General features: G+C 71.2%; 186 protein-coding genes and 14 pseudogenes (2 of these 200 running past the window's edge). 131 read left to right on the top strand and 69 right to left on the bottom strand.

The window, feature by feature from the left end:
- Nucleotides 1-299, top strand: partial view of a homoserine dehydrogenase gene (locus tag Prum_RS14195; protein WP_173077014.1) — the 3' end only. Its footprint begins 988 nt before the window's first position; the window shows 299 of its 1,287 coding nt (coding positions 989-1,287); its start codon lies beyond the left edge, outside the window; the stop codon is at nucleotides 297-299.
- Nucleotides 300-365: 66 nt separating this feature from the next.
- Here Prum_RS14195 and thrC read toward each other — a convergent pair whose 3' ends face one another.
- Nucleotides 366-1,415 carry a threonine synthase gene (gene thrC / locus Prum_RS14190; RefSeq protein WP_173077013.1) on the bottom strand — a complete coding sequence of 350 codons (1,050 nt, stop codon included), beginning with the start codon at nucleotides 1,413-1,415 and terminating at the stop codon, nucleotides 366-368.
- A gap of 183 nt (nucleotides 1,416-1,598) precedes the next feature.
- On the opposite strand from thrC, the pseudogene Prum_RS14185 reads away from it, so the two are divergent.
- A pseudogene (locus Prum_RS14185) lies at nucleotides 1,599-4,824 on the top strand (efflux RND transporter permease subunit).
- A complete protein-coding gene (locus tag Prum_RS14180; protein WP_173077011.1) occupies nucleotides 4,793-6,028 on the top strand; it encodes an MFS transporter in 1,236 nt (411 codons plus the stop codon). The pseudogene Prum_RS14185 and the gene Prum_RS14180 overlap by 32 nt, the downstream one beginning before the upstream one ends.
- On the opposite strand, the gene Prum_RS14175 is transcribed toward Prum_RS14180, so the two are convergent.
- The 6 genes and pseudogenes from Prum_RS14175 to Prum_RS14150 form a co-directional block, all read right to left on the bottom strand.
- The gene (locus Prum_RS14175) at nucleotides 6,029-7,210 is read right to left on the bottom strand and encodes an ABC transporter permease (RefSeq protein ID WP_173077010.1); all 1,182 of its coding nucleotides are present in this window, start codon (nucleotides 7,208-7,210) and stop codon (nucleotides 6,029-6,031) included.
- Nucleotides 7,207-7,866: an ABC transporter ATP-binding protein gene (locus tag Prum_RS14170; protein ID WP_173077009.1), complete on the bottom strand. Its 660-nt coding sequence runs from the start codon at nucleotides 7,864-7,866 to the stop codon at nucleotides 7,207-7,209. Before Prum_RS14170 ends, Prum_RS14175 begins: the two co-directional genes overlap by 4 nt.
- Entirely contained in the window at nucleotides 7,863-8,909 is a 1,047-nt protein-coding gene (locus Prum_RS14165) for a peptidoglycan-binding protein (protein ID WP_173077008.1), read from the bottom strand. Before Prum_RS14165 ends, Prum_RS14170 begins: the two co-directional genes overlap by 4 nt.
- Nucleotides 8,906-9,502, bottom strand: coding sequence for a hypothetical protein (locus Prum_RS14160; RefSeq protein ID WP_173077007.1), 597 nt, complete (start codon nucleotides 9,500-9,502; stop codon nucleotides 8,906-8,908). The genes Prum_RS14165 and Prum_RS14160 overlap by 4 nt, the downstream gene beginning before the upstream one ends.
- 3 nt (nucleotides 9,503-9,505) lie before the next feature.
- On the bottom strand, nucleotides 9,506-10,714 hold the full coding sequence (locus Prum_RS14155) for a sialidase family protein (RefSeq protein ID WP_218577241.1): 1,209 nt from the start codon (nucleotides 10,712-10,714) through the stop codon (nucleotides 9,506-9,508).
- A 64-nt stretch (nucleotides 10,715-10,778) separates the two neighbouring features.
- Nucleotides 10,779-11,255 (bottom strand): annotated as a pseudogene (locus tag Prum_RS14150) (sigma-70 family RNA polymerase sigma factor); the annotation flags it as partial.
- A gap of 188 nt (nucleotides 11,256-11,443) precedes the next feature.
- On the opposite strand from Prum_RS14150, the pseudogene thrB reads away from it, so the two are divergent.
- The 4 genes and pseudogenes from thrB (at nucleotide 11,444) to Prum_RS14130 (ending at nucleotide 19,181) form a co-directional block, all read left to right on the top strand.
- Nucleotides 11,444-12,387, top strand: a pseudogene (thrB, locus tag Prum_RS14145) (homoserine kinase).
- Nucleotides 12,388-12,605: 218 nt separating this feature from the next.
- A complete protein-coding gene (gene rho, locus Prum_RS14140; RefSeq protein WP_173077004.1) occupies nucleotides 12,606-14,513 on the top strand; it encodes a transcription termination factor Rho in 1,908 nt (635 codons plus the stop codon).
- A gap of 145 nt (nucleotides 14,514-14,658) precedes the next feature.
- Nucleotides 14,659-15,843 (top strand): nitric oxide synthase oxygenase, encoded by a 1,185-nt coding sequence (locus Prum_RS14135; protein ID WP_173077003.1) that lies wholly within the window; start codon nucleotides 14,659-14,661, stop codon nucleotides 15,841-15,843.
- Nucleotides 15,844-15,908: 65 nt separating this feature from the next.
- On the top strand, nucleotides 15,909-19,181 hold the full coding sequence (locus Prum_RS14130; RefSeq protein ID WP_173077002.1) for a phosphodiester glycosidase family protein: 3,273 nt from the start codon (nucleotides 15,909-15,911) through the stop codon (nucleotides 19,179-19,181).
- 262 nt (nucleotides 19,182-19,443) lie between these two features.
- On the opposite strand, the gene Prum_RS14125 is transcribed toward Prum_RS14130, so the two are convergent.
- Nucleotides 19,444-20,340 (bottom strand): phosphatase domain-containing protein, encoded by an 897-nt coding sequence (locus tag Prum_RS14125; RefSeq protein ID WP_173077001.1) that lies wholly within the window; start codon nucleotides 20,338-20,340, stop codon nucleotides 19,444-19,446.
- Between the two features lie 82 nt (nucleotides 20,341-20,422).
- Here Prum_RS14125 and Prum_RS14120 point away from each other — a divergent pair, with 82 nt between their 5' ends.
- The 3 genes from Prum_RS14120 to prfA all read left to right on the top strand — a co-directional run bounded on the left by Prum_RS14120 (nucleotide 20,423) and on the right by prfA (nucleotide 24,474).
- Nucleotides 20,423-22,945: a polysaccharide lyase family 8 super-sandwich domain-containing protein gene (locus tag Prum_RS14120; RefSeq protein WP_173077000.1), complete on the top strand. Its 2,523-nt coding sequence runs from the start codon at nucleotides 20,423-20,425 to the stop codon at nucleotides 22,943-22,945.
- Between the two features lie 141 nt (nucleotides 22,946-23,086).
- On the top strand, nucleotides 23,087-23,311 hold the full coding sequence (gene rpmE / locus Prum_RS14115; protein WP_173076999.1) for a 50S ribosomal protein L31: 225 nt from the start codon (nucleotides 23,087-23,089) through the stop codon (nucleotides 23,309-23,311).
- 77 nt (nucleotides 23,312-23,388) lie between these two features.
- Nucleotides 23,389-24,474: a peptide chain release factor 1 gene (gene prfA, locus Prum_RS14110; RefSeq protein ID WP_173076998.1), complete on the top strand. Its 1,086-nt coding sequence runs from the start codon at nucleotides 23,389-23,391 to the stop codon at nucleotides 24,472-24,474.
- Between the two features lie 56 nt (nucleotides 24,475-24,530).
- On the opposite strand, the gene Prum_RS14105 is transcribed toward prfA, so the two are convergent.
- Nucleotides 24,531-26,087: a GGDEF domain-containing protein gene (locus Prum_RS14105; protein ID WP_173076997.1), complete on the bottom strand. Its 1,557-nt coding sequence runs from the start codon at nucleotides 26,085-26,087 to the stop codon at nucleotides 24,531-24,533.
- Nucleotides 26,088-26,141: 54 nt separating this feature from the next.
- Between Prum_RS14105 and prmC the strand changes: the two genes are divergently transcribed.
- From prmC to Prum_RS14015, 18 genes are all read left to right on the top strand, one after another.
- The gene (prmC, locus tag Prum_RS14100) at nucleotides 26,142-27,035 is read left to right on the top strand and encodes a peptide chain release factor N(5)-glutamine methyltransferase (protein ID WP_173083738.1); all 894 of its coding nucleotides are present in this window, start codon (nucleotides 26,142-26,144) and stop codon (nucleotides 27,033-27,035) included.
- Nucleotides 27,035-27,685 (top strand): L-threonylcarbamoyladenylate synthase, encoded by a 651-nt coding sequence (locus Prum_RS14095; protein ID WP_173083740.1) that lies wholly within the window; start codon nucleotides 27,035-27,037, stop codon nucleotides 27,683-27,685. Before prmC ends, Prum_RS14095 begins: the two co-directional genes overlap by 1 nt.
- A gap of 1 nt (nucleotide 27,686) precedes the next feature.
- The gene (locus Prum_RS14090) at nucleotides 27,687-28,301 is read left to right on the top strand and encodes an arsenate reductase/protein-tyrosine-phosphatase family protein (RefSeq protein ID WP_173076996.1); all 615 of its coding nucleotides are present in this window, start codon (nucleotides 27,687-27,689) and stop codon (nucleotides 28,299-28,301) included.
- Between the two features lie 186 nt (nucleotides 28,302-28,487).
- Nucleotides 28,488-29,360, top strand: coding sequence for a lytic polysaccharide monooxygenase auxiliary activity family 9 protein (locus tag Prum_RS14085; protein ID WP_246277885.1), 873 nt, complete (start codon nucleotides 28,488-28,490; stop codon nucleotides 29,358-29,360).
- Between the two features lie 197 nt (nucleotides 29,361-29,557).
- Nucleotides 29,558-31,627: a transglycosylase domain-containing protein gene (locus tag Prum_RS14080; RefSeq protein ID WP_173076995.1), complete on the top strand. Its 2,070-nt coding sequence runs from the start codon at nucleotides 29,558-29,560 to the stop codon at nucleotides 31,625-31,627.
- Between the two features lie 8 nt (nucleotides 31,628-31,635).
- On the top strand, nucleotides 31,636-32,904 hold the full coding sequence (glyA, locus tag Prum_RS14075; protein ID WP_173076994.1) for a serine hydroxymethyltransferase: 1,269 nt from the start codon (nucleotides 31,636-31,638) through the stop codon (nucleotides 32,902-32,904).
- Entirely contained in the window at nucleotides 32,901-33,323 is a 423-nt protein-coding gene (locus tag Prum_RS14070; RefSeq protein WP_173076993.1) for a hypothetical protein, read from the top strand. Before glyA (Prum_RS14075) ends, Prum_RS14070 begins: the two co-directional genes overlap by 4 nt.
- A 158-nt stretch (nucleotides 33,324-33,481) precedes the next feature.
- Nucleotides 33,482-33,640, top strand: a complete 159-nt coding sequence (locus Prum_RS14065; protein WP_246277884.1) for a hypothetical protein — start codon at nucleotides 33,482-33,484, stop codon at nucleotides 33,638-33,640.
- Between the two features lie 10 nt (nucleotides 33,641-33,650).
- Entirely contained in the window at nucleotides 33,651-34,427 is a 777-nt protein-coding gene (gene atpB / locus Prum_RS14060; protein ID WP_173076992.1) for a F0F1 ATP synthase subunit A, read from the top strand.
- Nucleotides 34,428-34,492: 65 nt separating this feature from the next.
- Nucleotides 34,493-34,723, top strand: coding sequence for an ATP synthase subunit C-like protein (locus Prum_RS14055; protein ID WP_173076991.1), 231 nt, complete (start codon nucleotides 34,493-34,495; stop codon nucleotides 34,721-34,723).
- 27 nt (nucleotides 34,724-34,750) lie between these two features.
- Nucleotides 34,751-35,284: a F0F1 ATP synthase subunit B gene (locus Prum_RS14050; protein ID WP_173076990.1), complete on the top strand. Its 534-nt coding sequence runs from the start codon at nucleotides 34,751-34,753 to the stop codon at nucleotides 35,282-35,284.
- Nucleotides 35,284-36,105 (top strand): F0F1 ATP synthase subunit delta, encoded by an 822-nt coding sequence (locus Prum_RS14045; RefSeq protein WP_173076989.1) that lies wholly within the window; start codon nucleotides 35,284-35,286, stop codon nucleotides 36,103-36,105. Before Prum_RS14050 ends, Prum_RS14045 begins: the two co-directional genes overlap by 1 nt.
- Before the next feature lie 39 nt (nucleotides 36,106-36,144).
- Complete coding sequence (gene atpA, locus Prum_RS14040; protein WP_173076988.1) at nucleotides 36,145-37,791, top strand: F0F1 ATP synthase subunit alpha; 1,647 nt, start codon at nucleotides 36,145-36,147, stop codon at nucleotides 37,789-37,791.
- Between the two features lie 9 nt (nucleotides 37,792-37,800).
- Entirely contained in the window at nucleotides 37,801-38,727 is a 927-nt protein-coding gene (locus tag Prum_RS14035; protein WP_173076987.1) for a F0F1 ATP synthase subunit gamma, read from the top strand.
- Between the two features lie 3 nt (nucleotides 38,728-38,730).
- Nucleotides 38,731-40,158: a F0F1 ATP synthase subunit beta gene (atpD, locus tag Prum_RS14030; protein WP_173076986.1), complete on the top strand. Its 1,428-nt coding sequence runs from the start codon at nucleotides 38,731-38,733 to the stop codon at nucleotides 40,156-40,158.
- Between the two features lie 81 nt (nucleotides 40,159-40,239).
- Nucleotides 40,240-41,328 carry an LCP family protein gene (locus tag Prum_RS14025; protein ID WP_246277883.1) on the top strand — a complete coding sequence of 363 codons (1,089 nt, stop codon included), beginning with the start codon at nucleotides 40,240-40,242 and terminating at the stop codon, nucleotides 41,326-41,328.
- 80 nt (nucleotides 41,329-41,408) lie between these two features.
- Nucleotides 41,409-41,684: a F0F1 ATP synthase subunit epsilon gene (locus Prum_RS14020; RefSeq protein ID WP_173076985.1), complete on the top strand. Its 276-nt coding sequence runs from the start codon at nucleotides 41,409-41,411 to the stop codon at nucleotides 41,682-41,684.
- A 12-nt stretch (nucleotides 41,685-41,696) separates the two neighbouring features.
- Nucleotides 41,697-42,134, top strand: coding sequence for a DUF2550 domain-containing protein (locus tag Prum_RS14015; RefSeq protein ID WP_173076984.1), 438 nt, complete (start codon nucleotides 41,697-41,699; stop codon nucleotides 42,132-42,134).
- A 332-nt stretch (nucleotides 42,135-42,466) separates the two neighbouring features.
- On the opposite strand, the gene Prum_RS53785 is transcribed toward Prum_RS14015, so the two are convergent.
- A complete protein-coding gene (locus Prum_RS53785; RefSeq protein ID WP_173076983.1) occupies nucleotides 42,467-43,627 on the bottom strand; it encodes a hypothetical protein in 1,161 nt (386 codons plus the stop codon).
- Nucleotides 43,624-44,187 (bottom strand): cob(I)yrinic acid a,c-diamide adenosyltransferase, encoded by a 564-nt coding sequence (locus tag Prum_RS14005; protein WP_173076982.1) that lies wholly within the window; start codon nucleotides 44,185-44,187, stop codon nucleotides 43,624-43,626. Before Prum_RS14005 ends, Prum_RS53785 begins: the two co-directional genes overlap by 4 nt.
- Before the next feature lie 28 nt (nucleotides 44,188-44,215).
- Here Prum_RS14005 and murA point away from each other — a divergent pair, with 28 nt between their 5' ends.
- A complete protein-coding gene (gene murA, locus Prum_RS14000) occupies nucleotides 44,216-45,505 on the top strand; it encodes a UDP-N-acetylglucosamine 1-carboxyvinyltransferase (protein ID WP_173083731.1) in 1,290 nt (429 codons plus the stop codon).
- On the opposite strand, the gene Prum_RS13995 is transcribed toward murA, so the two are convergent.
- Entirely contained in the window at nucleotides 45,502-45,822 is a 321-nt protein-coding gene (locus Prum_RS13995) for a hypothetical protein (RefSeq protein ID WP_173076981.1), read from the bottom strand. The two genes, murA and Prum_RS13995, sit on opposite strands and share 4 nt — an antisense overlap.
- Nucleotides 45,823-45,900: 78 nt before the next feature.
- Here Prum_RS13995 and Prum_RS13990 point away from each other — a divergent pair, with 78 nt between their 5' ends.
- On the top strand, nucleotides 45,901-46,749 hold the full coding sequence (locus tag Prum_RS13990; protein WP_173076980.1) for a 3-hydroxyacyl-CoA dehydrogenase family protein: 849 nt from the start codon (nucleotides 45,901-45,903) through the stop codon (nucleotides 46,747-46,749).
- On the opposite strand, the gene Prum_RS13985 is transcribed toward Prum_RS13990, so the two are convergent.
- Entirely contained in the window at nucleotides 46,746-47,525 is a 780-nt protein-coding gene (locus Prum_RS13985; protein ID WP_246278566.1) for an ABC transporter permease, read from the bottom strand. The genes Prum_RS13990 and Prum_RS13985 overlap by 4 nt on opposite strands.
- The gene (locus Prum_RS51460; protein ID WP_246277881.1) at nucleotides 47,525-48,367 is read right to left on the bottom strand and encodes an ABC transporter ATP-binding protein; all 843 of its coding nucleotides are present in this window, start codon (nucleotides 48,365-48,367) and stop codon (nucleotides 47,525-47,527) included. Before Prum_RS51460 ends, Prum_RS13985 begins: the two co-directional genes overlap by 1 nt.
- A 65-nt stretch (nucleotides 48,368-48,432) precedes the next feature.
- Between Prum_RS51460 and Prum_RS13980 the strand changes: the two genes are divergently transcribed.
- Nucleotides 48,433-50,424 (top strand): ethylmalonyl-CoA mutase, encoded by a 1,992-nt coding sequence (locus Prum_RS13980; RefSeq protein WP_173076978.1) that lies wholly within the window; start codon nucleotides 48,433-48,435, stop codon nucleotides 50,422-50,424.
- Here Prum_RS13980 and Prum_RS13975 read toward each other — a convergent pair.
- From Prum_RS13975 to Prum_RS13955, 6 genes are all read right to left on the bottom strand, one after another.
- Nucleotides 50,408-54,754, bottom strand: a complete 4,347-nt coding sequence (locus Prum_RS13975) for a family 43 glycosylhydrolase (protein WP_218577240.1) — start codon at nucleotides 54,752-54,754, stop codon at nucleotides 50,408-50,410. The genes Prum_RS13980 and Prum_RS13975 overlap by 17 nt on opposite strands.
- Entirely contained in the window at nucleotides 54,751-55,332 is a 582-nt protein-coding gene (locus Prum_RS49510) for a LamG-like jellyroll fold domain-containing protein (RefSeq protein WP_218577239.1), read from the bottom strand. The genes Prum_RS13975 and Prum_RS49510 overlap by 4 nt, the downstream gene beginning before the upstream one ends.
- Nucleotides 55,333-55,479: 147 nt before the next feature.
- Complete coding sequence (locus Prum_RS13970) at nucleotides 55,480-56,163, bottom strand: hypothetical protein (RefSeq protein ID WP_173076977.1); 684 nt, start codon at nucleotides 56,161-56,163, stop codon at nucleotides 55,480-55,482.
- 4 nt (nucleotides 56,164-56,167) lie between these two features.
- Nucleotides 56,168-58,777, bottom strand: a complete 2,610-nt coding sequence (locus Prum_RS13965; protein WP_371871233.1) for an FtsK/SpoIIIE domain-containing protein — start codon at nucleotides 58,775-58,777, stop codon at nucleotides 56,168-56,170.
- Complete coding sequence (locus Prum_RS13960; protein WP_173076976.1) at nucleotides 58,770-59,723, bottom strand: hypothetical protein; 954 nt, start codon at nucleotides 59,721-59,723, stop codon at nucleotides 58,770-58,772. The genes Prum_RS13965 and Prum_RS13960 overlap by 8 nt, the downstream gene beginning before the upstream one ends.
- Nucleotides 59,720-59,980, bottom strand: a complete 261-nt coding sequence (locus Prum_RS13955; RefSeq protein ID WP_173076975.1) for a hypothetical protein — start codon at nucleotides 59,978-59,980, stop codon at nucleotides 59,720-59,722. The genes Prum_RS13960 and Prum_RS13955 overlap by 4 nt, the downstream gene beginning before the upstream one ends.
- A 145-nt stretch (nucleotides 59,981-60,125) precedes the next feature.
- Here Prum_RS13955 and Prum_RS13950 point away from each other — a divergent pair, with 145 nt between their 5' ends.
- Genes Prum_RS13950 through Prum_RS13930 form a run of 5 tightly spaced genes read left to right on the top strand, consistent with a single transcriptional unit; the run spans nucleotide 60,126 to nucleotide 63,562 of the window.
- Nucleotides 60,126-60,479 (top strand): GntR family transcriptional regulator, encoded by a 354-nt coding sequence (locus tag Prum_RS13950; protein WP_173076974.1) that lies wholly within the window; start codon nucleotides 60,126-60,128, stop codon nucleotides 60,477-60,479.
- Nucleotides 60,476-61,372 (top strand): ATP-binding cassette domain-containing protein, encoded by an 897-nt coding sequence (locus tag Prum_RS13945; protein ID WP_173076973.1) that lies wholly within the window; start codon nucleotides 60,476-60,478, stop codon nucleotides 61,370-61,372. Before Prum_RS13950 ends, Prum_RS13945 begins: the two co-directional genes overlap by 4 nt.
- Nucleotides 61,369-62,094 (top strand): hypothetical protein, encoded by a 726-nt coding sequence (locus Prum_RS13940; RefSeq protein WP_173076972.1) that lies wholly within the window; start codon nucleotides 61,369-61,371, stop codon nucleotides 62,092-62,094. Before Prum_RS13945 ends, Prum_RS13940 begins: the two co-directional genes overlap by 4 nt.
- The gene (locus Prum_RS13935; RefSeq protein WP_173076971.1) at nucleotides 62,091-62,825 is read left to right on the top strand and encodes an ABC transporter ATP-binding protein; all 735 of its coding nucleotides are present in this window, start codon (nucleotides 62,091-62,093) and stop codon (nucleotides 62,823-62,825) included. Before Prum_RS13940 ends, Prum_RS13935 begins: the two co-directional genes overlap by 4 nt.
- Complete coding sequence (locus Prum_RS13930; protein ID WP_218577238.1) at nucleotides 62,822-63,562, top strand: ABC transporter permease; 741 nt, start codon at nucleotides 62,822-62,824, stop codon at nucleotides 63,560-63,562. Before Prum_RS13935 ends, Prum_RS13930 begins: the two co-directional genes overlap by 4 nt.
- Here the strand turns inward: Prum_RS13930 and Prum_RS13925 are convergent.
- Nucleotides 63,533-65,902, bottom strand: a complete 2,370-nt coding sequence (locus Prum_RS13925) for an ATP-binding protein (protein ID WP_173076970.1) — start codon at nucleotides 65,900-65,902, stop codon at nucleotides 63,533-63,535. The two genes, Prum_RS13930 and Prum_RS13925, sit on opposite strands and share 30 nt — an antisense overlap.
- A gap of 84 nt (nucleotides 65,903-65,986) precedes the next feature.
- A complete protein-coding gene (locus Prum_RS13920; protein WP_173076969.1) occupies nucleotides 65,987-66,595 on the bottom strand; it encodes a DUF4126 domain-containing protein in 609 nt (202 codons plus the stop codon).
- Nucleotides 66,596-66,640: 45 nt separating this feature from the next.
- Between Prum_RS13920 and nucS the strand changes: the two genes are divergently transcribed.
- Nucleotides 66,641-67,300 carry an endonuclease NucS gene (gene nucS / locus Prum_RS13915; protein WP_173076968.1) on the top strand — a complete coding sequence of 220 codons (660 nt, stop codon included), beginning with the start codon at nucleotides 66,641-66,643 and terminating at the stop codon, nucleotides 67,298-67,300.
- Nucleotides 67,301-67,372: 72 nt separating this feature from the next.
- On the opposite strand, the gene Prum_RS13910 is transcribed toward nucS, so the two are convergent.
- Nucleotides 67,373-67,591, bottom strand: coding sequence for a TM2 domain-containing protein (locus Prum_RS13910; RefSeq protein WP_218577237.1), 219 nt, complete (start codon nucleotides 67,589-67,591; stop codon nucleotides 67,373-67,375).
- Between the two features lie 480 nt (nucleotides 67,592-68,071).
- Between Prum_RS13910 and Prum_RS13905 the strand changes: the two genes are divergently transcribed.
- Nucleotides 68,072-68,725, top strand: a complete 654-nt coding sequence (locus Prum_RS13905; RefSeq protein WP_173076966.1) for a hypothetical protein — start codon at nucleotides 68,072-68,074, stop codon at nucleotides 68,723-68,725.
- On the opposite strand, the gene Prum_RS13900 is transcribed toward Prum_RS13905, so the two are convergent.
- Complete coding sequence (locus tag Prum_RS13900; RefSeq protein ID WP_173076965.1) at nucleotides 68,680-69,579, bottom strand: hypothetical protein; 900 nt, start codon at nucleotides 69,577-69,579, stop codon at nucleotides 68,680-68,682. The genes Prum_RS13905 and Prum_RS13900 overlap by 46 nt on opposite strands.
- A gap of 120 nt (nucleotides 69,580-69,699) precedes the next feature.
- Between Prum_RS13900 and Prum_RS13895 the strand changes: the two genes are divergently transcribed.
- Nucleotides 69,700-70,299: a peptidase inhibitor family I36 protein gene (locus tag Prum_RS13895; protein ID WP_173076964.1), complete on the top strand. Its 600-nt coding sequence runs from the start codon at nucleotides 69,700-69,702 to the stop codon at nucleotides 70,297-70,299.
- Here Prum_RS13895 and Prum_RS13890 read toward each other — a convergent pair.
- Complete coding sequence (locus tag Prum_RS13890) at nucleotides 70,296-70,793, bottom strand: DUF6174 domain-containing protein (protein WP_173076963.1); 498 nt, start codon at nucleotides 70,791-70,793, stop codon at nucleotides 70,296-70,298. The genes Prum_RS13895 and Prum_RS13890 overlap by 4 nt on opposite strands.
- Nucleotides 70,794-70,893: 100 nt before the next feature.
- Nucleotides 70,894-72,402, bottom strand: a complete 1,509-nt coding sequence (locus tag Prum_RS13885; protein ID WP_173076962.1) for an aldehyde dehydrogenase family protein — start codon at nucleotides 72,400-72,402, stop codon at nucleotides 70,894-70,896.
- Between the two features lie 415 nt (nucleotides 72,403-72,817).
- Here Prum_RS13885 and Prum_RS13880 point away from each other — a divergent pair, with 415 nt between their 5' ends.
- Together Prum_RS13880 and Prum_RS53780 are read left to right on the top strand one after the other, a co-directional pair.
- A complete protein-coding gene (locus Prum_RS13880; protein WP_173076961.1) occupies nucleotides 72,818-74,608 on the top strand; it encodes a 3-hydroxyacyl-CoA dehydrogenase family protein in 1,791 nt (596 codons plus the stop codon).
- A 34-nt stretch (nucleotides 74,609-74,642) separates the two neighbouring features.
- Complete coding sequence (locus tag Prum_RS53780) at nucleotides 74,643-74,771, top strand: hypothetical protein (RefSeq protein WP_281368903.1); 129 nt, start codon at nucleotides 74,643-74,645, stop codon at nucleotides 74,769-74,771.
- Here the strand turns inward: Prum_RS53780 and Prum_RS13875 are convergent.
- Both Prum_RS13875 and Prum_RS13870 read right to left on the bottom strand, forming a co-directional pair.
- Complete coding sequence (locus Prum_RS13875) at nucleotides 74,768-75,319, bottom strand: hypothetical protein (RefSeq protein ID WP_173076960.1); 552 nt, start codon at nucleotides 75,317-75,319, stop codon at nucleotides 74,768-74,770. The two genes, Prum_RS53780 and Prum_RS13875, sit on opposite strands and share 4 nt — an antisense overlap.
- Nucleotides 75,316-77,430, bottom strand: a complete 2,115-nt coding sequence (locus tag Prum_RS13870) for a galactose oxidase early set domain-containing protein (protein WP_246277880.1) — start codon at nucleotides 77,428-77,430, stop codon at nucleotides 75,316-75,318. The genes Prum_RS13875 and Prum_RS13870 overlap by 4 nt, the downstream gene beginning before the upstream one ends.
- 331 nt (nucleotides 77,431-77,761) lie before the next feature.
- Between Prum_RS13870 and Prum_RS13865 the strand changes: the two genes are divergently transcribed.
- The 6 genes from Prum_RS13865 to Prum_RS13840 all read left to right on the top strand — a co-directional run bounded on the left by Prum_RS13865 (nucleotide 77,762) and on the right by Prum_RS13840 (nucleotide 84,220).
- Nucleotides 77,762-79,420 (top strand): glycosyltransferase family 2 protein, encoded by a 1,659-nt coding sequence (locus Prum_RS13865; protein WP_218577235.1) that lies wholly within the window; start codon nucleotides 77,762-77,764, stop codon nucleotides 79,418-79,420.
- 26 nt (nucleotides 79,421-79,446) lie between these two features.
- Nucleotides 79,447-80,436: a glycoside hydrolase family 26 protein gene (locus tag Prum_RS13860; protein ID WP_173076959.1), complete on the top strand. Its 990-nt coding sequence runs from the start codon at nucleotides 79,447-79,449 to the stop codon at nucleotides 80,434-80,436.
- Nucleotides 80,437-80,452: 16 nt separating this feature from the next.
- Nucleotides 80,453-82,006 (top strand): glycosyltransferase family 39 protein, encoded by a 1,554-nt coding sequence (locus Prum_RS13855; protein ID WP_173076958.1) that lies wholly within the window; start codon nucleotides 80,453-80,455, stop codon nucleotides 82,004-82,006.
- 9 nt (nucleotides 82,007-82,015) lie between these two features.
- The gene (locus tag Prum_RS13850) at nucleotides 82,016-82,300 is read left to right on the top strand and encodes an Rv1322 family protein (protein WP_173076957.1); all 285 of its coding nucleotides are present in this window, start codon (nucleotides 82,016-82,018) and stop codon (nucleotides 82,298-82,300) included.
- Nucleotides 82,301-82,413: 113 nt separating this feature from the next.
- Complete coding sequence (locus Prum_RS13845; RefSeq protein WP_173076956.1) at nucleotides 82,414-83,226, top strand: alpha/beta hydrolase; 813 nt, start codon at nucleotides 82,414-82,416, stop codon at nucleotides 83,224-83,226.
- Between the two features lie 61 nt (nucleotides 83,227-83,287).
- Nucleotides 83,288-84,220 (top strand): glycosyltransferase family 2 protein, encoded by a 933-nt coding sequence (locus tag Prum_RS13840; RefSeq protein ID WP_246277879.1) that lies wholly within the window; start codon nucleotides 83,288-83,290, stop codon nucleotides 84,218-84,220.
- Between the two features lie 545 nt (nucleotides 84,221-84,765).
- Here the strand turns inward: Prum_RS13840 and Prum_RS49500 are convergent.
- Both Prum_RS49500 and Prum_RS13825 read right to left on the bottom strand, forming a co-directional pair.
- Complete coding sequence (locus Prum_RS49500) at nucleotides 84,766-86,262, bottom strand: polysaccharide deacetylase family protein (protein WP_218577234.1); 1,497 nt, start codon at nucleotides 86,260-86,262, stop codon at nucleotides 84,766-84,768.
- Nucleotides 86,259-87,509: a glycosyltransferase family 4 protein gene (locus tag Prum_RS13825; RefSeq protein ID WP_173076954.1), complete on the bottom strand. Its 1,251-nt coding sequence runs from the start codon at nucleotides 87,507-87,509 to the stop codon at nucleotides 86,259-86,261. The genes Prum_RS49500 and Prum_RS13825 overlap by 4 nt, the downstream gene beginning before the upstream one ends.
- A gap of 241 nt (nucleotides 87,510-87,750) precedes the next feature.
- Between Prum_RS13825 and Prum_RS13820 the strand changes: the two genes are divergently transcribed.
- The 6 genes from Prum_RS13820 (at nucleotide 87,751) to Prum_RS13795 (ending at nucleotide 94,061) form a co-directional block, all read left to right on the top strand.
- Complete coding sequence (locus Prum_RS13820) at nucleotides 87,751-88,755, top strand: GumC domain-containing protein (protein WP_173076953.1); 1,005 nt, start codon at nucleotides 87,751-87,753, stop codon at nucleotides 88,753-88,755.
- A 2-nt stretch (nucleotides 88,756-88,757) separates the two neighbouring features.
- Complete coding sequence (locus Prum_RS13815) at nucleotides 88,758-89,798, top strand: hypothetical protein (RefSeq protein WP_173076952.1); 1,041 nt, start codon at nucleotides 88,758-88,760, stop codon at nucleotides 89,796-89,798.
- Between the two features lie 38 nt (nucleotides 89,799-89,836).
- Nucleotides 89,837-90,139, top strand: a complete 303-nt coding sequence (locus tag Prum_RS13810; RefSeq protein WP_173076951.1) for a hypothetical protein — start codon at nucleotides 89,837-89,839, stop codon at nucleotides 90,137-90,139.
- 123 nt (nucleotides 90,140-90,262) lie between these two features.
- On the top strand, nucleotides 90,263-91,360 hold the full coding sequence (locus Prum_RS13805) for a glycosyltransferase family 2 protein (RefSeq protein WP_173076950.1): 1,098 nt from the start codon (nucleotides 90,263-90,265) through the stop codon (nucleotides 91,358-91,360).
- The gene (locus tag Prum_RS13800) at nucleotides 91,360-92,865 is read left to right on the top strand and encodes an oligosaccharide flippase family protein (protein WP_173076949.1); all 1,506 of its coding nucleotides are present in this window, start codon (nucleotides 91,360-91,362) and stop codon (nucleotides 92,863-92,865) included. The genes Prum_RS13805 and Prum_RS13800 overlap by 1 nt, the downstream gene beginning before the upstream one ends.
- Nucleotides 92,862-94,061, top strand: a complete 1,200-nt coding sequence (locus Prum_RS13795) for a rhamnosyltransferase WsaF family glycosyltransferase (protein ID WP_173076948.1) — start codon at nucleotides 92,862-92,864, stop codon at nucleotides 94,059-94,061. Before Prum_RS13800 ends, Prum_RS13795 begins: the two co-directional genes overlap by 4 nt.
- A gap of 295 nt (nucleotides 94,062-94,356) precedes the next feature.
- Here the strand turns inward: Prum_RS13795 and Prum_RS13790 are convergent, their stop codons facing one another.
- Genes Prum_RS13790 through Prum_RS13775 form a run of 4 tightly spaced genes read right to left on the bottom strand, consistent with a single transcriptional unit; the run spans nucleotide 94,357 to nucleotide 98,463 of the window.
- A complete protein-coding gene (locus Prum_RS13790) occupies nucleotides 94,357-95,463 on the bottom strand; it encodes a DegT/DnrJ/EryC1/StrS family aminotransferase (protein WP_173076947.1) in 1,107 nt (368 codons plus the stop codon).
- Entirely contained in the window at nucleotides 95,460-96,593 is a 1,134-nt protein-coding gene (locus Prum_RS13785; RefSeq protein ID WP_246277878.1) for a DegT/DnrJ/EryC1/StrS family aminotransferase, read from the bottom strand. The genes Prum_RS13790 and Prum_RS13785 overlap by 4 nt, the downstream gene beginning before the upstream one ends.
- Nucleotides 96,590-97,579, bottom strand: a complete 990-nt coding sequence (locus Prum_RS13780; RefSeq protein WP_173076946.1) for an NAD-dependent epimerase/dehydratase family protein — start codon at nucleotides 97,577-97,579, stop codon at nucleotides 96,590-96,592. The genes Prum_RS13785 and Prum_RS13780 overlap by 4 nt, the downstream gene beginning before the upstream one ends.
- Nucleotides 97,576-98,463, bottom strand: coding sequence for a Gfo/Idh/MocA family protein (locus Prum_RS13775; protein ID WP_218577233.1), 888 nt, complete (start codon nucleotides 98,461-98,463; stop codon nucleotides 97,576-97,578). Before Prum_RS13775 ends, Prum_RS13780 begins: the two co-directional genes overlap by 4 nt.
- Nucleotides 98,464-98,790: 327 nt before the next feature.
- On the opposite strand from Prum_RS13775, the gene Prum_RS53775 reads away from it, so the two are divergent.
- From Prum_RS53775 to Prum_RS13745, 7 genes are read left to right on the top strand one after another with little or no spacing between them, the layout of a single operon-like run.
- Nucleotides 98,791-99,450, top strand: a complete 660-nt coding sequence (locus tag Prum_RS53775; RefSeq protein ID WP_308785431.1) for an acyltransferase — start codon at nucleotides 98,791-98,793, stop codon at nucleotides 99,448-99,450.
- A gap of 5 nt (nucleotides 99,451-99,455) precedes the next feature.
- On the top strand, nucleotides 99,456-100,313 hold the full coding sequence (locus tag Prum_RS13765; RefSeq protein ID WP_173076944.1) for a hypothetical protein: 858 nt from the start codon (nucleotides 99,456-99,458) through the stop codon (nucleotides 100,311-100,313).
- A gap of 28 nt (nucleotides 100,314-100,341) precedes the next feature.
- Nucleotides 100,342-101,598, top strand: a complete 1,257-nt coding sequence (locus tag Prum_RS13760; RefSeq protein ID WP_218577232.1) for an AMP-binding protein — start codon at nucleotides 100,342-100,344, stop codon at nucleotides 101,596-101,598.
- Entirely contained in the window at nucleotides 101,487-101,894 is a 408-nt protein-coding gene (locus Prum_RS53770) for an AMP-binding enzyme (protein ID WP_218577231.1), read from the top strand. The genes Prum_RS13760 and Prum_RS53770 overlap by 112 nt, the downstream gene beginning before the upstream one ends.
- Entirely contained in the window at nucleotides 101,891-103,117 is a 1,227-nt protein-coding gene (locus Prum_RS13755) for a pyridoxal-dependent decarboxylase, exosortase A system-associated (RefSeq protein WP_173076943.1), read from the top strand. Before Prum_RS53770 ends, Prum_RS13755 begins: the two co-directional genes overlap by 4 nt.
- Nucleotides 103,118-103,130: 13 nt before the next feature.
- On the top strand, nucleotides 103,131-103,394 hold the full coding sequence (locus Prum_RS13750; RefSeq protein ID WP_173076942.1) for an acyl carrier protein: 264 nt from the start codon (nucleotides 103,131-103,133) through the stop codon (nucleotides 103,392-103,394).
- A 4-nt stretch (nucleotides 103,395-103,398) separates the two neighbouring features.
- Nucleotides 103,399-104,445: a hypothetical protein gene (locus Prum_RS13745; protein ID WP_173076941.1), complete on the top strand. Its 1,047-nt coding sequence runs from the start codon at nucleotides 103,399-103,401 to the stop codon at nucleotides 104,443-104,445.
- A 385-nt stretch (nucleotides 104,446-104,830) separates the two neighbouring features.
- On the opposite strand, the gene Prum_RS13740 is transcribed toward Prum_RS13745, so the two are convergent.
- The 6 genes and pseudogenes from Prum_RS13740 to Prum_RS13715 all read right to left on the bottom strand — a co-directional run bounded on the left by Prum_RS13740 (nucleotide 104,831) and on the right by Prum_RS13715 (nucleotide 113,064).
- Complete coding sequence (locus tag Prum_RS13740) at nucleotides 104,831-107,365, bottom strand: Ig-like domain-containing domain (protein ID WP_173076940.1); 2,535 nt, start codon at nucleotides 107,363-107,365, stop codon at nucleotides 104,831-104,833.
- Nucleotides 107,366-107,370: 5 nt separating this feature from the next.
- The gene (locus Prum_RS13735) at nucleotides 107,371-108,732 is read right to left on the bottom strand and encodes a hypothetical protein (RefSeq protein WP_173076939.1); all 1,362 of its coding nucleotides are present in this window, start codon (nucleotides 108,730-108,732) and stop codon (nucleotides 107,371-107,373) included.
- A 192-nt stretch (nucleotides 108,733-108,924) separates the two neighbouring features.
- Nucleotides 108,925-109,062: a hypothetical protein gene (locus Prum_RS13730; protein ID WP_173076938.1), complete on the bottom strand. Its 138-nt coding sequence runs from the start codon at nucleotides 109,060-109,062 to the stop codon at nucleotides 108,925-108,927.
- Nucleotides 109,063-109,094: 32 nt separating this feature from the next.
- A pseudogene (locus Prum_RS13725) lies at nucleotides 109,095-110,347 on the bottom strand (AI-2E family transporter).
- Nucleotides 110,295-111,539: a coiled-coil domain-containing protein gene (locus Prum_RS13720; protein ID WP_173076937.1), complete on the bottom strand. Its 1,245-nt coding sequence runs from the start codon at nucleotides 111,537-111,539 to the stop codon at nucleotides 110,295-110,297. Before Prum_RS13720 ends, Prum_RS13725 begins: the two are co-directional and overlap by 53 nt.
- Before the next feature lie 283 nt (nucleotides 111,540-111,822).
- A complete protein-coding gene (locus Prum_RS13715) occupies nucleotides 111,823-113,064 on the bottom strand; it encodes a DivIVA domain-containing protein (RefSeq protein WP_173076936.1) in 1,242 nt (413 codons plus the stop codon).
- Between the two features lie 584 nt (nucleotides 113,065-113,648).
- Here Prum_RS13715 and Prum_RS13710 point away from each other — a divergent pair.
- The gene (locus Prum_RS13710) at nucleotides 113,649-114,797 is read left to right on the top strand and encodes a hypothetical protein (protein WP_173076935.1); all 1,149 of its coding nucleotides are present in this window, start codon (nucleotides 113,649-113,651) and stop codon (nucleotides 114,795-114,797) included.
- A 7-nt stretch (nucleotides 114,798-114,804) separates the two neighbouring features.
- On the opposite strand, the gene ccrA is transcribed toward Prum_RS13710, so the two are convergent.
- A complete protein-coding gene (ccrA, locus tag Prum_RS13705; protein WP_173076934.1) occupies nucleotides 114,805-116,160 on the bottom strand; it encodes a crotonyl-CoA carboxylase/reductase in 1,356 nt (451 codons plus the stop codon).
- A gap of 79 nt (nucleotides 116,161-116,239) precedes the next feature.
- Complete coding sequence (gene mce / locus Prum_RS13700; protein ID WP_173076933.1) at nucleotides 116,240-116,689, bottom strand: methylmalonyl-CoA epimerase; 450 nt, start codon at nucleotides 116,687-116,689, stop codon at nucleotides 116,240-116,242.
- A gap of 47 nt (nucleotides 116,690-116,736) precedes the next feature.
- On the opposite strand from mce, the gene Prum_RS13695 reads away from it, so the two are divergent.
- From Prum_RS13695 to Prum_RS13645, 11 genes and pseudogenes are all read left to right on the top strand, one after another.
- Nucleotides 116,737-117,918: an acetyl-CoA C-acetyltransferase gene (locus tag Prum_RS13695; protein ID WP_173076932.1), complete on the top strand. Its 1,182-nt coding sequence runs from the start codon at nucleotides 116,737-116,739 to the stop codon at nucleotides 117,916-117,918.
- Nucleotides 117,919-117,965: 47 nt separating this feature from the next.
- Nucleotides 117,966-118,957, top strand: a pseudogene (gene meaB, locus Prum_RS13690) (methylmalonyl Co-A mutase-associated GTPase MeaB).
- 74 nt (nucleotides 118,958-119,031) lie between these two features.
- A complete protein-coding gene (locus tag Prum_RS13685; RefSeq protein WP_173076931.1) occupies nucleotides 119,032-119,688 on the top strand; it encodes an ATP-binding cassette domain-containing protein in 657 nt (218 codons plus the stop codon).
- An 86-nt stretch (nucleotides 119,689-119,774) separates the two neighbouring features.
- Nucleotides 119,775-120,437 carry an Asp23/Gls24 family envelope stress response protein gene (locus Prum_RS13680; protein WP_173076930.1) on the top strand — a complete coding sequence of 221 codons (663 nt, stop codon included), beginning with the start codon at nucleotides 119,775-119,777 and terminating at the stop codon, nucleotides 120,435-120,437.
- A gap of 10 nt (nucleotides 120,438-120,447) precedes the next feature.
- Nucleotides 120,448-122,121, top strand: coding sequence for a coenzyme B12-dependent isobutyryl-CoA mutase large subunit (gene icmA / locus Prum_RS13675; protein WP_173076929.1), 1,674 nt, complete (start codon nucleotides 120,448-120,450; stop codon nucleotides 122,119-122,121).
- A gap of 69 nt (nucleotides 122,122-122,190) precedes the next feature.
- Nucleotides 122,191-123,048: an ABC transporter ATP-binding protein gene (locus tag Prum_RS13670; protein ID WP_173076928.1), complete on the top strand. Its 858-nt coding sequence runs from the start codon at nucleotides 122,191-122,193 to the stop codon at nucleotides 123,046-123,048.
- Between the two features lie 15 nt (nucleotides 123,049-123,063).
- A complete protein-coding gene (locus Prum_RS13665) occupies nucleotides 123,064-126,081 on the top strand; it encodes an FtsX-like permease family protein (protein WP_173076927.1) in 3,018 nt (1,005 codons plus the stop codon).
- Entirely contained in the window at nucleotides 126,078-128,417 is a 2,340-nt protein-coding gene (locus Prum_RS13660) for an FtsX-like permease family protein (RefSeq protein WP_173076926.1), read from the top strand. The genes Prum_RS13665 and Prum_RS13660 overlap by 4 nt, the downstream gene beginning before the upstream one ends.
- Nucleotides 128,303-129,097: a hypothetical protein gene (locus tag Prum_RS13655; RefSeq protein WP_173076925.1), complete on the top strand. Its 795-nt coding sequence runs from the start codon at nucleotides 128,303-128,305 to the stop codon at nucleotides 129,095-129,097. The genes Prum_RS13660 and Prum_RS13655 overlap by 115 nt, the downstream gene beginning before the upstream one ends.
- Nucleotides 129,098-129,103: 6 nt before the next feature.
- Nucleotides 129,104-129,997, top strand: a complete 894-nt coding sequence (locus Prum_RS13650; protein WP_173076924.1) for a tetratricopeptide repeat protein — start codon at nucleotides 129,104-129,106, stop codon at nucleotides 129,995-129,997.
- 9 nt (nucleotides 129,998-130,006) lie between these two features.
- A pseudogene (locus Prum_RS13645) lies at nucleotides 130,007-131,061 on the top strand (arginase family protein); the annotation flags it as partial.
- Nucleotides 131,062-131,546: 485 nt separating this feature from the next.
- On the opposite strand, the gene Prum_RS13640 reads toward Prum_RS13645, so the two are convergent.
- The gene (locus tag Prum_RS13640) at nucleotides 131,547-133,448 is read right to left on the bottom strand and encodes a penicillin-binding transpeptidase domain-containing protein (RefSeq protein WP_173076922.1); all 1,902 of its coding nucleotides are present in this window, start codon (nucleotides 133,446-133,448) and stop codon (nucleotides 131,547-131,549) included.
- Between the two features lie 140 nt (nucleotides 133,449-133,588).
- On the opposite strand from Prum_RS13640, the pseudogene Prum_RS13635 reads away from it, so the two are divergent.
- The 3 genes and pseudogenes from Prum_RS13635 (at nucleotide 133,589) to Prum_RS13625 (ending at nucleotide 139,603) form a co-directional block, all read left to right on the top strand.
- Nucleotides 133,589-138,484: pseudogene (locus tag Prum_RS13635) on the top strand (NAD-glutamate dehydrogenase).
- A 37-nt stretch (nucleotides 138,485-138,521) separates the two neighbouring features.
- A pseudogene (locus Prum_RS55760) lies at nucleotides 138,522-139,179 on the top strand (GNAT family N-acetyltransferase).
- A 58-nt stretch (nucleotides 139,180-139,237) separates the two neighbouring features.
- A complete protein-coding gene (locus Prum_RS13625; RefSeq protein WP_173076921.1) occupies nucleotides 139,238-139,603 on the top strand; it encodes a nuclear transport factor 2 family protein in 366 nt (121 codons plus the stop codon).
- On the opposite strand, the gene Prum_RS48820 is transcribed toward Prum_RS13625, so the two are convergent.
- Nucleotides 139,600-140,391 (bottom strand): helix-turn-helix domain-containing protein, encoded by a 792-nt coding sequence (locus Prum_RS48820; protein ID WP_178132649.1) that lies wholly within the window; start codon nucleotides 140,389-140,391, stop codon nucleotides 139,600-139,602. The two genes, Prum_RS13625 and Prum_RS48820, sit on opposite strands and share 4 nt — an antisense overlap.
- Nucleotides 140,388-141,239, bottom strand: coding sequence for a fumarylacetoacetate hydrolase family protein (locus tag Prum_RS48815; RefSeq protein ID WP_178132648.1), 852 nt, complete (start codon nucleotides 141,237-141,239; stop codon nucleotides 140,388-140,390). The genes Prum_RS48820 and Prum_RS48815 overlap by 4 nt, the downstream gene beginning before the upstream one ends.
- A gap of 56 nt (nucleotides 141,240-141,295) precedes the next feature.
- On the opposite strand from Prum_RS48815, the gene Prum_RS13615 reads away from it, so the two are divergent.
- The gene (locus tag Prum_RS13615) at nucleotides 141,296-142,129 is read left to right on the top strand and encodes a GntR family transcriptional regulator (RefSeq protein WP_173076920.1); all 834 of its coding nucleotides are present in this window, start codon (nucleotides 141,296-141,298) and stop codon (nucleotides 142,127-142,129) included.
- Nucleotides 142,130-142,585: 456 nt separating this feature from the next.
- On the opposite strand, the gene Prum_RS13610 is transcribed toward Prum_RS13615, so the two are convergent.
- The 5 genes from Prum_RS13610 to Prum_RS13595 all read right to left on the bottom strand — a co-directional run bounded on the left by Prum_RS13610 (nucleotide 142,586) and on the right by Prum_RS13595 (nucleotide 146,413).
- Complete coding sequence (locus Prum_RS13610; RefSeq protein WP_173076919.1) at nucleotides 142,586-143,284, bottom strand: TetR family transcriptional regulator; 699 nt, start codon at nucleotides 143,282-143,284, stop codon at nucleotides 142,586-142,588.
- On the bottom strand, nucleotides 143,247-143,690 hold the full coding sequence (locus Prum_RS13605) for a thiol-disulfide oxidoreductase DCC family protein (protein ID WP_173076918.1): 444 nt from the start codon (nucleotides 143,688-143,690) through the stop codon (nucleotides 143,247-143,249). Before Prum_RS13605 ends, Prum_RS13610 begins: the two co-directional genes overlap by 38 nt.
- Nucleotides 143,687-144,016 (bottom strand): hypothetical protein, encoded by a 330-nt coding sequence (locus Prum_RS13600; RefSeq protein ID WP_246277874.1) that lies wholly within the window; start codon nucleotides 144,014-144,016, stop codon nucleotides 143,687-143,689. The genes Prum_RS13605 and Prum_RS13600 overlap by 4 nt, the downstream gene beginning before the upstream one ends.
- Complete coding sequence (locus Prum_RS51430) at nucleotides 143,988-144,713, bottom strand: VanZ family protein (RefSeq protein ID WP_246277873.1); 726 nt, start codon at nucleotides 144,711-144,713, stop codon at nucleotides 143,988-143,990. The genes Prum_RS13600 and Prum_RS51430 overlap by 29 nt, the downstream gene beginning before the upstream one ends.
- A gap of 251 nt (nucleotides 144,714-144,964) precedes the next feature.
- Nucleotides 144,965-146,413, bottom strand: coding sequence for a glycoside hydrolase family 3 N-terminal domain-containing protein (locus tag Prum_RS13595; protein WP_173076916.1), 1,449 nt, complete (start codon nucleotides 146,411-146,413; stop codon nucleotides 144,965-144,967).
- A gap of 123 nt (nucleotides 146,414-146,536) precedes the next feature.
- Here Prum_RS13595 and Prum_RS13590 point away from each other — a divergent pair, with 123 nt between their 5' ends.
- Nucleotides 146,537-147,712, top strand: coding sequence for an ROK family transcriptional regulator (locus Prum_RS13590; protein WP_173076915.1), 1,176 nt, complete (start codon nucleotides 146,537-146,539; stop codon nucleotides 147,710-147,712).
- A 7-nt stretch (nucleotides 147,713-147,719) separates the two neighbouring features.
- On the opposite strand, the gene Prum_RS13585 is transcribed toward Prum_RS13590, so the two are convergent.
- Together Prum_RS13585 and Prum_RS13580 are read right to left on the bottom strand one after the other, a co-directional pair.
- Nucleotides 147,720-148,682, bottom strand: a complete 963-nt coding sequence (locus Prum_RS13585; protein ID WP_173076914.1) for an ABC transporter permease subunit — start codon at nucleotides 148,680-148,682, stop codon at nucleotides 147,720-147,722.
- The gene (locus tag Prum_RS13580) at nucleotides 148,679-149,665 is read right to left on the bottom strand and encodes an ABC transporter ATP-binding protein (RefSeq protein ID WP_173076913.1); all 987 of its coding nucleotides are present in this window, start codon (nucleotides 149,663-149,665) and stop codon (nucleotides 148,679-148,681) included. The genes Prum_RS13585 and Prum_RS13580 overlap by 4 nt, the downstream gene beginning before the upstream one ends.
- Between Prum_RS13580 and Prum_RS13575 the strand changes: the two are divergent.
- The 16 genes and pseudogenes from Prum_RS13575 to Prum_RS13510 all read left to right on the top strand — a co-directional run bounded on the left by Prum_RS13575 (nucleotide 149,664) and on the right by Prum_RS13510 (nucleotide 165,782).
- Nucleotides 149,664-150,526, top strand: a pseudogene (locus tag Prum_RS13575) (ABC transporter ATP-binding protein). The gene Prum_RS13580 and the pseudogene Prum_RS13575 sit on opposite strands and share 2 nt — an antisense overlap.
- Nucleotides 150,523-151,410 (top strand): ribokinase, encoded by an 888-nt coding sequence (locus tag Prum_RS13570; RefSeq protein WP_173076912.1) that lies wholly within the window; start codon nucleotides 150,523-150,525, stop codon nucleotides 151,408-151,410. The pseudogene Prum_RS13575 and the gene Prum_RS13570 overlap by 4 nt, the downstream one beginning before the upstream one ends.
- 176 nt (nucleotides 151,411-151,586) lie before the next feature.
- A complete protein-coding gene (locus Prum_RS13565; protein ID WP_173076911.1) occupies nucleotides 151,587-151,964 on the top strand; it encodes a YccF domain-containing protein in 378 nt (125 codons plus the stop codon).
- Between the two features lie 519 nt (nucleotides 151,965-152,483).
- Nucleotides 152,484-153,509, top strand: a complete 1,026-nt coding sequence (locus Prum_RS13560) for a LacI family DNA-binding transcriptional regulator (RefSeq protein ID WP_246277872.1) — start codon at nucleotides 152,484-152,486, stop codon at nucleotides 153,507-153,509.
- Entirely contained in the window at nucleotides 153,506-154,438 is a 933-nt protein-coding gene (locus Prum_RS13555; RefSeq protein ID WP_173076910.1) for a carbohydrate ABC transporter permease, read from the top strand. The genes Prum_RS13560 and Prum_RS13555 overlap by 4 nt, the downstream gene beginning before the upstream one ends.
- Nucleotides 154,435-155,271 carry a carbohydrate ABC transporter permease gene (locus tag Prum_RS13550; RefSeq protein ID WP_173076909.1) on the top strand — a complete coding sequence of 279 codons (837 nt, stop codon included), beginning with the start codon at nucleotides 154,435-154,437 and terminating at the stop codon, nucleotides 155,269-155,271. The genes Prum_RS13555 and Prum_RS13550 overlap by 4 nt, the downstream gene beginning before the upstream one ends.
- A gap of 11 nt (nucleotides 155,272-155,282) precedes the next feature.
- The gene (locus Prum_RS13545; protein ID WP_173076908.1) at nucleotides 155,283-156,557 is read left to right on the top strand and encodes an ABC transporter substrate-binding protein; all 1,275 of its coding nucleotides are present in this window, start codon (nucleotides 155,283-155,285) and stop codon (nucleotides 156,555-156,557) included.
- 2 nt (nucleotides 156,558-156,559) lie between these two features.
- The gene (locus Prum_RS13540) at nucleotides 156,560-157,714 is read left to right on the top strand and encodes an ADP-ribosylglycohydrolase family protein (RefSeq protein WP_173076907.1); all 1,155 of its coding nucleotides are present in this window, start codon (nucleotides 156,560-156,562) and stop codon (nucleotides 157,712-157,714) included.
- On the top strand, nucleotides 157,711-159,003 hold the full coding sequence (locus Prum_RS13535) for an ADP-ribosylglycohydrolase family protein (RefSeq protein WP_173076906.1): 1,293 nt from the start codon (nucleotides 157,711-157,713) through the stop codon (nucleotides 159,001-159,003). The genes Prum_RS13540 and Prum_RS13535 overlap by 4 nt, the downstream gene beginning before the upstream one ends.
- Entirely contained in the window at nucleotides 159,000-159,893 is an 894-nt protein-coding gene (locus tag Prum_RS13530) for a ribokinase (RefSeq protein ID WP_173076905.1), read from the top strand. The genes Prum_RS13535 and Prum_RS13530 overlap by 4 nt, the downstream gene beginning before the upstream one ends.
- Complete coding sequence (locus Prum_RS49490) at nucleotides 159,890-160,996, top strand: hypothetical protein (protein WP_218577230.1); 1,107 nt, start codon at nucleotides 159,890-159,892, stop codon at nucleotides 160,994-160,996. The genes Prum_RS13530 and Prum_RS49490 overlap by 4 nt, the downstream gene beginning before the upstream one ends.
- Entirely contained in the window at nucleotides 160,942-161,790 is an 849-nt protein-coding gene (locus Prum_RS49485) for an SUMF1/EgtB/PvdO family nonheme iron enzyme (RefSeq protein WP_218577229.1), read from the top strand. Before Prum_RS49490 ends, Prum_RS49485 begins: the two co-directional genes overlap by 55 nt.
- Entirely contained in the window at nucleotides 161,787-163,820 is a 2,034-nt protein-coding gene (locus Prum_RS13520) for an alpha/beta hydrolase-fold protein (RefSeq protein WP_173076904.1), read from the top strand. Before Prum_RS49485 ends, Prum_RS13520 begins: the two co-directional genes overlap by 4 nt.
- Entirely contained in the window at nucleotides 163,817-165,004 is a 1,188-nt protein-coding gene (locus Prum_RS13515; protein ID WP_173076903.1) for a CaiB/BaiF CoA transferase family protein, read from the top strand. Before Prum_RS13520 ends, Prum_RS13515 begins: the two co-directional genes overlap by 4 nt.
- A complete protein-coding gene (locus Prum_RS53765; RefSeq protein WP_218577228.1) occupies nucleotides 165,004-165,240 on the top strand; it encodes an aldolase/citrate lyase family protein in 237 nt (78 codons plus the stop codon). Before Prum_RS13515 ends, Prum_RS53765 begins: the two co-directional genes overlap by 1 nt.
- 11 nt (nucleotides 165,241-165,251) lie before the next feature.
- Nucleotides 165,252-165,782: an HpcH/HpaI aldolase/citrate lyase family protein gene (locus tag Prum_RS13510; RefSeq protein ID WP_218577227.1), complete on the top strand. Its 531-nt coding sequence runs from the start codon at nucleotides 165,252-165,254 to the stop codon at nucleotides 165,780-165,782.
- Here Prum_RS13510 and ddaH read toward each other — a convergent pair.
- Genes ddaH through Prum_RS13495 form a run of 3 tightly spaced genes read right to left on the bottom strand, consistent with a single transcriptional unit; the run spans nucleotide 165,773 to nucleotide 167,487 of the window.
- Complete coding sequence (gene ddaH, locus Prum_RS13505; protein ID WP_173076902.1) at nucleotides 165,773-166,534, bottom strand: dimethylargininase; 762 nt, start codon at nucleotides 166,532-166,534, stop codon at nucleotides 165,773-165,775. The genes Prum_RS13510 and ddaH overlap by 10 nt on opposite strands.
- Nucleotides 166,535-166,546: 12 nt before the next feature.
- Entirely contained in the window at nucleotides 166,547-167,017 is a 471-nt protein-coding gene (locus tag Prum_RS13500; RefSeq protein ID WP_173076901.1) for a DUF6232 family protein, read from the bottom strand.
- 14 nt (nucleotides 167,018-167,031) lie between these two features.
- Nucleotides 167,032-167,487, bottom strand: a complete 456-nt coding sequence (locus Prum_RS13495) for a DUF6232 family protein (RefSeq protein ID WP_173076900.1) — start codon at nucleotides 167,485-167,487, stop codon at nucleotides 167,032-167,034.
- Between the two features lie 20 nt (nucleotides 167,488-167,507).
- Here Prum_RS13495 and Prum_RS13490 point away from each other — a divergent pair, with 20 nt between their 5' ends.
- The 6 genes from Prum_RS13490 to Prum_RS13465 all read left to right on the top strand — a co-directional run bounded on the left by Prum_RS13490 (nucleotide 167,508) and on the right by Prum_RS13465 (nucleotide 175,279).
- Nucleotides 167,508-168,281, top strand: coding sequence for an enoyl-CoA hydratase/isomerase family protein (locus Prum_RS13490; protein ID WP_173076899.1), 774 nt, complete (start codon nucleotides 167,508-167,510; stop codon nucleotides 168,279-168,281).
- A gap of 101 nt (nucleotides 168,282-168,382) precedes the next feature.
- Complete coding sequence (locus tag Prum_RS13485; RefSeq protein WP_173076898.1) at nucleotides 168,383-170,254, top strand: Hsp70 family protein; 1,872 nt, start codon at nucleotides 168,383-168,385, stop codon at nucleotides 170,252-170,254.
- Nucleotides 170,241-171,869, top strand: coding sequence for an acetolactate synthase (locus Prum_RS13480; RefSeq protein ID WP_173076897.1), 1,629 nt, complete (start codon nucleotides 170,241-170,243; stop codon nucleotides 171,867-171,869). The genes Prum_RS13485 and Prum_RS13480 overlap by 14 nt, the downstream gene beginning before the upstream one ends.
- Nucleotides 171,870-172,371: 502 nt before the next feature.
- Nucleotides 172,372-173,484 (top strand): lytic polysaccharide monooxygenase auxiliary activity family 9 protein, encoded by a 1,113-nt coding sequence (locus Prum_RS13475; protein ID WP_173076896.1) that lies wholly within the window; start codon nucleotides 172,372-172,374, stop codon nucleotides 173,482-173,484.
- Nucleotides 173,485-173,564: 80 nt separating this feature from the next.
- Complete coding sequence (locus Prum_RS13470) at nucleotides 173,565-174,536, top strand: ATP-binding cassette domain-containing protein (protein ID WP_173076895.1); 972 nt, start codon at nucleotides 173,565-173,567, stop codon at nucleotides 174,534-174,536.
- Complete coding sequence (locus Prum_RS13465; RefSeq protein WP_173076894.1) at nucleotides 174,533-175,279, top strand: ABC transporter permease; 747 nt, start codon at nucleotides 174,533-174,535, stop codon at nucleotides 175,277-175,279. Before Prum_RS13470 ends, Prum_RS13465 begins: the two co-directional genes overlap by 4 nt.
- Here the strand turns inward: Prum_RS13465 and Prum_RS13460 are convergent.
- Genes Prum_RS13460 through Prum_RS13445 form a run of 4 tightly spaced genes read right to left on the bottom strand, consistent with a single transcriptional unit; the run spans nucleotide 175,263 to nucleotide 179,444 of the window.
- On the bottom strand, nucleotides 175,263-178,391 hold the full coding sequence (locus tag Prum_RS13460) for an AfsR/SARP family transcriptional regulator (protein ID WP_173076893.1): 3,129 nt from the start codon (nucleotides 178,389-178,391) through the stop codon (nucleotides 175,263-175,265). The two genes, Prum_RS13465 and Prum_RS13460, sit on opposite strands and share 17 nt — an antisense overlap.
- A gap of 5 nt (nucleotides 178,392-178,396) precedes the next feature.
- Nucleotides 178,397-178,771: a PLD nuclease N-terminal domain-containing protein gene (locus tag Prum_RS13455; protein WP_173076892.1), complete on the bottom strand. Its 375-nt coding sequence runs from the start codon at nucleotides 178,769-178,771 to the stop codon at nucleotides 178,397-178,399.
- A 32-nt stretch (nucleotides 178,772-178,803) separates the two neighbouring features.
- A complete protein-coding gene (locus Prum_RS48810) occupies nucleotides 178,804-179,061 on the bottom strand; it encodes a DUF202 domain-containing protein (protein ID WP_178132647.1) in 258 nt (85 codons plus the stop codon).
- On the bottom strand, nucleotides 179,058-179,444 hold the full coding sequence (locus Prum_RS13445) for a YidH family protein (protein ID WP_173076891.1): 387 nt from the start codon (nucleotides 179,442-179,444) through the stop codon (nucleotides 179,058-179,060). The genes Prum_RS48810 and Prum_RS13445 overlap by 4 nt, the downstream gene beginning before the upstream one ends.
- Before the next feature lie 160 nt (nucleotides 179,445-179,604).
- On the opposite strand from Prum_RS13445, the pseudogene Prum_RS54485 reads away from it, so the two are divergent.
- The 5 genes and pseudogenes from Prum_RS54485 to Prum_RS13420 all read left to right on the top strand — a co-directional run.
- Nucleotides 179,605-180,222, top strand: a pseudogene (locus Prum_RS54485) (GNAT family N-acetyltransferase); the annotation flags it as partial.
- Nucleotides 180,223-180,285: 63 nt separating this feature from the next.
- Nucleotides 180,286-180,690, top strand: coding sequence for a hypothetical protein (locus Prum_RS49475; protein ID WP_173083715.1), 405 nt, complete (start codon nucleotides 180,286-180,288; stop codon nucleotides 180,688-180,690).
- Nucleotides 180,691-180,751: 61 nt separating this feature from the next.
- Nucleotides 180,752-181,531, top strand: a complete 780-nt coding sequence (locus tag Prum_RS13430; RefSeq protein WP_173076889.1) for an electron transfer flavoprotein subunit beta/FixA family protein — start codon at nucleotides 180,752-180,754, stop codon at nucleotides 181,529-181,531.
- 14 nt (nucleotides 181,532-181,545) lie between these two features.
- Nucleotides 181,546-182,502, top strand: a complete 957-nt coding sequence (locus tag Prum_RS13425; protein ID WP_173076887.1) for an electron transfer flavoprotein subunit alpha/FixB family protein — start codon at nucleotides 181,546-181,548, stop codon at nucleotides 182,500-182,502.
- Between the two features lie 115 nt (nucleotides 182,503-182,617).
- A complete protein-coding gene (locus Prum_RS13420) occupies nucleotides 182,618-183,760 on the top strand; it encodes a cysteine desulfurase family protein (RefSeq protein ID WP_173076885.1) in 1,143 nt (380 codons plus the stop codon).
- A 284-nt stretch (nucleotides 183,761-184,044) separates the two neighbouring features.
- On the opposite strand, the gene Prum_RS13415 is transcribed toward Prum_RS13420, so the two are convergent.
- The gene (locus Prum_RS13415) at nucleotides 184,045-185,079 is read right to left on the bottom strand and encodes a DMT family transporter (protein WP_173076883.1); all 1,035 of its coding nucleotides are present in this window, start codon (nucleotides 185,077-185,079) and stop codon (nucleotides 184,045-184,047) included.
- 72 nt (nucleotides 185,080-185,151) lie between these two features.
- On the opposite strand from Prum_RS13415, the gene Prum_RS13410 reads away from it, so the two are divergent.
- From Prum_RS13410 to Prum_RS13400, 3 genes are all read left to right on the top strand, one after another.
- Complete coding sequence (locus tag Prum_RS13410; protein ID WP_173076881.1) at nucleotides 185,152-186,030, top strand: LysR family transcriptional regulator; 879 nt, start codon at nucleotides 185,152-185,154, stop codon at nucleotides 186,028-186,030.
- Nucleotides 186,027-187,085: a tRNA 2-thiouridine(34) synthase MnmA gene (gene mnmA / locus Prum_RS13405; RefSeq protein WP_218577226.1), complete on the top strand. Its 1,059-nt coding sequence runs from the start codon at nucleotides 186,027-186,029 to the stop codon at nucleotides 187,083-187,085. Before Prum_RS13410 ends, mnmA begins: the two co-directional genes overlap by 4 nt.
- A gap of 67 nt (nucleotides 187,086-187,152) precedes the next feature.
- Nucleotides 187,153-188,073 carry a uroporphyrinogen decarboxylase/cobalamine-independent methonine synthase family protein gene (locus Prum_RS13400; RefSeq protein ID WP_371871232.1) on the top strand — a complete coding sequence of 307 codons (921 nt, stop codon included), beginning with the start codon at nucleotides 187,153-187,155 and terminating at the stop codon, nucleotides 188,071-188,073.
- Here the strand turns inward: Prum_RS13400 and Prum_RS13395 are convergent.
- On the bottom strand, nucleotides 188,070-189,419 hold the full coding sequence (locus Prum_RS13395; RefSeq protein WP_173076879.1) for a TrpB-like pyridoxal phosphate-dependent enzyme: 1,350 nt from the start codon (nucleotides 189,417-189,419) through the stop codon (nucleotides 188,070-188,072). The two genes, Prum_RS13400 and Prum_RS13395, sit on opposite strands and share 4 nt — an antisense overlap.
- A gap of 41 nt (nucleotides 189,420-189,460) precedes the next feature.
- Between Prum_RS13395 and ligA the strand changes: the two genes are divergently transcribed.
- The 5 genes from ligA to gatB all read left to right on the top strand — a co-directional run bounded on the left by ligA (nucleotide 189,461) and on the right by gatB (nucleotide 197,616).
- Nucleotides 189,461-191,578 carry an NAD-dependent DNA ligase LigA gene (ligA, locus tag Prum_RS13390; RefSeq protein ID WP_173076877.1) on the top strand — a complete coding sequence of 706 codons (2,118 nt, stop codon included), beginning with the start codon at nucleotides 189,461-189,463 and terminating at the stop codon, nucleotides 191,576-191,578.
- A gap of 135 nt (nucleotides 191,579-191,713) precedes the next feature.
- On the top strand, nucleotides 191,714-193,747 hold the full coding sequence (locus Prum_RS13385; protein WP_173076875.1) for a putative bifunctional diguanylate cyclase/phosphodiesterase: 2,034 nt from the start codon (nucleotides 191,714-191,716) through the stop codon (nucleotides 193,745-193,747).
- A 58-nt stretch (nucleotides 193,748-193,805) separates the two neighbouring features.
- Nucleotides 193,806-194,105, top strand: coding sequence for an Asp-tRNA(Asn)/Glu-tRNA(Gln) amidotransferase subunit GatC (gatC, locus tag Prum_RS13380; protein WP_173076873.1), 300 nt, complete (start codon nucleotides 193,806-193,808; stop codon nucleotides 194,103-194,105).
- Nucleotides 194,106-194,107: 2 nt separating this feature from the next.
- The gene (gene gatA / locus Prum_RS13375; RefSeq protein WP_173076871.1) at nucleotides 194,108-195,583 is read left to right on the top strand and encodes an Asp-tRNA(Asn)/Glu-tRNA(Gln) amidotransferase subunit GatA; all 1,476 of its coding nucleotides are present in this window, start codon (nucleotides 194,108-194,110) and stop codon (nucleotides 195,581-195,583) included.
- Nucleotides 195,584-196,122: 539 nt separating this feature from the next.
- Nucleotides 196,123-197,616 (top strand): Asp-tRNA(Asn)/Glu-tRNA(Gln) amidotransferase subunit GatB, encoded by a 1,494-nt coding sequence (gene gatB, locus Prum_RS13370; protein ID WP_173076869.1) that lies wholly within the window; start codon nucleotides 196,123-196,125, stop codon nucleotides 197,614-197,616.
- 11 nt (nucleotides 197,617-197,627) lie between these two features.
- On the opposite strand, the pseudogene Prum_RS13365 reads toward gatB, so the two are convergent.
- The 5 genes and pseudogenes from Prum_RS13365 to Prum_RS13345 all read right to left on the bottom strand — a co-directional run bounded on the left by Prum_RS13365 (nucleotide 197,628) and on the right by Prum_RS13345 (nucleotide 205,683).
- Nucleotides 197,628-199,141 (bottom strand): annotated as a pseudogene (locus Prum_RS13365) (metallophosphoesterase).
- A gap of 8 nt (nucleotides 199,142-199,149) precedes the next feature.
- The gene (locus Prum_RS13360) at nucleotides 199,150-200,253 is read right to left on the bottom strand and encodes a PQQ-dependent sugar dehydrogenase (RefSeq protein WP_173083712.1); all 1,104 of its coding nucleotides are present in this window, start codon (nucleotides 200,251-200,253) and stop codon (nucleotides 199,150-199,152) included.
- Nucleotides 200,254-200,345: 92 nt separating this feature from the next.
- A pseudogene (locus tag Prum_RS55755) lies at nucleotides 200,346-202,162 on the bottom strand (glycosyltransferase family 39 protein).
- 146 nt (nucleotides 202,163-202,308) lie between these two features.
- Nucleotides 202,309-203,523: pseudogene (locus tag Prum_RS13350) on the bottom strand (bifunctional glycosyltransferase family 2/GtrA family protein); the annotation flags it as partial.
- Between the two features lie 114 nt (nucleotides 203,524-203,637).
- Nucleotides 203,638-205,683 carry an ArnT family glycosyltransferase gene (locus tag Prum_RS13345; protein WP_173076865.1) on the bottom strand — a complete coding sequence of 682 codons (2,046 nt, stop codon included), beginning with the start codon at nucleotides 205,681-205,683 and terminating at the stop codon, nucleotides 203,638-203,640.
- Between the two features lie 286 nt (nucleotides 205,684-205,969).
- On the opposite strand from Prum_RS13345, the gene Prum_RS13340 reads away from it, so the two are divergent.
- Both Prum_RS13340 and Prum_RS13335 read left to right on the top strand, forming a co-directional pair.
- The gene (locus Prum_RS13340) at nucleotides 205,970-206,656 is read left to right on the top strand and encodes a hypothetical protein (protein ID WP_173076863.1); all 687 of its coding nucleotides are present in this window, start codon (nucleotides 205,970-205,972) and stop codon (nucleotides 206,654-206,656) included.
- Between the two features lie 22 nt (nucleotides 206,657-206,678).
- Nucleotides 206,679-207,605, top strand: a complete 927-nt coding sequence (locus Prum_RS13335) for a 2-hydroxyacid dehydrogenase (RefSeq protein ID WP_173076861.1) — start codon at nucleotides 206,679-206,681, stop codon at nucleotides 207,603-207,605.
- Here the strand turns inward: Prum_RS13335 and Prum_RS13330 are convergent.
- Nucleotides 207,580-207,948 (bottom strand): PH domain-containing protein, encoded by a 369-nt coding sequence (locus tag Prum_RS13330; RefSeq protein WP_173076859.1) that lies wholly within the window; start codon nucleotides 207,946-207,948, stop codon nucleotides 207,580-207,582. The genes Prum_RS13335 and Prum_RS13330 overlap by 26 nt on opposite strands.
- Nucleotides 207,949-208,024: 76 nt before the next feature.
- On the opposite strand from Prum_RS13330, the gene Prum_RS13325 reads away from it, so the two are divergent.
- The 3 genes from Prum_RS13325 (at nucleotide 208,025) to Prum_RS13315 (ending at nucleotide 212,160) form a co-directional block, all read left to right on the top strand.
- Entirely contained in the window at nucleotides 208,025-209,110 is a 1,086-nt protein-coding gene (locus Prum_RS13325) for a WD40/YVTN/BNR-like repeat-containing protein (RefSeq protein WP_173076857.1), read from the top strand.
- Nucleotides 209,107-209,385 (top strand): MoaD/ThiS family protein, encoded by a 279-nt coding sequence (locus tag Prum_RS13320; protein WP_173076855.1) that lies wholly within the window; start codon nucleotides 209,107-209,109, stop codon nucleotides 209,383-209,385. The genes Prum_RS13325 and Prum_RS13320 overlap by 4 nt, the downstream gene beginning before the upstream one ends.
- Before the next feature lie 120 nt (nucleotides 209,386-209,505).
- Complete coding sequence (locus tag Prum_RS13315) at nucleotides 209,506-212,160, top strand: putative bifunctional diguanylate cyclase/phosphodiesterase (RefSeq protein WP_246277869.1); 2,655 nt, start codon at nucleotides 209,506-209,508, stop codon at nucleotides 212,158-212,160.
- Between the two features lie 96 nt (nucleotides 212,161-212,256).
- Here Prum_RS13315 and glyA (Prum_RS13310) read toward each other — a convergent pair whose 3' ends face one another.
- Nucleotides 212,257-213,522, bottom strand: coding sequence for a serine hydroxymethyltransferase (gene glyA / locus Prum_RS13310; protein ID WP_173076853.1), 1,266 nt, complete (start codon nucleotides 213,520-213,522; stop codon nucleotides 212,257-212,259).
- A gap of 204 nt (nucleotides 213,523-213,726) precedes the next feature.
- The gene (locus tag Prum_RS13305; RefSeq protein WP_173076851.1) at nucleotides 213,727-214,746 is read right to left on the bottom strand and encodes a LacI family DNA-binding transcriptional regulator; all 1,020 of its coding nucleotides are present in this window, start codon (nucleotides 214,744-214,746) and stop codon (nucleotides 213,727-213,729) included.
- Between the two features lie 186 nt (nucleotides 214,747-214,932).
- Between Prum_RS13305 and Prum_RS13300 the strand changes: the two genes are divergently transcribed.
- The 14 genes and pseudogenes from Prum_RS13300 to Prum_RS13245 all read left to right on the top strand — a co-directional run.
- Complete coding sequence (locus Prum_RS13300; RefSeq protein ID WP_173076849.1) at nucleotides 214,933-216,207, top strand: extracellular solute-binding protein; 1,275 nt, start codon at nucleotides 214,933-214,935, stop codon at nucleotides 216,205-216,207.
- 123 nt (nucleotides 216,208-216,330) lie between these two features.
- Nucleotides 216,331-217,200, top strand: coding sequence for a carbohydrate ABC transporter permease (locus Prum_RS13295; RefSeq protein ID WP_173076847.1), 870 nt, complete (start codon nucleotides 216,331-216,333; stop codon nucleotides 217,198-217,200).
- Entirely contained in the window at nucleotides 217,200-218,090 is an 891-nt protein-coding gene (locus Prum_RS13290; protein ID WP_173076845.1) for a carbohydrate ABC transporter permease, read from the top strand. The genes Prum_RS13295 and Prum_RS13290 overlap by 1 nt, the downstream gene beginning before the upstream one ends.
- 7 nt (nucleotides 218,091-218,097) lie before the next feature.
- Nucleotides 218,098-220,535, top strand: a pseudogene (locus tag Prum_RS13285) (glycoside hydrolase family 2 protein).
- 73 nt (nucleotides 220,536-220,608) lie between these two features.
- Complete coding sequence (locus Prum_RS53760; protein WP_218577225.1) at nucleotides 220,609-221,172, top strand: ROK family protein; 564 nt, start codon at nucleotides 220,609-220,611, stop codon at nucleotides 221,170-221,172.
- Nucleotides 221,169-221,528, top strand: a complete 360-nt coding sequence (locus Prum_RS53755) for an ROK family protein (RefSeq protein WP_218577224.1) — start codon at nucleotides 221,169-221,171, stop codon at nucleotides 221,526-221,528. Before Prum_RS53760 ends, Prum_RS53755 begins: the two co-directional genes overlap by 4 nt.
- Complete coding sequence (locus Prum_RS13275; protein WP_173076843.1) at nucleotides 221,525-222,784, top strand: glycoside hydrolase 5 family protein; 1,260 nt, start codon at nucleotides 221,525-221,527, stop codon at nucleotides 222,782-222,784. The genes Prum_RS53755 and Prum_RS13275 overlap by 4 nt, the downstream gene beginning before the upstream one ends.
- Nucleotides 222,739-223,467 (top strand): Ig-like domain-containing protein, encoded by a 729-nt coding sequence (locus tag Prum_RS13270; protein WP_173076841.1) that lies wholly within the window; start codon nucleotides 222,739-222,741, stop codon nucleotides 223,465-223,467. Before Prum_RS13275 ends, Prum_RS13270 begins: the two co-directional genes overlap by 46 nt.
- A gap of 297 nt (nucleotides 223,468-223,764) precedes the next feature.
- Nucleotides 223,765-224,448: an AfsR/SARP family transcriptional regulator gene (locus Prum_RS13265; RefSeq protein WP_173076839.1), complete on the top strand. Its 684-nt coding sequence runs from the start codon at nucleotides 223,765-223,767 to the stop codon at nucleotides 224,446-224,448.
- 74 nt (nucleotides 224,449-224,522) lie between these two features.
- Nucleotides 224,523-227,834 (top strand): SIS domain-containing protein, encoded by a 3,312-nt coding sequence (locus tag Prum_RS13260; RefSeq protein ID WP_173076837.1) that lies wholly within the window; start codon nucleotides 224,523-224,525, stop codon nucleotides 227,832-227,834.
- Between the two features lie 5 nt (nucleotides 227,835-227,839).
- A complete protein-coding gene (locus tag Prum_RS13255; protein WP_173076835.1) occupies nucleotides 227,840-228,727 on the top strand; it encodes a glycoside hydrolase family 191 protein in 888 nt (295 codons plus the stop codon).
- Between the two features lie 11 nt (nucleotides 228,728-228,738).
- A complete protein-coding gene (locus tag Prum_RS51405; protein WP_246277868.1) occupies nucleotides 228,739-229,185 on the top strand; it encodes an NAD(P)-binding domain-containing protein in 447 nt (148 codons plus the stop codon).
- On the top strand, nucleotides 229,185-230,045 hold the full coding sequence (locus tag Prum_RS13250) for a UDP binding domain-containing protein (RefSeq protein WP_246277867.1): 861 nt from the start codon (nucleotides 229,185-229,187) through the stop codon (nucleotides 230,043-230,045). The genes Prum_RS51405 and Prum_RS13250 overlap by 1 nt, the downstream gene beginning before the upstream one ends.
- 5 nt (nucleotides 230,046-230,050) lie before the next feature.
- A protein-coding gene (locus tag Prum_RS13245) for an NAD-dependent epimerase/dehydratase family protein (RefSeq protein WP_173076833.1) crosses the window boundary here: on the top strand, nucleotides 230,051-230,686 show its 5' portion. 321 nt of this gene lie beyond the right edge of the window; the window shows 636 of its 957 coding nt (coding positions 1-636); the start codon lies at nucleotides 230,051-230,053; the stop codon falls past the right edge of the window.

The raw sequence follows: 230,686 nt of genomic DNA, 5'->3' as shown, positions 1-230,686 counted from the left end.
GCGAGTCCGCGTACGCCGACCTGCCGATCCGGCCCATGGGCGAGGCGGTCACCCGCTACCACATCAGCCTCGACGTGGCCGACCGCGCCGGCGTACTGGCCGCGGTGGCGGGCGTCTTCGCCAAGCACGACGTGTCGATCGCGACGGTGCGCCAGTCCGGGCGCGGCGACGAGGCGGTGCTGGTGATCGTCACGCACGGCGCCCCGGACGCGGCGCTCGCGGCGACGGTGCGCGAGCTGCAAGCGCTCGACGTGGTCCGCGCGATCGCGAGCGTGCTCCGCGTGGAGGGTGCCGTTTAGCGCTACAAGTGCAAGGAAGGGCCCCTTGTTATGCAAAAAGCGATAACAAGGGGCCCTTCCTTGCACTTAGGCGAGGTCTAGCGCGCGGGCGGCGGCTAGCACGTCGAGCTGGATGGTGGTGGGCGACGGGGCGGTGGAGATAGCCCACTCAGGGTCTTTAAGCCCATGCCCGGTAACCGTGCAGACGATCGTGGAGCCGCGCGGCACCCGCCCGGCCTCGGCCTCCTGGAGCAGGCCGGCCACGCTCGCCGCGCTCGCCAGCTCGACGAAGACGCCCACCTCGCGGGCCAGCAGCCGGTACGCGGCGAGGATCTGCCGGTCGGTCACGGCGGCGATCAGTCCGCCGGACGCGTCGCGGGCGTCGATCGCCTTGGTCCAGCTCGCCGGGTTGCCGATCCGGATGGCGGTGGCGATCGTGGACGGCTCGCGGACCGCCTCGCCGTTGACGATCGGGGCGGCGCCGGACGCCTGGAAGCCGTACATCTTGGGCTTGCGGGTGGCGTTGCCGGCGGCGAAGTCCTCCTGGTAGCCCAGCCAGTACGCGGTGATGTTGCCGGCGTTGCCGACCGGCAGGCAGTGGATGTCGGGGGCGTCGCCGAGCGCCTCGACGATCTCGAACGAGGCGGTCTTCTGGCCGTGGATGCGGTCGATGTTGACCGAGTTGACCAGCGCGACCGGGTAGTCGAGCGAGAGCTTGGAGGCGAGCGCGAGGCAGTCGTCGAAGTTGCCGCTGACCTGCAGGAGCCGGGCGCCGTGCACGAGCGCCTGGGCGAGCTTGCCGAGCGCGATCTTGCCCTGGGGCACCAGCACCGCGCAGGTGAGCCCGGCGCGGGCCGCGTACGCCGCCGCGGACGCGGACGTGTTGCCCGTGGAGGCGCAGATGATCGCCTTGGCACCCGTCTCGGCCGCCTTGGACACGGCCACCGTCATGCCGCGGTCCTTGAACGAGCCGGTCGGGTTGGCCCCCTCCACCTTCAGGTAGACGTCGCAGCCCAGCCGGGACGACAGCACCGGAGCCGGTACGAGCGGCGTGTTGCCCTCGTGCAAGGTGATCACCGGGGTGGCTTGCGTGACCGGCAACCGCTCCCGGTACTGCTCGATAAGGCCCCGCCACATGGCGCTCTCCCGTCTTACCCGCGATAGTCACGTCCAGGATGCCCCACTCTCCCGGTTAGGTGTGATCCCCACCCGGTCATACCCAACTACCGGGACGGACGTCCTAGCCCGTGGCGAGCCGGGGACCGCTATCGTGAGTCGCCGCATCCTCCCGCGCACCCACCCCCAGGAGTGAGCTCGAACATGTCTTTGTTCGCCAGACTCAGCCTTGCCAACCGCGGTCTGGTCGCACTCGCCGCGGTGATCGTCACCGTGTTCGGGGCGTTCGCCATCCCCTCTTTGAAGCAGCAACTCCTTCCGTCGCTGGAGTTTCCGGCGGCATTCGTCGTCGTGCCGTACGCCGGCGCGGCACCGGAGATCGTCGAGCAGCGCGTCACCGAGCCGATCGAGAACGGCATCCAGGGCATCCCGGGTCTGTCCACGGTGACCTCCACGTCCCGGGAGGGCTCCGCGACGCTGCAGGTCGAGTTCGAGTTCGGCACCGACCTGGACGCGGCCGTCAACCGGTTGCAGACGTCGCTCAACCGGGTCGAGGCGCAGCTGCCCACCGGCGTGGAGCCGCAGGTCTTCGCCGGCAGCACCGATGACCTGCCCGCCGTCGTCCTGGCCGCCGCCAGCACCGACGGTGGTGAGGAGACGGATCTCGCCGACCAGTTGACCCGTACCGTCGTACCCGAGCTTGAAGCGATCGACGGAGTCCGCACTGTCGAGGTGACCGGGACCCGCGATCAGGTCGTGGTGATTTCGCCGGACCCGGCGAAGCTCGCGGCCGCACGGATGGACACGCGCGCCATCGCCACGGCCCTGGAGGCGAACGGCGTCGCGCTCCCCGCCGGCGGGTTGACCGCTGACGGCCGGACCCGCACCATCCAGGTGGGTACGCCGATCGGGTCCATCGAGGACATTCGCGAGCTGTGGTTGACGTCGACCACGCCGGGTGTCGCGCCGGTCAAGCTCGGCGCGGTGGCCACAGTGGATGAAGAGTTGGCCGCGCCGACCGGATTCACCCGCACGAACGGCAGCGACAGCCTCGGCATCGCGGTCACCGCTGCGCCGGACGGCAACGCGGTGGAGATTTCCCGCGAGATCCGCGACAGGCTGGCCGACCTCGGCAAGAAGTCGGGCGCGGACCTGACCGTGGTCTTCGACCAGGGGCCGTTCGTGGAAAAGTCCATCGACAGCCTGACCACCGAGGGCCTGCTGGGCCTGCTGATGGCCGTGCTGGTGATCCTGGTCTTCCTGCTTTCGGTGCGCTCCACATTGGTCACCGCGGTGTCGATCCCGCTGTCGGTTCTGGTGGCGCTGATCGCGCTGTGGGTCGGCGACTACTCGCTCAACCTGCTCACACTCGGCGCACTCACCATCGCCGTGGGCCGGGTGGTCGACGATTCCATCGTCGTTTTGGAAAACATCAAAAGACATCTGGGGTACGGCGGTGACAAGCGCCGGGCGATCCTCGACGGTGTACGGGAGGTGGCCGGCGCGGTGACCGCGTCGACGCTGACCACGGTGGCGGTGTTCGCCCCGATCGCGCTGGTCGGCGGGTTCGTGGGGCAGCTCTTCGCGCCGTTCGCGATCACGGTGACGGTGGCGCTGCTCGCGTCGCTGCTCGTCTCGCTGACCGTGATCCCGGTGCTGGCGTACTGGTTCCTGTCGTCGGCGACCAGCGCGGGCGACGAGGCGTCCCTGCGGCAGGCGGCCGACGAGCGGGAGCGGACCAGCTTCCTGCAGCTCGCCTACCTGCCGGTGATCGGGTTCGCCATGCGCCGGCGGTGGGCCACCGTGGGCATCGGGCTGGTGGTGCTTTTCGGCACGTTCGGGCTGTCCCGGGCGCTGGACACGAACTTCCTCGACGACTCCGGCCAGGACACCTTCACGATCACCCAGGAGATGCCGGCCGGCACCAGCCTGGCGGCCACCGACCAGGCGGCGCGCGCGGTCGAGGGGCTGCTGGGCGACACCGGCGAGGTCGAGTCGTATCAGGTGACGGCCGGGGGCGGCCGGGCGCCGTGGGAGGGTGGCGGGGTAACCACCGCCAGCTTCTCGGTCACCGTCAAGGACGGCGTGGACGCCGGCGCGGTGCAGGACACGCTGCGGCGGAAGCTGGACGGCTTCAGCGGCATCGGTCAGCTCACCGTGGGCGCCGGCTCGACGTCCGACGAGCTGGCGGTCGTGGTGCAAGCCAGCGACCCGGCCGCGCTCGCCCAGGCCACCAACCAGGTGCAGCAGGCCATGAGCGGCACGCCGGACGTCGACCAGGTCAGCAGCAGCCTGGCCACGGACGTGCCGCGGATCGACGTCGTGGTGGACCGGGCGGCGGCGGCCAAGTACCGGCTGTCCGACGCCGGGGTCGGCCAGCTCGTGGGGCAGGCGTTCCGCGGCCAGCCGATGGGCCAGGTCGCCCTCGACGGAGCCGAGCACGACGTGCTCCTGCGCTCCAGCGGTGCACCGGCCACGGTGGACGAGCTAAGGGCGTTCCGGATCGGCGCGATCAAGCTCGACGACATCGCGGACGTGACCGAGGTGGCTGGCCCGGCAGAGGTGACCCGGATCGACGGCGCGCGCAGCGCCACGGTCACCGGCACCGCGACCGGGTCGGACGTGGGCGCGGCGACCGAGGCGCTGACCGCGAAGCTGGCGGCGCTCGACATGCCGGACGGCGCGACTTACGAGATCGGTGGCGTCAGCGCGGACCAGCGAGAGGCGTTCGCCGACCTCGGGCTGGCGGTGCTCGCCGCGATCGCGATCGTCTTCCTGATCATGGTGGCGGCCTTCCGGAGCATCGTGCAGCCGGCGATCCTGCTGGTGTCGATCCCGTTCGCCGCGACGGGGGCGATCAGCCTGCTGCTGATCACGGGCACGCCGATGGGCGTACCGGCACTGATCGGCATCCTGATGCTGGTCGGGATCGTGGTCACCAACGCGATCGTGCTGCTGGACCTGATCAACCAGTACCGCGCGCAGGGCATGCCGGTGCAGGAGGCGGTGGTCGAGGGTGGCCGGCGTCGCCTGCGGCCGATCCTCATGACGGCGATCGCGACGATCTTCGCGTTGCTGCCGATGGCGCTCGGGCTGACCGGCGAGGGCGGGTTCATCTCGCAGCCGCTCGCGATCGTGGTCATCGGCGGCCTGATCAGCTCCACGCTGTTGACGCTCGTGCTGGTGCCGGCGCTCTACATGCTGGTCTACGGCCGCCGCACCATGCCGGCGACCGCGGCGTCGGCGCAGCGCGTCCCGAACGGCAACGGGACGCTCGTCGCCCCGCCGCCGTCGAGGCCGTCGGCGGCGTTGATCGAGGGCACCGATCAGTTCGAGGTGCTCCGCCTACCAAAGATCAAGAAGCCCTCTTCCTAGCGATCAAGGTAACGTACGCGTACGTGGCGTCTCCCCTCTCGGTCCTTACTCATAACCGGGACTTCCGCAACCTCTTCGTGGCCGAGCTGGTGGTGTTCGGCTCGGACTGGTTCGTGATGGTGCCGCTGCTGGTCCTGCTCCCCGAGCTGACCGGCAGCGGCCTCTGGGGCGGGCTGGTGCTCGCCGTCGACACCGGCCTGATCGCGCTGCTGCTCCCGCTCACCGGTACGGTCGCGGACCGGATCGACCGCAAGAAGATCCTGGTCGGGGCCAACATCGGCGCGCTGCTCGCGGTGCTGCTCCTGCAAGGGGTACGGGGTGCCGGCGCCGGCTGGATCGCGTTGGGCGCGATCGGGGCGCTGGCCGTGGCCAAGTCGTTCTACTCGCCGGCCGCGACGGCGGCGCTACCCAACGTGGTGGACGCCGTGGACCTGCCCGCCGCCAACGCGGCCTCCGGCTCGGCGTGGGGCACGATGGCGGTGGTCGGCGCCTCGCTCGGCGGCGTGCTGAGCTCCGCCTTCAGCCCGTACACCTGCTTCTGGGTGGCCGCGGTGGGGCTGGCGGTGGCGGCGGGCCTGGAGTGGCGGATCCGCCGCCCGCTGCAGGCCCCGCGGGAGCACACCGAGGCGGCGCCGCGGACCTGGACGGCGATCCGCGAGTCGCTGGCCTACATCGGGCACCGGCCGCGCGTGCTCGCGCTGGTCACGGTCAAGTCCGCGGTCGGCCTGGGCAACGGCGTGCTCACCGTCTTTCCCTTGCTCGCGGGGCGCTTCGGGGTGGGCGCGGTGGGTGCCGGGCTGCTCTTCGGCGTACGGGGCGCGGGGGCGCTGGTCGGGCCGCTCACGATGCGCCGCGTGCTGAACCACCGCTCCTGGCTGCTGCCCGGCCTGGCGCTGTCCATGTCCGCGTACGGGCTGGCCTATATGGGCGTGGCCGTCGCACCGTGGTTTCCGCTGGTGCTGGCGCTCGTCTTCGCCGCGCACTTCGCCGGCGGCACCAACTGGATCCTGTCCAACTTCGCGCTCCAGGGCGAGGTGCCCGACCGGTTGCGCGGCCGCGTCTTCGCCGCCGACCTCATGCTGGCGACCCTCACGATCTCGGTCAGCCAGCTCGTCGTGGCGACTCTGGTGGACCACGTCGACGAGCGGATCCTGCTCGTGGGCTGCGGCGCGATAACCCTGGTCTACGCCGTCGGCTGGGCGCTGGCCACCCGCGGTCTGCGCCGTGCTCCCGTGCCCGCCGTCGAGGAGCGTCCCTGATCAACTGGCCGACAGGGCCTCCGTCGGGGAGAGTCGGGCGGCGCGTATCGCGGGGTACAGGCCGGCCACCACGCCCACCGCCAGCGTCACGCCGAGGCCGGCGGCCATCGCCAGTGGGGGTACGACCGTGGGCCAGCCCTGGAAGGCGGCGTACGCGCTGGTGACGCCGCTGCCCAGCACGGTACCGCCGGCACCGCCCAGCGCGGACAGCAGCAGCGCCTCGGCCAGGAACTGCCCGCGGATCTGCCCCCGGGTGGCGCCGAGGGAGCGGCGTAGGCCGATCTCGCCACGCCGTTCCAGCACCGAGATGACCATGGTGTTGGCGACGCCGACCCCGCCGACGAGGAGGGCCACCGCGCCCAGCCCGAGGAGCAGGCCGCGCAGCGTGGTGTCGGTGGCCTGCTTGGCGGCGAGCGCGTCGGAGGGGCGGGAGACGCGGACCTCGTTGGGCGCACCCGGGTTGGCGGTACGCCCGAGCACGTCCCGTACGGCCGTCACCTGGCTCTCCAGCACCCGCACGTAGACGGTGGTCGGGTGCCCGTCGAAGCCCAGATAGGACGTGGCGGAGGCCCATCCCACGAGGGCCGCGGAGTCCAGCTCCGGCGCCAAAGGTACTGGATCCAATATCCCGACTACGGAGTACCACTCGTCGCCCAGCCACACCCGCATGCCCACCCCGGGTACGTCGAGCCGGCGCGCGGCGGTCGCGCCGAGCACCACCCCCGGGTACGTCGCCGTGGCGTTGTTCAGCCACGCTCCGCTGTGGACGGCGCCGCCGACGGTGCCGAGCAACCCCGGCTCGGCGGCCAGCACGGCGACGCTGCCGGTCTGCCCGCGCGGGATGTGGTCGTTGCGGTACACCGACGCGGCGAGCTCTGCCGTCGCGCTGACCGCCTCGACCGGCGCGATCCGGCCGACCATCGCGACCGACTCCGCGGGCAGCTTCGCGTCCTGCCCGCTCGCGGTCTCGCCCGGCGCGACGGTGAGCAGGTTGGTGCCGAGGCGCTCCAGCGTGCGTTCCAGTTCGGCCCGGCTGGACGTGGAGATGCCGACCACGGCGAGCATCGCGGCGATGCCGATCGCGATGCCCAGCGCGGAGAGGATGACCCGCAGCGGCCGGGAATGCAGGCCCGCGGCCCCCAGCCGGAGCAGGTCGGCCGGGCCGAGCCGGGCGGCCTTCACACGACCCTCCCGTCGCGCATCTCGACCTGGCGGGGGAGCGAAGCGGCGATCTGCCGGTCGTGGGTGATGACGACGACCGTGGTGCCGGCCGCGTGCAGGTCCCGCAGCAGGGCCATCACGCCGGCGCCGGATGCCGAGTCGAGGTTGCCGGTGGGCTCGTCGGCGAGCAGCAACGCGGGTTCGCCGACCACCGCGCGGGCGATGGCGACCCGCTGGCGCTCGCCGCCCGACATCTCATGTGGACGGTGGCGCAGCCGGTGGCCGAGGCCGACCCGTTCCAGCGCCACGGCCGCCTGCTGGCGTCGCTTCCGGCGCGGTACGCCGGCGTACAGCAGGCCGTCGGCGACGTTATCCAGGGCCGGCACGCCGGACGCCAGGTGGAACTGCTGGAAGACGAACCCGATCCGGCGCGCCCGCAGCGCGGACACCTCCCGGTCGGAGAGCGCCGCCACGTCGTACCCATCAATGTGGACGGTGCCGGACGACGGGCGGTCGAGCGTGCCGGCCAGATGCAGCATCGTGGACTTGCCCGAGCCGGACGGGCCCACGATGCCGGCCAGCTCGCCGTACCCGATGCTCAGGTCGACCTCGCGCAGCGCGTGCACGCCGCCCGGATAGCTCTTCGACACCCGGCTCAGCTCGATGACCCCGCTCACTCCGGGACCCCCACGGTCATGCCCTCGGCGAGGCCGTCGCCGCTCACCTCGACACGGCCATCGGCGAACAGGCCCGCCTCCACCGCCACGATCCGGGACGTGCCGCCGGAGACGACCTCCAGGCCGTACCCGCCCTCGGCGAGCGCCAGCAGCGCGGCGACCGGCACGGTGAGCACGTCCTTGCGCTGGCGGGCGGTGTATTTCACGGTGACCGGGCCGCGTTCCAGCTTGCCGAGCGCCTTCTGGTCGGCGATGGACACGGTGACGTTGATGGTGGGTTGGCCTTGTCCCTCGGCCGCCGGTGCCGCCGTTTCGTTGGCCACGGCGCCCACCTTGCCGGCCACGGTCTTTCCGTCCGGCAGCGTCACGGTCAACGGCGTGCCCTTGGCGGCCCAGGCCGCCTCGCCGGCACCCGTGGGCACGATGACGACCCGGGTGCTGCCGGTGTACGACACGACGTCGCCGGTCGCGCTGGCGCCTACCCGGACCAGCCGCTCCGCGACGCGTACCGCGCCGGGGGAGTAGACGACCTGGTCCTTGTCGACGGTGCCGGTCTCCGGCCGGCCCAGCTCCTTTTGCCAGCGCTTGACGGCGGCGGTGGTGGACGCCGTGAAGACATCGTCCACATTGAAGCCTTCATAGCCGAGCGCGGACAGGTTCTGCTCGAACTGGATCACGTCCGAACCGGTGACGTTCTCGGCCAGCGGTCGGTACATCGGCAGCGCACCGTACAGGAGCACCACCGGCAGCTCGTCGGCGCGCAGCAGGGCCTCGCCGCGGCGCACCGTCGCGCCCGGCTCGGGCAGCCAGGTCACCGTGCCGGCGGCGGTCGAGGCGAGCGGAATGGCCGTGCCGTAGCTCAGCTCACCGGCCAGCGAGGCGGACTCCACCAGCGTCTGCCGGGTCACCGTGACCGTCGTCGCCGGCCCCGTACGGTCCGTCGCCGGCTCCTGCGTACCCCGGCCGCCGAGGCCGAGCGTCGCCGCGCCGGCCACCGCGAGGGCGGCGGCCCCGAGGACCGCCGCCAGCACCTTGCCTCTCATCCCTGGTACGTCGCGTTGGGGTTGGGGGTCCCCTCGGGACGCCCTTGTAGGACCGGGTCACAGATCTGCATGGCCCGGATGGTTACCGCCTGCTCCTGCGGGCTCGCCTCGCCGCTGCCCCAGTTCTGCGGGAAATTGCCGTTGGCGTCGGGGTCGGGGTAGTCCGGCTGGCCGTTCTCGCGCATGCACTTCGCGTACTCGCGCCGGTTGGCGATCTGCTCCGGCGTGGCCGGCTCCTCCTCCGGCTCCAGCGCGGCGGGGACCTCCATCTGGAACTGCTCGCACGCTTCCTGCGCCGCGATGTTCTGGGGGTTGGCCTTGTTCTTCCGGTTGTCGTCGTCGCTGAAGTGGATCTGGCCCTTGGCGTCCGGGTCCGGAAAGTCGAAGCCCTGCTCGCGCATGCACGCCACCCACTTGCGCTGCGCCTCGACGTACTCGGCGACGCTGCCGCTGCCGTTTCCGGGCGAGGCGGACGCGGTGGGACCGCCGGTAGCGGCCGTGGCCACCGCCGGTGCCTCGTCGCCGCCGCAGCCGGCCAGCAAAAAGGACAGCGTGATCCCCGCCGCCACTATGGCGGCGCGTGTGCGGGTCATTGGTTACCTTCCTGGAGTGGGGACCGGCGACCAATGCCGGCCGTCGGTGGAGCCGTAGATGCTCCGATCCGGTCCGTAACTGTGGGTGTAGAACCAGCCGTCCGCGGCACGCCGTACCGGGGAGACCGCGCCGGGCAGGCCGTCGAGGGTGATTGGCCGGTAGCCGTCGGCGCCGGCGGCGAGCCAGCGCACCTCGTCCAGCGGTTCCCCGCTTACGTTCTGGGACAGCATGTGCGTGCCGTCCGCGGCCACGAACGACCCGTCGCCGCCGTTGACGGTGTCGATGGTGGCGAGCAATTCCGGCGCGCCACTGGCCTGGACGCGGTATGCGGAGCGGCTCGCCGCCCCGGTGCCGCGGGTGACGGCGTACGCCGTCCGCCCGTCGGCGGTGGTGGAGATCCGCACCGGGTCGCAGCGCAGGGCGCCGCCGGGCGGGTCCGGAATTCCGCGGGTGGCCCAGGTGTGGCCGCCGTCCGCGCTCATCGAGACGGTGGGCCGGCAGGGCTTGCCGGTCGTACCGGCTATCCACAGCACGCCCGCGGTGTTCCCTACCGGACCGGCGAGGAGCGTGCCATCGGGCTGCATGGATAGTGGCGCGTACATCTTGGATTTTGGATCCACGGCGTACACCTGGCAGGCGCCCTCGTCGGGCGTCGCGCAGATCGCCGCCCCACCCGCTGGCACCGCGTCCAGCGCCTTGGGTGCCCGCGTGGCCGCCGACCAGGTGCGGCCGCCATCGACGCTGACGGTGAGCGCCGCCTTGGGCCCGACCACGACCAGCGTCTGCCGGTCGACAAGAACGAGGTCGACGATTTCGATCTTGGGGCCGCGTGCCTGCCACGTGTCCCCGCCGTCGTCGGAGGCGACCAGCCGGACCCAGGTCTTGTTGCACGACCCGTCGGGGCACGCCGGATACGCCGCGTAAATGTGCTCGGCGTCGGCCGCGCCCACCCACTGCACCGGCCCGCTCACGTCCGGCGCCGGCACGGTGGAATCGGCCGGCGCGGGCGCCGCGCCATCCCGGGTCGTCGTGATCGCACTGCCCACGCCCACCGCGGCCACCAGGGCCACCGCGGCCACCACGCTCTTCACGATCCCATTCCGGGTACGCCGGCGGCGGCCGGCCGTGTACACGTCGTCGGCGACGAGGTAGCTCGGCGGCGACGGCGCCTCCGCGACTTCGTCGAACATCTCCCGCAGCCCGGTCACCATGCCCCTTACGTCCACCCACTAGTTCGGCGGGCGGCTCTATCGAGTCGCCCAGGATCCGGCGCAGCGCCTCCAGCCCGCGGGCGGTCTGGCTCTTCACGGTCCCCTGGGAGCACCCCAGGACCGCTGCCGTCTCGGCCACGTCGAGCCCCTGGTAGAACCGGCACACCAGGGTCACCCGCTGGCGCGGCGGCACCTGGCTCAGCGCCCGCTCGAAGAGCAGCCGCCGGGCCACCCCCTCGGCGTCGTCGTCCGCGCCGGCCACCTCCGGCGGCTCGGCGACCGTGCGCTCGCGGCGCCGCCACACCCGGCGCGTCTCCGCCAGGTACGCCCGCACCAGGCAGGTGCGCACGAAGGCGTCGAGCGCCTGCGGATCGCGGACCTTGTGCCACGCCGCGGCCAGCCGGATGAAGGCGGCCTGCGTGAGGTCGTCCGCCCAGTGCCAGTCGCCGCAGATCAGGTACGCCGTCCGCCGCACCACGTCCCGCCGGGCCGCGAAGTACTCGGTGAACTGGCGTCGATCCTCATGCTCGTCGCTGCGCATCCCGCTCCCTTCACCCCCTAGGTGCTCCGGCGCCACCGGGCGGGTTGCACGGGGCGGGCGGGAATTCTTCCGCCCCGCGTCGATCAAGGACTTCCGCGTCGATCAAGGGCAAACGGTCGTGGATTGGAGATCAAAGTACGACCATATGCCCTTGATCGACGCGGAAGTCCTTGATTTAGCATGGGGCGGTGGGGTTGAGGTTTGAGGACGGGGTGGTGCGCGTACGCGTGCCGGCGACGAGTGCGAACCTGGGCCCCGGGTTTGACGCGCTCGGTCTGGCGCTGGCGCTGTACGACGATGTCTCCGCCCGGGTGACCCCCACGGGCTGCACCGTCGCGGTGACCGGGGAGGGCGCCGGCGAGTTGCCCACCGACGCGTCCCACCTGGTGGTACGGGCGATGCTGGCGGCGTTCGACGAGATGGGTGGGCGGCCGGCCGGGTTGGCCGTGGAGTGCGTCAACCGGATCCCACAGGCGCGCGGCCTCGGGTCGTCGTCGGCCGCCATCGTGGCGGGGATCCAGCTGGCCCGCGGGCTCGTCGCCGATGCCGGGCGGCGGCTCGACGGCGCGGCCGCCCTGCGCCTCGCGGCCCGCATCGAGGGCCATCCGGACAACGTTGCCCCTTGTCTGCTTGGTGGGTTCACCGTCGCCTGGACCGAGGAGACGGGATCGATCGCCGTATCGCTGCGACCGGCGGCCGGCGTACACCCGACAGTTTTTGTGCCTGCGGAGCGCGGGTTGACCGCGGAGGCCCGGGCGGCGTTGCCGGCGAGCGTGCCCCACGCGGACGCCGCGCATGCGGCGGGCCGGGCCGCGCTGCTGGTCCACGCGCTGACCGCGGAGCCGGCGCTGCTTTTCGCGGCGACCGAGGACCGGCTGCACCAGGCGTATCGAGCCCCGGGGATGCCGGAGACATTTTCCCTGGTCACGGCGCTGCGGGCGGCCGGCGTGGCGGCTGTGGTCAGTGGTGCGGGGCCGACCGTGCTGGCGCTTTCGGCGGTGCCGGAGGGGTTCGAGGCGGGAATGGGCTGGGTCGGGTATCCGTTGGGAGTAGATGTCACCGGTGCCTGGGTTGAAGGGGTACACTGGGACACGCCGAGCGGGACCCTGTTGCCGCAGGTCGGATGAGTTGATTACGCTCTAGGCCAAGCACAGCCGCGAGGCAATAGATCTCTGCGTGGCGGCGCACCCCGAAGCATTCGGCGGTCAGTTCGTCTTACCCGCTGCTTAGGCCCACCGCTGCTGTGTTACAAACTCCCGCCCTGTTCGCGAGGCGGGTGCACCGAGGCCGCCCGGCCACCAACAGGATCTTCGATCCGGGCAGCCCCGGCCTATCGAGGGAAGGAATCCATTGAGCGACACTACCGACGTGACGTCGGATGTCTCCAACGTCGCTGAACAGGCCGCCACCGGCAGCACGCGCCGCCGGCGCAGCGGCACCGGGCTGACGGCGATGCTGTTGCCGGAGCTGCAGAGCCTGGCCGCGTCGCTCGGCATCTCCGGTACGGCCCGGATGCGCAAGGGCGAGCTGATCGCCGCCATTTCTGAGCGCCAGAGCGGCGGCTCGGACGGCGGCAGCGCGCCGCGGCAGCGGGCCGAGGTCGCGGCCGCCGCAGCGCCGGCTCGCGAAGAGGTACGCGCCGAGGTGCGCGACACCACCGACAGCGAGCGTCGTGGCGGCGACGCGCCCGTCCAGTCTCAGGAGCCAGCTGCCGAGGGCGGCGAGGAGCGCACCCGGCGCCGGTCCAGCCGGCCCGCGGGTCCGCCGGAGTCCCGGCAGGAGTCCCGCACGGAGGCCGGCGGCGACGAGGCGGAGCGCGGTGAGCGGCCCGAGCGCGGTGACCGTGGCGACCGCAACGAGCGCGACTCACGCAACAGCCGCGACCGTGGTGAGCGGGGGCAGCGCGACTCACGCAACGACCGTGGCGACCGCAACGAGCGCAATGACCGCAATGACCGGGACCGCAACGACCGGGACCGCGACGGTGACGACGACGGCGACGACGGCAGTGGCCGGCGCAGCCGGCGCAGCCGCTTCCGCGACCGCCGGCGGGGCCGTGGCGAGCGCACCGAGAGCGGCAGCGGCACCAGCGGCGGTGGCGGCAACGAGCCGCAGGTGACCGAGGACGACGTGCTCGTGCCGGTCGCCGGCATCGTCGACGTCCTGGACAACTACGCGTTCGTGCGCACGACGGGCTACCTGTCCGGTCCCAACGACGTGTACGTCTCGATGTCCCAGGTCAAGAAGTACGGCCTGCGGCGCGGCGACGCGGTGACCGGTGCGGTGCGTACGAACCGCGAGGGCGAGCAGCGCCGCGACAAGTACAACCCGCTGGTCCGGCTGGACACCATCAACGGCATGGACCCGGACGAGGCACGGCGGCGGCCGGAGTTCTATAAGCTCACCCCGCTGTACCCGCAGGAGCGGCTGCGGTTGGAGACCGAGCCGCACATCCTGACGACGCGGGTCATCGACCTGGTCATGCCGCTGGGCAAGGGCCAGCGCGCGCTGATCGTCTCGCCGCCGAAGGCGGGTAAGACGATGGTGCTGCAGGCGATCGCGAACGCGATCACCCGCAACAACCCCGAGTGCCACCTCATGGTCGTCCTCGTCGACGAGCGGCCGGAAGAGGTCACCGACATGCAGCGGTCGGTCAAGGGCGAGGTCATCGCGGCCACGTTCGACCGCCCGCCGCAGGACCACACCACGGTCGCGGAGCTGGCGATCGAGCGGGCCAAGCGCCTGGTCGAGTTGGGTCACGACGTGGTCGTCCTGCTCGACTCGGTGACCCGGCTCGGGCGGTCGTACAACCTGGCGGCGCCGGCCAGCGGCCGGATCATGTCGGGTGGTATCGACTCGACCGCGCTGTACCCGCCGAAGCGGTTCCTGGGTGCGGCCCGCAACATCGAGAACGGCGGCTCGCTGACCATCCTCGCCACCGCCCTGGTGGAGACCGGGTCCATGATGGACACGGTCATCTTCGAGGAGTTCAAGGGCACCGGCAACGCCGAGCTCAAGCTCGACCGGAAGATCGCCGACAAGCGCGTCTTCCCGGCGATCGACATCAACCCGTCCGGTACGCGTAAGGAAGAGATTCTGCTCGCGCCGGAGGAGTTGGCGATCGCGCACAAGCTCCGCAAGGTGCTGCACTCGCTGGAGTCGCAGGCCGCGCTGGACCTCCTGTTGGACCGGCTCAAGCAGACCCGGACCAACATCGAGTTCCTCATGCAGATCGCGAAGTCGACACCGGGGGAGTAAGCACTCACCCGCTGACCAGGGCGTCCCTCATTGAGGGGCGCCCTGATCGTCTGTGATCGCACAGTCTGTCCGGTCTCCCTGTAACGCCGTGTGAAATTGTGCTCACACTGTGCGGCACGGGGGAACGTCAGCTGAGGAGGCGCAGATGACGGTGCCGGGCTATCGCAACGCGCCCGTGCCAGCCTGGGATCCGAACGAACCGGCCGATCTCGCGGAAGCCGAGGAGTTCCTCCGGCTCTGCTACGCCGAGCAGCCCAGGCTGGGCCCGGTAGAGCCGCGGCTCGCCGTGATCCGTGCGCAGGTCGCCGCGACCGGGTCGTACGTGCACACGACCGAGGAGCTGACCTGGGGCGCCAAGGTGGCCTGGCGCAACGCCAGCCGGTGCATCGGCCGGCTCTACTGGCGCAGCCTCGTCGTGCTGGACCGCCGCCGGGCGCGCACCGCCGAGGAGATCTACGCGCTGCTGGTACGGCACCTGTGTACCGCCGGCGACAGCAGCACGGTGCGGCCGGTGATCTCGGTCTTCGCGCCGGCGGTGCCGGGCCGCCCCTACGCCCGGGTGTGGAACGAGCAGCTCATCCGGTACGCCGGCTACCGCACGGCGACCGGTGAGGTGGTCGGCGACCCCCGGTACGCCGGCTTCACCGCCGCCATGCAGGCGCTGGGCTGGCGGGGCAAGGGGGAGGCGTTCGACGTACTGCCCCTGGCCATCGAGACGCCCATGGAGGGGGTCCGCCTCTTCGAGCTGCCCGAGCGGGCGGTGCTGGAGGTGCCGATCCTGCACCCGGAGCTCGGGTGGTTCGCGGAGCTGGGGCTGCGCTGGCACGCCGTACCGGCGATCTCCAACATGCGGCTGCGGGTGGGCGGGATGAACTACCCGCTGGCGCCGTTCAACGGCTGGTACATGGGCACCGAGATCGGCGCGCGCAACTTCGCGGATCCGGACCGCTACGACATGCTGCCGGTGGTGGCCCGGCGGCTCGGCCTGGACACGTCCCGGGAGTCGACGCTCTGGCGGGACCGCGCGCTGGTGGAGCTGAACAGGGCGGTGCTGTGGTCGTTCGAGCGCGTCGGCGTGAAGATCACCGACCACCACACCGAATCCGACCGGTTCCTCGCCCATCTGCGCAACGAGGCCCGGGCCGGGCGCGAGGTGCCGGCGGACTGGAGCTGGATCGTGCCGCCGATGTCGGGCGGGGCGACCGGGGTCTTCCACCGGTACTACCACGAGGCCGACCAGCGCCCGAACTTCTACCTGGATCCGCAGGCGAGCGCGCTGGCCAGCGGCGCGGTGTGCCTGCTGCACGGTCCGGCGCAGTGCGTCGCTTGAAATTTTCCTTCAAGTCATGCGGAAGCTATTGAAAGTTCTATGCGTCATCGGGTTGACTACGCGGCATGCGTCGTGTGCTCGTTCTCGCGTTGCTGCTGGCGTTCGTCGGTCCTGCTCCGGCAGTGGCTGCCCCGGCGGCGGCTGCTCCGGCGGTTGATGCTTTTGACGACATCGAGACCTACCGGCGCACCCGGCCGGTCGCGCCGGGGCTGGAGCTGACGTCGTTCGACCGGTACCACGCCGACGGGTGGCTGCGCGCCGACGCGCTCACCGCGGACCTGTCCGGCAAGCTGAGCGTCGACTACGTCAACTCGGGCGAGGTGGCCAAGACCGAGCCGCTCCGTGCCGCCGCCAACCGTGCCCGCGCGGTGGCCGCGGTCAACGGCGACTTCTTCGACATCAACAACTCCGGCGCGGCGCAGGGCATCGGCATCCAGAGTGGACGGCTCGTCCAGTCGCCGATCCAGGGCCGCAACAACGCCGTCGGCATCACCGCCTCGGGCGTGGGCCGCGTGGTGGAGGTGCACTTCGACGGCGCGGCGGCGCTGCCGGGCGGAAACCGGCTGGCGCTGACCCAGTTCAACAACATGGTGCAGCCCTCGGGAGTGGGGGTGTTCACGGCGCTGTGGGGCTCCTACGACCGCAAGCGCGCCGTCGAGGGTGCGGCCAGGGTGACCGAGGTCGTGCTCGCCGGCGGGGTGGTGACCTCCGTCGGCCCGGCGCCCGGTACCGGCCCCATTCCGGCCGGCACCACCGTCCTGCTGGGCCGCGAGGAGGGCGCCGACGCGCTGGCCACGCTCCAGCCCGGCGACCCGGTCGACGTGGCGTACGCGCCGAAGGCGTCGGACGGGAGCACCCTGAACGCGGCCGTCGGCGGCCGGCAGGTGCTCGTCAAGGACGGCGTACCGCAGGACATCGGCGACGCCACGCCCGAACCCCGTACGGCCGTGGGCTTCTCCGCCGACGGGCGGCGGATGTACCTGCTCACTGTGGACGGTCGCCAGGCCGACAGCCGCGGGGTCACGCTCACCGAGCTGGGCCGGCTCATGGCCGAACTCGGTGCGCACAACGCGCTCAACCTCGACGGCGGCGGATCGTCCACACTGCTCGCCCGCGAGCCCGGCCAGGCCGAGGTGCAGGTCGAGAACAGCCCGTCCGACGGCTCCGAGCGCCCGGTGCCCAACGGTCTCGCGCTCTACGCCGCCCCGGGTTCCGGCCGGCTCGCCGGCTACTGGGTGGAGACCGCCGCCGACCCGGCGGTCGCGCCCGGCACCGATCCGGTCCGCGGCGGCCACCCGGACCGCGTCTTCCCGGGCCTCACCCGCCGCCTCACCGCGGCCGGCTACGACGAGACGTACGGCCCGGCGTCCGGCTCACCCACCTGGCGGGCCACCCACGGGTACGTCGACGGCGCCGGCGTCTTCCGGGCGCTGCTGCCCGGCACGGCCACGGTGACCGCCTCCCGGGGACGCGCCTCCGGCAGCATCCGCCTCGACGTCCTCGGCCCGCTCGACCGTATCGGCACCACAGTGGAGCGTCTCGGGTACGGCACCGGTGGTGCGGGCTCGTTTGGCGTCGTCGGCTACGACAGCGACGGCAACAGCGCGCCGATCGAGCCGGCCGACGTGCGCCTGTCGTACGACACGTCGCTGCTGGAGATCACCCCGGCGGACAACGGATTCTTCGCCGTACGCGCCAAGAAGGACGTCGGTGGCGGGCTCGTCACGGTCCAGGTCGGACAGTCCACGGTGGCTTTGCCGGTGACCGTGGGCCTGGAGGACGTGCCGGTGGCGACGTTCGACGACGCGGCGAGCTGGAAGTTCAGCCACGCCCGGGCGGCGGGGTCGGTGGCGCCCGCGCCCGGCCACACCGGCACGGGCCTTTCGATGTCGTACGACTTCAGCCTCTCCACCGGCACCCGGGCCGCGTACGCCGACCCGCCGGCCTGGATCGAGGTGGCCGGGCAGCCGCAGGCGTTCGGCATGTGGATCTACGGCAACGGCACCGGCGAATGGGCCCGCCTGCACCTGCACGACGCGCTCAACCAGCAGCACGTGCTGAGCGGCCCGCTGATCACCTGGACCGGCTGGCGGTACGTCGAGATGGCCGTCCCGGCCGGCGTCCAGTACCCGGTGCGCATCCGTCGCTTCTACGTCGCCGAGACGCGCGCCAGCGTCCAGTACAAGAGCGCGGTGGTGATCGACGACATCGTGGCGAAGGTGCCGCCGACGGTTTCCCAGCCGCCTTCCTCGCCGCGGACCGATCGGATCGTGCTGCGGGACGGCACAGTGGACGGTGCTAAGTGGCGCTTCGCGGTGATGTCCGACGCGCAGTTCGTGGCCGCGGCCCCGGACAGCGACCTGGTCGCCCAGGCCCGGCGTACGCTGCGCGAGGTCAAGGCGGCCAAGCCGGACTTCCTCGTCATCAACGGCGACTTCGTGGACACCGCGACGACGGCCGACTTCGCGCTGGCGAAGCGGATCCTCGACGAGGAACTGGCCGGCGAACTGCCCTACTACTACGTGCCCGGCAACCACGAGATCATGGGCGCACCGCTGTCGAACTTCCAGGCCGTCTTTGGTGAGGCTTTTAGAACGTTCGACCACAAGGGAGTCCGGTTCGTCACCCTCAACTCGTCCACCGGCACGCTGCGCGGTGGCGGGTTCGACCAGGTGAAGCTGCTGCGTTCGGCGCTGGACTCGGCCCGCGCGGACCGGCGGATCCACACCGTCGTCGTGCTGGAACACCACCCACCGCGCGACCCCACGCCGGCCAAGGGCAGCCAACTCGGCGACCGCAAGGAGGCCGCCATGGTGGAGCAGTGGCTGGCCGACTTCGAGCAGGAGTGCGGCAAGGGCGCCATGTTCGTGGGTGCCCACGTCGGCACGTTCAACGCCGACCGGGTGGACGGTGTGCCGTACGTCATCAACGGCAACTCGGGCAAGGGCCCGTCGACCGCGCCGCACCTGGGCGGGTTCACCGGCTGGACGCACTTCGGCGTCGACTCCCGCGGCGACATCGTGGCGGAGACGCAGGCGCACGTGGACTCGCTGGCCTTGGACGCACCCGCGACCGCGCCGCGCGGTTCCGCGGTCGAGGTGTCGGCTGTCGTGGTGCAGGCCGGTCGCGAGGTGCCGGTGGCCGCGCCGGTCAGCGCCGACTGGACCGCGTCGCCGGGTGTCCACATCGGATCGCGGGCCGGCGTGCGGCCGTGGCACGTGGCGTGGTTCGACCCGTCGACGGGGCAGTTGGTCGGGTTGCGGTCGAGCGGCGCAGTGGAACTGGCCGTGACGGTGAACGGCGTGACAGCCCGGGACGTGGTCAACCTGGCTGCCTGAACCCGCGAGCGCCGCGCCCGCGGCGTGGTCGGGCCGCGCGTGTGGCGTGGTCGGGCCGCGCCTGCGGCGTGGTCGGGCCGCGCGTCGATCAAGGGCTTCCTCGTCGATCAAGGGCAAACGGTCGTGGATCGGAGATCAAAGCGCGACCATATGCCCTTGATCGACGCAGAAGTCCTTGATCGACGCGGGGCCGGAGGCGCGGCGGGGCGCGGCGGCGGCGCGGTGGGGCGGGGCGCGGCGGGGCGGGGTGCCCGCGGGAGCGCTAGAAGTCGCCCTCGGCGACCTGGAAGACGGTCAGGCCCAGCTCGCGCCACATGCGTACCACCTGCATCCGGTCGTCGAAGACGCCGACCACGTGGTAGCGATCGCGGATCTCGCGTTCGAAGATGTCGTGCTTGACCACCGCGTCCCGGCGGGTGTCGTCGAGGTCGCGCATGTAGAGCGCCTCGTACGGCACTCCGACGTGGCGGTCGAGCCACACCTTGGTAGCCGCCCGCGCCGACTCGTCGCGCCCGGTGCAGTACACGATGGCGTGGCCGGCGGCGTGCATCGCCCGCACCGCGGCGATCACCGCGTGGTGCGGCTCGTCCTGGCCGACCCGGCGCATGTCGTACGGGCTGCGCTTGCCCATCAGCGCCACGGTGCCGTCGATGTCCACCAGGACGATCTTGGGGGCGCCGGGCGGCGGGACGTACTCCGCGCCCTGGACGGCGGGCTCGACGTGCGGCACCGGCAGGGGGAGGGTGCGCCCGGCCAGGAAGTGGTCGTGCATCCGGCGGATCGCGGCCTCGCCGACCCGCTCGTTCTCCGGGCGGTCGGCGTCGCGCCGGACACACTCGTCCACAGGTACGTCGGTGAAGTCGTGCACCTCGAAGGTCGCGCCGAGGCGGGCGGCCATTTCGGCCCACTCCCGTACCGTCTTGGTGCGCAGGTTGGTGTCGTCGACGATCACGTCGGCGCGGGCCCGCAGCAGGGTCTCGACCTGGGCCCGCTGGACGGCCGTCACCTGCCCCTCCGCCCACTGGGTGTAGAGCCGGTCGCCGTGCAGCATCCGGCGCAGGTCGTCGCGGTTGACCCGGACCACGCCCGGTTGCAGCTTGCGGGCGAACGTGGTCTTGCCGGACGCGGGCAGCCCGCGCGTGATGATCAGTCGTGGCATCTCACCTCCAGGATGCCAGAGGGTGCCCCGGCTGAAGAATTTGTGCCTAGCCACGGAGGCGACTGCAAAGTATTTTCACGTCATGCAGGTTTCGCGTCGTGCCGTGTTGTCCACCGTTCCCGCGGCCGCGTTGCTGGCAGCGGTAGGGGCGCGGCCGGCGACCGCCGCGGTGAGTGCGGATTTCGCCACGCTGATGGACAACATGGTGGCGATGTTCGCCGGCACGGCGGAGTCCAGCGCCCACCCCGACGTCGCCGCGAAGCTGGCCACCATCGACTCGACGGCCCGGACCTGGCTGACCGCCATGGACCAGGCCGGTCCGGGCGAGCTGTTCGCGGGTTGGCCGCTGGGCACCAGCGACACCAACCTCAAACGGACGTCGCAGAGCCTTTACGAGATCGCGCTGGCCACCCGGGTACCGGGCTCGGCCCTGCACGGCGATGCCGTGGTGCAACGGCGGGTCGTCGACGGCCTGGCCCGGATGCACGGGAACTACTACGGCGACCAGGCGAAGGGGTACTACGGCAACTGGTTCAACTGGGAGATCGGCATCTCGACCGACGTCAGCCGGACGCTGGTGCTGCTGGCCGCGGAGCTTGGCGCGTACCGGCCCGACCTGGCGGCGACCTATGTCGCCTCGATGGACGCCTACCTGCGCAACGGCAGCAACGGGGACGTGGACCTGAATTCGCGCTTCCACACCGGCGCGAACCTCGCCGACATCACCGCCAACCGGATCCTGCAGGGCGCGGTCCTCGGCGACGGTGCCCGGGTCGCCAAGGCGGTCGCCGACCAGTTGACCGTGTTCGCCACCGTCGACCCGTACAACCTTCAACACGGTGTCACGGACGGGTACTACGCCGACGGATCCTTTATCCAACATTCATCCGTGGCGTACACCGGGTCCTACGGCAAGGCACTGCTGACCCGCGTGGTGCAGACCATCAAGACCCTCGACGGGACGAGCGTGGCGCACGGTGACGACCTGATGGGGGTGGTGCAGGGCTGGGTGGCCAACGGCTTCGCGCCGCTCATCTTCGAGGGCTATCTGATGGAGATCGTCAAGGGCCGCGCGGTGTCGCGGACCGGCACCGGGTACGCCGACGTGGCGCAGGTCATCGAGGCCGTCGTGGACCTGTCCGGCTACGCCCGCGGCACCGACGCCACGGCGCTGCGGGGATACGTCAAGTACCTGCGGCAGTCCTCCCGGGCATCCATCAACCCCACGACGTTCGTGTCGCCGGTCAGCATCGTCCGGTACGCCGATGTCCTCGCCGACGCTTCGACCGTGGCCAAGGACCTGAGCGCCGCCGAGCGCAGCGTCGCGTTCAACGCCATGGACAAGCACGTCCACCGGCGCCCGGGGTACGCCTTCGCGCTCGCCCGCAGTTCCAGCCGGATCAGCAAGTACGAGTACATGAACGGCGAGAACCTGATGCCCTGGTTCCAGGGCGACGGCGCGCATTACCTGTACCTGTCCGGACAGGATCAGACGCTGGCGTACGGCGTCGACCACTACACCACGGTCTCGCCCTACCGCCTGGCCGGCGTGACCGCCCCGGTGGAGAGCCGGCGCACCATCCCGCAGCTCTACGGCACCATGTGGTACGAGAACCCGGCGCTCGGGTTCACCTCGTCGTCCGAGTCGCAGAACAGGTACGTCTACTTCCCGCGCGGCACCAATGCGTTCTCCGGCGGCGCCGTGCTCGGTGCGTACGGCGTGGCGGGCCTGGTGCAGTCCGACGACTTCGCCTACGCGGCCAAGCAGGCCGGCGACCTGCCGGACGACTTCGTGGCCTATCGCAACGCCGGGGCCACCAAGTCGTGGTTCATGTTCGACAACGAGGTCGTCGTGCTGGCCGCGGGCGTGGGCGATGGCGCGGGCCGGGCGGTGACGACGACCGTCGACAGCCGGATCGCCGCGGTCTCCGACGAGGTCGTGCTGGGCGGGGCACGGCGGGACGGTGCGGCGTGGGCCGGCACGGGTACCGCGCGGCTGGCGTGGCTCCGTTACGCGAACGCGACGCTGGGTACGTCGGTGGGGTACGTGTTCCTCGACCACCAGCGGGCGACGGTCTCCCTCGACGAGGTGACGGCCAGCCGGCGCGTGGTGCGACTGTCCAATCCAGACGTTCAGGTGTCGAAGCGCGTGTTCTCGGTCGGGTACGAGCAGCCGGCCGGGGCGGCGCCCACCGCCATGGCGTACGCCATCGTCCCCAACGCCTCAGGTCAGCAGTTGAGAGCCTACGCCGGCGGACCGGTGGACGTACTGGTCAATACCACCCGCGTCCAGGCGGTCAAGCACCGCGGGCTGGGCCTCACCGGAGCCAACGCCTTCGCCGCCGGGCTCCACCACGCCGGACAACTGGCCATCGAGGGGCCCGCCTCGGTGATCGTGCGGACCACGTCCGGCGGTGTGACATCGGTCGCCGTGTCCGATCCGACCATGCAGCGCGACACCGTCGTGCTGACCGTCCGCGGCCGTACCATGCGGGTCATGTCGGCGGACCCGGCGGTTCGGGTCCGGCCATGCGCCGGCGGCACCCGGATCGAGGTCGCGACTCGGCACGCTTACGGGCGCACCTTCACCGCGACATTGCATTGAAAGATCACGCGGGAATGCGCCGATGGTGCCCCGCGTTCCACCGACTGGCCAGGCATGGCACACTGGTCAATCGGCCAAGGTTCCGGTTCACGCCACGATCCGACGGCGACCCGGCGACCAATTACGAGAGGACCGAGGCGAATGAAGCCCGACATCCACCCGCAGTACGTTGTGACCGAGGTCACCTGCTCCTGCGGTAACACCTTTACGACCCGCAGCACGGCGAAGAGCGGCGTGATCCACGTCGAGACCTGCAGCGCCTGCCACCCGTTCTACACGGGCAAGCAGCGCGTGCTCGACACCGCCGGCCGGGTCGCCAAGTTCCAGCAGAAGTACGCCAAGGCCGCGGCCAAGAAGGCCAAGTAGCTACCCCGACGGCGCCCCCTCGGCTTGACCGAGGGCGGGCGCCGTTCGCATTCTTCCCTCGACCAAGGGGTACGCCGATGAGCACCGACCGCCTGACGACGCTGCTGGACGAGTACGCGGAGCTGGAGAAGCGACTCGCCGATCCGGCGATCCACGCCGACCAGAACACCGCGCGCCGGGTCGGGCGGCGGTTCGCCGCGCTGGCGCCGCTGTACAAGGCGGCCGGCGAGCTGGAGGTGGCTCGCGCGGACCTTGAGGCGGCCCGGGAGCTGGCTGCGGAGGACGCCTCGTTCGCCGCCGAGGCCGAGGCGATCGCGGCCAGGCTGCCCGGCCTGGAGGAGCGGCTGGCGGAGCTGCTCATCCCGCGCGACCCGCACGACGCCAAGGACGTGATCCTCGAGATCAAGGCGGGCGAGGGCGGCGAGGAGTCCGCGCTCTTCGCGGGCGACCTGCTGCGCATGTACGTCCGCTACGCCGAGCGGCACGGCTGGGTCACCGAGGTGATCGACGCCCAGGACTCGGATCTCGGCGGTGTGAAGGACGTCTCGCTGGCGGTCAAGACGAAGGGCGTACCCGAGGGCGGCAACGGCGTCTGGTCGCGGCTGAAGTGGGAGGGCGGCGTGCACCGGGTGCAGCGCGTGCCCGTCACCGAGTCGCAGGGGCGCATCCACACCAGCGCCGCCGGCGTGCTGGTCCTGCCCGAGGCCGAGGACGTCGACGTCTCGATCGACCCGAACGACCTGCGCATCGACGTGTTTCGCTCGTCCGGGCCCGGCGGCCAGTCCGTCAACACCACCGACTCGGCCGTACGGATCACCCACCTGCCCACCGGCATCGTGGTGTCCTGCCAGAACGAGAAGAGCCAACTGCAGAACCGGGAGCAGGCGATGCGGATCCTGCGCGCCCGGCTGCTCGCGGCCGCCCAGGAGCAGGCCGACGCGGCCGCCTCGGACGCCCGGCGGTCCCAGGTGCGCACCGTCGACCGCTCGGAGCGGATCCGGACGTACAACTTCCCGCAGAACCGGATCACCGACCACCGGATCGGCTACACGGCGTACAACTTGGATCTGGTCCTGGCCGGCGATGTCGACGGCGTCCTGGACGCCCTGGCCGAGGCGGACCGCCAGGCCCGCCTGGCCGGCGAAACCACGCTGTCCCGCTAAATTTCCGTGATCAAGGCGTCCTTCAAGTTGCTATGACGACTTGAAGGACGCCTTGATCACGAAGCGGCGGCCGCGGGAGCCGGTGCGGGCTTGGCGCGCAGCATCTCGCGGTCGGCCAGCTCGAACGCCTCGCCCAGGGCCTCGCGCAGGTTGGCGCCCGAGCTGCTGACCTCGGCGAACCCGACGCTCACGCCCACCGGGGTGCCCGGCACCAGCGACTGCCAGTCTTCGGCCGCGACCGCCGCGACTATCCGCCGGCCCACCTCGGCGGCCTCGGCCTTGCCGGCGCCCGGCAGCACCACCACGAACTCGTCGCCGCCGTAGCGGGCCACGAAGTCGCCGCGCCGCATCACCCGGTTGATGACGCCGGCGATGCGCTGCAACACCAGGTCGCCGGAGAGGTGGCCGTGGGCGGTGTTGACCGCCTTGAAGCCGTCCAGGTCGCAGACGCCGACCGTGGCCCGCTCGCCCCGCCCGACCAGCGCGGCCACGTAGCGCTCCAGGTGGCGCCGGTTGGCGAGGCCGGTGAGCGGGTCGGTCAGCGCCTCGTCCTGGTAGCGGGACACCGAGCGGCGCATGTCCTCGTGGTCGAGCCGGGCGGCGATGCCCTCGACGTACATGTCGCGGAGGCGGTCGCTGCGCTGGGCGGCCAGCCGGAACGCGTGCCGGTCGGCCCGGTGCGCGGCCGCGTGGTCGCCGGCCCGGGCGAACGTCAGGCTCCTCAGCCGGGGGTGCTCGGCGGCACCGAGCGTCTCGGCGGACACCGCCACGGTTTCGAGCCGGGTCATCGCCTCGATCGGGTTGCCGGCCGCCATCGCGAGGCAGACCTCGCCGAGCACCCGCATGTCGCGGGCGCGGGCCCCGTCGCCGCCGTCGGCCAGCAGCCGGACCGCCTGCCGGGCGGACTCCGGAGGCTCGCCCAGCGCGGCCCGGCGGGCGATCGCGTAGCCGTACGCCGCGCGGCCGCTGGGGCGCAGCCGGGCGCCACTGTCGCCGGCGAGGAAGCGCTCCGCGTCGGTGGTGATGTCACGCAGGACGCGCAGGCAGCCGTCGGAGTCGCCGTTGTGGTCGAGGGCGACCGCGTTGCGCAGCCGGATGCCCGGCGCGGCGAACGTCTCGGCCGGCACGTCGGCCGCGGTGGCGACCTGCCGGGCCCGCTCGATGGCGCTCAGCGCGTGGCCGTGAAAGCCCAGATACGAGTACGCCATGGCCAGGTCGTTCCAGGCGACGGCGGTGTCCCAGTCGATGTCTTCGACGGCGGCCATCGCTCGGGCGCTCTGCACCAGATGGGTCACGCAGCGCTCCAGCGCGCCCTGGTGCTGGGCGGCGAGCGCGGCGAGGGCGTGCAGGTTGCCCTTGAGGAGCGGCTCGCCGACCTCCTCGATCGCGTCGAACGCCTTCTGCACCGCCAGGTTGTACTCTGCGGTGCGGCCGAGGTTTATCAACGCGGAGACGCGCTGGACGAGGGCGTCCGCCCGGGTGTACGGATCGATGGTGGTGGAGAGCACGCGGTCGAGCAGCGCGGACGCCTCGGCGGAGCGGCTGTTTTCCTGCAGCTTGCGGGCCTCGCGGAGGGTCTCGGCCTGGTCAGCGACCCGGTCAAGCCAACTCACCCCGTGCCTCCTCCCGCCGACCCGCTATCTAATGATTATCTCGTGACAGCCGATATGGAACAGCCCTCCGAAGGGACGGAACGGACGCGCGCGTTGCAAGCGGTCGTTCGCGCGACAAAGTCCCTGGTCAAGGCCGAGCAGCCGGCGGCGCGGGTCGATGCTGAGATCTTGGCCGCGCACGTCCTTGGGATCCCGCGCGGGCGCCTCGCGCTCGCCGAGGGGTTCACCGTTGATCAACTTGCTGAGTTTGACGCGCTCGTCGCCCGGCGGGCGGCCGGCGAGCCGCTCCAGCACCTGGTCGGCGCGGCCGGGTTCCGGCACCTGGAGTTGGCGGTCGGCCCGGGGGTGTTCGTGCCGCGGCCGGAGACCGAACTGCTCGCCGGCTGGGGCATCTCGGTGATCCGGCCGGGTGCCGTCGTTGTCGACCTGTGCAGCGGCTCCGGCGCCATCGCGCTCGCGGTCGCCAACGAGGCGCCCGGCGCCCGCGTCTACGCCGTCGAGCGGTCGCCGTCCGCGCTGGCCTGGTTGCGCCGGAACGCCGGCGCGCGGGCCGCGGCCGCGGATCCGCCGATCGAGGTGGTCGAGGGCGACGCCACCGACCCGGCCGTCCTCGCCGAGCTGGACGGCACCGTCGACCTCGTCCTGTGCAACCCGCCGTACGTGCCGGCCGGCGTCGCCGTACCCGTGGATGTGGCCGACCACGACCCGGCGGAGGCGGTGTTTGCCGGCCCGGACGGCTTGTCCGTGATCCGGCCGGTGCTCGCGCGGGCCGCGGCGCTGTTGCGGCCGGGCGGGTTTTTCGGGGTCGAGCACGACGACACCCACGGTGTAGCGGTGCCGGATCTGCTGCGCGCCGACGGCCGGTTCATTGACATCGATGACCATCGTGATTTGGCTGGCCGGCCGCGGTACGCGACGGCGTCCCGCATGGCAGACTGCACTGCGTGATGCTCTACGACTGCCGGTCGCTGGCCGACCGAGACCGAGGCATCGCCGCGGCGATCGAGGCGGTCAAGAACGGCGAGCTGGTCGTGCTGCCCACCGACACGGTGTACGGCATCGGTGCGGACGCGTTCACCGCGTACGCGGTCAAGGCCCTGCTCGACGCCAAGGGCCGGGGCCGGCAGATGCCCCCGCCCGTGCTGGTCGGATCCCGGCACACCCTGGACGGACTGGTCTTCATGCTGCCGAAGGCGGCGCGCGAGCTGGCCGACGCGTTCTGGCCGGGGGCGCTGACCATCGTTGTCGAGCACGCGCCCAGCCTCCAGTGGGATCTCGGCGACACCGGCGGCACGGTCGCGGTGCGCATGCCGCTGCACCCGGTGGCGCTGGAGGTGCTGCGCGAGACCGGCCCGATGGCGGTGTCGTCGGCCAACAAGACCGGCCAGCCCGCGGCGGTCACCGCCGAGGAGGCTCGGGACCAGCTCGGGTACGCCGTGCGGGTTTACCTCGAAGCCGGCGCGTGCCCGGATCCGGTGCCCAGCACGATCGTCGACCTGACCGGCGACGTGCCGAAGATCCTGCGCGACGGCGCCATCCCGATCGAGAAGCTGCGCGAGGTCGTTCCTGACATCGTCGGCGCCGACCAGGAGGCATGACGTGCCGCCGTTCACCGTCCTTCACGTGTGTATGGGCAACATCTGCCGTTCACCGATGGCGGAGCGGCTGCTCGACGTCGCGGTGCGGGATCGGCTGGCGAAGGCGGACGCCGCACCGCCGGCCGAAAACCTGATGCACAGCCACAGCGCCGGCACCGGCGGCTGGCACGCCGGCGAGGAGATGAACCCGCCGGCCGCGCGGCAGGTGCGGGCCCGCGGCGGAGACGTGAACGGCTTCCTCGCGCGCAAGCTCCGCTCGGACCTGATCGACGCCGCCGACCTCGTCCTCACGGCAACGGCGGACCAGCAGGAGTACGTCGTGGCGCTGCGCCCCGACGCGGCGGCGCGCACGTTCGTACTCGGCGAGTTCGGCCGGCTGTTGACAACGATTGACTCGGCCGCCCTCCCGCCCGCCGAGCCGACCCCGGACGCCGTCTTCGCCCGCGGGGTGGCCCTGGTGGAGGCCGTCAACGCCGCGCGCGGCACCGCCTCGCCGCTGCCCGCCGACGACCTAGACGACCCATGGGGGCGCGGCGACCAGGCGTTCAGCCGCGTCGCCGACGAAATCGAAGACACGGTAGGCCCCCTGGCCGCCACCTTGCTCCCCACGCAGTAGCAGCGCCGCGCGCCTTTGCCCGTCGATCAAGGCTTTCCCCGCCGATCAAGGGCATATGGTCGTGCTTTGATCTCCAAACCACGGCCATCTGCCCTTGATCGACGCGGAAAGCCTTGATCGACGCGCGGGGCGAGGTTGGCGGGTGGTCGATTGAACTCGCCGGGAGTGGGCGCCGTATCCCATCCTGTGAAGCTGCTCTCCGCGCTCGTCGTCGTGGGCATCCTGGCCGTGCCTGCCCCGGCTATGGCGCACGGGGCGCTGACCACGCCGGTCAGCCGGCTCGCGGCTTGCGGCACGGAAGGGGAGAGCGGCGACTCGGCGGCCTGTGTCGCGGCGCTCACCGCGAGCGGCACGGACAAGTTCGACGACTGGGACAACCTGCGCCTGCCCAACGTCGGTGGCCGGGACCGCGAGGTGATCCCGGACGGGCAACTGTGCAGCGCCGGCATCGACCGCTACCGCGGGCTCGACCTGGCCCGGAAGGACTGGCCGTCCACCAGGCTCACGGCCGGCGCGGGCCTCAGTTTCGCGTACCGCGGCACGATCCCGCACGAGGGTACGTTCCGGCTCTACGTCACCCGCGACGGATACGACCCGACGGCGCCGCTGGCCTGGTCGGACCTGGAAACCAAGCCGTTCCTGACCGCCAAGGACCCGTCGTTCACGGGCGGCTCCTACCGGTTCAAGGGCACGCTGCCGGCGGGCAAGGTCGGCCGCCATCTGATCTACACGATCTGGCAAAACTCGAGTACGCCGGATACGTACTATTCATGCTCGGATGTGGTCTTTGCCGCTCCGGCCACCAAGGCTCCCGCCGTCGCCAAGGCCCCGACCACCACGGCTCCCGCCACGGCGGACGCGCAGGAGCAGGCGCCAGCCGCGCAAGAGCAAGAGCCGGTCGCGCAGCAGAAGCCCGAGCCGGTCGCGGCCACCAGCGCCCTCCCGCTCATCGGTGGCGGCGCGGCGGTGCTCGTCGTACTCGGGGCGCTCTTCGCCGTACTCCTGCATCGGCGCCGCTCGGCCGCGCGCCGGTCGTGGACGCCGCCCCGGTCCTGGTAGCGCTTCGCCGATCAAGGGCTTTCGCGCCGATCAAGGGCAAACGGTCGTGGATCGGAGATCAAAGCACGGCCGTTTGCCCTTGATCGACGGGGGAGAGGCGGGGAAGCCCTTGATCGGCGGGCGGGAGGGCTGGGAGTTTGCTGGGAATACCGCTCGGAGGTGGATGAATCACCCCTGGTGTGGGGAGTCTTGGGTGGGTGCGTAGGCGATCGCTGCTGTCCAAGTTCACGACGTTGGTGCTGTGCGGGCTGCTCGCCGGGGTGGCGGTGGCCGCCGCGGTGTTCCCGGCGAACGCCATCGTCGCGCTGGCGGCCAAGTCCGCGAGCGACGCGTTTCTCGACCTGCCTAGCGAGCTCAAGACCCCGCCGCCCCCGCAGACGTCGTACGTCTACGCCAACGACGGCAAGACGCTGATCACGACGTTCTACGACGTCAACCGGCAGGACGTGCCGCTCAGCGAGGTCGCGACGGTGATGCAGCAGGCGATCGTCGCGGCCGAGGACACCCGCTTCTTCGAGCACGGCGGCGTCGACCTGCGCAGCGTGGTACGGGCGTTCGTGGCCAATGGTCGGGGCGGCACGGTCGAGCAGGGCGCCTCCACGCTGACCATGCAGTACGTCCGGAATGTCCTCAAGACCGACCCGGATCTCACCGAGAAGGAGCGCCAGGAGGCCACGCAAGACACCGCCACCCGCAAGCTCCAGGAGATGCGGTACGCCGTGGCGCTGGAGCGGGAGCTGTCCAAGGACGAGATCCTGAGCCGCTACCTGAACATCGCGTACTTCGGCGCCGGGGCGTACGGCATCGCGGCGGCCAGCATGCGGTACTTCGGGAAGGTGCCGGCGAAGCTGACGCTGGCCGAGGCGGCGTTGCTGGCCGGGCTGGTGCAGGCGCCCGACACGGACAGCCCGATCGACGGCAACAAGGAGCGGGCGCTGGAACGGCGTACCTATGTGCTCGACTCGATGGTCGGCACGGGCGCGATCACCGCTCAGCAGGCCGCCGCCGCGAAGGCCGAGGCGCTCAAGCTCGACCCCACCGCCCAGCCCAACGGCTGCTCGGCAACCGCCAAGAACGGCTGGGGCTTCTTCTGCGACTACCTGCGGCAGTGGTGGATGACGCAGCCCGCGTTCGGCGCCACTCCGCAGGAGCGGGAGCGCAACCTGCAGCGCGGCGGCTACACGGTGGTCACCTCGCTCGACCCGGACATCCAGGCCGCGGCGCAGCAGCAGACGCTGAAGGTCTACGGGTACGGCAACAAGCGCGCGGCCCCGATGGCGGTGGTCCAGCCGGGCACGGGTCGGGTGCTGGCGATGGCCGTCAACCGCCACTACGCCCTGAAGAACGGCACCATGAACCAGCTCATCGCCGGCGGCGGGGACATCGACGGCTACCAGGCCGGATCGACGTTCAAGCTCTTCACGATGCTGGCCGCGCTGGAGTCGGGCCGAAAGCTCGACACGGCGTTCGACGCGCCGGCCAAGTTTGTCTCGGACTACCCGGCCAGCGGCCCGGAGAGCTGCAACGGCAAGTGGTGTCCGAGCAACGCCAACCCGTCCTGGATGGATGGCCGGCGGACCATGTGGACCGGCTTCGGCCGCTCGGTCAACACGTACTTCGTCTGGCTGGAGCAGCAGGTCGGCGCCGACAAGGCGGTCGAGATGGCGCAGCGGCTGGGCATCACGTTCCGCGCCGACAGCGACGCGAATTTCGCGAAGGACAACGCGGCCGGGTGGGGCTCGTTCACGCTCGGCGTGGCGGCCACCACGCCGCTCGACCTGGCCAACGCGTACGCCACGGTCGCGGCCGAGGGCACGTACTGCAAGCCGCTGCCGGTCGTGTCGATCACCGACGCCTCGGGCGCGAAGGTGGCCGCCGGCAACCCGTCCTGCGATCGGGTGCTGACCGAGGACATCGCCCGAGCCGCCACCGACGCGGCCCGCTGCCCGGTCGGCCAGCAGTCGGCGTTCGGGCGCTGTGACGGCGGCACCGCCACCCAGGTCTCCACGATCCTCGACGGCCGGCCGGTCGCCGGCAAGACGGGTAGCTCGGAGGACGCCTCGACGGAGACGTTCGTCGGGTTCACCCCGCAGATCGCGGTGGCGTCGATCGCCGCCAATCCGGACGACCCGCAGGACCACGTCGGCTCGGCCATCCAGCAGGAGGTCATCAACGCGGTGGCGCGGACCATGGCGGCGGCGCTGGAGGGCCAGCCGGAGAAGGACTTCACCCCTCCGAGCACCGACATCGCCTTCTCGGGCTCATAAACTGCCCCATGAGCACGTTCTGGGGGCCTGACTTTTCCGAGTTGGAGGCCACCGACCCGGAGATCGCCGCGGTGGTCGTGGGTGAGTTGGGCCGGCTGCGCGGCGGTTTGCAGCTCATCGCGAGCGAGAACCTGACCTCGCCGGCGGTCCTGGCCGCGCTGGGCTCGACGCTGACCAACAAGTACGCCGAGGGATATCCGGGACGGCGGTACTACGGCGGCTGCGCCGAGGTCGACAAGGCGGAGGAGATCGGGATCGCCCGGGCCAAGGAGCTCTTCGGCGCGGACCACGCCAACCTCCAGCCACACAGCGGGGCCAGCGCCAACCTCGCGGCGTACGCGGCGCTGCTCCAGCCGGGCGACACCGTCCTGGCGATGGATCTGCCGCACGGCGGCCACCTGACCCACGGCAGCAAGGTGAACTTTTCCGGCAAATGGTTCGCCACGGTCGGCTACACGGTCCGCAAGGACACCGAGTTGATCGACTACGACGAGGTGCGCGAGCTGGCTCTGGCGCACCGTCCCAAGATGATCATTTGCGGCGCCACCGCGTACCCCCGGCTGATCGACTTCGCCCGCTTCCGCGAGATCGCCGACGAGATCGGCGCGTACCTGCTGGTCGACGCCGCCCACTTCATCGGCCTGGTCGCGGGCAAGGCGATCCCGTCGCCGGTGCCGCACGCCGACGTCGTGACATTTACCACCCACAAGGTCCTGCGCGGCCCGCGCGGGGGCATGATCCTGTGCCGCGAAGAGCTGGCCCAGCGGATCGACAAGGCGGTCTTCCCGTTCACCCAGGGCGGGCCGCTGATGCACGCCATCGCCGCGAAGGCGGTCGCCCTCCGCGAGGCGTCGCTGCCCGACTTCCAGGGGTACGCCACGCAGGTGATCAAGAATGCGCAGGCGCTGGCCGGCGGGCTGGCCGCCGAGGGGATGCGACCGGTGTCCGGCGGCACCGACACCCACCTGGCCCTCATCGATCTGCGCGACCTCGAAGTGACCGGGCGTGACGCGGAGGAGCGGTGCGATGCGGCGTCGATCACGCTGAACAAGAACGCCATCCCGTACGACCCGCAGAAGCCCATGGTCGCCTCGGGTATCCGGGTCGGCACCCCGAGCGTGACGACGCAGGGCATGCGCGAAGGGGAGATGCGGCAGGTAGCCTCGCTGATCGCCCGTGCCGTGCGCGCCGACCCGGCGGGCGACTCCGACGCTTTTGCCCAGATACGCGAAGAGGTGAGCGAGCTCGTGCGCAAATTTCCGGCGTACCCACGATGAACGTTGAGGATCGGCGGTGGCGGCTGCGTCATCTGCCCACGCTGCTCGGCGCCGCCACGGTGGTCACCGTGGTCGCGGTCGTGGTCGGTGGGCTGCTGGCCGGCGGTGCCGGCGCCGCCGGCGCGGGCATCGGGGTGGCCGTCGCGAGCTTCAGCTTCGCGCTGTCGACCGTCGTGTTGGCCTGGGCCGACACGCAGAGCCCGCAGCTCGTACTGCCGTTCGGCCTGGGCCTGTACGTGGCGAAGTTCAGCCTGCTCGGCGGCGTGATGATCGCCGTGTCCTCGTCCGGCTGGGCCGGCATGGTGCCGCTGGGCTGGGGAATCGCCGCCGGCGTGGTCGCATGGACGGGCGTCCACATCTGGTGGCTGACGAAGGTTTGGCCGGCTACCCGACACCACGAGGTGGCGATCGAGGAGTAGCGTACGGGCACAGACGACTCCAGTATCCCCTGCCGCCCGCACAAGGAGCTTGCGTGGGGGTGAGTCGCACCCTCGTGAAACACCCCTGATATGGTTCGGCGCGTCATGGCCGGTGACCAATCCCCCCACAACCTGACGGCGGAGCCGGACAGGGTTGGGTGGCGATCGGCTACCTCATTGCCGGGATGTCGGTGTGGGGGTTCATCGGTTGGCTGGTCGACCGGAGGTTCGACCTCGGTGGGGTGCCCATCGGGATCGGAGCGGTGGTCGGCGCGGCGGGCGGCATCTACCTGATCGTCCGCCGACTCGGCGCCTAGAGGAGGGCTTATGAGCGCGAGGTTTGCGGCGGAAGTCCCGTGGCCGCCGAGCGTCGAGGACTTCTACCTGCCGCCGGTCGTCCACGGCACCGAGCCGTGGTTCACCAAGGTGGTCATCCTCGTTTGGGTGGCGGTCGCCGCACTCATCATCTACTTCCTGGTCAGCTACCGGGACCCGAAGCTGGTGCCGACGAAGAAGCAGTGGCTCGCCGAGTCGATCTACGGCTTCGTCCGCAACAACATCGCCAAGGACATGATCGGCCACGATGGTCTGCGGTTCGCGCCGTACCTCACGACGCTGTTCTGCTTCATCCTGCTGACCAACCTCTTCGGCATCATCCCGGGCATCCAGATGTCGCCGAACTCGCACATCGCGTTCCCGGCGATCCTCGCCATCATCAGCTGGGTGCTGTTCAACTTCGTGGGCATCCAGAAGCACGGCTTCGCCGGCTACATGAAGCACTCGCTGATCCCGCCGGCACCGTGGTTCATCCTGCCGCTGCTGATCCCGATCGAGTTCGCCTCGACCTTCCTGTTCCGCCCGTTCACCCTGGCGGTCCGGCTCTTCGCCAACATGTTCGCCGGCCACATGATCCTGCTGGTGTTCACGCTCGGCGGGTTCGTGATGCTGAACTCGAGCGCCCTGCTCGCGCCGGTGTCGATCCTCTCCTGGCTGATGGCGATCGCGCTGACGTTCCTGGAGGCGCTGGTCGTCGTCCTGCAGGCGTACGTCTTCACCGTCCTCACCGCCAGCTACATCCAGGGCGCGCTCGCCGAAGAGCACTGAGTCTCGCAAGTTCCGCATCGTCGTCTGCGCGTGATGGTCACGCGCGATAACCAGGAGGAATATCAATGGCACTCGCTGAGGTAGTTGGCAGCACCGCGGCCATCGGCTACGGCTTGGCCGCCATCGGCCCCGGCATCGGCGTCGGTCTGGTCTTCGCCAGCTACATCCAGTCGACCGCGCGCCAGCCCGAGTCGTCCCGGATCACCCTGCCGTACGTCTGGATCGGCTTCGCCGTGGTCGAGGCGCTCGCCCTGCTGGGCATCGCGTTCGGCTTCATCTGGCAGGGCCAGCTCTAGCCCGCCCGTCCCTACCGGGAGGTTTTCATGTACGTCATCGCCACCGAGGGCACGGAGCACAACCCGATCGTCCCGATCTGGCAAGAGATCATCATCGGGACGATCGCGTTCGCCCTGCTCTGCTACGTGCTGATGAAGTTCGTCTTCCCGCAGATGGAGAAGACCTTCAAGGCCCGGGTCGAGGCCATCGAGGGTGGCATCCAGCGGGCCGAGGTGGCGCAGGCCGAGGCGAACCAGCTCCTGGAGCAGTACCGGGCGCAGCTCGCCGAGGCGCGTACCGACGCCGCCCGGATCCGGGACGACGCCCGCGCCGACGCCGAGGGCATCCGGCAGGACGTACTCGCGAAGGCTCGGGAGGAGTCGGACCGCATCATCGCCGCGGGCAAGGAGCAGCTCGCAGCCGAGCGGCAGACGATCGTCCGGGAGCTGCGGGCCGAGGTCGGCACGCTCGCGGTCGACCTGGCCAGCAAGATCGTGGGTGAGTCGCTCGCGGACGAGGCCCGCCGCAAGGGCACCGTGGAGCGGTTCCTGACCGACCTCGAGAGCACGGGGGCCCGCTGATGCAGGCCGCCAGCCGGGAGTCGTACGCCGCCGCCGCGCAGCGGCTGGAGGCGCACGCGCGCCGGGCCAACCCGGACACCATCGCGGGTACGGCGAACGACGTGCTCGCGGTCGCCGACCTGCTGCGGCGCGAGCCGCGGCTGCGGCGGGCGCTGTCCGACCCGGCCCGTCCCGGCGAGGACCGGGCGGGTCTGCTCGGCAGCCTGCTCGCGGGCAAGGTCGGCAAGGCCGGTCTCGACCTGGTCTCGGCACTGGTTTCCGGCCGCTGGTCGGCGCCGTCCGAGTTGCTCAGCGCGACCGAGCGGCTCGGCGTGGAGGCGCTGCTGGCCAGCGCGGACCGCGCCGGCGACCTGGGTGAGGTCGAGGACGAGCTGTTCCGCTTCGGGCAGGTCGTCTCCGCCAATCTCCCGCTGGCCGCGACGCTGGGCGATGTCGTCGCCCCGGCTTCGCAGCGGGCCGAGCTGGCCCGTGCCCTGCTGGGCGGAAAGGCCAAGCCCATCACCCTCCGGCTGGTCGAGGTGGCGCTGTCCGGTTTCGGGGGGCGCTCCTTCGAGGGCGCGCTGACCCGACTGGTGGAGCTGTCCGCCGACCGGCGGGACCGCCAGGTTGCGTACGTCACGGTCGCGGCCCTGCTCACGGACGAGGAAGAGCGCCGGCTGGGCGCCAAGTTGTCCGAACTGTACGGTCGAGAGGTCTCCATCAAGCAGCAGGTGCAGCCGGAGATCCTCGGCGGGATGAGCGTGCGGGTCGGTTCCGACCTGTACGACGGCACGGTCCTGCGCCGGCTCACCGACACCCGTAACGCGCTCGCGAAGCGCTAGCCCGCTTTAGATCCACTCGAACCCAGAAGGAAGCTGAGGATGGCCGAGCTGACCATCTCGACCGAGGAGATCCGGGGCGCCTTGGAGCGCTACGTCGCCTCGTACACGCCCGACGTCACCCGCGAGGAGGTCGGGACCGTCGCCGACGCCGGCGACGGCATCGCCCACGTCGAGGGCCTGCCCTCGACCATGGCCAACGAGCTGCTGGAGTTCGAGGACGGCACGCTGGGCGTGGCCCTGAACCTCGACGTCCGCGAGATCGGCGTCGTGGTCCTCGGCGAGTTCGCCGGTATCGAGGAGGGGCAGCGGGTCAAGCGCACCGGCCGGGTGCTCTCCGTGCCGGTCGGCGACAAGTTCCTGGGCCGGGTGGTCGACGCGCTCGGCACCCCGATCGACGCCCTCGGCGACATCGAGAACGAGGGCTACCGCGAGCTGGAGCTGCAGGCGCCGAACGTGATGGCGCGGCAGGGCGTCAGCGAGGCGCTGCAGACCGGCATCAAGGCCATCGACGCGATGACCGCGATCGGCCGGGGCCAGCGCCAGCTGATCATCGGTGACCGCAAGACCGGCAAGACCACGGTCGCGCTCGACGCGATCCTCAACCAGCGGGCCAACTGGGAGTCCGGCGACCCGAAGAAGCAGGTGCGCTGCATCTACGTCGCCATCGGCCAGAAGGCGTCCACGATCGCGTCGATCAAGGGCATCCTCGAGGAGCACGGCGCGATGGAGTACACCACCATCGTCGCCTCGCCCGCCTCCGACCCGGCCGGCTACAAGTACATCGCCCCGTACACCGGCTCGTCGATCGGCCAGCACTGGATGTACGCCGGCAAGCACGTGCTGATCGTCTTCGACGACCTGAGCAAGCAGGCCGAGGCGTACCGCGCGGTGTCGCTGCTGCTGCGCCGCCCGCCGGGCCGCGAGGCGTACCCGGGTGATGTCTTCTACTTGCACTCCCGGCTGCTGGAGCGTTGCGCGAAGCTGTCCGACGAGCTGGGTGGCGGCTCGATGACCGGCCTGCCGATCATCGAGACGAAGGCCAACGACATCTCGGCCTTCATCCCGACCAACGTCATCTCGATCACCGACGGCCAGATCTTCCTGGAGTCCGACCTGTTCAACCAGGGCGTCCGTCCGGCGATCAACGTCGGCACCTCGGTCTCTCGCGTGGGCGGCGCGGCCCAGGTCAAGCCGCTCCGTAAGGTCGCCGGCCGGCTGCGGCTCGACCTTGCCCAGTACCGCGAGCTGGAGGCGTTCGCCGCGTTCGCGTCCGACCTCGACAAGGCGTCCCGGGACCAGCTGGAGCGCGGTGTCCGCCTGGTCGAGCTGCTGAAGCAGCCGAACTACTCGCCGTACCCGGTCGAGGAGCAGGTCGTCTCCGTCTGGGCCGGCACCGAGGGCAAGCTCGACGACATCCCGGTCGGCGAGGTCCGGCGGTTCGAGTCCGAGTTCCTGGAGTACCTGCGGCACTCGTACAAGCCGACGCTCCAGTCGATCGCGGACAACAACTGGGACGACGACATCGTCAACGGCCTCGACGAGGCCATCGTGAAGTTCAAGCAGATGTTCCTCGGCAAGGAAGACAAGCACCTCGGCACGGAGGCGCCGGCCAAGGCGCTCGAGGGCGAGGAGAACCACGAGACGGTGACCCGCTACCGCGACACCCCGCCGGCCGAGAAGCAGTAGGGACGAGCGATGGCGGCCCAGGTACGCGTTCTTCGTCAACGGATCCGCACGGCGAAGTCGATGAAGAAGATCACCAAGGCGATGGAGCTCGTGGCCACGAGCCGCATCGCCAAGGCCCAGGCGCGGGTGGCGGCGTCCCTGCCGTACGCCCAGGCGATCACCGGCGTGTTGACCGCGCTGGCGTCCAACGCCAACATCGACCACCCGCTGCTGACCGCGAGGCCGCGGGTGCGCCGGGCCGGCATCCTGGTCATCACCAGCGACCGCGGCCTGGCCGGCGGTTACAGCTCCAACGCGATCAAGACCGCGGAGTCGCTGATCGCCCGGCTGCGGGCCGACGGCAAGGAGCCGGTCCTGTACGTCGTCGGCCGCAAGGGCGTGACGTACTACCGCTTCCGCAACCGGCCGATCGAGGCGAACTGGACGGGCTTTTCCGAGCAGCCGTCGTTCGCCGACGCCCGGACCATCGGCGAGACGCTGATCTCGTCCTTTGTCCAGGGAGCGGACGACGACCACGAGGGTCCCGGCCCGGATGGCGTCCTCGGCGTCGATGAGTTGCACATCGTGTACACGCAGTTCCAGTCGCTGATGACGCAGACGCCGGTATGCCGGATCATCGGTCCTATGGAGGTCGAGGACCGCCCCCGGTCCGAGGGTCTGCTGCCGGCGTACGAGTTCGAGCCCGAGGCCGAGGCGCTGCTCGACGCGCTGCTGCCCAAGTACATCAACACGCGCATCTACGCCGCGCTCATCGAGTCCGCGGCCAGCGAGTCGGCGGCCCGCCGCCGGGCGATGAAGAGCGCGACCGACAACGCGGAAGAGATGATCCAGAACTACACGCGCGAGATGAACTCCGCGCGCCAGGCCGGGATCACCCAGGAGATCAGTGAGATCGTCGGCGGCGCGAACGCGCTGGCCGCGGCGGGAAGTGAATGAGTGATGACTGCTGCTGTTGAAACTGCGACTGGTCGGGTCGTCCGGGTCATCGGTCCCGTCGTCGACGCCGAGTTCCCGCGCGACGCGATGCCCGACATCTTCAACGCCCTGCACGTCGACGTGTCGCTCGCCGGCGGTGAGAAGACGCTGACCCTGGAGGTCGCCCAGCACCTGGGCGACAACCTGGTCCGGGCGATCTCCATGCAGCCGACCGACGGCCTAGTCCGCGGCGCCGTGGTGCGCGACACCGGCGAGGCCATCAGCGTGCCGGTGGGCGACGGCACCAAGGGTCATGTGTTCAACGCGATCGGCGAGTGCCTCAACCTCAAGGAGGGCGAGAAGCTCGACATCAAGGACCGCTGGACGATCCACCGCCGGCCGCCGGCCTTCGCGGACCTGGAGCCCAAGACCGAGATGCTGGAGACCGGCATCAAGGTGCTCGACCTGCTCGCCCCGTACGTCAAGGGCGGCAAGATCGGCCTCTTCGGCGGCGCGGGCGTGGGCAAGACGGTGCTCATCCAGGAGATGATCATCCGGGTCGCCAACAACTTCGGCGGTACGTCGGTGTTCGCCGGCGTGGGTGAGCGCACCCGCGAGGGCAACGACCTGATCCACGAGATGACCGAGTCCGGCGTCATCGACAAGACCGCGCTGGTCTTCGGCCAGATGGACGAGCCGCCGGGCACCCGCCTGCGGGTCGCGCTGTCCGCGCTGACGATGGCCGAGTACTTCCGCGACGTACAGAAGCAGGAAGTGCTGCTCTTCATCGACAACATCTTCCGGTTCACCCAGGCCGGTTCCGAGGTGTCCACCCTGCTGGGCCGGATGCCCTCGGCCGTGGGTTACCAGCCGACGCTGGCCGACGAGATGGGCGAGCTGCAGGAGCGGATCACCTCGGTCCGCGGCCAGGCCATCACGTCCATGCAGGCGATCTACGTGCCCGCCGACGACTACACCGACCCGGCGCCGGCCACCACGTTCGCCCACCTGGACGCGACCACCAACCTCGAGCGGTCCATCTCGGACAAGGGCATCTACCCGGCGGTGGACCCGCTGGCGTCCTCGTCCCGGATCCTCGCGGCCGAGTTCGTCGGCGCCGAGCACTACGCGGTCGCCTCCGAGGTGAAGCGGATCCTGCAGCGCTACAAGGACCTGCAGGACATCATCGCCATCCTCGGCATGGAGGAGCTGTCCGAAGACGACAAGGTCACCGTCGGCCGGGCCCGCCGGATCGAGCGGTTCCTGTCGCAGAACACGTACGCGGCCGAGGTCTTCACCGGCATCAAGGGCTCGTACGTCCCGGTCAAGGACACCGTCGAGGCGTTCAAGAAGATCAGCGAGGGTGAGTTCGACCACTTCCCCGAGCAGGCGTTCTTCATGTGCGGTGGCCTGGACGACCTGGAGCGCAACGCCCGCGAACTGATGAAGTAGATCTCGTAGGTCCGAGCAAACCTTTCGGCCCTCCCGCCCGTCTCTATCTGTGAGAGGTATTGGCGACGGGAGGGCCTGAGGGTGCGGAAAAAGCCTCGTTGGGCGGTTTTGTGCACCATCTTCGGGGCCTTCCTCCTCTTAGGCAGCGGCGGCTCGCTGGTCGCGACCGAGGTGCTGCTGGCCCGGTATGAGGGCGCGGTCGAGACGGCCGACCTCTTCGGCGACGAGGCAGCGGCCGCCGCGGAGCCGAAGACCGACATCAAGGGCCCGCTCAACTTCCTGCTCGTCGGCATCGACCCGCGGGCCAACAACCCCAACGAGCCGCCCCGCTCCGACTCGATCCTCATCCTGCAGGTCCCGGACGGGCACGACCGCGGCTACCTCTTCTCGCTCCCGCGTGACCTGATCGTCGAAATCCCGGCCTTCCCGAAAGCCGACTTCGACGGTGGCCGCGACAAGATCAATGCCGCGATGGCGTACGGCAGCCGCGTACCCGGCCAGGAAAAGCCCGACCCGGCGCGGGGCTTCGAGCTACTGGCCAAGACCGTCACCAACTACACCGGCATCAAGCGGTTCGACGCCGGCGCGATCATCAACTTCACCGGCTTCAGGAAGATCGTCGACGCCATGGGCGGGGTGACCATGACCCTCGACATCGACGTCAAGTCCGAGCACCTCCAGCCCGACGGCAGTGGTCGCAAGGGCAACCCGAACGGCGAGGGCTACATCGGCCCGCAGAAGGTGTACAAGAAGGGCACCCACCACCTGAAGGGCTGGGAAGCGCTCGACGTCGTGCGGCAGCGCAAGACCGTCGGCGGCGACTACGTACGGCAGAAGCACCAGCAGCAGTTCATCAAGGCGATGGTCAGCCAGGCGTTCAGCAAGGACGTGGTGACCAACCCGGTCAAGCTGGACAAGGTGCTCCGCTCGGCCGGCGAGTCGCTCATCTTCAACGGACGCGGGCACAGCGTGGTCGACTACGGCCTGACGCTGCGCAACCTCCGAGCCAGCTCGATCACGATGATCAAACTACCCGGGCGCGGGGTGGGCACCGGCAGCAACTACAAGGGCGAAGAGCTGCTCGACCCGTCGCAGGACTTCTTCGCCGCCGTACAGGCCGACACCCTCGACACGTTCGTGGTGTCCCACCCCGAGCTGATCCAAAGATGATTGTGGTCCCCACCACCCTCGTTGGGGCGGCGTACCTTACCTGACTAGACTCGGCTCAATCCCTGAACCGAGGAGACAGCGTGGCACTGCATGTCGAGCTCGTAGCCGTCGAAGAGAAGGTCTGGTCCGGCGAGGCCGACATGGTCGTCGCGCGGACCACCGAGGGCGAGCTCGGAGTGCTGCCGGGTCACGCCCCGCTGCTGGGCCAGCTCGCCGAGCCCTCCCAGGTACGCGTCAAGCTGACCGGCGGCGACCAGATCGCGTACGACGTGGCCGGCGGGTTCCTTTCGGTCACCGCCGAGGGTGTGACGGTGCTCGCCGAGAGCGCCACCCCAGCCGCCCCAGCTACGCGCTGACCAGCGACGCCGATGCTGGTCTTGGAGTGGATCGGGGTCGGCGTACTCATCCTGCTCGCCTTCGTGGCGGTGCTCTTCGTGCGGCGCGCCCTCGTGGCCGGTGCCGGCACCATCAAGCTCAACCTGCGCGTCTCCACCATGCTCGACGGGCGCGGCTGGTCACCGGGCTTCGGCCGGTTCGTCGGTGACGAGCTGCGCTGGTACCGGATGTTCAGCTTCGCGATCCGGCCGAAGCGGGTGCTCTCCCGGCATGGGCTCGTGGTCGAGCGGCGGCGGCCGCCGGAGGGCCAGGAACGCCTGACGATGCCGACCGACTGGGTGATCCTTCGCTGTCTCAGCCACCACGCCCCGGTGGAGATCGCCATGGCCAAGTCCACCGTGACGGGTTTCATGTCCTGGCTAGAAGCCGCCCCTCCGGGGGCGGTTTCCCCGTTTCTAGCCACCCACTGATGCCTCCCGCGCGTCCTCTGCGCGGCTCGCCCCGTCGATCAAGGGCATATGGTCGTGCTTTGATCTCCGATCCACGACCGTTTGCCCTTGATCGACGGAGAAATCCTTGATCGACGCCGTTGAGTGGGGTGGCCTCGACGTTCGTCAAGGTTCGGCCCCAGAAGACGGCGCGTGGGCAACTGTGGCGAGGAACTACCCCTCCAGGGGCAATAGGTCGCCACGATCACGCGCTAAGTCGCCTCGCCGTGCGCGGCGACGGTGGGCCGCCTCAGCCCCAGCGCGCCGCACGCCAGCCTCGGCCGATCCCCGTCGATCAAGGATTTTCGCGCCGATCAAGGGCAAACGGTCGTGGAAAAGAGATCCAACCACGACCATATGCCCTTGATCGACGGGGCCAGCGGGGCGCGGGCGGGGCGCGAGCGGGCGCGGAGGAGGGGGCTAGAGGGGGCGGCGGTTGTTAGCCAGAGGTGGGAGCGGTGGCCGTCGTCGGTGGCGAGTACGACGTGGCCAGCGCCCACGGCCACCGATGCGGCCGTTTCGGCGGTCATCGGGAGCGGGGCTGGCATTGTCAGCTCGCGCCAGGTCGTGCCGCCGTCGCGGGTCGACCACAGGCGGCACTCCGTCGAGCCGCCGGTGGTCACGGCCAGGCCGTCGCCGGCCGTCAGGCTCAGGAAGCGGGCGTCGGCGGCCAGCCCGCCCCGGCGCTGCCAGCCGGCGCCGTCGTACCACCATGCGCCGCCGGCGCCGACCGCCAGCGCGCCGTCGCCGTCGGGCGTGACCAGCGCCAGCGGCGACTCGACCGGCACGCTGGTCCAGCGCGTCCCGTCGACCGAGGTCCAGGATGCACCGGACAGGGTGGCGCCGTACGCCTCACCGACGACGATCCAGCGCCCCGCGGCGAACGCCACATCCGTGCCGCGCGCCGACGAGGCCGGTGCCACAAGCACGCGGGTGAAGGAGATGCCGTCCGTCGAGCGCCACAGCGCCGGGCCGGGGGAGCCGTCGGGTCCCAGCCAGTTGCCGGCGATCGCCCACCCGGTGAGACCAGCCGCGGGACCAGCCGCCGCCGCGCCGACGCCCACCGACTCCTGCCCGCCGAACTGCTCGAACTCCGGCTCGTACTCCAGCCAGGAGCCGTCGGGCCGGCTGCGCCAGGTGCTCGTACGCGGGTTGCCGTGCGCGCCGCCCGACGCGGCGCCCACCGCGATGACGTCGGTGCCCCGGCAGGCGACGGTGAAGATCGTGCTCTGCTTGCCGTAGAAGCTGACGGGCGTCAGCCGTACCCCGGTCCAGGTTTGCCCGTCGTTGCTCGTCCAGGCGGCGGGGCCGGTCGGGAGCCCGCCCACGGCGTACCAGTGATTGTCGCAGAAGGCCAGGTCACGGACGGCGGCCTCGGCGGACGGGAGGGTGACCTCCTGCCAAGCGATGGAAGGGGCGGGCGACGAGCAGGAGGAAAGCAGGAGGAGTAAGGCGAAGGCCCACTTCAGGATCACCGGTTGGCGCCCGGCACCCATAACACGTCGCCGTCGGGATTCGCCGTTCTCGCCAAGATGAACAGCAGATCCGACAGCCGGTTGAGATACTTTGCCGGGAGGGTGCCGGTTCGTGTGGGATCGGCATCCACCAGTGTCCATGCCGTCCGCTCGGCGCGACGGGCGACGGTACGCGCGACGTGCAGCAGTGCGGCGCCTGGCGTGCCGCCCGGCAGTACGAAGGAGTCGAGTGTGGACAGGCGGGCATTGAAGTCGTCGCACCAGCCCTCAAGGCGGGCGACGTACGCCTCGGTGACCCGTAGCGCCGGAGCGTCCGACGATGGGTTCGCCAGATCCGCGCCCACGTCGAAGAGGTCGTTCTGCACCAGCGTCAGTACTTCGCGCACCTCGTCGGTGAGCTGGCCGAGCGCGAGCGCCACCCCGATGGCGGCGTTGCACTCGTCCACATCGGCGTACGCGGCGATCCGCGGGTCGGACTTCGCCACCTGTTCGTTGTTGACGAGCCGGGTGGTGCCGGTGTCGCCGGCCTTCGTGTAGATGCGGGTGAGGTGGACGGCCATGAGCCTTAGCGTACGTCCGGCTTCTACGATGGCCGACGTGGACGTGATCCAGGTTGTGGGTGGGGCGCGGCTGGCGGGCGAGGTCCAGGTCGTGGGCGCCAAGAACTCGGCGCTCAAGTTGATGGCGGCCGCCCTGCTGGCCCCCGGTCGTACGGTGGTGAGCAACATCCCCCGGATCACGGACATCGCGATCATGGGTGAGGTGTTGCGGCGGCTCGGCTGCGCGGTGGAGTACGTCGGCGACGAGGTCCACATCGACGTGCCCGAGCACACCGGCACCGAGGCCGACTACGACCTCGTACGGCGGCTGCGCGCCTCGATCTGCGTGCTCGGCCCGTTGCTGGCCCGGCGGGGGTCGGCACGGGTGGCGCACCCGGGCGGCGACGCGATCGGGTCCCGCGGGCTGGACATGCACGTCGACGGGCTGGCCCGGATGGGCGCGGACGTCTCCGGCGAGCACGGGTTCGTGATCGCCTCGGCGCCGTACGGGCTGCGCGGCGCGTCCATCTGGCTGGACTTCCCCAGCGTCGGCGCGACGGAGAACCTGCTGATGGCGGCCGTGCTCGCGCGCGGGCAGACCGTGATCGACAACGCGGCCCGGGAGCCGGAGATCGTCGACATCTGCACGATGCTGACGCAGATGGGCGCCCGGATCGCGGGTGCCGGTACGTCGACCCTGCGCGTCGAGGGCGTGACCGAGCTGCATCCGGTGCACCACGCCACCGTGGGCGACCGCATCGTGGCCGGTACGTGGGCGTTCGGCGCGGCGATGACCCAGGGGGACGTGACGGTCACCGGCGCCGACCCGGCCCACCTGGAGATCGCGCTGGACAAGGTGGTGACCGCGGGCGGCCTGGTGGAGACCCGGCCGGACGGCTTCCGGGTGCAGATGGACCGCCGGCCGAGCGCGGTGGACGTGGTGACCCTGCCGTTCCCGGGCTTTCCGACGGACCTGCTGCCGATGGCGATCGGGCTCGCCTCGGTGAGCGAGGGCGTCTCGCTCGTGACGGAAAACATCTTCGACGGCCGGTTCATGTTCGTGAACGAGATGGTCCGGCTCGGCGCCGACATCCGGACCGACGGCCACCACGCGGTGGTCAACGGCCGCGAGCGGCTGTCCTGCGCGCCGGTGGCGGCGACGGACATCCGGGCCGGCGCGGGGCTCGTCATGGCCGCGCTGTGCGCCGACGGGCTTACCGAGATCTCGCACGTGCACCACATCGACCGCGGCTACCCGGGCTTCGTGCCGGATCTGCGCCGCCTGGGCGTCAAGGTCGAGCGCGCGGCGGCCCCCGAAGAGCCGACGTACACGTTTTAGGGCGACCCGTCGCGCTCCAGGACCCGGCGGGCGCGCGCCGCGTCGTCGGGGAAGACGAGGATCTTGATGAGCCCGTCCAGGCCGGTGGACAGCGTGGAGCGGATGCCGGCCCGGCGCAACGCCTGGCGTACCCGCAGGGCCACGTCCAGGCGGTCGACGAGCGCGGCCACCCGGAGCAGGCCGAAGTCGTCGGTCACCGGGGCTGGGGTCACCACCTCGTCCCGCCCGAACGCCCAGCGCAGCACCGCGGCCAGCACGCCCACGACCGCGAATGCGATCAGCGGCCCCGCCAGGTACCAGGCGTCGCCGAGCCCCATGGCGTCAGTGTGACACTTCAAGGTCACCCTGAATGGTCGTTTAGCATCCAACCAGGCAACCAGATGAGGAGTGAGCACATGGCGGGTCGACTGGCGGTCATCGGAGCCGGCTTGATGGGATCGGGCATCGCCCAGGTGGCCGCCCAGGCGGGCTGGCAGGTGACCCTGCGGGACCTGGACGACGCGGCGACGGGGCGCGGCGTAGCCGGCATCCGCGCGTCGCTGTCGAAGTTCGCCAGCAAGGGGGCGATCGGCGCCGACGACGTCGAGGCGGCGCTGGCCCGGATCACCACCACCACCGACCTGGAGGCGGCGGCGGACGCGGACATCGTTGTCGAGGCGGTCTTCGAGCGCCTGGACGTGAAGCAGGACGTGTTCCGGCAGCTCGACAAGGTCTGCCGGCCGGACGCGGTGCTGGCGACGAACACCAGTGCGATACCGGTCACCCAGATCGCCACGGCGACCCAGCGCCCCGAGTCGGTGGTGGGCACGCACTTCTTCTCGCCCGTACCGATGATGAAGCTCTGCGAACTGGTCCGCGGCTACAAAACGTCGGACCAAACGCTGGCCACCGCGAAGGCGTTCGCGGAGGAGATCGGCAAGACCTGCGTGGTCGTCAACCGCGACATCGCCGGCTTCGTCACCACCCGCCTGATCGCGGCGCTCGTGGTGGAGGCGGTCAAGCTGGTCGAGTCCGGCGTTGTCAGCCCGGAAGACCTCGACACCGCCTGCAAGCTCGGCTTCGGGCACGCGATGGGTCCGCTGGCCACCACCGACCTGACCGGCGTCGACGTGCTCCTGCACGCCACCAAGAACATCTACACCGACACCGCCGACGAGAAGTTCTTCCCGCCGGAGCTGCTGCAGCGCATGGTCACCGCCGGCGACCTGGGCCGCAAGACGGGCCGCGGGTTCTACGAGTATTAGGAGCGCGCCGAGGTCCAGCGGAACGTGCGCACGCACAACACCAGCCCCACGATGCACCACGCCCCCAGGATCAGGGCCACCTTGCCCAGCTCCCACGAGCCCCCCGGCTCCGCGGCGGCGAACGACGGCGGCAGGAACACCGACCGCAGCCCTTGACACATCCACTTCAGCGGGAAGATCGCCGCGATCTGCTGCATCCACGTGGGCAGGTCGGTGAAGACGAAGAACACGCCCGAAATGAACTGCAGGACGAGCGCCACCGGGGTGACCACCGCGGTGGCGCCCCGGGCGCTGCGCGGCACCGACGAGAACGCGATCCCGCACAGCGTGCACGCGCTCAGCCCCAGCACGGACACCCACGCGAAGGTCAGCCACTTCGACGCCGACGACGGCAGCGACAGGTCGAAGAACGCCGCGGACACCCCCAGCAGGATCGCCGTCTCGACCACCCCGATCGCGGCGACCATGACAACCTTGCCGGCGAAGTAGACCCACTTCGGCATCGGCGTACCCCGCAGCCGCTTCAGCACGCCCCGGTCCCGCTCGATCGGGATCTGGATCGCGAGGGACTGGAAGCCGACCGTCAGCAGGCCGGTCGCGATCATCCCGGTGACGAAGTACTGGGTGAATTTGATGCCCGGCGCGATCTCACCGTCGAAGATGGACGCGAAAATCAAGATCATGATGACCGGGAACGCCATCGTGAAGACGACCGACTCCCGGCTGCGCAGGAACTGCTTGATCTCCAGGACGCCCTGCCGCCGCGCGAGCCCGATCACGCCTTTTCTCCGATCATCTTCAGGTAAACGTCCTCCAGCGTCGGCCGCGTCACCGTCAGCCCCGGCACTTCGCCGCCGAAGCGCGCGGCCAGCTCGGCCACCAGCGCCGTCGGCGACGCGCTCTGCTCCGACTGCCATCCATCAGGGGTACGCCAGGACACCGTCGCGGGTGCGTTCGATCTGTCGCCCAGCCGGCTCGGCTCGTCCACCTCGATGAGTTGCCCGGCGGCGATCACCCCGACGCGCTGGGCGAGCGCCTCGGCCTCGTCCAGGTAGTGCGTGGTCAGCAGGATCGTCGTGCCGGCCCCGGCCAGGTCGCGGATGAGCTGCCAGAACTCGCGCCGGGCCGCCGGGTCGAAGCCGGTGGTCGGCTCGTCGAGGAAGAGCAGTTCGGGCCGGCCGACGATGCCGAGCGCGACGTCGAGCCGGCGCTTCTGGCCGCCGGAGAGGGTGTGCGTACGCGACTTGGCCTTGTCGGTGAGCCCGACCCGGTCGATCACGTCGTCGGGGTCGGCCGCGTTCGGGTAGAACCCGGCGAAGTGCCGCACCACCTCGGCGACGGTCAGCTCCTCGAACTCACCCGTGCCCTGCAACACGATCCCGACCCGGGCCCGCCAGCCGGGGCTCGCCTCGGTCGGATCGTGGCCGAGCACGCGCACCTCGCCCGCGTCCCGCTTGCGGAAGCCCTCCAGGATCTCCACCGTCGTGGTCTTGCCCGCCCCGTTCGGCCCGAGCAGCGCGAAGACCTCGCCGTGGCGTACCTCGAGATCCAGCCCGGCCACGGCGGTGGTGTCGCCGTACGACTTGCGCAACCCACGCACGGAGATCGCGGAATCCATGGGCCCTCACCCTAGTGGGGTTTTTCACCGGCTCATGTGACTTAACGGTAACTTAGACTGCTGGCATGGAGAGTCGCCTACCCGAGCGGGATCGCCCGTGGGTCATGCGCACTTACGCTGGGCACTCGTCGGCGGCCGCGACCAACGCGCTTTTCCGCCGCAACCTGACAAAAGGGCAGACCGGTCTCTCGGTCGCCTTCGACCTGCCGACCCAGACCGGCTATGACCCAGATCACGAGCTGGCCGCCGGCGAGGTGGGCCGGGTCGGCGTGCCGGTGGCGCACCTCGGCGACGCGCGGGCGCTCTTCGACGGCATCCCGCTGGCCGAGGCCAACACGTCCATGACGATCAACGCGACGGCCATGTGGCTGCTCGCCCTGTACGTCGTCGCCGCGGATGAGCAGGGGGCCCCTACTCACGCCTTGGCCGGCACGACGCAGAACGACATCGTCAAGGAGTACCTGTCCCGCGGGACGTACATCTTCCCGCCCGCGCCGTCGCTGCGGCTGACCACCGACACGATCGCCTGGACCGTCGCCAACGCTCCGAAGTGGAACCCGGTCAACATCTGCTCGTACCACCTCCAGGAGGCCGGCGCGACGCCCGTGCAGGAGGTCGGCTTCGCGCTCGCCACCGCGGTCGCCGTGCTGGACGCGGTGCGCGACAGCGGTCAGGTCCCGCCGGAGCGGATGGGCGACGTCGTGCAGCGGGTCTCGTTCTTCGTCAACGCGGGCGTGCGCTTCGTCGAGGAGATGGCGAAGATGCGGGCGTTCGCGCGGCTGTGGGACGACCTGACCCGTGACCGGTACGGGGTGACCGATGCGAAGCAGCGCCGCTTCCGGTACGGCGTACAGGTGAACTCCCTGGGGCTGACCGAGGCGCAGCCGGAGAACAACATCCAGCGGATCGTGCTGGAGATGCTCGGCGTGACGCTCTCCCGTGGCGCGCGGGCCCGCGCGGTCCAGCTCCCCGCGTGGAACGAGGCGCTCGGACTGCCCCGCCCGTGGGACCAGCAGTGGTCACTGCGCATGCAGCAGGTGCTGGCGTTCGAGTCGGACCTGCTGGAGTATCCGGACCTGTTCGACGGGTCGCGGGTGGTCGAGGGCCTGGTGGACTCCATCGTGGACGGTGCCCGGGTCGAGCTGGACAAGATCCTGGACCTGGGCGGCGTGGTGGCCGCCGTGGAGACCGGCTACCTCAAGAGCGCGCTCGTCGCCTCGCTGGCCGAGCGCCGCCGCCGGCTGGAAGAGGGCACGGACGTCGTGGTGGGCGTCAACCGGTTCACCGAGACCGAGCCGTCGCCGCTGACCGCGTCCGGCGCCGAGGCCATCGAGCAAGTCGACCCGGCCGTGGAGCGGTCCGCCGCGGACGCCGTACGGGCGTGGCGGGCCGGCCGCGACCGGTCCGCCGTGGACAACGCGCTCACTCTTTTGAAAGAGCAAGCCGCGGGCTCCGAAAACCTGATGCCCGTGACCCTCGACTGCGTCCGCGCCGGGGTGACCACGGGCGAGTGGGCGGGCGCGCTGCGCGAGGTGTTCGGCGAGTACCGGGCGCCGACCGGGCTGTCCGCCGCGGGTGCGCTGCGCGAAGACGCGTCGCTGTCCAGCGTGCGCGAGCGGGTCAGCCGGACCGCCCGCGACCTCGGCACCGGCCGGCTGCGCCTGCTGGTCGGCAAGCCCGGCCTCGACGGCCACTCCAACGGCGCCGAGCAGATCGCGGTGCGCGCCCGGGACGCCGGGTTCGAGGTGGTCTACCAGGGCATCCGGCTCACACCGGGGCAGATCGTGGCGGCCGCCGTGGAAGAGGACGTCGACCTCGTCGGCCTCTCCGTCCTGTCCGGGTCGCACCTCAACGCCGTACCCGCTGTCCTGGATGGACTGCGCGCGGCCGGCCGTGCGGACCTGCCGGTGGTCGTCGGCGGGATCATCCCGCCCGCCGACGCCGCCAAGCTCCGCGACGCCGGTGTAGCGCGGGTCTTCACTCCGAAAGACTTCGCGCTCACCGGCATCATGGACGAGCTCGTAACCGTTGTCCGTGAGGCTAACGGCCTGTCTTGATAAGGATGGCGCCGGTGGCGATGAGTTCCGTGCCGCAGCGGTAGCGGCTGTCGTACACCACGGCGCCGGTGCGCTTGTTGGTGATCCGGATCCAGAAGCGGTCCGTGGTCCGCCCGTCTTCGAGCGAGACCGTGTACGCGTACTCGCCCCGGCCGGCCAGCGTGCCCACGCCGGTGTACGTCGCCTCCCGGTTGCCCAGCGCCAGCCGCTGGTACGTGGTGGCCGAGAAGTCCACGTCACCGGTCCGGAAGCGCAGCGCGATCGCGCCGTTGCGCTGGGCCGTACCGGCGGTCACCCCGAATACGCCCCGCCCGCCGAGCGAGTCGATCGTGCCGCTGCCGGCCACATAGGACCCCGCCGCGTTGTACGTCACCAGGTACGACAGGGTCGCCGTCGCTGAGCCGCCGCGCAGGTCCGCGACGGTGACCACGGGCTCGAAGACGCCCTGGCCGGCGTACCGGTGGGTGGCCGTGCACTGCCCGCCCGCGATCGTGCCCGCGGACACCGTGCCGTCCTTCCAGTCCACCGCGCAGCTGTGCAGGTCGGTCGGGTTCACGTCGGTGAACGGCACGCTCACCGTCGCGTCCGCGCCGATCGCCACCGGCGTCAAGGGACCGGCCACGCTGCCCGCCACCGGGGCGTGGTTGACGACCGGCTCGACGCTCTCCAATGTGGGCACCACCTTCTTGATGGTGCCGTCCGCCTCGAACTCCAGCTTGTCGATGGTGGTTTCGCGGTGCGTGCCGTCGCCGCCCGGGATCGCGAACCGGTGGTACGCGATGTACCAGTCGTCCGTGCCCGGCACGTTGACCACCGAGTGGTGCCCGGTGCCCTTGATGCCCAGCGACAGGTCCTTGGCGAGGAACACGCCCTTGCGCTCGCTCCACGGCCCGAGCGGGGACGTGCCGGTCGCGTACGCCACCTGGTAGTCCTCGCTGCGGGTGTCGTTCTCCGACCAGGTGAAGTAGTACAGGCCGTTGCGCTTGAAGACGAAGGTGCCCTCGTTGTAGTTGGTCGGCTTGTACGTGCGCACCTGGGCCGGGTCGAACGAGACCATGTCGTCGTTCAGCGGCACCTGGTAGGAGTTGCCGTTGCCCCAGTACAGGTAGGACCTGCCGTCGTCGTCGGTGAAGACCGCAGAGTCGATCATCTGACCGGAGTACGTCCCCGCGGGCACCAGCGGCTTGCCGAGCGCGTCGTGGAACGGCCCGGTGGGGGAGTCCGCGACCGCGACGCCGAGGTGCTTGCGGGTGTCGCCGGTCGACATGCCACCGCTGAAGTAGAAGTAGTACTTCCCGTTCTTCTCCACGATGGACGGCGCCCACGCGCTGTCGTCCGCCCAGGAGACGTCCGGCCCGAGGTCGAGGATGACCCCGTGGTCCTCCCAGTGCACCAGGTCGGTCGACGAAAACGCCTTGAACTGGGTGCCGCTCCAGCCGGCGAAGCCATCCGTCGTCGGGTAGATGTAGAAGCGGTTGCCGAAGACCACGATGTTCGGGTCGGCGTACAGCCCCGGCAGCACCGGGCTCTTCATCACCTTGGCCTCCACGGTCCAGGTCCTCTTTGCCCCGTCCGCGCCGGTCACCACGTACGTGACGGGCGTGGTGAGGTCACGCGTCGTACCGGACGCCGGGCTGATCGTCGCGCCCTGCGCCAGCACGAAGCCGGGCGCCAGCTTGCGAACGTCGGTGCCCTCCTTGACCGGCAGCACCACCTTGCTGTTCGCGTCGTCGACGATCGCGTCCACCTTCAGTTCCGGCACCGCGGCGACCGCGATGCCGGTGGTGTTGCCGGCCAGCGCCAGGATCTCGCTGTGCGGCAGCGCCCGGTTGTAGATCCGGAAGTCGTCCACCTCGCCGGCGAAGTACGGGTCCGCCGAGTACAGCGATCGTCCGATGTAGCCGGTGTAGCTCTTCGTGGCGTCGTACAGGTCGGACGGCTTGACGGTGACGTTCGTGGCCCGGGCCACCTGCGCCCCGTTGAGGTACATGACCGCGGTCTGGCTGGAGGAGTCCACGGTGACCGCGATGTGCTGCCAGCTGCCGCCGGGCAGTGCCGCGCCGGTCGGCAGGTTGTGCTCGGACCACCAGCTACCGGTGGTGAGGGCCGAGTACAGCACGCCACCGCCGTTGCGCGGCCCGGTGAACAGGTACTTGGTGCTGTCCGGGCCGAGGCCGTAGATCCACTGGTTGATGGTGGTCGAGGCGGTCCACTTGACGTACGCCGACACGGTCACGCTGTCCGCCCCGGCCAACACTCCATTGGGGATGGTGACGTACGGCGCGGTGCTCGACCCGCTGGCGCCGCCGGACAGCTTGACCGAGCCGCCCGTGACGCCGGTGCCGAAGCCGGGCGAGCGCTCATAGATGCCGTCGTTGCCGCGCCCCGACGAGTCGCGCGCGGTCGTCCCGCTCGTCTCGTCGAACTCGTAGCGCAGCAGCAGATCCGTCGGGTACTGGTCGGTGACGGTGACGACCGTGCTGGCCGTCTTCCCGCCGTCGGCCGTGCGGGCGGTGATGGTGGCGGTGCCCGGCGCGAGCGTGTGCACCATGCCCACCTCGCTGACCGTGGCCACCGACTCGTCACTGCTGGACCACGTCACGTCCGGGACGGTCGCGTTGGACGGCGTCACGGTCGCGCTGAGCTGCCGGTTGACCTCACGGGCCAGGGTCAGCTCGGCCGGCGTCACGCTCACCCCGGTCACCGGTACGGCGTACGCGGCGAGCAGCCGGTCGTACTCGGCCTGCGTCACCGGGAGCACCGTGCCGTGCCGGGGCCGGGACGGCAGCGCGTAGTTCGTGGACATCGTCCACACGCCGGACTCCAGGTCGGTCGACTCGAACGGGACGTAGCCGCGCCCACCGAACTCGTCGATGAACAGGTACCACTTCTCCTCGGTGTTCGACTTGAAGATGGTCGGGCCCTCGCCCTGGTTGATGGAACCCTTGCCGATGCAGTCGGCGACGAAGTCGTAGCTCAGGTCCAGGATGGACGTCGCCTTCTCCTCGGTGATGAACTTGCTGCACGGCGTCGAGGAGGTGTTGTTCCGCTCGTCCTTGGTGAAGCGGTAGTACGTGCCGTTGTGCTCGACCATGGTGGAGTCGATGACGGAGTAGCCCGGGTCGACCCACACCTTCGGCTCGCTGAACGTGTGGAAGTCACGCGTCGTCGCGTACAACATCTTGTTGTAGGTGTTGCCGGTGTGGCTCGGGTCGTCCTCGGCGTACAGCTTGGACGCCCAGAAGACCACGTACGCGCCGAGCCCCTTGTCGTAGTACGCCTCCGGCGCCCAGGTGTTGCCAGCGGTGTCCGGCGAGACCTGCACCAGGCGCTGGTCGGTCCAGTGCACCAGGTCGGTCGACTCCCAGACCATGATGGACTTGCTGCCCGTACGCTGCGCGGCGTCCCAGTTGCCGTTGCCGTAGATGCGCAGGTCGGTCGCGATCTGGTAGAACTTGTCGCCCTCCGGCGAACGGATGATGAACGGGTCGCGCAGCCCCTTCTCGCCCAATGTGGACGTGAGGACGGGGTTGCCGCCGTTCAGCTCGCGCCAGTGCAGCGGGTCGTTGCCCTTGCTCAGTCCGAAGTAGACCTGCTCGCCGTTGGCCGTGCCCTCGCCGGTGAAGTAGCTGAACATGTACCCGGTCAGGCCCTCCTGCGCGGGCAGCTCCGGCACGGTGGCGGTGAACGTGCGGGTGGCGCTCGCGGCGTTCTTGGTGACCGTGGCGGTCAGCTCCACCGTCGTGCCGCCGGCACCGTGCGCCGGCCGGTTGACCTCGCCGGTGGCGGACACGACCGCCGGGTTCGCCGACGCCCAGGCCACCGTCGTGCCGTTCTGGCCGGTCGCGGGCAGGGTCAGGTTTCCGCGTACGTCGTCGATGTTTCGCACGGCCAGCGCGGCGGCCGCCGCGTCGGCGACCCGCTGGTCGTCGTACTCGGCGAGGACCGTGACGTCGAACGTCTTCGTGTCCGTCACCGCCCCTCTCTTCAGCGTCGCGGTCAGGGTGACATGGGCGTCGGGCTGGCCGAACCCGGGGCGGGTGACCACGCCGGCCGCGGTCACCACGGAGCTGTCGCTGGTGGCCCAGCTGATGGCCGAGCCGTACGCCCCGGTGGTGGGCAGGCTCAGGTTGGCGGTCACCGCGCTGGTGTCGCCCAGGCTGAGGGCGGCCGTGTCCTGCGCGACGCCCTGCGTGGTCGCCGGCACGGCCAGCTGCCCGACCTCGCCACCGGTGAGCGCCCGGTCGTACATCCGGAAGTCGCGGATCCGGCCCTTGAAGAGCCGGTCGCCGGAGTAGACCGACCGTCCGATGTAATTGGCCGTGGTCACGCCGCCACCGATCGCACCCGGGTGGTGGTGACCCCGGTGTTGCGGCCCACTTCCACGCCGTCCTCGTACAGGATCCCGGTGTTGCCGGCCTGCGTGTACGTCACATGCTTCCACGCCCCGCGGAAGAGGCTGTACGGCGCCGAGGTGGTCTGCTCGGTCGACCAGTTGCCGGTGGCGATCGACGTCCGGAAGCCGTTGCCGGTGGTGAAAAGGTAGCCGTTGCCGCTGCTGCCGCTGGAGTTGCCGAACCCATAGATGAAGTACGGGGTGCTCTGCGTCGGGTCGATCAGCACGTCGAACGAGACGCTGACCGAGGTGAGCCCGCTCAGCACGCTGTCCGGGGCCTTGACGTACGTGTCGGATCCGTTGAAGCCCAGGCCCTCCCCGGCCGTCCAGGTCGGGGTGCCGTTGACGACGCCGTCGCGGCCGTGACCCGAGGAGTCGGCCGCGGAACCGTCGAGTTTGTACCAGAGCACGAGACCGTCCGTGATTTCCGCCGCCTCGGCCGCCCGGACGGGGGCGGCGGGCACAAGTAGGACGGCGGCTGCGGCGAGTGCAAAGAGGGAGCGCATGCGCATGGAACCCACCAAGCTCTGTGTTAGCGTTAACATTTCTCCCCGATTGCGGCAGTGTTACCGACGCCATGGGGCGCCGTCAAGGGCCTGCGCTGTTAGGAAGGGACCCTTCCTATGCAGAAAGCGTTAACAGGGTGCCCTTCCTTGCACTCAGCTGTGGGCGAAGGCTAGGGAGAGGGCGCAGCCGGCGCTTAGGCCGCCTACCACCACCAGCGCCAGCGCGCCGGCGTCCAGGCGGCTGCCCCAGGCGCGGTCTATCAGGATGGCGGCGGGAGGGACGCCGGTGAAGGGGGCGAGCAGGAAGGCCAGCCAGCCCAGCAGCCGTAGCGGCCACTCCAGGCCGGTGTCGAAGTGGGCCAGCGTCACGAGGCCGCCCGCCACCAGGCCGGTCATCGCGGCGGCCGCCGCGCCCAGCGGGGGCAGTAGCGGCAACACCCAGCGGGGCACCGGTGGGCGGGGAGCCCCGCGGCGGGTCTGGTCGATCCGCTTGGCGGCGGCGTCGAGCAGCTCGACCGGGTTGGCGTCCGGGAGCAGGTCGTCCGGGGTGGGTGCGGGTAGTTCGCCAAGGCGCCGGAGGCGGGTCAGCCAGCCACCCGCGCCGCGCAGCTCGTCCCACAGCCGGGCCGCCTCGCGGTCCACGTCCACCACGGCGGTGGCCGCCGCACCGGCTCGCCGATCGGCCTCGCCGGCCTCGGCGTTCGCCCGGGCCAGCTCGGTGGTCGCGGCCGCCGCGCCGTCCTGATAGGACCGCTCGGCGGCGGCCAGCTCCGCGTCCCGGAGGCTCACCGCCCCGGCGAGCTGCCCTACCAACCGCCGGTACTCCGCCACGCTCATGTGGTCACCTCGTACGGGATGATGACCTCGGGTACGCGGTGCGCGGCACGGTCGAAGAAGAGTGCCCGGTGCGGCCGTGGATACCAGGCCGGCCCGCCCGGCTGGGGCGAGAGCGGTGCCAGCTCGTTGCCGTGTACGTCCAGGGCCACCCAGGCGCCGATCGCGTCGAAGCGGGCGCCGGCCCCACCGAGGTCGTCGCGGAGCCGGGAGACCCCGCGCCACCAGCCGAGCACATGGATGTGCCGCTCCGGCCCGCGGGCCAGCACGTGGCGCAGGGCCGGCAGCCGCCCGGCCGCGGCGTCCCAGGCGTACCCGATGACGTAGTGCGGAGGGCCGGCCGGCGCCTCGGCCAGCTCGGCCAGCAGCTCGGGTGCCGTGTCGGCGTCGTACCAGCGGGCGTCCGGCAGGGCGGCGTGCAGCACGGTGGCCGCGGGGGAGGCGTCGTCGTCCAGGCACACCAAGCTGAACCGCGCCGACGAGTCCAACGTGGACAGTGACCGCCCGGCCGCGCCGAGCACCGCGCAAGCCTCGTCCGTGCGGGTGCCGAGGACGGCCAGGTTGCGCCCCGGCGCGCGGGGCAGGCGCAGCACCGCCGGGCGGGCGCGTACGTCGATCGTCTCGCCGAGCACGGCGCCGTCGGCCGCCAAACCCGCCAAGCCCCCAGATCCGCCGGGTACGGCGGCACCGCGTCGCCGTCGAAGAGCCGCGGCGGTTCGAGCCCTTCGGGCCGAGCGTGCCACAGCTTCTCCTGCAACGTCCGCCACGCTGAGCGGTCGCTGGCGTCCGGTAGGCGGACGATCCGGTTGGCGTCGGGTACGCCGGAGTCGGCGTTCACCACCGCGTGGAAGCGCGGGATGACGTCGGCGGCGAGGTTCGTCTCGGCGAGGATCCGGCGCGCCTTGGGCAGCGCGATGCGGAGGGTGAACTGGGCGACCAGCGCGGAGCGCCCCCACAGCGCCTCGATCCCGGACACGTCCTGGGAGGCGAGCACGAGGTGGATGCCCTGCGAACGCCCCCGCCGGGCCAGGTCCTCCAACAGGCCGACCGCCTCGTTGGCCACCGCGTCGCGCCCGGCCAGCAGCACCTGGAACTCGTCGATCACCGCGACGATGCGCGGCCAGTGCCCGCTCGGGTCCTCGGCGCGCAGCTCGGCCAGCTTGGTTGCCTCGTGCCGCTTCGCCGCGGACGCCCGGCGGCGCAGCTCGTCGGCGAGGTGCCGCAGCAGGGCCAGGCCGAACTCCCGGTCGCCGTTCACGTTGACGCCGACCAGGCGTACCTGGGGCAGCCAGCTCGGGTCCCGCCGGCCCGGCGCGAAGCGGGCGAACGACACGCCCTCCTTGAAGTCGAGCAGGTACAGGGCCAGCTCGTCCGGCGAGTAGCGGGCCGTGAGGGCGCCCAGCCAGGCGTAGATGAGGTTGGTCTTGCCGGACCCCGACGGCCCGCCGATCAGCGCGTGCGGCGGGTCGTCGCCGAGCAGCACCTCGACCAGGTCGCCGTGCGGGCCGTCGCCGAGCGGGGCGACCAAGCCGGCCGCCGAGCACTCGGCCCAGAGCTTCTCCGGGGCCAGGTCGGCGAACTGCGCCGGCGGCGGTCCGGCCAGCAGCACCTCGGCCAGCTCGCGGCAGACCGCGGCGATCCGGTCGGCAGCGGGCGGCACGTCGAGGCGTACGGCCAGGTCGCCCGCCGTGCCGCAGACGGCGGTGCTGCCCACCACCGCGACGTGCTCGACGGTCGGGTGCGCCTCGATCGGCAGGCCGCGGGCGAGGACGTGCACGCCGCAGGCCACGCCGGTCCGGACGATGCGGTCGAGTTGGGCCCGCTGCGCCGCGGTCAGGTCGGCCGCGGTGGCCGCGTCGCCGAGCAGCACCACCAGCCGCCACGGCTCGGGGCGCCGGGCCGCGGTCGCGGCGGTCAACTCGGCCAGCGACGCGTACTCGCCGGCCAGCACGCTCTCGTTGATCCGGCGGATCTGCTCGACCAGGTCGTCGAGCATCCCGGTCAGGCCGCCCGGCCCGACGAACGTGAGCAGGTCCGCGTTCCCCAGCGGCGCGAAGCCGGCGAGGCTGCCACCGAGCTGCTCCGGGTCGTACACGGTCAGGCGCACCTCGCCGGGCCGCGTGCTGCCGAGCACCCGCAAGAGCAGGCCGGCGATCATGCCATCCACTGTGGATGGATCGCCGGTGAACGAGAGATGCGCGTGATCGAGCAGCGGCACGAGCGCGGGCAGGACGGTGCCCGCGCCGGCCGGCTCGTGGCCGAGCGTGCCGATGCGGAAGAGGCCAGGGCGGCGCCCGCGCTCGGGCTCGGTCGGCCGCCAGGCGCGCCACGACGTTCCGGCCGCCCCGGGCGCGCACTCCGCCGCTACCGCGGCCAATTCCTCGGCCAGCGCGCCGGCCCGGGACTCGAAGCGGGCCCGGATGTCCTGCCGGGCCGACTCGCGCGCGCCGACCAGCCCGGCTAGGCGCTCGCCGTGCTCGGCGTTCGTCTTGTCGCGCCGGCCGTGCGCCTCGACCCGCGCCGTCTCCGCCGCGCCCAGTGCCGCGCGCGTCAGGCCGCGCGCCGCCGACAGATCCTGGCGTACGTCGGCCACGAGCCCCGGCCGCGAGCTAGGCACGCTGCTGCCCACCTTCGGATCCCGGTAGGAGCCGGGGCTGAGCTCGGCGGCGATCGACCAGGAATCCGATTTGGTCCTCGTTGTGCGCCTGCTCTTCGGCCTTGCGCAGCTCCTCGGTCACCCGGGCCAGTTCGTCCGCGTCCCGCCCGTTCGCGGCGAGCAGGGCGCCGACGAGCACGCCGGCGACCACCGCGGCGTCGACCGGGTGGGTCCGCTCGTCGGGCTCGCGCCTCGGCGGCGGGGCGTGGCACGTGCGCGCCAACAACTCGTCGACGACGACCTCCTCCACCGCCGGCAGCAGCGTCCGTACGCGGCGCAGGGCGGCCCGACGTACCCCCGGAAGGTCTGGTGTGGACGGAGGGTGACCGACCAGCTCGGCGGCGAGGAAGCGCAGCGGCGCGGCGGCCACCGCGGACAGTCCCAACCCGACGGCCGGGTCCACCGCGACCAGCTCCCGGCGCAGCCGGGTGCGGTCCTCGTCGATGACCGCGCGGGCGCAGCGGTGCAGGAGGTCCGCTGTGGACTCCGCGCCCTTGTCCGGGTGCCTGCCTGAGTCATCAGTCAATACTTCGACGCGGTCGGCCCAGAAGTGGGTCAGCGTGGGCGGGCCGGGCGCCGCGGGCGGTCGCCGTGGCGCGGCCGGTGCCAGCGCCGCGTGCCAGTCCCGGTCCGGCGGGGGTACGGCGTCCCGCGGCAGCCCGATCGACAGCAGGTAACCGGTGAGCGCCTCGCGTGCGGCGAGCATGGCACCGGCGGCGTGGTCGAGGTGCTCACCGGCGGCGGTGAGGGTGGGCGCCGGCGCGTGTGTCGCGCTGGCCTGCATCACCCAGGCGAGCAGGCCGTTGGCGCTGCGCAGGCGGTCGGCGGCGGTGGCCACCTGACCGATCGGCAGCTCCTCGCCCACCTCCTGTATCCGGTAGGCGAGCGCATGCAACAACGAGCTCATAGCGCTGCGGCGTACTGCTGTGCCTGGTCCATCGCCCCCAGGGTGGCGGTCAGGCAGTCCTCCAGTTCGGTGGCGGCCTGTGCGAGCGCGGCCTGCGCGGAGGTGACCGACTCGTGCCCGCTGCCCTCGACGGCGGCGGCCAGGCTCAGCTGTGCCTCGCCGAGCTTCTCGTTCGCGGCTCGGACGGCCTCCTGGCCCTCCTGCACGTGCATCATCGCGGCATCGATGGCCGCTTTCACCTCGGCGACGCTCGCCACTGGCACCCCCCTGTACGGACAAACGGGGCAATTCTATCCATATTCCTCAAGCTCGGGCGCGTCTGCCGCGCCGTTGACCCTCCGGTTCGTCGGTGCTACGGTTCATTAGTCAAGTAATGAACCTAAGAACCTTTGAGGTGCTCCCGTGTTCGACGACCGGAGTCCGATCTATCAGCAGATAGCCGACAAGATCAAAGAGGACATCCTGAGCGGGGCACTTGGGGAGGACGAGCAGGTCATGTCCACCAACCAGTACGCGAGCTTCTACCGGATCAACCCCGCCACCGCCGCCAAGGGCTTCCACCAGCTGATCGAGGAGGGCGTCCTCTACAAGCGGCGCGGGATCGGCATGTTCGTCAGCCCGAACGCGCGGGAGAAGCTGCGGGCCGAGCGCCGCGAGCGCTTCTTCGAGCAGGTGGTCGACGCCATGATCGCCGAGGCGCGGGTCATCGGCATCTCGCTGGACGAAGTCATCCGCCGCATCGAGGGAGCACGATGAGCCTGTCCGTCGAGGTCGACCACCTCACCCTCCGGTACGGCGACACGGTCGCGGTCGACGACCTGTCCCTCCGGCTGCCCGGCGGCAAGATCTACGGGCTGCTCGGGCGCAACGGCTCGGGCAAGACCAGCGTGCTGTCGATCGTCTCCGCGTTCCGCCGGGCGACCAGCGGCGCGGTGCGGGTCGAGGGTGCCGAGCCGTTCGAGAACGCGGCAATCACCCGGCAGATCTGCTTCGTGCGGGACCGGGTCGACGCGCAGGACAGCGACTGCGTGCGCAAGGTGCTCCGGCTCGCGCGGACGCTCCGGCCGAACTGGGACGAGGACTACGCCCGCGAGCTGATCGACCGCTTCGACCTACCCCTGAAGAAGCGTGTGGGGGCGCTGTCGCGGGGCGCGAAGTCCGCGCTCAGCGTCACGCTGGGCCTTGCCGCCCGCGCGCCGCTGACCATCTTCGACGAGGCATACCTGGGCATGGACGCGCCGTCGCGGTACGCCTTCTACGAGGAGCTGCTCAACGACTACATCGCCCATCCGCGCACCGTGATCGTGTCGACGCACCTGATCGAGGAGGTCGGCTCGCTCTTCGAGGAGGTCGTGATCCTCGATCACGGCCGGCTGATCGCGCACGAGGAGACCGAGACCCTGCGCTCGCGCGGTGTCGCGGTGACCGGGCTGGTCGACCAGGTGGACACGTTCCTCAGCCAGCTCAGCGTGGCCGGGCACACCGTGCTCGGCGAGCAGCGGCTGGGGCGTACCAAGTCAACCACCATCTACGGGCAGCTCGACGACGACCAGCGCGGCAAGGCGCGGGCCGCCGGGCTCGATCTGGGGCCCGTGAGCCTCCAGGACCTCTTCGTCCACCTCACCGCCGCCGCGGAGGCATCCCGATGAGTACGCATCCCGCCTGGACCGTCGCCCGCGCCCAGCTGCGCACCGCGCTGCCGATGATCGCCGGCTACTGGGCCATCATGGTGTCGGTCTACGCCACGATCGTGACCATCGTCGTGACGGTCGGAACGGCGGACGTCAGCATCTGGGCGACGTCCGGTGGATCGGCGCCCAAGTACTTCCTGTCCGCGCTCGGCGTCATGCTCACCGGCGTCTTCCTGCCCGTCTACGTCGGCAACGGGGTCACCCGGCGGCACTTCGCGCTCGGCGCCACGGCGTACCTGGTCGCCGTCGCGGCCTTCTACGCCGTCATCATGGCCGTCGGGTACGCCGTCGAGCACCCCATCTACTCGGCCGAGGGTCTGCTGTCGATCCAGACCGACCCGTACCCGGTGCAGTCCTTCGGCGACGGCCTCGCGACCCTGGTGGCGGAGTTCTTCGTCGGCATGGCGTACCTGTGCTCCGGCTGGCTCATCGGCTCCGCCTTCTACCGGCTCGGCACCTGGTGGGGCATCGCGCTCATCCCGGTGTCGTCGCTGCCGGCGATCGTGTCGGAGGTCGGGTTCAACTCGCTGTGGGCCGGATACGGCATCAACCGCGGATTCGGTTGGCAGACCCCACATCTGGTGGTCGGCGTGCTGATCGCCGCGGCGAGCATCGCGGCGGCGTGGGCCGTCAACTTCGCCCTCATTCGCAACGCGCCCATGAGGAAGGTGTCGGGATGAGTCCGGTCATCGAGGTAAGCAACCTGCGCAAGGCGTACGGCGAGACGACCGCCGTCGCGGACGTGTCGTTCACAGTGGACAGCGAGGAGATCTTCGGGATCCTCGGGCCCAACGGCGCGGGCAAGACGACCACTGTGGAGTGCGTCAGCGGCATGCGGCGCCGCGACGGGGGCGCGATCCGCGTACTCGAAAGGGATCCGGACCACGACGGCGCCGAGCTGCGGGAGCTGGTGGGCGTGCAGCTCCAGGAGTCCCAGCTGCCGGAAAAGATCCGGGTGTGGGAGGCGCTGGAGCTCTACAGCACGTTCTACGCCGAGCCCGCGGACTGGCGTGAGCTGCTCGACGCGATGGGGCTGTCGGCGCAGCGCAAGGCCAAGTTCGGCACGCTGTCCGGCGGGCAGAAGCAGCGGCTGTCCATCGCGCTCGCGCTGGTCGGCGAGCCGCGGATCGCGGTGCTGGACGAGCTGACCACCGGGCTCGACCCGGCCGCGCGGCGGGACACCTGGGCGCTCATCGAGAGCGTACGCAACCGGGGCGTCACCGTCGTCCTGGTCACGCACTTCATGGAGGAGGCCGAGCGCCTCTGCGACCGGGTGGCGGTGATCGACGCCGGCCGCACCGTCGCCGTCGACACGCCCGCCGCCCTCATCAAGCGGGTCCAGGACGAGCACGGTCTGGACCGCGCCACGCTGGAGGACGCCTACCTGGCCCTGACGGGAGCAAGGCTGTGACGGTCGCTCGGCTGACCATTGTGGAGTCCAAGCTCTTCGCCCGGGACGCGATGAGCCTCGTCATGGGCGTCGCGTTCCCCGCCCTGCTGCTCCTCGCGCTGGGGCTGGCCATTCCGGGCTTCCGCGACCCGGCCGACGAGCTCGGCGGGCTGCGCCCGATCGACGTCTACGCGCCGATCGTGCTGGCCATGGCCATCGCCACGACCGGCGTGAGCACGCTGCCGGCGTACCTGGCGACGTACCGGGAGCGCGGCGTGCTGCGCCGGCTGGCCACCACCCCGGTGGGGCCGGTACGGCTGCTGGGCGCCCAACTCGCCGTCAACGGCGCCGCCACGCTCGTCGCGGCGGTGCTGGCGGTGGCCGTCGCGACCGCCGGGTTCGGCGTCGACCTGCCGCGGCAGCCGCTCGGCTTCCTGCTCGCGTTTCTGCTGGGCACCGGCGCGATGTTCGCCGTGGGGCTGCTCATCGCGGCCGTCGCGCCGCGGGCCAGGACGGCGTCCGGGATCGGCATGCTGGTGTACTTCCCGATGCTCTTCTTCGCCGGCATGTGGACCCCCGGTCCGGTCATGCCCGACGCTGTGCGGCGGGTCAGCGACTTCACCCCGCTGGGCGCGGCGTCACAGGCCATGCAGGAGGCGTGGACGGGCGGCTTCCCGTCGGTGCTGCACCTCGGCGTGCTGGCCGCGTATCTGCTCGGCCTCGGCGCGCTAGCGGCCCGGCTCTTCCGGTGGTCCTAGTTCGTCTATGAGGCGGCGGAGGTGCTCGCGCAGGCGCGCCACCTCGGGCAGGGGAGCGTCACCGATCAGCGCCTCCGCCGCAGCCCACTCGGCGCGGGCCTGCATGGTGCGGCCGGCGTCGGCGAGCGCACGCGCCTTGTTGAGCCGCGCCCGGCCGGTGCGCACCCGGTCGTGCAGCCGCTCGAACTGGGCGATCGCCGCGTCGCACGCGCTGATCGACTCCTCGTGCCGGCCGGCGTTGGCCGCGACCGCGCCGAGCGCCTCGTACGCCCCGCCGACGCCGGCGCTGTTCCGGATCCGGGTGAACACCTCCAGCGAGGCGCGCATGTCCTGGATGGCGTCGTCGAACCGCCGCTCCTCCGAGGCGAGCCAACCGCGCTCCTGCAGCGCGTATCCCCGGGCGTACTCGTCGTCGGTGCGCCGGCACAGGTCGAGGACGCGCGCGATGAGCTCGCCCGCCTCATCTCTGCGGCCGGTGAACTTGTACGCGATGCCGAGCCCCAGCAGCACCCACGAACGGCGGTGCTCCGCCACGTCGGGGAGGAGGACGAGCGCCGGCTCCAGTACCGCCACAGTGGACTCCGGCTGCCAGAGGGTGTTGAAGAGCGAGCCGAGCGCGCTGCGGGCGCCGACCTCGCTGCCGACGTCGCCTAGGTCCATGAAGAGCGCGAGCCCTCGCTCCAGCGCTTCCCTGGCCTCGTCGAAGCGGCTCAGGTCGCGCAGCGCCTCGCCGTACGCCACGACGGCGTATGCCTGCTCCGCACGGTCGCCGAGCCGCTCCGTGATGGCCACCGCCTCCGCCGCGGGTGCGAGCGCTTTGGTGACCTCGCCGCCGGAGCGGAACCCGTTGGACACCCAGCGCAGCGCCCGCGCCTTGCGTGCCTCGTCGCCCAGGGCGTCGGCCGCGATGGCCGCCTCCTGCCAGAGCGCGAGGCGATAGATGTGATCCGAGGCGTGGGTCAGCAGCGGATGGACCGTCGCGACAAGCTTCCACGCACCCTCGAACGCGCGCCGCTCCACCGCGTGGCGCACGGCGGCAACGACGTTCTCGCGGTCCTCCGTGCCGGCGTGCGCGGTGAGCCAGTCGAGATAGGCGCTGTGGTCGTACGGCGGATCCTCGGTGGACAGCAGGTCCCGCGCGAAGATCCGGAGCAGGTCGTGGAGCCGGTACCGGTCTGGCGCGGGGGACTCGACAAGGTGGGTGTCGACCAGCCGCTCCAGCGCCGCGTACGTCGCTGACTCGTCGAGCAGGGCGAGCGCGGCGGCCGCGCTGGGCCCGAATACGCGGCCCGGGTGCGAGCCCGCCCGGCGAAACACCGTGCGGTCCACATCGGACAACTCTCCGTACGATGCCTCGAAGCTGGACCGCACCGCCAGGTCCTCATGCGTCAGCTCCTGCAGGCGGCGACGCTCGTTCTCCAGCCGGCCGGCCAGGTCGCTCGGGGTCCAGGCGGGACGGGCCTTCAGCCGGGCCGCCGCGATGCGTACGGCCAGCGGCAGCCCGCCGCACAGCTCGACGATCCGCGCCACGCCCTGGGGATCGGCGTCGACCCGCGGATCGTTCGCGGCCCTGGCGAACAGCTCCCGTGCCTCCTCGCTCTCCAGGCCCCCGATCGGGTGCGCGACGGCGTGCGGCAGGTTGACGAGGAGCCGGCGGCTGGTGATGAGGACCAGGCAGCCCGCGCCGCCGGGCAGCAGCGGACGCACCTGAGCAGCGTTGTGGGCATTGTCGAGGACGATGAGCATCTTCCGGTCGGCCACCGCCGAGCGGAAGCGCGCCGCGAGATCGTCCAGCCCGCCGCGCCGCTCGTCCTCGGGCGCGCCGAGCCGGTCGAGGAACTGGGCGAGCACCGCCTCCGGCGCGACCGGGTCCGGGTCGGCGCCGCGCAGCGCCGCGAAGAGCTCCCCGTCCGGGAAGAGGTGCCGGCGCTCGTGGGCGACGTGCAGGGCGAGCGTGGACTTGCCGGCACCCGGCGGGCCGGCCACGGCCAGCACCCGGCAGCCATCGGCGAGCAGCCGGTGGACCGCGGCGAGGTCGGCCTTGCCCGCGAAGGCGGTGACCGCGGCGGGCAGTTCGCGCGGGGGCGGCAGGACGCGCACCGGGGCCGCCGGCTCCGGCGCCCGGGGCGGTAGCTCGCGCTCGGCGAGGTGCTGCTGCCAGATCGCCAGCCCGACCGCGACCGCGCCGAGCAGGCCCACCGCCGGCCACGCCAGCCACGACACGCCCCGCAACGGGCCGGGCAGCGTGCCGCCGGTGGCGACGTTGACCGCGACGGCGAGAAGCACGGAGAGCAGACCGGACGTCACCGCGATCAGCACGATCACGGGGCCTCGGCGCACGCTGCTCTCCCCTTGCTTGCCACAGCCGCGTCCGCGGCGCCATCGTGCGTCGCGCCGCACAGGCGGACGCGGCCTATGGATCTCCTATACGCGGAAACCGGCCGCGCGCGCCGCTTGGCGCTCGCGCTTTCGGTGCCGCCGGCGGCGCACCAGCCAGATGAACGCGAACACTATCGCGACGATGAAGAACAGCACCAGGAACGGCAGGATGATCGCGATTACCGACATCACCACGCTGGTGAGGTCTTCGGCGGTGCTCGCCACCGGTGCGCCGACCCCGGCGGTCGACGCGTTGATGACCGGCCGGGCCGCCGACTTCAATCCGTGCACGCCGAGCGCGATGAACACGCCCACGACGATCGGTACCCACTGGTTCTTGTCGCCCGGGTCGGTGACCAGCACGGTCTCCGAGCTGGAGCCCGCGCCGAAGGCCAGCCCGCCCGCGGTCGGCCGTACGGCGGTCTGCACCACGTCGTTGACGCTGTCCACCATGGGGATCTTGTCGGCGAAGAACTCCACCGCCAGCAGCATCGCCAGGATCGTCAGGACCCAGCCGTTGCCCAGCCAGCTCCAGCCGCTCGGCAGGTCGATCAGATCGGTGTAACGCGCCAGCAGCCCCATCGTGAGCAGCGGGATGTACGCGTTCAGCCCGGCCGATGCGGCCAGACCGGTCCCGGTGAGCACCTCCAACACGTGTCCCAGCATCCCACCGCCGCGCCAGTTGGCTAGGCTCTCCGGGTGCGGTTGGTGATAGCGCGGTGCTCGGTGGACTACGTCGGACGGCTCTCGGCACACCTGCCGCCCGCGACCCGACTACTCATGGTGAAGGCGGACGGGTCGGTCTCGATCCACGCCGACGACCGGGCGTACAAGCCGTTGAACTGGATGAGCCCGCCCTGCCGGATGGAAGAGGCGCCGGGCGTGTGGCGGGTCGTCAACAAGGCCGGCGAGGAGCTGCGGATCACCCTTGAGGAGATCTTCCAGGACACCTCGTACGAGCTGGGCGTGGACCCAGGGTTGCAGAAGGACGGCGTCGAGGCGCACCTGCAGGAGCTGCTGGCGGCCAACCCGACCACGCTGGGTGACGGCTTCACGCTGGTACGCCGGGAGTACATGACCGCGATCGGTCCGGTCGACCTACTCTGCCGCGACGCGGGCGGCGCCGCCGTGGCGGTGGAGGTCAAGCGGCGCGGCGAGATCGACGGCGTGGAGCAGCTGACCCGGTATCTGGAGCTGCTCAACCGGGATCCGCTGCTGGCCCCGGTGGCCGGCGTGTACGCCGCCCAGGAGATCAAGCCGCAGGCCCGGGTGCTCGCCGAGGACCGCGGCATCCGCTGCGTGGTCGTCAACTACGACAAACTCCGCGGCATAGAACGCGACGAACTCACCCTCTTCTGAACACCTCCGTGATCAGGGCGTCCCTCAAGCTGTTATAGCGACTTGAGGGACGCCCTGATCACAACGGGGGGCTCAGGCGGCCGGGGTGCCGTTGACCGCGCGGACCTGCTTGGGGAGCGTGAACAGGTCGATCAGCAGGCCGATGCCCAGCCAGCCGAGCGTGAAGATGTAGCTGATCGCCCGGCCGGTCTTGCCCAGGTAGAACTGGTGGGCGCCGACCGCGCCGAGGAAGAACCAGAGCAGGTATGCGGTGCCGACGCTCTTCTCAGGAGCTGCCACGGTAGTGGACACAGCGATGAACCTCTCGATATTGGAAATGGACCACGGCAACATACTCGCTTTGGTGGAGCCGCGCTGCCCCGCAGGTCATCGCGTACGGTGATCTGTCCACTACGGACGGTCGGATGGTCACAAGAATGGTTCATTCCATTCTGAGAGCGCTTTCTTATTGACACGGCAAACGCATCGGAATGGAATGTCTCACGGTGAAACCTTTCGCGTCGCGACAAGGCGAATTGATTTCGGGTATACCGTTTCAAAGACACGATCGGATATCAGTGACGTTTCACCGATGGTGATCTCGAAATCGCCTGCGGTGCGGGCGTGCCGGTTGATCAGCGGATTCGTGGATTCGGTACTAATGGGTAACCTTGGTTCTGCCAGTTCATCGATGGGGCTCGCTGCCAAGATCGGGGCTAACATTTTGACCTTGTGAGGCGTAACAGGGGCCGGCACCGAAGCCAGGAGGCCCGCGACTGGAACCTGCTCCAGGTGGCCACGCTGGCCGGCGTGATCGTTGCCATCGTCGTCGCCGTGCCGGCCTTCCTCGGCTCGGCGGCGGAAAAAGACGCGGTGCGCGTCGAGGAAAGCGCCAACGTCATTGCCCAGCGCGCCGCTGACGAAGGGGAGCGCGTCAACAGAGACAATCTCGATCGGGATCGTAAGAAGTACGCCTCGATGGTGACTATGCGGATCGTCGATCAGCCCACCGAAAGCGAGCGAACCGTCGGTGCGGGCACCACGTTTGTCGTCGAGGACCGGGCGCCGAAAGACATTCTGAGTCTGGAGCTGCTGGCCTCTCACGACGCCGCGATGGGCGGAGACGGAATGCCCGACGGGACGGTGAGCCTCAGCACCTCGCGTCGGATACCGGCGTGTACGGCGGTGACGTTCGCGATTCCTGAGGACTTCGACCTGGCTGACCACGAGGACGGGGCGCTGCGCGGGCAGCGGTTGATCATGCATGACCTGGCCATGCTCTTCTTCCAGGACTCGGCCCACTGGCAGCTCCTGTACGACAACGGCGCGCTGGCCGGGGAGAGCGACGCGGACTACTCCGTGCGGAGGAGCCGTACGAAGACCGACGTGGGGCAGCTCGTCTACGTGGGCGAGGAGCCATTGGGCGACTGCGGCACGGGTGATTGAGTGTCCGTCCGTTCGTTGGTCAGGAAGAGGACCTGTGCGGTGACGCCGGGCGTCCGCATCGACGACTGGGGCGGCTGTACGACGGCCACCCGCTCATAGCCGAGCACCGAGCCCTGCTGCGAGTCGATCGCGAGGACGTGCCGGGTCGTGCCGCCGTCGCTGTCCGCGCTGATGGCGAGGCCGGTACGGCCGAACCGGTCGGTCACCGTGCCACAGGCCGTGAGCCCGTCGGTGTCCGCCAGGACGAGCAGCGCGGCGGCTCGTTGCGCCGGGTCGGGCGCGTGATAGCGGTACATGTCGGCGACGGCGCGGACGGTGGCGTGGTGACCGTTGCTCGGTGGCTCGTGCGCGGCGAGCTGAGCCGCCAGCACGGCGGGATCGGCGGATGGGCGGTCCACCACCAGGGCCAGCTCGCCGGGCCGGTACAGGTCGACCAGCACGCGGCCGGCGGTCGGCGGATCCGGCGCGGCGGTGGCCAGGTCCGCCAGGGGTAGGGACGGCAGGACCGTGATCTGGCGGCGGCCGGAGCGATCGGCCGTCCACCACAGCCGTTCATCCCGGTTGGCGATCTCGGGTCGCTCCTCGGCCGTGGTGTCGACGGACCAGGTGCGCGCCCGGACGTACGTGTATTTGCCCGTCGGTGCGTCCCCGGTCAGCGCCGCGACGGCATGGGCGAGGTCGGTCAGGGGAGCGCGGGCGGGACGGGTGGCATCGGGCACGCATCCGGGCAGGGCGCCCGCAGCGGTGTCCCGGGGCCGGCCGTGGGGAGACCGGGCCACCGCGACGATCCCCAGGATGGTCGCGAGGACGGCCACGCCGGCCGCCGCGGCGACGTACCGACTGCGATCTTCCACTGCTTCTCCTCCGGAGTCGGCGCCCACTGCCGCGTACTTGAATATCTTGAATTGGACGTTGGTGTAACCAGCCCAGATCTTGATTACGTAGAGAGACGCTTAGCTGACCCTACGTGGTTTATGATCTTCGATGGCCGTACAGTCAAAACTGCGGCCGCCTCCCGAATCAGTCTGGGGATACGCTGGAGAAACACCATGAAACCACCTTTTGGCCGGTTTTCAGCCATGGGAACCGCAATCTTCGCCGCCCTTGTGATCGTATTCTCCGTCGCCGTTCCGGCGGCTCCGGCAGCCGATGGCGCCGTGCAAAAGCAAATAGACTCCCACCTGCTCAAGTACCCCGGCGGCAAGCAGATCAACGCGACTGAGATCAGCTATGGCGATGGCATGCTGGTGATGACCTTTGTGCGGTCGGCCGGTATTTTCGCCGCCGCTGACTGCCCATCCGGGTCATTCTGCTACTACGACGGCATCAACTTCAACTACCCGCGCGTGCGCACGTCAACCTGCGCCTGGCAGGACCTGGCCTGGTCCGGTTGGCACGATCGCACCGAATCGGTGCACTTCAACAAGGCGGGCAGCGTCGCGTTCTTGAATCACGGGGCCGTGCCGAGCCACACGAGTGATCGGGTCCTGTTCAGCCTCAGTGCGAGCGTACGCACGAAGGCCGACGTCATTCCGTACCGCAACATGGCGGATCACATTCAACCCACGTGCTAGACGACCGCGAATTCGGTGATCGTATAGCACGCCTCGTCGTCCATCGCGTTCTTCACGGGGTCGATCATTATCTTCGTGGGATGGCCGTCGCCCGGGTCGGTGCTGAGGTCGGCCACCTCGGCGCCGTCCCGGCGTGCGCTTTCCCATTCGTCGAGGAGTTGCCGAAGCGTCGGCGGGCTATCGCTTTTGCCCTCCAGTGCCCGGCGCGCAGAGCCGTCCAGCCCTTCCGCCTTGGTGACCTTGCCCTGCTCGACCGTGATGCGGAACCGCCCGAGCAGCAGCCGCTCGCCACACTGCGAGGCGAGCACATAGGAGTAGCTGCCGGGCTCCTGCCACGACGCGGCCGTCTCCGCCCCCGACTCACCACAGCCGGCCATGCCGGCAACGACCACACACACCAGAGCTACGCGCCGCTTCATGCCCGTTCGACGGCGATGGCCGCGACGAGGTTCCGGCCGGGGCGTTCGTCGATCAAGGAATTCCGCGTCGATCAAGGGCAAACGGCCGTGGATTGGAGATCAAACCACGACCGTTTGCCCTTGATCGACGGGAAGAAGGGGCGGGCCGGGGCGGGGTGGGGAGGGGTGGGGCAGGTCAGGGGGTACGACGGCCGTAGAGGAGCTTTACCAGCTTGACGATCCTCGCGACCTGCTCCGGCGTACGGTCGAACGTCATGGCCGGGAGCAGGGACGGACCGCGCCGTTTCGTGATCGCCTTGGCCCGGCCGAACTCGCGCAGTCCGTCGTCGCCGTGGATGCGCCCGAAGCCGGAGTCGCCGACCCCGCCGAACGGCAGCGTGGACATGCCGACGAAGGTGAGCGTCGAGTTGATGGCGCTCATGCCGGTGCGGAGCCGCCGGGCGATGGCGATGGCCCGGCGCCGGCCGAAGACCGAGCTGCCCAGGCCGTACGGGACGGCGTTGGCCAGGCTGACCGCCTCGTCGGCGTCCTGCACGCGGCGGATCGTGAGCGTGGGGCCGAAGGTCTCCTCGCGTACCGCCGCGGCGTCCTCCGGCACGTCGACCAGGATGGTCGGGCGTACGTAGGGCGGTTGCACGGCCTCCGGCCCGCCGAGGACGGCCCGCCCGCCGCGCGCGATCGCGTCGTCGATGTGCCGGCGGATGACGTCGATCTGCGAGGGCATGGTGATCGGGCCGATGTCGGCGCCGTCGCCCGCGCCGACGGTCAGTCTGCCGGCGCGTTCGACCACCTTGGCGAGGAGGGTGTCGTAAACGGGTGCCACGGCGTACACCCGCTCGATGCCGATGCAGGTCTGGCCGGCGTTCGTCATGCCGCCCCAGACCGCGGCGTCGGCCGCCGCGTCCAGGTCGGCGTCGGCGTCGACGATCATCGCGTCCTTGCCGCCGGCCTCCAGCAGCACCGGGGTCAGGGTCTCGGCGCAGGCGGCCATCACCTTCTTGGCGGTGGCGGTCGACCCGGTGAACGCGAGCTTGCCCACGCCCGACCGGCACAGCGCCGCGCCGACGTCGCCCAGCCCGTGTACGACCTGGAAGACCGGATGCTCCGGCACCGCCCGGGCGAACGAGTCGGCGAGCCACTGCCCGACGGCCGGCGTGTACTCGCTGGGCTTGAAGATGACGGCGTTGCCGGCGGCCAGGGCGTACGCGATGGAGCCGAGCGGGGTGAGCACCGGGTAGTTCCACGGCCCGATCACGCCCACCACGCCGTACGGCTGGTACTCCAGGTGGGCGGAGAACTCGGCGAGGACGAGCCGGCTGCGTACCCCTCGGGGGCCCAGCACCCGCCGCGCGTTGCGCGCGGCCCAGTCGACGTGCTCGATCCCGGACGTGGCCTCGACGATCGCCTCGGCGACCGGCTTGCCGCCCTCGCGGTTGGAGAGCTCGGCCAGCTCGGTGATCTGCTGTGCCAGCAGGGCGCGCCACCGCAGCAGCCGCTCCTTGCGGCCGGCGAAGCCGAGCCCGGCCCACCACAGGCCCGCCTCGCGCCCGCGCTCCACGGCGCGTCCGATGTCTTCGGCGCTGGCCACGGGGAAGCGTCCGGCCTCGGCGCCGGTCGCCGGGTTGGTGGAGACCAGCTCGCCGTCTTCGATCCGCGGCGCTCCGGGGGTGTGCACAGCCGTCATGTCCGGAGTGTAAACCGGGTTACCCATCAGTAGGATATGTGGGACATAACAAATCCGGTGCCCACTGGCCATCCTGCGGATCGTCCGCGAGTGGGCGGCCGGCGGCGACGGCGTGCCGCTGGCGGCGCTGCGGCGGCTGGCCCGGGCGCTCGACGACGCGATCGTCCTGTTCGGACTGGAGTGGTACGCCCATGGAGAGCGATCTGCGGAGCCTCGTCAACATCGGCCCGAAGCTGGCGGCCGACCTGCGCCAGGTCGGCGTGCGCTGGACCACATCACCCCGGTGATAGCCCATGATCACCTGCTGGCACCCGGTGGGGGCGCGGCCGTGAGATGGGCCACCTCTTTGTTACGCGTCAGTAGGGCGTGGGAGACTCCGAAAAACGGAGCCTTAGGCGGCGTTAGGGAGTGGGTCGTGGCGCGCGAGATCAACTGCGTTGGCGTGGTCGGGCTGGGCACGATGGGCGCCGGGATCGTCGAGGTCTTCGCCCGGAACGGCCTGGACGTGCTCGCGGTGGAGGTGAGTGACGCCGCGCTCGAACGCGGACGGGCCACCCTCGTCGGGTCGACGGACCGGGCCGTCGCCAAGGGCAAGCTCGCCGCCGAAGACCGGGACGCGCTGCTGGGACGGGTCACGTTCGCCGTCGGGCTGGCGGCGCTCGCCGACGTGGATCTCGTCATCGAGGCGGTGCCCGAGCACCTCGACCTCAAGCAGCGGATCTTCGCGGAGCTGGACCAGGTCTGCAAGCCGACCGCGATCCTGGCGACCAACACGTCCTCGCTCAGCGTCACCGAGATCTCGGTCGCCACGCACCGGCCCAACCAGGTGATCGGCATCCACTTCTTCAACCCGGCGCCGATCATGAAGCTGGTCGAGGTCATCCGCACGGTGGTGACGGAGCCCGACGTGGTCACCGACGTCGAGGCCCTGTGCGAGCGGCTGGGCAAGGTCGACGTGACGATCAACGACCGGGCCGGGTTCATCGCCAACGCGCTGCTCTTCGGCTACCTGAACCACGCCGTCACGATGTACGAGTCGCGCTACGCGACCCGGGAGGACATCGACGCGGCCATGAAGCTCGGCTGCGGGCTGCCGATGGGCCCGCTCGCGTTGATGGACCTGATCGGGCTGGACACGGCGTACGAGATCCTGGACACGATGTACCGCCGGGGTGGGCGGGACCGCCGGCACGCCCCGGCGCCGCTCATCAAGCAGATGGTCACCGCGGGACTGCTGGGCCGGAAGTCGGGACGGGGCTTCTACGCCTATGAGAAAGCGGGTTCGCCGGTAGTCGTACCCGATGAACAAACGCCGACCGCCGCGGATCCGGCGGCCACCGACGGCGCGCGCGTGATCGCGAAGGTCGGTGTGGTCGGTTCCGGGACGATGGCCACCGGCATCATCGAGGTGTTCGCCAAGGCCGGGTACGAGGTGGTGTCGGTGACCCGCGGCGCGGAAAAGTCCGCGCGGGTGTGCGAGTCGGTCAAGAAGTCGCTCAACAAGGGTGTCGTGCGGGGCAAGCTGACCGAGGCCGACCGGGACGCGGCGCTGAGCCGGGTGAGCTGGTCGGCGACCCTGGAGCACCTGGCCGATGTGGACCTCGTGGTGGAGGCCGTCATCGAGGAGCTGAGCGTCAAGCAGGCGCTCTTCGCGTCGCTGGACGAGATCTGCAAGCCGGGCGTGGTGCTGGCGACCACCACGTCGTCGCTGCCGGTGATCCAGTGCGCGATGGCCACCCACCGGCCGGCCGACGTGGTGGGGCTGCACTTCTTCAATCCGGCGCCGGTGATGCCGCTGGTGGAGGTCGTACGCACCATCCGCACCTCGCCGGAGGCGCTGGCCACCGCGCGGGCGGTGGTGGGCGGGCTGGGCAAGACCGGCGTGGTGTGCGCCGACCGGGCCGGGTTCGTGGTGAACGCGCTGCTGTTCCCGTACCTCAACGACGCCGTGCGGATGCTGGAGGCGTCGTACTCGACGGCCGACGACATCGACTACGCGATGAAGCTGGGCTGCGGCTACCCGATGGGGCCGTTCGAGCTGCTCGACGTCGTCGGGCTGGACGTCTCGCTGGCCATCCAGCGCGAGCTGTACCTGGAGCTGCGCGAGCCCGGGTTCGCCCCGGCGCCGTTGCTGGAGCACCTCGTGACGGCCGGCTACCTCGGGCGCAAGGTGGGTCGGGGGTTCCGGGACCACACGGCCCGGTAGTCGTGTCAACACGGCGATCCCGGCCCGGCGTCTGGTGATCTACGACTTCGGCGGGTTCCCGGTGCACGTGCTGACGTTCGACGAAGGGTACGGCCGGGTGCGGTTGGCGCCGGACGCGAAGCCGGGCCGCCCGGAGACGTGGTCGACGAAGCTGACCGGCTAGTCGCCGTCGCCGCAGCCGATACCGTCGCCGTTGCGGTCCAGGCCGTGGCGGTCGCGGCCGTTGACCTGCAACGGCTTGTAGCCCCGCTCCTTGAGCCAGGCGCACTTGTCGGTGACGCCCTCCGGGAACTCCCAGGGGACGCACACCGTGCGGTCGCCGTACGAGTAGTCGCAGCCCTCGTTGCCCTCTTCGATCTCCAGTGGAGCCGTCGGAGAGGGCAACGGGCTTTCCGGGGTGGCACCCGGCTGCCCGGCGAAGTCGAGCACCCGCGGCGGGGCGGACACCGCCGAGCCGGCCTGGTTCCCCTTGCCGCCCGAGCCGGCGTCGGAGCCGCTTCCGGCATCCCCGTCGGGCGCGGCGCCGCCGCCGTCCCCGGTGTCGCGCAAGGAGGCGCCGTCGGACCAGATGGGCGCGCCGCCGGTGCCGCCCGTCATCGCCCAGGCGCCCACCGACAGCAGGACCACGAGGAGCAGCACCGCGGCGCCGTAGCGCTCGCGGCGGCTGCGGGCCCTCAGCCAGTCAGCGAGGGCCCGGAACCCCTGGCTCATCCGAGCTTGACCCACTTGGCGACCGACGGCACGCCGTTGGCGCCGTGCACGAAGAGCATGTACCAGCCGGGCGGCGCGATGTTCGGGTTGCTGGTCACGTTGAGCCCGATCGTGTTGCCGCTGACCGTCATCGGCAGCTCGACGAAGCGCTGGTTCGGGTCGGAGGAGTGGGTCACCGCGGCCGGGCGGATCAGCGACGCCCGCACCACCGGCGCGCTCACGGTGATCTTCTGGGTGCTGCCGTACGCCCAGTTCGTCGCGGCGACGGACTGGATCACCGGGCGGGTGCCCTGGAAGAGGTACGGCGGCGAGTACACCGAGATACGCATGTCGAACGTGCCGTTGCCGGGGTTCTCACCGATCGCCATGACGCGGCCGTCGGGCAGCAGGAACGCCGAGGAGTGGTACGAGCGCGGGACCGGGTCGGTGGCCATCCGCGGGCGGAACGTGTTGGAGATCGGGTCGAAGATTGACGCCTCGTACACCGGGTCGGCGCGGTTGTGCAGGGCGCCACCGGTCTCGAAGACCGTGCCGTCCGGCAGCAGCACCGCGGAGACGTACATCTTGCCCTGGTCGCCGCTCTGCGCCACGCCGCCGGTCAGCGTCCCCTGCGGGATCAGCGGTCCGGGCTTGTACGTGGGGCTGGCCGCCTTGAGGTCGATGATGTCGGTGAGCCGGTTGGCGTCCACATTGGTGTGTCCGTTGCCGCCGCCGATCGTCATGACCCGCTGGTCCTGGGCCGGCGGCAGCATGACGCTCATCGACTGGTCGCGGTAGTCCTTGTTCTGCAGGCCGGGCACGTCGGTGATGGTCTTGGCGTTGTAGTCGTAGATGGACGCGCCGCTGCCGGCCAGGCCAGCCCCGAAGGTGTGGCTACCGGTGTAGAACAGGCGGCCGTCCTGCATCAGCACCATAGTGGGGTACAGGCCCCACCACTTCCAGGTCTGCTTGACCTCGTTCCAGGCCAGCCAGCGCTTCTCGGAAGCCTTGTAGTACTCGGTGAACGCGGTGCCCTTCGAGTCTTCGCCGAGGCCACCGAGCGAGATCACGTCGCCGTTGCCGAGCACCGTCGCCGACGGGTACCAGTGGCCCGCGGTCATGGCGTTGATCTTCGTGTACGCGTTGGTCGCCGGGTCGAAGAGGTACGAGCTCTTCAGGCCCTTGAACCCGGAGGTGCCGTCGGCGGTCGGGTACTGCTTGTTGCCACCCATCACCAGCACCTTGCCGTCGGCCAGTTGGACGTGGCCGGCGCAGAAGAGGTCTTCCGGGGTGGTGACGTTGGTGAAGGTGCCGGTCGCCGGGTCGTACACGGCGGTCTTGAACGTGCCGGCCCGGAACGCGGCGGTGTCGTTGCCGGAGCCGGCGACCAGCAGGATCTTGCCGTTCTGCAGCACGACGGCGTGGATGCCGCGCACCTGCGACTGGTACGGCATGACCTGCCACTGGCCCTTGGTGCACGCGACGCCGGCGGTGCAGGTCGGTGTGGGCGGCAGCGCGGTCGCGTCGACCATCGAGTAGTCGTCGGTGATGAGCGTGCCGGTGCCGTACAGGCTGAGGCCCCAGACGATCTGGTCGGTGCCGGTCGGCAGCGGCGGCGTGCGCACCGTCTTCTGCGCGTACGTGCTGGTCGCGGCGAGCGTCGCGAGGTCGGTCCAGTACTGCCAGCCGGCGGTGGCGTCGTGACGGAACACCGTCATGGCCGCCGCGACGGTCGTGGACTTGTACCAGACGGACAGGTCGTACTGGCGACCCGCGGTGACCGTGGGGGCACAGGCCGCGGTCCGCGCCATCGTGACCTTGCGGTCACCGGACGTGATCGCGGTGATGCTGACCTTCGTCGCGACGCTGCCGGTGTGCGCGTCCGTGGTGGTGCCGATGGTGAACGTGTTTGTGCCGAACCCGGCCTTCTCGAAGCAGTTCGGGAAGCCGCTGGTGAGGGCCTCCCCGCTGGGGTTCTGCACGAGGTTGTCGGCGGCCTGGGCCGGCGCGGCGACCACCAGGGCGGCGGTGAGCAACACGGTGAGCGCGAGCACCCGGCTCAGTCCGCGGCGGAGCTCCGGGCTCCACATCGGTACCTTCTGCTGGGCACGTGCGAACCCGACGTCGGCCACCCTGCGCTCCTCGTCCTCGACCTGCCTCAATTCCGGCCGTCCGGCAGCGTACCGGCACTTCGCGAGGTGGGCATATGGCCGTCCGGTCACGGTCGCGCGGCGATTGTGCGGGCACGTCGCGCCTGTCCAATCGGGCTATTGCGAGCTGGCGTCGGATTTTATAGGTTTTTGACCTTGTCTACCGCCTGCGGGGCCATCGATAAAGACCAGAAATCGGGCATAGCCGGTCGATCGAGACCCATCCGGAGGTGATCGTCAACCCCTACCTCCGATGTGCTTCTGTTCACATCAGCTGTTCCCTTGTTCGTCCGCACTAGGGGGAAATTCCACCGTGGGTTCGCCCGCGCGCACCGACGCCGCGCTGCCAATCGACGCCACCGCCGAGTTCAGATTGCCCGGAGCCGTCAAGGTGCCCGCGCAGCGCCGAGGCGGCCGGCGCGCGGAAGTCATCATGCGCCCCGCGTACGCGCCGGTGCCGCTGCCGCCCACGGACGACGAGAAGTACCTCTACCGCAAGCGCCGGCTGGCCGGCCTCATGCTCTTCTCCTTCGTCAGCTTCGGCTCGCTGGTCATCAGCCAGGTGCTCTTCCTCCGGCTGGCGCCCTGGCTGCTGGTGCTGACGCCGCTGCTGCTCTTCACGCTCGCGTACTACGTCATCTCGGTGTGCGTCAACCTCTTCACACCCGGCTTCGACATGAAGGAGCACAAGCAGCTCGTCTACGGCTGGAAGCCGGAGCGGTACCCGGCGGTCGACATCTTCCTGCCGGTGTGCGGCGAGCCGCCGCACGTGTTGGCCAACACCTGGGAGTACGTGCGCCAGATGGCCACGTACTACCGCGGCAACGTCACGGTGTACGTGCTGGACGACTCGCCGACCGAGGACATGGAGCGGATGGCCCTCGCCTTCAGCTTCGTCTACCAGCGCCGGCCGAACCGGGGGTGGTACAAGAAGGCCGGCAACATGCGGTACGCGTTCGAGCGCACCCTCGGCGACTACATCCTCGTCCTCGACGCCGACTTCTCGCCCCGCCACGACATGCTCGACGAGATGCTGCCGTACTTCGAGGCCGACCCGACCCTCGGCATCGTGCAATCGCCGCAGTTCTTCCGGGTCCACAAGGGACAGGGCTGGGTCGAGCGCGGCGCCGGCGCGGTGCAGGAGCTCTTCTACCGGTCGGTGCAGGTGTCCCGCCAGCACCACGGCGCGGCCATCTGCGTCGGCAGCTGCGCCGTGTACCGCCGCGCCGCCCTGGACGACATCGGCGGCTCGACGCTGATCGAGCACTCCGAAGACGTACACACGGGCTTCGACCTGCGGATGAAGAACTGGCACCTGCGGTACATCCCGCTGCCGCTCGCGGCCGGGCTCTGCCCGGGCGACGTCGACTCGTTCTTCACCCAGCAGTACCGCTGGTGCGCCGGGTCGATGAGCCTGCTCGGGTCGAAGAAGTTCTGGCAGACCAAGCTGAAGTGGCGTGCCCGGCTCAGCTACGTCTCGGGCTTCTGCTACTACGTGCACACGGCCGTCTTCACGTTCGCCGGCCCGATCATCCCGCTCGTCATGCTGCTGTTCTTCCCGCACGCGATGGCGCTGTCGAACTACCTGCTCATCCTGCCCAGTGTGATCTACAACTTCGTGCTCTTCCCGCTGTGGCACCGGGTCCGGTACGGCCTGGAGTCCTGGACCGTCCGGATGCTGTACGGCTGGGCCCACGCCTTTGCCATCCTGGACATCCTGCGGGGCCGGCAGATGGGCTGGCAGCCGACCGGCGGCAAGGGCCAGAAGAGCAAGACCAAGCGGCTCTGGACCGGTCTGAGGTACTGGACGGCCGGCGCCGGCCTGCTGTGGGTGGCGGTCGCCGGCTACCGGATGGTGACCGGCGACGCGCTGGTCTTCGCCCCGGCGTTGCTCGGCGGCGCGTTCTTCCTCGCGATCGTCGCCCAGGCGCTGCTGGTCGACCCGCGCAAGGACGTCGAGGTCGTGATGTGAAAAGCCGGCACATCATCGTGGCCCTGGTGATCCTTTCGATCGCGGTCGTCGAATACGCCGCGCTCAGCCGGGTCAACATCTCCAAGCTGCTCGCGTCGGTCGCCACGAGCCAGAGCGCCGACCCCGGGCCCGGGACGTCCGGCTCGCCGAGCCCGTCGCCCGTTACGCCGTACGACGTCAAGCACCTGCTCAAGCCGGACAAGAAGTTTCTCGGCGTGGCCATCGACGGCGCCCCGACGGACATGTCGAAGATCGAGGGCTTCGCCACGCGGGTCGGCAAGAAGCCGAACCTGATCGCCATCTACGAGAGCTTCGACGACGCGTTCGCCATCTCCGAGGCCCGCAAGGCGTACGAGTACGGCGCGCTGCCGGTGATCCGGTGGGAGCCGTTCAAGCCGACGCTCGTCGACATCGCGGCCGGCAAGCAGGACCACTACATCCTCACCTTCGCGGAATCCATCCGGACGCTGAACCTGCCGGTCGTGCTCACCTTCGCGCACGAGATGAACGGCGACTGGTACTCGTGGGGCCGGCAGAACAACTCGCCCGCGGACTTCGTCGCCGCGTGGCGGCACATCCACGGCCTCTTCGCCCGCGCCGCCGTGAAGAACGTCATCTGGGCCTGGACGCCAAACGTCATCAACCCGATGCCGAACGTGAAGCTGAAGCCCTACTATCCGGGTGACCAGTACGTCGACTGGGTCGGGATGGACGGCTACTACACGCACAAGGGCAAGAAAACCTTCGATACCCTCTTCGAGCCCACGATGAAGCAGATCCGGGCGTTCACGAAAAGGCCGTTCCTCATCGTGGAGACGGCCGCCGAGCCCGGCTCCTCCCGCCCCGCGCAGATCGCCGACCTGTTCGAGGGCATCGCCGACCGGCCCGACGTGCTGGGCCTGGTCTGGTTCAACAACGACGGCTCCGGAAAATGGAACATCGACCGCGACGCTGCCTCGATGCGCAGCTTCCGCGACGAGGCGAAGAGCGCGGCCTTCGGGTTCCGCGTTGCGTAACGAAGGGACCTCGGTCATGGTGCTAGCTCCGGAGCACGCGGTCGGCGCGCCCGGCGACGGTTCGCCGTCCGTCGCGTCGCCGCCCCGCCCGGAGCCGGCCCGGACCGGGTCGCCGTACACGGCCGTCCTCGCGGTCATCCCGTTCCTGGCCGCCTTCGCGATCGGCTGGACCGGCGCGAGCGACCGGCAGATGTGGAACAACGAGTACGCCACCTGGCACGCCGCCACGCTGTCCTTCCGGGACCTCGCCCACCTGCTGTCCAACACCGACCTCGTGCACACCGTCTACATCCTGCTGAGCAAGGCGTGGATCGCGGTGGCCGGCGACTCGCCGCTGGCCCTGCGCATGCCCTCGCTGCTGGCGATGGCACTGGCCGCGGGATGCCTGGCGCTGCTGGGGCGCCGCCTGGTCAACACGCCGGTCGGCGTGGTCGCGGGGTTGCTCTTCGCCGCCATTCCAGCAATCAGCCGGTACGCCCAGGAGGCCCGCTCCTACGCGCTGGTGACCATGATGGTGGTCCTTTCCACGCTGCTCCTGGTGCGCGCCATGGACAAGCCGGTGTGGCTGCGCTGGACGCTGTACGGCGGCAGCCTGGTCGGCGCCGGGCTGCTGCACTTCGCGTCGCTCGTCGTGCTGGCGGCCCACCTCGTGCTCGTGGCCCGCACCACGGACGGCGACGACGCGCGCCGGTACCGCTGGGCCGGCACGGTCGGCGTCGCCGGGCTCGGCATCATCCCGCTGCTGTCGTTCGCCTCCCGGCAGTCCGCGTCGATCGACTGGATCAAGGCGGACCTCAACGCCGTACGGACGTTTCCACGCGAGCTCTTCTTGTCGTGGGAGGCGGCCGGGCTGATCGTGGGCGTGGGCGTTCTCGGCGCACTGCTTTTGTGGCGCCAGCGGGGCGAGGCCATCCTGGCGCTGGTCGTCTGGGCGGTGCTCCCCATCGTCTTCGTGTACGTGACGTACCCCGTCCTGCACATGTTCCTCGCCCGGTACGTGCTCTACACGCTGCCCGCCTGGTCGCTGCTCGCCGCGGCGGCGCTCTGCGGCGTGGGCGGCGTGGTGTTGCGGCGCGAGGCGTCCTGGACCTGGCTGCTGGGCGCGGTGCTGCTGCTGCCGGTGTTCGCGGTCGCCGTGGTGCCCGACCAGCGCGCGGTACGGGCCAGCCCGGTGACCGGCCAGCCCGACTACGCCGGCGCCATCGACGTGATCCGCGCGCACCAGAAGCCCGGCGACGGCATCGCGTACAACGACGTGTTCGGCCAGCTCTCCGACCTCGCCCGGGAGGCGGTCGACTACGAGCTGCGCGACGACCCCAAGCCGCGCGACGTGTTCCTGACGGTGACGTCGGTGGCCCGCGGGTCGTACTCGGCGCGGGAGTGCGGCAACCCCAACACCGCCCCCTGTACGGCCGTCGACGCCGAGCGGATCTGGCTGATCAGCACGACGTACTCGCCGGACCCGCTGGGCGGGCTGGCGGCCGAGCGGAAGACGCTGCTACAGCCGTACAAGGTGACGCCGGAGGGCACCTTCAAGGGTGTGAAGCTGGTGCTGCTCACGCGCTCATAAGCTGGGCCCGTGCCCCGCCGAAACCAACGCCGCGACGATGTGTCACCGCTCGACGTCGAGCGCGCCCGGCAGGGCGTACAGCGGGTCCAGGCGTGGAGCGACGGCGACTGGGCGGTGCGGACCATTCCGGGCGGTGCGTCCGCTAAGACGTACCGGTGTCCGGGTTGCAACCAGGAGATCCGGCCCGGGACGCCGCACGTGGTGGCCTGGCCGGTGGACGGCCGCGGCGACGAGAGCGACCGGCGCCACTGGCACGCGGGCTGCTGGGCCCGGGGCCGGCGTCGTCTGGACTGAGGAGCGAAGCGACGAGGGAAGGCGGCGCCTTCTGGGCCCCGGGCCACGCGCGAGCGGAGCGAGCGCCGGCCCAGCCGCATGCGAGGGAACGGCGCCGGTGAAAGATTGTTGGCGTGAGCACCCAGATCCGCGCCAACGCCATCCTGCCGGGCCGCCGGGAAGACATCGAGCTGCACACCGCAGACGGGCTGCGCCTGGTCGGTGAGCTCGCCCTGCCGGCCGACCGGGACCCGGTGGCCACGCTCGTCTGCCTGCACCCGCTGCCCACCCACGGCGGCATGATGGACAGCCACCTGTTCCGGAAGGCCGCCTGGCGCCTGCCGGCGCTCGCCGGGCTGGCGGTGCTGCGCTTCAACACCCGGGGCACGAGCAGCGTCCGCGGCACGAGCGAGGGCGCCTTCGACAAGGCGGTGGGGGAGCGGTACGACGTGGCCGCCGCCATCGAGTACGCCGAGTTCGCCTCGCTGCCGCGGGTGTGGCTGCTGGGTTGGTCGTTCGGGACCGACCTGGTGCTCAAGTACGGCTGCGATCCGGCGGTCACCGGGGCGATCCTGCTGTCCCCGCCGCTGCGCTTCACCACGGCGGAGGACCTCGCGGTGTGGGCGGAATCCGGCAAGCCGGTCACCGCGCTGGTGCCCGAGTTCGACGACTACCTGCGGCCGGACGAGGCGCGCGGCCGGTTCGCCGCCGTGCCGCAGGCCGAGGTGGTCGGCGTACCCGGGGCGAAGCACCTGTGGGTCGGCCACTCCGAACTCGTACTCGACGAGGTGGTCCGGCGGGTGGCGCCGGAGGTGCCGGTGCCGCTGCCGTCGGCCTGGGACGGCCCGATCGAGTACGGCGACGCCAGCGCGTACGCCGACCGTACCGTGGCCGCGTTCGCGGACGTACCGGTGGCCGATCGGTGGCCATCCTCACCCGACCGGTGATGATTAGCCGACACAAACCTCCCTTCCCTCCGGGCCGTTACTGCCGGAAAGATGGTTCGGCGTGATCAGCACTCTCGAAATGGTCGCGGTGATCGTCGTCACCTACAACAGCGAAAACTTGATCGCTGATTTGATGGCATCGCTCGCACCCGGCCTCATGGGCTTCCGGTGGCGCCTCATCGTGGCGGACAACGCCTCGGCGGACGGCACCATCGCCGCGCTCAAGGAGCACGCTCCGGACGCCACCGTGGTGGAGATGGGGCGCAACGCCGGGTACGCGGCGGGAATCAACGCCGCGATGGCCGTCGCCGGTCCGCATACCGCCGTCCTGGTGCTCAATCCGGACGTGCGGCTCGGGCCGGGCTGCGTGGAGCGGCTCATGCCCGTGCTGCGCTCCCCGGGCACCGGCATCGCCGTACCCCGGCTGCGCGACGGCGACGGCGCGCTGATCCAGACCATGCGCCGCGAGCCGAGCGTGCTGCGGATCCTGGGCGACGCGTTTCTCGGCGCGGGCCGGGCCGGCCGGTACGACGCCCTCGGCGAGGTGGTGACGGACGAGCGTCGCTACCGGAGCGAGGCCGTGACCGACTGGGCGGAAGGCTCGACGATGCTGATCAGCGCGGAGTGCTGGCGGCGCAACGGCGGCTGGGACGAGTCGTTCTTCCTCTACTCGGAGGAGACCGACTACGCCTTGCGCGCCCGCGACAACGGCCTCCTCACCCGCTACACGCCCACCGCCGACGCCGTGCACCTGGGCGGCGAGTCCCGGGTGTCGCCGGGCCTGTGGACCCTGCTGACCCTCAACCGCGTGCGGCTCTACAGCCGCAGGCACGGTCGGCTGTCCACCGCCGCCTTCTGGGCCGCGCTGTTCCTGCGTGAGGCCAGCCGCGCCCTGATCGGCAAGCGCCCGAGCCGGATGGCGGCCCGCGCGCTGCTCAGCCCAGCCCGCCTACGCGAGACGCCAGGCCCCCACGTGGTAGCCCGAGCCGGCTGACCGCTCCTGCCCGCCCGGCCGCGCGCCGCCCGCGCGCCCGGCCGCCCGCTTGGCCCGCGCACCCGGCCGCCCGCTTTGCCGCGTCGATCAAGGACTTTCGCGTCGATCAAGGTCAAACGGTCGTGGATTGGAGATCCAAGCACGACCATATGCCCTTGATCGACGGGGAAACCCTTGATCGACGGGGAAAGCCTTGATCGGCGCTCGCCGGTTGTTGGACTCCGGCGGGCTTGTCTCGCGGACCTGGCAGCGTAGGTCGGGGATTTCGGCTCGCTCTGCGAGCCGCCGACCTGCGCGGTGCCCGCGGGAGCATGCGGTCCGCAGGTGGTGCGGACCGGGGTAAATCTGCCTGAGAATCGTAACGCCGCGCCGGACCGGGCCCGTCTGGCCGCGTCGATCAAGGACATGTGCGTCGATCAAGGGCAAACGGTCGCGGAAAAGAGATCAAACCACGACCATATGCCCTTGATCGACGGGGAAAGCCTTGATCGGCGCGGCAAAGCGGGGGCGGGGCTAGCGGAGGCGTTTGATTACGCCTACCGCGGTCAGGCGGGCGCGGCGGGGAGGGCCGGTCGGGCGAGGAACTCGGCCCGGATCGACTCGGGCGTGTCGTGGCAGCGCACGCTGAAGCGCGGCTGTAGCCAGGCGCTGCCGCGCGCCACCCGGCGATCGCTGGTGAACACGCGGGTGTAGCGGAGCCGGCGCAGCTCGCCGAGCAGCCGGCGGTCGTACCGGCCGAGCGGGCAGGCCGCGGTGTCGACCGGGTCGCCGACCACGCCGGCCAACCGGGTACGGGCGACGACCAGCTCGTCGAGCAGCGTCTGCGGATCCATGCCGCGCCACGAGCGGTGCGCCATGCCGTGCGTGCCGACCGTCATGCCGGCCCGGTGCAGCTCGCGGACGGCGCTCTCGTCGAGGCTGCCGGGCGTACCCAGGCGGCCGGCCAGGACGAAGAAGTCCGCGCGCAGGCCGCGTTCGCGCAGGGCGGGCAGGCCGATCTCGGCGTCGGAGGCGTTGCCGTCGTCGAAGCTGATCCGCACCGACGGCCATGTCTTGATCTCGTCCAAGATGGCGTGGAACTGGTCGCGTTCCACCCAGTACGGCGCCTCCCCGGGCTCCAGTTCGCGCGGCGGCGTGCCGATGCCGTGGAAGCAGACGTTGATGACCCGGTCTCTACCCATGCTTGGCGTGTACCTCGTCCTCACGAGATGATTCGTCACGTTCCCAGTTGTTTCCGCCGCTGGTGCGCCGGGCGGACAGTGCCGCCGCCACGGTGATGCCGACGTAGCACGCGGCCGCCGGCGCCAGCCAGGGCCGGGCAGGACGACGTCGCGCAGCCAGGACAGCCGTGCGGCGGGCCGCACCTCGACCGGCACCGCGGTGGTGCCGGCGGCGGCCCGCATCTGTGCGTTGCCACGCCGGACCCGGGTCAGCCGGCGTAACAGGTCGGCGGTGCGCCGGGGCGTGGCGATCCGGGCGGTCACCTCGTCGACCTGCCGCTTCTCCGCGATGCTGAACTGGGAGTCGAGGAACAGGTCGTCGGCGACCATCTCGGGGAACCGCTCGAACCGGGCCCGGCCCGCCGCGGACACGGCGATGACGCCGCGGCCGAACAGCCCGTTCCGGAAGACCGGCATGCGGCTGTTGATGGCGTAGTAGCCGCGCACCAGCAGCGGCCGGCCGGTCAGATCGAGCTCCCGCCGGGGCACGGCGGCCAGGGGGTCGCCGGGACCGGGATCGCTTACCGCGCCGGCGACGCGGCGTACGCCCTCGGCGGTCAGCACGATGTCGGCGTCGAGGTAGACGCGGGGGAAGCCCACCGCCACCTCGTCGCCGGCGTTGAGCGCGCCCGGCTTGCCGGCCGCGGCAAGGTCGAGCACGCGTACGCCGGGACGCGCGGCGACCCGCGCGGTGTCGTCGGTGCAGCCGTTGGCCACCACCGTGATGTCGAATTCGCCGGCCGCCGCTCCGGACAGCAAGGCGTCGAGGCAACGGCCGATGACCGCGGCCTCGTTGTGCGCCGCGATGACGATGCTGGTCATGATCCTGCCTGGTCGCCGATGTTCGATACGGACGCGGTCCGGGGCAGCCGCTTCACCAGCAGCCGCCGCCACAGTGCGGCGTACGCGAGCGACTGGTGGTCCCAGGAGAGCACGCTCGCGAAGCGCGCCAGACCGAGGGTGCGCATGCGCTCGCGCCGGGCGGGATCGTCCAGCAGCGCGTCGATCGCGTCGGCGAACTCCACGGGTGAGCCGGTCGGCACGTACACCGCGGCCTCCTCGGCGCTGCGCCGGGTCTCCACCAGGTCGACGGCGACCACCGGTACGCCACGGCCCAGGTATTCCACCGTCTTGGCCATCGTGGACAGATGGTTCATCCGGGTCGGCAGGTCGGGCTGGATGGCGACCGTGGCGGTGTGGAGCAAGGCGTCCACCTCGGTCGCGCCGAGCCAGCCGGTGAACTCGACGATGTCGCCGAGGCCCCGGTCGGATGTCAGCTTGGTGAGGATCGGCATGGTCTCGCCGTCACCGGCCAGGACCAGGCGCCAGCCGGTGCGCCCGCGGCGCCGGACCAGCTCCTCGGCCGCCAGCACGGCGACCTCGACGTTGTCCTGCGGTCCGAAGACGCCAAGGTAGACGATGCGGTGCGGCTCGTCCGCCGCGTGCCGGGCCGCGGTCTCGGCGGTGCTGCGGGCGATCTCGCTGGCCGCCGGGCCGTTGCGCACCACGGTCAATTTCTCGGGCGATACACCCCTTTCCAGGGCATTCTCCCGGAACGATTCGTTTGTCGCGATAACGGCGGTAGCGGTCCGCGCGGTCAGCCACTCCATCGCGACCAGTGCGCGGAACACGAACTTGTTGGCCGTGCCGCCGGAGCGCGCCGCGTAAATCTCCGGACACAGGTCGTGATGGTCGAAGACCCACGGCCGCCCGAGCGCGCGCCATACGAGGGCGAGCGGCCAGTAGATGTCCGGTGGGTTGCAGACCTGCACGGCGTGCGCGCGGCCACGGAACAGTTCGCCCAGCAGGCGGACCGCGATGCAGAGGAACGACCACACGAACTCGAACGCGAACGACAGCACGCCGCTGCCGTACACGTACACCGGGTAGGGCTTGAGCCGGGTGCCGCGGCTGCCGGGCAGGATCCGCAGCGTCTTGTCACCGCGTGGCGCGATCACCGTCACATCGAAGCCGTTTTCCTCCAGCGTCAGGCACTCTCGGATGACCCGGCGGTCACGCTCCGCTGGCAGGTTGGCCACGAGAATGGCTATCTGTGGTCGGCTGCTCATCGAGGTAGATCACTTCCTGTCATTGCGGCAACATCCTAGAAACCGTGCTGGACCGCGTACGTCAAGACAAGTGGCCAGGTGGCCGGGCACCGTGTCGGGTATCTTACAAACGCCGGTGCGACCAGGAATGATGCCTCAGCGGCGGGCATCCGGTGCCCGCTTGCCAAGGTTTGCACCCGCAGCGCAAACTTGAACCTGCTACGGACTCCGTGGCCTTTCCATGTCTCGCCGAGAGGACACCGTGGATCTCTGGGATCTCACCAAGCTGCTGTTTCGGCGCTGGTACGTAGCCGCGCCGATGCTTCTCCTTTCGGCTGTGATCGTGGTGTTCGTCGCCAAGACGGTTGGCCCCGACTACAGCGCGAAGGGGCACGTGCAGATCATTCCAGCCCCGAGTGCCGGCAAGGCGGTCGACCCGGCTGCCAAGCCGAGGCCCACCAACCCGTGGATCGACCTGGGGTACGAGGCGCTCGCCAACGCCGCCGCCCTCGCCGTGACCGACCAGGAGGCGCTCCAGGGGCTCGTGGACCGCGGCTTCTCGGACAGCGTCACGGTGACGATGGACGACAACACCGTGCTGCTGGAGATCGAGGCGATCGCGCCCACGAGCGCACAGGCGACGGCCACCGTCCAAGAGGTCATCAGGCTCATCGCCGCGGACATCGCCGCCAAGCAGAAGCAGTACGGCGTGCTGCCCGAAGACACCATCACCTCGCTGACGCTGAATGACGGCTCTTCGCCCGAGGTGGTCCGCTCCAAGGTGATGCGGGTCCTGGTCGTCGCCGCCGGCGTTGGCGTGCTGATGACGATCGCCGGCACCATCGCCCTTGACGCGTTGCTGCGCCGGCGCCTGCGGCGCCGTACGGACGTGGCCGAGGCGGCGGCGGCCGACGTGGTGACCACCGCGCGGCTGGCGGCCCAGACGTCGCCCAAGGTGGGCAACAACGGAAACGGGGCGGCCAAGGCCGCGATCGTCGAGCCGATCCGGATCCGCACCCCTGCCTCGTCCAACGGGGACGACCAGCCCACCGGGCGCCTGCCGGCCATGCCGCCGATCCCGGCGGAGACGTCGAAGTCGTCGGTCCAGGCGGTCGAGTACAAGTCCGCCAACGCCGCCGACTCCAAGGCACGCGACGGGGACGGCACGAAGGGCAACGACATGCCCGACTTCCCGCCCGTGGGCGCCGACGCCACCATCGTTCTTCCGCTGTCCCACATGTCCTGGCGCGCAGATAAGAAGCCCTGACGTTGACCACCGCAGCGGTGCATCCGACTGACCTCGAACCGTCGCTGATCGCACCCCGCACGTACACGACCAGGCGCCTGCGCGTCCGGTTGGACGCCGCCGCCGTCGTCAGCCTCATGGTGTTTCTGCTCTACGCGCTGCCCGCCACGCTCATCGTGCCGGGCCTGACGTTCGCGGGGCGCCCCGCCCTCATCGTCGGGCTGGTCCTGTTCGCCTGGTGGGTCCTGGCCCGGCTCAGCCCCTGGCTGCTCATGGTGGGGCCGCAGCCGCTGCGTTGGGCGTGCCTGTTCTACCTGCTGGCCTTCATGCTGTCCTATCTGGCCGGCGTGCTGCGCGGCTTGCCGACGCTGGAGGCCAACGCACAAAACTTCCAGCTGCTCATCACCGCCGAGTTTCTCGGCGTCGTCCTCATGGCGGCCGACGGGATCCCGAACTGGCAGCGGCTGCGCGGGGTGCTGCGGGTGTTCGTGTGGAGCGGCGGCTTCATGGCCCTCGTCGGCATCATCCAGTCGGTCCTCGCCTTCGATATCGCCCAGTACCTGACGATTCCGGGCCTGGAGCTGAAGTCGGATCTGGCGGACTTCCAGCTGCGTGGCGACAGCGGCCTCTTCCGGGTGGCCGGCACCGCGACGCACTACATCGAGTTCAGCACGGTCATGGCGATGGCGGTGCCGTTCGGCCTCCACTTCGCCCGGTTCGCCGAGCACCGCGCCACCCGCTACGCGTTCGGCTGCGCCACCCTGCTGATGGCGGGCGCGCTGCCGATGGCCATTTCGCGTACCGGCGTCGTCGCCCTCGCCGCGGCGCTGGTGGTGATGTTCATCGCGGCGTGGGACTGGCGGATGCGCTACAACATGCTCTTCGTCGGCGGGGCCGTGATCAGCGCCCTGGTCATTCTCCGGCCGGGCCTGCTGGGCACGCTGAAGGCGATGTTCCTCTGGGCCGGCGAGGATCCGAGCATCGAGGGCGGACGCAGGACTACGACCACGTCGCGGCCTGGTTCTCCCAGCGCCCGTGGCTGGGGCGCGGCCCGGGCACGCTGATCCCGGACCTCTACATCATCCTGGACAACCAGTGGCTGATGACGCTGATCACCGGCGGACTGGTCGGGGTCTTCGCGCTGGCCGCGTTCCACATCACGTGCATCTCGCTGGCGACCGTGGCGCTGCGCCGGACGGACCGGGTCGAGGACCGCCACCTCTGCGCCGCGCTGATCTCGGCACAGGTGGTCGCGGTGCTGGTCGGCCTGACGTTCGACTCCTTCAGCTTCACCACCTTCTCGTTCACGCTGGCCCTGCTGTCGGGCCTGTGTGGCGCGGTGTGGCGCTTCACCCATCCGGCCCGCACCGTCCGGACCTCGACCGTCAACCGGTTGGGCGGCTGACGTGGCCGTACGCCCAAGAGACCGGACCGCTGTCGGGTACCGGACCGCGACCTGGTCAAGGTTGGCTCATCATGGGGCGCCGGCGCGAAATGGGCGCACAGTTGGGAAGGGCGAGGACTGACCATGGTGATGCGGGTACGGCCGGAACCGCTCCGCGGCCGGCCGAAGGTGGCGGTGGCGATTCCCTGCTACAACTACGGTCATTACCTGGCCGACTGCGTGCGGTCCGTGCTGGACCAGGAGGGCGTGGACCTCGACGTCATCATCGTCGACGACGCCTCCCCGGACGGCAGCGGCGCGGTGGCCGAGCAGCTCGCCGCGACGGATCCCCGGGTGCGCGCGATCGCCCGCGACCACAACGTCGGGCACATCAAGACCTTCAACGAGGGCCTGGACGCCGTGGACGGCGACTTCGTCGTGCTGCTGTCCGCCGACGACCTGCTCGCTCCCGGTTCGCTGGCCCGATCGGCCGCCCTGCTGCAGGCCCATCCCGACGTGGGCATGGTGCACGGCTTCGCGCTGACCTTCGCCGACGAGCTGCCCCCGGCGCGCGGCAACCTGCGGTCCTGGACGATCTGGCCCGGCCAGGAGTGGCTCGCGCGGATCTGCGGAAACGGCGGCAACCCGGTCGCCACCCCCGAGGTCATGATGCGGATGAGCACGATGCGCGACCTCGTCGGGTACGACCCCCGGGTCCCGCACGCCTGCGACTTCCTGATGTGGCTGCGCGCGGCCGCGCACGGGTCGATCGGCCGGCTCAACGGCGTCGACCAGGCGTACTACCGGGTGCACGGGGCCAACATGCACACCGAGCAGTACGGCGGCGCGATCACCGACATCGGCCAGCGGCACCACGCCTTCGAGATCTTCTTCGAGGAGGACGGCAAGGACCTGCCCGACGTCGACCGGCTGCGCGGCGCCGCGCGCTGGGCGCTGTCGCAGGAGGCGCTGGGAATCGCCCTCGACACGTACGACCACGGGCCGGAGGCGGCCAGCCCGCAACTGGCCAAGGAGCTGGCCGAGTTGGCGGTCGAGCTGGACCCGGCGGCGGCGGACTGCCGGCTGATGCAGGCGCTGCGGCGCACCGAGCGGCGCGTCGAGGCGGGCAAGGGTCCGATCGTGCCGCCGCGGGTCACCGCGCTGCGTAAGAAGGTCCGCCACCACCTCGAGTGGCGGCGCCGCCGGTGGTCCGGAGTGGAGAGCACGGTGAAGGCGAGATAATGCCGCAAGAGGCATCGCACGAGTTCGTTTCCAAAATCAAGAAGGCGCTCGTCTGGAGCACGGTCAACAACCTGCTCCTGCGGTTCGGCAATCTCGGGCTGGGCATCATCCTGGCCCGGCTCCTGGCTCCGGAGGACTTCGGCGCGTTCGCGGTCGCACTGACCCTGCAGAACGTGCTGCTCGCCCTGGCCGACCTGGGACTGAGCGCCGACCTCATCAGGACCGGCGACATCGAGGGCCGGGCGGCCACCGCCACCACGCTGACCACCGCCAGCGGAGCGGTGTTCGCATTGGTGATGTGCCTGGCCGCCGGGCCGTTCGCGAACGCGATGGGCAGCCCGGGCGCCACCAGCGTGGTCCAGGTCATCTCGCTGACCCTGGTGCTGGCCGGCATGTCCTGCGTGCCGTACGCCATCATGCAGCGCGACTTCCGCCAGCCGGAGCAGACCGCGCTGGGGCTCATCGCCCTCGTGCTCGACATGGTGATCACCGTCAGCCTGGTGCTCGCCGGCCTCGGCGCGATGGCGCTGGCGATCTCCCGGGTGATCACCCAGTCGACGACCACCGCCGTGCAGTTCTGGATGGTCCGGATGCGCCCGAAGTTCGGCTGGGACCGCAACATCGCCCGCGGGCTGGTCCGGTTCGGCATCCCGCTGGCCGCCGCCAACCTCGTCTACATGGCGATCGTGAGCGTGCCGAACCTCATGGTCGGCTCGATGATGGGCTCGGTGGCGCTCGGGTTCTTCCTGCTGGCGTTCAACATCTCGTCCTGGCCGCTGAACGCGCTCGGCGCGGCCGTACGCGCGGTGGCGCTGCCGGGATTCGCCCGGCTGACCGACCCGGACCGCAAGGCGCAAGGCTTCGGCGCGGCGGTGGCGGTGACCGCGGCCTGGTCGGCCCTCGCCGGCCTGCTGCTGTCGGCGCTGGCCGCGACCGTGGTGCCGCTGCTGTACGGCGAGAAGTGGCTGCCCGCCGCGGGGGCGCTGGCCGGGCTCGCGGTCTACGGTGCCATCCGCATCGTCGTGGAGCTGATGGGCAACTTCCTGGTCGCGGTCGGCGCGACCAAGCGGCAGCTCGTGGCCCAGCTGGTGTGGATCGGCACGCTGGTGCCCGCGATGGCGATCGGCATCAAGTGGGCCGGGCTGTCCGGGGCCGGCTGGGCGAACGCGGCGGTGGCCGGCCTGGTGATCGTGCCCGCGTACCTGTTGCTGGCGCGCCGGTACCGGGTCCGGGTCGCCCCGATCGTCGGCCGCATCGGGCTGGCGCTCGTCGCCGCGGTGCCCGCCGCGGCCGCCGGCATCTTCGCGTCCGGCGCCGTCGACAACCTGCTGCTTGCCTGCGCGCTCGGCGGCACGGCCGCGACCGCCGTCTACGCCGGCCTGCTCTACCTGCCGTTCCGGCGATGGCTGGCCCAGTTGGTCGCGATGAAGGAGTACGCGACCGAGGCGGCCGCCGAACCACTCACGACTCGTGACCCACAGTTGGCAGAGGTGACCACACGATGAGCAGACCCCGTTCCCGCGAGGTCCTCGGCGTTCTGAAGCGGGACGGCGCGCGCGGCCTCGCGCAGCGCGCCGCCCGCGTGGCGTACCGGCGGATGGGCGCGGCCGACCTGGAGAACCCGCTCGACTTCGACAACCTGACCGACTCCCGGGGCCTGAAGCTCGTGGTCCCGGACCGGCGCCCGGCCAAGGGCACGCCGTTGACGATCGGCTGGGTCAGCACCCCGCCGGCGCCCGGCTCCGGCGGCCACACCACGCTCTTCCGGATGGTCGAGGGCCTGGAGGCGGCCGGCCACAAGTGCGTGCTCTACCTTTACGACCGCTACCACGGTGACCCGGGCCGGCACGAGCAGACCATCCGGCGGTTCTGGCCCAAGATGCGGGCCGAGGTGCGGTCGGTCACGGACGGGCTGGCGCCGATCGACGCGTACGTCGCCTCGGGCTGGGAGACGGCGCACCTGATCGCGTCGGCCGCCGTACCGACCCGGCGGCTCTACTTCGTCCAGGACTTCGAGCCGTGGTTCTACCCGCTCGGCTCCCACCACGTGCTGGCCGAGGACACGTACCGGTTCGGCTTCCGGGCCATCACGGTCGGGCCGATGCTGGCGCACCTGCTCCAGGAGAAGTACGGCGTCACGGCGGCGGTGGCGGAGTTCGGCGTCGACACCGGCATCTACCGGCTGACCAACCCGGATCGACGCACGGGCGTGGTGTTCTACGCCCGGCGGGAGACCGCCCGGCGCGGGTTCGAGCTCGGCGTGCTGGCGCTGCGGGAGTTCCACCGGCGGCACCCGGACCACGAGATCCACCTCTTCGGCGACCCGAACGCGCGGGTGCCGTTCCCGGCCACCAACCACGGCGTGCTGCGGCCGGCCGCCCTGGCGGAGCTCTACAACCGTTGCGCCGCCGGCATCGCGCTGTCGTTCACCAACCTGTCGCTGGTGCCGGACGAGATGCTCGCCTGCGGCATGCTGCCGGTCGTCGGCCAGTCGGGCGGCTACTCCGAGGCCAGCATCGACAACCCGTACATCGGCTGGGCCCAGCCCACCCCGTTCGGGATCGCGGACGCGCTCAGCGACGCCGTAGGCCCGGATGCGCCGCTGCCCACGGTCGTCGCCGGGAGTGTCCGGACGACGCCGTGGGAGGTCGCGCAGCGGGTCGTGGTCGACGTGATCGAGGACGAGGTCTACGGGTACTAGGGAGTTTTGGGGGCCGGGGTGCCCTGCGAAGCCCGTCAGGCTTGATGTCTTCGCAGGTCACCCCGGCCCCCAAAACCGACCTGGTCAAGCAAGACGGCGATGGTTCAGCCTTAACAAGGGAGTTAGCGCCGACCTTTGAGTCCCCGGGGAAGTAAAGGTCGGCGGTAACTCCAGAGTTGGTGAGTGTTTCGACTGGAACGCCCTGGTCAGGTTTTGGGGCCGGGGTGACTCGCGAAGACATCAAGCCTGACGGGCTTCGCGAGGCACCCCGGCCCCAAAACCTCTTTAGCCGTGGTCAGAGCGCGGCGCGCAGCGCCGTGACGACCTGTTCCTGCTGGTCGGCGGTGATCTGCGGGTAGATCGGCAGGGACAGGATCTCGTCGGCCACCAGTTCGGTCCGGGACAGGTCGCCGGCCCGGCGCGCCACCTGCGCGAACGCCGGCGTCAGGTGCACCGGCACCGGGTAGTGGATCCCGGCACCAACGCCCTCGGCGTTCAGGGCGCGCAGCACCGCGTCGCGGCGGGCGGGTGTGCCGTCGCCGGGCACCCGCACGACGTACAAGTGCCAGACGTGCACGTTGCCGTCGAGGGTGACCGGGCGGACGACGTCGACCTGCGCCAGCAGTTCGTCGTACCGCGCCGCGGCGGCCCGCCGGGCGTCGTTCCACCGGGCCAGCCGGGCCAGCTTCGCCCGCAGGACCACGGCCTGCAGGGCGTCCAGCCGGCTGTTCACGCCGATGACGTCGTGGACGTACTTGGTGAGGCCGCCGTGGCTGCCCAGCCGGCGTACGGCCGTGGCCAGCTCGGCGGACGCGGTGACGACCGCGCCGGCGTCGCCGTACGCGCCGAGGTTCTTGCCGGGGTAGAAGCTCGTCCCGGCGATCCCCTCGAAGCCCGCCGGCCGTCCGTGCCGGGTGGCGCCCTGGCACTGCGCGGCGTCCTCGACGATGGCGACCTCCGCCGGCAGCGCGGCCCGCAGGGCCTCCACCGGAGCGAGCTGCCCATACAGGTGCACCGGTACGACGGCACGGGTGGCCGGCGTGACGGCGGCGAGCGCGGCGTCCACGTCGATCAGGTACGTCGCCGGGTCGATGTCCACCACCACGGTGGTGGCGCCGGTCCGGGCGACCGCCTCGGCGGTGGCGATGAAGGTGTTGGCCGGGAGCACGACCTCGTCGCCGGGCCCGATGCCCACGGCCCGCAGCGCCAACTCAAGCGCGTCGGTGCCGTTCGCGACGCCCACGCAGTGCGGCAGGTCGCAGAACTCCGCGTACTCCCGCTCGAAGGCGGCGACCTCTTCGCCGCCGACGAATGCGGTGTTGTCCAGGATGCGCTTGAAGCCGACGGCGACGTCCTCGGCCACCTCGACGTGCGCGGCCTGCAGATCGACCAGGGGGATCAACGTCCAGCGGCCTTTCGGAGTACGGCGACCACGTGGTCCTGGTCGGCCTCGGTCAACGCGTGGTGCAGGGGAAGGATGAGCGAGTCGTTGGTGATCCGCTCGGTGACGGGCAGCGGCGCCGACGGGGCGTCCGCGTACGCCGGCTCCAGGTGGGCCGCCATGATGCCGCGCCGGGCGGAGACGCCGTTGGCGGCCAGCTCGGTGAGCACGTCGTTGCGGCTGGCGCCGAAGTCGTCGGTCAGCAGCACCCAGAACGACTGGAAGTTGCTCTCGCCGTACGCGGGGTCGCGCACCGGCACCGCGCCGTCGAGGTCGGCGAGCAGCTCGTGGTACCGGGCCGCGAACGCCCGCCGCTGCGCGACCAGGCCGGCGAGGCGGTCGAGCTGGACCAGGCCGATCGCCGCCTGGATGTCGGTCATCCGGTAGTTGTAACCGGTCTCCAGGTACGCCTCCAGCACCGGCTGCGTGCTGGCCTCGCGCTCGGCGGCGGACATGTTCATGCCGTGCTCGCGCAGCCGGCGCAGGCGGGTCGCCCACTCGGCGTTGTCGGTGGTGAGCATGCCACCCTCGCCGGTGGTGATCACCTTGCGCGGGTGGAACGACCAGGCCGACACCAGCGAGCCGGCGCCCACCGGCTGGCCGTACGCGGTGCTGCCGGCGGCGCAGGCGGCGTCCTCGATGAGCGCGACGCCCCAGCCGTCCGCGGCGGCCCGCAGCGCGTGCACGTCGGCCGGCATGCCGCCCTGGTGCACGGCGATGACGGCGCGGGTGCGCTCGGTGCGTACCGCGTCGATGGTCTGCACGGTCAGGTTGCCGGTGGCCAGCTCGACGTCCGCGAACACGGGCGTCGCGCCGACGTACCGGGCGGCGTTGGCGGTCGCGATGAACGACAGCGACGGCACGATGACCTCGTCGCCGGGGCCGACCCCGACCGCGATCAGCGCCAGGTGCAGCGCGGTGGTGCAGGAGCTGAGCGCGATGCCGTGCTCGGAGCCGGTCGCCGCCGCGAACCGCTTCTCGAACTCGGCGACCCGCGGGCCCTGCGCGACCCAGCCGGACCGGATCGCCTCCGTCGCCGCCTGCGCCTCCTCCTCGCCCAGCATGGGCAGCATGACAGGGATGCGCTTCATGCGGCGCCCTCTCCCGCGAGGCGGGTGGCGCGCCACCACTCGACGAGGTCGCGCAGGCCGTCGCGCAGGTCGATCTCGGTGCGGAAGCCGAGCTGCTCGGCCGCCGCGCTGGTGTCCGCGAGCCGGCGAGTCACCGCGTTGACCTTGCGGGCCGGCCCGAACTCCGGCGCCAGGTCGGACTTCATCACGTCGCTGAGCGCCTGGGCCAGCTCCCGGAGGCTGGTCTCCTCGCCGCTGGCGACGTTGAAGACGTCGTCGGTGATGTCGGCCTCGGCGGCCAGGATGTTGGCGCGGGCGATGTCGGCCACGTGCACGAAGTCCATGGTCTGCAGGCCGTCGCCGAGGATCAGCGGCGGGGTGCCGCCCTCGATGCGCTCCATCCAGCGGATCAGCACCTCGGTGTAGAGGCCGAAGACGTCCATCCGCGGGCCGTACACGTTGAAGTAGCGCAACGCCACGTAGTCGAGGCCGTACATGCTGTGGAAGCTGCGCAGCATGCCCTCGTTGAACGCCTTCGCGGCGCCGTAGAACGTGTCGTTGTTGTACGCGTGGTGCCGCTCCGTCGTGGGGAACTCCTCGGCGAGGCCGTAGACCGAGGCCGAGGACGAGGCGACGACCTTGCGTACGCCGGCGGTCTGCGCCGCTTCCAGCACGTTGAAGGTGCCGTCCACCAGGACCTCGTTCGCCAGGCGTGGCTCTTCGGCGCACTGGGTGATCCGGATGGCGGCGAGGTGGAACACCAGGTCCTTGTCGCGGGACAGGTCGTGTACGAGCGGGACGTCGCGGATGTCGCCCTCGACGATCCGCACCGGGCCGTTCGACAGGGCCCATTCGACGTTCTGCCGGCGACCGCGGACGAAGTTGTCCAGGATGACGACCTCGCTCGCGCCGCCCTTCACGAGCAGGTCGACGACGTGCGACCCGATCGTGCCGGCGCCGCCGGTCACGAGCGCGCGGGTGCCGCGGATCGGCACGGCGGCGCTCATCGCTGCACCGCCAGCGGGATCATCGCACCGCCGTTGGCGAGGCTCTGCGACGCGGCTTCGAGCATGGCGAGCACCCGAAGGCCGGAGTGCCCGTCGGTCAACGCGGGCGCGCCCGTGCGGATCGCGGACCCGAATTCCTGGATCATGCTGCTCAGTGCCTCTCGTTCTATGAGAGCGGGGGCGACCATGTCGCCGGTCCGGTAGGAAACAAAGACATCCCGGCGCTCGTCGGCGCTGAGTTCTTCGGGTACGGCCACGTCGACACCGCGGTCGAAGATGGACAGCCGTTGGGTGGGATTGAGGTCATCCCAAACAAGGGTCCGTTTCGAGCCGCCGATGATTGTGGTGCGCACCTTGATGGGTGACATCCAGTTCACGTGCAGGTGGGCGATTGCCCCGGTGTTGAGCTGTAGCGTCACGAAGCCTACGCAGGCCCGGCCGGCACCGATCGGGTCGGCGCCGTGCGCGCTGATCGCCACCGGATGGATACCGAGCGGCAGGATGAAATCGATGATGGACAGGTCGTGCGGGGCCAGGTCCCAGATCACGTCGATATCGCGCTGCACCAAGCCGAGGTTGATGCGCACGGAGTCGAAGTAGTGGACCTCGCCGAGCTCCTCGGTGTGCAGCGCCTCACGGATGCGCTTGACCACGGGCGTGTAGCAGAACGTGTGGTCACACATGAGCGTGAGCCCGCGCTCCTCGGCCTCCGCGACCAGCTTCAGGCCGTCCGCGTACGTGGCGGCGAGCGGCTTTTCCACCAGTACGTGCTTGCCTGCCCGCAACGCCGCCATCGCCACGTCCAGGTGGGTGCCGGCCGGTGTCGCGATGGCCACCGCGGACACCCGGGGATCCGCCAGCACCTCGTCGAGGCGGTCGGTCACCTCCACGGTGGAGTAGCCCCCAGCACCCGGCGCGCCCGGGCGGGATCGAGGTCACATAGCCACCACAGCCGAAAGTCGGCGGAGTTCTGGAAGTTGCGGACCAAGTTGGGGCCCCAGTAGCCGGCGCCGACGACGGCAACGCCGATCGGCTCTGAACCGTCGCCCGGACGGGGAAAGCTCACGAGTCCTCGCTCTGTTGGGAGTTGTGTACGCACTGTTGCAAGCTTGAATCGGCCGAATGAGCGGCCGCGCCCACGCAAACTACCTGGTCGCAATGGTTGCTGCGAAGGACTGACGGAAATCCGGCACACCTCGGTCCGTCACCGGGTGGCGCGGTATTGTCACCGGGCACATCCGCATGCGGGAAGGACACCTGTGACGCAGTCCAAAGGTCACGTACGCGTACAGGCAAGCGCGGACGTTGACCCATCGGCCCACCTTGGCGACGGTACTTCGGTCTGGCACCTCGCACAGGTAAGGGAGGGTGCATCGGTCGGACGGGGATGCAATATTGGCCGGGGGGCCTACGTCGGTCCGGGTGTTCACATTGGCGACAACTGCAAGCTGCAGAACTACGCACTCGTCTACGAACCCGCTCAACTCGGCGATGGTGTGTTTGTCGGCCCGGCCGCGGTTCTGACAAATGACGAGTACCCCCGCGCGGTCACGCCATCCGGTGAGCTGAAGGGCGCCGACGACTGGACCGCCATCGGCGTGACGATCGGCGACGGAGCCGCGATCGGCGCCCGTGCGGTGTGTGTCGCTCCGGTCACCGTGGGCCGCTGGGCGCTGGTCGCCGCCGGTGCCGTGGTCACCAAGGACGTGCCCGACTTCGGGCTCGTGGTCGGGGTCCCCGCGCGCCGGGTCGGCTGGGTGGGCCGCGCCGGCGTTCCGCTGGTCGGCAAGGGCGACGGCCGGTACGTCTGCCCGAAGACCGGCGACGAGTACCAGGAATCCGATGGACGGCTGACGGAGTTGGAGAACTAGCTCCGATGGCCATCGCCGTCAAACCCATCACCGGTTCGGATGTTCCGGCGGTAGCCGATTTTCTGCACGCGCAGCTGAACAGCCGGGTCTCCGCCGATGCGTGGCAGCGCGCCGTCGACGTTCCGTGGAAGGTCGACGCGCCCAACCACGGCTTCATGCTCGTGGACGGCGACGCCGTGGTGGGTGTCTACCTCGCCTTCTACTCCGAGCGTGTCATCGACGGGCGGCGCGAGCGCTTCTGCAACCTCGGCGCGTGGTGCGTGCTGCCCGAGCACCGCTTTCACAGCCTCCGCCTGCTCAAGGCCCTGCTCGCGCAGGAGGGCCTCCACTTCACCGACCTGTCGCCGAGCGGCAACGTCGTACCGATGAACACCCGGCTGAAGTTCGAGTTCCTCGACACGGCGACGGCGATCGTGCCCGCCCTGCCGCGACCGGGGTGGTTCGGCCGGGGGCGGGTCAGCGCGGACCGCAGCGTCATCGAAGACACGCTCACCGGCGACGAGCTCGAACGCTACCGCGACCACGCGGGCACGGCCGCCGCTCGGCACGTCGTGCTGGTCCGGGGCGGCGAGTGGTGTTACGTCGTCTTCCGCAAGGACCGGCGCAAGCGCCTGCCGCTGTTCGCCTCGATCCTGCACGTGAGCAACCCCGAACTGCTGCACGCCATGAGCGGCCGGCTGGTCCGGCACCTGCTCTTCAAGCACGGCGTCCTGGCGACGCTCGCGGAGCTGCGGGTGGTCGGGCGCCGGCCACGGCTGTCGCGGATGCTCGGCTCCCCGCGCCGGAAGATGTTCAAGAGCGCCAGCCTCGGCCCGGACCAGATCGACTACCTCTACAGCGAGCTCGTCTGCGTCGCCTGGTGAGGCGTGGATCCAACAGGAGAACAGGTACATGCACACCCGACTACACGACATCGTGGCGGCCGCGGCGTCGCGGGACGGCGACGCGCCCGCGCTCACGTACAAGGATGTGACGCTGGGGTACGCGGCGCTCTGGGAGCAGGTCGGCCGGGTGGCCGGCGGGCTGCACCGGCTCGGCCTGCGCCGCGGCGAGCGGGTGGCGGTCTACCTGGAGAAGCGGATCGAGACGGTCGCGGCCGTGTTCGGCACCTCGGCGGCGGACGGCGTCTTCGTGCCGGTCAACCCGCTGCTGCGGCCGAAGCAGGTCGGCTACATCCTCGCCGACTGCGACGTGCGGGTGCTGGTCACCTCCGCCGAGCGGTACGCGGCCCTGCGGGACGAGTTGGCCGGCTGCCCGTCCATCGAGCACGTGGTCCTGGTCGGCGGCGAGCCCGCGCCCGACCCGCGATACACGGTCAGCCGGTGGGACGACCTGGCCGGCGGTGAGCCGTACGCGGGCGGCGCCGCGATCGACATCGACATGGCGGCGATCCTCTACACGTCCGGCAGCACCGGCAAGCCGAAGGGCGTGGTGCTGTCGCACCGCAACCTGATCGCTGGCGCCGACAGCGTGAGCGGCTACCTGCGCAACACCTCGGACGACGTGATCCTGGCGGCGCTGCCGCTCAGCTTCGACGCGGGCTTCAGCCAGCTGACCACCGCCTTCACGGTGGGCGCCCACGCGGTCCTGATGAACTACCTGCTGCCCCGCGACGTCGTCCGGCTCTGCGCCAAGCACGGGGTCACCGGGCTCACCTGCGTACCGCCGCTGTGGATCCAGCTCGCCGACCAGACGTGGCCGGCCGACGCGACGCGGCAACTGCGGTACTTCGCCAACACCGGCGGCCGGATGCCCAAGTCCACTTTGGACAAGCTGCGCGCGATCTTCCCGGGCGCGGCGCCGTACCTCATGTACGGGCTCACCGAGGCGTTCCGCTCGACGTACCTGGATCCGGCCGAGGTCGACCGGCGGCCGGACTCGATCGGCAAGGCCATCCCCAACGCCGAGATCCTCGTCGTACGCCCGGACGGCACGGTCACCGACCCGGGGAGCAGGGCGAGCTCGTGCACCGCGGCGCGCTGGTCGCGATGGGGTACTGGAACGACCCGGAGCGCACCGCGGAACGCTTCCGCCCGGTGCCCGGCCGGGAGGGCGCGCTGCTGCCGGAGTTCGCGGTCTGGTCCGGCGACCTGGTCGTCCGGGACGAGGACGGCTTCCTCTACTTCGTCGGCCGCGGCGACGAAATGATCAAGACTTCCGGCTACCGGGTGAGCCCGGCGGAGATCGAAGAGGTCGTGTACGCCACCGGCATGGTCCGCGACGCCGTCGCGATGGGGGTCGACGACGCGGACCTCGGCCAGCACATCCTGATCGCGGTCAGCCCGCCGGCGGGCGCCGAGGTGGACGAGGCCGCCCTGCTCGCCGAGCTGAAGCGCCAGCTACCGCTCTACATGCTGCCGAAGCAGATCGTGGTGCGACCCGAGTTGCCCCGCTCGCCCAACGGAAAGTTCGACCGCAACCGGCTGCGTCAGGAGCTGTCGTGAACGTGCACCCCGCCATCGCCGCCTTCGCCACCGAGGGCGGCGCGCTCAGCGTCGGCGGCATCCCGGTCGACCGCCTCGCCGAACGGGTCGGCAGCACGCCCTTCTTCGCGTACGACCGGGGCCTGCTCACCCGCCGGGTGGAGTTGCTGCGGTCGGTGCTGCCGTCCGGCATCGACCTGAGCTACGCGGTCAAGGCCAACCCGATGCCGGCGGTCGTGCAGCACCTGAGCGGTTTGGTGGACTCCTTCGACGTGGCCTCCGCGTTGGAGATGCGCGTGGCCCTGGACACCCCGATGCCGGCGACCCGGGTCAGCTTCGCCGGGCCGGGCAAGACCACCGCCGAGCTCATCCAGGCCGTCGCGGCCGGCGTCACGATCGAGATGGAGTCGGAGAACGAGGCCGACCGCGTCATCGCGATCGGCGAACGGCTGGGCATCCGGCCGCGCGTGGCGATCCGGGTCAACCCGGACTTCCAGGTCAAAGGGTCCGGCATGCGCATGGGCGGCGGGCCGCAGCAGTTCGGCATCGACTCGGAACGCGTACCCGCGGTGCTCAAGGACCTGGCCGTGGCCGACCTCGACGTGCTCGGCTTCCACGTCTTCGCCGGATCGCAGAACCTGCGCGCCGAGAGCATCTGCGACGCGCAGCGCCAGACGGTCGAGCTGGCACTGCGGCTCGCGGAGGACATGACCGGCCCACTGCGGTACCTCAACCTCGGTGGCGGCTTCGGCATCCCGTACCACGAGAAGGACCAGCCGCTCGACGTCGCGGCTGTCGGCGCGAACCTGGCCGAGCTGCTGGACGGGCAGATCCGGCCGCACCTGCCGGAGGCGCGCGTCGTGATCGAGCTCGGCCGCTTCCTGGTCGGCGAGTGCGGCGTGTACGTCACCCGGGTCGTCGACCGCAAGCAGTCGCGCGGCAAGACGTACCTGGTGGTCGACGGTGGACTGCACCACCAGTTGGCGGCGTCCGGCAACTTCGGTCAGGTGATCCGCCGCAACTATCCGCTCGCGATCGGTAACCGGATCGGCGCCGAGCCGGACGAGACGGCTACCGTGGTCGGATGCCTGTGCACGCCGCTCGACCTGTTGGGCAGCGACGTACCGTTGCCCCGTGCCGACGTCGGCGACCTGGTCATACTGTTTCAGGCCGGCGCCTACGGCCTGACGGCAAGCCCGACCGCGTTCCTCAGCCATCCCGCACCCGCCGAGGTGCTCGTCTGATAGAGGGGTCCGCATGGATCTGACCGGCACAGCGACTACCGAGGACGTCAAGGCCGTCCTTGCCCAGACCCTCGGCATCGAGGACCGCGCGGCCGACATCGACGCGTCCACCCCGTTGCTGGGCAGCCTGCCCGAGCTGGACTCGATGGCGGTGCTGGAGCTCGTGGCCGCGCTGGAGCAGCGGTTCGGCATCACGATCGACGACGAGGACGTCACCGCCGAGGTGTTCGAGACGCTCGGCACGTTAACCGCGTTCGTCGACGGCAAGCTGCACTGAACCGGTGTTTCGCCGCAACCGGCTGACCGTCGGCCTCATCGCGGTGCCGGCCATCGGCCTCGCGGTGGCGATGATCCTGATGGGCATCGCGCGCCTGCGTCCGGCCGACAACGTCGCCCTGATCGAACCGACAGCCGGTCCCTCCGCGACGTCGAGCAGCTCGTCCACGCCGTCCCCGTCCGCGTCCGCGACGCCGGGCGGCGTGGGTCGCCTCGGCGCCAAGCCCAGCGCGTCCGCCACCTCCGCGCCGGCCGATTCAGAGCCACCGTCCCGGAGCGGGTTTCCCAACGCGGGCAACACCGGCGTGCCCTCGGGCACGAGCCTCAAGGCGTATTCCGGGTCGTGCACGATCACCAAGGCCAACACGGTCATCGAGGCCAAGACCATCAAATGCGACATCGCGGTCAAGGCCAAGAACGTGGTGATCAAGAAGAGCCGCATCAACGGCCAGATCATCTCCGAAGGCAGCGGATCGGTGCGGATCGAGGACAGCGAGATCGACGGCGGCACCGGCCAGACGCACACGGTGGCGTTCGAGAACATCACCGTCCTGCGGACCGAGATCCGTGGCGGCCAGACCAACGTGAACTGCCGCAGCAACTGCCTGATCCAGGACTCGTGGCTGCACGCGCAGTACATGCCGGACGGCGAAGACTGGCACCTGGACGCGTTCCTGTCCAACGGGGGCAGCAACATCCGGCTGATCCACAACACGCTGGCCTGCGACCACCCGGGCAACTCCAGCGGTGGGTGCAGCGCGAACGCGGCCATCTTCGGTGACTTCTCGGCCAACTCGAACTACACGTTCGACCGCAACCTCTTCGTCGCGTCGGAGAACACGCCGTACTGCGCGTACGGCGGGATGGACACCAAGAAGCCGTACGGCACGCAGGTGCAGGGCATCGTGTTCACCAACAACGTCTTCCAGCGCGGCAAGAACGGCAAGTGCGGCACATACGGCCCGATCACCTCGTTCGACGGCTCCAAGTCCGGCAACGTGTGGCGCAACAACGTCTGGGACGACGGCAAACCCGTACCCCCCGCGCTGTAACCCCCGCCCGCGCGGCCCGGGGCCGCGCGGCGCCCCGGCCCCGCGCTGCGGCGCTGCGTCGATCAAGGGCGAATGGTCGTGGTTTGATCTCCAAACCACGACCATTCGCCCTTGATCGACGGCGGATTCCTTGATCGAGGGAATGACCACGGCGGCCCCAAGGGCCCACCGCCCTGCCCGGCCGGCCCGCGTCGATTGCCCCCACCGGACGCCGCCCGCGCCGCGTCGATCAAGGGATTCCGCGTCGATCAAGGGCATATGGTCGTGGAAAAGAGATCCAAGCACGACCATATGTCCTTGATCGACGCGGAATCCCTTGATCGACGCAAAGAGGGGGGCACGCGAAGAAGGGGCCGGCGAAGCCGGCCCCTCTTCAGCGTGTGGGTCAGGAGGCGTAGATGGAGAACTTCGCCGTGGTTTTGGCGGAGTTGCCGTACGTCGATGGCCAGGTACCGAAGGTCTGGCTGGCCGTGGACCAGGCGCCCTGCCCGGTGCTGCCGGTGTCGAAGCTCATGTTGTTGTCGCCGTTGGTGTTGTACATGAGCCAGTAGGCCGTGTTGGCGGCGAGCGTAGCGGTGACCGGCCGGGTGTTCCACGCGTTGGCGGTCAGGGTGCCGGAGGCGCTGGACGCCACCAAGGTGCTGGGCGAGCCGCTGCTGTCGGTGTAGATGGCGAGCTGGAACTGGTTGTTGCTCGTCACCGTCGTCATGTAGACCGACATCGAGGTGATCGACATCGCTGTGGAGCCCGTGACGAACCGGGATCCGTTCATGTGGTTCTGCGACCCCTCGTCGACCTGCGCCCCGATCTGGTTGTAGCCCAGCGTCGGACCGCTCGGCGTGGCGGTCGTGAACGAGAAGGTGTAGTTGGCGGCCATGGTGTTTCCGGCCGAGTCGTTGACGCCGGGGTTGCCCTTGACGGTCACCGTGTACCCGGCGCCACCGGTGAGGGCGGCGCTGGGCGTGATGACCGCCGAGGTGGTCCCGGCGTCGTACGCGACGGTGCGGTTGACGAGGGTGCCGCCACTGGTCCGCAGCTCGATGTTGCTGGCGTTGATGGTGCTCGCGGTCATCGGCTCGCTGAACTTCACCGTGATCGGGTCGGTGGTCGACGCCGTCGTCGACCCGTTCGCCGGGGTGCTGGTCTGCACCGTCGGCGGGACCTCAACGCCGGACGCGTCGTACGCGTAGATGGAGAACTTCGCGTTCGACAGGGTGGCGTTGCCGAAGGCACTCGGCCAGGAGCCGTACGCCTGCGACGAGGTCGACCAGCTGCCCGACCCGCTGCTGCTGGTGTTGAAGCTCATGTTGTTGTCGCCGTTGGTGTTGTACATGAGCCAGTAGGCGGTGTTGCCGGCGAGGATGGCGTTGACCGGCCGGGTGTTCCATGAGTTGGCGGTCAGGGTGCCGGACGTGCTGGACGCCACCAGGGTGCCGGGCGAGCCGTTGCTGTCGGTGTAGATGGCGAGCTGGTACTGGTTGTTGCTGGTCACGTTGGTCATGTAGACCGCCATCGTGGTGACCGTCTGCCCCGCCGCGCCGGTGACGAAGCGCGACCCGTTCATGTGGTTCTGCGATCCGGAGTCCACCTGCGACCCGACCTGGTCGAAGCCGAAGACGGTGGAACTGGGCGGCGTCGTCGTGAACGAGAACGTGTAGTTGCCGGCCATGGTGTTGCCGGCCGAGTCGTTGACGCCGGGGTTGCCCTTGACGGTCACCGTGTAGCTGGCGCCGGCGGCGAGGGCGGCGCTGGGGGTGATGACCGCCGAGGTGGTGCCGGCGTCGTACGCGACGGTGCTGGTGACGAGGGCGCCACCGCTGGTACGCAGCTCGATGTTGCTGGTGTTGATGGTGGCGCTCGCCATCGCCTCGCTGAACCGCACCGTGATCGGGTCGCTCACCGCGGCCGACGTGGAGCCGTCGGCGGGGGTGGTGGAGACGATCGTCGGCGCGGCGCTGTCGCCCGTCGTGTACGTCGCGACGTAGTTCCCCGTCGAGGCGGTGAAGAAGGCGTACTGGATGCCCTTGATGGTCTGCGAGGTGAACGAGACCGAGCTGCCGCCGCGTGTGATGCTCGACAGCGTGCCTGCGGACGACGTCCTGGGCACCATGCCGCGCAGCCCGTTGGCGCCGCCCGCGACGGTGAAGCTCAGCTCGTTCCCGTCCCAGTCGATGGACTGGAACGAGGAGCCGTCCCGCCCGTCGAGCCAGGTGAGCATCTGCCGCCCGGAGACCACCGGCACGCCGCGGTCCAGTGCGGCCTCGACGACCGAATTCGACGGCAGGTTGGTCGCCGAGTCGGTGTGCATGTTGGCGGTCAGCGCCGCGTAGTAACCCTCCGCGCCGAGCGCCTTGTCCAGCAGGGTGTCCACGGTGAACGGGTACGTCTGGCCGGACTCGTCGGTCATCTGCGTGGTGGCCTGCCAGACGTCGATCGTGCTGCCGTCCTGGTCGGCGAAGCGCATGATCTGGCCCGTGCCGTTGAAGTACCCGGGCCGGTTCTGCACCCAGGACTGCGGGTAGTAGTAGTAATCCGTGTCCAGCCGGATGTCGTGGGCCAGCTTGGTCTTGGCGTTCGTGGCCCAGTCGTCCCACTCGACGCAGTGGGTGCGCGAGCTGTCCGGGTACGGGATGCCGGTGTACTTCGCCTTCCACGTGTCGAGCTGGTCCTCGTAGAGGGTGTCGAGGCTCGCCGCGCTGCCCCACGGCCGGCAGTTCGTGTTGGGGTGCAGGCCGACCTCGAAGCCCTCGGCGTTATACGAAACCGCCTGTGCATTGGTGAGCGTGGTGTTGGTGTACACGTACGAGCTGGAGCGGATGCATTCCCAGTTCGCGACGCTACAGCCGCTCGGGCTGTACGCCTTGTACTGGTCGAACCGGGCGGGCGTCGCGCCGTTCGCGGCGTGATCATCACCGGTCATGATGATCACCGCCTTCTCGTCCCGGGGAAATACCAGAAGCGCGGCAGCGGCTTCTTCGACTGATTCATCTGCAGGATCATGTTGGCGAGCAGGCGCTGCTGTTCGTCCGCGATGGGGATGAGCCGCTGGTCAACGGTGTTCCAGTCGGGAACGCCATTGGGCGCGCCGATGAACATTTCGTGCGCCTGATATCCGTCGATTCCGTCGCGTTCCTGCCCGGACCAGGCGACGTTGCCCTGGCGGGTCAGGACGATCGAGCGGGCCAGGTCGTACGTGAACGCCGCCGCCTGACCGCCCTGCGAGCCGACCGACCGCAGGGTCACCGCGGGGTTCGCCGTCGCCGTCGTCGCGTTGCTGTAGAGGGTCGCCACGGCGGTCGCCCCGTTGAGCGTGTACCGGTCGGCCGTGCCGTGGTACTGGATCGACGTGTTGACGATGCCGGCGCCCGGACCGCTGTTGCTGATCCGCAGGTACGCCTCGGCCAGCGTGTCCGAGCCGGCGGTCAACCCGAGCACAGAGGCGAGTTGCTTGTCCGGCCGCATGGCGATCAGGTCGCCGCCGCCGGTGACCCAGGTGCTCAGCATGGAGACCTGGGTGGCGGTCAGCGGCATCTCGCCGAGGATGGCGACGTCGTAGTTGGACAGCGTCGAGGCGGACACGTTCGCGATGTCCATCAGCCGGTAGTAGTTGATGCCCTCGGCCTTGAGGATCTCGGCGTAGTAGGTGGTGAACATGTTCGCCGAGCTGCCGATAACGAGCACCGGGCCGCCCGGACCACTGTTGGAAAGCGGCGGCGGTGGCGGCGGGTCGTCCGTGGTGTACGTGGCGTAAATGGAGAAGTTGGCACCGCCGTTCGCGGCGGAGGTGAATGTCGTGGGCCACGTCCCGAAAGGCGTACTCGACGAGCTGAAGGTGCTCGTGCCACCACCGTTGTACCGCATATTGTTGCGGTTACTGGCGGCGCCGTTCGTGTTGTATATCAGCCAGTACGAGTTGTTCGCCGTCAAATTCGCGGTAATGGCGATCGTATTCCACGAACTTGCCGAAAGCGTACCCGTGGCGCTCTGCGCGATCAGCGATCCCGGCTTGTTCGCTGAATCGGTGTAGATGCCCACCTCGAACTTGTTGTTGGGGGCCGAGCTGATCTGGTCCACGTAGACGCTCATGCTGGTCACGGCGCCGTCCGTGCTGCCCATGGTGAAGCGCGAGCCGCTCAGGTAGTTACTGTTGTCGGTGTCTACCTGACTACCGACCGCAGTATTTCCGAACGTGCCGGTGGCCGCCGTCGCCGTTGACGGCGGTACGAGGGCGACCGCTGCTACAGCCGCCGCGAGAACGAGCGCGAGGCGGGGGACATCTTTATTCATCTATGGTTCTCCGAGGGCAGAGGACGTGGTTGAACCGGGCCCCGTGAAAATTGCCTAGTTGCCAGATGATAAGCGGCGGACGCCAACTCCGGATCTGCCACTTTCGGCCAAAGACAGTGGACTGTCCATGATCTGTCGTGAAATCGACTCGACGGCGTTCACCCTTTGGGGTAAGTGCACAAGGCGAACCGGTCAGGCCGCATCGGATATATGGCCTACCTGACCCTTCGACAGCGCGTACGTGGCCCGGCCGAAGGCGACCGGCCGGATCGGCTCCACTGTGGTGGCCGTACGCCCGATGGTGTCGACCGCGATCCGCCAGAGCCACATGGTGATCTTGTCACCACGGTCGCGGGACGTTCCTAGCGGGACTCCTGGCGGGGCACCAGCACCTCGCGGATGATGAGCTGGACGGCGGCGACGGCGGGGATCGCGACCAAGGCGCCGATGACGCCGAAGAGGGCCACGCCCAGCAGCGCGGCCACGATCGCGGCGACGTCGCTGACCTCGACCGATCGGCGCATCACCTTCGGGTAGATCAGGTAGTTCTCGACCTGCTGGTAGACCAGGAAGAAGATGACGCAGGCGATGCCGACGCTCAGCGAGCTGGCGAACCCGACCAGGCTCACCACCACGGCGCCCAGCGTCGCGCCGATCTGCGGGATAAGGTCGCACACCGCGACCACCACGGCCAGCGCGAACGGGTACGCCACGCCCGCGACGATGAGAAAGACGTACGTGCTGACGCCGGCGACGATCGCGATGGCCAGCGCGCCCACCATGTAGGCGCCGACCTTGGTCAGGATCTCGTCGGTGATCAGGGCGACCCGCTCCCGGCGGGTGGCCGGCACGAGCTGGTACGCGCCGGCCTTCATCCGGTCGAAGGCGGCCATGAAGTAGATGGTCAGCACGAGCACGGTCAGCACCCGGAAGATCGTGCCGAAGACGAGCGAGGCGCCGCCCAGCACGCCGCCGAGCGCGCGCGAGACGTTCGCCGGCGTGACCACCGACGAGGCCCGGCTGACGATGTCGTACCGGTCGTTGAGGTCGCGGATGGTGGCGTTCTCGTTGAGCTGGTCGATGTACTCCGGCAGTTTGTCGATGACCTGGCCGGACTCGGTGACGACCGGCGGTACGAGCGCGAAGAGGCCGCCGCAGAAGAGCAGCAGGACGGCGAACGTCACCACCGCCACGGCGGCGCCGCGGGCAGGCCCCAGCGGGTCAGCCGGACCACCGCCGGGTTCAGCCCGATGGCCAGGAACAGCGCGATGAAGATCAGCAGAAGGATGCCGGCCGCGTTCTGCACGGCCAGATAAGTGGTGTACGCGAGCAGCAGCCCCAACCCGCCGTAGAACCCGATGAGGAACGGGCTGCGCCCCAGCGGGCGACCGAGCCGGCCGAACTTGCCCGAGGGCGGCGGTATGGGCTCCTCGTCGGGCGTGCCTTCCTCCAGCGTGCCTTCCTCCGGCGTGGCGTCGGCGTCGTTTTGTGCCGGCCGCTCGTCTGCCATTGACCCCTCCCACGCTGGTAAACCCCGTGGCAGGGTAACGGCACCGGGCCAGTTACGCGACCTTGCCAGCGGCCTCGGTCTCGGCCGGGTCCGCCTCGGACGCATCCGCCGCCTCGCTGGCCCGCTGCGCCGTGGCCTTGGCCTCCACCACGTTGCGCTCGGCCTGCTCGGCCGTGCGCTGCGCGTCGGTCAGTCGCTGGCGCTCGGTGGCGAGCTGCTGCTGCACCTCGGTCAGGCGGCGCTTGAACTGGTCGCCCTCCTGGCGCGTCGCCACGGTCTGCTGCTTGACCTCGGCGAGCGCCTGCTGGGCCTGCGCCACCTGCTGCTGCACCTCGGCGAGCAACTGGCCGGCCGCGGCGGTCTCCTGCTGGGTCGACGCGAGGTGCTTCTGCGTGGTGGCCACGTGCTGCTGGGCCGTCGCCGCCTGCTGCTCCGTCTGCCGCCGCACGGTCGCGGCGTGCTCCTCGGCCTCGCGCCGGATTCCGGCCGCGTGCTCCTCGGCCTGGCGCCGGAGCTCTGCGGTGTACCGCTCGGCCTCGGCGCCACGCTGGGACACCTGCCGCTCGATGCCGGCCCGCCACTGCCCGAACTCCTGCTCGGCGCCCGCGCGGCGTTGGGCGTACTCGTGGTCGGCGGCCGCCTTGCGCTGGTTGATTTCCTGCTCGACGCTGGCCCGCCACTGCGCCAGCTCCTGCTGGGCCTGGGCGCGCGTCGCCTTGACGTACGAGTCGGTCTCCGCGCGGGTCTGCTCCACGAACTGCGTGGTCTGCGCGGTGATCCGCTTCGCCTCCTGCTTGGCCTGGGTGAGTGCGCCCTCGGCCTCGGCGCGCATCCGGGCGACCCGCTCCTCGGCGGCCTTGATGGTGGCTTCGGCCTGCTCCTGCGCGCCCGCGACGGCGGCTTCCGCGGCGGCCCGGCGTTCGCCGGTGGCCTTCTCCTCGTCGGCCCGGCGGGCGGCGAGGGCGATCTCGAAATCGCGTACGGCGTCGGCCGCGCGGGACCGGGCCTCGCCGACCGCGCGTTCGGCTTCGACGCGCTGGTCGGCCAGCTCCTGGCTGGCGCTGCTGCGGATGTCGTCGGCCTGCTCCTCGGCGAGCGCGAGGATCTGCTCGACCCGCGGGCCGAGGTGCCGGAACGACACCTTGTCGATCGTGGCGGCCTGGCGGCGGACGTTCACCATCTCGGCCTGGAGCTGCTCCACCTGGGCGGCCAGGTTCTGGATCTGGGCGTACGCCTGCTCGCGTTCGGCGGCGAGCGTGGCTATCTCGCCCTCCGCACGGGCGACGTAGCGGTCCACCTGGCGTCTGTCGTAGCCCCGCATCGCCGTCTCAAAGGACGGTTCCGACGACACACCATCACTGAGACCGAATAGCTCTCCGCCGTGCGACATGCCCTCCATCCTCACACGCTCGGCTGAATGTCGCCTGGATACACACCATTCGGCGGATGCCAGGCTGTATAGGGGGACCGCGCGGGGCACGCCAACGCAGGCCGTACCGGTGATCCGGTACGGCCTGCGGTCGGTCGCATCTGCCCCGCGATCCGGCAACTCCCGTGCAGCGGTGAGCCGGTCGGCCCGCCTAGCCCGCGTTTACCCGGTCGCCCTCGCCCTTGCCCGCCTTGTCGTCCGGCTTGGCGGCCGGCGGGGCGGTGGGGACGATGCCCGCGAGGCCGGACAGCATCTGCCCGAGCTGCGCGGTGACCGCGTCCTTTTGACGGGTGAGGTCTTCGACCTCCCGGCGCGCGGCCTGAGTGGTGAGCTCGGCCTCGGTGCGGGCCTCGCTGACCAGGCGGTGCGACTCGGCGCGGGCTTCGTTGAGGGTCTTTTCCGACAGCGCCTTGGCCTTGTCGATGGTCTCGGTGGCGTTGCGCTCGGACTCGACCCGGCGGGCCTCGGCGCGCTGCTCGATCTCCTTGGCGCGGTCTTCGGCGGCGCGGGCGCGCTCCTCGGCCTCGGCGACCAGCTTCTGCGTCTGGGCGACCTGGGCGGCGTGCCGCTCGGACTCCTCGCGCTCCGACTTCTCCCGGCGCTCGGCGAGCTCCAGGGCCAGGGCCTGCAGGTCCTTGTCGCGCTTGTCGCGCGCGTCGGTCAGCAGCTTGGTCGCCTCGGCACGCTTCTCCTCGGCCTCGCGGGCCGCCTTCGCGCGCAGCTGGGTGATCTCCCGCTCGGCGGTGGCGCGCAGGGTGGCGACCTCACGCTCCACGGTGGACTTCAGCTCGGCCACCTCGTGCGCGGTGACGGTACGCAGCTGCTTCGTCTCGCGGTCGGCGTCGGCACGCAGCGTGTCGGCCTCGCGACGGGCCTGCACCCGTACCTCCGCGGCCTCGCGCTCGGAGGCGGTGCGGACCTGGCCGGCCTCGCGCTCGGCGGTGGCCTTCATGGCGGCGGCCTCGGCGCGAGCCTTGTCGGTGATCTCGCGGGCCTCCAGGCGCGCGGCGGACAGAATGCCCTCCGACTCGCGCTTGGCCTCGCCACGGTGGTCGTTGGCCTGCTCTTCGGCCAGCCGCAGGATCTGCTCGACGCGGGTGCCCAGACCCGAAAGCGTCGGCCGGCTGTTCTCTTCGAGCTGCTTGTTTGTGTCGGTGAGCTTCTGCTCCACCGAGTTGAGGCGCTGCTCGGCTTGGCGGAGGCGGCGCTGCGCGTCGTTCATGCGCTGCTCGGCCTCGCCACGGGCCTGCTCGGACTGAGTCAGTGCGGCGCTGAGCCGGCCGACGAAGTCGTCGACCTGCCCACGGTCGTATCCCCGAAGGACGACGGTGAAGTCATGTTGTGAGTTCGCGTTTTCGAAGAACGCGAGGGAGGACTGCTGCTGCTGGGGCATTGGGACATACTGGCAGACCCACCGGGGGCTACGCAAGAGCGTAAGGGTCCATGTCGCCCACGCTTGTCAAGGTCAACTTTGTGTGGCTTTGTGGCGATTCGCACCAGCCGGCCACGCCGAGCTTGATCCAATGTCGGTTCGGCGGTCCGTGTGGCCGTGGGTATGGCCGATTCCTGACCCTTGGTCGACTCTTTCGCATCGTGAATATCGATGACAATTGAGCCGTTCACTTAAAGAGCCCTTAATGCATTGTGCCGCGATAGCCCGTTTCGGTTGACACCCCTGCGTACCGCGCGTTGACTCCGGTCCGGTGGTGATCCGCCATGTCGGCGTGTCGCCAACGCAACCCTATTGAATGTGAATCCGACAGGAGATTCGCATTCTTGCGGAAGGATGCTGCGGTGCAAACAAGGAGAAACCGGCTCCGTCGAAACCCCCTCATGTTGTTCCTGCCGATAGCCGTTGTGGTGGCGGGATTGGTGACGGTAGGTGTCGCGCGCGCGTCGGTCTCGCCGGATGCGACGGCGCCCGATGAGGCTTCGCTCGGTCTTTACACCAGCCTCCGTCCGGATCGGACGGGCGCGGTGCCGCTGAACAGGACGGTGGCGCGCGGAAAGATCTATGTGACTGCGGCGGGTGAGGGCGTCGCCGCGGCCACGTTCTGGCTCGACGACCCCGCTCGGACCGCGCTGCGGATCGAGCGGCAGCGGCCCTTCGACTTCGCGGGTGGGGCGGCCGACGGGTCGGCCAACGCGTTCGACACCACCACGGTCGCGGACGGCAACCACGTCATCTTCGCCGAGATCACCCTGACCGGCGGCGAGAAAGTGAACGCCTGGGCGGCGTTCACGGTGAGTAACCAGGGTGGCGGTCCGGCGCCCACGCCGACCACCAAGCCCACACCCACGCCCACGCCCACAGCCAAGCCGGCACCCGCGCCCACCACGGGCGCGCCCGAGCCGCCATCGGGCGGCGGGAAGTGCCCGCTACCGGCGTACCCGACGCCGGCCTGCACCGGCGTACCGGCCGGGACCAGCCTCACCACGATCAACGGCAGCTACACCGCATCGAAGGCCGGCGAGGTCGTGAGCGGCAAGCGGATCACCGGACAGCTGTACATCGCGGCACCGGACGTCGAGGTCAAGAACAGCGAGATCTACGGCGGCATCCGGTACGCGGGTGGCTCGCACACCAACACGGCACACAGCTTCACGATCACGGACAGTACGCTCGGCAAGCCCAGCGGATGTGACCAGGAGTACGCGGTGGGGCATCGCGACTACACGGCCACGCGGGTGCTGGTACGCAACTTCGGCGACGCGTTCCGCAACTCGGGAAACAACATTCTCGTTCAGGACTCGTACGCCAAGATTTGCGCCGAACGCGGATTCCACTCCGACGGTGTGCAGGGCTACGGTGGCGGCTCCAATGTGGTCATCCGGCACAACACAATCGATCAACGCAACCTTGTCGACGGCACGTCGCCGATCTTCTTCTCCGACGGATCGAAGGGTGCGAAGATCACCGACAACCTGTTGGCCGGCGGCGGATACACCGCACGGATGTACGGCAACGGATATACGTTCAGCGGCAACCTCATCGTCGATGAGGCATGGGACTACGGCCCATCGGACAGTGACTGCGGCGGAGTCGCCTGGTCCAACAACAAGGTCGTCGACATCGACGGCAACTACCGGGTGACCGCGACCGGCCGCGGGCTGGGGTGCGACTAGCCGGCCGCTAGTGCCCGCGGAAGCGGTTGATGGCTGCCTCGTGCCGGGAGCGGAGAGCTGGGTCGCGGACACCCAGTCCGTCTTCCGGCGCGAGGCAGCGCACGCCGACCTTCCCTTGGTGGGCGTTGCGGTGCACCTCGTACGCGGCCTGGCCGGTCTGCTCCAGGGCGTAGGTGCGCGACACCGTGGGGTGGATCCGGCCGAGCGCGATCAGACGGTTCGCCTCCCACGCCTCGCGGTAGTTGGCGAAGTGGCTGCCGACGATGCGCTTGAGGTTCATCCAGAGGTACCGGTTGTCGTACTGGTGCATAAAGCCGCTGGTCGACGCGCAGGTGACGATCGTGCCGCCGCGCTTGGCGACGTACACGCTCACGCCGAACGTCTCCCGGCCCGGGTGTTCGAAGACGATGTCCGGGTCGTCGCCGCCGGTCAGCTCCCGGACCCGTTCGCCGAAGCGCCGCCACTCGTCGGTGTCCTGGGTGTGCTCGTCCTTCCAGAAGCGATAGCCCTCGGCGGCGCGGTCGATGACCAGGTCGGCGCCCATCCGCCGGCACAGCTCCGCCTTCTCCGGTGAGGACACCACACACACCGGGATGGCGCCGCCGTTCAGCGCGAGCTGCGTGGCGTACCCGCCGAGCCCGCCGGAGGCACCCCAGATCAGCACGACGTCGCCCTGCTTCATGTTCGCGCCGTGGTGCGAGACCAGCTGCCGGTACGCGGTGGAGTTGACCAGCCCCGGGCTGGCCGCCTCTTCCCAGCTGAGGTGGCGTGGCTTGGGCATGAGCTGGTTGGCCTTGACGACGGCCAGCTCGGCGAGGCCGCCGAAGTTGGTCTCGAAGCCCCAGATGCGCTGCTGCGGGTCGAGCATCGTGTCGTCGTGGCCGGCGGCGTCCTCCAGCTCCACCGAGAGGCAGTGCGCGACCACCTCGTCGCCGGCCTTCCACCGGGTCACGCCGGGCCCGGTCCGCAGCACGACGCCGGCCGCGTCCGACCCCACGACGTGGTACGGCAGGTCATGCCGCCGGGTGAGCTCGGAGAGCCGGCCGTACTTCTTGAGGAACTTGAACGTCGACAGCGGCTCGAAGATGCTCGTCCACACCGTGTTGTAGTTGATCGCGCTGGCCATCACGGCGACGAGCGCCTCGCCGGGGCCCAGCTCCGGGGTGGGCACCTCCTGGACGTGCAGCGACTTGCGCGGGTCCTTGTCGCGGGTGGCCATCCCGTCGAACATCGCGGTCTCGTCCGCGCGCACCACCACGCCCCGGTAGCTGTCCGGGACCGGCAGGTCGGCCACGCCCGCCAGCTCCCGCCCCGGGTCGCCGGAGCCCTCCGCCGCCATGATCGTTTCGAGGATCTTCTGCACTGCACCCACCTCCTGTGTGTGGCGCAGGTTACTTAACGGTAGCTTGGGTGCGGAACCGTTTTGTGAAGAACTCCATTGATCAGTGTTCGACCAGCTCCACCAGTACCCCGCCGGCGTCCTTGGGGTGCACGAAGTTGATCCGGGAGCCGCCCGTGCCACGCCGCGGGGCGTCGTAGAGCAGGCGCATGCCGCGCTCGCGCAGCGCGGCGCTCGCGGCCTCCACGTCGGTCACCGTGTACGCCACCTGCTGCACCCCCGGGCCGTTCCGGTCGAGGAATTTGGCGATCGTGGACGCCGCGGACAGCGGCGCCAGGAGCTGGATCTGACCACCCTCCTCGGTCGGGCCGACGGCGAGCATCGCCTCCTCGACCCCCTGCTCCTCGTTGGTCTCCCGGTGCACGCAGCGCATCCCGAAGACGCGCCCGTAGAACTCGATCGCGGCGTCCAGATCGGCGACGGCCACGCCGACGTGGTCGATGCGGACGATGCCGATGCCTGTGACATAGTCCGCAGAAGAGAGGTCCTCCATGGCGCTAGTCTGCACTAAATAACCGTTCAGTAGCTCGGGAGGCCGGCATGTCGGGCTCGGTGATCGTCGCGGGTGCGCGTACCCCCATGGGGCGGCTCCTTGGCAACCTCAAGGACTTCCCGGCGACGGCGCTCGGCGGCTTCGCCATCAAGGCGGCGCTGGAGCGGGCCGGCGTCGCGCCCGAGCAGGTGCAGTACGTCATCATGGGCCAGGTGCTCCAGGCCGGCGCCGGTCAGATCCCGGCCCGGCAGGCGGCGGTGAACGCCGGCATCCCGATGTCCGTGCCCGCCCTGACCATCAACAAGGTCTGCCTGTCCGGCCTCGACGCGATCGCGCTTGCCGACCAGCTCATCCGGGCGGGTGAGTTCGACATCGTGGTAGCCGGCGGCATGGAGTCCATGACCAGCGCACCGCACCTGCTCGTGGGCCAGCGCCAAGGCTACAAGTACGGCGACGTCGTCATCAAGGACCACATGGCGCTCGACGGGCTCACCGACGTGTGGGACTGCTGCTCGATGGGCGAGTCGACGGAGCGGCACGGCGTACGGCACGGCATCACCCGGGAGGAGCAGGACGCGTTCGCCGCGGCCAGCCACCAGCGGGCCGCGGCCGCGCAGAAGAACGGCGCGTTCGCCGAGGAGATCGCCCCGGTGTCGGTGCCGCAGCGGCGCGGCGAGCCCATCGTGATCGCCGAGGACGAGGGCATCCGCCCGGACACCACGGCCGATTCGCTGGCCAAGCTGCGTCCGGCGTTCACCAAGGACGGCACGATCACCGCCGGCACCTCCTCGCCGATCTCGGACGGGGCGGCCGCGGTCGTCGTGATGAGCAAGGCGAAGGCCGAGGAGCTGGGCCTGACCTGGCTCGCCGAGATCGGCGCCCACGGCAACGTGGCCGGGCCGGACAACTCGCTGCACGCCCAGCCGGCCAACGCCATCGAGCACGCGCTCAAGAAGTCCAGCCTGACCGTCGCCGACCTCGACCTCATCGAGATCAACGAGGCGTTCGCCCAGGTAGGCATCGTCTCCACCCGACAGCTGGGCGTGACCCCCGAGATCGTGAACGTCAACGGCGGCGCCATAGCCCTGGGCCACCCGATCGGCATGTCCGGCGCCCGCCTAGTCCTAACCCTCGCCCTGGAGCTGAAGCGCAGAGGCGGCGGCGTAGGCGCCGCCGCCCTATGCGGCGGCGGCGGCCAGGGCGACGCGCTCATCATCAAGGTCCCCTAGCCCTCTGATTTCGTCGATCTTGGACTTGTCATGTCGAGTTGTCCGATATGGAACCTGATAACTCCAAGATCGGCGGGTTTGGCGTGAGGCGGAGTAGGGATATCGCAGGGCTCGTCGGTGGCGCGCGGGAGGGGGACGCGCGTGCCGTGGCGCGGCTGATCACGCTCGTGGAGTCGGGGACGAGCTGTTGCCGGCGATCGCGGCGGCGCTCGCCCCGCACACCGGTGCGGCACAGGTGATCGGGCTGACCGGGTCGCCCGGCGTGGGCAAGTCGACCACCACCAACGAACTGGTCCGGGCGCTGCGGGCACGCGGCCACCGGGTGGGCGTACTGGCCGTCGACCCGTCCAGCCCGTTCACCGGCGGGGCGATCCTCGGCGACCGGGTACGCATGCAGGACCACGCCACCGACTCCGGCGTCTACATCCGGTCGATGTCGAGCCGCGGCCACCTCGGCGGGCTCGCGGCGGCGACGCCCCAGGCCGTACGCGTGCTGGAGGGGGCCGGCTGCGACGTCGTACTCGTGGAGACCGTGGGAGTCGGCCAGGCCGAGGTCGAGGTCGCGTCGCTGGCCGACACCACGCTCGTCCTGCTCGCGCCCGGCATGGGCGACGCGATCCAGGCGGTCAAGGCCGGCATCCTCGAGATCGCCGACGTGTTCGTGGTCAACAAGGCGGACCGCGACGGCGCCGACGCGACGTACCGCGACATCCAGGGCATGATCGGCCTCGGCGAGCGCGCCCCCGGCGGCTGGCGGCCGCAGGTGGTGCGGGCCGTGGCCGTGCGCGGGGAGGGCATCGACGACATCGTCGCGGCGATCGACAAGCACCGTGGCTGGCTGGTCGAGCACGGCGAACTGCGGCGCCGCCGCGAAGCGCGGGCCGCGGCGGAGGTCGAGGCCATCGCGCTCGGCACCCTCCGCGACCAGATCGGCTCCCTACGCAACGGTACGGCGTTGAGCGACCTCGCCGCCCGCGTCGCAGCAGGCACCCTCGACCCCTACACCGCCGCCGCCCAGTTGGTAGCCAACCTTCCGTGATCAAGGCGTCCCTCAAGCTGCTCCAGCAACGTGAGGGACGCCCTGATCACGTTGGAGGGGTTAGGGTCTGCGCCGTGGGCGGGACGGTGATCGTTGATCGGCTTTCGGTGGCGTACGGGCGGAATGAGCCGGTACTGCGCGATGTGTCGGTGACGGCGGCACCGGGACGGGTGCTGGCGGTGACCGGTCCGTCCGGTGCGGGCAAGACGACGCTGCTGTGGGCGATGGCCGGCCTGCTCGCGCCCGCGGCCGGCGCGGTCACGGTCGGTGGCGAGGCGCTGCGCGACCGGGACCACGCGGTCGCGCGCGGCGTCGTGCTCGTGCCGCAGGACAACGGGCTCGCCGCGATCCTGACCGCCGGCGAGAACCTTCAGGTGGCCCTCATCGCGACCGGCGTGTCGCCACCCGACGCGCGGCGCCTGACCGCGGAGTCGCTGGAGCGGCTGGGCCTGACCGGGCAGACGGATCAGCTCGTCGAGGAGCTGTCCGGCGGCCAGCAGCAGCGTACGGCGATCGCGCGCGGGCTGGCGCTCACCGGTGACGTGCTGCTGGCCGACGAGGTGACGAGCGAGCTGGACGCGGCCAATCGGCAGCGCGTACTCGATCTGCTGCGCGCGGAGGCCGAGCGGGGCGCGGCGGTGGTGTTCGCGACGCATGACCCGGAGGCGGCGGCCGCGTGCGACGCGGAGCTGCACCTGCTCGACGGCCGCGCCGACCTGGTACGCGGCTGATCACGGCCGGTAACGCCCCTCCCCGCGTTCGCCCGCGCCGGGTACGCTCCGGCCGTTGGCCTGCTGCCAGACCAGGGGGAGATGTCATGACCGACGTAGCGGCTCAGGTGCCTACCCAGCGCCAGGAAGAGGCCGTCGAAGAGGTTTCCGAGGCGCCGGCTCCAGAGGCCGCGAACGACGCGATAGGGACCGCGAATGATGCGATGGGCACCGCGAACGGCGCGATTGGGGCCGTGAACGGCACGATCGAGCAGGTGAGCGACGCGGTCGAGCGGGCCGCCGCGGCCTCCGGGCGGGTCGCCTCGCAGGTGGTCGACCGGCTGCGCAACAACGCCGAGTTGGCCGCCGAGCGGGGCACGACGTCCATCGCGGACGAGGTGGTCGAGAAGATCGCGGGCATCGCCGTCCGCGAAGTCCCGGGCGTCTACGACCTGGGCGGCGACGTGGCGCGCTTCTTCGCGAACGTCAAGGAGCGGATCGGCCTCGGCGACGCCGACGACGACGCGGACCGCGGCATGTCCGTCCGGCTGGAGGGCCGCAGCGCGGCCATCAACATCACCCTCGTCATCGAGTACGGCTTCGTCGTGCACTCGGTGACCGAGAAGGTGCGCGCCAAGGTGATCGGCTCGGTGGAGAACCTGCTCGGGCTCGAGGTGACCGAGGTGAACATCCGGGTGGACGACGTACACGTGGAGGACAGCGGCCCGGTCAGCGGCGACGAGGCGCGGGCGGCCGGCTACTCGGCGTAATCTCGGCGGCATGGACGCCGACGGCATCGCGGCCGGCCGCGCTCGCTGGCAGGCCCGGTACGACGCGGCGCGCAAGCGCGACGCGGACTTCACGACGCTTTCGGGGATGGCGGTGGAACCGGTCTACGGTCCACCGCCCGGTGCCGACGTGCCCGGGTTCGAGCGGGTCGGCTGGCCGGGCGAGTACCCGTACACCCGGGGGCTTTATCCGACCGGCTATCGCGGGCGGACCTGGACGATCCGGCAGTTCGCCGGCTTCGGCAACGCCCGGCAGACCAACGAGCGCTACAAGATGATCCTCGGCGCGGGCGGCGGCGGGCTGTCGGTGGCGTTCGACATGCCGACGCTGATGGGGCGCGACTCCGACGACCCGCAGGCGCTCGGCGAGGTGGGGCACTGCGGCGTGGCCATCGACTCGGCCGCCGACATGGACGTCCTCTTCGACGGCATCGACCTCGCCGGCACGACCACCAGCATGACCATCTCCGGCCCGGCCGTGCCGATCTTCTGCATGTACCTGGTCGCCGCGGAGCGGCAGGGCGCCGACGTGTCCACACTGGACGGCACGCTGCAGACCGACATCTTCAAGGAGTACATCGCGCAGAAGGAGTGGCTCTTCGACCCCGAGCCGCACCTGCGCCTCATCGGCGACCTGATGGAGTACTGCGCGCGCGAGATCCCCCGCTACAAGCCGCTGTCGGTGTCCGGCTACCACATCCGGGAGGCCGGGTCGACCGCCGCGCAGGAGCTGGCCTACACCCTGGCCGACGGCTTCGGGTACGTCGAGTTGGGGCTCTCCCGCGGGCTGGACGTCAACGCGTTCGCGCCGGGGCTGTCGTTCTTCTTCGACGCGCACCTGGACTTCTTCGAGGAGATCGCCAAGTTTCGCGCCGCGCGGCGGATCTGGGCCCGCTGGCTGCGCGACGTGTACGGGGCGACCGACGAGCGCGCGCTGTGGCTGCGCTTCCACACCCAGACGGCCGGGGTGTCGCTGACCGCGCAGCAGCCGGTCAACAACGTCGTACGCACCGCCGTGGAGGCCCTCGCGGCCGTGCTCGGCGGCACGAACTCGCTGCACACCAACGCCCTCGACGAGACGCTCGCGCTGCCCACCGACGAGTCGGCCGAGATCGCCCTGCGTACCCAGCAGGTGCTGATGGAGGAGACCGGCGTGACCAACGTGGCCGACCCGCTGGGCGGCTCCTGGTACGTCGAGGCGCTCACCGACAAGCTGGAGGCGGAGGCCGAGGAGATCTTCGCCCGGATCACGGCGATGGGCTCCGACGGCACGGTCACGTCGGGGATCCTGCGCGGCATCGAGGACGGCTGGTTCACGGGGCAGATCGCGGAGGCGGCGTTCGCGTACCAGTTGGCGCTGGAGGACGGGTCGAAGCACGTCGTCGGCGTGACCCGGCACCTCGGCACGGTCAGCAAGCCGCTGGAGATCCTGCGCGTCTCGCAGGAGGTGGAGGTCGAGCAGCGCCGGCTGCTGGCCACCCGGCGGGCCGCGCGGGACCGGTCCCGGGTGGACGCGGCGCTGGGCCGGCTGGTGGCGGCGGCCCGAGCCGAGGAGAACATGATCCCCGCGATGCTCGACGCGGCCCGCGCCGAGGCGACCCTCGGCGAGATCTGCGACGCCCTGCGCCGCGAGTGGGGCGTCTACCGAGAGCCCGCCCGCTTCTAGATCTTGCAAGGAAGGGCCCCTTGTTATGCAAAAAGCGATAACAAGGGGCCCTTCCTTGCATGGGGTTTAATGAAGCCCGTGAGTGGACTGGCGGTGGCGTGCCGGCGGGTGGTGCACATCTACCGGGCCGAGGCGGGCGACGTGGTGGCGCTGTCCGGAGTCGACCTTTCCATCAACCCCGGCGAGATGCTGGCGCTGGTGGGCCCGTCCGGCTCCGGCAAGTCGACACTGGTGGCGCTGCTCGGCGGGCTCATGCGCCCGTCCGCCGGCCGGGTCAGCGTCGGCACGTACGACCTGGGCAAGCTGACCGACGCCGAGATCTCCCGGCTGCGCGGCACCGAGATCGGCGTGGTGTTGCAGGGGGCCGCGCGCAACCTGCTGCCGTACGCCACGCTGCACCGCAACGTCTGGCTGGCCCAGCGCCGCGCGGCCAGCACCGCCGGCATCGAGCTGGACGATCCGGAGCGGATCCTCGACCTGGTCGGGCTGCGTGGCAAGGCCAGCGCCCGGATCGACGACCTGCCGCCGGGCGCCCGCCAGCGGGCGGCGCTCGCGGTCGGCATCGCGGCCTCGCCGGGGCTGCTGCTCGTCGACGAGCCCACCAGCCAGCTCGACACGCACGGCCGCGACGAGGTGCTCGCCGCGCTGGAGACGGTGAACGCGGAGCGCGGCACCACGATCGTGGTGGTCACCCACGACGCGGAGGTCGGCGCCCGGCTGGGCCGCGCGGTGACGATCCGCGACGGCCGGGTGGGCGCCGAGGGGCGGGACGGCCAGGACTTCGCCGTGGTGGCCGGCGACGGCACGGTGCAACTGCCGCCCGAGGTGCTGGGCGCGTTCCCGCCCGGCACCCTCTTCACCGTCGACCACGTGGACGGTTCAGTGACCCTGGTCGTTGGCGGCACCCCCACAGCCCCAGTGATCTGACGCTAGGGTCTGCGCATGCTTCGGGTGGTGCTTGGCGCGATCCGGTCGCGCCGAGCGCAGGCCGCCACGCTCTTCCTCCTGACCGCGCTCGCTGTCCTGGCCGCGACCGCCGCCCCGGCGTACGTGGTGTCCGCGGCCCGGTCGGTCGCCCTCGCCGACGTGGCGAGCGCCCCGGCCGTGCAGCGGATCGTGCTGGTCACCGGGCGGGTGGCGCCCGAGCCCGACGCGCTGAGCACGGTACGCGCCGAGGCCGGCCGGATCGCGTCCGTGCCGGGGGCCAGCGGCATCGCGTCGATCCGGGTGGTGGGGCGCGTCATCGGCGCGGGTCCGGACGCGCCGGTGATCCTCGGGACCCGCGACGAGATGTGTGCGCACGTCGCGCTCGACGGCGACTGCCCCGACAGCGCGGGCGAGGTGCTGATCAGCCGGCGGATGGCGGCGCGGCTGCGGCTGGAGGTCGGCGACCCGGTGCGCTTCGAGATCCCGGGCAAGGCGGCGATCCAGCTGCGGGTCGCGGGCCTTTACGAGCTGATCGACCCGCTCGGGCCGTACTGGCAGGGCAGCGTGCTCGGCCGGGTCAGCGGCACCGACGCGGCCACCGGCGCGGGCGACGTGCTCCTCGCCAACACCGAGACGCTCGTGTCGACCGCGGCCGCGGAGCTGTTCGCCGAATACCACCTCGTGGTGCCGCCGCGGGCGTACCTGGGCATCGACGGCTACGACCTGGCCGCCGAGGTCGACCGGCAGCAGGACCGGGCCGCCGGCGTGTGGCGGGTGGAGAGCCGGGTGGCCACCCTGACCGAGCGGGTGGAGCGCGAGCAGCGCCTGGTCAACCTCGGGGTCGGGGTCGCCGCGGTGGAGCTGCTGGTGCTGTGCTGGTTCGCGCTGTTCTTCGCCGTACGGCACAGCGCCGAGCAGCGCCGCCCCGACATCGGGCTGCTCAAGCTGCGCGGCGGGGCCTGGTGGCGGGTGTGGGCCCTCGTCTTCCAGCAGAGCGTGCTGCCGATGCTCGCCGGTGCGGTGGTCGGCGCCGCCGGCGGGCTGGGCTTGGCGCGCCTCCTCGGTGACGTCGACCCCGACCGCGCCGCCCTGGCCACCGCGCTGTCCCTGGCGGCCGGCGGCGCGGCGGTGCTCGGCGCGCTGGTCGCCGCCCTGGCCGCGGACTGGCGCGGGCTCGGGGCCGGCGTGATCGACCTGCTCCGGCACGTGCCCGCCCGCCGGCGCGGCTGGCGGGCCGACGCGATCGACCTCGTGGTGGTCGTCGTCGCGGTCGCCGGCGTCTACCAGGCGTACGCCAGCGACACCGAGCCGGGCGAGGCGTCCGGGCTGGTGCTCGTGGCGCCTGCCCTGATCGCCCTCGCCGTCGGGCTCGTCGCCGCCCGGGCGATCGCGCCGCTCGCCGTGCGGGTCGGCCACCGTGCCCTGCGGGCTGGGCGGCTGCCGCTCGCGATGGCGGCCACCCACCTGGCCCGCCGGCCCGGCACGCACCGCGTCTTCGCGCTGCTCGCGGTCGCCGTCGCGCTGCTGGCCACCGCGGTGAGCGGGTGGAGCGTCGGGGCGGGCGCCCGCGCCGAGCGCGCCGCGCACGAGGTCGGGGCCGACCGCGTGCTCACCGTCCAGGCGCGCAGCCGCGCCCACCTGCTCGCCGCCGTCCGCGCCGCCGACCCCGGCGGCACGCACGCGGCCGCCGTCGTGCGCAACGGCGCGGGCGTCGTGGTGCTCGCCGTCGATTCCGAGCGGTTCGCGCGGGTGGTCAGCTGGCAGCAGGGGTACGGCGACGGCCCGGCCAACCTCGCCGAGCGGCTGCGGCCGGCGGCGCCCCCGCCGGTGCGGGTCGCTGACGGCCGGCTGACTCTCGACGTGGCGACCCAAGGACCGGCCCCGCCGCTGGTGCTGGTGACGCATTTGGTGACCGGCGGCGGCGAGGCGCTGACTGTCCAGTTCGGACCGTTGGCGGTCGGGCGCAAGGCGTACTCGATGGAGCTGATGGGCTGCGGCGGTGAGAGCGGGTGCCGGCTGGTGGGCCTGGAGCTGGCGCGTCCCACCGCGAACGGTGAGGTGGACGAGCCACCGTCCGGCACCGCGGTCGTGGTGTACGGCTTGGCCGGGCCGGCGGGGCCGGTGCTCGACGTGGCCGACGCGACGCGGTGGCGTGGCCTGGTGCGCCAGGACGCGCTCGGGCCGGCCATCTCGGTGCGCGACGGCGGCCTGCGGATCGCGGCGCCGCCGGACGTCGCGACCACCGGCATCGTGCGTTCGGGCATGGCGTACGTCGTCGACACGCCCGTGCCGCTGCCGGTGCTGTACGCGGGACTGCGGCAGGCGGACGGCGCGCCGGGCGATCCGCGGCTGGCGCTCTTCGGCGGTGACGAGCTGCCGGTCCGGTTCGTCGGTGGGGCGGCCGCGCTGCCCAAGGCCGGAGGGCGTGCCTACCTGGTCGACCTGGAGTACGCGGACCGGGTCGCCCCGCCGGCCGGGCTGGGCGACGAGGCGCAGGTCTGGCTCGGCCCGGACGCCCCGGACGACCTGGTCGACCGCCTCCGCGAGCAGGGGCTGGGCGTGCTGGCGACCGACTCCATCGCTGCGGCGCAGGACCGGTTCGGCCAGCAGGGCCCGCCGCTCGCCCTGCGGTTCCAGGTCTTCGCCGGCGTGATCGGCGTGCTGCTGGCCGCCGGCGCGCTGGCCGTCGCGGCTGCCGTCGAGCGCCCGGACCGGTCGGCTGAGCTGGCCGCCCTCCGGGCCCAGGGCCTTCCGCTGCGGGCGGTGCACTGGATCGGGTATGGCGGCTACGGCGCCCTCGCCGCGGCCGGTGTGCTCGTCGGTGTGGTCGCCGCGGCCCTCGGCGGTGCGCTGGTGGAGGCGCCGATTCCGGTGTTCGTCGACGACTGGCGGGTGCTGCCGGTGCCCACCGGCCCGCAGGCGGTGCCGCTCGTGCTGGCCGGCCTCGGGGCGCTGGTGGTGGTCGGCGTGACCGGCATGGTGGCCGCCGCGCAGCTGGTACGCGCGAGCCGGTCGGGAGGTGGCCGCCCGTGATCGCCCTCGTCCTGTCGATGCTGGCGGCCCGCAAGGCGCAGGCGGTGGCCGTGCTGCTGCTCAGCGTCTTCGCCGTGGGCGCCGCGGTGGCCGGGCCGGTCTACCTGGACGCCGTCGACCGGGCGGTGGCCGGCACCGAGGTGGCCGAGGCGGACCGCGTCGAGCGCACCATCTCCCTGTCCGCGTTCGTCGGTCCGGAGGAGACCGTCGACATCGAGGGGTTCGACTCCGTCATCCCGCGCGCGCTCGACGTCGAGGGATTCGATCAGGTGTATTCGGCGCAGTTCGCGGTGCTCGGCGTCGAGCCGGATCCCGACATCTCGTGGCTGACGTTCCGCTCCGACGTCTGCCCCCACCTGCGGATCGTCGCCGGGCGGTGCCTGATGTCGGCGGGCGAGACGGTGCTCGGCGAGCAGACCGCGCGCCGGCTGGGGCTGGCGCCGGGTGCCGGCCTCACCGTCCAGGCGGCCCGCTACAGCGAGGAAGCCCGGCGATACCTGCCCGCCGGCTCGCCGACCCCGCTGACCGTCGTCGGTTTCTACCGGCCGCTGGACACGGCCGAGGTCTACTGGGGACGCACCGGCTGGTTCGCGCTGGGCACGCGCGACAGCGACCGCGAGCCGATGTTCGTCAACCGGCAGACCGTCGACGCGACGGAGCACCTGCAGGACTACCGGACGGTCGAAGCGGTGCCGGGCCTGGGCGCGCTCGACGCCGACCACCTCGACCAGGTCCGCTTCGACCTGGCCGACATGCGCGACGAACTGCTCGGCGGCACCGGCTCGTCCGGCTTCTTCGCCCAGGTGGCCATCGACCTCGACGGCCTGCTGGACCGCGTCGACCAGGCGCAGACCGTGGCCCGGCGGGTGGTGCCGGTGGCCGCCGTGCCGCTGGTCGGGCTGTGCTGGTTCGTCATCTTCCTCGCGGTGGCGTACGGCACGACCGGGCGCCGCCACGAGCTGGGGCTGGTTGCTTTGCGGGGTGCGCGCCGGCCGGTGCGGTGGTGGCTCACCGCCGGCGAGAGCACGCTCGCGATCCTGGCCGGCGCCCCCATCGGGTACGTCGCCGGCACCGCCGCCGTGTGGCTGGTGGCCCGGGTCCGGTTCGACGGCGGCGCGGAGCTGAGCGGCGCCGCCCTGCCGTACGCGGGGATCGCCCTCGGCGGGGCGCTGCTGGCCGGGTTGCTCGCCCAGCGCCAGCAGCTCGCCAGCCCGGTGGCCGACCTGCTGCGCCGGGTGCCGGCCCGGCAGGGCACCTGGCGGTCCACCGCGGTGGAGGCGACGGTCGTCGTGCTGACCGTGGTCGCGGTCTTCCAACTGCGCGGCTTCGAGGGCGAGCTGGTGGGGCTCTCGCTGCTCGTGCCCAGCCTCGTGGCGGTCGCCTTCGCGCTGATCGCGGCGCGCCTGCTCATGCCGCTCGCCGCGCGGGTCGGCGGGCGCGCGCTGCGCCGCGGCCGGCTCGGTATCGCGCTCGGCGCGCTGCAACTGGCCCGGCGGCCCGGCAGCCACCGGCTCTTCGTGCTGCTGGCGGTCGCGGTCGCGCTGCTCGGGTTCGCCGCCGTGGGTGTCGACGTGGCCGGTCGCGCCCGCGCCGAACGGGCCGCCGTGGAGACCGGCGCCGACCGCGTGCTCAGCGTCCTGCCGGTCGATGCGGCGCGGCTGCTCACCGCCGTGCGGGAGGTCGACCCCGAGGGGCGGTACGCGATGGCGGTGGCCGTGCTGCCGCCCGCCACCGTCAACGACCCGCCGGTACTGGCCGCCGACACCACCCGGCTGGACCGGGTCGCGACGTGGCGGCCCGAGTTCGGCACCGCCCCGGCGCGGGTGTCCGCCCTGCTGCGCCCGGCCACCCCGGAGCCGTACGTGTTGCGCGGCGAGCGGATCACCGCGCTGGTGGACACCCCGCCGCACGATGGCGGGCAGCTCCGGATCGCGGTGACGCTCCGGCCGCTCGACGGGGACAGCCGGTCCGGGTCTCGTTCAGCGTGCTCACGGCCGGGGTTCACACGTACGCCGGGACGGCCGACGGGTGCGCCGCCGGCTGCCGGCTGCTGGGCATCGAGGCGGTGTACGCCCGCACCGGCCCGCACGACGCCGACGTCGTGGTCCGGGAGCTGCGCGACCCCGACTCCGGCCGGGTGCTCGTCCCGGCGGCCGACTTCGCCGCGGCCGGCGGCTGGCGGGGGTCGGCAGACGGCAAGGTACGGGCCACCGCCGGCGGGTTGGCGATCACCACCACCAGCGGCGGCGCGGCGGACACCTGGGCGCTGCCGGCCGACGTGCCGGTACCGCTGCCCGTGGTGGCCGCCGGGCGGCTCCGGGAGAGCACGAAGCTGACCGGCCTCGACGCCGAGCGGCCGAGGTTCGAGGTGGTCGACCAGGTCACCACGCTGCCGCGGCTCGGTGGTCGGGGCGCGCTGGCCGACCTCGAGTACGCCGAACGGGCGGCGCTCGGCAGCACCCGGCTCTCCGGCGCGCAGGTGTGGCTGAGCCCCGACGCACCGGCCGACGTGACCGCCCGCCTCGCCGAGCGGGGCCTGGTGGTGAGCGCCGACCAGACCACGGCGCGGGCGCGGGCGATGCTCGACCGGCGAGCCCCGGCCCTGGCGATCTGGTTCCACCTGCTGGCGGCCGGCTTCGCCGTACTGCTCGCCCTCGGTGGGCTCGCGCTGATGGCCGCGGTCGACCGGCGCCGCCGTACGGAGGACATGCGGGCGCTGCGCCATCAGGGCATGCCGCTTCGGGTGGTGGGGCGGGCCGGCCTGTGGACGTATCTGCCCGTCGTCACGGCCGCCTTGGTCACCGGGGCGGTCGCCGCGGGCGTGGCCTGGTGGCTGGCCGGCGACTACCTCCCGTTCTTCGTCGACGACGCGATCGTGCTGGAGTTGCCGAGCTGGCCGTCGCCCTCCGCGGTGCTGTGGCCGGCCGTGCTGGCCGCGGTCGGATTCGCGACCGCGGCGGTCGGCGTAGCGGCCGCGCTGCGTTGGTCCGTCGGCGCGTCGCGCGTGCGAGACTAGGGAACCATGAGCGACCCACGTACCACCCCGTCGATCTTTACCCGCGGCGCGGTCGACCTCAGCGCGCTGCGTACCCCCGCGCCGGCTCCGGCGGCGCCTGCCGCCCCACCGCAGAACGGTGGCGGTGGCGTGGCTGTGATCGATGTCACCGAGGCCACATTCCAGAGCGAGGTGCTGGAGCGGTCGCTCACCACTCCCGTCATCATTGACTTCTGGGCCGAGTGGTGCCAGCCGTGCAAGCAGCTCTCTCCGGTGCTGGAGAAACTGGCGGTGGAGGGCGGCGGCGCCTGGGTGCTCGCCAAGATCGACGTCGACAGCAACCAGCGCCTGGCGCAGATGTTTCGGGTGCAGAGCATCCCGATGGTGTACGCCGTGGTCGGCGGGCAGCCGGTCGACGCGTTCGCCGGGGTGGTGCCCGAGCCCCAGCTGCGCCAGTGGCTCGACGCGGTGCTCCAGGCCGGGGGCGTGCAGCCCGCGGAAGCCCCGGAAGACCCGCGCCTCGTCGAGGCGGACGACGCGCTGATGACCGGCGACCTCGAGACGGCCGAGCGGGCGTACAAGAAGATCCTCGCCGAGTCGCCCGCCGACGCGGCCGCCGAGGCGGGCCTCGCACACGTGGCCCTCGCCCGGCGGGTCGCCGGCGCCAACCCGGCCACCGCGCTCGCCACCGCCCAGGCCAAGCCCGACGACGTGCCGGCCCAGCTGCTCGCCGCCGACGTCGAAGTGCTCAGCGGGCAGGCCGACAAGGCGTACTCCCGGCTGGTCAGCCTGATCCGGCGCACCGCCGGTGACGAGCGTGAGGAGGTCCGCAAGCATCTGCTGTCGCTCTTCAGCATCGCCGGCCCCGATGATCCGGCAGTGGCAAGCGCGCGGCGGGCCCTCGCGAGCGCACTCTTCTAACGGCCGCCGATGCGCCGGCTCGCCGTCCTCGACGCACCGTCGAACCTCGGTCTGCGCCCACCGACCGAGACCTCGGTCCCGGGCTGCGCGAAGGCGCCTGGCGCACTGCGCGACCACGACCTGATCGGCCGGCTCGATGCCCGCGACGCGGGCTGCCTCACCCCGCCGCGGTACGACCCGGGGGACTGGCGCCCCGGCGACGGGGTGTGCCACGCCGAGTCGATCGCGGCGTACTCGGTGGCGCTGGCCGACCGGATCGGCGCCATCGTCGAGGCCGGCGAGTTTCCCGTGGTGCTCGGCGGCGACTGCTCGATCCTGCTCGGCTCGGGGCTGGCCATGCACCGGTACGGCGAATCGATCGGCGGCAAGGTCGGGCTGGTCTTCGTCGACGGCCACTCCGACTTCCGGCACCCCGGCAACGCCTCGTACGTCGGCGCCGCCGCCGGCGAGGACCTGGCCCTGGCCACCGGGCGGGGCCAGGCCGACCTGGCGGGCATCGAGGGCCGCCGGCCGTACTTCCGCGACATCGACGTGGTGGTGCTCGGCATCCGCGCGCAGGACGAGTACCGCCTCGACCTGCAGGCCGCCGGCATCATCACCCGCCCGGTGCCGGCGCTGCGCGTCGAGGGCGCCGCCCGCACCGCCCAGTGGGCCCGCGAGCAGCTCAGCGACTGCGCCGGCTACTGGGTGCACATCGACGTCGACGTGCTCGACCCGGCCGTCATGCCCGCGGTGGACGCGCCCGACCCGGGCGGCATCGCGTTCACCGAGCTGGAGCTGCTGCTCGCCGGCCTGGTGGACACGCCGCACTGCCTCGGCGTGGAGATCACCGTCTTCGACCCCGACTACGACCCGGACGGCACGTACGCCGCCGAGATCGTCGCCACGCTGGTGGCCGGGCTCTCCCCGCTGCGCACGGCCGATTCACCGTCCCCGTCGCCCGTGGCCGAGCCGGCCCCGCCCCCGAGCCGGCCCCCGTCCCCGCGTTCGAGCCCTTCGGCCCTCCCGCCAAGGCCGGCCCCGGCCGCCTCCGCCCCCGCGCCAAGAAGGCAACCCCACCCGCCGAAATCGCCTAACCCCACCCCTTCCGCTCTTGCGCCCCTTGCTCCCTTGCCCCTCCCGCGCCGTCGCGCCGTCGCACCGTCGATCAAGGCTTTCCGCGTCGATCAAGGGCATATGGTCGTGCTTTGATCTCCAAACCACGGCCGTTTGCCCTTGATCGACGGGAAAGTCCTTGATCGGCGTGGACCGGTCGGTCCGGCGTCGCGCCCGCGATGCGCTCGGCCCGCACCCCTGCCCCTCCGGCGCGAGTAGGGCGCCCCCAAGGCCGGGTAGTGGGGCGACCGAATCGATCTAGGAAGAATCGTGGGTATCGAGTCCGATTTATACCCACGATTCTTCCTAGATCGGCGCCAGCCCTGCGGTGATCATGAGGTTGGCGTTGGGGAGAGCGCTTGGCTTGACGCTAGCTTCATGATCACCGCAGCAATGGGGCTCCGTTCGAGTGGTCAGGGAACGCGCGCGGCGCCCGAGCTGGGGCTCCCACGCGTCAGGACAGGCCGCGGAGGAACTTTTCGGCGATGGGGACCGAGGCGGTGGTGCTGGAGCCGCCCTTCTCGACGAACACGGCGAAGGCGATGTCGTCCTGCCAGCCGACCCACCACGCGTGCGTGTTTTCCGGGTTGTTGTCGTACTCGGCGGTGCCGGTCTTGCCGTACACCGGCTTGCCCGGAACGTCGCTCAGTGCGGACGCGGTGCCGTTCGTGACGACCTCGCGCATCATCGTGCGGAGTGCCTCGACGGACGCGGCGTTGAGCTGGGGCCCGGCGGCGGCAGGCGCGGCTGGGGCCGGGTCGAGGAGCACCTTGGGCTGCTGCCACTGGCCGCGGGCGACCGCCGCGGTGGCGGCTGCCATCGCGAGCGGGCTGACCACCGTGGTGCCCTGGCCGAAGGCGGCCGCGGCCTGCTCGGCGGCTGAGCCGCCGGTGGAGACCTTGCCGGAGAACGCGTTGACGCCCAGGTCCCAGGCGCCTTCGAGGCCGACGGAGCGGCCGGCCACGGCGAGCCCGTCGTCGCCGAGCTTCGGGGCGAGGCCGATGAAGGCGGTGTTGCACGACTTGGCGAAGTCGACCCGGAACGGGACGCTCCCCAGGGCCATGTTGTGCGAGTTCTTGAAGGAGCGGCCGTCGACGGTCGCCGTCTTCGGGCAGTCGACCTTGCCGTCCAGGCTCACCGCGCCCTTGTCGAGCAGGGCAAGTGCCGAGATCATCTTGAACGTCGAGCCGGGTGGCACGGATGCGGTGAAGGCGAGGTTGTCCCCGCCGCCGTTGGGGCCGTTCGCCGCGGCCAGGACCGCGCCGTCGCTGATCCGCACCGCGACGAGGGCGGTACGTCGAGGGTTGCCCTTGAGCGCGTTGTCGGCGGCGAGCTGCACCTTCTGGTCGAGGGTGGTCTTCAGGGGCGCGCCCGGCTTGGGCTCGCTGCGGAACGCCTCGGCGACGTCTTCGGTCTTCTCCGGTCCCTTTCGGGTGATTACCACCGTCTGCCCGGTGGTGCCGCGCAGCCGGTCGTCGTACTTGCCCTGGAGGCCACCGTGCCCGATCAAGTCGCCCACGACGAACTTGTCGGGATTCTTGTCGATGTCTTCGCGCAGGACCGGGTCGACCGTGCCCAGCAGCGCGCGGGCGAACTCCCGCGTGGGTGCCAGTTGGCGCTGCTCCTTGCGGAATCGGGTGCCCGGCATGTCCTGCAACCGCTGCCGGATCTTGAGGTAAACGTTCTCGCGCAGCGTGATGATCTCGACGAACGCGTCCGGCTTGGCCGCCTTGATCCGTGCCGGCAGGTCCGAAAGGCCGGCGTCCACGCCGACCGACTTGAACGCCGCGCCGAGGTCCTTGGTCAGCGCGGCGGCCTCACTGATCGCCTGCGGCTCGACGCCGATGGTGACCACCGCCCGGGACTCGACGATCGGCTGGCCGGCACCGTCGAGGATGGTGGCCCGCTCCGCCGTCTCCCGGCGGATCGCGAACGAGTCACCGGAGGTGAGCTGCTCGTGGACGACCTTGGGCTCCCAGATCACCTGCCAGGCGTCGTCCTTGCCCTTGCTCATGCGTACGGTCGTCGGGTACGTCCAGTGCGCGCCACCCGGGAGCGTCCAGTCCACCGTTACCGTGCTGGTCGCGATGTCCTCGGTGACCTTCGGCTCACCGTCGCGCTTGAGCGCGGGCGGGTTGTCCACCAACTCGCCGGAGAGCGCTCTGATCTGGGCCGTGACGTCGGCGGCGGGAATCTTCGCCCCGACGGGGTCGACGAAGCCGACCGCGTCCAGCTTGCCCGACCGCCATCCGCTCAGGAACGCGTCGACGCTCTTGTCCGGTCCATCGCCGCTGGAACAGGCGGTGAGCACACCCGCCGCAAGGACCACGCTCATTACCCCGTATGTGGAACGCATGTCGCGACGGTAGTACGACCACACCCGGTGACGGTGTCCCACATCGTGCCTATCCCGGCTAGGTAGGAGTACTCAGCGAGGGCCTAGGCTGGACGGAAGACGGCCCACAGCGTGGTGGGCCCAGGGGGGAGTGTGCGCCCATGGGCACCCAGTCAGTCGACAACAGCCTGGCGGGGGACGCACTCTCCGAAAGCGCCGACGAGGTCGAAGACGTCGAGATCGACGAACCCGTGCCGAGCACCGAGCGGCTGGTCGCCCAGGCCGTCGCGCACGCCGGCGACGACCACGACAGCGCCGTGCTGGTCGACCGCTTCTGGCGCTTCGCGCCCGACGAGGAGCTGATCGGGTACACCGCGGACGAGATGCTCGGCGCCGCGCGCAGCCACCGCGAGCTCGCCGACCAGCGGGTGCCGGGAGAGCTGAAGCTGCGGATCAGCGAGCCCGGCCCGACCGAGCCAGCCACAAACCAGGGCCACCACACGGTCATCGAGATCGTGGCCGACGACATGCCGTTCCTGGTCGACTCGGTGACCGCGCTGCTGACCGCGCACCACCTCGACGTACACCTGCTGGTGCACCCGCAGATCGTGGTGCGCCGGGAGCCGCTGGGCAAGCTGGCCGAGGTCGCCTCCGAGGTAGAGGCCGACGACGCGATCGACGGCGACATCGTCGAGAGCTGGATGTACATCGAGGTCGACCCGGTACGCGACGCGGTGGCCCGCGACCAGCTGCGCCGCGAGCTGCAGCGGGTGCTCACCGACGTGCGCGAGGCGGTCGAGGACTGGCCGAAGATGCGCCGCCGGTCGCTCGCCATCGCCGACGAGCTGGCCGCCACCCGCAATACGCCGGAGCGGCCGCCGGTGCCGGAGAAGGACATCACCGACTCGGTCGACCTGCTGCGCTGGCTGGCCGACGACCACTTCACGTTCCTGGGGTACCGCGAGTACAAGCTCGTCGACGGGAACGCCGGCGAGAAGCTGCTGGAAGCGGTCATGGGGACCGGCCTCGGCATCCTGCGCCAGGACCAGACGGCACCGCGGGTGCTGTCGTCGATGACGCCCGAGGCGTACGAGAAGGTGCTGGAAAAGCGGCTCCTGATCATCACGAAGGCCAACTCGCGGGCCACCGTCCACCGGTCCGCCTACCTGGACTACATCGGCATCAAGATCTTCGACGCGGCCGGCGACGTGATCGGCGAGCGGCGCTTCCTGGGCCTGTTCTCCACGGCCGCGTACCGCACGAGCGTGCGCGACCTGCCGGTGGTCCGCCGCAAGGTCGCGGAGGTGCTCGACCGCTCCGGCCTCTCGCCGCGCAGCCACTCCGGCAAGGATCTCCTGCAGATCCTGGAGACCTATCCCCGCGACGAGCTCTTCCAGATCAAGACCGACGACCTCTACCAGGCGGTCATCGGTGTGTTGCGCATGGCGGGCCGGCGCCAGCTGCGCCTCTTCCTGCGCCGAGACGGGTACGGCCGGTTCATCTCCTGCCTGATCTACCTGCCCCGAGACCGGTTCACCACGCAGAACAGGCTCAAGATGCAGGAGATCCTGCTGCGCGAGCTGAACGGCATCGGCGTCGACTACACCACCCGGGTGACCGAGTCGACGCTGGCCCGGGTGCACTTCATCGTGCGTACCGAGCCGGGCAACCCGCCCGGTGCGGTCGACGCGGACGCGCTCGCCGAGCAGCTCGCCGACGCCACCCGACTCTGGGAGGACGACTTCCGGCTGGTGCTGGAGCGCAAGCTGGGCGACGAGCAGGCCAAGCAGCTCTACCACCGGTACTCAGAGGCGTTCCCGGAGGGCTACAAGGACCAGCACGCGCCGTACGAGGCGGTCAAGGATCTGGCCAAGCTGGAGCTGCTGGACGAGCCCGGCCAGCTCGAGATGCACCTGTTCCGCAAGCAGCACAACGACGAGGTCCGGTTCAAGATTTACCGGTACGGCGAGCCGATGGTCCTCTCCGCGGTCCTGCCCGTGCTGCACTCCCTCGGCGTACGGGCCATGGACGAGCGGCCGTACGAGATCGGCCGCCCCGACGCCACCGTCTACCTGTACGACTTCGGGCTGCAACTGCCCGAGTCGCACCGGGAGCTGCACATGGTCCGCCCGCACGTGGAGAACGCGTTCGCCGCGGCCTGGCGGGCGAGGCCGAGGTCGACGGCCTCAACGAGCTGGTGCTGCGCGCCGGGCTCACCTGGCGCCAGGTGGTGGTGCTCCGGGCGTACGCGAAATACCTGCGCCAGGCCGGCACGGTCTACTCGCAGCGGTACATGGAGAACACGTTCATCGACAACCCGGGGATCGCGGCGCTGCTGGTGCGGCTCTTCGAGGCCCGCTTCTCGCCCCACCTGGACAGCGGAGCCGACCGGGAGCTGAGCAGCAAGGAGCTGATCGAGGAGATCCGGCGGCGGCTCGACGACGTCGCCAGCCTCGACCAGGACCGGATCCTGCGGTCGTACCTGACGCTGATCCAGGCGACCCTGCGCACGTCGTTCTTCCAGCGCGGCAGCGACGGGCGGCCCAAGTCGTACGTGGCGTTCAAGCTGGACCCGCAGGCGATCCCGGAGCTGCCGGCGCCCCGCCCGAAGTACGAGATCTTCGTGTACTCGCCGCGGTTCGAGGGCGTGCACCTGCGCTTCGGGCCGGTGGCGCGCGGCGGGCTGCGCTGGTCGGACCGGCGGGAGGACTTCCGCACCGAGGTGCTCGGCCTGGTCAAGGCGCAGATGGTGAAGAACGCCGTGATCGTGCCGGTCGGGCCAAGGGCGGCTTCGTGCTGAAGAAGAAGCCCGGCGACCGGGACGAGGCGGTGGCCTGCTACCAGCGCTTCATCGGCGCACTGCTGGACGTCACCGACAACATCGTCGCCGGCAAGGTGACCCCGCCGCGCGACGTGGTCCGGCACGACGGCGACGACACGTACCTCGTGGTGGCCGCCGACAAGGGCACCGCCACGTTCTCCGACATCGCCAACGAGATCTCGGTGCGGCGCGGCTTCTGGCTCGGCGACGCGTTCGCCTCGGGCGGCTCGGCCGGCTACGACCACAAGAAGATGGGCATCACCGCCCGTGGCGCATGGGAGTCCGTCAAGCGGCACTTCCGCGACCTGGATGTCGACACGCAACGCGAGGACTTCACCGTCGTGGGCGTCGGTGACATGTCCGGTGACGTCTTCGGCAACGGCATGCTGCTGTCGCGGCACATCCGTCTCGTCGCCGCTTTTGATCACCGGCACATCTTCGTGGACCCGGCGCCGGACGCCGCATCGTCCTATGTGGAACGCAAGCGCCTCTTCGACCTGCCGCGCTCGTCGTGGGCCGACTACGACCCCGCGCTCATCTCGCCGGGCGGGGGCGTGTTTCCGCGTACCCTGAAATCCATCGCGATAACGCCGCAGATGCGCGCGGCGCTTGGCCTCGACGCGGATGTGGAGGCCCTTTCGCCGGCGGAGCTGATGCGGGCCATCCTGCAGGCACCGGTCGATCTACTGTGGAACGGCGGCATCGGCACGTACGTCAAGGCAAGCGACGAGTCGCATGTGGACGTCGGTGACAAGACCAATGACGCGATCCGGGTCAACGGCGCCCAGCTGCGTTGCAAGGTCGTGGGTGAGGGCGGCAACCTGGGGCTGACCCAGCATGGCCGGGTGGAGTTCGCGTTGCGGGGTGGGCGCATCTACACCGACTTCATCGACAACTCGGCCGGCGTGGACTGCTCCGACCACGAGGTCAACATCAAGATCCTGCTCGGCGGCGCGGTCACCGACGGCGAGATGACGCTGCCGGAACGCGATGCCCTGCTGGCCGAGATGACCGACGAGGTCGCCGAGCTGGTGCTGCGCGACAACTACGACCAGGCGTGCGCGCTCGGCAACGCGCGGGCGCAGGCGGCGTCGCTGCTGCCGGTGCACCGGCGGATGCTCGCCGACCTGGAAAAGCGCGGCGGGCTGGACCGCGAGATCGAGGCCCTGCCGGGCGACGACGAGTTGCAGGCGCGCGGCACCGGGCTGACCACGCCGGAGTTCGCGGTGCTGCTGGCGTACGTGAAGATCGCGCTGGAGCGGGAGCTGCTCGCCGACCCGCTGCTGGACGAGGACTGGACGGCCGAGGTGCTGGCCGACTACTTCCCGACGCCGCTGCGCGAGCGGTGCGCCGACCGGATGGCCGGGCACCGGCTGCGCCGGGAGATCGTGGCCACCCAGCTCGTCAACGAGGTGGTCAACCGCGGCGGAACGTCCTTTGTGTTCCGTGCCGTCGAGGAGACCGGCGCGTCCCCGCCGACGTCATCCGGGCGTACGTCGTGGTGCGCGAGATCTACGGGCTGCGCGAGCTGTGGGTGGCGGTCGAGGCGCTGGACAACCGGGTGCAGACGGACGTGCAGACGCTCCTCTACCTGGAGAGCCGGCGCCTGCTCGACCGCGCGGTGCGCTGGCTGGTCTCATCGCGACGGTCCCCATTGGATGTTCCGGGCGAGATCGCCAAGCAGCGGCCGGGCGTGACCCACCTGCTGTCCCGAGTGGACACGCTCTTCCGCGGTACGGAGCGGGAAGCGCTGCGGGCGCACGCCAACGGCCTCGCCTCCAAGGGCCTGCCCGACGACATCGCCGACCGGGCGACCCGGTTGGTGTACGGGTTCGGCCTGCTCGACGTCGTCGAGGTCGCCACCCACGCGGGGCACGACCTGGACGAGGTGGCCGAGGTGTACTTCGCGCTGTCGGAGCAGTTCCGGGTGGACGACCTGCTGTCGAAGATCTCGCTGCTGCCGCGCGAGGACCGGTGGCAGACGCTGGCCCGGATGGCGCTGCGCTACGACCTGTACGCGGCCCTGGCCGCGCTCACCGCGGAGGTGCTGAACTCCACGCCGTCCGGCATGCCGGCGCCGCAACGGGTACGGACGTGGGAGGAGGCGAACGCGTCCTCGATCGCCCGCACCCGCAACGCGATCGGTGAGTTCGACGACTCGCGGGCCGACCTGGCGCCACTGTCGGTGCTCCTGCGCCAGATCCGCACGCTGGTCCGCACCGCTTCCGCCAGCTGAGCCGGGGCGGGGCCCGGTGGATGTAAGGTCGTTGGCGATGCTCGACAAGCGGCTGTACCACCACCTTGTGACCTGGCTGGGCCAGTGGCCCCGGGGCAGCAGCTCGTGGTCGTGGGTTCGGAGCGGCGGGTCCTGCCGGCCTGGGACGGGCACGTCTATCCCATGGTGGGTGTGGGCTCGCCCACCGGCACGGTCATCTCCGTGCCATCACCGCGTACGGCCGCGGTGCGGGCGCTCGCCGACCTGCCACTGGACGACCTGCTGGAAAAGCTGCCCACCGCGCTCGGGCTGGCCGGCAGGCGCAAGGCTTACCGGGGCGTGTTCCGCTACTGTTTGGACCCCACGGCGTTGCCGGACGCGGGGAGTGGGTCCCCTTCGACGATCCCGTGGTGCCGCAGTGGTTGCGGCCGTTCGGCGGCGAGGTGCTGATCGCGCGGGAGCCGTCCACCGGTGCGTACCTCGCCGGGGTTGGCATCAAGCGCCACGATGGGCACGGCAACGAGCTGTCGGTCGGCACCGAGGAGCGGGCCCGCGGCCAAGGGTTGGCGCGTCGGCTGGTTGCCCAGGCGGCCCGCCGGGTGCTCGACGAGGGCGCCGTGCCGACGTACCTGCACTCGTTCGACAACGTCGCCTCGGCCCGGGTCGCCGAGGCCGCCGGCTTTCCCGACCGCGGCTGGATCGTGTACGGCGTCTGAGCCGGCATTACCTCCGACGTAATCGACGCGTCTGATCCACCATGACATGGTCATTCGCATGAGTGATTTCAACGAGCTGGTCCACCGCTACATCGCCACGTGGAACGAGCCGGACGCCGACGCCCGCCGAGCCGCCGTCGCGGAGCTGTGGACGGAGGACGGCGTCTACACCGACCCGCTCGCGTCCGTCGCCGGTCACGACGCCATCGCCGCGGTCATCGCCGGCGCCCGCAGCCAGTTTCCGGGATTCGCCTTCCGGCTCGCCGGCGACGTCGACGCGCACCACGGCGTCGGACGCTTCACATGGGAGCTGGTGCCGGAGGCTGGTGGCGAATCGGTGGTGGTGGGTTCCGATGTGGCCGTCGTCGGCGCGGATGGCCGCCTGCGCGGCGTGTACGGCTTCCTGGACAAGGTGCCGGGTTAGGCGCTGTGCAGATGCGCCGCGGTTTGCGGGTCGGCGGGGAAGAAACCCTCGATGACGAGTTCGGCGACCGTGACGTCGAGCGGCGTGCCGAACGTCGCCGTCGTGCTGAAGAACGCTAGTTCGCGGCCGTCGTGGCGCAGGCGCAGCGGCACCGCGAAGTCGCCCGGGCCGGGCAGTTCGACGTCCGGCTCGGGTTGGTCGCACGGGTAGCCGCGCAGTTCCTCGTACAGCGCCGGCAGGCTGGCGTCGGTGGTCATGGTGAGCTGCCGCCGGAGCCGGGCGAGCAGATGCGCCCGCCACTCGCCGAGGTTGGCGATGCGCGGGGCCATGCCGTCCGGGTGGAGAGTGACCCGCATCACGTTCATCGGCGGCTTCAGCAACTCCGGCGCCACGCCCTCGGTGAGCAACCCGACGCTGGCGTTGGCCTCGACGAGCCGCCACTCCCGATCCACCACCACGGCCGGGTACGGCTCGTGTCCGGTCAGGATCTGGCGCACCGCGGCGCGTACGGCGGACAGCTGGGGCGAGTCCAGCGCGGCGGCCGGGTACGCCGGCGCGTACCCCGCCGCCAGCAGCAGGTGGTTGCGGTCCCGCAGCGGTACGTCGAGCTGCTCGGCCAGGTGCAGCAACAGCTCCCGGCTCGGCGCCGCCCGCCCGGTCTCCACGAAGCTGATGTGCCGCGTGGAGACCTCCGCCTGGTTGGAGAGTTCGAGCTGGCTCAGCCGCCGGCTCTCGCGCCACCGGCGCAGGAGCTGACCTACCGGCTGTTGCGTCTGTGCTGCCGTCACCGTTCCGATGGCGCCTGTGCGACGCACGTCTGCCGCATCGTGCCGAGCCCGCTGATCGTGGTCTCCAGGACGTCGCCCGGCGCCAGGAAGCGCGGCGGCGTGCGGCTCTGCCCGACGCCCGGCGGGGTGCCCGTGAAGATCAGATCGCCGGGGAGCAGGGTGCACACGGCCGACAGGTACCCGATCAGCTCCGGCACCGAGAAGATCATGCTGGCCGTGCTGCCGTCCTGGACCACTTCGCCGTTGAGCGTCGTGGTCAGTCCGAGGGCCGCCGGGTCGCCCACCTCGTCGAGCGTGGTGAGGACCGGTCCGGTCGGGCCAAATCCCGTGTACGACTTGGCGAGGCTGAACTGGGGTGGCTGGCCGCGCCGCTGCACCTCGCGCTCGGAGAGGTCCTGCCCGACGGTCAGGCCGGCGACGTACTGCCAGGCGTCCTCGGGGCGCACCGCGCTGGCCGGCCGGCCGATCACCACGACCAGCTCGACCTCCCAGTCGACGGACCCGCTGGGCAGGGCGACCTCGCCGTACGGCCCGGCGAGGGAGGACGGGAACTTCGTGAAGATCATGGGGTACTCGGGGATCGGGTGGCCGGACTCGGCCGCGTGATCCGCGTAGTTCAGCCCGACGGCGAACACCTGCCGCGCCGCCGGGGACACCGGTCCGAGCGCGGCCTCGTCGAGCTTGCCGGTGGGGGCGTGCCCATCCGCCGCCCACGCCGTGAACTCGGGCCATGCCTCGTACACCGCCTGCGGGTCGGGGCCGAAGCGCCCGCCGCTGGCCTCGGCGACGTCGATCACGTCGCCGTCCGTCACGAGCACGGCTCGTCCACCCTGGTTCGCCAATCGCATTGCCCGAACATACTCCAGATTTTCGAAAATGCCAGAGGTGCTCGTACGATGTTGGGATGTCGCGTACCCGGTCCGAAGAGATGCACGACCGGCTGCGCGCGGACATCCTGGCCGGCCGATTCCGCCCCGGCGAGCGGCTGAAGCTCGCCGAGTTGCAGTCGCGGTACGGCGGCGGCATGGGGGTGATCCGCGAGGCGTTGATCCGGCTCGCCGGGCAGGGGCTGGTGCGCTCCGAGCCGCAGGTCGGCTTCGCCGTCGTGCAGGTGAGCCGGGAGGCGCTGCAGGAGCTGACCGAGGCGCGGGTCGCGATCGAGGGACTGGTGCTGACCCGGGCCATCGAGCACGGCGACACCCGGTGGGAGGCCCAGGTCGTCGCGGCCCACCACGTGCTGGCCCGTACGCCCCTGGCGCCGGGGAGCGACGAGTGGAGCGAGGCGCACCTGGCGTTCCACCGGGCGCTGCTGGACGGCTGCCCGAACAGCTGGCTCCGCGAGATCGCCGACTCCCTGCGCGTCTCCGCCGAGCTGTACCGCACCTGGTCGCAGACCATCGGCCGGGAGCCGGACCGCGACGTCACCGGCGAGCACGACGGGCTGCTGACCGCCGTCCTGGCTCGCGACGCCCCGGCGGCCACCCGCCTGCTCGCCGCCCACCTCCGGCGCACCGCCGAAAACCTCCTGGCCGCAGTCCCCTCCCCGAGTAGCCCTCCGCCGCTCTGGCCCTCCTCCCGCCGCTCTGGCCCTCCGCCGCTCTGGGCCCGCCGCTCTGGGCCCGCCGCTCTGGCCTCCCGCCGCGTCGATCAAGGATTTCCCCGTCGATCAAGGGCATATGGTCGTCGTTTGATCTCTGATCCACGACCGTTTGCCCTTGATCGACGGAGAAGCCCTTGATCGACGGGGCCAGTCCTTGATCGACGGGCCAAGCGCCGCGGACCGCAACCGGCCATAGGGGAAGCGCCACACGACCGCCTGTCGGCTTGCAGGGCCCCGCGCGCCGATCAAGGATTTCCGCGTCGATCAAGGGCAAACGGTCGTGGTTTGGAGATCGAAGCACGGCCGTTTGCCCTTGATCGACGCGGCGAGGGGCCAGCGCGGCGGCGGGGGCCAGCGCGGCGCGGGCCTAGCGCGGCGGCGGGGGCCAGCGCGGCGCGGGGGCGGGCGGGGCGTAACTGGGCCGGACACACGAACCGCGGGCCCGGTTGGGGGTGCCGGGTCCGCGGTTCGTGGTTTCCCCAGGTCGTGGTTCGGGGGTGCGTGGTAACGCTACGTGGCGCTAAATGTGGTTTCAAGGGGCTAAGGCCGGAAATAGTCCGTTCGGCGGAGTATCAAGCGACTACGCAGAGTTACCTAGTGGCGGAGGTTACGGATCAGGTCCATGACCTCGCGGGTGACCGGCCGCAGCACCCGCAGCCGGGACAGCCCCACCAGCCGGTCCACCAGCGGCACCCCGCCGTCGATCAGCTTGCGGGTTTTGGCCTGTCCCGGCGAGCGGTCGTGCACCCAGTACAGGACCACGCCCATGTAGCCCAGCCAGAGCAGTTCGGGCAGGTCCTCGCGCAGGTCGGGGTCGACCTTGGCGGTGGAGCCCTCGACCACCTCGCGGAAGAGCGCCATGGACATGTCCCGCGACGGCGACGACTCCGCCGAGAACGGGCTCAGCGGCGACGTCGGCTCGGCCGCCGTCTTGAAGAACGTGGCGGCGAACGCCTGGTACGGCGCCATCACCTCGATGCCCGCGTGCAGGGTGCCGCGCAGCCGGGCGGCGAAGTCGGTCTCCCGTTCCAGCACCGGCGCGGCGGCGGTCCGGTGCTGGGCCTGCTGCCCCAGGTAGAACTCCTGGATCAGGTGTTCCTTGGAGGGGAAGTAGTAGTAGGCGTTGCCGACCGAGACGCCGGCCTCCTTGGCGATCCCGCGCATCGTGGTCTGCGCGTACCCCTGCTCGCGGAAGAGCCGCATCGCGGTGTCCAGGATCAGCTGCCGGGTGTGCTCACCGCGGGCGGTGGCCGGCTCACCCGCAGCGGTCGTCGGCGCAGTCTGCTCGGTCATCATCGTCACCGTAGCCGCGGGTCCGCTCCCGCACCGCGGCCGCCGCGGCGATGACCCGCCGGGCCACCGGCAGCAGGTGCGGCCGTGCCAGGCGTTCGGCCAGCTCGCGGTAGCCGGCCAGGGCCCACAGGCAGGCCAGCCAGGCGCCGTCGCCGACGTACACCTCGCCAGTGTCGGCCACGACGGTCACATCACGCAGCGTCGCGCCGTGGTCCAGGCCGGGGAGGCGCCGCCGGGCCTCGTCCGACCCGGCCGGCACAAACTCCAGGGGTACGAGTTGGTCGCGCGCGGCCAGCCAGCGGTGCGCCGCGCGGCACAGTGGACAGTGCGCGTCGTACAGAACGGTGAGGGCGTGGACCCCACGAGCCCCGTGCCCCGTGGGGTCCACGCTGGGAGAGCCGATCATCGCTGTGGCATGGGCGGGGGTGGCGGCATCATCGGCAGGTGAGCGGCCGGCGGCAGCGGCGGGTGGCTGGACTGCTGGCGCAGCCGGCTGCGGCGGTAGCGGCCCAGCGCGAAGACGTTGAAGAAGTGCAGGCCGCCGAGGACGAGGAGCACCAGCCCGATCTTCACGGAGAGCGACTCGAGCGCCTCGCTGGCGTCCGCGATCGTCCCGCTGGTCCGCATTGCCACCGTCACGTAGCCGAGGTTGAGCAGGTAGAAGCCGACGACAAGGAGCTTGTTGACGGCCGCGGCGAGCCGGCTATCGGAGAAGACCTCCTCCAGAAACACCAGCCCGTTGCGGGAGAGCGTGCTGGCGACCCAGATGGTCAGCCCGATGCTGATCGCCAGATAGACCAGGTACATCCAGACCTTGATGTCCACCGCCCACGCCTTTCTCGAACGTGTTCAAATTGCGGTCAGCCTCAGGGTAGACCCGACTTTGAACACGTTCAACAGAGATGCGGCTCACAGTGACCAGCAGCCCGGCGACCGCGCCGATCCACGCGCCGAGGGCGTTGTGCACGAGGTCCTGCGGGTCCGGGCTGCGCCAGCTGTCGAACGACTGGACCAGCTCGGCGAGCAGCGACACGGCCGGGCCGAGGAGCACCGCCGGCCACACCCGCCGGCACGCCACCGTGAGGAAGAACGCGGCCGGCACGTACAGGGCCAGGTTGGCGAGCCGCTCCGCGTTGGCGCCCAGTCCGTCGAAGTGGTGCCACGGCAGGTGTCGCGCCTCCACGAGAAAGTGGTGCAGCCGGAACCTGGCGACTCCCATCGGCTCGATCGGGCCGAGCGGCATCAAGGTCAGCGCGACGATCGGCATGCCGAACGCGAGCGCGCCCAGCGTCGGCCACCGCGACCAGCCGAGCCGCTGGGCGAGATGGCGGTGGGTCGCCAGGGCGAAGGCGAGTCCTAACAGGAGCGTGCAGCCGGCTATCCCGGTGCCGATGACCTGCTCCGTCCCGGCGATCACTTCGTCCAGCATCGACCGACCGTAGCCGCCCATTCATGGAGTTCCTGTGAAGAACCTATGGCTCTCCTGCTCCACGTGAGTAGGGCGCCCCTCTTGGGCTTCGCGCTGTGCCTGGGTCGCTTCTCGGCGCTTGCCCCAGTAGGGGACCCCTCCGGGGTACCTCGCCGTGAGTAGCGCGGCCCCTATACCCGCGCTGAGCTGAACAGGGGCGCCCCACTCACGCGGGAAGGCCCAACAGGGGCGCCCTACTCACGCGGGCCAAGCTATGCGAGACCGAGGACCTCCGCGGCGGCGCGGCCGTTGGCGAGGCTCGCGCCGTACGTGGTGACGAACGCGCGCGCCCCGGCCGGCCGCCAGTGCGAGGGCCAGCCCATCTCCACGACCGTGACGGGGTGGCGGGCCGCGAGCTCCTCGATCAGCGCGCGGGCCGCGGGCACCCGGTGCGCGTGCCGGCCCACGACCACGATGGGGCGGTCGCCGGCGCGGGCCAGCAGCTCGGCGGCGTTGGCTTCGCCGGCCACCACCCGGAGCTGCTCCGTGCCGTTGATGTGCGGGCCGAGGCCCCACGGGACCGGCCCTTCGGCGATTGTCGAGGACGCGATGATCTGCACGACCAGGGGCGCGGCGAGCCCGTCGACGCTTCCCTCTACCTGCACGGCGCGCCGGGCCGCCGCGTACCCGAGATCGGTTGTCGGGACCTCGCGCGGCGCGGAGCGGGACGTCCAGGCGGCGAGGTCGGCGACGCGGGCGGCGGCGTCCTCGACGCGCGCGACCGGCAGGCGCCCGGCGGCGATCGCGTTCGCGATCTCGGCGGCGGTCTCCTCGACCAGGGCCGCGTCGACGTCGGCGCCGATGCAGAGCAGGTCGGCCCCGGCGGCGAGCGCCGGCACGGCGGCGCGCGCGGTGCCACCGGCGGCGAGCGCGGCGCCCTTCATCTCCAGGGCGTCGGTGACGATCGCGCCGCCGAAGCCGAGCTCTTCGCGCAGCAGCCCGGTCAAGACCGTCCGGCTGAACGTCGCCGGCCCGTCCCCGGTCAGCTCGGGCACCCGGATGTGCGCGGTCATGATGGCCTTGGTGCCGGCCGCGACCACGGCGGCGAAGGGCGGCAGGTCGCGGGCGCGGAGCACCTCGGGCGAAGCGTCCACGGTGGGCAGTTCGAGGTGCGAGTCGGCGACGGTCGCGCCGTGGCCGGGGAAGTGCTTGGCGCACGCGGCGATGCCGGCCTCCTGGAGCCCGGTCACGGCCGCGGCGGCGTGCGCGGCGACCTGCTCCGGGTCGGCGCCGAAGGAGCGGGTGCCGATGATGGGGTTCTCATCGGCGGTGTTGACGTCGACGGTCGGGGCGAGGTTGAGGTTGACGCCCTGTGCGGCCAGCTCGTATCCGATGGCCGCGTAGACCTTCTGCGTGAGTGCGGGGTCACCCACCGCGCCGAGCGCGGCATTTCCCGGGTACGGGCTGCCGGTCGCGTGCGCGAGGCGGGTCACGTCGCCGCCCTCTTCATCGATCGCCACGAGTACGTCGGGGCGTGCCTCGCGCAGGGCCGCGGTGACGGCGATGACCTGCGATGATTCGATGATGTTGAAGCCGAAGAGGGTGTATCCGGCGAGCCCCTCGCGGACCAGGTCGACCGCCCACTGTGGGGCGGTGCTGCCTGGAAAGGCGGCGAGGAGCGTGCGCAGAGCCAGTCGGCGGAGTCCGGGATCGGTCGACATGGTGAGTGCCCCTTCTGTCCGGCCGGCTGACCGTCTTTGCCAGCTTGGCCGATTACGCTACGCCTTACTCGGTTAAGTCAGTAAGGTTCAACTGTTAAGTCTCCTAAATACTAGAGGACGGCAATGGCCTCACCCCGCCTACCCGGCACTCCGCGGCTGCTGCGCGCGCTCAATGACCGGGCCGCGCTGGAGCTTCTGCTTTCCCGCGGACCGCTCACCCGCGCCCAGCTCGGCGAGATGACCGGGCTCAGCAAGGTCACCGCGTCCCAACTGGTGGAACGTCTGGAGGAGCGCGGACTGGTCACGCGGGTGGGCGAGCAGGCCGGCGGGCGCGGGCCGAACGCCCAGCTGTACGCCGTGACGCCGGGCAGCGCGCACGTCGTCGGGGCCGTCGTCGACGCCGACCGGGTGGTGGCCGCCTGCGCCGACATCACCGGCACCGTCGTCGGCCAGGCGGAACTGTCCACCAAGGACACCGACGACCCGGTCCGCGTCGTGCACAACGCCGTCGTGCAGGCCGCCGACAACGCCCACGCGCCGCTCGGCACGGTACGTCGGGTGGTGCTCGGCACGCCGGGTCTGGTGGACCCGGGCACCGGCGACATCACGTTCGCGTGGAACCTGCCCCGCTGGCACAAGGGCCTGCTCGCCGCCCTCCGCGAGGACCTGAGCACCACGGTCGTCTTCGGCAACGACGTCAACCTCGCGGCCGTCGCCGAGGCGCACGAGGGCGCGGCCAAGGGCGTCGACGACTTCGTGCTGATCTGGGCCGGCGGCGGCATGGGTCTCGCGATCGTGCTCGGCGGGCGGCTGCACCATGGCAGCACCGGCGCCGCCGGCGAGATCGGCTACCTCCCGGTGCCGGGCGCGCCCATCCCGCGCGACACGTACCGCCGGTCGAAGGGGGCGTTCCAGCAGCTGGCCGGCGGCGACGCGGTGCGCGCGGTGGCCCGCGAGCACGGCTTCCGCGGCGCCGGCCCGGCCGAGGCGGTACGGGCCGCGATCGCCGCCGGGACCAAGGGCGGTCCGTTCCTCGACGAGCTGGCCCGGCGGCTGGCGCTGGGCGTCGCCAGCACCTGCGTGGTGCTCGACCCGCCGCTGGTGGTGCTGGCCGGCGAGGTCGGGCAGGCCGGCGGCACCGCGCTCGCCGAGCGGGTGCAGCACGAGGTGGCCGCGATCACGCTCGTCTCGCCCCGGGTGGTGGCGTCCGAGGTGCCCGAGGAGCCGGTGCTCAAGGGCGCCCTGCGTACCGCGCTCGACTCGGTGCGGGACGAGGTGTTCGGCTCGACGGTGTCCTAGGTTCGTCTTACGCGAGGTCGCGCTGTCGGAAGGTGGCGAAGGCGCCGCCGACGAGGGCGATGAGGATGACCGCGAAGACGGCGGACGCGTGCACCCAGGTCAGCTCGTACGTGCCCTCGCACGGACCGAAGCCGCGGCAGGCGTTGCTGTCCCAGAACTCCAGCCTGCCGTCCATCCAGGCCCCGATGTAGCTGGAGAGCACCCACTGGTCCGGCCGCCCGGCCTCGGTGACCTCCAGCACGATGCGCAGGCCGATCTCCCAGACGATCGCGTACGCCGCGATCAGGCCGACCGCCGCCGCGGTGTGCCGGCCGAGAGTGGCGGCACCGAAGGCGACCGCCGACACGAAGAGCACGAACGCCAGGCCCCGCACCAGGGTCAGCCCCAGGTCGCTCCAGAAGTCCGCGTCGAGGTCGCCGCGCACGCCGGTGGCCTCGGCGATGGTCCAGAACGCGCCGACGTACAGGACCGTGGCGGCCACCGACACGGCGAGGACGGCCCCCAACATCGTGCCCAGCTTGGTGCCGAGCACGGTCATCCGCTGCGGCCGCCACAGCAGCAGGTTGGTCATGCCGCCCGAGGTCAGCTCCGCCCCGATGAACGACGCGGCCACCAGGAAGCCGAAAAGCGCCAGGAACGAGATGAGGAAGTACACCAGCCCCTTGATCTCGTCCTTGAAGACGAACACGCCGTAGAGGTAGTCCTCGGCGCGGGGATCGCGCTCGGCCAGTTGGCGGCAGTACTCCTCGTCGAGCTCCGCCCGCTGGCAGTCCGCCAGGGTGTCCGCGATGCGGTTGCGCTCCACCTGCGCCTGCTGCTCGGCCTGGTCCCACTCGATCGCGGTCGGCCGGTGCGAGGTGGCCAGCGTGGTCCCGACCGTCACGGCGCCCGCGCCGATCAGCAGCACGAGCATGAGCTGCACGAACCGGCGGGCGGTCAGCCGGCTGAGCTCCGCGGCGACGAGGTTCACGGCTGTCCTCCCAGTTCGATGGCGACGTCGTCGGCGTTTCGCGGCGGGCCGACGACGTCGACCTGACGCGGCGTGTCCCCGTCGGTGAGCTGGAGGAAGACGCTCTCCAGGTCGGGCGTCAGCGGGGTCAGCTCGGAGACCCACATGCCCCGCTGCCCGAGCTGCTCGGTGAGCCAGGCCGGGTCGCCCACGTCGGCGACCACGAGGTGGTCCTCGTGCACCGTCACCTCCAGCCCCGCCGTGCGGATCACCTCGGCGGCGTGGTCGAGGTCGGCCACGCGTACCCGGAACTCGCCCCGGTCGAAGCCGGACAGGACCGCGGCGACCGGCCCGGACGTCACCCGTTTGCCCCGCGAAATGATCGTCACGTGGTCGCAGATCAGCTGGATCTCGGCCAGGATGTGGCTGGAGACCAGCACCGTCACGCCCGCCGCGGCCAACTCCCGCATGAGGTCGCGCATCTCCCGGATGCCGGCCGGGTCCAGGCCGTTCGCCGGCTCGTCGAGTATCAGCAGCTCCGGGTCCTTGAGCAGCGCGGACGCCACGGCCAGGCGCTGTTTCATGCCGAGCGAGTACGCCTTGACCCGTTCCTCGCCGCGGTCGCGCAGGCCGACCTGGGCGAGCACGTGCTCGACCCGATCCAGCGGGACGCCGCCGGCCCGGGCCAGCAGTTGGAGGGTACGGCGGCCGGTGAAGTTGCCGAAGAACTGCGGGCTCTCCACGATCGCCCCGAGCCGCCGCGTGACCACGGGGAGCGCCGCCGGGGCGGGCTGGCCGAGGATGGCCATCCGCCCCGCGTCCGCCCGGACCAAGCCGAGCAGCGTGCGGAGCGTGGTCGTCTTGCCGGAGCCGTTCGGCCCGAGGAATCCGTGTATCTGCCCGGCCTCGACCGTCATGTCGAAGCCGTCGAGTGCCACGCGCGCGCCCCGCCGGATGGTCCGGAACGTCTTGCGCAGTCCCTCGATCTCGATGACCGCCGTCATGGGCCAGAACCATACGGTGCTGGTCACATCCGTGGGGGCAGCCGGTCCGGCGTGGTTGGATGGTCGCGTGGCGTGGTCCGAAGATCTCGTGGTTGACCTGGAGAGCGTTGGTGTCGTGCGCTCCGGCTCACACCTGCTGCACGACCTGACGTGGCGGGTGGAGCTGGACGAACGGTGGGTCGTTCTCGGGCCGAACGGCGCGGGCAAGACGACACTGCTGAGCATCGCCGGCGCCCGGCTCTACCCGAGCACCGGCACGGCACACGTGCTCGGCGAGCGGCTCGGGCGCACCGACATCAACGAATTGCGTACCCGGATCGGCCTGTCCAGCGCCGCGCTGGCCGATCGGATCCCCGGCGAAGAGCGGGTCGCCGACGTGGTGGTCACCGCCTCCTGGGGCGTGGTGGGCCGCTGGCGTGAGCGGTACGAGGCGATGGACGAGATCCGCGCCCGCGCGCTGCTGGAGCAGTTCGGCGTGGCCGGGTTCGCCGATCGGCTCTACGGCACCCTGTCCGAGGGGAGCGCAAGCGGGTGCAGATCGCTCGGGCCCTGATGACCGACCCGGAGCTGCTGCTGCTCGACGAGCCCGCCGCCGGGCTCGACCTGGGCGCCCGCGAAGACCTGGTCGGCCGGCTCGCCGAGCTGGCGTACGACCCGGACTCGCCCGCACTGGTCCTGGTCACCCACCACGTCGAGGAGATCCCGCCCGGCTTCACCCACGCGCTGCTGCTGCGCGACGGCGCCGTGGTCGCCCAGGGACTGATCGGCGACACAGTCACGAGTGAGAACCTGTCGAAGACCTTCGACGTGCCGCTGACGCTGGACCGCGTCGGCGACCGCTTCGCGGCGCGTGCCGTATGACGCCGCCGCGCGTGGTGGTTGCCGGCAGCGCCAACATGGACCTCGTCGCCACCGCTCCCGAGCTGCCCCGGCCCGGGGAAACCGTGCTGGGCAACGACTTCGCGATGGTGGCCGGCGGCAAGGGCGCCAACCAGGCCATCGCCGCGGCCCGAGCGGGCGCCTCCTGCGCGTTCCTCGGCGCGATCGGCTCCGACTCGTTCGGCGTCACCCTCAAGGCACGCCTGGCCGCGTCCGGTGTGGACAGTGCGCACGTGCGCGTGGTGTACGGCGCTTCCGGCGTCGCCCTCGTCGTCGTCAACTCGCACGGCGAAAACTGCATCGTGGTCACGCCGGGCGCCAACGCTGCGTTCACCTCGCTCACCGAGGCCGAGCTTTCCGCCGTACGCGGTGCCGACGTCCTGGTGTCGCAATTGGAGGTTCCCGTCGAGACCGTGACGGAGGCGGCTTTGGCGGCCCGGGCGGCCGGCGTACGGGTGCTGCTCAACGCGGCGCCGGCCCGGGCGCTGCCCACCGAGCTGCTGGACGCGGTGGACCTGCTCGTCGTGAACGAGGGGGAGGCGCGGGCCATAGCTGGAGACATGTCCGACATCCTGTCCGTCGTCCCGCGGGCGGTGGTGACGCTGGGCGACCAAGGCGCCTGGTACGGCGACCGCACCGGCGTTTCGGTACGCGTACCCGCGTTCAAGGTGGAGACCGTGGACTCGACGGCGGCCGGTGACGCGTTCACCGGCGCGCTGGCGGTGGCCTGGGGCGAGGGCCGTGACATGGTCGAGGCCGTACGCTGGGCCTGCGCCGCCGGAGCCGTGTGCGCCCGCCGGCTGGGCGCGTCCGTCTCCCTGCCCCAGCGGGCGGAGATCGACGCGATGTTCGCATCAGCCTCGTAGGGCATGTCTGGTGGATCTTGTGGGTGCGAGGCGAGGTCCAGGCGGCGATCCGGGAGTGCCGGGCGGAATGTCGCATACCGGTGTTGTATGCGGCCTTCCGCCCGGTGCCGCTGGTCGTCGTCTGGGCCCGCCGCAGCCCCACAAAGATCCACCAGACATGCCCTAGTTTGGTAGATGTGATCCGGACAGTACTGAACGTGCTCTGGTTGATCTTCGGTAGCGGGATCGTGTTCGCCATCGGGTACGGCATCGCCGCGCTGATCTGCTTCGCGCTGATCGTGACGATCCCGTTCGGGGTGGCCTCGCTGCGGTTGGCGCACTACTCGCTCTGGCCGTTCGGCCGCACCCTCGAAGCCAAGCCGAGCGCCGGCCTCGGTTCCTTCGTGGCGAACGTGCTGTGGGTGGTGCTGGCGGGATGGTGGTTGGCGCTGACGCACATCGTGGCCGGGGTCGCCCAGTGCATCACCGTCATCGGCATCCCGTTCGGCATCGCCAACTTCAAGCTCGTCCCGGCGGCCCTATGGCCCCTAGGCCGCGAAGTAACCCCCACCTAGCCCGCCCCTCCCTCCCCGCCGCGCCCTCTTCGCGTCGCGCGCTCTCTCCCCGTCGGGCCCTCCGTGCGTCGCGCCCTCTTTTGCGTCGATCAAGGGCATATGGTCGTGCTTTGATCTCTAAACCACGGCCATATGCCCTTGATCGACGGGTTTTTCCTTGATCGGCGGGCGCGGGGTGGGGTGCCGTTGGCAGCTCCGGGGTCCAGATCTTGGTACGAAATCGCGGTCAGGGCGGTCAGGCGACGACTTCGTACCAAGATCCGGCTGGGCCTCCGGGCCTCCGTTGCGTCGATCAAGGACTTTTCCGTCGATCAAGGGCAAATGGTCGTGGATTGGAGATCAAAGCACGACCATATGCCCTTGATCGGCGGGCTTTTCCTTGATCGACGGGGCGGGTGGGCCGTGGGGCGCGCGGGGAAGGATCTTGAGGAAACGAAGTGGTAACAAACCCTTGACGGGGCGGGTGGGCGGCGCAAACTCCCTGGAAACGTTTACAAGTGAGCTGCGGAGGTACGACCGGTGGGTCGTAAACGTTTACAAGATGCTGCCGACGGGCGGCCGACGGTGCACACCGTCGCCGCTCGGGCCGGCGTGTCGATCGCCTCCGCCTCCCGGGTGCTCAACGGCGTCGGCGGGAGTCCGGAGACCGTGCGGCGGGTGCGTGAGGCGGCCGCCGCCGTCGGGTACGTGCCGAACGCCATCGCCCGTTCGCTCCAATCCCAGCGCACCGGACTGATCGCGTTCGCCGTCGAGGACATCGGCAACCCGGTGTACGTGGCGATGATGCGGGCGATCGAGGCGGTGGTCGCCGAGTCGGGGCACCAACTGCTCGTGCACGCCACCGGCGGGCAGGTCGCCAGCGAGACCGCGTTACTGCGCCGGCTGGCCCACCGTTACGTCGATGGCATGATCATCTCACCGATCCGGATCACCGCCGCGCACGTGGCGGCCCTCACCACCACCCCCGTGCCGGTTGTCGTGATCGGCCAGCTCGCGGACGACGTACCCGTGGACAACGTCCGGACCGACTCGCGCTCCGGCATCGCGTTGGCCGTGGACCACTTGGTCGCGGCCGGGCGTACCCGGATCGCCTTCCTCAACGGCCCGCTCGACACCGTGCCCGGCGTCGCCCGCGACGCCGGCTTCCGCGCGGCGCTTGAGCGCCACGGCATGCCCGTCGACCTCATCGAGGTCGGCGATTTCCAGTACGCGCCGGGGCGCGCGGCCGCTGAGCGGCTGCTCAGCCGGGCGGAGCCCGACGCGATCGTGTGTGCCAACGACCTCATCGCGGTTGGCGCGCTGCACGCGTTGCTGGTGGCCGGCAAGCGGGTGCCCGAGGACGTCGCCCTGGTCGGCATGGACGACACCGAGCTGGCGCAGATGTCGTACCCGCAGATCTCCAGCGTCTCGCTCGGCTCCGAGGAGCGCGGTCGGCGCGCCGCCCGCCTGCTGCTGGAGCGCATCGCCGACGGTGCCCTGCCGCCGCGGCGCGAGCACGTCGCACCCAGCCTGGTGATCCGGGCCACGAGTGGAGGCGTCCAATGACGACAGTCGCAGAGGCGCCGCCCGCCGCGAGGAAGCCGGATTACAAGGCCCGCGCCCGATCCGACCGTACGACCGTCTACCTGCTCCTGCTGCCGGCCCTCATGCCCGTGCTGATTCTCTCGGTGGTGCCGCTGCTGCGGGGCATCTACCTCGGGTTCACCGACGCGCGCGCGGGCCGCAACGTCGACACCAGCTTCACCGGGATCGAGAATTACCGCGAGCTGATGAACGACGACCTGTTCTGGAGCGCGTTCCGGATTGGGCTCGTGTGGTCGTTCGCGGTGACGATTCTCCAGTTCGTCCTCGCGCTCGGGCTGGCGCTGCTGCTGAACCAGCCGCTGCGCTTCCGCGGGTTCGCGCGGGTGATGGCGCTCGTGCCGTGGGCGATGCCGCCGGTCATCGTCGGCATCATGTGGCGTCTCGTCTACCACCCGGATGCCGGTCTGCTCAACGAGGTGCTCTATCGAGGCGGGGCGGAAAGCCTGCAGCACAACTGGCTCGGTGACTTCGGCACCGCGCTGCCGGCGGTCATTCTCGTCGGTGTCTGGTCCGGCATGCCGCAAACCACCATCGTGCTGCTGGCCGGTCTGCAGGGCGTACCGCGGGAGCTGCACGAGGCGGCGGCGGTGGACGGCGCGACGACGTGGCAGCGCTTTCGCAGCGTCACGGTGCCCAGCCTGATGCCGGTCATCGTCGCCATCACCACGCTGGACTTCATCTGGAACTTCAACTCGTTCGGCCTGGTCTACGTCCTGACGGCCGGCGGGCCGGGCGGCCGCACGATGCTGCCGATGCTCTTCGCGTACGAGGAGGCGTTCCGCTACGGCAACTACGGGTACGCGGCGGCGCTCGGCAACGTCATGGTCGTGATCATCGTGGCGCTGCTGGCGGTCTATCTGCGGCGCCGGCTGAGGGAGGCCAACGTATGAACCGCACCGGGCCAATAGCGAAGACGCTCCAGTACCTCGCCCTCGCCGGATACCTCATCTTCCTCGGCTTCCCGCTCGTGTGGATGCTGTCGACGTCGTTCAAGCCACCACGCGAGATGGTGGAGATTCACCCGACGCTCATTCCACACAACCCCACGCTCGACAACTACGTGGAGGCGTTCACCGAACAGGAGCTCGGCCGGGCCGCGCTCAACAGCCTCCAGGTGTCGCTGTCGACGGCGGTGCTCACCGTGCTCGTCGCGCTTCCCGCGTCGTACGCGTTGGCCCGCTTCAAGACCCGGCTCGGTACGGCGGCGCTGGGCTGGGTGCTGCTTTCCCAGCTCTTCCCGTTCGTACTCCTGGTGATTCCGTTGTTCCTGATCCTGCGACAGGTCGACCTGGTCAACACCCACGTCGGCCTCGTCCTGGTCTACGTCGTGTGGGCACTCCCGTTCGCGCTGTGGATGCTGCAGGGCTTCGTCCGCAACATCCCACGCGAGCTGGAGGAGGCCGCCGCCGTGGACGGCGCCACCCGGTTGCAGGTCCTGCGCCGGGTGGTCGCCCCGCTCCTCGCGCCCGGCGTGGTCGCCACCTCGCTGTTCGCGTTCATCTCCGCCTGGAATGAGTTCTTCTTCGCGCTCGTCCTGCTCAAGAGCCCCGACCTCGCGACCCTGCCGGTGACCCTGGCCAGGTTCGTCGGGGTCGAGGGCATCGCCCGACTCGGACCCCTCGCCGCCGGCTCCCTGCTGGCGACGATCCCGAGTCTTCTCTTCTTCGCATTCCTGCAGCGCCGGCTCACGTCCGGATCGCTTGCCGGTGCCGTTAAGGGTTAGGAGTCTCATCGATGCTGAGAAAACTGGTGGCCGTGTCCGCGGCGCTCCTCATAGGACTGTCCGGCTGCGGCGGCGGGGGCGACGACGAGGAGCCGAGCAGCGGCCCGGTCAAGCTGCGCTTCCTGAGCCTGGCGTGGCAGAAGGACTCGCTGGCGGCCAACAAGGAGCTCGTCGACAAGTGGAACGCCGAGCACGCCGACATCCAGGTCGAGTACGTCCAGGGCGACTGGAACTCGGTACACGACCAGCTGCTGACCTCGTTCGAGGGCGGTGACGCGCCGGACGTCTTCCAGTACGAGAGCGCGGCCATCGGCGAGTTCGCCAAGCAGGGCTACCTGGCCGACGTGTCCGGCCTGCTGGGCGGCGACTTCAAGTCGGAGATCAGCCAGGGCATCTGGGACACGGTCACGGTCGACGGCAAGGTCGTGGGCGTGCCGTTCCTGCTGGAGTCGCAGGTCGTACTGGCCAACAAGAAGCTGCTCGACGCGGCCGGGATCACGGTGCCGGCGGCCGGCCAGGGGTGGACCTGGGACGAGTTCCAGGCCAACGCGCAAAAGCTCACCAAGGGCGGCACCTACGGCGTCGCGTGGGCGCTGAAGTCGCCGACCAACCGGGTAATGAACCTGTCGCTCAACTTCGACGGCAAGTTCTTCTACACCGACGGCGGCAAGACCGAGGTGAAGGTCGGCGACGCGGAGAAGGAGATCCCGCGCCGCATCCACGACATGCTCTACGTGACGAAGTCGGCCTCGCCGGACGCGGTGGGCATGGGCGGCACCGACCCGCTGCCCGGCTTCTTCGCCGGCAAGTACGCGATGCTGCCCGGCGGTGTGTTCCTTCGCCAGCAGATGGTAGAGCAGGCGCCGGCCGGCTTTGAGTGGGTGACGCTGCCGCCCATCAAGGGGCTGAGCGCCAACCAGGCCGCCAACCCGCAGACGCTGTCCATTTCGGAGGACTCGAAGGCCAAGAAGCAGGCCGCGCAGTTCGTCGAGTACTTCCTCAACCCGGCCAACCAGGCCCGGCTGGCGCAGGGCGACTGGCTCGTGCCCACCGGCAAGAAGGCCGGCGAGGAGCTGGTGAAGGCGACCAGTGGCAAGCAGGGCTGGGACGTCGCGGTGGCGAGCGCCAACGACCTGACGATCGCTCCATTCCAGACGGTCAGCGGCTACCCGGAGTGGAAGACCAAGTACGCCACGCCGGCGCTTCAGCAGTACTTCGCGAACAAGATCACGCTGGACCAGCTCGGCACCCAGCTTGTGGATGGTGGGAAGCAGGTTTTGCGGTAGTCATGCATGGGAGTCTTCTGCTCGACAAGTCGGTCGGCTGCCTCGTCGGCGCCGCAGTGGGCGATGCCCTCGGCGGTGCCACCGAGACGGCGCTACCCGAGGAGATCCGGACCCGCTACGGCGGCTGGGTGGAAGGCATCGTGCCCCCGTTCCACGAGAACTGGGCCACGAGCCGGCCGCTCGCGCCGTACCACAAGGGCGATGGGCACATCACCGACGACACGTTGATGACCCACGCCCTGGTCCGGGCCTACGCGAAGAAGCGCGACCACCTCGACGCGTACGACGTCGTCGAGCTGCTCGTGCCCGACCTGATCGAGCGGGAGGTCTACATCCCGGACCTGGAGCGCGAGGCGGTGGCCTTCCACCGCCTCGCGGCCGCCGAACGCTGGCTGGTAACCCGGCTGCACCACGCGCACGCCGACCCGCGTGAGGCGGGCGTGGGAAACATCGTCAACTGCGGTGCGGCGATGTACATGGCGCCGGTCGGCATCGTCAACGCCGGCGACCCGGCCGGGGCGTACGCGGAAGCCATCGAGATCGGTGGGGCGCACCAGCACAGCTATGGCCGCGAGGCGGCCGCGGTGTTCGCCGCCGCGGTCGCCGCGGCGATGGCGCCGGGCGCGGGCGTCGACGACGTGGTGGACGCGGCGCTGGAGCTGGCCCGCGACGGGACCGGCGCGGCCATCGCCGCCGTGGTCCAGGCCGCACGCGGGTACGCGGACACGCGCGCCGCCATCGCGCCACTGCGCGCGGCGGTGGCGCCGTACGACACGGTGGGGGAGGACTACCGCACCCCGGGGTTGGGGGCGCGGCGACCGAGCCGGCTGCACTCCATCGAGGAGCTGCCGGTCGCGCTGGGAATGCTGGTCGTCGCGAACGGGGGATACCGGGAGGCGGTGCTGGGGGCGGTCAACTACGGTCGGGACTCCGACTCGACCGCCACCATGGCGGGTGCGATCGCCGGTGCGCTCGGGGGCGCCCCGGCGGTACCCGCCGAATGGTCCACTGTGGTGGCCGAGGCGTCCCGGCTGGACCTCGCCGAGCCGGCCCGCGTGCTGGCCGCCGTCGCGTCGGAGGTGTTCGCCGCCGACGCCGCCCGGTACGCCCGGCGCGTGGAGCGCTTCAAGGGGCTCTCACGTCGGGAGGCGCAGTGAGGCTCACCTGGACCACGCCCGAGGAACTGCTGCCGTACGAGCTGATGGCGAGCCGGGACGAGGGCCGCGACGTGTCCGCCGTGGAGGCCCGGTGGGCGGCCGCTGGTGGCCCGCTCACCGCCCCGACCAGCGGCGCCTCCGTCCCGGGTGACCCCGCGCTCCGCGCCCTAGCGCTGGAACTGCTCGACGCGCTCCCCGCGCCCGAGTGCAAGGAAGGGCCCCCTCCTATGCAAAAAGCGATAACAGGGGGCCCTTCCTTGCACTCGGAGCGGGCGCTGGGGGCGTGGCTGGGGCGCGCCGTGGGCTGCGTACTCGGCAAGCCGGTGGAGAAGATCCCGCGGCGCGGCATCCGCGAAATCCTGGAGGCAACAGGCCGGTGGCCGCTGAAGGCGTACTTCACGGCAACCGGCCTACCGGAAGACGTCGCCGCCCGGTGGCCGTGGAACAAGCGCAGCGCGAAGACCAGCCTCGCCGAGAACATCGACGGCACGCCCGAGGACGACGACCTGAACTTCGCCCTCCTGGCGCTGCGGATCCTCCAGGCGCACGGGCGCGACTTCACCAGCGCGGACGTGGCCCAGGCGTGGCTGGACTGGCTGCCGGCCGGCCGGGTCTTCACGGCCGAGCGGGTGGCGTACCGGAACCTGCTACTTGGGCTGGTGCCGCCGGAGACCGCGCGGCACCACAACCCGTTCCGGGAGTGGATCGGGGCGCAGATCCGCGCCGACGTGTACGGCTGGACGTCACCCGGCCGGCCGGACCTGGCCGCCTCCCTGGCGTACCGGGACGCGGTGGTCAGCCACGTCGGCGACGGCGTCAGCGGGGCGATGTGGGTGGCCGCGATGACGTCCGCCGCCGTCGTGGCGTCCACCGTGGACGAGGTGCTGGACGCCGGCGAGTCGGTGCTGCCGGACGGGCCGTTCGCCAGGGCGGTACGGGAGGCGCGATCCCTGCGAGGGGACTGGGAGTCCATCGTCGACGCGGTCGAGAAGCGGCACGGGCACCTGCACTGGGTGCACGTACGCAACAACGCGGCGCTCGTGGCGGCCGCGCTCGCGTACAGCGGTGGCGACTTCGACCGTGGGATCTGCGCGGTGGTCAGCGGCGGCTGGGACACCGACTCCAACGGCGCCACGGTCGGCTCCGTCCTGGGCGCGCTGACCGGCGGCTCAGGCATCCGGCCGGAGTGGACCGGGCCGCTCAAGGGGCGCCTCACCAGCAGCATCGGCGGCTTCGACGGCGTCACGTTCGAGGAGCTGGCCACGCGTACCCGGGAGGTGTCCTCATGACCGCGAAGGTCGTCGTTGTCGGCAGCGCGAACCTGGACCTGGTGGTGACCGCGCCAACCCTGCCGCGTGCCGGGGAAACGGTGCTCGGCGAGGCGTTCACGACGGTGCCGGGCGGCAAGGGCGCCAACCAGGCCGTCGCCGCGGCCCGCGCGGGTGGGCGGGTGGCCTTCGTCGGGGCGGTCGGGCACGACGCCTTCGCCCAGCCGCAGCGCGACAACCTGGCCTCGGCCGGGGTGGACGTGAGCCTGCTGCGCACGGTGCCGGGCCCCTCCGGCGTGGCGTTGATCGCCGTGGACGAGCAGGCGGAGAACCTCATCGTCGTCGCCCCGGGGGCCAACGCCGCGCTGACCGAGCTGTCCACACCGGACCGCGAGGCGATCGCGGGCGCCGACGTGCTCCTGTGCCAGCTGGAGATACCCGTGGACACGGTGGCCCAGGCGGTCGCCACGGCACGGGACGCCGGGACGGTGGTCGTGCTCAACGCGGCGCCGGCCCGGACGCTGCCGGCCGAGCTGCTGGCCATGGTGGACGTGCTGGTCGTCAACGAGGGTGAGGCCGAGGTGCTGGCGGGCCGGCCCGCTGAGCCCGGGGACCTGCTGGACCTGGTGCCCCGGGTGGTGATGACGCTCGGCGCCCGGGGCGCGGCGTACGCCGACCGGGACCGCCAACGGCTCGACGTCGCGGCACCACGGGTGCTGGCGGTCGACACCACGGCCGCCGGGGACGCGTTCACCGGGGCGCTCGCCGTCGCCTGGGCGGAGGGGCGGCCGGTGGAGGACGCCATCCGGTGGGCCTGCGCCGCCGGCGCGGCGTGCGCCACGAAGTTTGGCGCGTCCAGTTCGCTCCCTGTGCGTGCGGAGATCGACCATTTACTGGGTGTGTCGGCGTGAATCCGTACGTGCCGCGCCTGATCGACCTGCCAACACACGTGCCGCTGGATGAGGACGCGGACCTGTCCACCCTGGACGAGGCGAAGATCTTTGCCGCTCCGGACGACCCCGCGCGGTGGCCGGACTGGCGGGATCGGCTCACCGCCTGGCGGTCCGGTGCGCGCCAGCGCCTCGACTACGAGGGCCGGCACTACGACGAGGTACCGGGCGACTGCTTCAGCGTCTGCCTGGCCTGGCTCTGGGACGAGACGCTCTACGACCACGAGCGCGGCGAGTTCACAGTGGACGCCTTCCTGGACGCGGCGGAGCGCGACTTCGGCGGCTTCGACGGCGTGGTGCTCTGGCACGCGTACCCGGTGATCGGGCTGGACGATCGCAACCAGTTCGACTTCTACCGGGACGTCCCGGAACTGCCCGACGTGGTGCGCGCCATCCAAGCCCGGGGCGTACGGGTCTTCGTCGACTACAACCCGTGGGACACCGGCACCCGGCGCGAGCCGGTCACCGACGAGGCGGCCGTGGCGGGCATCGTGTCGTGGCTCGGGGCGGACGGCGTGTTCCTGGACACCCTGAAGGAGGGCGCCGGCAAGCTCCGGGCCGCCCTGCCGCCGCACGTGGTGCTCGAAGGCGAGTCGCGGGTGCCGCTGGCCCGGATCGAGGACCACGCGATGTCCTGGGCGCAGTGGTTCGCCGACTCGGCGGTGCCCGGCGTACTGCGGGCCAAATGGTTCGAGCGCCGGCACATGCTGCACCACACCCGCCGCTGGCACCGCAGCCATCTGGACGAGCTGCACTCGGCCTGGCTCAACGGCGCGGGCGTCCTCGTGTGGGAAAGCGTCTTCGGGGTCTGGGTGGGCTGGAGCGAGCGGGACCGCGCGCTGCTGCGCGCGATGCGCCGGGTCCAGACCAGCCACGCCGCGTGGTTGCGGTCCGAGGACTGGACACCGCTCGCGGACCACGCCGGCGGCCAGGTGTACGCCTCGCGCTGGGTGCACGACGGCGTGCCACTGTGGACCGTGGTCAACCAGGGCGGCGACGTCGACGGCCCTTGGCTGGCAACGGAGCGCGAAGACCTGGTCGACCTGATCACCGGCTGCCCCTGACGCCGAAGGAGGGCGGGGCCGGCGGCCCGCTCCCCGCGGGCGGCATCGCGGCGGTCACGCCGGCCCGAGCAGCCATCGGGCCCGAACCGCCCTCCGCGGACGGGTCCTTCCCCGCGCGGGCGGCGGTGCGGATCGCCGTGGCGCGAGCGGAGCGGGACAGTGTGCCCGAAGGGATGCGGGCCGTCGACGGCGGGCGGCGGGATCTCGTGGTGCGCTATCGGATCCGGGAGACCGGCCTGTACGGCGAGGCGCCCTATGTGGACGAGTGGAAGCCGCTGCCGCCCCGCCTGCACAGCACCGGGACCCTGCACCGGACGGTCCACCTGGGTGCGTTCGCGATCGCGGCGCGCGAGGTGACCCACGGCGAGTACGCCGACTTCCTGGCGGCCACCGGCTACCGCCCAACCAGGGTGGAGCGGTTCGAGGCCGGGCGGGGGCCCGCGGACCGCCCGGTGACCCATGTGGACCTGGCCGACGCGCGGGCGTACGCGGCATGGGCGGGGGCGCGGCTGCCGACCGAGGACGAGTGGCAGGTGGCCGCCGAGGCGGGCTTGCTACTCCGGAGCGAGCCGCCGGTGTGGGAGCTGACCGAGAGCGAGCACACGGACGGGCGTACCCGGTTCGTGATCGTCAAGGGCGGCGCCGGCTTCCGGGCCGAGGGCTCGGACTGGTATTTCGACGGCGGCCCGCAGCCGCCAGAGGTGTCGGTGAAGCTGCTGGTCGCCGGCGCCGGGCTCACCCGTTCCAGCAACGTTGGTTTCCGGTGTGCTGTGGATCTGAGAGGAACCCCATGAAGCGGTTGTTCGTCGCGGTGCTGACCCTGCTCGTTATCGGGGCGTCCGGCACCGCCAACGCCGGCTCCTCCACCAAAGGCACGCTGGCGACGGCGAAGGCGGGCGACATCGACTACACCGTCTACCTGCCCCATGGGTACGCCGCGCGGAAGAACGCGAAGGTGCGCTACCCGGTGCTGTACCTGCTGCACGGGCGCGGCGACACGATGCAGGCGTGGACCCGCATCAAGGCCGACCTGGACGCGCTGATCGCCGACGGCAGCGTGCCGCCGGTCATCGCCGTGTTGCCGGACGCGGCATGGAGCGAGCGCGGCAACTGGTACGTCGACTCGGCGTACGAGTCCGGCAGTCAGGTGGAGACGGCGCTCACCCGTGACCTCGTGTCGCATGTGGACTCGACGTACCGCACGGCGGCGCACCGGGGAGCGCGGCTCGTCGGCGGGTACTCCATGGGCGGGTACGGCGCGCTCCGCTACGCGCTGGCCCACCAGGACCTCTTCGCCAACGCCCTGGTGCTCAGCCCGGCCGTGTACAACCCGCTGCCGCCGGCAGACTCCTCCGCCCGCGAGTACGGCGCGTTCGGCCAGGGCGGCGAGCCCTTCGTGGACGAGGTGTACCAGCGGCTGAACTACCCGGCGCTGCTGCCCACCCTCGACCGGGACCTGCCGGTGCACATGTTCATCGCGGTGGGCGACGACGAGTGGGCCAACCCCGACCCGGCCGACGCGAAGCACGACCTGGACTACGAGGCGGCGACCCTCTACAACGCCGTACGCCGGTCGGACGCGGTGGCGGCCGAGTTCCGGGTGCTCGACGGCGGCCACGGCTGGGACGTCTGGCGGCCCGCGTTCGTCGCCGGGCTCCAGCACCTGAGCGCCACGCTCAACGCCACCCCGCCGGCCACGCTGCCGGGGCCGATGCGGGGCACCGCGGGCGCGGACTGGGCCGGGGGCGTCACCGCCGGCGGCACGCTCGCCTACGCCGCCTCGGGGTCGATCAGCGGCCAGCCCTACGCGGGTGGGCTCGACGCGGTGGTCAGCCGAGCACAGTGGACCCGCCAGTTCGGCACCGCCGCCAACGACCGGCTGTACGGCGCGGTGGACACCGCGGACGGCGGCGTCATCGTCGCCGGGTACACGCGTGGCGACCTGGACGGCAAGCACCCGGGCAGCCCGGCGGACGACGCGTTCGTGGCCCGCTTCACGGCGACCGGCGAGCGCGCCTGGCTGACCCAGATCGGCGATCCGGCCAAGGCGGACCGCTTCTACGGCCTCGCCGCGGCCCCGGATGGTGGCGCGTACGTGGCCGGCTATTCGAGCGGGTCGTTCGCGCAACCCACCGCGGGGGACAAGGACGCCATCCTCGCCCGGATCCGGCCCGACGGCACCGTCGCCTGGACCCGCCAGCTCGGCGGTGCCGGGGAGGACAAGGCGTACGCGGTCGCCGCGAGCGCCGACGGCGTCTACGTGGCCGGGGTGACCTCGGCCGGGCTGCCCGGCGGCACCCACCTGGGCGGCACCGACGGGTTCCTGGCGGCGTTCGGTGTGGACGGTGCGCCGCGCTGGGTGGCTCAGGACGGCAGCACCGGCGACGACCTCTTCGGCGGCGTGGCGGTCGCCGGCAACGGGACGATCGTGGCGACCGGGGCGCTCGGCGGCGACGCGACCGCCGGGGCGCGCGACGTGCTCACCGCCGCGTACGCCACGGGCGGCGCCCAGCGGTGGCGCACGGTCGCCGGCGGCAAGGGCGACGACGCGGGCGCCGAGGTGGTCGCCCTGCCGGGCGGCGACGTGGCCGTGGTCGGGTTCACCGGCAGTGCGTTCGGCGTGCCGGTCGGCGGCGTGGACGTCTTCACGGTCCGCCTCAACAGCCGGGGCAAGCAGCAGGCGGCGTCCCAATTTGGAACGGCCCGCGCGGACGGTGCCGACGCCTTCGGGGAGGAGAACCTCTACGCCACGCTGGCCGGGGACCGGCTGCTCGTCACCGGCCTCACCAACGGCGACGTCTTCCTCACCGAGGCGACACCATGAACCCACCGCTCAACGGCGTACGGGTGGTCGAGCTGGCCACCCTCTTCGCCGGCCCGCTCGCCACCGCGTTCCTCGGCGACTTCGGCGCGGACGTGGTGAAGGTCGAGCATCCGGACAAGCCCGACCCGTCCCGCGGGCACGGACCCGCCAAGGACGGCGTCGGCCTGTGGTGGAAGGTGCTGGGGCGCAACAAGCGCACGATGACGCTCAACGTGTCCACACCCGAGGGTGCCGCTGTCCTCAAGCGACTTGTCGCCGGTGCCGACGTGCTCGTGGAGAACTTCCGCCCAGGCACCCTGGAGCGCTGGGGGATCGGGCCGGACGTGCTGCAGGAGGCCAACCCTCGGCTGGTCATCGCGCGCATCTCCGGCTTCGGTCAGGTCGGCCCGTACGCCCGCCGGCCCGGGTTCGGCACGCTGGCCGAGGCGATGAGCGGGTTCGCGGCCGCGACCGGGGAGCCGGACGGCCCGCCGACGCTGCCCCCGTTCGGGCTGGCCGACTCGATCACGGCGCTCGCCGCCGCGTACGCCGTCATGCTGGCCCTGCACGCCCGCCAGCGCACGGGCACCGGCCAGGTCGTCGACCTCGCCATCATCGAGCCCATCATGGCGATGCTGGGCCCGCAGATCACCTGGTACGACCAGCTCGGCTACGTGCAGCCCCGGCGCGGCAACCGGTCGGACAACAACGCGCCGCGCAACACGTACCGGTGCGCTGACGGCCGGTGGGTGGCGGTCTCCACGAGCGCGCTCAGCATCGCCGAGCGGGTGCTGCGCCTGGTCGGCCGGCCCGACCTGGTCGAGCAGCCCTGGTTCGGCACGGGCGCGGGGCGGGCCGCGCACGCGGACGAGCTGGACGGCGCGGTGGCCGAGTGGGTGGCCACGCGCGACCGGGACGAGGTGGTCGCCGCGTTCGAGGCGGCCGAGGCGGCGATCGCCCCCGTGTACGACGTCCGGGACGTCCTCGCCGACCCGCAGTACGCGGCGCTGGAGACGGCGGTTGCCGTGCCGGACGAGGACTTCGGCGCGGTCCGGATGCAGAACGTGCCGTTCCGGATGTCGCAGACGCCGGGCGCGATCCGGCACGCCGGGCGGGCGCACGGACAGGACACTGTGGAGCTCTTCATGGAGCTCGGGTACACCGAGGCGGAGATCGACGAGCTGCGCGAGCACGGGGTGATCTGATGCTGCTCACCTGGCTCTACGTGCCCGGTGACCGGCCGGACCGGTTCGCCAAGGCGGTCGCCTCGGGCGCGGACGCGGTCATCCTCGACCTGGAGGACGCGGTCGCGCTTGCCCGCAAGGCGTACGCCCGCGGGGCCGTGGCGGAGTTCCTCACCGAGAAGCACGACGTGCCCGTCCTCGTCCGGGTCGGCGACCTCGACGCCGATCTGGCGGCCACCGAGGGGCGGCCGGGCTGAAACTGCCCAAAGTGGAGTCCGCGGAGGCCGTCAGGAGAGCGGCCCGAACTGCCATCCCACTGCATCCGCTCATCGAGTCGGCGGCCGGCGTGGAGGCCGCGTACACGATCGCCATGGCCCATCCCGCGGTGGCGAGCATCGGCCTCGGCGAGGCCGACCTGCGCTCCGACCTCGGCGTCACCGACGAGGCCGCGCTGGCGTGGCCGCGCGGCCGGATCGTCGTCGCCGCCCGCGCGGCCGGCCTGCCTCCGCCGGCGATGTCCGTGTACGCCGACCTGTCCGACATGGACGGACTGGCCGCGTCGTGCCGGCTGGGCCGGAGCCAGGGCTTCCTCGGCCGGGCGGCCATCCACCCCCGGCAACTCCCGGCCATCGTGGCCGCGTTCCGGCCGCCACCGGAGGAGGTGGCGCGGGCGATGGCCGTGCTGTCCGCGCTGGCCGACGGCGACGCCACCGTGGTCCTTCCGGACGGGCGGTTCGCCGACCGCGCGATGGTCGGCGCCGCCCGCCGCACCGTGGAACTCGCTGCCCGTTACACCTGAGGCACCAGCACGCTCAGGCAGGTGACGCACCCCTCCAGCTTCTCGAACTCGCTGATGTCCACCACGACGGGCGTGAAGCCGAGGTCGTCGAGGAGGGCGGCCGTCTTCGGCGCTGATGCGGCGATCAGCACCCGGTCACCGCCCAGCGGTACGACGTGGCAGCCCGGCTCCTCGTCCACCGTCCGCACCGCGGGAAAGACCGCGGTGTCGACGAGTCCGGGCCAGGTCAGGAACGTGCCGTCGGGCAGCGCGGTCACGGCCGACTTGAGGTGCAGCACCCGCCCCAGCGGTACGCCCACCACGCGCCGGTCGGGTAGCAGCCGGCGCAGTTGCCGGATCGCCTCGCCGTTGGTGCGCCCGCCACGGCCGACGTACACGGTGTCGCCGGCCTGGAGCACGTCGCCGCCGTCGAGCGTGCCGGGCGTCTCGATGCGGGTGACGTCCAGCCCGACCGCCCGTACGGCCGACTCGGTGCCGGCGACCTCCGGCCGGCGTTGCGGCGCACCGGATCTGGCGAGCACGGCCCGGTTGCCGCACACCAGCACGGTGTCCTCGACGAAGACCGAGTCCGGGCAGTGCTCGGCGGGCACCACGTCCCGTACCGTCCAGCCGGCGCCCTCCAGCGCGGCGCTGTAGGCGTCATGCTGTCGCCGGGCCAGCTCGATGTCCACAGTCGACCGTTCAATGTGGGTGACCAAACCCTCGGCGAGCCGGCTGCTCGGCCGCCGTACCAATGCGATGCCGTGATTCACCCGATCATGATGTCAGGAGGCGGCTTCCATGGCGCGCTGGATGGCACGGTAGATCTGGCCGAAGCGCAGCGCGTCCTCGCTGCGGATCAGGAGCGTCTCGGCGCCGTGGTGCTGGACCCAGATCTCGTGCACGGCGGTGCCGCGGTCGTACGACCGCTCCAGCGCCATCAACGGAAACTCCAGCAGCGGGGCGAGCGCCAGTGCCAGCACGGCGGCCGCGGCGAGCCCGATGAGCGCCGCGCCCAGCCGCTCGCTCCAGTCCGCGAAGAGCGCCGAGACCGCGCAGAGCGCGCCGAAGCCCAGCGGCGCGGTCAGCAGCGAGACGAGCACCCAGCGGCCGAGGATGCGCGAGCCCGACCGCAGCGTGAGCCGGGTCCGCGTGTGCCACACGTAGGTCAGCTCCGCGATCGGGTATGTCTGCCCACCCACCTGGATCGACTCCGACGTCACGCGTACGTTGTCATCCCGGTAGTAAAGGGCCACCCACTCAGTGTGACCTAAGCCCGGACCTCCAAGGCCCGCTGCAAGGCCCGGTAGATTTTGCCGAACCGCAGCGCGTCGCCGGTCTCCAGCAGCAGCACGGGCTGGCCCCGCCAGGTCGCCCAGATCTCCAGCTGGCGGGCGCCCCGGGTGTACGACCGGTCCATCTGCTCCAGCAGGACGTCGGCGAGCGGGCCGGCCGCGAGCCCGATCAGGCACGAGACGCCCACGATCGCGATGGTCACGGTGATCGACGAGTGCAGCAGGACCGCGACCAGGATGCCGATCGCGGCGGCGACCAGCGGACCCACCATCGCCGCGCCGAGCGCGCCCCGCCCGGCAACCGCGCGCCACGACCGGGCGCCCCGCGAGTGCCACACCCGGACCAGCTCGCGCAGCGGGTACGAACGCTCGCCCACCCGGATGGCATCCGAGGTGATCTGCACCGACTTGTCGCTGTAGTAGGTGACCATGGCCCAACTAGCCTACTGGCATGGCTGACTTTGTGCGCGTGGAGATCAATGACGGGATCGCCACCATCCGGCTGGACCGCCCGCCCATGAACGCCCTCAACACCCAGGTCCAGGAGGAGTTGCGCGCCGCCGCCGCGGCGGCCAGCGCCGATCCCGAGGTCCGCGCCGTCATCGTGTACGGCGGGGAGAAGGTGTTCGCCGCCGGTGCGGACATCAAGGAGATGGCCGACATGTCGTACGCCGACATGGCGGCACGCGCCACGGACCTCTCCGCCGCCTTGGGGGCTTTCGCCCGGATCCCCAAGCCGGTGGTCGCCGCCATCACCGGGTACGCCCTCGGGGGCGGCTGCGAACTGGCCCTCGCGTGCGACTGGCGGGTCGTCGCCGAGGACGCCAAGCTCGGCCAGCCGGAGATCAAGCTGGGCGTCATCCCGGGCGCCGGCGGCACCCAGCGGCTGGCCCGGCTGGTCGGCCCGGCACGCGCCAAGGACATCGTGCTGTCCGGCCGGATGGTGGACGCCGACGAGGCACTCCGCATCGGGCTCGCCGACCGCGTGGTCCCGGCCGCCGAGGTCTACGAGACGGCGGTGGCGCTGGTCAAGCCGTACACGAAAGGCCCTGCCCAGGCCCTGCGCGCCGCGAAGCTGGCGATTGACGGCGGCCTGGAGATGGATCTCGCCTCGGGCCTGGCCTGGGAGAGCCAGCTCTTCGCGGCCCTGTTCGCCACCGACGACAAGCGCGAAGGCATGGCCGCCTTCGTGGAGAAGCGCAAACCCCGCTTTGTGGGCCGCTGAGGTGGTTAGGAAGGGCCCCTTGCTATGCAAAAAGCGATAACAAGGTGCCCTTCCTTGCAGTGCACGCGGTGGTGGTGGCGCGCGATCGTAGACTGATCGGCATGCCAGCCGACCGGACGCCGACCTCGGGGCATGCCTTGGGGATCGACTTCGGCACGTCGCACACCGTCGCGGTGGTGCGGTGGCCGGACGGGCGCGCGCGTCCGCTGCTGGTGGACGGCTCGCCGCTGCTGCCGTCCGCGGTCTACGCCGAGCCGGGCGGTGACCTGGTCGTCGGCCGCGACGCGGTGCACAGCGCCCGCCTCGACCCGGCCCGCTTCGAGCCCAATCCCAAGCGCCGCATCGACGACGGCACGCTGCTGCTCGGCGACCGCGAGCTGCCGGTGGGCGACCTGGTGGCCGCCGTGTTCGCCCGCGTGGCGGAGGAGTGGGACCGCACCGTCGGCCGGGTGCGGCCGGAGATCACCCTCACCTGCCCGGCCACGTGGGGAGCCACCCGCCGCCGGCTGCTGGCGGGCGCCGCGGCCAGTGCCGGCTTCACCGGGGTACGACTGGTCGCCGAGCCGGTCGCCGCCGCGACCTACTTCGCGAAGGTGCTCGGGCGGGACGTGCCGATCGGCTCGGTCGTGGTGGTGCACGACTTCGGCGCGGGCACGTTCGACGCGAGCGTGGTGGCCCGCAAGTCCAGCGGCTTCGAGGTGCTGGCGGTCGACGGGCGCGACGACATCGGCGGCCTGGACGTCGACGCGACGATCATCACGTACATCCAGGAGACGTACGCGGATCGCGACCCGGCCGCGTGGGCCCGGCTGGCCAATCCGTCCACCGTGGAGGAGCGGCGCGCCAAGCGGCAGCTCTGGGACGACGTGCGGGTGGCCAAGGAACGGCTGTCCCGCAGCCCGTCCGCCGACCTGATGGTGCCGCTGCTCGACCTGGAGATCCACCTCACCCGGGACGAGCTGGAGAGGCTGGCCGCGCCCTTGCTGGACCAGACGGTCCGGGTGACCCAGGGCGTGATGCGCTGGGCGAATCTGCGCGACGGGCAGGTCGCCGGCGTGTTCCTGGTCGGCGGTTCCAGCCGGATGCCGCTCATGGCGACCCTGCTGCACCGGGCGCTGGGCGAGGCGCCCGAGGTCATCGAGCAGCCCGAGCTCGTCGTGGCCGAGGGCAGCATCCTGGCCGGCGAGGCGCTGCTGGCGACCGCGCCGCCCGCCCCGGGCCCGACGGCCTTGCAGGCAAGGATCCCGGCCGGGCCGGAGGCCACCGGGCCGGCCCGCCCGGTCTCGCCCGCCACGCCGCCGCCGGTGTCGGTGTCGCCCGCCCCGGTGTCCGTGTCGCCCGCGCAGCCGGCCGCCTTCGGCGGGGCGCTGCCGCCCACCCGGGTCGAGCCATTGCCGGCCGCGTCCGTGGAGCCGCTCACGCCGCCGGGCACCAGGGCCACGCCGGCACCGCCCGCCTCCGCGCCGCCGACGACCGCGTCGCAGCCGACCCCGGCGGCCCAGCCGCGCACGGTGGGCCGCGTGATCGTGCCCGGCGCCCAGCCGCCCGGACGCTCGCGCAGCCAGGCCGCGCCGCCGCCGGCCGCCACCCGCCCGCTACCGCGCTTCGAGCAGCCGGCGGGGACCCGGCCGCTCTCGACCCCACCGCCGGCCCCGCCGCCCCGCCCCCGGCGCTGGTGGCCCGTCCCATTTCGCCGCCCCGCGCCCGGTCTCGCCGCCGCCCCGGATGGTCTCCCCAGCGCCGCGGCCCTCCGTCCAGACGTACGCGTCGGAGCGGCGCCCCGGGCGGCTCGCCCGCACGTTCCGGACGCTCTTCATCCTGGCGCTCCTGATCATCGTGCCGGTCGTGGCCGGCGTGATCGCCTTTGCCTCGGCCCGCAGCCAGTCGCCGGTCGAGGTGATCAAGACCTGGGTGGACTGGCTCGGCGAGCGGGTGTAAACCGGCGAGTAACCTGCTCGCATGACATCGACTGAGCGGATCGAGGGACACGGCGGCGAGCTGGCGCTGGCGGCGCTGCGGGCGTACGGCGTGACGGAGATGTTCACCCTCTCCGGCGGCCACGTGTTCCCGCTCTACGACGCGGCGCACAAGAGTGGCTTCCCGATCTTCGATGTGCGGCACGAGCAGTCCGCGGTCTTCGCCGCCGAGGCGGTGGCCAAGCTGCAGCGCCGCCCCGGCCTCGCCGTACTCACCGCCGGACCCGGCGTCACCAACGGCATCTCGGGGCTGACCAGCGCGTACTTCAACGGCTCCCCGGTGCTGGTGGTCGGCGGCCGGGCGCCCGCGTTCCGGTGGGGCGCGGGGAGCCTCCAGGAGATCGACCATCTCCCGCTGGTCGCGCCGGTCACCAAGCACGCCGCCACGGTGCTGGCCACCGACGAGATCCCGGCCGCGTTCGCCGCCGCGCTGACCGCCGCGCTGACCGCACACCGGGGGCCCGCCTTCCTCGACCTGCCGCTCGAAGTGATCTTCTCGGTCGGCGAGGCCGACGCGGTGGCCGCTCCCGACGTACCCCTGCTGGAGCCAGACCCCGACGAGGTCGCGAGGGCCGCGCGGCTCATCGCCGCCGCGCAGCGTCCGGCGATCATCGCCGGCTCCGACGTGTACGCGGGGAACGCCGTCGCCGCGCTCCGGGAGGCGGCCGAGGCGCTGCAGGTTCCCGTGTTCACGAACGGCATGGGGCGCGGCGCGCTGCCGCCGGAGCACCCGCTGGCGTTCGCCAAGTCCCGCCGTGTCGCGCTCAAGGGCGCCGACGTGGTCGTGGTCATCGGTACGCCACTGGACTTCCGGCTGGGCTTCGGGGATTTCGGGGGCGCGCAGGTCGTACACGTGGTGGATGCTCCGGCGCAGCGCGCGGTGCACGTGACCCCGGCCGCGGCGCCGGCGGGCGACCTGCGGCTGATCCTGTCGGCGCTGGCGGACTACGCCGGCGAGCGCGAGGACCACGCGGCATGGATCGCCGACCTGCGCTTGGCCGAAGACGCCGCGAAGGCCCGCGACGCGGAGGAGATGGCCGCCGAGACCGACCCGATCCGGCCGGCCCGGGTGTACGGCGAGCTGCGCAAGGTGCTCGCCCGGAACGCGGTGACGATCGGCGACGGTGGCGACTTCGTCTCGTACGCGGGCAAGTACCTGGAGCCCGCCGAGCCCGGCACCTGGCTCGACCCCGGGCCGTACGGCTGCCTGGGCACCGGCCTGGGGTACGCGATGGGTGCCCGGGTGACGTACCCGGACCGGCAGGTCTGCGTGCTGATGGGCGACGGCGCCGCCGGCTTTTCGCTGATGGACGTCGAGTCGCTGGCGCGGCAGGGCCTGCCCGTCGTGATCGTGGTGGGCAACAACGGCATCTGGGGCCTGGAAAAGCACCCGATGCGCGCGATGTACGGCTACGACGTGGCCGCCGACCTCCAGCCCGAGCTGCGGTACGACGACGTGGTGACAGCGCTGGGCGGCGCGGGGGAGACCGTGGCCAAGGCCGGGGAGCTGGGGCCGGCGCTGAAGCGCGCCTTCGAGGCCGGCGTCCCGTACCTGGTGAACGTGCTCACCGACCCCGCCGACGCGTACCCCCGCTCCTCCAACCTCGCCTGACCTCGTCGCCGGACGGGCCGCGCCGATCAAGGACTTCCCCGCCGATCAAGGACTTCCCCGCCGATCAAGGACTTCCCCGCCGATCAAGGGCATATGGCCGTGGTTGGATCTCTTTTCCACGACCGTTTGCCCTTGATCGACGCGCAATCCCCTGATCGACGCTGGGGGTGTGGCGCGGAGGTCCGTCCGGGCCGCTCCTTGCTCGCTCGCCGCGTCGATCAAGGGCTTTGCCGTCAATCAAGGGCGAACGGTCGTGCTTGGATCTCCAATCCACGGCCATTTGCCCTTGATCGACGGCAAAGCCCTTGATCGACGAACAAAGCCCTTGATCGACGCGGAGCGGGCGATAAGGAACGGCTTAGTTGTGGCGCTAAACTATTGACAATCTGATCCACGGGTGTGAATCTCTGACCAGGACTGCTGCGGGAGCTGCGTAGGCGGTGCGGGAGCTGGGCAACTCTCCGCGCCACGCTCGTTGATGGACATTTACCGTGGAGGTCCAATGTCGACAGTCAAGCACGCGCACCGTGCGGCGACGGTGGTGTTCGCCGCGCTGATCCTGCTGACCACCGGGTTGGTGGATCCCGCGTCCGCCCACGGCTCAGCGATCAACCCGATGTCACGCAACTACGGCTGCTGGAAACGATGGGGCAGCGACTTCCAGAACCCCATCATGGCCACCCAGGACCCGATGTGTTGGCAGGCATGGCAGGCCGACTCCACCGCGATGTGGAACTGGAACTCCCTGTACCGCGAGGGCGTTGCCGGCAACCACCAGGGTGCGATCCCGGACGGCCAGCTGTGCAGCGGCGGGCGGACCGGCGGCATCCGGTACGCCGCGCTCGACAACCCGGGCGCGTGGAGGGCCACGAACCTCAGCAACAACTTCACCTGGACGATGCACGACCAGGCGTTGCACGGTGCCGACTACATCCGGATCTACGTGACCCGGCAGGGGTACAACCCGCTCACCACGGCGCTGCGCTGGGGCGACCTGGAGTTGCGTAAGGACACCGGCCGCATCCTGCCCGGCGTCGGCGAGCGGACCACCGACCCGGTGCTCAACGGCGTCTCCATCTCGACGGACGTCACCGCGCCGGGGCGTACCGGGCGGCACATCGTCTACGCCATCTGGCAGGCGAGCCACTCGGACCAGTCGTACTACTTCTGCAGCGACGTGATCTTCCCGGGCGGGCAGCCGGACCCGACGAACTCGCCCACGCCGGCACCCACGACGCCGGCGCCGACCACGCCAGCGCCGACGACACCGGCACCCACCACGCCGGCGCCGACCACCCCGGGCCCGGGCACGGCCAGCTGCTCCGCGACGTACGCGATCACCGGGCAGTGGAGCGGCGGCTTCCAGGCCGAGGTGCGGGTGACCGCCGGTTCCGCGGCGATCCGCGCCTGGACGGTCACCTGGACGTTCGCCAACGGGCAGACCGTCGCCCAATCCTGGAACACCGCGATCACCTCGAGCGGATCGACCGTGACGGCCCGGAACGTCAGCTACAACGGCACCCTGAGTGCGGGCGGCAGCACGACGTTCGGCCTGCTCGGCTCGTGGACCGGTAGCAACACCGCCCCGACCCCGACCTGCACCGCCACCACGTAGCAACCCCCTGATAGGGCTCTGTCAGCCGGATGTCAGCGGCTGGCAGGGCCCTATCAGCGCGCCCGGGCAGCCTGACGGGCATGAGTGACACCAAGACACACGCCATCCTCGCCGAGGGGCTGGTCAAGCGCTACGGCGAGACCACCGCGCTGGACGGCGTCGACCTCGCCGTACGCGGGGGCACCGTGCTGGGCCTGCTCGGGCCCAACGGGGCCGGCAAGACCACCGTGGTCCGCATCCTGGCGACGCTGCTGCGGCCCGACGCGGGCCGGGCGACCGTCGGCGGGTACGACGTCGTCCGCGACGCGCACGAGGTGCGCAAGCAGATCGGGCTGACCGGCCAGTACGCCTCGGTGGACGAGTCGCTGACCGGCCTGGAGAACCTGCTCCTCATCGGGCGGCTGCTGGGCCTGTCCCGGCCGGACGCCCGGAGCCGGGCGCGTGAGCTGCTCGCCGAGTTCCGGCTGGAGGACGCCGCGGGCAAGGCCGCCAAGGCGTACTCCGGAGGCATGCGCCGCCGGCTGGACCTGGCGGCGAGCCTGGTGGGCCGGCCGAAGGTGCTCTACCTGGACGAGCCGACGACCGGCCTCGACCCGCGCAGCCGCAACGAGATGTGGGACATCGTCCGCGACCTGGTCGCCGACGGCGTGACCGTGCTGCTGACCACGCAGTACCTGGAGGAGGCCGACCTGCTGGCCGAGGAGATCGTGGTCATCGACCACGGGCGGGTCATCGCCACCGGTACGCCCGACGAGCTCAAGAGCCGGGCGGGCGCGCAGACCCTGGCCGTACGGCCGCGGCACGCGGGTGACCAGCCGATCGTGGAGTCGGTCGTGGCGCAGGTGGCCGGCCGGGCGCCGGAGTCGCACGGCGGCTTGGTCACCGTGCCGGTCACCGACCCGGCGGTGCTGCCGGCCGTCGTACGGCGGCTGGACGACGCCGAGGTGGCGATCGGCGAGCTGGCGCTGCGCGGGTCCAGTTTGGACGAGGTGTTCCTGTCGCTGACCGGGCACCGCGCGGAGACGCAAGAAGAAGAAAGGATCCCGGCGTGAGCCAGACATTCACGCTCGCCTGGCGCGGGCTCGTGCAGATCAAGCACAACCCGGAGGAGCTGCTCGACCTGAGCATCCAGCCGCTCATGTTCGTGGCGCTGTTCACGTACGTCTTCGGCGGGGCCATCTCGGGGTCCACAGGGGACTATCTGACGTTCGCCCTGCCGGGCATCATCGTGCAGAACGCCCTTTTCGCGTCGGTCACCACCGGCGTGGGCCTCAACAGCGACCTCACCAAGGGCGTCTACGACCGGCTGCGGTCGCTGCCGATATCCCGGGCCGCCCCGCTCGCCGGCCGGATCCTGGCCGACGCCGTCAAGCAGGCGTGGTCGATCACGCTGATCCTCGCGCTGGGGTTCGCGCTCGGCTTCCGCGTCGACAACGGCCCGCTGGGCGTGCTCGCGGCGTTCGCCCTGCTGCTCGTGTTCAGCCTGGCGGCGTCCTGGATCGCGGTGCTGGTGGGCCTTCTGGCCAGCGCCCCGGAGAAGGTGCAGATCTTCGCCTTCGTCGTGGTCTTCCCGCTCACCTTCACCAGCAACGTCTTCGTGCCGACCGACACGATGCCCGGCTGGTTGCAGGCGTGGGCCAACGTCAACCCGGTCACGATCCTGGCCGACGCCGTACGCGGGCTGCTGACGGCTGACCCGAGCGCGAGCCTGATCGGCCAGTCGTTGCTCTGGGCGGCGGCGATCGCGGCGGTGTTCGCCCCGCTGGCGATCCGGACGTTCAAGCGTCGAGTGTGACGGCCACGATCTCCCGGACGGTGTCGTCCGTGACGGCCGGCCGGTCGGTGAACGCTTCGGCGAAGCGCTCGTCGCCGAGGCGTTCGCGGGCGGCGGCCTCGATCCGATCGGCGTCCCGCCGCGTGTGGTCCGGGCCGCCCCGGAGCGCGGACGCGACGCCGAGCAGCCGGGCCGCCGCGGCGGTCTGTCCACCGTGCAGCGCGAGGTCGGCCCAGCCCACCACGACCTGGCCGATCGCCGGCGCGTCGCGCGAACTGACGGCCAGGTCGAGCGCGCGGTCCAAGCGGGCCCGGGCGGCGGCCAGGTCGCCTTCGGCCATGTCGATGTGGCCGATCGCGGTGTAGATCAAGGCGGCCCACTGCGGCGAGGAGTTGAACGTGGAGATCACCTTGTCGGCCACGGCCAGTTCGGCGCGCGCCTCGCGCAGCTCACCCATCGCGCGCAGCACCTCGCCGTGGTGGTACGCCACCGACGCCCGGCCCTCGTCGGTGCCGACCCGCTCGGCCGTGCGGCGCGCCTCGTCGAGTACGGCGACGGCCCGCTCCCGATCGCCGACCATCCACAGCTCGTACGCGTACCGGGACTGCAACTCGGGCACGTCCTCGGCCGCGCCCAGCGGGAGCAGGTTGGCCAGGGCCTCCTCGAAGTGCGCCGCCGACTGGTCGTGGTCACCCCGCCGGGCGGTCAGCTCGGCCAGCCCGGACAGCGTGGTCGAGATGCCCCACCGGTCGCCCACCTCGCGGAATTCGGCCAGCGCGGCGCCGAAGTTCTCCGCCGACACCAGCCCCGCCCGGCCGGCGTTGGCCTCGGCGTGGCCGTACGACATCCGGGCCACGCCACGCACCCACCCGGACGGGTGGGTGAAGCAGCTGGCCAGCCCGGATAGCGCCGCGTCGATGTTGGGTGGGCTCTGGAAGAGATCGGAGACCGGCCCGATGATGGCGAGCACGGGGTGCCGGCTCTCCCGGCCCACCGCCAGTTCGGCGGCGCGGCGCAGCAGCTCCTGGCCGCGTTCGAGCTGGAAGAGGCCGGCGACCACGTTGAGCGCCGCCACCGACGCCGCGCCGGCCAGCAGCGCCCGGGGCACGTCCCCGGGCAGCGCCATCGCCTCCTCGGCCAGTTCCGCGCCCTCGGCCCGGCGGCCACACAGCCACCAGTACCAGCCCAGCGCGACGGCGAACCGCACCGCCAGCCGCGCGTCGCCGGCCGCGATCGCCCAGCGCATCGCGGCGTGCAGGTTGTCGTGGTCGGCGTGGAGGCGGGCGATCCACTCCAGCTGCTCGCGGGAGCGCAGCCGGCGGTCGGCCTGCCGGGCCAGCCGCAGGAAGTACCGGGCGTGCGCCTGGCGTACCCGGTCGGTCTCGCCGGCCTCGGCGAGCCGCTCCAGGCCGTACGCCTTGATGGTCTCCAGCATCCGGTACCGGCCGTCGGCGTCCGCCACGACGAGCGACTTGTCGACGAGCGCGGCGAGCAGGTCCAGGTCGCCCTCGCACACCTCCTCGACGGCGTCGAGGGTCGCGCCGCCGGCGAAGACCGCGAGCCGCCGCCACAGCGCGCGCTCGGCCTCGTCGAGCAGCTCCCAGCTCCAGTCGATGACGGCGCGCAGCGTCTGGTGCCGGGGCAGGGCGGTGCGGCTGCCGCCGGTCAGCAGCCGGAACCGGTCGCCGAGGCGTACGGCGATCTGGTCCGGGGTCAGCGCCCGCAGCCGCGCGGCGGCCAGCTCGATGGCCAGCGGCATGCCGTCCAGCGACTCGCAGATCCGCAGCACCGGGTCGGTGACCACGAACCCCGGTCGGGCGGCGACCGCGCGGTCGGCGAAGAGGCGGATGGCGGCGTACCCGAGGGACTGGTCGGCGGCGGTACCGGCGGGCGGCAGCGCGAGCGGCTCGACCGGAAAGAGGACCTCGCCGGTGATGCCGAGCGGCTCCCGGCTGGTGGCCAGCACCCGCAACTGGGGGCACCGGACGAGCAGGCCCTCCGCCAGCGTGGCCGCCGCGCCGACCAGGTGCTCGCAGTTGTCCAGGACGAGCAGGGCCCGCCGCCGGCCGAGCGCGCCGTGCAGCCGGGTGAGCGGATCGGTGGGCTCCGCCGGGGCCCGGCCGACCAGGGACTGCTCCCGCAGCCCGAGCGCGGACAGCACCACCGAGGCCAGCTCGGAGGCGTCGGTCACCGGAGCGAACTCCACCAGCCACACCCCGTCGGGCGCCTGGTCGAGCATGGCCCGGGCGGACTCCATGGCCAGCCGGGTCTTGCCCGCCCCGCCCGGCCCGGTCAGCGTGGTCAGCCGCGACTCGGCCGCGACCTTGGTGACCCGGGTCACCTCGTCCTCCCGGCCGACGAAGCTGGTCAGCGCCGCGGGCAGGTTGCTGAGGGCCGGTGCCGGGTTGGGCTCGCGCAGCAGCGCCACGTGCAGCGCGGCCAGCTCCGGCGACGGGTCGGTGCCGAGCGTGTCGGCCAGCGCCCCGCGCAGCCGGTCGTACGCGGCCAGCGCCTCCGCGGGCCGGTCCGCCGCGCGCAGGGCCCGGATCAGCAGCCCGGCCAGGCGTTCGCGCAGCGGGTGCGCCAGGGCGAGGGCCTCCAGCTCGGGTACGAGCGCGGCGCCGTCACCGAGTGCCAGCGCCGCCTCGACGCGGTCCTCGGTCGCGGCCAGCCGCAGTTCGGCCAGGTGGGCGGCCGGGGCCAGCGCGAAGGGCGCGTCCGCCACGTCGGCGAACGCCGGACCGCGCCACAGGGCGAGCGCGCCGGCCAGCGTCGCCGCGGCACCCGCCGGGTCGGCGGCGAGCGCGCCGCGGCCCGCCGCGACCTCCCGCTCGAACCGGCGCGCGTCCACGGCTTCGGCCGGCACCGCCAGCCGGTAGCCGGCGGGATGCGACTCGATGACGCCGTCCGGCAGCGCCCGGCGCAGCCGCGAGACCAGGGCCTGCAGCGCGTTGGCGGCGCCCGCGGGTGGCTCCGCGCCCCACAGCGCGTCGACGAGCGCGCCGGTGGTGACCACGCGGCCCGGGTCGAGCGCGAGCCGGATCAGGAGGGTACGCAGGCGCGCGCCACCCAGCTCGATCGGCGCGCCCGAGTCGGCGCGTACCTCGAGCGGGCCGAGCAGCGCGATCCGCACGTCCGTTATGCGCCCTCGTCGCCGTTGTCCTTGCGGCGCAACTCGTCCTCGCGGCGCTGCAGGTCTTCCTCCCACTTGTCGAACATCTCACGGTCCTGCTGGGACTGTTGAGCGTCGAGCGAGCCGAGGAACTCGGGGTCGTCGTCCGGCGCGAGTGGCCGCCGTGGCTCGGGGGCTCCGCCACCGCTCTTCGCCGTGGCCGGGCGCCCGGCCAGGAACCAGGCGATCGACCCGACCAGTGGGAAGAAGAGGATGACCAGCACCCAGAGCAGCCGGGGCAGGCCACGGATCTCGTCTTCCTCGGCGGACAGGCAGCTGATCAGGGCGATCACCGCGAGGGCGATCTGCACGACGAAGAGGAGGAGATACAGGCGGACCATGCCGCAATGATGACCCCTCCCGGCCATGGTGGCTAACGGGTCAGCACCAGCACCGCGCCCAGGCCGGCGTACCCGGCGGTGAACAGGGCGTACAGGGGCAGCGCCCGGCGTGTCTCGCGGTAGGTCAGCCCGACCAGGGCCGGCCAGCCGGCGAGCGCCACCGCGACCAGCAGGACGTCGCCGTTCTCGGCCGCCAGCCGGGCCGCGAGCACCGCGATCGCGGCGAAGGCGAGAAATGTCCGCCGCCACGCCATCCGCGTGCGCGCGACGGCGGATTCGCGCTCCGTCATTCGATCGCTTGCACGAGTACGGCCGCGACCAGGAGCAGCGAGCCGAGCCCGATGAGGACGGCGAGCAGCGCGGGGAAGCGGGACGGGGGCAGGTCACGCCCGAGCCGCATGGCCCGCTCGTTGCGCGCCCAGCGGTCGACCGCCCGGATCGCCACACCACCGCCGAGCAGCAACAGGGCGATGGCGATCACCTCGCGCAGGTGGGCGATCGGCAGCGGCGGCAGGAACTGCGCGATGCCCAACCCGCCCGCCACGAACGCGAGCCCGGTGCGGATCCAGGCGAGGAAGGTGCGCTCGTTGGCCAGCGAGAACCGGTAGTCGGGCGTGGTGCCGACCTCCCGCACCTCCCGCGAGTCGAACCACTGCCTGATCGCACCCCACACGTTTTGCGATTATCCGGGTGGCGGGTCCCCGTAACCTTGACGGGTGACCGAACTGGACAGACAGGCCCTTCTCACCGCGTATGACGAGCAACTGCGCGCGCTCGTACCCGATCCGCTGCCCGCGGGGGCGACGGTGGAGCGGGACGGCCCGCTGATCCGGATGCGCGGGCTGGACGCGGGCGGCTACCTGCTGTACCCGGATCTGGGCGGCATGACCGGCGCGGACCTGGACGCGCTGATCCAGCGCCAGGTGGAGATCTTCGCCGCGCTCGGCGAGCCGGTGGAGTGGAAGCTGCACGCGCACGACGAGCCGGCGGACCTCGCGGACCGGTTGCGGTCCGCGGGTTTCAAGCCCGAGGAGCGCGAGACGGTCGTGATCGGGCCGGTCGCGCTGCCGGCCACGCAGCCACCCGAGGGGGTACGACTACGTGAGGTGACCGCCCGCGCGGACCTGGAGCGGATCACGCGGATGGAGTCGACGGTGTGGGACGCGGACCGCGGCTGGCAGGCGGACTCCCTGGAGAAGGAGATCGGCGCCGACCCCAACGCGATCACGGTGGTGGTGGCGGAGGCCGGCGGCGAGGTGGTCAGCGCCGGCTGGGTCCGGTACGTGCGCGGCACCGCGTTCGCCACCCTGTGGGGCGGCTCGACGCTGCGGGAGTGGCGTGGCCGGGGCATCTACAAGTCACTTGTCTCCTACCGGGCGCGGCTGGCCGCGGACCGGGGCCATACGCTGCTCCAGGTCGACGCCTCGGATGACAGCCGCCCGATCCTGGAACGGCTGGGGTTCGTGGCGGTGACCACCACCACGCCGTACGTCTACACACCCGCAGGGGGCGGCATGAGCCTGACCGTCGAGGACAAGGTGACCTTGAAGACGGCCGCGTTCGGCGCGGTCTACCTGGTGTCCAACGCCGATCCGGGGTTCTTCGCGATGCTGAAGGAGAGCTTCGCCGCCTCCGAGGCGCTGGCCGGCACGACCGGCCTGGTCAAGGAGGTGCTGACCACCGGGGCGCTGCCGAAGCTGCCGCGGGGCTCCGCGAGCGAGGTGGAGGCGCTCGTGCTGCCCGCGCTGGAGCGGTCGGTCGCGATCCTGCGTGAGAAGGCGCCGGACGAGCTGGCGCAGTACCGGGCCGCCGTGGTGGCCGCCGCCGAGGAGACCGCGCACGCCACGCACGGGGTGAACGCCCGCGAGGCCGAGACTGTGGCGAAAATCAAGGCGGCGCTGACACCTACTGGCCAGTAACATAAGGTGTGAGAGCTTAAGCTAACGAGCGTTAACCCGAGCAGGAGGTCGTGGAAGCGCGATGAATATCGTCGTACTCGTCAAGCAGGTGCCCGACTCCAGTTCGGAGCGCGCCCTGCGTGCTGACGACAACACAGTCGACCGGGGGTCGGCGAGCAATGTCATCAACGAGATGGACGAGTACGCCATCGAGGAGGCGTTGCGGATCCAGGAAGCGCACGGCGGTGAGGTCACCATCCTGACGATGGGGCCGGGCAGCGCGGCGGAGTCGATCCGCAAGGCGCTGTCGATGGGGCCGGACCGGGCCGTGCACGTGATCGACGACGCTCTGCACGGGTCGTGTGCGCTGGCCACCTCCAAGGTGCTGGCCGCGGCGTTGGGCACGCTGGGCGCCGACCTGGTGCTGTGCGGTGCGGAGTCGACCGATGGTCGGGTGCAGGTGATGCCGCACATGCTGGCCGAGCGGCTCGGCATCGCGGCGCTGACCGGCGCGCGGAAGCTGACCGTCGACGGTTCGGCGCTCACGGTCGAGCGGCAGACCGACGAGGGTTACGAGGTGGTGACCGCGGCGACGCCGGCGATCGTGTCGGTGTGGGACACGATCAACGATCCGCGGTACCCGTCGTTCAAGGGCATCATGGCGGCGAAGAAGAAGCCGGTGCAGACGCTGTCGCTGGCCGACCTGGGCGTGGCGGCCGGCGAGGTCGGCTCCGACGGCGCCTCGTCGGCGGTTGTCGAGCACAGCAAGCGTCCGCCGCGTTCGGGTGGGCAGAAGGTCACCGACGAGGGCGAGGGCGGCGTGAAGCTGGTCGAGTTCCTCGCGTCCGAGAAGTTTGTCTGAGAGGGCTGGACGTCATGGCTGAGGTTCTGGTCGTTGTCGAGCACTCCGGCGGCGAGGTCAAGAAGGTCACGCTCGAGATGCTCACGCTGGCGCGTGAGCTGGGCACCCCGGCCGCGGTGGTCCTCGGCGGTCCGGGGGCGGCGGCGCCGCTGGTCGACAAGCTGAGCGAGTACGGCGCGGCGAAGGTGTACGCCGGCGAGAGCGCCGATCTGGACGGGTACCTGGTGGCGCCGAAGGCGGCTGTTCTTGCCGCGCTGGTGCGTTCCGTCTCGCCGGGGGCGGTGCTGCTCGGCTCCACCCAGGAGGGCAAGGAGATCGCCGGGCGGCTCGCGGTCAAGCTGGACAACGGGCTGCTGACCGACGTGACCGCTTTGGCGGCGGACGGGACGGCGACGCAGGTGGTGTTCGCCGGTTCCACGATCGTGAAGTCTCGGGTGACCCGCGGTCTTCCTTTGGTGACCGTGCGGCCCAACTCGGTGACTCCGGTGCCCTCGGCTGCTTCCGCCGAGGTGTCCACTGTGGATGTCACGGTGGACGAGTCGGCGAAGCTGGCCCGGGTGGTGGAGCGCAAGGTGGAGGCCAAGGGTGCCCGCCCGGAGCTGACCGAGGCGTCCGTGGTCGTCTCCGGCGGCCGGGGCGTGGGCAACGCCGACAACTTCAAGCTGGTGGAGGAGATGGCCGACCTGCTCGGCGGCGCGGTCGGCGCGTCCCGGGCGGCGGTCGACTCCGGCTACTACCCGCACCAGTTCCAGGTCGGGCAGACCGGCAAGACGGTGTCCCCGCAGCTGTACGTCGCGCTGGGTATTTCCGGTGCGATCCAGCACCGGGCCGGCATGCAGACCTCGAAGACGATCGTGGCGGTCAACAAGGACGCCGAGGCGCCCATCTTCGAGCTCGCCGACTTCGGCGTGGTCGGCGACCTGTTCAAGGTCGTACCGCAGGCCGCCGAAGAGATCCGCAAGCGCAAGTAGGGCTCGTTGCAAGGAAGGGCACCTTGTTAACGCTTTCTGCATAGCAAGGGGCCCTTCCTAACATCTCAGCGCCGACCGCAGGGCATCACTAACGGGCGCATTAGGCTGATAGGCGATGGCCTACTTGGATCACGCCGCGACGACGCCGATGCTCGCCGAGGCGATCGAGGCGTACGCGGCAGCCGCTCGCGAGGTTGGCAACGCGTCGTCGTTGCACGCCCCGGGCCGGCGCGCCCGCCGCACCGTGGAGGAGTCCCGCGAGCGAATCGCCGCCGTCGTCGGCGCCCGCCCGTCCGAGGTGATCTTCACGGGCAGCGGCACGGAAAGCGACAATCTCGCCGTCAAGGGCATCCACTGGGCCCGGCGCCGGGAAGGGCGCAACAGGGTGGTCGCCAGCGCCGTGGAGCATCACGCCGTGCTCGACTCCGTACAGTGGCTGCACGAGCACGAGGGCGCGGACGTCACGTGGCTGCCGGTGGATGCCTTAGGGCGAGTGGCCTTGGATGCGCTTTCCTTCACGGATGACGTCACCGTGATCAGCGTCATGTGGGCGAACAACGAGGTAGGCACCGTCCAGCCCATCGCCGAATGGGCGGCGCTGGCCGCGGCGGCCGGCATCCCGTTCCACACCGACGCGATCCAGGCCGTCGGCCAGGTGCCCGTCGACTTCGCGGCCAGCGGCGCCGCCGCGCTCACCATCAGCGGCCACAAGCTCGGCGGCCCGGCTGGCGTGGGCGCCCTGCTGCTCGGGCGCGACGTCGCCTGCACCCCGCTGCTGCACGGCGGCGGCCAGGAGCGCGACGTACGCTCCGGCACCCTCGACGCGCCGGCCATCGCCGCGTTCGCCGTCGCGGTCGAGGCCGCGGTCAAGAGCCAGCAGGAGTACGCGGCCCGGGTGGGCGCGCTCCGCGACGACCTGGTCACCCGGGTACGGCAGGTCGTGCCCGAAGCGATCTACAACGGCGACCCGGACAACCGGCTCCCCGGCAACGCGCACCTGTCGTTCCCCGGGTGCGAGGGCGACGCGTTGCTGCTCCTGCTGGACGCCCAGGACATCGCCTGCTCGACCGGGTCGGCGTGCTCGGCGGGAGTGGCCCAGCCCTCCCACGTACTGCTCGCGATGGGGGCGGACGACGACCGCGCCCGCTCCAGCCTCCGCTTCACCCTCGGCCACACCTCGACGCAGGCCGACGTGGACGCCCTGGTAGCCGCCCTACCCGGCGCCGTAGAGCGAGCCCGCCGGGCCAACCGCCGCTAGGCGCTCCCCGCCGGGGTTGCTGCGGTGGCTGCTCGCCGCCGCGCGTGAGCCGCCGCGCGTGAGTAGGGCGCCCCTGTTGGGTGCGCGCGCGTGAGTGGGGCGCCCCCATGCCCGCTATGGCGTGAGTAGGGGCGCCCTACTCACGCCGCATCGCCCAACGGGGGCGCCCTACTCAAGGGCTGCATGAACGCGAAGGATTCGAGTCGCCCCAGCGACCCAAATCCTTCACATTCATCTCGCAACTGCTGGCTCCCGCGCTCAAGGGCCGCGGGCAACCGCGCCGATCAAGGACTTTCGCGTCGATCAAGGGCGAATGGTCGTGGTTCAGAGATCGAAGCACGACCATTTGCCCTTGATCGACAGGGAGAGGCGGGCGGAGAGGCGGGCGGAGAGGCGGGCGGAGAGGCGGGCGGAGAGGCGGGCGGAGAGGCGGGCGGAGGAGAGGGCGGGGTGGGGGTGGGGTGGGGGGTGGTGGTGATGAGGCGGACGCCGACTAGGACGGCGGCCATGCCGAGGACCAGGGCGGGCGTTACCGGCTCGTCCAGGAAGACGGAGCCCCAGAGCACGCCGAACACGGGTGCGAGCAGCGTCACGGTGACCGCCGCGACCGGGCCGATCCGGCTCAGCAGGGGGAACCACAGCACGAACGCCACACCCGTGCACACCAGCCCGAGCAGCCCCACGGCGAGCAGCGCTCCAGCGGTGGGCGGGTGGGCGGTGCCGGCCACCGCGGCCGGGCCGGCGAGGAGCACCGTCGCGCCGATCTGTTGCCCGGCGGCCAGCGCGTACGGCGGGGTGCCGCCCAGCCGGCGGGCGGTCCAGACGCTGCCGGTGGCGTACGACAGGGAGGCCAGCAGGCAGGCGCCGGTGGCGGCGACGGTGCCCGCGTCGAGGGGCAGGGTGCCGAGTCCGACGGCGGCGGCCACCCCGGCGAGTCCCACGGCCCCGCCGAGCAGGCGCCGGGCGGTGGCCGGCTGACCGAGCCAGATGCGGGCCACCACGATGCCCCAGATGGGCGTGGTCGCGTTCAGCACGGCGGCGAGCGACGCGGGTAGCCGCAACTCGGCGATGGCGAAGAGGGTGAACGGCAGCGCCGCCAGCAGGAAGCTCACGACCAGCAGGTCGCGTGTCCGCCCGCGAAGGGCCGCGAGTTGGCCGGTGATCACGAGCAGGGTGATGGGCACCAGCGCACCCAGGGCGACTCGCCCGGCGGACACCGGCAGCGGGCCGAGCACGGGGGACGCCACCCGGATGAAGAGGAACGAGGCGCCGAAGACCGCGGAGACGGTAACGAGGATGGCCAGGTCCTTGCGAGTCATGTCTTTAGGCGTACGCTCGACCGTGTCGACAAGTCAAACTCATACAGCTCATGTCGAGCATGAGAGGTTCGCATGCATCTGGCTCAACTGCGCGCCCTCGTGGCGGTCGCCGACCGGGGCGGATTCACCCGGGCGGCCACCGAGCTGGGGCTGACCCAGTCGGCCGTGTCGCACGCCGTGGCCGCCCTCGAGCGGGAGCTGGGGCATCGGCTCGTCGACCGCGACCGCACGGGCGCCGTGCTCACCATCGTCGGCAAGGCGGTGGTCGACGACGCCCGCGAGGCCGTACGCGCCGCCGACCGGGTGGCCGAGCGAGCCGCGGCCAGCGGTGGGGAGCTGATCGGCGAGCTGCGCCTCGGTGGCATGCCGAGCACCAACCTGGCCGTACTGCCCGGGTTGCAGCGACGGTTCGCGCGGCGGCACCCGGGCGCCCGGGTGTCGCTGCTGGAGGGCACCGACGACGAGATGGTCGACTGGGTCGAGCGCGGCCTGGTCGACCTGAGCTGCGTGGTCGACGGGTTGGGCGCGGTCGAGGGGCCGGTGCTGGCGCAGGACGAGTTCATGGTGCTGGTCGACCCCGAGCACCCGCTGGCCGGCGAGGCGAGCGTGGCGGTGGAGGACCTGGTGGACGACGCGTTCGTGACCAGCGCCAGCGGGTGCGAGCCGCTGGTCGAGGCGATCTTCGCGGCGCACGGTTTGGCGTTCCGGCCCGCCCACCGGGTGACCCAGCTCGGCACGATCGTCACGATGGTTCGAGCCGGGATCGGGGTGTCGGTGGTGCCGTCGCTGCTGCTGGCCGAGCAGCCGGCCGGGGTGGTGGCCATGCCGCTCAACCCGCGCGTGCCCCGGGTGCTGCGCATCGGGCACCGCGTCGGTGGGCGGCCGCACGCGCTGGCCCGGGCGTTCCTCGACTTCGTTGTGTCAGAGGGGCCGGTTACCGTTGTCGGGTGAGAGTGTTGGCAGCGATGTCCGGCGGGGTCGACTCGGCGGTGGCCGCCGCGCGGGCGGCCGAGGCCGGGCACGACGTCACCGGCGTGCACCTGGCGCTGGCGCGCAACCCGCAGACGTACCGGTCGGGCGCGCGGGGCTGCTGCACGCTGGAGGACTCCCGGGACGCCCGCCGCGCGGCGGACGTGATCGGCATCCCGTTCTACGTGTGGGACATGGCCGACCGGTTCCATGAGGACGTGGTCGACGACTTCGTCGCGGAGTACGCGGCGGGGCGTACCCCGAATCCGTGCCTGCGCTGCAACGAGAAGATCAAGTTTGCTGCGGTGCTGGACCGGGCCGTGGCCCTGGGCTTCGACGCGGTGGTGACCGGCCACCACGCCCGGCTCGGCCCGGACGGGCTGCTGCGGCGCAGCGTCGACCTGCCCAAGGACCAGTCGTACGTGCTGGCGGTGCTGCGCCGCGACCAGCTCGACCGGTCGATCTTCCCGCTGGGCGACTCGACCAAGGCCCAGGTGCGGGCCGAGGCGGCCGAGCGCGGGCTGGCGGTGGCCCAAAAGCCCGACTCGCACGACATCTGCTTCATCGCGGACGGCGACACGCGGCGCTTCCTCGCGGAGCGGCTGGGCGAGGCGCCGGGCGACATCGTGGAGGCCGAGACGGGTGCGGTGCTGGGCCAGCACGCGGGGGCGTACGCGTACACCGTCGGGCAGCGCCGCGGGCTGGCCCTGAAAAACCCGGCAGCCGACGGCCGGCCGCGCTACGTGCTGTCCATCACGCCGACGACCAACACCGTGACGGTCGGGCCGGCGAGCGCGCTCGACGTGTCCGAGGTGGTCGGTGACCGTCCGGTGTGGACGGGCGGGCCGCTGCCCGACGGCCCGATCGAGTGCGAGGTGCAACTGCGCGCCCATGGCGAGGGCGTGCCCGCCACGGTGGAGCTGGTGGACGACCGCCTGCGCGCCAGCCTGCACCGCCCGGCCCGCGGCATCGCGGCAGGCCAAGCCATCGTCGCCTACGCCGGCGACGCCGTCCTAGGCTCCGCCACGATCGTCTAAGCGAGGCGGGTAGCGTGGCGCGCGTGGAGTTTGCGTGGGGCGTGGGGCGGCTACCGGCATGGGGTCGATGCCGGGGACGGACGTTGCTGAGGCGCAACGGATCGTGCTCGGGGAGGTGCCCGACCTGCCGTACCTGCCGGAGTTGCCCGACCGGGGGGCAGGGGCCGAGCTCATTGGGCGGGGCGCGGGGTTTCTGGTGGACCTGCCCGTCGAGCTGTATGCGGGGCGGTGGCGGGTGGCCGGGCGGGGCGGGCGCGACCTGCGCCGTACGCATGACCTGCTGGAGCGCGACCTCGACCAGATGACCGAGCAGGCGGACCAGTACGCGGGGCCGTTCAAGGTGCAGGCGGCCGGGCCGTACACGCTCGCGGCCAGCATCGACCTCGCGCTCGGCGGGCGGATCCTGCGCGACCACGGCGCGGTGCGGGACCTGAGCGAATCGCTGGCCGAGGGGCTGCGCACCCATGTGGCCGACGTGCGCCGCCGCCTGCCGGCCGCCACCGTGCTGCTCCAACTCGACGAGCCCTCGCTCCCGGCGGCACTGGCCGGCCGGATCGCCACCGACAGCGGCCTGCACACCTACCGGTCGATCGAGGCGACCACCGCCGCGAGCACTCTGCGCACGGTGGTGGAGGCGGTAGGCGTACCCGTTGTTGTGCATTGTTGTGCCGCGGACGTGCCGCTGGATGTCGTGCGATCGAGCGGCGCGGCGGCCGTGGCACTAGACCTCGACCTGGTCGAAAAGCTTGATCCGCTGGGCGAGGCCATCGACGCGGGCCTCGGCCTTTTCGCGGGTGGCGCGCCAGCGCCGTCCGCGACGATGGCCGATCGGGTACGGGAGATGTGGCGCCGCCTCGGCTTCCCGGCGGCTCGGTTGCCGGAGCAGGTGGTGGTCACCCCGGCGTGCGGCCTGGCCGGCGTGGCGGACGCCCGCGCCGTGCTGAAGGCGTGCCACGAGGCCGCCCGCCGGTTGGCCGAGGACGACTAGGCCGGGACCTTGGGCAGGCCGGTCACCTCGGCGGAGTACTCGTGGTCGACGAGGGTGCCCTCCAGGTAGGCGGCGTAGGCGGTCAGGTCGAGGTGGCCGTGGCCGCACAGCGCGGTGAGGATGACCTTCTGCTCGCCGGTCTCCTTGCAGCTCAGGGCCTCCTCGATGCAGGCGGCCAGGGCGTGCGTGGGCTCCGGCGCGGGCACGATGCCCTCGGTCCGGGCGAAGCGCACGCCCGCCTCGAAGCACTCCCGCTGGGTCTTGGCGACCGCATCGATCAGGCCCAGCTCGTAGATGTGCGACAGCAGCGGGGACATGCCGTGGTAGCGCAGGCCGCCGGCGTGGATCGGGTCCGGGATGAAGTCGTGCCCGAGCGTGTGCATCTTCATCAGCGGGGTCATGCCGGCGGTGTCGCCGAAGTCGTACGCGTAGACGCCCTTGGTCAGCGACGGGCAGCTCGCCGGCTCGACGGCGCGGATGGTGACGTCCATGCGGCCGGCGAGCTTTTCGCGCAGGAACGGGAACGCTAGGCCGCCGAAGTTCGAGCCGCCGCCGGTGCAGCCCACGATCAGGTCCGGGGCCAGGCCCACCTTGGCGAACTGCGCGAGGCACTCCTCGCCGATCACCGTCTGATGCAGGAGTACGTGGTTGAGCACGCTGCCGAGCGCGTAGTTGGTGTCCGGGTTCTGGGCCGCCACCTCGACGGCTTCGGAGATCGCGATGCCCAGCGAGCCCGGGGAGTCGGGGTCCTTGGCGAGCACCGCCCGCCCGGCCGCGGTCAGCTCGGACGGGGACGGGTGGACCACCCCGCCGAACGTCTCGATCATTATCTTGCGGTACGGCTTCTGGTCGTACGAGGCGCGCACCTGCCAGACCTCGCAGTCCAGGCCGTACTGGGCGCAGGCGAACGCGAGCGCGGTGCCCCACTGGCCGGCGCCGGTCTCGGTGGTCAGCCGGCGCACGCCCGCTTCCTTGTTGTAGTACGCCTGCGGTACCGCCGTGTTCGGCTTGTGCGAGCCGGCCGGCGACACGCCCTCGTACTTGTAGAAGATCTTGGCGGGGGTGCCGAGCGCCTTCTCCAGCCGGTGCGCCCGGTAGAGCGGGGACGGCCGCCAGAGCCGGTAGACGTCCAGGACGTCCTCCGGGATGTCCACGTACCGGTCGGTGGTGACCTCTTGCAGGATGAGGTCCATCGGGAAGAGTGGCGCGAGGTCGTCCGGTCCGACCGGCTGGAGCGTGCCGGGGTGCAGCACGGGCGGGGGCGGGCTGGGCAGATCCGCGACCACGTTGTACCAGCGACGAGGCATTTCCGACTCGTCCAGCAAGATCTTGGTCGGCTCACTCATGGTCACCACGTTATGTCGGATGCACCGGTTACGGTGCAGGGGTGTCTGAGGAAGTTGTCCCCGTTGGAGTGACCCCCGAGCAGGTCGCGGCGGCCGGGGCGGAGCCGCCCGCCGATGTCCGCGAGCGGCACGCCGCGCTGAGCGCCGAGCTGTCCGACCATCAGTACCGGTACTACGTGCTCGACGCGCCGACGATCTCCGACGCGGAGTTCGACCGGCTGCTGCGGTCGCTTGAGGCGCTGGAGGAGGAGTATCCGGCCTTGCGCACGCCGGACTCGCCCACCCAGCGGGTCGGCGGGACCTTCTCCACGCTCTTCACATCGGTGGAGCACGCCGAGCGGATGATGTCGCTCGACAACGCGTTCGACGACGAGGAGCTGTCCGCCTGGGCCGAGCGGGTGGAGCGCGACGCGGGCAGCGCCGTGTCCTACCTCTGCGAGCTCAAGGTCGACGGCCTGGCGATCAACCTGACGTACGAGGACGGTCGGCTGGTGCGGGCGGCCACCCGCGGCGACGGGCGTACGGGTGAGGACGTCACCAACAACGTACGGACGATCAAGGACGTGCCGTTGGTTCTGGACGGCGCGGGCGTGCCGGACTTTCTCGAGGTCAGGGGCGAGGTCTACTTCCCGGTGGCGGCGTTCGGCGACCTCAACGCGAGCCTGGTCGAGCAGGGCAAGGCGCCGTTCGCCAACCCGCGCAACGCGGCCGCGGGGAGCCTGCGGCAGAAGGACCCGCGGATCACCGCTTCCCGTGGGCTGCGCATGGTCGTGCACGGCTTCGGCGCCCGGCGCGGTTTCCAGCCGGCGGCGCAGTCCGGGGCGTACGAGGCGATGAAGCGCTGGGGCCTCGCGGTGAGCGAGCGCTGGCAGCTCAAGCCCGACCTCGACGGGGTACGGGAGTACATCGCCTACTACGCCGAGCACCGGCACGACGTCGAGCACGAGATCGACGGGGTGGTCGTCAAGGTCGACTCGATCGGCATCCAGGGCCGGCTCGGCTCGACCAGCCGGGCGCCACGCTGGGCGATCGCGTTCAAGTACCCGCCCGAGGAGGTCAACACCAAGCTGCTCGACATCCAGGTCAACGTGGGGCGCACCGGCCGGGTCACCCCGTTCGCGGTGCTGGAGCCGGTGCGGGTGGCCGGCTCGACGGTCGCGCTCGCGACGCTGCACAACGCCCGCGAGGTCGAGCGGAAGGGGGTGTGGATCGGCGACACGGTCGTCATCCGCAAGGCCGGCGACGTCATCCCCGAGGTGCTCGGGCCGGTCATCGATCTGCGGCCTTCGGATGCCCGGCGGTTCGAGATGCCGACCGAGTGTCCTTCGTGCGGGACCACCTTGGCGCCCGCCAAGGAGGGCGACATCGACATCCGCTGCCCCAACAACAGGTCGTGCCCCGCGCAGCTGCGCGAGCGGGTGTTTCACCTGGCCGGGCGCGGCGGGTTCGACATCGAGGTGCTGGGCTACAAGGCGGCCTCCGCGCTGCTGGACGCGGGCATCATCCAGGACGAGGGCGACCTGTTCGGCCTGACCGCCGAGGACCTGGGCAAATCCGACTTCTTCCGGAAGAAGGACGGCACGCTCACCACCAACTCGGAGAAGCTGCTCGTGCAGCTCGAAAAGGCCAAGGAGCAGCCGTTGTGGCGGGTGCTCGTCGCACTGTCCATCCGGCACGTGGGCCCCACCGCCGCGCAGGCGCTGGCCAGGCACTTCGGGTCGCTCGACGCGATTCGCGACGCCTCTCTCGAAGAGCTCTCCGGGGTGGAGGGCGTCGGCCCGACGATCGCCGAGAGCCTCACCGAATGGTTCACGGTCGGCTGGCACAACGACGTGGTCGAGAATTGGCGGCAGGCAGGCGTGCGGCTCGCCGAGGAGCGGGTCGACGAGGGGCCGCGCCCGCTCGAAGGGCTCACCGTGGTGGTGACCGGGACGCTGTCGACGTACTCGCGTGATCAGGCCACCGAGGCGATCACGGCCCGCGGCGGCAAGGTGAGCGGCTCGGTGTCGAAGAAGACCGGCTTCGTCGTGGTCGGCGACAACCCCGGCACCAAGTACGACAAAGCCGTCTCGCTCAAGGTGCCGGTGCTCGACGAGGCCGGGTTCGACGTGTTGCTGGCGCAGGGTCCGGACGCCGCGCGGGAGGTTGCACAGGCGTAACGGGACTCATCCACAACCCGTCCTGTATCTCAAGTTCGTTACGACTGCTTGGGAAAGCTCCCATGGTGGCGCGCAACCGCTCATATGGTGGTGGACGATTCAGGGCACCGATGAGCTACGGCGGGGGAGGGTCCTATGGAGGCCGCATCGCGGAACTCCGTTGCCCCCGAGCGGGCCGTTCCGTTTTTCGGATTTGCCTGGGCGGTCATCACGGTGGCCGCCCTCGTGTGTGCGGTGCCGCTCGCCCGGCTGCCCGGCCAGTTGGGGGACTTGCCGGCGGCGTTCTGGGTGATGGCCGGGCTCGCCGTGCTGGTCGACGCCCGCCCGTTCACCCCGCCCGGGCGGCGGCAGAGCTCGGCGGTCTTCCCGTCCATCTGCTTCACGTTCGCCATCCTGTTGGGCTGGGGGCTCGCCCCGGCCGTCGCCGTACAGGCCGCCGCGGTGGTGGTCTCCTCCTGGCGGATGCGCCACGCGTGGTGGCGGGCGGCGTTCAACATCGGCCAGTACGCGCTGGCGCTGTCCGCGGCGTACGCGGTGAGCCGCCTCGCCGACGTCGACCGCCTCGACTGGGCGGACGTCGCGGTGGTGGGCATCGCCGGGTGTGCCTGGTTCCTGGTCAAGTACGGCACGGTCACGCTCGCCCTGCGGCTGCTCTTCGGCGGCCGGTGGACGTCGATCTTCCGGCAGGGTCTCGCGTTCGAGCTGCTGTCGATGGGCTCGTTGTTGCTGCTCAGCCCGGTGCTGCTGGCCGCGGCGCACACCAGCGCGGCGCTGATCCCGCTGGTCGTGGTGCCGCTGTACGCGGTCTACCGGATGGCCCGGCTCTCCGCCGAGCAGGACCAGCTCACCCGGATGGACCCGCTGACCGGGCTCGCCAACCGCAAGGCGCTGCTGTCCGAGGTGGCCGACCAGGTGCCGGCCCACGCGGAGCGGGCCGCCAAGGGCGCCGAAGACCGGCACCTGGCGCTGCTCGTGCTCGACCTGGACCGGTTCAAGCACGTCAACGACGCGCTCGGGCACGCGGTCGGCGACCGGCTGCTGGTGCAGGTCGGCAACCGGCTGACCGAGGCCGTACGCCCCGGCGACGTGGTGGCCCGGCTCGGCGGTGACGAGTTTGCGATCCTGGCACCCGGCCTGACCAGCGCCGCCGCCGCCCGCGAGCTGGCCGTACGGGTGGTCGCCACGCTCGCCGAGCCGGTCGCGCTGGACGGCCTGCCGCTCGACGTGGCGGGCTCGATGGGCATCGCGCTCTATCCCGACCACGGCGAGGACTTCGCCACCCTGCTGCGCCACGCCGACGTGGCCATGTACGACGCCAAGCACCGCGGCGACACCGTCGCCGTCTACGCCCCGGACTCCGACCACAACTCCCCGGAACGGCTGAGCCTGCTCGCCGACCTGCGCAAGGCCCTCGACGGGGGCGACAGCCGCCAGATCGCGATGTACTACCAGCCGCAGATCGCGATCGACACCGGCGAGGTGGTCGGCGTCGAGGCGCTGCTGCGCTGGCGGCACCCGCAGCGGGGCATGGTCGACCCGGAGGAGCTGATCCGCGTCGCCGAGCAGAGCGCGGTCATGCGGCTGCTGACCAAGCGGGTGGTCGACGACGTGGTCGAGCAGACCGCGAAATGGGCCGCCGCCGGGCTGCACCTGCGGTCCGCCCTCAACGTCAGCGTCCGCGACCTGCACGACGGCGAGATCGCGGACCAGATCGCCGAACGGCTGGCCCGGTACGGCCTGCCCGCCGACCGGCTCCAGCTGGAGATCACCGAGGGCGCGCTGATGGCCGACCCGCGCCGGGTGCTGGCCACCATCGCCCGGCTCGACAAGATCGGCGTGGCGATCGCGCTGGACGACTTCGGCACCGGGTACTCCTCGATGCAGCACCTGCGCCGGCTGCCGCTCGCCGAGGTCAAGGTGGACCGGTCGTTCGTTCTCGGGATGGCTACCGACGCCGACGACGCGGCGATCGTCCGGTCGGTGATCGAGCTGGCCGGCGCGCTCGGGCTGCGGGTGGTCGCCGAGGGCGTGGAGGACGAGCGCACCTGGCGCCTCCTGCACGCGGCCGGCTGCCACGTGGCCCAGGGCTGGTTCTACGCCCGCCCGATGCCGGCTGACGAGCTGGTCGCCTGGCTGGCCCGTTACCGCGCGGTGCCCCCACCCGCCTAGCCGGCGGTGGGGGACAAATAGACTCGCTCGGGTCAGTCAGCGTTCTAAGGGGGCACCCATGGCCGCCATCTCCCGCGAGGAGGTCGCGCATCTCGCGCGCCTGTCGCGGCTCGCCGTCACCGAGCAGGAGCTTGACCTGTTCGCCGGCCAGCTCGACGTGATCCTCCAGGCGGTCGCCCGGGTGGGCGAGGTCGTGGCCGAGGACATCCCGCCGACGTCACACTCCGTACCGCTGACCAACGTGCTGCGGGACGACGTCGAGGTGCCCTGCCTCACCCCGGAGGACGCGCTCGCGGGCGCGCCGGACGCCGAAGACGGCCGGTTCCGCGTACCCCGCATCTTGGAAGAGGAGGCGTGAGCGTGACCGACGTGACGAGGCTGACCGCGACGCAGGTCGCGGCGCTCATCGCCAGCGGCGAGGCGTCCGCCACCGAGGTGGCCCAGGCGCATCTGGACCGGATCGCCGCGGTCGACGACCGGGTGCACGCGTTCCTGCACGTCGACGCCGAGGGCGCGCTTGTCGCCGCCCGCGCTGTCGACCAGCGGCGGGCGTCGGGGGAGGCGCTCGGCCCGCTCGCGGGCGTGCCGGTGGCGGTCAAGGACATCGTGACCACCCGCGGGGTGCCCACCACGGCCGGCTCCAAGATCCTTGAGGGCTGGCGGCCGCCGTACGACGCGACGATCGTGGAGCGGATGCGCGCCGCCGGGCTCGTGATGCTCGGCAAGACCAACCTGGACGAGTTCGCCATGGGCTCGTCGACGGAGTATTCGGCGTACGGGCCGACGTACAACCCGTGGGACCTGACCCGCATCCCGGGTGGCTCCGGGGGCGGCAGCGCGGCGGCACTCGCCGCGTACGAGGCGCCGCTCGCGGTGGGCACCGACACCGGCGGCTCGATCCGCCAGCCGGGCGCGGTCACGGGCACGGTGGGCGCGAAGCCGACGTACGGCGGGACGTCCCGGTACGGGCTCATCGCGTTCTCCTCCTCATTGGACACCCCGGGCCCGTGCGCCCGCACCGTCGAGGACGCCGCGCTGCTGCACGCGGTGCTGGCCGGGCACGACCCGCGCGACTCCACCTCGATCCCGCAGCCGGTGCCGGACGTCGTCGGCGCGGCCCGCCAGGGCGCCACCGGCGACCTGACCGGCGTGCGGATCGGCCTGGTGCGCGAGTTCAGCGGCGAGGGCGCGGAGCCGGGCGTGACGGCGGCCTTCCGCGACGCGGTCGACGCGCTGACCAAGCTGGGCGCCGAGGTGGTCGAGGTGTCCTGCCCGCACTTCCAGTACGCGCTGCCGGCGTACTACCTGATCGCGCCCAGCGAGTGCTCCTCCAACCTGGCCCGCTTCGACGGCGTGCGGTACGGCCTGCGAGTCGGCGACGACGGCGCGAAGGCGCTCGAAGAGGTCATGTCGCTGACCCGGGAGGCCGGGTTCGGGCCGGAGGTCAAGCGGCGCATCATCATCGGCACGTACGCGCTGTCGAGCGGCTACTACGACGCCTACTACGGGCAGGCGCAGAAGGTCCGCACGCTGATCACGCGGGACTTCACGGCCGCGTTCGAGCAGGTCGACGTGTTGGTCTCGCCGACCACGCCGTTCGTGGCGTTCCCGCTGGGCTCGCGTACGTCCGACCCGTACCAGATGTACCTCGCCGACCTCTTCACGATCCCGACCAACCTGTACGGCGGTCCGGGCATCTCGGTCCCCTGTGGACTGTCTGAGGGTCTGCCGGTGGGCTTCCAGATCATGGCCCCGACGCTGCGCGACGACCGGATGTACCGGGTCGCGGCGGCGCTGGAGTCGGCGGTCGGGACGCTCACCCCGCCGGCGCTGTAGGTTCAGGTTCAGATCGAGTTCTGAGCTGCCGCGATGTCCGTCGTGGTCCGGGCCGTTGCTCCCGCGGCCTCGCCCTGCGCGGTCCACAATCGACAGCGGCGGGCGGTGCCGGTGGGTTCGCGGCGGCGTACGACGTGGGTGCGGTCGCGAAGCGGTAGCACTCCACATCTGCCCTACCCGCCGTGGTTGCCGGCCCGCGGGCCGGGGCTGTGGGTTGTGGGACGCGCAGGGTGAGGCCGCGGGAGCGACGGCTTGGACCGCGACGGGCGTCGCGGCAGCTCAACATCTTTGATTTTCCTCACCCTCACCGCAAGACGTCTCTAAAGAGGGCTCAACCCCGCCCCACGCCCGACCCTCTCTCGCTGATCAAGGTCTTCGACGTCGATCAAGGGCAAACGGTCGCGGATCGGAGATCAAAGCACGACCGTTCGCCCTTGATCGACGGGAAAGCCCTTGATCGACGCACGAAGGGGGGTGCAGCGGAAGGGGCGCGGGGAAGGGCGGCGGGGGTTGGGTTGGGGAGCTATTAGGCTGGTGCGGTGACCACGACCGCGCTGCCCGCGTACGAGGATGTCGTCGCCCGTTTCGAGCCGGTGATCGGCCTGGAGACGCACGTCGAGCTGGGCACGAAGACGAAGATGTTCTGTGGGTGCCCGACCGACTTCGGGGGCCAGCCCAACACCCGGATCTGCCCGGTCTGCCTGGGCCTGCCCGGGGCGCTGCCGGTGGCCAACCGGGCGGCGATCGAGGCCACGATCCGGATCGGCCTCGCGCTCAACTGCACGATCGCGTCGTGGTGCCGCTTCGCGCGGAAGAACTACTTCTACCCGGACATGCCGAAGAACTTCCAGATCAGCCAGTACGACGAGCCGCTGTGCACCGACGGCTGGCTGGACGTCGAGATCGACGGCGAGCTGGTGCGGATCGGCATCGAGCGGGTGCACCTGGAGGAAGACACCGGCAAGACGCTGCACGTGGGCGGCGCGACCGGGCGGATCCACGGGGCGACCGAGTCGCTGGTCGACTACAACCGGGCCGGCATCCCGCTCGTCGAGATCGTCACGAAGCCGATCCCGGGCACGGGCGCGCAGGCGCCGATCGTGGCCCGGGCGTACGTCACCGAGCTGCGCGACGTCATCCGCGCGCTGGGCGTGTCGGACGTACGGATGGAGCAGGGCTCGCTGCGCTGCGACGTGAACACCTCGCTCAACCGCGCGGGCGAGGAGTGGGGCACGCGTACCGAGACGAAGAACGTCAACTCGCTGCGCTCGGTCGAGCGGGCGGTGCGCGCCGAGATGCTCCGCCAGGCGTCCGTGCTCGACGCCGGCGGCAAGATCACCCAAGAGACCCGGCACTTCCACGAGGAGAGCGGCGACACCACCTCCGGGCGATCCAAGGAGACGGCGACCGACTACCGGTACTTCCCCGAGCCCGACCTGGTGCCGCTCGCACCGGACCCGGCGTGGGTCGAAGCGCTGCGCGCCGAGCTGCCGGAGCTGCCGCGGCTGCACCGCAAGCGCCTGCAGGCCGACTGGGGCCTGTCCGACCTGGACATGCAGTCGGTGCTGAACGCCGGTGCGGTGGAGCTGATCGAGGAGACCGTCGCCGCCGGTGCCGCACCCGAGGGTGCCCGCAAGTGGTGGCTGGGTGAGCTGGCCCGCCGCGCGAACGAGACCGGCGTGGAGCTGGCCGCCGTGGGCGTGACGCCCGCGCACGTCGCCGAGCTGCAGCGCCTGGTCGACGAGGGCAAGCTCAACGACAAGCTGGCGCGTACGGTGCTGGAGGGCGTGATCGCGGGCGAGGGCGGCCCGACCGAGATCATGGTCGCCCGCGGGCTCGAGGTCGTGTCGGACACGGGTGCGCTGACGGCCGCCGTCGACGAGGCGATCGCCGCCAACCCCGACGTGGCCGCCAAGATCCGCGAGGGCAAGGTAGCCGCCGCGGGCGTGCTGGTGGGCGCGGTCATGAAGACCACGCGTGGCCAAGCCGACGCCAAGACCGTCCGCGAGCTGATCATCGCGCGCCTGTCTTAAGGCGTCGGAGCCTAACGCGTCGGCGTCGGCCGGGGGCCCTGGCCTTCCGCGGGGGCGGGGGTGTCCGCGTCGACAACCTTGCGCTCCAGCGTCACCTGGGACTGGCCGGTGCCGCCCACCTTGATGTCGTCGTACGCCTGGAGCGTGCGGGTGTCCTTGTCGAAGTAGAGGACCGACATCGCCAGCGGGAGCGGCTCCTCCTTTTCCAGGCCGCGTAGCCCGGCCCCGCCGGTGGAGCCCTCCACCAGCAGCCGGGTGGTGGTGGCCCCGGGCACCTGGGGCAGCACGTCCACGGTGCGCTGGTGGGTGTGCCCGGCCAGCACGAGCGGGCAGGTGCCGGAGAGTGCGCCGGCCGAGGCGGGGTCGTGGACCAGGGCGATATCGACCGGCTGATGGGACTCGCGGATCGTGGCGGCGAGCCGCTCGCCCGCGCCGATCACCTGCTCGATGGTCTGCTTCGAGGCGCCCGACCCGGACGGCGAGGTCTCCTTGTCGGGGGTGAAGCGCGGGTCACCGATGCCGCCGATCGTCATGCCGGCCACCGTGGTGATCGAGTTGTCGAGCACGATGGCGTTGGACTGGCGGGCCACCGCCGTGCCGGTCGCCGCGGAGTCGTGGTTGCCGCGGATGTAGACGTACGGCACCTTGAGCAGGCCGATGGACGCCACGTACGACGCCTCCGGCTCGCTGCCCCAGTCGGTGATGTCGCCGGTGTCGATCACGGCGTCGATGCCGAACTGCTCCACCACCGTGCGCATCATCGGCCAGGCGGTGGGGTTCAGGTGCAGGTCGGAGACGTGCAGGATGCGGGTGGTGTCCTCGGCCGGCTCGTACACGGGCAGGCCGGAGACGGTGGTGTAGATCCGGCTGACGTTCGCCACGAGGGCCTGTAGCTGCGCGGCGTACTTGTTGTAGTCGTCGGCGATGCGCCGGGCGTCGCCGACCACCGCGGGCGCGTTGACCAGCAGCCCTTCGTACCGCGGCTCCTCGATGGAGTCGGGGTGGACGGTGGCGAGCGCGCTGCCCAGGCTGCCCCCACGATGACCAGCGCCAGGACGCCGGCCCAGGCCACCCGCCGTACGTTGCGGAAGACCAGGGCGGCCAGCGCCATCGAGAAGAGCACGGCGACCGAGACGGTGCGCATCCCGAGCCGGATGAGGCCCTGCTTGACGTCGTCGACCGCGGTCTGGCTGGCCCGGGTGATGCCCGCCGGATCGTCGATGATCGCTTCGGTGCGGCTCCGGTCCAGCGAGCCCAGGCTCACCGACAGGTGGGCCGGCCCGTCGTGGCTGTCCAGGTGCAGCGAGCCGAGCGGCGGGATCGCGACCTCGGTGTCCCCGATGAACGACGGGACGATCGACATCTCGGCCTTGAACGGGCCCACGTCGTTTTCGGTGTGCGCGCCGAGCAGGACGCCCAGCACCACCCCGGTCAGCGCGACGGAGAGCATGAGCAGGCCGAACCCGGTGCGGCGGGTGACCCGGGACCGCACGCAGCGACGGAGGAGATGCCAAGACCTGCTCATGCCTGAAACTAGCTCTTCCCCGCTCCGCCCCCGGAGAAAACCAGCCGAATGATCTGGTCGTCGTCGGGCTTCGGGTCACCGCGTCCGTCGTGGTTCGAGGTAGTCACCCACAGTGAACCATCCGGTGCCGCCACCGCGGTACGCAGCCGGCCGTACTGCTCGACGAGCAGCGCGCGGGGCTGGCCGAAGACGGTGCCGGCCGCGGTCAGCTCCACCGACCACAACCGCTCGCCGCGCAGGCAGGCGGTTACGAGCAGCCGCTCGACCGTGGCCAGGCCGGAGCAGGACGCCTCCCGGGTCGTCCAGACGACCAGCGGGTTCGTGTACTTCGCGTCGGTGCCGCGCCCCTCGACGGTGGGCCAGCCGTAGTTCTTGCCGGGCTCGATCTGGTTGATCTCGTCCCAGGTGCTCTGGCCGAACTCGGTGGCGTACATCCGCTTGGTCGCGTCCCAGGCGATGCCCTGCACGTTGCGGTGGCCGTACGACCACACCAGCGAGTTCGGGAAGGGGTTGCCGGGCGCGGGCTTGCCGTCCGCGGTCATCCGGAGGATCTTGCCGCCCAGGCTCTTGAGGTCTTGGGCCAGCCCGCGCTGCGACGCGTCACCGGTGGTGGCGTACAGGAAGCCGTCCGGGCCGAACGCCAGCCGCCCGCCGTTGTGGATGCCGGACAGCGGGATGCCGGTCACGATCGGCACCGGCTTGGCGCCCAGCGTCAGCTTCGCGATCCGGTTGTCCTGCGCGGTCGAGTAGTACACGAAAACGGTCTTGTCCGTGTCGTACTTGGGCGAGACCGCGATGCCCATCAGCCCGCCCTCGCCGGCGGCGTCGACCTCGGCGAGGGTCTGCACCGTGGTGACCTTGAGACCGTCCGGGCCGGACTCCGGCCCGACCTTCAAGATCTTGGCGGTGTCACGCTCGGTCACCAGGGCGCCCCGGTCCGGCAGGAACGCGACTCCCCACGGCACCCGCAGGCCCTTCGCGAGCACGGTCGCGGCGGTCTGCTGGTTGTTGCCGCTCTGAGCAGTCGCGGTCGCGCTCGGTGTGGGGAAGCGGGGCGGCTCGCCGGCCTCGTCGGGCGCCGGGGGGCCGAAGGTGCAGCCGCCGACGGCCATGGTCAAGGCCAGCGTGACGACGGTGGCACGGTACGGGGGGCGGGCGTCCACCCGGCCAGGGTAGCCGCGCCCGCTGTGAACAACCGACGGAACTACCCCCGCAAGTCGTACACCGTCGTCCCGCCCACCGTGGTCGCGGTGTAGTTCTCCTGCACCCAGGTCGCGATCTCGCCGCCGGAGCCGCGGCCGCCCGGACCGCCGCCGCCACCACCGCCGCGCCCGCCGGCCACGAAGTAGCTGATCTTGCCCTCCTGCACCCACTGCTGGAACTGGGCGAGCGTCGGCGCCGGGTCGCTGCCGGTGAAGCCGCCCATCGCCATCACCGGCCGCCCGCTGGCGAGCTGCAGCGACGCCGCCGTCTGGGAGCCGCTCGTCGCCGCGGCCCAGGTTGTGGTGGTGGCCTTGAGCAGGTCGCTGAGGGCGGAATCCGCCGAGGCATCGCCACCGAAGCCGCCTCGTGGCGAAACGGAGGGCCCCGCCGACGGGATGCTCCCGCTATGCGGGACCGCCGCGGTGGCCAGCGCATATCCGCCGGAGCCGCCCACCAGCGTGAGCACCCCGCCCAGTGCCACCACGGCCGCCGCGGTGGCCAGGCGCCGCGGCGGCACCAGCATTCCGAGTACGACGACAGCGGTGGTCGCGGCGACGGCGTACCGCAGTTCGGGATGCCAGGCCGGGGTGCGGGCCAGCAGCCGGAAGCTCCAGAAGCCGGTCACGCCCACCATCGCGGCGAGGAAGACGCGCGCGACCAGGTCGTCCCGCTGCCGCCACAGCTCCCGCCCGACCACCGCCACCAGCCCGGCGATGGCGGGCGCGAGCGCCACCGAGTAGTACGGGTGGACCGTGCCCTGCATGTAGCTGAACACCAGGCCGGTGACGATCAGCCAGCCGCCCCAGAGCACGACGGCGGCCCGCGTGCGATCTGTGCGCGGCCCGAGCCGGGTCGCCCACAGCCCGGCCACGATCGCGATCAGCGCGGCGGGCAGCAGCCAGGAGATCTCGCCGCCGAAGCCGTCGTTGAAGAGCCGGGTGATGCCGGTGGCCCCGCCGAAGCCGGAGTTGCCGCCGCCGCCCGGACCCCCGCCGCCGCCCGGCCCGCCCCGCCGCCGTTCCCGGCGCCGCCGAGGATCCGGCCCAGCCCGTTGTAGCCGAAGACCAGGTCGAGCACGGAGTTGTTCTCCGAGCCGCCGATGTACGGGCGGCTGCTCGCCGGCCACAGCTCGGCGATCGCCACCCACCAGCCGGCCGAGACGACCAGCGCGACGCCCGCGGCGCCCACGTGGGCCAGGCGCCGGCCCAGCCCGGTCGGCGCGGCCATCAGGTAGACCAGCGCGAACGCGGGCAGCACCAGGAACGCCTGCAGCATCTTGGTCAGGAAGCCGAAGCCCACCGCCACGCCGGCCAGCATCAGCCAGCGCGCGCTGGCCCGCTCGGTGGCCCGGACCACGCAGTACGCGCCGGCGACCAGCAGCAGGGTCAGCAGCGCGTCCGGGTTGTTGAACCGGAACATCAGCGCGGCCACCGGGGTCAGCGCCAGCGTGGCGCCCGCGAGCAGGCCGGCGACCGGGCCGGACCACCGCCGTACCGTCGCGTAGAGCAGGCCCACCGCGGCCACGCCCTCCAGCGCCTGCGGGGCGAGCATGCTCCAGCTGGAGAAGCCGAAGATCCGGCCGGACAGCGCCATCACCCACAGCGAGGCGGGCGGCTTGTCCACGGTGATGAAGTTCGCCGCGTCCGAGGAGCCGAAGAAGAGTGCCTTCCAGCTCTGCGTGCCCGCCTGGACGGCGGCGGCGTAGAAGCTGTTCGCGTTGCCCGAGCTGCCCAGGCCGTACAGGTAAAGGGCGGCGGTGCCGGCGAGCAGGACGATCAGCGCGGCGAGGTGATACCGCCGCGCGGGCGTCTCGGTCACGCGGTGCTTGCCTGGTGAGCTTGCCCGGCGGCGCCCGAAGGCGCCGTCTGACCGGCGGCGAGAAGGTTCGGGGGTGGTCCTGGTTCGTGGCGCCGCCGGTCAAACAGCGCCGCGCCGTCGGGCAAGCTCACCGTGTCCTCGGCCGCGCGGCGGCCGAACACCCACACCCGCAGCAGCAGGAAGCGCAGCAGCGTGGCGCCCAGGTTGGCGGCGACGAGGACGGTGAGCTCGACCAGGCGCCCGGCGTTGGGCGCGGCGGCGGCGAGCGTCGCGAGCGATCCGCTGGTCAGCGCCAGGCCGAGGGCGAAGACCACGAGCCCTTGGGCCTGGTGGCGGGCGGCGCTGCCGCGCCCGGTCACCCCGAAGGTGAGCCGGCGGTTGGCCGCCGTGTTGCCGATCGCGGTGATGAGCAGGGCCAGCAGGTTCGCGCCCTGCGCGCCGGCCACGCCGCGCAAGAGCCAAAAGATCAGGAGGTACGCCAGCGTGCTCGCCACGCCCACGCCGGCGAAGCGTACGAGCTGCCGGACCAGCCCATTGGGTACGCCGGCGGGCGGCGCGGCGGGCTGGCGGCCGAGCTGGCGGCGCAGGTCGGCGACCGGGAGCGCGCCGGTGGCCAGCCCTCGGCCGAGGCGCCAGATGCCCTTGACGTCGGCGATCGCGGTGGCGACGATGTCGACCCGGCTGTCCGGGTCGTCCACCCAGTCGACCGGCACCTCGTGGATGCGCAGGCCGGAGCGTTCGGCGAGGACCAGCAGCTCGGTGTCGAAGAACCACCCGGTGTCCTGCACGAGCGGCAGCAGGCGGTCGGCCACGTCCTTGCGGATCGCCTTGAACCCGCACTGCGCGTCGGAGAACCGCGCCGCCAGCGTGCCGCGCAGCAGCAGGTTGTAGCCGCGGGAGATGATCTCGCGCTTGGCGCCGCGCACCACCCGCGAGCCGGGCGAGAGGCGGCTGCCGATGGCGAGGTCGGAGTGGCCCGAGATCAGCGGTGCCACCAACGGCAGCAGCGCCTTGAGATCGGTGGACAGGTCCACGTCCATGTACGCCAGCACCGGCGCGTCAGAGTGCGTCCAGACCGCCGCGAGGGCGCGACCCCGGCCCTTCTGCTCCAGGTGGACGACCGCCACGCCGGGCAGCTCCCGGCTCAGGGCGGCCGCCACGGCCAGCGTGGTGTCCGTGCTGGCGTTGTCGGCGATCGTGATCCGAAAGGGGTACGGGAAGGTGCCGCTCAGGTGCGCGTGCAGCCGGCGGACGCAGGGCTCCAGGTCCCGTTCCTCGTTGTAGACGGGGATCACGACGTCGAGCACGGCGGTGTCGCGGGTCAGCGCCGCAGTGTCCACGGCCAGGGTCGCTGTAGTCATGGGGAAACCCTCCTTGCTTTCTCTCCGCGGCGGGTGTGCCGCCGCTGTGCGCACACTGTGCAAGGAAGGGCCCCCTGTTAGCGCTTTTTGCATAACAGGGGGCCCTTCCTAACCTCACTGGGTGAGGTCGTAGACCGTTGTGTTGCCGATCGTCGTGGTGGTGTAGTTGTCCGCTACCCAGGCGGCGATCTCCTGGGAGGCGGAGCTGCCGCCGTTGCTCTGGCCGAGGGTGCCGCCGATGAAGTAGTGGATCTTTCCTTCGGCGACGTACTGCTGGAACTGCGCCAGCGTCGGCGACGGGTCACTGCCGTTGAAGCCGCCGATGGCCATCACCGGCAACTGCGTCGCCAGCTGGTACCCGGAGGCGTTGTTCGAGCCCACGGCCGCCGCCACCCAGGTGTACGAGCTGGCGTTCTCGCTCAGCGCGGCGACCAACTCGGCGCTCGGGGTGGTGGCGTTGAGCAGGCCGCCCATGCCGCCGCCGCGTGCCGTCCCGCCGGTACGCCCGCCGTTGCCCTGGGCCATGCCGTTCTGGGTGGTGGTGCCGTTGTTGGCGGTGGTGCCGTTGTTCTGCGTCTGGCCCGGGAAGCCGCCGCCGCCCCGGAAGCCGCCGCCACCACCTGGGCCGCCACCGCCGCCGGGACCGCCCCGGGCGCCGGCGACCGTCGGGCCGGCGGTGGGGATCGAGCCGGTGTGCGGAGTGCTGGCGGTGTTCAACGCGTACCCTATGGGCCCGAGCAGCCCGGCGGTGACCGCCGCGGCCGCGACCAGGCCGATGGCCCGCTTGGGCAGGATCGCGACCAGCAGCAGCATGGCCGCGGCGGCCAGGCCGACGCCGAGGACCACGACCCGCAGCCACGGGTGCCAGTCCGCGCTGCGGCCGAGCAGGATCCACGACCACACCGCGGTGACCGCGGTCGTGCCGGCCAGCACCGCGGCGGCGGCCGGGTTGGCCCGCTGGCGCCACAGCACCGCGGCGCCGATGGCCACCACCGCGCCCACCGCGGGAGCGAGGGCCACGTTGTAGTACGCGTGGAAGATCCCCTGCATGAAGCTGAAGATCAGGCCGGTCACCAGCAGCCAGCCGCCCCAGATGATCAGGGCCGCCCGGGTACGGTCCGTGCGCGGCGCGCGCCGGAGCACGAAGATCGCCGAGCCGAGCAGGATGAGCGCGGCCGGCAGCAGCCACGCGATCTGACCGCCGTTCTCGGCGTTGAAGAGCCGGGTCCAGCCGGTGGAGCCCCAGTTGCCACCGCCGCCGACGCTGCCGGTCTCGTCGCCGTTGAGCCGGCCGAGGCCGTTGTAGCCGAGGGTGAGCTCCAGGATGCTGTTGTTCTGCGAGCCGCCGATGTACGGGCGGTACTGGGCCGGGATGAGCTCCACGATGGCGATCCACCAGCCGGCGGAGACGACCATGGCGAGCCCGCCCCAGAGCAGCTGGACGATCCGGCGGCGCACCGGGGTCGGCGCCGCCACCAGGTACGCGATGGCGAACGCCGGCAGCACCAGCAGCGCCTGCAGCATCTTGGTCAGGAAGCCGAAGCCGACGAACACGCCGACCAGGACCAGCCACTTGGTGCTGGCCGTCTCGATCGCCCGCACCGTGGCGTACGCGCCGGCGACCAGCAGCAGCACGAGCAGCGCGTCCGGGTTGTTGAACCGGAACATCAGCACCGCCACCGGCGTGGTGGCCAGGATCGCGCCGGCCAGCAGTCCCGCGACCGGGCCGGACCAGCGCCGCACGGTCGTGTAGAGCAGGCCGACCGCCCCGACGCCCATGAGCGCCTGCGGCACCAGAATGCTCCACGAGCTGAGCCCGAATATCCGTACCGACAGTGCCATCGCCCACAGCGAGGCCGGCGTCTTGTCCACCGTGATGGAGTTGGACGCGTCGGACGAGCCGAAGAAGAATGCCTTCCAACTCGCCGAGCCGGCCTGCGCGGCCGCCGCGTAGAACGAGTTCGCCCAGCCGGAGGAGCCGAGCCCCCACAGGTAGAGCAGCGCGGTGGCGAAGAGCAGGCCCAGCAGCGCCGGGCGCACCCAGACCGGATCGTCGCCGCGGCCGCGCAACAGGCGGGCCCCGACGGAGGTACGCCGGACCGGCGGCGGCGGTGGCGGGTCCGGAGTGGCCCGCAGGGGTTCAGACAGTGTCGAGGTCATGAGCCGAGGTTCGACGGCCAAGCTGTTTCCCGCTTGTCCCCTCCCTGTGCCCTCCCTGTGCGGTGCTCATAGGGCCACGCCAGGCCCGGCACAGGGTGCTCACAGATCGCGAACGCAGTTTTGCCAGACCGCGGCGAGTGACCGCGGGGGTAGGGAGTCCGTGAATGAGTACCCAGCGCAACAGCGCATCCGACCCGTGGGCCCCAGCGACGATCGAGGTGCAGGTCAGCCCCGCCGCGTCGGCTCCGCCCCGACCGCGCCCCCCGCTTCCACGGTCGACTTCGCGATGCCGGCCGGAGCGGCCGTGCCCCCGACGCCGCCCGAGCCGCCGATCGTGTCCGTGCCGGCGTCGCCGTCCCCCGCTCCCGAGAAGAAGCGGCTCTCCGGCGGGAAGACCGCGGTGATCGCCGCCGCCATCCTGGGCGTGACGATCGCCGGCGGCGTGGTGGCCGGCAACGTCATCGGGGACGACAGCGGCACGCAGACGGTCGCGGCCCAGGGGCCGGGCGGCCAGGCGCAAGGCGGTCAGGCGCAAGGTGGTCAGGCCCAGGGCGGTCAGGCGCCCGGCGGGACGGGCCAGGATGGTCAGGCCCAGGGCGGCCAGGCTCAGGGCGGCCAGGCCCAGGGCGGCCAGGCCCAGGGCGGCCAGATGCAAGGTGGCCAGATGCAAGGTGGCCAGGGCGGACCGGGCGGCGGCGGTGGTCCCGGGATGGGCGGCGGCGCCCTGCATTCGGAGAGCGTCGTCTCGGACGGGAACGGCGGCTACACCACCGTCCGTACCCAGACCGGCGAGGTCACCGCGGTGAGCGACACGTCGATCACGGTGAAGAGCGCGGACGGCTACTCCGGCACGTACACGATCGGCTCGGATACGCAGAAGAGCGGCACGATCGCGACCGGCTCGACCGTGAGCGTGCGGGCGACCGTCTCCGGTAGCACGGCCACCGCGACGTCGATCACCGCGACGTCATGATCAGGGCGTAATCTCGGGATTCGTGAAGGTCTGGATCCCACACGAGCGGGGCCTGGCGCTCCTGGGCGAGGTGCCCGCGGGCGTCACGATCGAGGTGGCGCCGGCCCCCGACGCGCTGCCGTCCGACCCGGGCGACGTGCGGTTCTGGGTACCGCCGTTCCTGGCGCCGGCCGAGTCGGTGAGCGCCTCGGCGAAGATGCCCGAACTGCGCGTCGTCCAGCTCCTCTCGGCCGGCGCCGACATCTGGGTCGGGCGGCTGGCGCAGGGCGTCACGCTGTGTGACGCGCGGGGCGTACACGACTCGCCGACCGCGGAGTGGGTGATGGCCGCGATCCTGTCGTACCTGCGGGACTTTCCGGGGTTCGCGCGGGCGCAGGAGCGGCACGAGTGGTCGTACGCGAAATATGCCCCGACCGACGAACTGGCCGGCAAGCGGGTCCTGATCGTCGGCGCGGGGTCGATCGGCGCGGCCCTGGCCGCGCGGCTCGCGCCCTTCGAGGTCTCGGTGACCAGCGTGGCGCGAACCGCGCGGCCGGCCGAGGGCGTGCACGGCGTGGACGAGCTGCCGGCGCTGCTGCCGCACCACGACGTGGTGGTGCTGATCGTGCCGCTGACCGATCAGACGCGCGGCATGGTGGACGCGGCGTTCCTGGCGGCGATGCCGGACGGCGCGCTGCTGGTCAACGCCGCGCGCGGGCCGGTCGCGGACACCGCGGCGCTGGTCGCGGAGGCGTCCACCGGGCGGATCGGCGTGGCCATGGACGTCACCGACCCCGAGCCGCTGCCGGCCGACAACCCCCTCTGGGGGCTGCCGAACGTCCTGCTCACGCCGCATGTGGCCGGCTCCGTGCGGGGGCTGCTGCCGCGGGCGTACCGGCTGGTGGGCGCGCAGTTGGGCCGCTTCGTGGCCGGCGAGCCGCTGATCAATCAGGTGGTTGAGGGCTACTGACCTCGGCGAGGCTGGGCAGGTCCTTGCCGCGTACGGCGGTCAGCGGGACGACCTGCCCGTCGGTGAGCCGGGCCAGGGCGCGCCCGCGGGGGTCGGCGCCCAGCTCGCTGATCTGCGTCCACGGGATCCGGCGCTGGCCGAGCAGGGCCCGTACGCGTACCTCGTCGTGGTCGGCCTCGGTGCCGGCCCGCAGCGCCCACACCACCACGGCGAGGGGGATGAGCAGCACCGGCAGGTAGTACCACCCGGCGCTGGCCAGCGGTATCGCCCCGAGGAGGGCGATGATCGCGGCGATCGCCACGGCACCGTGCGGCCGGAAGCGGATGGTCGTCGGGCTGGTCACCGGCCGATCCTTTCACGGCCGCGTTTCTGTCGGTCGGGCGGCGCATACTGTGCTGGTCCTCGAAGGGAGGTGGCAAATGACCACTTTGCTTGCGATTGGCACCGGCAAGGGGCTCTTCGTCGCCACCAGTGCCGACGACCGGCGCACCTGGCAGGTCGGCGGGCCACAGTTCCCGATGACCGGCGTCTACGCGGTCGGCATCGACCGGCGGCGGGCCACACCGCGGCTGCTCGCCGGGGTCACCAGCTCGCACTTCGGCCCCAGCGTCGCGACCAGCGACGACCTGGGTAGATCTTGGCACGAGCCGGACGCGGCACCGGTCGCGTTCCCGGCCGACACCGGCGCCACGCTGGCCCGGGTCTGGCAGTTCGCCCCGGGCCCGGCGTCCGAGCCCGACGTGGTCTATGCGGGCAGCGAGCCGTCCGCGCTCTTCCGCTCGGTCGACGGCGGCGTCAGCTACGAGATCGTCCGGGCGCTGTGGGACCACCCGCACCGCGAGCACTGGGGCGCAGGCTTCGGCGGTCAGGCCATCCACACGGTGCTGCCACACCCCGACGACCCGGCCCGGGTACTGGTCGCGATGTCCACCGGCGGCGTCTACCGCACCGCGGACGCGGGCGAGAGCTGGGCGCCGAGCAACACCGGCATCCGGGCGTACTTCCTGCCCGACGAGTGGCCGGAGTTCGGGCAGTGCGTGCACAAGGTGGCTCGCGACGCCGCCGACCCCGACCGCTACTACGCGCAGAATCATCACGGTGTCTACCGCTCCGACGACGGTGGTTCGAGCTGGAGTTCGATCGCGGACGGGCTGCCGAGCGACTTCGGGTTTCCGGTGGTGGCCCACCCGCACCGGCCCGGCGTGATCTACAACTTCCCGCTGGTCCGCGATGGTGAGCGCTTCCCGGTCGACCGGCGCTGCCGGGTGTTCCGGTCCGCCGACGCCGGCAAGACGTGGGAGCCGCTGTCGCAGGGCCTGCCCACGGAGCCGTACTACCCGTCCGTGCTGCGCGACGCCATGGCCGTCGACGACGCCGATCCGGCGGGCGTCTACTTCGGCACCCGCTCGGGCGAGGTGTACGCCAGCCGCGACGAGGGCGAGTCGTGGTCCCTGGTCGCGGCCCACCTGCCCGACGTCCTCTGTGTACGGGCGGTGCAAATATGAGCGTCACCGTGCTCGTGCCGGGGGTGCTGCGCGGCGAGGTGGGCGGCGCGGCCCACGTCGACGTGGGCGCGGCGGGCACCCTGCGGGCGGTGCTTGACGAGGTGGGAGCGCGCTGGCCGAGGCTGGAGCGCCGCATCCGCGACGAGCAGGGCGAGGTCCGCCGCTACGTCAATGTGTACGTCGACGGTGCCGACTGCCGGCTGGCGGCCGGGCAGGACACGGTGGTTCCCGACGGTGGGGAGGTGCGGATCCTCCCCTCGGTCGCGGGCGGCTGACCCTCTCACGAGATACTCAGCCGTAACCCGTATGGCCGGGCCCTCGTTACCGGTCATAGGTGCGGTGTCGCCACAAGCGGGCCGCGCCGTCCCCCTCACCCTCGTGCAGAGGACCCGGCAGTGTCAGTGGCGTTCAACCCCGGCGCCCGCTACCGGATCGGTGGCGTCCCGGCTGTGGACGTCGCCGTCGCCGTTGCGGCCGTTGTGCTCCTCGTCGGCTCTCTCGCCGGCCTGCTCTCCGAGACGTTCGGCCTGGTGGCCGGCGTCGGGAGCGTCGCGGCCATGGCGACCTATCGGCTGTGGCGGCTCGCCATCGCCATCCACCGCACCCAGCACAGCTTCGGCCCGTGCCGCGGCGGTGGCTTCCTCGGCCTGGGCACGCTGGCGAGCGGTGCCACCGTGGTCGCGCTGGCGCTGGTCCCGGACGATCTCCGGCCGGCGGTGGGCGCGTGCGGCCTGGCCGGCGCGGTCGTGGCGTACGTCCTGGGCCTGCTCCTGCTGCCCGGCGCGGCGAGCACCGTCGGCGTACGGCTGCGGCGCGTCTCCGACGGCGTCAGCATCGGCATCAGCCTGGCCTTCGCGGGGTGGCTCATGCCCCCGCCGGGCGGGATGCCGCCCGCCGCCCTGGCCGGCTTCCTCTTCGCGGTCGGCGGCCTTTCGATCGTCACCGTGACCGGGCTGCGCGCCGCCCGGTACCGCCGCGCCGCCCTGTTGTGCGGTGCCGGCACCGGCGCGTCCGTGCTGGGGCTGGCCTTGATCACGATGTTCGTCTCGTACGGCGCGAGCGACCGTGGCGTGCTCTTCGCGGCGATTCCGGTGCTCGTCGGGCCCGTACTCATCGTGGTCGGCGCCCACCTCGCGGATGCCGACGGCGACCTGCCCCCGAGCGGCGAGCCGGAGACCCGGCTGTCCGGCTACCCGCTGCTGAGCGTGCCGGCGCTGCTCGCCATGCTGGCCGCGCTCTACCACCTGATCACGGTCGGCGAGTTCGACAAGACGTCGATCCTGATCGGACTCATGGTCATCCCGACCGTGGTGGTCCGCGAGATCATGGCAGCCAGCGACGTCCGCCGGTACGCCCGCCGCCTGGTCGAGCAGGAGGCCCACTTCCGCTCCCTGGTGGCCGGTGCCAACGATCTGATCATGGTCGTGGGCGAAGACCTCGTGGTGAGCTGGCAATCCCCGGCGGCGGCGCGGCTCTTCGGGCTCTCCGACGCCGACGTGATCGGCCGGGCGTTCCCGTCGCTCATGCACCCGGACGATGCCCCCAACGTGACCGCCCTGCTCACAGCAGTGCTGACCGAGCGCCAGTCGCTCGGCCGGCCGCCCCTGGTCGATGCCCGCCTCCGCGACGGGTACGGGGTCTGGCGCGACACCGAGTCGACGGTCGGCGACCAGCGCGCCGTCCCCGAGGTGGCCGCGCTTGTCGTACATGTCCGGGACGTTGGTGAGCGGCGCCACCTGGAGCGGACGCTGCACCAGCTCGCGTTCACGGATCAGTTGACCGGTCTCGCCAACCGCCGGGAGCTGATGCGCACGATCGTCAGCCAGCGGGAGATGCCGGGGCACACCGGCGCGGTGCTGGTGGTCGACCTGCACGGCATGGCCGGGGTCAACGAGATGCGCGGGCGGGAAATCGGCGACGCGGTGCTCATCGAGGTCGGCCGGCGCCTGCGTACGGCCGTCGGCGGCGACGACCTGCCCGCGCGGCTGGCGGGCGACGAGTTCGCGGTGGTCACCGTGGAAGGGCCGGTCCTGGCGTACGCGCTGGGCACCCGGCTGCTGACCGTGCTGACCGAGCCGTACCAGCTGCCCGGCGCGATCGTGCACCTGAACGTGAGCATCGGCCTGGCCGAGCTGTCCGGCGGCGACACCGTCGACGACGTGCTGCGCCGCGCCGACCTGGCCCGACGGCGGGCTCGCCAGCTCGGGCGGGACCGGATCGAGTGGTACGACGCCTACCTGGAGGAGCAGCTCGTACGCCGGATGGACCTGGAGCGGGAGCTGCCCGGGGCGGCCGCCCGGGGCGAGCTGGACCTGGTCTACCAGCCGGTGCTGGCGCTGCCGGACCGGCAGCCGGTGGGGGTGGAGGCGCTGCTGCGGTGGCGCAACCCGACGCTCGGCACGGTGCTGCCGACCGAGCTGCTGCCGGTGGCCGAGGATCTGGCCCTGCTGGACGAGATCGGGCAGTGGGTGCTGGCGACCGCCTGCCGGCAGCTGGCCGCCTGGTCGGAGCCCGGTCGCGAGCTGTGGATGTCGATCAACGTGTCGCCGCGCGAGCTGGCCGGCGCCGACTACGTGACCCGGGTCAAGGCGGTGCTCGCCGAGTACGACCTGAGCCCGGAGACGTTCGTGGTCGAGGTGGCCGAGGCGAAGATGCCCGGCGACGTGCCCGCGGTGGTCACCCAGCTCGCCGCGCTGCGCGCCCTGGGCGTACGCACCGCGCTGGACGACTTCGGTGCCGGGCAGGCGTCGCTGGCGCAGCTCCGCCGCCTGCCCGTCGACCTGCTGAAGATCGACGGCTCGATCATCGCCGCCTCGGCCGACCAACTCCCCGCCGACCTGCAGGGCCACAGCCGCCCGCTCATCGACGTGGTGGTCGACCTCGGCCGCCGGCTCGGCGTGGACATCATCGCCGAGGGCCTGGAGTCGCTGGACCAGGTCCGCCAGGCCGTGGAGGCCGGCTGCCGCCAAGGCCAGGGCTTCGCCCTGGCCCGCCCCGCTCCCGCCGAACGCATCGAAGCCTTCCTAGAAGACCACCGCGCCCCCCGCTAACAGTGCCCGCCAGACTCGGCGTTGATCATGAAGTTGTCCACCGGGAGAGCGCTCCCTCCCGGGGACAACTTCATGATCACCCACTGTTAGGGGGCGTTAGGGGGTGTAGCCGGGGATGGGGTAGGAGGTTACTAGGGTGCGGACCTCGGCGGCGATTAGGTCCAGGGCGGCCTCGTCTTCCTTCAGGGCTGCCGTCACCGCCTCGTCCATCCAGGCGGCCACCTGCGGCATCTGAGCCTCGGTCAGGCCGCGCGTGGTCAGGGCGGGCGTGCCGAGCCGGATGCCGGACGGGTCGAACGGCTTGCGGGTGTCGTACGGCACGGTGTTGTAGTTGAGCTCGATGCCGGCCCGGTCGAGCGCCTTGGCCGCCGGCTTGCCGCCGATGCCCTTGCCGGTCAGGTCGACCAGGATCAGGTGGTTGTCGGTGCCGCCGGAGATCAGGTCGAAGCCCCGCTCGGCGAGTGCGGTAGCCAGTGCCTTGGCGTTGGCGACGACCTGCTGGGCGTACTCGGAGAATCCTGGCTGGGAAGCCTCGCGCAACGCGACGGCGATGCCCGCCGTGGTGTGGTTGTGCGGGCCGCCCTGCAGGCCGGGGAAGACGGCCTTGTCCACGGCGGCGGCGTGCTCGGCGGTCGAGAGGATCATGGCGCCGCGCGGGCCGCGCAGGGTCTTGTGGGTGGTGGTGGTGATCACGTCGGCGTAGCCGACGGGGGAGGGGTGCGCGCCGCCGGCGATCAGGCCGGCGATGTGCGCGATGTCGGCGACCAGCACCGCGCCGACCTCGCGCGCGATCTCCGCGAAGGCCGGGAAGTCGATGGTGCGGGGGATCGCCGTCCCGCCCGCGAAGATCACCTTGGGGCGCTCGCGGCGGGCCAGGTCGCGTACCTCGTCGAAGTCGATGCGGCCGGTGTCGCGGGCGACGTTGTAGCGCACCGAGTTGAACCACTTGCCGGTCGCCGACACGGACCAGCCGTGGGTGAGGTGGCCGCCCATCGGCAGCGCCATGCCCATCACGGTGTCACCCGGGTTGAGGAACGCCAGGTAGACGGCCAGGTTCGCGGGTGAGCCGGAGTACGGCTGGACGTTGGCGTGGTCGACGCCGAAGAGCGCCTTGGCCCGCTCGACCGCGAGCGTCTCGACCTGGTCGATGTACTGCTGGCCCTCGTAGTACCGCTTGCCCGGGTAGCCCTCGGAGTACTTGTTGGTCAGCACGGTGCCGCTGGCTTCGAGCACCGCGGTGGAGACGTAGTTCTCCGAGGCGATCATGCGCAGCTTGTCGTGCTGGCGCAGGGCCTCCTGCTCGATGAGGCCGGCCAGCTCCGGGTCGGTGGTGGTCAGGCTTGGGATCGGGGGTACGTGCACAGCGCCCTCCTGGCATGTCAACGCCGACCGGCACCCAGGCGCACGGTGCCGCGATCGTTGGTCGCTCCCCGGTGGTTAAGTCCACCTCCTATGAACCTTTTTCAACCTCCCTTGCGGTCCGATGCACCACAGGAGAGACGCGGGGCGCGAGCGCCGCGCTGTTCGGTTGAAAAAAGTTCAATGCGCCAGTCGCGAATACAGCCATCATCCTAAACGGGGCGCCGCCGTACTGCCGCGAGGTGTGAGGTGTGCCGTCTCATGCTGGTACGCGCCGATCGCCCGGCCCTCGATGGCGGCGAGGAGCTGGCGGGCAGCGTGCCCGCCGTACGCCGGGATGTCGCGGCCGAGCGCGGTGAGCGGCGGGTGGGTGAGCTGGCAGAGCGCCGAGTCGTCCCACGCGACGATGGACAGGTCGTTCGGCACGGCCAGGCCCATCTCCTGGGCGACGGCCAGGCCGGCGATGGCCATGACGTCGTTGTCGTACATGATCGCGGTGGGCCGGTTGGCGGAGCTGAGCAGGCGGCGGGTGGCTCGGGCGCCCTCCTCGCCGGTGTAGTCGGACGAGACGGTGACCGAGTCGGTGAGGCCGAGCCGCCGGCAGGCTTCGGTGAAGGCCCGGGTGCGGATCTCGGTGTGCAGCAGGTCGGGTAGGCCACCGACCCGGGCGACCCGGCGGTGGCCGAGCGCGACGAGGTATTCGATGGTCTCCACCAGCGCGGCGGTGTCGTCGGCCCACACGCAGGCGAGCGTGCCGGTGTGGTCGGGGCCGCCGATGACGACGGCGGGTAGCTGCAGCTCCTCCAGGACGGGCACGCGGCGGTCGTCGATCCGCAGGTCGCACACGAACACGCCGTCGACCCGGCGCTCGCCCCACCAGCGCCGGTAGACCGCGATCTCGGCGTCCGGGTCGGCGACGACCTGCAGCGTCAGCGCGTACGAGCGGGCGGACAGCTCGGCCTCCACGCCGCTGATGAGCTCCATGAAGAACGGCTCGATGCCGAGGATGCGGGCGGGCCGGCACAGCGCGAGGCCGACGGCGTTGGCGGTCGAGCCGGACAGGGCGCGGGCGGCGCTGTTGGGGTTGAAGCCGATCTCCTGGGCGATGGCGATGATGCGCTGGCGGGTGGCCTCGGATACGCCGGGCTGACCATTGAGGGCGTACGAGACGGCGCCCTTGGACACGCCGGCGCGGCGCGCGATGTCCGCGATCGTGGGCCGCTTCACGTGCGCTCCTTATCTCCAGGAGGGGCCTTACCGTACCCCGCTCGTTACTGCGGAGCGTAGCGCTGCTGAACGCTTGCTCGGTTAAGCCTCAGGTTACGGCCTGGCCAAGCCTTTAACACGCCATTGACAGTCGCAATGACCGGCCGTACGGTGTGCCTACTCAACCGGTTCAGTCAACACTTTTCGATGGCCGGAGGCACACATGCGTACCAGACTTGCGGCTGTGGCGGCCGTGTCCCTGCTGATAGCGGGCTGCACCACAAGTGGTGGCAGCGAGGAGCCGGCCCAGGAAGCCGAGGGCCAGCCACCCTTACCTTCTGGAGCGTCGGCGCCGACGAGAACGCGCAGGCGTTCCAGGCGGCGGCCGACCTGTACAAGCAGTCCCACCCGGATACGACGATCAAGGTCCAGGCGATCTCCTGGGACGACGGGCACGCCAAGGTGCTGACCGCGGCCACCTCGAAGAGTGGGCCGGACATCATCTCCGGCGGCATGTCGTGGGGCATCGAGTTCGGCGAGCTCGGCGGCATGCTCGACCTCAACGACCGCGACATCGCCGACGTCAAGTCCAAGACCCGCCCCGAGGTGATGAAGGCGATCACGTCGCCGGACGGCTCGGTGTACGGCGTCTCCATGGACAACGCCTTCTACCTCCTCTACTACCGGCCCGACCTGCTCGCGAAGGCCGGGATCAGCGGGCCACCGAAGACCTGGGATGAGCTGTTCACCGCGCTTGACAAGCTGAAGGCGGCCGGCATCAAGACCCCGATGGTCGAGAACTTCGGCACCTTCGAGTGGCTGCCCTGGTTCAACTGGCTCAAGCAGGCGGGCGGCTCGCTCTACGCCGACGACTGCTCCAAGGCCACGATCGACAGCGACCAAGCGGTGCTGGCCACCACGAACTGGGCCCGGCAGTACACCAAGTACGGCGTGCCCAAGGCCGCCACCGACGCCGGCGCCGGCCTCGCCAAGGGCGAGTACGGGATGGCGATCGACGGCTCCTGGGTGGTCAGCGGCCTCGACAGCGGGCACCCCGAGATCAAGGGCAAGTGGAAGGTCGCGCCGCTGCCGTCCGGCCCGGCGGGTGCGGGCACGTTCGTGGGCGGCCGGATCGTCGGCGTGATGTCGTACACCAAGTACCCCAAGGCCGCCGTCGACTTCATCAAGTGGCTCTATTCGGATGACGCGATCAAGAAGCTCCAGACCGAGGTCTTCAACAAGGAGGGCGCGCTGTACCTCTCGCCGCGGCCGGAGCTGGTCGACAGCCTCAACACGACCGACGACGTCAAGGCGGCGCTGAAGACCACGATGGAGACGGTCACCGGCCCGCCCAACTGCAAGGGCTGGGAGCTCAGCGGGGCGGACGTCACCAAGAAGCTCCAGTCGGTCGTCAACGACGGCGTCGATCCCAAGAAGGCGCTCTCCGAAGCCGCGACGATCATGAACAACAACCTGAAGTAGATCGATGGCCACACCGACCACCACCGCGCCGGCGCCAGGTGCGCCGGCCGCGGGGGCCAAGATCTTGATGGGGTACGCCGCACGCGCTCCCGCGAGCTGCGCCGGGCCCGACTGCGCCGAGCCATGCCGGGGTACGCGATGCTGGTGCCGTTCGCGGTGCTCTTCATCGTGTTCCTGGTGTGGCCGCTGCTGAACTCGCTGTGGTTCGCGTTCACCAACTACAACGGGGTGAAGCCGCCGCAGTGGGTGGGACTGGACAACTTCCAGCGCCTCTGGTTCGAGGACGAGCGCTTCCGCAAGGCGATCGCCAACTCGTTCATCTACGTCGTCGCGGCGGTCACGCTCACCACCGTGCTGTCGCTGGTGCTCGCGGTGGCGTTCCGCGGCACGAGCTGGCGCGACCGGATCATGCGGACGCTGTTCTTCCTGCCGGCCGTCACCTCGACGATCGCGGTCGCGTTGATCTGGCGGTGGATCTTCTCGGTCGAGGAGTTCGGCCTCGCGAACACGGTCATCGGCTGGTTCGGCATAGAACGCGTCCAGTGGCTCGCCTCGCCCGGCTGGACCATCCCGATCCTGGTGCTGATGGCGGTCTGGGGCGGATGCGGGTACGGCATGGTCATCTTCGTCGCCGGCATCAACGCGATCCCGGAGGAGCACTACGAGTCGGCCAGGCTCGACGGGGCGAACGGCTGGCAGCAGTTCTGGTACATCACGCTGCCGCAGCTCAAGCCGGTCACCACGTACGTGGTGATCACCGGCCTGATCTCGGCGTTCCAGCTCTTCGAGGCGATCTACATCATCTTCCGGGCGGTCAGCAGCGTGGGCGGCGTGCAGGACAGCGGGCTCATGCTCGTCCCGTACCTGTACGACATGGGCTTCACGAAGTTCCAGCTCGGCTACGCCTCGGCCATCGCCTGGACGCTCTTCATCATCATCTTCGTGGTGAGCATGATCCAGATCCGGGTCACCCGGGCGCTGAAGGAGCTGTGATGCGCCGAAACCTCTGGCCCACGATAGCCAGGCTGCCGCTCTACGTCTTCGGCCTCACCATGCTGGTGCCCTTCTACTGGATGCTCACGGCGGCGTTCAAGCCGGTGCCGGAGCTGACCAAGAACCCGCCCGACTTCGTGCCGCGCGACCCGACGGTGGACGCGTTCTACGACTCGGTCTACGACCCGGACGTGCGGCACGACCAGGTCGTACCCGGCCTCTTCCAGCGGTTCGTGGACGTGCCGGGCGGCTTCTGGCGGTTCATGTTCAACAGCCTCCTCGTCGCCACGACCATCACGGTGCTGTCGCTGCTGCTCGCGTCGCTGGCCGCGTACGCACTGACCAAGATGGACCTGCCCGGCCGGCGGGTCATCTTCGTCGTCATCGTGGCGTCGATGATGGTGCCCTGGCAGGTCAGCCTGATCCCCAACTACCTCATCGTGCGCAACCTCGGCTGGCTCAACACGTACCAGGCGTACATCATCCCGGCGCTCGCCAAGGCGTTCGTGGTGTTCTTCCTGGTGCAGTACATGCGGTCGATCCCTAACGAGCTCATCCAGGCCGCGCGCGTGGACGGCGCGGGCGAATGGCGGATCTGGTGGCGCGTGGTGATGCCGCTGATGCGGCCGGCGCTCGCCGCGATGGCGATTTTCGTGGTACTCGGCGAGTGGAACAACTTCCTCTGGCCGCTCGTCATCGTGCAGGACGACACCATGGCCAACCTCCCGGTGGCGCTATCCCGGATGAACGCCTCGCTGGCGTTCAACCCGCAGAACATGGCCGTCATCATGGCCGCGTCGCTGCTCACCTCGCTGCCGACCGTCATTTTCTTCCTGCTCTTCCAGAAGCACTTCACCAGGGGCATCGCGCTGTCCGGAATTAAGGGGTAACACGAATATGGGTTCGTACCGACCGCTGCACGACGGTTGGACGGTGGCACCGGCTGACGCGTCGCTCAGCCCGGTGCCGGCGGCCGTGCCCGGCTGCGTCCACACCGATCTGCTGGCCGCCGGGCGCATACCCGACCCGTACCTGGACGACAACGAAGACGCGCTGCGCTGGATCGGTCACACCGACTGGGTCTACGAGACGACGTTCGCCTGGTCCCCCTCGACGAGGCACGCGTCGACCTCGTCTGCGCGGGCCTGGACACGGTAGCCACGGTCACTCTCAACGGCGTCGACCTCGGCTCCACCGCCAACATGCACCGCGGCTACCGCTTGGACGCCCTGCCACACCTGCGCCCCGGCGACAACCGGCTCAGCGTCCGCTTCGACTCGGCGTACGCGTACGCGTCCGCCTTGAGGGATCGCCTGGGCGCGCGTCCCAGCGCGTACGAGGATCCGTTCAACTTCATCCGCAAGATGGCGTGCAACTTCGGGTGGGACTGGGGACCCAACGGGGTCACCGCCGGCATCTGGCAGCCGATCGGGCTGCACGCCTGGGGCGTCGCCCGGCTCGCCGGCGTCCGTCCACTGGTGACTGTCGACAATAGAGTCGGCCGGGTCGCCGTACACGTCGACCTCGAACGGGTCGGCGACGAGCCGCTCACCCTGAGCGCCGCCGTGGCCGGGGTCCGCCGGGAGGTCACGGTCCCGGCCGGCGAGCGCGCGGCCGTCGTCAACCTCGAGGTCCGCGACCCCGCGCTGTGGTGGCCGCGGGGGTACGGCGAGCAGGCGCGCCACGTCCTCGACGTGACCCTGCGCGCGGCCGGCGACGCCACCCTCGACACGTGGCAGCGGCGCATCGGGTTCCGCTCGGTACGCCTGGACACCACCCCGGACGCCGACGGCACCCCGTTCACCCTGGTCGTCAACGACCAGCCGGTGTTCGTCCGCGGCGTCAACTGGATCCCGGACGACACGTTCGTCACCCGGGTGACCCGGGAGCGCTACGCCGAGCGGCTCGCCCAGGCGTACGACGCCAACGTGAACCTGCTGCGCGTCTGGGGCGGCGGCCGCTACGAGTCCGACGACTTCTACGACGTGGCCGACGAGATGGGGCTGCTCGTGGTGCAGGACTTCCTCTTCGCCTGCGCGGCGTACCCGGAGGAGGAGCCGATCGCCGGCGAGGTTTCTTCGGAGGCCCGTGCACAGGTGACGCGGCTGGCCAGCCACCCGAGCCTGGTCGGATGGATCGGCAGCAACGAGAACATCTGGGGCTACCACGACTGGGGCTGGCCGGACGAGTTGGCCGGACGCACCTGGGGCGAGGGGTACTACCTCGATGTCCTGCCCGCCATCGTGGCCGAGCTGGACCCCACCCGGCCGTACTGGCCCAGCAGCCCGTACTCGGGGCGGCCGGACGTGCACCCCAACGACCCGGCGCACGGCAGCATGCACATCTGGGACGTGTGGAACCAGCGCGACTACGTGCACTACCGCGACTACCGGCCGCGCTTCGTCGCGGAGTTCGGCTACCAGGCGCCCGCGGCGTACGCGACGCTGCGCCGGGCGCTGCGCGACGACCCGCTGGCGCACGACTCGCCCGGCATGCGCCACCACCAGAAGGCCATCGACGGCGACGCAAAGCTCCAGCGTGGACTCGACGCGCACCTGCCGCCGCCGCGCGACTTCGACGACTGGCACTACCTGACCCAGGTCAACCAGGCGCGGGCGATCGCGCTCGGGATCGAGCACTTCCGGTCGCTGCGTCCACTGTGCATGGGTGCGATCGTGTGGCAGCTCAACGACTGCTGGCCGGTCACCTCGTGGGCGTTCGTCGATGGCGACGGGCGCCGCAAGCCCGCCTGGTACGCCCTGCGCCGGGTGTACGCCGACCGGCTGCTGACCATCCAGCCGCGGGACGGTGCTCTGGTGCTGGTCGCGGTCAACGACGGCGCCCAGCCGTGGATCGCCCCGGCCAGCGTGACCCGGATGGCCATTTCCGGTGAGGCGCGCGCGAAGACGGCGGTGGACCTCGTCGTACCGCCCCACTCGGCGCTCACGCTGCCGCTGCCCGGCGACCTGGCCAGCGCCGACGACCCGCGCGACGAGCTGCTGGTGGCCTCCGCCAACGGCGAGCGGGCCTGGTGGTTCTTCGCCGAGGACAAGGACGTCGCGTACCCGCCCCCGGCGTACGACGCCACCGCGGAGCCGGTGCCGGACGGTTGGCGGGTCACCGTACGCGCCGGCACCATCCTGCGCGACCTGGCGCTCTTCCCGGACCGGTTGGACCCGTCCGCCTCGGTCGACGAGCAGCTGGTCACGCTGCTGCCGGGGGAGTCGGTGACGTTCACCGTCCGGGCCCGGCCGGACCTGGACCCGGCGGCCCTGACCGCGAGGCCCGTGCTGCGCTTTGTCAACGACGTCTCTTCCTGTGAGCGCGAGGAGTGAGCTTCAACGGCCTGGAACAGACGACGGCGGCCCGCCTGCGAGCCCCGCAGTCGGGAACGAAAGACGGCTCAGCATGACCGGGCCGGTACTGGCCGTCGACGTCGGCGGCACGAAGCTCGCGGCGGCCGTCGTGGAGCCGGACGGCACGCTCCGGGACCGGGTCACCGTGCCCACCCCGGCGGACGGCCAGAAGGCGGCGGCCGCGCTCGACCGGCTGGCCCGCGAGGTGGCCGCGAAAGGCCCGGCCGGCCGGCTGGTCGGGCTCGGGGTCGGCTCCGCCGGCCCGCTCGACCTGAACGCCGGCACGGTCAGCCCGGTCAACATCACGGACTGGCGGCCGTTTCCGATCCTCGACGCGCTGCGGCCGGTGCTGCCCGGCCGGCCCGCGGTGCTCGCCGGCGACGGGCAGTGCATGGCGCTCGGCGAGTACTGGCGCGGCGGATACACCACCCGGGCCATGCTCGGCATGGTGGTCTCCACCGGCGTCGGTGGCGGCCTCGTGCTGGACGGCCGGATCCATCCCGGCGTCACCGGCAACGCCGGCCACATTGGACACATCGTCGTCGACCTCGACGGCCCGCCGTGCCCCTGCGGCGGGCGCGGGTGCGTCGAGGCCATCGCCAGCGGCCCTCGATGACCAGATGGGCGCGGGCCGAGGGCTGGGAGCCTGCCGCCGGCCGGCCGGCCGACGCCCGCACCCTCGCCCAGGACGCGCGCGACGGCGATCCCGTCGCGCGGCAGGCGTTCCGGCGGGCCGCGACCGCGGTGGCCGCCGGGATCGTCTGCGCGAGCGGCCTGCTGGACCTCGACGACGTGGTCGTCGGCGGCGGCGTAGCCGGCGCCGGCGACCTGCTCTTCACCCCGCTCCGCGAGGCGGTCGCCGACCTGGCCGGCCTTGCCTTCATCCGGCGGGTGCGGATCCACCCGAGCCGGTTCGGGACGGACGCGGGTCTGCTAGGCGCCGCGGCTCTCGCTCTTAGGAGTACCCCATGAAAGTGCGCTCCCTCCTCACCGCCGTCACCGCACTTCTCCTCCTCACTCCGGCTACCCCCGCCGTCGCTGGACCGTCCACTTCGGGCTTCGTCGTCCGCGACGGGGCCACGCTGAAGCTCGACGGCAAGAAGTTCCGCTTCGGCGGCACCAACAACTACTACCTGATGTACAAGTCGCGGCTGATGGTCGACGACGTGTTCGCCGACGCGAAGTCGGCCGGCTTCACCGTGCTGCGCACGTGGGGCTTCCTCGACATCGGCAACCAGGACGGCTCCGGCTCCATCCACGGCAAGGCGGACGGCGTCTACTTCCAGTACTGGGACGGCACCCGGCCGGCGTACAACGACGGGGCCGACGGCCTGGAACGCCTCGACTACGTCATCAAGGCCGCCGGCGACGCCGGCGTCAAGCTGGTCATTCCGCTCACCAACAACTGGAACGACTTCGGCGGCATCGCCCAGTACGTGCGCTGGCGCGGCGGTCAGTACCACGACGACTTCTACTCCGACCCGGTGATCCGCGGCTGGTACAAGGACTGGATCTCGCACGTCCTGAACCGCACCAACTCGCTGACCGGGGTCAAGTACAAGGACGATCCGGCCGTCATGACGTGGGAGCTGGGCAACGAGCCGCGGTGCAAGGGCTCCGGGCTCTACCCGACGTCGCCGAACTGCTCGCCGCAACTGCTCACGGCGTGGGCCGACGAGATGACCCGGCACATCAAGTCCGTCGACCGCAAGCACCTGGCCAGCGTCGGCGACGAGGGCTTCTTCTGCGACGACCGGACCAGTTCGGACTGGACCGTCAACTGCGGCGAGGGCGTGGACGTCCTCGCGTTCACCAAGCTGCCGGCGGTGGACGTCATGTCGTACCACCTGTACCCGAAGCCGTGGGGCAAGGACGCGGTCTGGGCCGTCGACTGGATCAAGCGGCACAACCGGGAGGCCGCCAAGATCGGCAAGCCGGTGATGCTCGGTGAATTCGGCTGGCCGGACAAGGCGGACCGCAACCCCGTCTATCAAAAGTGGACGGACGCGTTCATCGCCACCGGCGGCACGGGCTTCCTCTACTGGATCCTTTCCGGCGTGCAGGACGACGGCAGCCTGTACCCGGACTACGACGGATACACCGTCTACTGCCCGAGCCCGGTGTGCATCAACCTGTCCAATGCCACCGAGGAGATCCGCCGGGGCAGCGGTCCCGGCCGCCGGTGGCCGACGACGACGCGGTGGTCACGGCGTTCGAGACGCCGGTGACGCTGGCGCCGGCCGCGAACGACATCGCGTACCGCACGTCGGTGCGCCCGTCGTCAATCAGGCTAAACCCTTCGTCGGTCGAGGGTGGGCAGTTCGCGCTGACGAGCGACGGCAAGGTGGTCTTCACGCCCACGGCCGGGTTCCGGGGCCGGGCGGCGACCCAATACACCATCCGTGACCTCGCCGGGCGCGTATCGAACACGGCCACCCTGAGCGTGACGGTGCTGCCGCCGGCGACGCCGACGATCCAGATCGCGACGTTCGAGACCGGCACCGAGGGCTGGGCGCCCGCGCCGTGGCAGACCAACGCCGGGACGGTCGCGCAGACCGCCGACTTCCACACCGAGGGCGCGTACGGCCTGCACATCTCCGCGGCCGACGGCGGGTGGTTCGGCAAGCGGCTGGACGCGCCGCTCGACCTCACCGCCAAGGTGGCCCTGAAGTTCGACCTGCGCGTCGGCCCGGACGCCGGCACCAGCGGCGCGATCGCCGTGCAGTACGGCGACGTCCCCTCCTGGTGCCAGTCGAACTTCACCTGGGTGCCGCAGAACAGCCAGGTCACCGTCACGGCCGACCTGCTGACCCAGATGTCCTGCGACGCGGCGGCGCTGGCCGACGTGCGCGAGGTCTACGTGTGGGCCCACCCCGGCGAGTTCGACATCGACAACATCCGCGCCGAGTGAGTGCAAGGAAGGGCCCCCTCCTAACGTTTTATGCATAGGAGGGGGCCCTTCCTAACGTCTCCGCGGCGTCACCGGCGCGTTAGCTGTCGGGAACCCGACAATAAGGCGTTAGTGGTATGAGCCGTGCAATCCACTTCGCCACTGACGACCAATCCGGCGGAACGTTCGGTTGATTGACTGTCCGACAAGTCCGGACAAGCCTGATCTGATGTCTGTTGTGCTATCGGAGCATCCCAGCGCGCGTAATCAGGGGGACGCGATGGGTGAAGCATGGGGGAGCGCACGGCCGGTTGGACAATGGTTCTCATCGACCGGTGGGAACTGCGCCGTGGCCGGGAAGCGGTCGGCACGACGCGAGCGGTCCAGCGGCTCAGCGCGCTCCTGGCCATTCAGGGCCGGCGTGACCGGTGCCTCGTGGCCGGTCAGCTGTGGCCCGAATGCAACGAACACCATGCCCAGGGCAATCTGCGTTCGGCCCTGTGGCGGATCAGGCAACAACACCCGAAACTGGTCGACGCCATGGACGGTGCGCTCATGCTCAACCCGGGCGTACGCATCGACATGGACGAGATCCTGAGCCATGCCCGCGCGGTGCTGGACGACGGTGTCGCCCCGGCGAACGCGCTGGCCGTACTGTCCGCGGGCGACCTGCTCCCGGGCTGGTACGACGACTGGGTCCTGCTGCACCGGGAGCGGCTGCATCAGGTCCAACTACACGCGCTGGAGCGGCTCGCCACGCTGCACGCCCAGGAGGGGCGGTACCTGGAGGCGCTGCAGGCCGGACTCACCGCGGTCCGCATGGACCCCTTGCGGGAGAGCGCTCACCGGGTGGTGGCCCGGGTGCACCTGGCCGAGGGGAACGTGGGCGAGGCGATCCGGCAGTTCGAGCGCTGCCGCCAGGTGCTCGCCGACGAGTTCGGGATCCTGCCCACCCGGCAGTTCCTGGACCTGATGAGCCCGATCCGGCAATCCCTCGCGTGACGCGCGGGTGACGCGGGCGCCACGCGGGGGATGTTAGCCAGAACGGGTACCGAAGCGACCTAGGGGACCCAGCCATGTGCGGAATCGTGGCGGCAGTGCCGGACTACGGCGGTGAGCGTGCGGACGTCTCGCGCCGACAGGTGCTCGACGCCTTGCCCAAGGACCGGCCGGACGACCTGCTTGCCGGGCTGGACTGGTTTGTCAAAGGTCTGTCGGCAGCGGCCGAGCTGTACGCCCTCCCGACCGTTAGCCACCGCCTGGCGACCGACGCGCGGCTGCGGGAGGAAGCCGTCGAACGCCTGTCCGCGGCGAGCGGCTGGCTGGCCGAGCTCGATCGTGACCTGGACCGGCACAGCGCGGACTGGGACCCGGAGCTTCTCGAACGCGGGCAGCGGCTCGCGGTGCGCGCCCGTGACCTGCTCTGGGCGCTGACCCATGATCGGGTGGCGGCCGCAGCTCGGGCGGGTGCCCTGGCCGGCGACGCGATCGCGGATCTGGACGTGGCCCGTGCCTACCTGGCGGTCGACGCGGTCCTCGACGCGGTGGACCGGCTCGAGGTCCGGGGGCGTGATTCGGCGGGCATCCAGATCTGGGTGACGCTGCCCGACGGCGTACCCCCGGACCTGCGTCACCGCGCGGACACCGACTACCGGCACGGCGCGGTCGAGGCGCTCGATGGTGGATTGGCGTTTGTCTACAAGCGGGCATCCGTCATCGGCCGGCTCGGGGAAAACGTCGCCTTCCTGCGCGCCACCATCGCCGTCGACACGGACCTGCGGGCGGTGCTGGCGCTGCCCGGCGCCCGGGTGACCGTGCTCGCGCACACCCGCTGGGCCAGCGTGGGTCGCATCAGCGAGGCCAACGCCCACCCGGTCAACAGCGTGGTGCGGGGTCGGGCGCACATCTTCGCCACGGCGGCGCTCAACGGCGACATCGACAACCACGTGGCCCTGCGGCAACAGATCGGCCTGCCCGCCGACGCCGCCGGGATCAGCACCGACGCGAAGCTGATCCCGGTGCTGCTGGCCGGAAGCATCGACGCGGGCGCGGAGCCGGTGCCGGCCATGGCCGAGTTCATCCGCCGCGGGTACGGCTCGTTCGCCATCGCCGCGCAGACCGCCGCCAATCCGGACCAACTGCTGCTCGGGGTGAAGGGGAGCGGGCAGGGCCTGTACGTCGGGTTCGCGCCGGGCTGCTTCCTGGTCGCCAGCGAGGTGTACGGGCTGGTCGGCGTGACCGACCGGTACCTGCGCCTGGACGGCACGCTCGCCGACGGCGGCGAGTTGGGCACCGTGGTGACACTGGACCGGGCGGGCGCGGGGACGGCGGCGGCGCTGCGGCGCTATACGGCGCTGGGCCGGCCCGTGGCGACGACCGATGGCGACATCGTCACCGCGGAAATCACCACCCGGGACGTGGCACGCGGCCCGTTCGAGCACTACCTGGTGAAGGAGATGACCGAGGCTCCTTCGTCGTTCCGCAAGAGCCTGCGCGGGCGGGTCGCCCGGGACGGCGACCGGCACTACGTGACGCTGAGCGAGCCGGCGCTGCCGGAGGCGGTGCGCCGCCGCTTCACCGCCGGTGACATCCGCGAGGTCATCCTCGTCGGCCAGGGCACGGCGGCGGTCGCCTGCCAGGGCATCGCGACCGTGGTGAAGCGACTGCTCAAACCGGCCGTGTCGGTCGCGGCCATGCCGGCAAGTGAACTGTCCGCGTGGGGCCTGCGGCCGGACATGTCGGCGGTGTGCCTGGTCGCGGTGAGCCAATCCGGGACCACCACGGACACGAACCGGGCCGTGGACATGGCTCGGGCCCGTGGCGCGGCCGTACTCTCCATCGTCAACCGGCGCGACAGCGACCTGACGCACAAGAGCGACGGCGTGCTGTACACATCGGACGGACGCGATGTCGAGATGGCGGTGGCCTCCACCAAGGCGTTCTATTCCCAGGTCGCCACGGGCGTGCTGCTCGGTCTGCGGCTCGCGCGGCTCCTCGACCGGCTGCCGCCGGCCCTGGAGGATTCCTTGCTGCAGGCCCTGCTGGACGTCCCGCAGCAGCTGGAGCGGCTGCCCGACCTGGCGCCGCGGATCGCCGAGATCGCGGAGGTCGCGATCCGCTATCCATACTGGACAGTCGTTGGGTCCGGGCCGAACCGGGTCGCCGCCGAGGAGACCCGGATCAAGCTGTCGGAGCTGTGCTACAAGACCATCTCCACGGACGCCGTCGAGGACAAGAAGCACGTCGACCTGTCGGCCGAGTCGTTCGTCCTCGTCTGCGCGGCCGGCACGCCCGCCGGCCAGGTGCGCGACCTGACCAAGGAGGTGGAGATCTTCGCGGCGCACCGCAACGCGCCGGCGGTGATCGTGGACGAGGGAATCGACGTGCGATGGGCGACGGATCTGGTCGTACACGTGCCCGCCGCACACCCGATGTTCGCCTGGATCATCAGTACGGCGGCGGGGCACCTGTTCTCGTACCACATCGCACGCGCGATAGACCGGAAAGCGGATCCGTTGCGGGTGGCGCTCGCCGCGTTGGAGGGCGCGGTCGATGCCGGCCGGGTGACCGTCGGCGACCTGGACCTGGCCTGCCACGACCTGCATCAGTTCGTGGCCGACGCGGCGGCGGGCACGCTTCGCGGCGTCCTACAGAGCGACACGGCCATCGGCCTGTCGTACGCCTCCCAGGTGCTGCAGCACGGGAACCCGGCCGGCGACCCGGTCGAGTACCTCCGGCACCGGCTCACCACCGCCGTGGACGAGCTGACCCGCTCCATCGACTCGGTGAAGCACCAGGCGAAGACGGTGACGGTCGGCACCTCGCGCGGCGACGCCGACCTGCTCGACAACGGGCTGACGGCGGCCCTCGCCGAGGCCGGCGGCGATCCGGAGGTCTGCGGCTACTCCGCCCTGCGTACCCTGAGCGCCTTCGCCAACCTGGTCGATCGGGTCGAGGGCGCCACGCGTTACCTGCTGAGCTGGCCGCCCGACGGCCCGGCGACGATCCGCGTCGCCGGCAAGACGGGCATCGCGCGCGGGCTGGTCAGCCGGGCGGACAACGGGGCCGAGCTGAGCGGATCCAAGCGGCTGGCGGTACGTTCCCGAACGCCCCGCCTGGTGCGCGGCCGGTGCGATGGGCGCTTGGTGCTGATGGTGCCCGAGCTGACCGGCACCCGGGTCAAGGCGCTCACCCTGCTGCACGTGGCGTTGCGCGAGCGGGCCGACGCCGTACACCTCACCGAGGTCCTCGGCGGGGGCCGGCTGGAAGAGATCAGGGCCGCCGTCACGGAGACCGACGCGCCCTTCGACCCGTCGGTGCTGGCCGATCTGCCCGTCGAGACCGTCCTGCTGTCGCCGGTGGACGAGATCGCGAGGATGATCGGGTGATACGGATGCCGATCGTCTGCGTTCTCCTGCTGATGTTGGGTCTGCTGCCGGGCTGTACGGATCCCGGGCAGGCGGCCGACGACAAGGTCACCAGCTGGGTGTACCAACTACAGGGCTACGCGGACGGCCGGCTGGACGCGATCGCCCGCGCACCGCAGAACCTCGCCGTCATCGACCTCGCCAAGGACGCCGGGTCCGGATACTTCACCCGCGAGGAGATCGCCGACGTGCGGGGGGCGGGCAAGCGGGTGCTGGCCTACTTCGAGATCGGTGCGATCGAGGACTTCCGGCCCGAGGCGGCACGCGTGCGGTCGGACGGCCTCATGCTCAACCGGTGGGCGGACTGGCCGGAGGAGCACTTCGTCCGGTACTGGGAGCAGCGCTGGTGGGACGGCGTCGTCCGGCCGCGGGTCGACCAGGCCCTGGCCGCCGGCTTCGACGGCGTCTACCTGGACACGCCGCTGGCGTACGAGGAGATCGACCTCGCGCTGGTCCCGGGCGAGACGCGGGAGAGCCTGGGCGCCAAGATGGTCGACCTGATTGTCCGCATCAGCCGATACGCCAAGCAGGCCCAGCCGGACTTCTGGATCTTCCCGCAGAACTCGCCGGAGTTGCAGGACCACGCCGGCTACACCGCGGCGATCGACGGCATCGGCATGGAGGAGCTGTTCTTCCTGGCCACCGACGAGCCGTGCACCCAGGACTTCTGCGCGGAGAACCTGACCGCCACCCGGCGGCTGCGCGACGCCGGCAAGGTGGTGCTCGCCGTCGACTACGCAACCCGTCCCGCGTACGTGGCGGAGGCGTGCCGGCGCTACCGCGAGGAGCGGTTCACCGGCTATGTCACCACGCGCGCTCTGGACCGGGTCGACCCGCCCTGTCCACAACCCTAGGGAGGCCCAGAATGACCCATGAATTTCACCGTATCGGCGTGGTCGGGATGGGCTATGTCGGCCTCACCCTGACCGCGGCCCTGGCCCGCAAGGGCTTCACCGTGTACGGAGTCGACACCCAAACCGCCGTGCTGGACTCGCTGGCCAAGGGGCAACCGCACATCTACGAGCCGGGTGTGGCGGAAGTGTTCGCCGAACACGTCGGACGCAACATCCTGGTCGGTCCGGACCTGCCGGACGAGCCGGTCGACGCCGCGATCGTGTGCGTGTCCACGCCCACGGACGAGGCCACTCGGCGGCCCAATCTGAAGAATCTGGCCGCCGCGGCCGAATACATCGCCGAGCGCTGCGACCCCGACGTTCTCGTCGTGGTGCGCAGCACGGTGCCGGTCGGCACCAGCCGGGCGATCGTGTTGCCGGTGCTGCGGGACCGCTGGGGGTCGAGCCGCACCTGGTGATGGCGCCCGAACGCACCATCCAGGGCCAGGCACTGCGCGAACTGGTCGAGCTGCCGCAGGTCGTCGGCGGCCTCGATGACGAGAGCCTGCGCCTGGGGTTGGACCTCTTCGGCGGGTTGGCGCGCGAGCTGGTGCCGGTGTCCAGCATGGAGGTCGCCGAGCTGGTCAAGCTCACCAACAACTGCCACACCGACCTGATCTACTCGTTCGGCAACGAGATCGCCATGCTCACCGAGCGGCTCGGCCTGGACCCGCTCGAGGTGATCCGGGCGACCAACCTCGACTACCCGCGGCCGGACATCGCCAAGCCGGGGTACGTCGGCGGCGGCTGCCTGTCCAAGGACCCCTACCTGCTGATCGACAGCGCCCGCCAGCGGGGCCACGAGCCGTACCTGCTCGGCAAGGTCCGCGAGCTCAACGAGGACCTGCCCGCGCACGTCGCACAGCGGGTGGTCGAGCTGATGGGCGACACCGCCGGGGCGACGCTGTGCGTGCTGGGCTGGGCGTACAAGGGCTGGCCGCCCACCGACGACATGCGCGGCACGCCGATCGCCGGCATGATGCCGGTGTTCCGCGCGGCCGGCATGCGGGTCACCGGCCACGACCCGCTCGTCGGCGACGAGGTGATCCGGGCGTACGGCGGCGAACCGGTGCCGGTGGACGCCGGGTTCGCCGGCGCGGACGCGGTGCTCGTCATCACCGACCACCCCGACTACCGGCGGCTCGACCTGGGCCACCTGATGGCCGGCGGCCGCACCCGCCTGGTGTACGACTCCTGGCGCATCCTCGACGAGCCGACGGTGCTACGGCACGGCGCCCGGTACGCCGGCATCGGCTACGAACCCGTGGGAGCGAGGTGACGAAGATGAGAATCCTGATACTCGGCGGAGCCGGCTTCATCGGGCTGCACCTGACCCGGCGGCTGCTCGCGGACGGTCACGCGGTGACCGTCGTGGACGACTTCTCGCGCGGGCGGGACGACCTCGAGTTCGCCGCGATCCGCCCGCTGGTGGGCGTGTACGCGGCCGACCTGACCACGGCGGAGGCGTACACCGGCCTGCCGCACGGCTGGGACCAGGTCTACATGCTGGCCGCCGTGGTCGGCGTGCGGAACGTCGAGCGCGACCCGGCGCGCGTGCTGCGGGTCAACACGCTTGCGCTGCAACACCTGCTGGACTGGCTGCACCCGGGCGAGCGCCTCTTCTTCGCGTCCACCAGCGAGACGTACGCCGGCACGGTGAGCGCGGGGCTGGCCCCGGTGCCGACCGGTGAGGACGTGCCGCTGCTGGTGGCGGACGCGGCCGCGCCGCGGTTCGCGTACGCGGTGAGCAAGCTCTGGGGCGAGGCCGCCGTCCTGCACACGTCCCGCGCCAAGGACCTGCGGTGCGTCGTGGGCAGGTTCCACAACGTGTACGGGCCGCGGATGGGCACCGACCACGTGATCCCCGAACTGTCGATGCGGGCCATCCGGCGGGAGAACCCGTTCCGGGTGTACGGCTCC

The sequence above is a fragment of the Phytohabitans rumicis genome (assembly GCF_011764445.1).
GTDB classification, from domain to species: Bacteria; Actinomycetota; Actinomycetes; order Mycobacteriales; family Micromonosporaceae; genus Phytohabitans; species Phytohabitans rumicis.
Note: the sequence above shows the minus strand (reverse complement) of the source record. Positions and strands in the feature narration are given on the sequence as shown.

Bases quoted from the DNA above. Each gene is read 5' to 3' on its own strand.
- thrC (WP_173077013.1), bottom strand. From the start codon at position 1,415: ATGTGGCGGGGCCTTATCGAGCAGTACCGGGAGCGGTTGCCGGTCACG.
- Prum_RS14165 (WP_173077008.1), bottom strand. From the start codon at position 8,909: ATGAGAGGCAAGGTGCTGGCGGCGGTCCTCGGGGCCGCCGCCCTCGCG.
- Prum_RS14160 (WP_173077007.1), bottom strand. From the start codon at position 9,502: ATGACCCGCACACGCGCCGCCATAGTGGCGGCGGGGATCACGCTGTCC.
- Prum_RS14155 (WP_218577241.1), bottom strand. From the start codon at position 10,714: ATGGTGACCGGGCTGCGGGAGATGTTCGACGAAGTCGCGGAGGCGCCG.
- Prum_RS14135 (WP_173077003.1), top strand. From the start codon at position 14,659: ATGACGGTGCCGGGCTATCGCAACGCGCCCGTGCCAGCCTGGGATCCG.
- Prum_RS14130 (WP_173077002.1), top strand. From the start codon at position 15,909: ATGCGTCGTGTGCTCGTTCTCGCGTTGCTGCTGGCGTTCGTCGGTCCT.
- Prum_RS14125 (WP_173077001.1), bottom strand. From the start codon at position 20,340: ATGCCACGACTGATCATCACGCGCGGGCTGCCCGCGTCCGGCAAGACC.
- Prum_RS14120 (WP_173077000.1), top strand. From the start codon at position 20,423: ATGCAGGTTTCGCGTCGTGCCGTGTTGTCCACCGTTCCCGCGGCCGCG.
- rpmE (WP_173076999.1), top strand. From the start codon at position 23,087: ATGAAGCCCGACATCCACCCGCAGTACGTTGTGACCGAGGTCACCTGC.
- prfA (WP_173076998.1), top strand. From the start codon at position 23,389: ATGAGCACCGACCGCCTGACGACGCTGCTGGACGAGTACGCGGAGCTG.
- prmC (WP_173083738.1), top strand. From the start codon at position 26,142: ATGGAACAGCCCTCCGAAGGGACGGAACGGACGCGCGCGTTGCAAGCG.
- Prum_RS14095 (WP_173083740.1), top strand. From the start codon at position 27,035: ATGCTCTACGACTGCCGGTCGCTGGCCGACCGAGACCGAGGCATCGCC.
- glyA (WP_173076994.1), top strand. From the start codon at position 31,636: ATGAGCACGTTCTGGGGGCCTGACTTTTCCGAGTTGGAGGCCACCGAC.
- Prum_RS14070 (WP_173076993.1), top strand. From the start codon at position 32,901: ATGAACGTTGAGGATCGGCGGTGGCGGCTGCGTCATCTGCCCACGCTG.
- atpB (WP_173076992.1), top strand. From the start codon at position 33,651: ATGAGCGCGAGGTTTGCGGCGGAAGTCCCGTGGCCGCCGAGCGTCGAG.
- Prum_RS14055 (WP_173076991.1), top strand. From the start codon at position 34,493: ATGGCACTCGCTGAGGTAGTTGGCAGCACCGCGGCCATCGGCTACGGC.
- Prum_RS14050 (WP_173076990.1), top strand. From the start codon at position 34,751: ATGTACGTCATCGCCACCGAGGGCACGGAGCACAACCCGATCGTCCCG.
- Prum_RS14045 (WP_173076989.1), top strand. From the start codon at position 35,284: ATGCAGGCCGCCAGCCGGGAGTCGTACGCCGCCGCCGCGCAGCGGCTG.
- atpA (WP_173076988.1), top strand. From the start codon at position 36,145: ATGGCCGAGCTGACCATCTCGACCGAGGAGATCCGGGGCGCCTTGGAG.
- Prum_RS14035 (WP_173076987.1), top strand. From the start codon at position 37,801: ATGGCGGCCCAGGTACGCGTTCTTCGTCAACGGATCCGCACGGCGAAG.
- atpD (WP_173076986.1), top strand. From the start codon at position 38,731: ATGACTGCTGCTGTTGAAACTGCGACTGGTCGGGTCGTCCGGGTCATC.
- Prum_RS14015 (WP_173076984.1), top strand. From the start codon at position 41,697: ATGCTGGTCTTGGAGTGGATCGGGGTCGGCGTACTCATCCTGCTCGCC.
- Prum_RS14005 (WP_173076982.1), bottom strand. From the start codon at position 44,187: ATGGCCGTCCACCTCACCCGCATCTACACGAAGGCCGGCGACACCGGC.
- murA (WP_173083731.1), top strand. From the start codon at position 44,216: ATGGCCGACGTGGACGTGATCCAGGTTGTGGGTGGGGCGCGGCTGGCG.
- Prum_RS13995 (WP_173076981.1), bottom strand. From the start codon at position 45,822: ATGGGGCTCGGCGACGCCTGGTACCTGGCGGGGCCGCTGATCGCATTC.
- Prum_RS13990 (WP_173076980.1), top strand. From the start codon at position 45,901: ATGGCGGGTCGACTGGCGGTCATCGGAGCCGGCTTGATGGGATCGGGC.
- Prum_RS51460 (WP_246277881.1), bottom strand. From the start codon at position 48,367: ATGGATTCCGCGATCTCCGTGCGTGGGTTGCGCAAGTCGTACGGCGAC.
- Prum_RS13980 (WP_173076978.1), top strand. From the start codon at position 48,433: ATGGAGAGTCGCCTACCCGAGCGGGATCGCCCGTGGGTCATGCGCACT.
- Prum_RS49510 (WP_218577239.1), bottom strand. From the start codon at position 55,332: ATGCGCATGCGCTCCCTCTTTGCACTCGCCGCAGCCGCCGTCCTACTT.
- Prum_RS13970 (WP_173076977.1), bottom strand. From the start codon at position 56,163: ATGAGCGTGGCGGAGTACCGGCGGTTGGTAGGGCAGCTCGCCGGGGCG.
- Prum_RS13960 (WP_173076976.1), bottom strand. From the start codon at position 59,723: ATGAGCTCGTTGTTGCATGCGCTCGCCTACCGGATACAGGAGGTGGGC.
- Prum_RS13945 (WP_173076973.1), top strand. From the start codon at position 60,476: ATGAGCCTGTCCGTCGAGGTCGACCACCTCACCCTCCGGTACGGCGAC.
- Prum_RS13940 (WP_173076972.1), top strand. From the start codon at position 61,369: ATGAGTACGCATCCCGCCTGGACCGTCGCCCGCGCCCAGCTGCGCACC.
- Prum_RS13935 (WP_173076971.1), top strand. From the start codon at position 62,091: ATGAGTCCGGTCATCGAGGTAAGCAACCTGCGCAAGGCGTACGGCGAG.
- Prum_RS13895 (WP_173076964.1), top strand. From the start codon at position 69,700: ATGATCTTCGATGGCCGTACAGTCAAAACTGCGGCCGCCTCCCGAATC.
- Prum_RS13885 (WP_173076962.1), bottom strand. From the start codon at position 72,402: ATGACGGCTGTGCACACCCCCGGAGCGCCGCGGATCGAAGACGGCGAG.
- Prum_RS13875 (WP_173076960.1), bottom strand. From the start codon at position 75,319: ATGAGCCAGGGGTTCCGGGCCCTCGCTGACTGGCTGAGGGCCCGCAGC.
- Prum_RS13855 (WP_173076958.1), top strand. From the start codon at position 80,453: ATGGTGCTAGCTCCGGAGCACGCGGTCGGCGCGCCCGGCGACGGTTCG.
- Prum_RS49500 (WP_218577234.1), bottom strand. From the start codon at position 86,262: ATGACCAGCATCGTCATCGCGGCGCACAACGAGGCCGCGGTCATCGGC.
- Prum_RS13825 (WP_173076954.1), bottom strand. From the start codon at position 87,509: ATGAGCAGCCGACCACAGATAGCCATTCTCGTGGCCAACCTGCCAGCG.
- Prum_RS13810 (WP_173076951.1), top strand. From the start codon at position 89,837: ATGACGCTGATCACCGGCGGACTGGTCGGGGTCTTCGCGCTGGCCGCG.
- Prum_RS13805 (WP_173076950.1), top strand. From the start codon at position 90,263: ATGGTGATGCGGGTACGGCCGGAACCGCTCCGCGGCCGGCCGAAGGTG.
- Prum_RS13800 (WP_173076949.1), top strand. From the start codon at position 91,360: ATGCCGCAAGAGGCATCGCACGAGTTCGTTTCCAAAATCAAGAAGGCG.
- Prum_RS13795 (WP_173076948.1), top strand. From the start codon at position 92,862: ATGAGCAGACCCCGTTCCCGCGAGGTCCTCGGCGTTCTGAAGCGGGAC.
- Prum_RS13785 (WP_246277878.1), bottom strand. From the start codon at position 96,593: ATGAAGCGCATCCCTGTCATGCTGCCCATGCTGGGCGAGGAGGAGGCG.
- Prum_RS13780 (WP_173076946.1), bottom strand. From the start codon at position 97,579: ATGAGCGCCGCCGTGCCGATCCGCGGCACCCGCGCGCTCGTGACCGGC.
- Prum_RS13765 (WP_173076944.1), top strand. From the start codon at position 99,456: ATGGCCATCGCCGTCAAACCCATCACCGGTTCGGATGTTCCGGCGGTA.
- Prum_RS13760 (WP_218577232.1), top strand. From the start codon at position 100,342: ATGCACACCCGACTACACGACATCGTGGCGGCCGCGGCGTCGCGGGAC.
- Prum_RS13750 (WP_173076942.1), top strand. From the start codon at position 103,131: ATGGATCTGACCGGCACAGCGACTACCGAGGACGTCAAGGCCGTCCTT.
- Prum_RS13740 (WP_173076940.1), bottom strand. From the start codon at position 107,365: ATGACCGGTGATGATCACGCCGCGAACGGCGCGACGCCCGCCCGGTTC.
- Prum_RS13735 (WP_173076939.1), bottom strand. From the start codon at position 108,732: ATGAATAAAGATGTCCCCCGCCTCGCGCTCGTTCTCGCGGCGGCTGTA.
- Prum_RS13730 (WP_173076938.1), bottom strand. From the start codon at position 109,062: ATGTGGCTCTGGCGGATCGCGGTCGACACCATCGGGCGTACGGCCACC.
- Prum_RS13715 (WP_173076936.1), bottom strand. From the start codon at position 113,064: ATGCCCCAGCAGCAGCAGTCCTCCCTCGCGTTCTTCGAAAACGCGAAC.
- mce (WP_173076933.1), bottom strand. From the start codon at position 116,689: ATGGAGGACCTCTCTTCTGCGGACTATGTCACAGGCATCGGCATCGTC.
- Prum_RS13695 (WP_173076932.1), top strand. From the start codon at position 116,737: ATGTCGGGCTCGGTGATCGTCGCGGGTGCGCGTACCCCCATGGGGCGG.
- Prum_RS13680 (WP_173076930.1), top strand. From the start codon at position 119,775: ATGACCGACGTAGCGGCTCAGGTGCCTACCCAGCGCCAGGAAGAGGCC.
- icmA (WP_173076929.1), top strand. From the start codon at position 120,448: ATGGACGCCGACGGCATCGCGGCCGGCCGCGCTCGCTGGCAGGCCCGG.
- Prum_RS13670 (WP_173076928.1), top strand. From the start codon at position 122,191: ATGAAGCCCGTGAGTGGACTGGCGGTGGCGTGCCGGCGGGTGGTGCAC.
- Prum_RS13665 (WP_173076927.1), top strand. From the start codon at position 123,064: ATGCTTCGGGTGGTGCTTGGCGCGATCCGGTCGCGCCGAGCGCAGGCC.
- Prum_RS13650 (WP_173076924.1), top strand. From the start codon at position 129,104: ATGAGCGACCCACGTACCACCCCGTCGATCTTTACCCGCGGCGCGGTC.
- Prum_RS13640 (WP_173076922.1), bottom strand. From the start codon at position 133,448: ATGCGTTCCACATACGGGGTAATGAGCGTGGTCCTTGCGGCGGGTGTG.
- Prum_RS13625 (WP_173076921.1), top strand. From the start codon at position 139,238: ATGAGTGATTTCAACGAGCTGGTCCACCGCTACATCGCCACGTGGAAC.
- Prum_RS48815 (WP_178132648.1), bottom strand. From the start codon at position 141,239: ATGCGATTGGCGAACCAGGGTGGACGAGCCGTGCTCGTGACGGACGGC.
- Prum_RS13615 (WP_173076920.1), top strand. From the start codon at position 141,296: ATGTCGCGTACCCGGTCCGAAGAGATGCACGACCGGCTGCGCGCGGAC.
- Prum_RS13610 (WP_173076919.1), bottom strand. From the start codon at position 143,284: ATGACCGAGCAGACTGCGCCGACGACCGCTGCGGGTGAGCCGGCCACC.
- Prum_RS13605 (WP_173076918.1), bottom strand. From the start codon at position 143,690: ATGATCGGCTCTCCCAGCGTGGACCCCACGGGGCACGGGGCTCGTGGG.
- Prum_RS51430 (WP_246277873.1), bottom strand. From the start codon at position 144,713: ATGCTGGACGAAGTGATCGCCGGGACGGAGCAGGTCATCGGCACCGGG.
- Prum_RS13595 (WP_173076916.1), bottom strand. From the start codon at position 146,413: ATGTCGACCGATCCCGGACTCCGCCGACTGGCTCTGCGCACGCTCCTC.
- Prum_RS13590 (WP_173076915.1), top strand. From the start codon at position 146,537: ATGGCCTCACCCCGCCTACCCGGCACTCCGCGGCTGCTGCGCGCGCTC.
- Prum_RS13580 (WP_173076913.1), bottom strand. From the start codon at position 149,665: ATGACGGCGGTCATCGAGATCGAGGGACTGCGCAAGACGTTCCGGACC.
- Prum_RS13570 (WP_173076912.1), top strand. From the start codon at position 150,523: ATGACGCCGCCGCGCGTGGTGGTTGCCGGCAGCGCCAACATGGACCTC.
- Prum_RS13555 (WP_173076910.1), top strand. From the start codon at position 153,506: ATGACGACAGTCGCAGAGGCGCCGCCCGCCGCGAGGAAGCCGGATTAC.
- Prum_RS13550 (WP_173076909.1), top strand. From the start codon at position 154,435: ATGAACCGCACCGGGCCAATAGCGAAGACGCTCCAGTACCTCGCCCTC.
- Prum_RS13545 (WP_173076908.1), top strand. From the start codon at position 155,283: ATGCTGAGAAAACTGGTGGCCGTGTCCGCGGCGCTCCTCATAGGACTG.
- Prum_RS13540 (WP_173076907.1), top strand. From the start codon at position 156,560: ATGCATGGGAGTCTTCTGCTCGACAAGTCGGTCGGCTGCCTCGTCGGC.
- Prum_RS13530 (WP_173076905.1), top strand. From the start codon at position 159,000: ATGACCGCGAAGGTCGTCGTTGTCGGCAGCGCGAACCTGGACCTGGTG.
- Prum_RS13520 (WP_173076904.1), top strand. From the start codon at position 161,787: ATGAAGCGGTTGTTCGTCGCGGTGCTGACCCTGCTCGTTATCGGGGCG.
- Prum_RS13515 (WP_173076903.1), top strand. From the start codon at position 163,817: ATGAACCCACCGCTCAACGGCGTACGGGTGGTCGAGCTGGCCACCCTC.
- Prum_RS53765 (WP_218577228.1), top strand. From the start codon at position 165,004: ATGCTGCTCACCTGGCTCTACGTGCCCGGTGACCGGCCGGACCGGTTC.
- Prum_RS13495 (WP_173076900.1), bottom strand. From the start codon at position 167,487: ATGGTCACCTACTACAGCGACAAGTCGGTGCAGATCACCTCGGATGCC.
- Prum_RS13490 (WP_173076899.1), top strand. From the start codon at position 167,508: ATGGCTGACTTTGTGCGCGTGGAGATCAATGACGGGATCGCCACCATC.
- Prum_RS13485 (WP_173076898.1), top strand. From the start codon at position 168,383: ATGCCAGCCGACCGGACGCCGACCTCGGGGCATGCCTTGGGGATCGAC.
- Prum_RS13480 (WP_173076897.1), top strand. From the start codon at position 170,241: ATGACATCGACTGAGCGGATCGAGGGACACGGCGGCGAGCTGGCGCTG.
- Prum_RS13475 (WP_173076896.1), top strand. From the start codon at position 172,372: ATGTCGACAGTCAAGCACGCGCACCGTGCGGCGACGGTGGTGTTCGCC.
- Prum_RS13470 (WP_173076895.1), top strand. From the start codon at position 173,565: ATGAGTGACACCAAGACACACGCCATCCTCGCCGAGGGGCTGGTCAAG.
- Prum_RS13455 (WP_173076892.1), bottom strand. From the start codon at position 178,771: ATGGTCCGCCTGTATCTCCTCCTCTTCGTCGTGCAGATCGCCCTCGCG.
- Prum_RS48810 (WP_178132647.1), bottom strand. From the start codon at position 179,061: ATGACGGAGCGCGAATCCGCCGTCGCGCGCACGCGGATGGCGTGGCGG.
- Prum_RS49475 (WP_173083715.1), top strand. From the start codon at position 180,286: ATGAGCCTGACCGTCGAGGACAAGGTGACCTTGAAGACGGCCGCGTTC.
- Prum_RS13430 (WP_173076889.1), top strand. From the start codon at position 180,752: ATGAATATCGTCGTACTCGTCAAGCAGGTGCCCGACTCCAGTTCGGAG.
- Prum_RS13425 (WP_173076887.1), top strand. From the start codon at position 181,546: ATGGCTGAGGTTCTGGTCGTTGTCGAGCACTCCGGCGGCGAGGTCAAG.
- Prum_RS13420 (WP_173076885.1), top strand. From the start codon at position 182,618: ATGGCCTACTTGGATCACGCCGCGACGACGCCGATGCTCGCCGAGGCG.
- Prum_RS13415 (WP_173076883.1), bottom strand. From the start codon at position 185,079: ATGACTCGCAAGGACCTGGCCATCCTCGTTACCGTCTCCGCGGTCTTC.
- Prum_RS13410 (WP_173076881.1), top strand. From the start codon at position 185,152: ATGCATCTGGCTCAACTGCGCGCCCTCGTGGCGGTCGCCGACCGGGGC.
- Prum_RS13400 (WP_371871232.1), top strand. From the start codon at position 187,153: ATGCCGGGGACGGACGTTGCTGAGGCGCAACGGATCGTGCTCGGGGAG.
- Prum_RS13395 (WP_173076879.1), bottom strand. From the start codon at position 189,419: ATGAGTGAGCCGACCAAGATCTTGCTGGACGAGTCGGAAATGCCTCGT.
- Prum_RS13385 (WP_173076875.1), top strand. From the start codon at position 191,714: ATGGAGGCCGCATCGCGGAACTCCGTTGCCCCCGAGCGGGCCGTTCCG.
- gatC (WP_173076873.1), top strand. From the start codon at position 193,806: ATGGCCGCCATCTCCCGCGAGGAGGTCGCGCATCTCGCGCGCCTGTCG.
- Prum_RS13360 (WP_173083712.1), bottom strand. From the start codon at position 200,253: ATGGCCGTCGGCGGCTGCACCTTCGGCCCCCCGGCGCCCGACGAGGCC.
- Prum_RS13345 (WP_173076865.1), bottom strand. From the start codon at position 205,683: ATGACCTCGACACTGTCTGAACCCCTGCGGGCCACTCCGGACCCGCCA.
- Prum_RS13340 (WP_173076863.1), top strand. From the start codon at position 205,970: ATGCCGGCCGGAGCGGCCGTGCCCCCGACGCCGCCCGAGCCGCCGATC.
- Prum_RS13325 (WP_173076857.1), top strand. From the start codon at position 208,025: ATGACCACTTTGCTTGCGATTGGCACCGGCAAGGGGCTCTTCGTCGCC.
- Prum_RS13320 (WP_173076855.1), top strand. From the start codon at position 209,107: ATGAGCGTCACCGTGCTCGTGCCGGGGGTGCTGCGCGGCGAGGTGGGC.
- Prum_RS13300 (WP_173076849.1), top strand. From the start codon at position 214,933: ATGGCCGGAGGCACACATGCGTACCAGACTTGCGGCTGTGGCGGCCGT.
- Prum_RS13295 (WP_173076847.1), top strand. From the start codon at position 216,331: ATGCCGGGGTACGCGATGCTGGTGCCGTTCGCGGTGCTCTTCATCGTG.
- Prum_RS13290 (WP_173076845.1), top strand. From the start codon at position 217,200: ATGCGCCGAAACCTCTGGCCCACGATAGCCAGGCTGCCGCTCTACGTC.
- Prum_RS53760 (WP_218577225.1), top strand. From the start codon at position 220,609: ATGACCGGGCCGGTACTGGCCGTCGACGTCGGCGGCACGAAGCTCGCG.
- Prum_RS53755 (WP_218577224.1), top strand. From the start codon at position 221,169: ATGACCAGATGGGCGCGGGCCGAGGGCTGGGAGCCTGCCGCCGGCCGG.
- Prum_RS13275 (WP_173076843.1), top strand. From the start codon at position 221,525: ATGAAAGTGCGCTCCCTCCTCACCGCCGTCACCGCACTTCTCCTCCTC.
- Prum_RS13265 (WP_173076839.1), top strand. From the start codon at position 223,765: ATGGTTCTCATCGACCGGTGGGAACTGCGCCGTGGCCGGGAAGCGGTC.
- Prum_RS13260 (WP_173076837.1), top strand. From the start codon at position 224,523: ATGTGCGGAATCGTGGCGGCAGTGCCGGACTACGGCGGTGAGCGTGCG.
- Prum_RS13255 (WP_173076835.1), top strand. From the start codon at position 227,840: ATGCCGATCGTCTGCGTTCTCCTGCTGATGTTGGGTCTGCTGCCGGGC.
- Prum_RS51405 (WP_246277868.1), top strand. From the start codon at position 228,739: ATGACCCATGAATTTCACCGTATCGGCGTGGTCGGGATGGGCTATGTC.
- Prum_RS13250 (WP_246277867.1), top strand. From the start codon at position 229,185: ATGGCGCCCGAACGCACCATCCAGGGCCAGGCACTGCGCGAACTGGTC.